The following is a 226,210-nucleotide window of genomic DNA, read 5'->3' as shown; positions in this document are numbered from 1 at the left end:
CGACACCGGCGTCGAGTTCCCGCCGGAGCAGCAGATCCCGATGGCCGAGGACACCGTCTTCGACCTGGCGTCGGTGTCGAAGCTGTTCACCTCGATCCTCGCCGTGCAGCAGATCGAGCGGGGCCGTATCGGGCTGGAGGCGCCGGTCGCCTCGTACCTGCCGGACTTCGGGCGGGCCGGGAAGCAGGACGTGACGATCCGCCAGCTCCTCACGCACACGTCCGGGTTCCGCGCCTGGATCCCGCTGTACACGTCGCCGACCTACGAGGAGAAGGTGCAGCGGGTCTACGACGAGGCGCTCGCCAGCCCGCCGGGCACCGCGTACCTGTACTCCGACCTGAACCTGATCTCGCTTCAGCTGGTGCTGGAGCATGTCACCGGGCGGCGGCTGGACGTGCTGCTCCGTGAGGAGATCACGGAGCCGCTCGGCATGCGCCGCACCCGGTACAACCCTCCGGCGTCCTGGAAGCCGAAGACCGCGGCAACCGAGGACGCGCGCAAGCCGTGGTCCGGGATGGACCGGGGGCTGGTGTGGGGCGAGGTGCACGACGAGAACGCGTACAGCCTGGGCGGCGTCGCGGGCCACGCGGGTGTGTTCTCCGACGCGTGGGACCTGGCGGTGCTCGCCCGGACCCTGCTCGACGGCGGTGTCTGCGGGCGGAACCGGATACTGCGGCCGGAGTCGGTGGAGCTGATGTTCACCGACTTCAACACGGCGTTCCCGGGCGACGAGCACGGGCTGGGCTTCGAGCTCCACCAGCACTGGTACATGGGCGCGATGGCGACGCCGCGCACGGCCGGGCACACCGGGTTCACCGGCACCGCGCTGGTGCTCGACCCGACCACCGACTCGTTCCTCGTCGTCCTCGGCAACTCGGTGCACCCGGTGCGCAGTTGGCGTTCCGGTTCGGCGCCCCGGGTGGCCGCCGGCAACCAGCTCGCGCGCGCGGTTCCGGTCCGCCCGGTCCGGGGGCGCACGGCGTGGTTCTCGGGGATGGCGAGCGCGGCCACGGCGACCCTCACGCTGCCGGCGCTCGACACCTCGTCCGGGGCGGCCCGGCTGAGCTGCGCGCTGTGGTGGGACACCGAACCGAAGGCCGACGTCCTGGTGCTGGAGTCCTCGGCGGACGGCGGGACGACGTGGGAGCCGGTGCCGTTCACCACGCGGCGGCGCGGCGGCGGCACCGCTGAGCAGCACCCGACGGGCATGGCCACCGGCTGGTCGGGCCGCGTCTGGCACGACCTCACCGCCGGCCTCCCGGCCGCCCCCGCCCTGGTGGCGCGCTGGCGCTACACCACGGACCGCCTCTACGTCGGACGCGGCGCCTACGTCGACGGCCTGCGCGTGGAGAAGGGCCGCCGCCGCCTCTTCGACGAGTCCCGCCCGTCCGACGCGGCGGGGCTCCTGGCGGAGGGGTGGGGCAGGGAGGACGGCTGAGGAACCCCCTGGCCGGGGGGAGCCGCCACGGGACTGTCCGGCCGCGCCCGGCCGGGTCGCCCGGGTACGGCGGGCGCGGCGCCCGCCGTACCCGGGGCGGCTCGGAGCACAGGGCCGGGACCGCCCGTCGCGGACCCGTCCGGTGCCCCGGCCCGGCCGTCCACCGGTGGTGCACGACGGGCCGCTCGGCGGGCGCGCTCCTCCGCGAAGAGGCCGCCCCGTCGACGGAATCGGCGGGACCCCTGAGGCGGAACCTCGGCCGGCCGTGATCCGGCGGCCCCCGCTTTCCGTCCGCGCCCCGCCGGCGGTGCACCACGGCCCGCCGCCCCGCCGCACCCGGCGTGCGGCCACGCCGGGACCTCGGCCGACCGGGCCGTCAGGCCTTGTCCGCCTCCAGCACCGCCATCGCCGCGTTGTGCCCCGGCACCCCGCTGACCCCGCCGCCGCGCACCGCGCCCGCGCCGCAGAGCAGCACGTTGGCGTGGGGGGTCTCCACGCCCCAGCGGCCCGTGCCCTCCTGGGCGTGGGGCCAGGACAGGTCGCGGTGGAAGATGTTGCCGCCGGGCAGGCCCAGGTCGCGTTCCAGGTCGAGCGGGGACTTGGCCTCGATGCAGGGGCGGCCGTCGGCGTCCGTGGCGAGGCAGTCGGCGATCGGCTCTGCCAGGTGGGCGTCCAGCTGGGCGAGCGTGGACTTCAGCAGTTCCTCGCGCACCGCGTCGTTGTTCCGCTCGAACAGCCGCGCGGGCGTGTGGAGTCCGAACAGGGTGAGAGTCTGGTAGCCCTGCGCCGCGAGCTCGGGGCCGAGGATGGACGGGTCGGTGAGCGAGTGGCAGTAGATCTCCGAGGGCGGCGCGTCGGGCAGGCGGCCCGCGTCGGCCTGGGCGTGGGCGGTGGCGAGCTGCTGGTAGCCCTCGGCGATGTGGAAGGTGCCGGAGAACGCCTCGCGGGGGTCGACGGAGGTGTCCCGCAGCCGGGGCAGCCGCTCGAGCAGCATGTTCACCTTGAGCTGGGCGCCCTCGGCGTGCGGCGGGGGCGTGTCGCCGGTGAGCCGCGCCAGCTCCTCCGGGGAGGCGTTGACGAGGACGTGGCCCGCGGTGACGACGCCCTCGCCGTCGGCCGTGCGGTGGGTGACCTCGGCGGTGCGGCCGTCGGTCTCGATGCGGACGGCCTCGTGGCCGGTGGCGATGACGGCGCCGGCCTTGCGGGCGGCGTCGGCGAGCGCGTCGGTGACCGCGCCCATGCCGCCGACCGGCACGTCCCAGGCGCCGGTGCCGCCGCCGATGACGTGGTAGAGGAAGCAGCGGTTCTGCTTGAGGGACGGGTCGTGGGCGTCGGCGAAGGTGCCGATGAGGGCGTCGGTGAGCACGACGCCGCGCACCAGGTCGTCGGAGAAGCGGTCCTCGACGGCGACGCCGAGCGGCTCCTCGAAGAGGATCCGCCATGCCTCCTCGTCGTCCACCGTGCGGCGCAGTTCCTCGCGGGTGGGCAGCGGCTCGGTGAGGGTGGGGAACACCCGGCGGGCGACCCGGCCGGTCAGGTCGTAGAAGTCCTGCCAGGCCCGGTACTCGCGGTCGGAGCCGGTGAGCCGGACGAACGCCTCGCGGGTGCGCTCCTCTCCGCCGCCGACGAGGAGTCCGGTGGGCCGGCCGTCGCGCTCGGTGGGCGTGTAGGAGGAGATGGTGCGGGTGCCGAGCCGCACGTCGAGCCCCAGGTCGGTGAGGATCTTCCGGGGCAGCAGGCTGACCAGGTACGAGTACCGGGACAGGCGTGCGTCGACGCCGGCGAAGGGCCGGGTGGAGATCGCCGCGCCGCCGGTGTGGTCGAGCCGCTCCAGGACCAGTACGGAGCGCCCGGCACGGGCGAGATAGGCGGCGGCGACAAGGCCGTTGTGTCCTCCGCCGACGATGACGACGTCGTACGTCCGGGACTCCTGAGCTGCGGTCATGCTTCTTCGTAACACGTGATGATCGTGCCCGGCCAGAGGGGACGGGGGTGAGGAGTGCGAGCACCGGCGGCGAACCGGACTATGCGCCTCCGGCGAGGCCGTGTCCGCGCAGGGACGCCACCCTCCCGTACAGGTCCGCCGCCTCCTTGAGGTGGCCGAGGCGCTCCAGGCAGTGGGCCTCGTCCTCGCGGGCGGCGAGGGTGTCGGGGTGGTCCGCGCCGAGGATGGGTTCGCGGGCGTCGGCCACCCTGCGGTACTCGGTGAGCGCGTGCGCCCAGTCGCCCAGCCAGCCCAGCGCGACGGCGACCTCGCGGCGGCTGACCAGGGTGTCCGGGTGCTCGGAGCCGAGCATCCGCTCGCGCAGGGCGGCCACCGCGCGGGACTCGCCGAGGGCCTCGGTCCAGCGGCCGAGCCGGCCGAGGCTGACGCCGACGCCGTGCCGGGCGCGCAGCGTCTCGGGGTGGTGGGGTCCGTGCACCCGGGTGCGGTCGACGACGAGGCGGCGGTACACGTCGAGGGCCTGCCCGACGCGGCCGAGCCGGCCGAGGCCGACGCCCACCTCGTGCCGGGCGGCGAGGGTGTCGGCGTGATCGGGACCGAGGACGCGGGTGCGGATCACGGCGACGTCCCGGTAGGTCTCCAGGGCCTCCTTCCAGCGGCCCAGGCGGCCGAGGACGTAGGCGACCTCGCAGCGGGTGACGAGGGTGTCGGGGTGCTCGGGCCCGAGCACCCGGGCGCGCGCCCCGGCCACCTCGCCCGCCATGGCGTGGGCGTCCTCCAGCCGGCCGAGTCTGCTGAGGTTGACGGCGAGGTTGTGGCGGCAGCGCAGGGTGTCGGGGTGGTCGGGGCCCGTGGTCCGCTCGCGGGCCTCCAGCACCGACAGGTACACGCGGTGGGCGTCGGCCGGGCGGCCCAGCTGGGCGAGGACGTACCCCATCTCCTGGCGGGCGGCGAGGGTGTCGGGGTGGTCCGGTCCGATGACGCGGATACGGGCCCCGGCGACGGCCTTGTAGGCGCGCAGGGCGTCGGCGGGCCGGCCGGTGCGGCTGAGGGTGAACGCCACCTCGTAGCGGCTGGCGAGGGTGTCCGGGTGGTCCGGGCCGAGGAGGCGCTCGCGTTCGGCGGCGACCTCGCCGTACAGCTCGCCGGCCTCCTCCCAGCGGCCGAGGCGGCCCAGGCGGAGGGCGGCGTGGTGGCGCTCGGCGAGGGCGGTGAGCACGGTCGGCGAGGGCGTGGGCCGGGGTGCGGCGGCGGAGGCGTGCGGCGCGGCTCCGGCGACGCGGACGGCGTTCACGCCGCGGCTCCAGGACGGCAGCCGTTCGGGGCGTCCCGCCGCGCCGGCCGTACGTCCCGTCGTCGTCCCGCCCGCGGGGCCGGAGAGCGCCGGGCGCGCGGGCGGGCCCGGCGTGGACCGCAACTCCTCGACGAGCGCGGCGAGTTCGACGGCGCTGTCGGGTCGGTCGTCCGGGTCTTTGGCCAGCAGGTCGAGGATGACGCGCTCCAGCCGCTCGGGCAGTTCCGCGCGGTGGCGGCGCGGCGGCCGGGGCGGGGTGTCGCGGTGGCCGACGAGGATCGCCCAGGCGTCGTCCAGGTCGAACGGCGGCACCCCGGTGGCGATCTCGTAGAGCACACATCCGAAGGAGTACAGGTCGCTGCGCCGGTCCACCTCCTCCCCGGCGATCTGCTCCGGCGACATGTAGTGCGGGGTGCCCATGGCGACGCCGGTGCCGGTGAGGCGGGAGGTGAAGCCGATGTCGTGGCCGATGCGGGCGATGCCGAAGTCGCAGATCTTCACCGTGCCGTCGTCGAGGCGCACGATGTTGGCCGGCTTCAGGTCACGGTGCACGACGCCCTGGTCGTGGGTGTAGGCGAGGGCGGCGGCGACCTGCGCGGCCACCTCCACGACCTCGTCGACGGGCAGCGGATGGTGCTTGTCGTCCTCCAGGAGCCGGCTGAGGTCACGGCCCTGGAGCAGCTCCATGACCAGGTAGAGCACGCCGTCCGACTCGCCGAAATCGTGCACGACGGTGATCCCGCGGTGCTGCAGCGAGGCAGCCACCCGCGCCTCGCGGCGGAACCGCTCGCGCAGCGCCCGCCCGGACGACGGGTCGCGCTGCGAGCCGAGCGGGTCGAGGCACTTCACCGCGACCTGCCGGCCGAGCGACTCGTCCCGCGCTCTCCAGACCTCCCCCATGCCGCCGCGTCCGATACGGTCCAGCAGCCGGTACCGGCCGCCGATCAGCTGTGTGCCGTCCCCCATGTCCTACGCCGCCCCCGTCGTAGTCCGTCCGGCCTCCCCCTGTCTCGTCCAGTATGGCGACAACTCGCCCGAGTTTGTACGAGGCCGGGGGCGGCCGGGATGGGGTGGGGCGGTGGGTCAGTTGAGGGTGTCGAGGAATTCGGTGCAGGCCCGCGCGCAGGCCCGGCAGGCCTCCGCCGTGCGCTCGGCGCCGGGGTGCCCGTCGAAGACCTGGGCGCTCTCCAGGCACACCTGGCGGCACCACTCGACCTGCATCCGGATGGTGGCCTCGTCGGCCTGGTTCTGCTCGGACAGCACCCGGCAGGTCGCGTCGCAGACCTCCGCGCACATGATGCCCTTGCGTCGTACGAGTTCCTGGTTCTCGGCGCCGTCGGGGTCCACGAGGCCGGCCCGGGTCGCGCAGGCCCGGGCGCACTCGGTGCAGGCCTGGGCGCAGGCGAACCGGTCCTCCAGGAACCGGAACAGCTCCTCCTGCGATGTCGTCGTCACACCGCGCGGGTTGCCGCCGTGCGGGGCGTCAAACACGGTCCGTCCCGTCACCGCAAGGGCAGCGCGGCGCCCCGGGGGCGGGTCCGGCGGGGGCAGTCTGGTTCGGGGCGTGGTCCGGGGGTACCCGCGGGGACATGATGAACGCGATGGAGACAGCCGACCTGGCGGCGGGACGCGGTGCCCTGGGCGCCGGTCTGGTGGTGGCCGGGATCGTGGTCCTGGCCCTGCTGATCGGCATGTTCCTGCTCGGCAGCCGCAAGGTGCGCGGCAACGAATCACGGCGGCCCCGGCCCGACGAGCAGCCCCGGATGCCCGAGGGCGGTCCGGTCCGCGAGGTGCAGGAGCACCGTGAGCCGGAGGCGATGCCCCGGACCGACGAGCGGCTGACCCCGCACGAGCTGAAGGGCCACGGCAACGCCGGCACCCGCACCGGCGCCGCGGAGGGTCGCCCGCGCTGGGACGAGGGCGGCAGCGGGGGCTTCGGCAGCGGCGGGCCCGGCGCCCACTGACCCACGGACGGCCCCTGCGATCGCCGGGGCCGTTTTCGTGTCACCGGGGCTGTCGCCGCACGGGCCGCCGCCGTGTCGACGCTGTCGCGTCAGACGGCCCCTCCCCGCGCGACCGGCCCGTTCGGCACGAAGCCGAGGTCGACCGGGGCGGCCGGAGCGCCCTGCCTCCGCACCCCGGCCAGCAGTTCCGGCAGCTGCGGCGGCCACAACGGCTCGTGTTCGGCGGCGAGTTCGGCCGGCGACCACCACCGCCACCGCTCGATCTTGTCTTCCGCGTGCGCGGCCGTGAGGTCACCGGCCGGTTCACGGCGCGGGGCGTACGCGAGGTAGATGTGCTCGTGCTGGCGGACGGGCACCCCGGCGCGGGTGAAGTCGTGCTCCCACAGACACAGCACGACGTCCTCGATCACGAGGTCGGTCCACCCGGTCTCCTCCCGCACCTCCCGTTCGGCGGCCTCCAGCGGTGACTCGCCCTGTTCCATGCCGCCGCCGGGCATCGCCCAGTGCACGCCGACCTCGGGGTTGTCGTAGCGGAACATGAAGACGGATCCGGCGGGGTCCAGCACCGCCACGCGTGCTGCTCGTCTGGGTGTGCGCATCGGATCAGCCTGACAGTGCCCCCGGGCACTGTCATTCGCGTTTCCGGACGTGAGGCGGGTCACAGCACTTTGCTGCAGCGTTTCCCCCTGCCCAGCGCCTTCTTCAAGGTGCAAGGGCTTGTACGGACACGGGGCGGTAAGGGATGCAGCGGTTTCGGGCCGACGGCTTCGACGAGTTCGTGGCCGCCCGCTGGTCGGCGCTGCTGCATGTCGCGCGTCTGCTCACCGGCGGCGACCGCCAGCGCGCCGAGGATTTGGTGCAGGAGTCCCTGGTGAAGCTGTGGTTCGCCTGGCCGAAGGTCGCCGAGCAGGCACCGGAGGCGTACGTCCGTCAGGTGCTGGTGCGGCTGGCCGCCCGCTCGGCCCGCCGGCGCTGGTGGGGTGAACGCCCGGTGGGCGAGCTGCCCGACCGGCCCGGGCCGGGTGACGTCTCCGCGGCCGTCGCCGAACGTTCCCGCCTCGAGGCGGCGCTGGCCCTGCTGACGCCCCGTCAACGGGCCGCCGTGGTGCTGCGGTACTACGAGGACCTGCCCGAGGGCCAAGTGGCGCAGGCCCTCGGGTGTCCCGTGGGCACGGCCCGCTCCCACGCGTCGCGCGGTGTGGCGCGGCTGCGGGAGATCCTGTCCGACTCCGCCCGGCCCGTGAAGTGAGGGGAGCAGCGATGGACGACTTCGAGCGCGAGCTGACACGCATGATGCGCGAGGGCCCGGCGCACACCCCCTTCGACCCGGGGCACCGCGCGCGCCTGTACGACGGCATCCGGGCCCGCCGCCGGACGCGGGTCCTGGTGCGGGCGGGCGGTTCCGCCCTCGCGGTGGCCGGGCTGAGCGTCGGTCTGGCGTTCCTGCCCCAGCTCGGCTCCGGGCCCGCGCCCGCCGACCTGCCGCTGCCCGCGACCGGGTCGACGGCTCCCCCGCGCTCCGGCGGACCCACCGGCACCGCGGAGCCGAGCACGTCGGCGCCGCCGACGAGCAGTTCGGACTCCAGTACGCCGGGCGGCGACTCCCCCGTGGGGACGACCGAACCGGCCACAACGGACGCCGGCTCGACGGCCTCCGGCTCCGCGTCCCCGGACACGACGGAGTCGGGCACCTCCGAACCCGGCCACAACGGCACCCCGACCTACCCGCCGCCCGGCGGATGACGCCGCACGGGCGGCCGTAGCCCCGCCCCTCCCGTCCCCCTGCCTCCCGCGCCTCGGGCCACCCGACCGGCGTGTTTGGCATGCCCATACCAATCCTTCGGCCCACCCCTCGACCCCAGGCGTACGCCGGAAAGGGACCCGCCATGAGAACCGCCCGGCGGCCCGCACCGCCCCTTGATCCCGGGCATCCCCGCCCCGAGCCCGTCCTGGAGGTGGTCGTGCCCGTGCACAACGAGGAGCACGACCTCGAACCCTGCGTCCGGCGGCTGCACGCGCACCTCGCGGAGACCTTCCCGTACCCGTTCCGGATCACGGTCGCCGACAACGCCAGCACCGACCGGACCCCGTGGATCGCCGCCCGACTGGCCGGGGAACTCCCCGGCACCCAGTGGGTGCGGCTGGAGGAGAAGGGACGCGGGCGCGCGCTGCACACCGCCTGGTCCCGCTCCCCCGCCGCCGTGCTGGCGTATCTCGACGTGGACCTGTCCACCGACCTCGCGGCGCTGCTGCCGCTGGTCGCGCCGCTGATGTCCGGCCACTCGGACCTGGCGATCGGCACGCGGCTCGCGCGGGGCTCCCGGGTGGTGCGCGGGCCGAGGCGGGAGATCATCTCCCGGTGTTACAACGGGCTGCTGCGCGGCACGCTCTCCGTGGGGTTCACCGACGCGCAGTGCGGTTTCAAGGCGGTCCGGCGGGAGGTGGCGGAGCGGCTGCTGCCGCTGGTGGAGGACCGGGAGTGGTTCTTCGACACGGAGCTGCTGGTGATCGCCGAGCGGGCCGGGCTGCGCATCCACGAGGTGCCGGTGGACTGGGTGGACGACCCCGACAGCCGGGTGGACCTGCTCCCCACGGCGCTCGCCGACCTGCGCGGCATGGCCCGGCTGGGGCGGGCGCTGGCACGCGGGCGGCTGCCGCTGGCCGCGCTGGGCAGCGCCGGGACGACGGTCGCGTCCGTCGCGGTCCGGCCGCCCGGCCGGCTCGCCCAGTTGCTCCGTTTCGCCGCCGTCGGCGCCGCCGGCACGCTGCTGCACCTCGCGCTGTACGTCCTGCTGCGGCCGGCCGCCGGGTCCCAGGCGGGCAACGCGCTCGCCCTCCTGCTGTGCACCGTCCTCAACACCGCGGCCAACCGGCGCTTCACCTTCGGCGTGCGCGGACGCACGGGGCTGCCCTTCCATCACGTCGGCGGCCTGGTGGCTCTGCTGGCCGGTCTCGCCCTCACCTCCGGCGCGCTGGCCGTCCTCCATCACACCGACCCCGGCGCGGGTCCTGGTGCCGAACTGCCGGTGCTGGTCGGCGCGAACCTCGCCGCGGCCCTGCTCCGCTTCCGCCTCCTGCGCGCCTGGGTCCTCCCCGCCCGCACGACAGAGACCACCGCCTCATGAGCAGCCCGACGATCTCCCGCCCCGGACCGACGGCCTCCGCGCCGCCCGCGCCCGGCCCGCGTGAGCGGCTGCGCCGCCTCGCCGCCCGCATCGGACCCGTCCTCGCCGTCTACAGCGTGCTCAAGCTGGCGGGCTTCACCGTCTTCCTGGTGCTCCTGGACTCGGCCGGCGACTTCCGGGAGAAGCACCCCCGGTTCGGCGGCGGGGCGCATCCGTGGAACGTGCTGGGGAGCTGGGACGGCTGGTGGTACCAGCAGATCGCGCTGCACGGCTACGACCCCGCCCTGGAGCCGGTCCCCGGTGCGACCGGGATGATCACGCTGCAGGGCAACTCGGCGGCGTTCTTCCCGCTGTACCCGGCGCTGATGCGGCTGGTCTCGGAGGTCACCGGGCTCGGCCCGTACGGCGCGGGGATGGCCGTGTCCGTGGTGTGCTCGTTCGTCGCCGCGCTCGGCATCCACGCGGTGACCGCGCATCTGGGCGGGCGCCGGGCCGGGCTGGTCGCCGTCGGGCTGTGGGCGGTGTGGCCGGGATCGGGCACGGAGTGGGCGGTGTACTCCGAGTCGCTGTACACGGCGCTGGCCGCCTGGGCGTGCTGGGCCGTGATCACCCGCCGCTGGGCGCTCGCCGGGGTGCTGGTCTTCGCCGCCGGGCTGACCCGGCCGACGGCGTTCGCCCTGGTCGCGGCGCTGGCCGTCGCGGGGGCGGTCGCGGTGGTGCGGCGGCGGGAGGACTGGCGGCAGCCGCTGGCCGCCGTGGCGATCGCCCCGCTGGGCACGGCCGGCTATCTGGCGTGGGTGGGGTACCGGATGGACGACTGGGGCGGTTACACGAAGCTCCAGGAGGGCGCCTGGGGCCACACCTTCGACTACGGGCGGCACAGCCTCGACGTGCTGACGTCCGTGCCGGTGGGGCACTTCGACTACCTGTTCGCCATGCCGATGGAGGACGTCATCGGAGTCGGGGTGGTGCTGCTGGTGCCGGTGCTGACCGTGCTGCTGGTGCGGCTGCGTCCGCCGTCCGTGCTGGTGGTCTACACGGTGCTGTCGTATCTGACGGTGATGGGCACGCAGCAGTACTTCGGCAACGTCTCGCGCTATCTGCTGCCGCTGTTCCCACTGTTCGTGCCGCTCGCCCTGGCCATGCGGCGGCTGAGCGGACCCGTGCTGGCCGCGGTGCTGGGCACGGCGGCGCTGGCGTCGGGGTCCTACGCGGGGTACGTGCTGTTCGAACTGGGCGTCCCCTAGCCCACCGCTCGGGGTCCTACGCGGGGTACGTGCTGTTCGAACTGGGCGTCCCCTAGCCCACCGGGTGGGCGGCGGGCCCGCGCAGTACTCTGAGGGCAGCCGGCCACCGGGAGCTTTCCATGTGGGGACGCAGGAAGCACGCACGTCGATCCGTCGCCGCCGTACCGGAGTTGTGCGACCTCTGCGGGAGGACGTTCCCCCCGGAGGAGGCGGTGTGCGGTCATGTGGCCGACTCCTCGGCCGTGAACCCCGACGACCCGCTGCACGACGGTCTGCGCCGTGTCACCGCGTGCTGCGAGGCCCATCTGGAGGCGGTCCGCGCGGCCTACCGGGAGCGGCCCTTCGTGCAGGAGGAGCTCTGGGCGGGCAAGATCGGCCGGGTGCTGACGTCCGGCCGCCCGGTGCTCACGATGACGGAGCTGGCGTGTCGTACGGGCCTGGACGAGCCCGACATCCGCAGGGCCATCGCCTGGCACAACGAGCGGCGTCGGCACCTGGACGGGTGACAGCCCCGCGCACATGACCGCGGCCCCGGCCGGACAGGTGTCCGGCCGGGGCCGCGGGGTGTCACGGGACCGGGGGTCAGGCCGGGGCCGGGGCCGCCGGGCCGACCAGTTCGGTCAGGACGTCCTCCATCGTCACGAAGCCGATGACCTTGCCGTTCTCACCGACGGCCGCCGCGAGATGGCTGCCCTCCGCGCGGAGCGCGGTGAGCGTGTCGTCGAGCGGGGTGTCGATGCGGACCCGGGTGACCTTGTGCAGCGCGGTGCGCGGGAACGGGCGGTCCCGTTCGGTCACGCCGAGGGTGTCCTTGATGTGCAGGTAGCCCAGGAGCGCGCCGTCGGGGCCGGTGACCGGGAAGCGGGACAGGCCCGCGTCGGCGGCCACGCGCTCCAGCCGTGCCGGGGTGACCGTGTGGTCGACGGTGACCATCTTCCGGGCCGGGACGAGGATCTCGCCGACCGGGCGGGTGCCCAGCTCCAGCGCGTCCCGCAGCCGCTCCCCGTCCGCCGGGGTGAGCAGTCCGGCCTCGCTGGAGTCGACGACCATCCGGGCGAGCTGGTCGTCGGTGAACACCGACTCCACCTCGTCCTTGGGCTCGACCCGCAGCAGCCGCAGCAGGACGTTGGCGAAGGCGTTGATGCCGAACACGAACGGCCGCAGCGCCCGGGTCAGCCACACCAGCGGCGGGCCGAGCAGCAGCGCGCTGGGCACGGGCGCGGCGAGCGCGATGTTCTTCGGCACCATCTCGCCGATCAGCATGTGCAGATACGTGGCGAGGGTCAGGGCGATCACGAACGCGATCGGGTGGACCAGCGCGTCCGGGACGTTGACCGCCTCGAACGGCGGCTCCAGCAGATGCGCGATGGCCGGTTCGGCGACCGCGCCGAGCACCAGCGACGACACCGTGATGCCGAGCTGGGCGGTGGCCATCATCGCGGACAGGTGCTCCAGCGCCCAGAGCGTCAGCTTGGCGCGCTTCTCGCCCGCGACGGCGCGCGGCTCGATCTGGCTGCGGCGCACCGAGATCAGGGCGAACTCGGCGCCCACGAAGAACGCGTTGGTCAGCAGAGTGAGGACGCCGATGGCGAGCTGCAGGACGGTCATCGGGCCTCCTCCATGACCTCGTCGCGTACGGGGGCCGGGGCGGTGACGCGTATGCGGTCGGCACGGTGGTGCTCGACCTCCAGCACCTCGAGCCGCCAGCCGTCGACGTCCACGGAGTCGCCCTTGACGGGGATCCGGGCGAGGCGGTTGGCGATCAGTCCGGCGACCGTCTCGTACGGGCCGTCCGGGGCGGTGAGGCCCAGACCGGTGAGCCGGTCGAGCCGGAGGCCGCCGTCGGCCTCCCACACCTCGCGGCCGTCGTCCGTCGCCGGTGCGGGCGCCAGTTCCGGCACCTCGACCGGGTCGTGCTCGTCGCGCACCTCGCCGACGACCTCCTCCACGATGTCCTCCACGGTGGCGACGCCCGCCGTGCCGCCGTACTCGTCGATGACGACGGCCATGGCGCGGTGGGCGCGCATGCGCTCCAGCAGCCGGTCGGCGGGGAGGCTGTCGGGGACCAGCAGCGGCGGCGTGGTCAGCTCGGTGACGGGCGTCATGGCGCGCCGCTCCGGCTCCAGGGCCAGCACGTCCCGGATGTGGACCGTGCCGACGACCTCGTCGAGGCTGTCCCGGTACACCGGGAAGCGGGACAGGCCGGTGGCGTGGCTGAGCGCGGCGGCGTCGGCGGCGGTGGCGTGCACCTCCAGGGCGCGGACGTCGACGCGCGGGGTCATCACGTTCTCGGCGGTCAGCTCGCCCAGGTGCAGGGTGCGGACGAACAGCTCCGCGGAGTCCGCCTCCAGGGCGCCCTCGGCGGCGGAGTGCCGGGCGAGCGCGCTGAGCTCCTCTGCGGTGCGGGCGGACGCCAGTTCCTCCGCGGGCTCCAGGCCGAAGCGGCGCACGAAACGGTTCGCGGTGCCGTTGAGGTGGTTGATGAACGGGCCGAAGGCGGCCGTGAAGGCGCGCTGCGGTCCCGCGACGACCTTGGCGACCGCGGCGGGGCGTGAGATGGCCCAGTTCTTCGGGACCAGCTCGCCGATCACCATCAGCACCACCGTGGACAGGGCGACGCCGAGGAGGGTCGCCACGGTCGGGGCGGCGGAGCCGAGGCCGGCCGCGCGCAGCGGGCCGCGCAGCAGGGCGGCGAGGGACGGCTCGGCGAGCATGCCGATCACCAGGGAGGTGACGGTGATGCCGAGCTGGGCGCCGGACAGCTGGACCGTCAGGCGGCGTACGGCGGCCAGCGCACCGGCGGCGCCGCGCTCACCCGCGTCGGCGGCACGCTCGAGATCGGCGCGCTCGACGGTGGTGAGAGAGAACTCGGCCGCGACGAACACCGCGCAGGCCAGCGTCAGCAGCAGGGCGAGCAGGAGCAGCAGGATCTCGGTCACCGTGCCACCCCCGCTCCCTGACCGGCCGCGTGACGCGGACTGCGGGTGGTGGCACGGCTACTACTGGGAGGATCACCCATCGGGGGACCGTCGCTCCTTTTCGAACAGTACGAAGATGTGTGGAAGCAGGATGACTGCTTCCACGCCAACTGTAAAGGACCCGCAAAACTTCCCGCTCGCGCGTGCCTTCTGGAGTCAGCCGTCCCACGTCCAGTCGGCGACCTCCGGCAGGTCGGTGCCGTGTGCGCGGATCCAGTCGTGGTGGCGCAGCCGGACGTCCTCCATCCGCTGCCGCACGGCGGCGGCGCGTACCGCGAGGCCGGGCACGCGGTCGATGACGTCCATCACCAGCCGGTAGCGGTCCAGGTCGTTGCGGACCACCATGTCGAACGGCGTGGTCGTGGTGCCGATCTCCTTGTAGCCGCGCACGTGCAGGTGGTGGTGGCCGGTGCGGCGGTAGGCGAGCCGGTGGATCAGCCACGGATAGCCGTGGTAGGCGAAGATCACCGGCTTGTCGGCGGTGAACAGGCCGTCGTACTCGAAGTCGGACATGCCGTGCGGGTGTTCCCCGCGGGGCAGCAGGCGGGCGATGTCGACGACGTTGACGACCCGCACGGACAGCTCGGGCAGGTGCCGGCGCAGCAGCTGCGCGGCCGCCATGACCTCCTGGGTGGGGACGTCGCCCGCGCAGGCCAGCACCACGTCGGGTTCGCTGTCGCCGGTCTCGGTGCCCGCCCAGTCCCAGATGCCGGCGCCGCGCGCGCAGTGCGCCTTGGCCTCCTCCATGGACAGCCAGTCGAAGCAGGGCTGCTTGCCGGCGACGATCACGTTGACGTAGTCGCGGCTGCGCAGGCAGTGGTCGGCGACCGACAGCAGGGTGTTGGCGTCCGGCGGCAGGTAGACCCGTACGGCCTCCGGGCTCTTGTTGAGGATGTGGTCGACGAAGCCGGGGTCCTGGTGGGAGAAGCCGTTGTGGTCCTGGCGCCAGACGTGCGACGTCAGCAGGTAGTTGAGGGAGGCGATGGGGGCGCGCCAGGGCAGGCGGCGGGTGACGCGCAGCCACTTGATGTGCTGGTTCACCATCGAGTCGACGATGTGCACGAACGCCTCGTAGCAGGAGAACAGGCCGTGCCGGCCGGTGAGGAGGTAGCCCTCCAGCCAGCCCTGGCAGGTGTGCTCGGAGAGGATCTCCATCACCCGGCCGTGCCGGTCGAGGTCCTCGTCCACGTCGAAGGTGCCCGCCTGCCACGCCTTGCCGCTCGCCTCGTACACGGCCTGGAGTCGGTTGGACGCGGTCTCGTCGGGGCCGACCAGCCGGAAGTCGCGGCGGTCCGTGGTGGCCCGCATGACGTCCTGGAGGAGGTCGCCGAGGACGCGGGTCGGTTCGTGCATCGTCGCGCCCGGCTTGTCGACGGGGACGGCGTGCCGCTCCAGCGGCGGCATCGGCAGTTCGCGCAGCATCAGCCCGCCGTTGGCGTAGGGGGTGGCGCCGAGGCGGCGGGCGCCGGCCGGGACGCAGGCGAGGACGTCGGCGCGGGGGCGGCCGTCCTCGTCGAACAGTTCCTCGGGCCGGTACGACCGCAGCCACGTCTCCAGCTGCCGGAGGTGGTCGGAATGGTCGCGGACACCGGGCAGCGGCACCTGGTGGGAACGCCAGGTGTTCTCCACGGGCAGCCCGTCGACCTCTGCGGGTCCCGTCCACCCCTTGGGGGTGCGCAGCACGATCATCGGCCAGCGGGGGCGCTCGGTCGCCCCGTCCTCGCGGGCGGCGCGCTGGATGGCGGCGATCCGGTCGAGGGCGGTGTCCATGGCGCGGGCCAGCGCCTGGTGGACGGCGGCGGGATCGTCGCCGATCACGTGCAGGGGGTCGTGGCCGTAGCCCCTGAGCAGCGCGTCCAGCTCGTCGTCGGGGATACGGGCGAGCACGGTCGGGTTGGCGATCTTGTAGCCGTTGAGGTGGAGGATCGGCAGGACGGCGCCGTCGTGGACGGGGTCGAGGAACTTGTTGGAGTGCCAGGAGGTCGCCAACGGTCCGGTCTCCGCCTCGCCGTCGCCGACCACGCACGCGACGACCAGGTCGGGGTGGTCCAGGGCGGCGCCGTACGCGTGCGACAGGGAGTAGCCGAGCTCGCCGCCCTCATGGATGGAGCCGGGCGTCTCGGGGGCGACGTGGCTGGGGACGCCGCCGGGGAACGAGAACTGCTTGAACAGCCGCGCCATCCCCGCCGCGTCCCGCGTGATGTCCGGATACGTCTCCGTGTACGACCCCTCCAGCCACGACCCGGCGACCACGGCCGGCCCTCCGTGCCCCGGCCCCCACACGCACAGGGCGTCCAGGTCACGGGCCCGGATCACCCGGTTGAGGTGGGTGTAGACGAGGTTCAGACCGGGCGAGGTGCCCCAGTGCCCGAGCAGCCGCGGCTTCACGTGCTCCGGGCGCAGCGGTTCGGTGAGCAGGGGGTTCGCCATGAGGTAGATCTGGCCGACGGCCAGGTAGTTCGCGGCGCGCCAGTGCGCGTCCAGCGTCCTCAGCTCGTCGTCGCCGAGCGGGGCGGAGGCCTGGTGCGTGTCGACGGACATCGTGGTGTCCTTCCGCGTCGGGGGGGTGGGTGCGTGAGGGTGCGTCCCTTGCTCACCTTCCCCCGGAGAGGCGTGTCCCGACAGGGCCACGTGGGCCATTGCGGGCCCCCTTCAGTGCCCGACCTCCCCGTGCGGGACCACGGCCACCGGGCAGGCGGAGCGGTGGAGGGCCGTGTGGGTGACGCGGCCGAGGCGGGCTCGGTGGCGGCGGGTGCCGAGGACCAGCAGGTCGGCCGTGTGCGAGGCGTCGACGAGGACCTCGCGGGCGGGTCCCTCGACCGTGCGGGTGTGGATCTCCCGCCGGGACGTGCGCGAGGGCCGCGCGCAGTTCCTCCGAGGCCCGCTTCTCGTGCGGGCGGGCGGGCACGTCGGCGGTTTCGGACGCCGGACGCCTCCAGGCCCGTACGACCTCCAGGGGCAGCCCGCGCCGGCGGGCCTCGGCGGCGGCGAAGCGCACGGCCGCCGGGTGTGCGCCGACGCCCACGACGATCCGGCCGCGCACCGGCGGCACCGCCTGGTTGTCGTGGCCGCCGCGCAGCACGACCACCGGGCAGTCCGCCTGCGCGGTGACGGCCAGGGCGACCGAGCCGAGCAGCGCCTCGGTGACTCCGGCCCGTCCGCGCGTGCCCACGACCAGCGACGACGCCGTGCGTGCCGCGCGTGTCAACGCGTTCCGCGGTTCGTCCGGCACGACCTCCTCGTCGACCCGCAGGCCGGGGCGGCGGATGTGCACCCGCCGGGCGGCGACGGCGAGGACGTCTCCGGCGGGGCCCGGGTACCGGCCGGCTGGCGCGGCATGGACCAGTCGCAGCGGCACCCCGCGCGGCTCGGCCTCGTCGGCCGCCCGGTCGACGGCCCGCAGGCTGGGCGCGGAACCGTCGACGCCGGCCACCAGCGGCCAGGAGGGGTCGGGACCGGTCATGGCAGTCAGTCGTGCGCGACGACGGCCACCGGGGCGGTGGCGTGGTGCATCACGGCGTGGGTGACCGGCCCGATGTGCGCTCCGATGGGGCTGCGGCGGATCCGGCGGCCGACGACGACCAGCGAGGCGTCGCGGGCGGCGTCGACGATCCGGACGCCCGCGCTGCCGGCGCGGGACTCCTCGGCGACCTCGACATCGGGGTACTTCTCCCGCCAGGGCCGCAGCACCTCGGCCAGGGCGTCGGACTGCTCCACGCCCAGCTCGGCGGCGAGCGCCGGGTAGGCGGGGAGGGCGTAGGCGTAGTACGGCGGGACGGTCCAGCCGTGCACGGCCTTCAGTACGGCGCGGCGCCGGGCGGCCTCCTCGAAGGCGAAGGCGAGGACCGTGCCGTTCGGCTTGTCCGTGTCGACGCCCACCACCACGGGCCCGGCGGCCTTCTCGGACGTGGCGGCGCGGACGAGGACGACCGGGGTGGTGGTGTGCGCGATCACCACCATGCCGACGGAGCCGACGAGGAAGCCGCCGATGCCGCTGAGCCCGCGGGAGCCGAGGACGAGCAGGTCGGCGTCCTTCGCCACCTCGGGCAGCACCTCCATGGGGCCGCCGGGGATCTGCTCGGCGACGACCTCCAGTTCCGGGTGGCGCCCCCGCAGCGTCGCGCCCGCCTCGCGCGGGAGGCGTTCGGCGCGCTCCCGGCAGGTGCCGTCGTCCATGAGGCCGGACTCGGCGATGTGTCCCGGGATCGGCTCCCGGACGTTGACCAGCCGCAGCGGCAGCCCGCGCAGCAGGGCCTCCCTGGCGGCCCACTCCGCGGCGGCCCGGCTCTCGGACGAGCCGTCGTAGCCCACGGTGACGGTGCGGAGCATGAAACCCACCTCCCGTTCCGGGACCCTCCACATCGGGGTCCCTCCACGGCCCACGATCCCGTCGCGTCCGGCGCGGGGGCAGAGGCCGCGGGTCCCGCGCGAGCGGGCCGTTGGGCCCCATGGCCCGGGGGCCCGACCGGTCCCGGCCGTCGCGCGCGACCGGACCCGTCGAACTCCGCGACGGGCCCGGGCCAAGGCGCGCGGTACGCGCGAGGATCAGTTGAGACCGGACGCCTTCAGCGCCTCGTTGGTGGCCTTGCCCTGCGCCTCGCTGGTGGTGACGTCCTTGTAGGTGAAGCGCTGGGAGGGTGTCCGGTCGAGGTTGATGCCGCCGCCGTTGGTCGAGCCGCATCGGTTGCGCGCGGCGTCGACGGCCTTGTCCTCGTGGCGGACGACGTCGGCAGCTGCCTCCGCGAGCGCGTCGAGGAGGTGCCGGCGCTTCTCGCCGGTGGGGTCCGGCGGGATGCCCGCGGACCGCACGACGTCGTCCTTCTGCTGTGTACGGGCCGGCCCTGATTCGCCGGAGGTTCCGGCTTCTTACGCCTCCGGCGTCGAGCACCGCCCCGTCGGCGCTCGGGGGGGCAGCCCTTTCCTCACCCCTCCGCCACGAACGGCTGCTCCGTCCAGATGATCTTGCCGGTCGCCGTATGCCGTGTCCCCCACCTATGAGCCAGCTGGGCCACGATCATCAGGCCCCGGCCGCCCTCGTCCGTGGTGCGGGCGTGGCGTGGGCGGGGTGACGTTCCGCTGCCGTCGGTGACCTCGCAGATCAGGGCGCGGTCGCGGATCAGGCGTAGGGAGACCGGGCCGGAGGCGTGGCGGATCGCGTTGGTGACGAGTTCGCTGACGATGAGTTCCGTGGTGAAGGACAGGTCGTCCAGGCCCCACTCCGACAGCTGCCGTACGGCGGCCGTGCGGGCGGTGCCGACGGCGGCCGGGTCGCTGGGCAGGTCCCAGGACGCGACCCGGTCCGCCGGCAGGGAGCGGGTGCGGGCGAGCAGCAGCGCCGCGTCGTCCGGGGGCGGCCCGGTGAGCAGGGTGTCGACCACGTCCCGCCCGAGTTCCCGCAGCGTGGGGCGCGGGACCGCGAGGGCCGCGCCCAGCCGGTCGATCCCCTCGTCGATGTCCCGGTCCGGGGTCTCGACGAGGCCGTCGGTGTAGAACGCCAGCAGGCTGCCCTCGGCCAGCTCCCGTTCGCACGACTCGAAGGGCAGGTACCCGAGCCCCAGCGGGGGCCCGGCCGGCAGGTCCATGACCTCGGCCGTGCCGTCCGGGGTGACGAGGACGGGCGGGAGATGGCCTGCGCGGGCCATCGCGCACCGCCCGCTGACCGGGTCGTACACGGCGTACAGGCAGGTCGCGCCGAGGAAGGCGGAGCCCGCGGCGGCGGGTTCGTGGTCGTCGTGGGCGCCCATCAGCCCGATGACCAGGTCGTCGAGGTGGGCGAGGAGTTCGTCGGGCGGCATGTCGAGGTTGGCGAGGGTGCGCACGGCGGTGCGCAGCCGTCCCATGGTCGCGGCGGCGTCCATGCCGTGTCCGACGACGTCGCCGACGACGAGGGCGACGCGGGCGCCGGACAGCGGGATGACGTCGAACCAGTCGCCGCCGACGCCGTTCGGGGCGTCGGCCGGCTGGTACCAGGACGCCACGTCCACGGCGGAGCCGCCGGTGAGCGCCTGGGGCAGCAGTGCCTGCTGCATGGAGCGGGCGGCGGTCCGCTCGCGGGTGTAGCGGCGGGCGTTGTCGACGGCCACCGCGGCGCGGGAGACGATCTCCTCGGCGAGCCGTGCGTCGTCGTCGCGGAACGGGCCGGACCGTTCGGTGCGCGCGAAGGTGGCCACGCCGAGGGTGACGCCCCGGGCGCGGACCGGCACGACCATCAGGGAGCTGTAGCCGTACTTGAGGATGGACGCGCCGATCGAGGGGTCCTCGGTGACCCAGGGGCTGCTCTCGCGGTCGAGGGTGCGTTCGACGAGGGTGCGGCCCTCCAGGAGGCAGCGGGTCACGGGCGAGGACGGGGCGCGCCGTACGGCCTCCCCGAGGGCGAGACTGCCGCCGCAGCCGCCCTCCCGCGCGGACGCCTGCCCGGCGCGGCGGATGACCGGGGACAGGCCGACGGGTCCGGGCGCGGGCTCCTCTCCGCGCATCACGGTGTCCAGCAGGTCCACGGCGACGAAGTCGGCCAGGGTCGGCACGGCCTCGTCGGCGAGCTCCTGCGCGGTGCGGGGGACGTCGAGGGTGCTGCCGATGCGGGCGCCGACGTCGTTCAGCAGGGCGAGCCTGCTCTGCGCCCGCCACCGCTCGGTGACGTCGACGACCATGTACAGGACGCCGACGGTGGTGTCGTGCCGGTCGGTCACGCCGAAGAACGACACGGAGACCGCGCGGGCGTCCCTGGGTTCCTCCTCCTCGCTGCGGAACTCCCAGTCCATGACGGGCTCGCCGGTCTCCAGCACGCGCCGCATCTGCTCCTCGAAGCGCCGGTACTGCGGGGTCGGCTTCAGTTCGGTGAGGCGCCGCCCGATGCGCTGTTCCAAGGGGATCAGCTGGGCGAGCGGCTCGTTGACCCAGACGTACCGAAGGTCCGTGTCGAGCATGGCCAGGCCGACGGGGGCGCGGGTGAGGAAGGGGGTGAGCACCACGGAGCTGGTGCCGCCGCCGGGCATCCGCCAGAAGGCGCGTTTCGGCGGCCGGCCGACGTACCGGCCGAGGACGAGCGCGGCGACCGTGGCGGCGAGGACGCCCGGGACCATCTCGTAGACGCTCGTCTCGAGCGGCCCGAGCAGCGGGTTGACCGAGTCCCACGCCAGGACCGTGCCGGCGCCGGCGACGATGCCGGCCATGGCGCCGGCCGCGGTCATGCGGGGCCAGTACAGCGAGAGCAGCACGACCGGGCCGAACGCGGCGCCGAACCCGGCCCACGCCTCGGCGACGATGTTCAGCAGCCCGCCGCCTCTGAGGGCGATCACGTACGCCACGACGATGACCAGCACGACGGTGGCGCGGCCCACCCACACCAGCGTCCGGTCGGAGGCCCTGCGGTGGAGGAACGCCCGGTAGAAGTCCTCGGTGAGGGCCACGGAGGACACCAGCAGCTGGCTGTCCGCGGTCGACACGACGGCGGCCAGCACCGCGACCAGCATGATCCCGGCGATCCACGGGTCGAGCAGCAGCCGGCTGAGCGCGATGTACACGGTGTCCGGGGAGGACAGTGCCGGGGTCAGCTCGCCGATGCCGGCGAGGCCGACGAGGGTGGCGCCGGTGAGGACGAGGATCACCCAGCCGGTGCCGATGCGGCGGGCCGCGGGGACGTCCCGGGTGCTGCGGATGCTCATGAAGCGGGCCAGGATGTGCGGCTGGCCGAAGTAGCCCAGCCCCCAGGCGAGCAGCGAGACGATCGCCACCATCCCGAGCGGCCCCCCGGCCGTCCAGGATCCGTCCGCGTACGCGACACGGGAGCTGAACTCGCGCAGGGCGGGCTGTCTGCCGTCGAGGGCGTCCCCGAGGGCGCCGAAGCCGCCGAGGCGCGCGATCGCGACGGCGGGCAGCACCACCAGGCCGAGCAGCATCAGCGTGGCCTGCAGGACGTGCGTAAGGCTGACGGCGAGGAAGCCGCCCAGGCACGAGTAGATGACGATCAGCAGCCCGGTGAGGGTGACGCCGACGGTGAAGCGCAGGTCGAAGACGGTCTCGAACAGCAGTCCGCCCGCCACCAGACCGCTGGCGACGTACACGGTGAAGAAGACGAGGGTGACCGCGGCGGAGACCAGCCGCAGCATGCGCGTGCGGTCCTCGAACCGCTCCTCCAGATAGCCGGACAGGGTCACCGCGTTCCCGGCGCGCTCGGTGTAGGTGCGCAGACGTGGCGCGACGAACAGCCAGTTCAGGTACGTCCCCACAGCCAGCCCGACGGGCAGCCACACGGAGCCGAGCCCGGCCGCGTAGACGGCGCCGGGCAGCGCCAGGAACAGCCAGCCGGACATGTCGCTGGCGCCCGCGGACAACGCGGCGACCCAGGGGCCGAAGCGGCGGCCGCCGAGGGCGAAGTCCTCGAAGGTGCGCGTGCGCGTGTAGGCCCGGATCCCTGTCCCGATCAGGGCGAGCATGTACAGGACGAACGTGGCGACGATCGGCGCGCTCAGCTGGAACATGTGGTCCTCGCCCGGAAGTCCCGCGATGCGCGGCACACCCTCGGTCCGGCGGGCAAAATATGACTTCGGCGCCAAATCTACTCAGGTCGGGGCGCGGCAACCAGGGGAACGGCGGCGCCCGGGACGCCCGGCCGTGCGCCGGAAGGGACCTCCGGCCCCCTCGGCCGTACGGCGGAGGGCCCATGCGCCAGGCGGCGGACCGGGGGAAGGTGGCAGGAGGAGCAGGGGGGACGGCACGAGAGAACGCGTGGAGGCACGGTGACCGGAGTGGTGGTCGTCGGAGTGGACGGGTCGGCGTCGGCCCTGGCCGCGGTGGAGACGGCGGCACGGGAGGCGCGGCTGCGGGGCGCGTCGCTGAAGGTGGTGCACGCGTTCATGTGGCCCGCGATGCACGTGCCGCTGGGCCCCTCGCCTCTCGGTCCGTCGGAGGGCGGGCTGCGGACCATGGTGGAGCGGCTGCTGGCGGAGGCCGTGGAGCGCGCCGAGGCGACCGAGCCCGAGGTGGAGGTGAGCAGCTCGGTGGTGACGGGCGAGGCGCTCACCGTCCTGGAGGCACAGTCCCGCGCCGCGGAGCTGGTGGTGGTCGGGTCGCGCGGCATGGGCGGTTTCGTCGGCCTGATGGTCGGCTCGACGGCCGTGCATCTGGCGGCGCACGGGACGTGTCCGGTGCTGGTGGTGCGCGGTGACGTGCGTACGGAGGGTCCCGTGGTGGTGGGCGTCGACGGTTCCGCCGCCGGTGAGCGGGCGGTGGACTTCGCCTTCCGGGAGGCCGAGCTGCGCGGGACGACGCTGGTGGCCGTGCACGCCTGGACCGCGTGGAACGCGCCCGTGCCGGAGCCGCAGGAGCCCACGGAGCCGTACGCGAACCCGCCGGGCGCCCTCGCGGAGGCGGAGGAACGGCTGCTGGCGGAGGCGCTGGCGGGCCACCGCGAGCTGCGTCCCGGTGTCGTGGTGGAGCCGAAGGTGGTCCACGGCCCCACCCGCGAGGCCCTGATCGAGGCCGCCCAGGGTGCCCGGCTGACGGTGGTCGGCGCGCGGGGGCGGGGCGGGTTCACGGGGTTGCTGCTGGGGTCGGTCAGCCAGGCGCTGCTGCATCACGCGCCGTCGCCGGTGGCGGTGGTGCGGGGGGCCTAGTCGGTCTTCCGGTGGTGTGCGTACGAGAGACCCGGGGCGCCGGTGCGGGCGCCCCGGGCCTGTCGTGCCTGCGTCAGCGGAGCCGGCGGTGGCGGGCGACGACGGGGACGCGGGCCCACCGGCGGCCCAGCCCCCACACCGTGCCCGCTCCGGTCGCCGCGAGGGCGACGAGGACCGCCGCGTACACCAGGTGGTAGTCGGCGAAGGGGTTCGTCGACATGCTCGGTGAGCCGTCGGACAGATGGCGGGCCGGCGGCCACTCCGCGATCCACATCAGCGCCATCATGAGCGTGCCCGCCGCGGCCGCCGGCCACAGCGCCACACCCGTGAGCAGCGCGAGACCGACGCCGAGCAGCCCCAGCATGAACAGCCGGTCCGCCCAGGGCGCCCCGGCCCAGTCGTGGAACGTCGACTCGAGCGGCCCGGCCGCCACCGACGACAGGAAGCCCTTGGTGGGCGAACCGCCGTCGGCCCAGCCACGGCCCGACTGCGTCGCGTAGCCCAGCCCGAACGTCTTGTCGAGGAAGGCCCACAGGAAGACGAAACCCGTCAGCAGCCGCAGCCCGGCGAGCGCGTACGCGCCCGGCGCGGGTGCGACCGCCACGTCGCCCTCGTCCATGCCCGCGGCGTGGGCCCCGCGGGCGGACGACGGCTTGGGGAACACGGGCGAACGGTGCGGGTGATCGTGGACTGCCATGGTGTCCGTCCCCTCCGAGGAACTGCCCGACATCTCAACGCTTCTCGTTGCGCCTTCAATGTCTCGCCGCCGGGGCGCGGGTCCCAGGGACCGTGGGTCCCGCGCCGGGCCCGAACGTCCCTAGGCGGAGGGGGAGTTCGGCAATGTCACTTGCCCCGCAGCGCGGCGAGCGCGCCCTCGAGGTTCGTCCCGCGCGGGCGGTTGTGGGGCAGCTTGCCGAGGACGACGGCCATGCCGCAGGTGTCGGTGAGGGCGGAGAAGACCAGGCCGCCCGCGATGCCCGCGGAGAGAAGCTGGAACGCCGGGTGCACGAGCAGGCCGAGCACCAGCCCGAGCAGCACCAGCGTGCCGGCGGTGAAGCGCACCTGGCGCTCCATGCCCCACACCGCGCGGGTGTCGCAGGCCACGGGACGCTCCAGGTTCTGCCCTTCGGCCGCCCAGGCGTTGGTGCCGCCGGCGAGGGAGGCGGCGGGCACGCCCTCGGCGGCGACGATCCCGGACGCCTTCTCCGAGCGCGCCCCGGAGGCGCACACGACGAGAAGGGCGCCGCGCTCGGCGGCCTGCCGGATCTCGGGCAGGGCGCGCTTGATCTGGTCCAGGGGGACGTTCACGGCGCCGGGCAGGTGGCCGGTGGCGTACTCGGCGGGGGTGCGGACGTCGATGACGGTGAAGTCGTCCAGCCGGGCGGCGGCCTGGGCGACGGTGAGGGTGTCCGGGGTGACGGGGGAGGTCATGGCGGGTGTGTGATCCTTCTCTGTCGGCGATCGGTGGGGGGTGGCGGTCGGTCGACGGAATGGCGGAAGCGGACGTAGAGTACCCCACGGGGTATTTCGTCAGGGAGTGGACGTGGACTTGGATCTCGCGGGCGCGGAGCTGAAATCCGTGCTGAACAGGCTGCGCCGGGCGCAGGGTCAGATCTCCGGCGTGATCCGGATGATCGAGGAGGGTCGCGACTGCGAGGACGTGATCACCCAGCTCGCGGCGGCCTCCCGCGCCCTGGACCGCGCCGGTTTCGCGATCATCGCCACGGGCCTGCAGAAGTGCGTGGCGGACATCGAGTCCGGCCGCGCGAACGGGGAGAACGGCGAGAGCGCGGAGGAGATGCGGGCACGGCTGGAGAAGCTGTTCCTGTCACTGGCGTGACCCCTACGCACGCGGGCGGCTCGACTCCGCCATCGCGGAGGTGAGGCGCAGCGCGCCGCTCCGGAGCCGCTCCGAGGGCGACCGCCGACCGCCCGGCGCACCGGGCGGTCGCGCGATGACGCAGCCAGAGGACTGGCCGGCCCAGCCGCGCGGGGAAGGCGACCTGACGCCGCCACCGCGACGGTCCGGTACGGCGCACCGGTAAGCCCAGCCGGTGACCGCCGGCCGCCCCGCGCACCAGGCAAGACGGCTGCGCGCAGCGCGCGATGACGCCACACGAATCCCGAGGGCCCAGCCACTCGGACACAGCCGCCTGACGCCGCCACCGCGACGGTCCCGTGCCGCGTGGCGCGGGGGTGTCACACCCACCCCTGTACACGAGCCGCCCGCCGTACTTCGCCCGCGACCTCATGACATCACCGCGTCCGCCAGCATGACCGCGGCCACCGCCAGCAGCACCGCCGCGAAGATCCGGCGCAGCGCGCTGCCCGAAAGCTTGGCCGACAGGCGTCGGCCGTCCAGCGCACCGAGAACCGCCGCTCCCGCGAACGGCCCGACGACCGCCCAGTCCAGCGCCTCCAGCGCGTCGACGCGAAGGAGCAGCGCGGCGAGGGCGTTGACGGTGATGACGAGCAGGCTCGTGCCGACCGCTTCCCGCATGCGCAGACCGACGCCGTGCACCAGTGCCGGTACGGCGAGGAAGCCGCCGCCGACGCCGAGGACGCCGGTGACCGCGCCGAGCCCCGCTCCCGCGCCCGCCGCCCTGCCCGTCCGCAACGGCCCCGCGGCCGGTTCGTCGGGCGGGGTGCCACGGAGCATGCGGAGCGCGGCGACGGCCGCCACGACGGCGAAGCCGGCCGTCAGCGCTGCCGCGGGCAACCGCCCGGAGAGGCCCGCGCCCAGCAGGGCGGGTCCGATACCGGCGGCCGCGAAGAGCAGCCCCGTGCGCAGCCGTACATGGCCGTCGCGGCTGTGCGCGAGCAGCGCGGTGAACGAGGTGACGGCCACGATCAGCAGGCTCGCGGTGGTGGCGGCGAGCGGGGAGAGGCCGAGCAGGTAGATCAGGGCGGGGACGGCGAGGATGCTGCCGCCGCCCCCGAGGGCGCCGAGCGCGAGGCCGGTCAGGGCCCCGGCGGCCAGGGCGAGGAGGAGCAGGCTCACGAGACGCTGCCGTCCCCGCCGTACGCGCCGACGACCGGCAGTCCGGCGTCCGCCCGGTCCCGCATGCCGCCGGTCACGTCCACGGCGTCGGCGCCGCGCTCCGCGAGCAGGGCGGCGGCCTGCCGTGCCCGGTTGCCCGACCGGCAGATGACGATCAGAGGCGCCCCTTGGGCGGCGTCGGGAACCGGGGCCCCGGCGGCGAGGGCGGACAGCGGGAGGCGGACGGCGCGGGACGCGTGGCCCGCCCGCCCTTCGTGGAGTTCGCGGACGTCGAGCACGACGGCCTCGGCGTGACCGCCGCCTTCGGCCGTGTGTCCGGTGCGTGCGGCGGCCTCGGGGACGCCGACGCGTCCCGGGGCGTACCGCTGATGTGGTGCGTCGACCATGTCGTCACTCATACGTGCGGACGGTGAGCCCGGCCTCGCCGGCCCGGTCGAAGCGGTCGTCCACCGCGACGACGTCACGGCCGGACGCGTCCAGCAGGGAGGCGGCGACGGCGGCGCGCAGTCCGCCGGCGCAGTGCACCCACACCTGCCCGTCGGGCACCTCGTGCAGCCGGCCGCGCAGTTCATGAACCGGTATGTGGACGGACCCGTCCACGTGACCGCGCGCCCGCTCGGAGGCGCGCCGCACGTCGAGCACGACGACACCCTCGGCCGGGTGACTCCGCGCCAGGTCGGCGAAGGTCCCGCGGGGGAAGGAGGCGGGGGTCTCACCGGGGCGCAGCCAGTCGGCGGGGCCGCCGACGGCCGCGGCGGCGGGCCGGTCGATGCCGACCCGGGTCAGCTCCCGCTGCGCGTCCGCCAGCTGGGCGGGCGTCTCGGCGAGCAGGGTGACCGGCTTGCCCCACGGGATCAGCCAGGCGAGATAGGTGGCGAGCTGCCCCTCCGCCTCGACGTTGTACGACCCCGTCACATGGCCGGCGGCGAAGGCGACGCGGTTGCGCAGGTCGACGACCCACTCCCCCGCCGCGAGCCGCGCGGCGATGTCGCCGGGGTCGGCGACGGCGGGCGGGGTGAGGTCGAGGGGCGCGGGGCCTGCGGCGTTGAGGGGCCCCATGTGCGCGTAGTACGCGGGGACGTCGTCAAGCCCGGCCAGCAGACGGGCGACGAAGGTGTCGGCGTCCGGGGCGGTGAGCGCCTCGTTGGACGCCTTCTCCTTGCCGATCGTCGTACCGCCGCCCTCCTGCTGCGAGGACGAGCAGAAGCTGCCGAAGCCGTGGGTGGGCAGCACGGCCGTCTCGTCGGGGAGTTCACCGGCGAGGCGGTGGGCGGAGGCGTGCTGGGCGCGGGCGAGCCGCTCGGTCAGCCGGGGCTCGACCAGGTCGGGGCGTCCGACGGTGCCGATCAGCAGGGAGCCGCCGGTGAACACCGCGACGGCGGCGCCGTTCTCCTCCAGCGCGTACGCGGTGTGGTGCGGGGTGTGTCCGGGGGTGGCGAGGGCGCGCAGCACCAGGCCGGCGTCCTCGTCGACGGCGGTGCGGTCGCCGTCGCACACGGGGACGCGCGGGAAGGAGACCCGCGCGCCGGCGGGGACCAGGTAGGACGCGCCGGTGAGCCGGGCGAGTTCGAGTCCGCCGGTGACGTAGTCGTTGTGCACGTGGGTCTCGGCGACGTACGCGATGCGCACCCCGCGCCGGGCGGCCGCGGCGATCATCCGGTCGATGTCGCGCGGCGGGTCGACGGCCACGGCCGTGCGGGCGCCGCCGGCCAGGTAGCCGCGGTTGCCGAGTCCCGGAACCTCGATGGTGTCCACGAAGAACACGTCTTTCTCCTTCCCATGGTGAATTACCCCCTGGGGTATGTCCTCACGGTAGCACGAGGTACCCCCGGGGGTATTTTGGAAGGGCGGCGCGCCTCCGGAGTCCAGCGGTGAGGGACGACGACCAGCGGGCAGCGGGCCTGCTGGATCATGGCGTGGGTGACGGGACCGGTCCGGGGCAGCGAGGGACGCCCGGGAATCCGGTGCCCGACGACCAGCAGCCGCGCGTCCGAGGCCGCCTTGAGCAGGGCGTCCGCGGGCTTGCCCTCGGCCACCGTCTCCAGCACCTCGACGTCGGGGTACTTGTCCCGCCACACCTGGAGCACGGCCGTCAGGAAGCGCAGCCATTCCCCGGCCCGCTCCTGGTCACCGGCCGGACCCGCGTCGGTCGCGCCGAGCGTGAGCCGGTCGGGCGCGCGCCAGGCGTGCACGGCGCGCAGCCGCGCACGGCGCCGGCGGGCCGCCTCGAAGGCGTACGCGAGCACTTCGTCGCAGGGTTCGATGACGTCCACCCCGACCACGACGTCCCGCCGCCCGTCACCGCCCGTCCCCTCCCCCGCCGCGTCCGCCCGTACGAGCACGACGGGACGTGTGGCCCGCGCGACGACGCCGAGCGAGACGGAGCCTGCGAGCAGTCCGGCGACCCGGCCCAGCCCGCGCGAGCCGAGCACCAGCGGGTCGGCCTCCTCCGCGGCCTGCGCGAGGGCGGCCGCGGCGGGGCCTTCGGCCTGGGTCTCGCGCACCCGTACGTCCGGCTGGACGGCGTGGACGCGTTCCGCCGCTCTCCGCAGCACCCTCAGAGCCAGGCGGTGGTCGGCGGTGCGGGTGGTGTCCGTGCCGGCCTGCCGCGGACGCCGTCCCGCTACGTGCAGCAGCCGCAGGCCGGCACCCCGGCGCGCGGCCTCACGGGCGCCCCACTCGGCGGCCGCGAGGCTCTCGGCGGAACCGTCGACACCGACGACGACCGGCGACTCCATGACATGCACCTTTCGCTCGGAGCGTTCCCCCGCCGACGCCCAGCGTCGCCGGGGGCGGCGGCGGGCGGGAAGGGCCACCGGGTCCCGGCCAGGGGTCCGACAGGCCCGACGGGGCACCTCGGGAATCCCGCCCCGATGGCGACATCCCGGACATCCGGGCCGTTCGGCCCTGCTCGCCCTGCCCCTGAGGCCCTGGGACCAGCCACGGTGGCCGCCGGAGGCTGGAACCAACCGCTCCTGGCGAGGGCCCCGTCCCGGCCGGCGGCACCCGACTCAGCCAGGAGGATCAGCGATGAAGGCCACCGAGGTCGGCGCCGTCATGACCAGGAACGTGGTCACCGCCGCGTACGGCACTCCGCTCAGGGACGTGGTCCGCGCGCTCGGGGAGCACCGCGTCGGCGGCCTTCCGGTGACGGACGAGGAGGACCGGGTGATCGGCGTGGTCTCCACGTCGGACCTAGCGCGTTCTCGCCCGCACCGGACGCCCGAGGGCGCCTCCGGCCCCTGGTGGGCCCGTCTCATCAGCAGGATGCCCGGCCTCCGCCGGGCCCGCACCGCGGGTGACGTGATGACCGCCCCCGCGGTCACCGTGGGGGCGCGTGCCACCGTCACGGAGGTGTCCTGGCTCATGACCGGGCACGGCGTCGAACGCCTGCCGGTGGTGGACGACGAGGAGCGGCTCGTCGGCATCGTCACGCGCGGCGACCTGCTCCGGCCGGTGCTGCGCACGGACGTCGAGATCGAGCGCGCGGTGCGCCGGGACGTCCTCGGGGCGACGCTCTGGCTGACGCCGCGGGCGCTGGCCCTGGCCGTGGAGGACGGCGTGGTGACCCTCACGGGCCGGCTGGAGAAGCGCAGCGACGCCGACGTGGCGGTGCGGGCGGCGAGCCGCATCGACGGTGTGGTCGCGGTCGTCGACCAGCTGTCGTACCGGGTCGACGACACACGTCCGGACCGGACGGCCGCCAAGGCCGAGGAGCGGGTCGCCGGGACATGACCGGTGCCGGGGCCAGGAGGTTCCTGGGTACCCGGGCCGCACGGCACGTTCCCGGGACCTTCGGCCCCGTGCCCCGCGTCCGCCGGAGTCGGACGGTGGAGAGGAAGAAGCGACCGGCACGTCCGGGCCGCCCCGGGTCGAGGAGGCAGTCATGTCGCACACCGTGGAATGGAAGACCCGCCTCTACCTCTTCGAGGAGGACGGCACGACGAAGGCGCGCGCCACCCTCGACACCGGGTCGACGACCCTCACCGGTCACGGCGCCGCCCACCGGAACCCGGCGGACCCGGACGTCCCGGAGATCGGCGACGAGCTCGCCGCGGGCCGCGCCCTGCGCGACCTGGGCGGACAGCTCCTCGACATCGCGGAACGCGACGTCGGGAACCTGGGCGCGCGAAGCGGCACGGAGAGCCGCCCGGTCCTGGGCTGGTCCCTGTGACCGACCGCACCCGAACCGGAAACCGACATCAGTCGGACACGACGCACGACAAGGAGAGGACCGATGACGCAACCGGTACGCCGCGACAGGGGTCAGATCTCCGGCTGGGCTCCCCTGCGTGAACTCGAGGAACTGCGGGCCCGCATGGACCGGCTGATGCAGACCACGTTCCCCTTCCCCGCGCGCCCGCTCTCCGAGACGGAGGAGGACCCGTGGGCGCCGCTCGCGGACGTGGAGGACACCGAGGACGCGTACGTGATGGAGCTGGAGCTCCCCGGCGTCAAGAAGGACGACGTCACGGTGGAGGTCACCGACGGCGAGCTGGACATCCACGGCGAGGTGAAGGACAAGGAGCGTACGGGCGTGCTGCGCCGGAGGACCCGCCGGATCGGCCGCTTCAGCTACCGCACCACCCTCCCCCGGAACGCCGACACGGACAAGATCACCGCGGACCTCGCCCACGGCGTCCTCACGGTCCGCGTCCCGAAGGTGGCCTCGTCGATGCCCCGCCGCATCGAGATCTCGGACTGACCGCCCGGGATCGCTTGGCGGCGGACCGCCGTGCGAGCGACGACGTATCCCCGTCCCTCCGTCGCCCGAAGGCGGCCGACGGCCGGGTCCGGCATGCCGGACCCGGCCGTCCCTCGTGAGCACGTCGTTCCGGCCGGCCCCGGTCGAGCACGGTCAGACGGGGTGTCTCCCCAGGAAGTCCAGCACTCGCTCGGCGCACGCCTCCGGCGTCTGCTCGGCGACAGGGACGTCCCAGTACTCGTTGACGGCCAGGCACTCCTGGAGGTACCTGGCCGCGGACCGCGTGTGCGAGGCGTCCTCACCAGGAACGATCAGGGCCGGCACCTCCAGCACGGCGAGGTCCTCCGGCTCCACGCCGGGCACGGTGTCGCGGTCGAAGAGCACACGGCAGGTTCCCGAGACGATCGTGAGGTAGCGGTCGAGGTCCGTCGCCGCGTACGACGCGGCGAACGCGTCGTCGCTCCGCAGCGTCGCCGCCCAGGGGCCGACGCGCGGGTCCTTGCTGAAGCCGGCGGTGCTTCCGCGGGCCAGATCGACGACTGCCTGGAGCCCGTGTTCGAGGACGTAGCCGACGTGGTGGTGGAACCGGCGCTGCTGGGCCGCGCGGTAGGTGTAGCCGCCGGCCGGGGAGAAGAGCACCATGGAGGCCACCCGGTCGGGGTGCGCGACCGCGAGCGCCGCGGCACTCGAGCAGCCGACGCAGCCGCCCATGGCGTGGGCCCTTCCGACACCGAGGTGGTCGAGCAGCCCCACCGCCTGAGTGACGTACTTCTCCCAGGAGAGGCGCTCGAGGCGACCGCTCGACCGGCCGGACTCGCGCCGGTCGAAGACGACGCATGTGTAGTGCGGTGACAGGGCGTCGATGAGCCCCAGGTTCCTGTAGCGGCCGAAGCTGGTCCAGTTCTCCAGGCTGGAGTCGAAGCCACCCGGGCTGAACATGAGCAGGGCCGGGCCACGTCCGACGGTCTCGTAGCGTGTGCGGCACCCGTTGATCTCGATGGTGGGCACGGCCCATCCCCTCCCTCTCTCGTGGTGGCTCACTGGCCGCGGATGTTCCGGCCGCCGCGGATGTCGGCGACGCACTCGGCGATCGCGTCGTACGCCACGCGCGCCACGTTGGCGTAGGTGTGGGGCTCCCGGTCGACGAACTTCGCGTTGTAGCCGATGGCCGCGGTGGACATCCGGATCCGGCCGTCGAGCCACGGGCCGCCGCCGAAGCCGCCGAGCACCGGAATGCTCACCGCCTCGACCACGGCCGGACCCACGACGGGACCGGAGTTGGTGAAGTTGAGTGCCGTCGCTCCCGCGGACTCGAGCCGTTTGGCCTCGTCGACCATCTCCTCGAGCAACTCGTCGGGGACGAAGGCGCCCTCGGCAGCGGAATAGGCGATCCCGTACTTGAGAGCCGTTTGCGGGGTGATGCCGAACTGCGCGAAGACCGGCACGCCGGCCCGTGCGACGGCCTCCACCGCTTCGGGGAAGTCGGCGGCGCCGTCCAGCTTGACCAGGTCCACCCCGGCCTCTTTCGCCAGGCGTACGGCGGCGGGCACCGCGTGACCGGTCTGCAGTGGACCGAACGGGAAATCGCAGGACACGAGCGCGTCAGCGACCCCTCGGCGCACCGCCTTGGCGACCACGAGCAGTTCGTCGAACCGGACCTCGAGCGGGTGGGACTGGCCCCACAGGTTCACACCGACGGAGTCGCCGACGGAGACGATGTCGGCGCCGGCACGATCGGCGATCTGCGCCATGTGGTAGTCCCAGGCCACGATGCAGACGCTCTTCTCGCCGGCGGCCTTCATCGCCCGGAGCTTCGGAAGAGTCATGCGGCTCATGCGCGGGTCGCCTTCAGGAGTTCGACGAGGTCGTCGGGTTCGGCCGGAACCAGCAGGATCCGGGCGTACGGACGGAGTTGGAGGAGCGCCTCGCCGGCGAGGGCGCCCGGGGTCACGACCAGGCCGGCCGTCATGATGCCGCGCGCCCCGCACTCGGCGCCGATCACGGCGACGGCGTCGGCGTTCTCACCGGTCACCGACACCATGACCACCGTGTTGGTGTCCTCGAGGACCCCGGTGAGGGCGACTTCGCCGCCCTCCACCTCGACCAGGGTCGGTCCGGGATCCCTCACGGTGAAGAAGCGGGCCTGCCCCCACTCGAGGGCAGCCGCCTCCCGGACGATCCCGGCCGCCACCTCGTCGAGGGCGACGACCCGCGTGTTCCGGGCGGAAGCCAGCGGATGGTCGATCCGGAACGCCGCTTCCTCGGAGGTGGCGGCCCGGGCGCAGGAGCTCGGGCCGACCGGGACGGAGAGTTTCTCGAAACCCGCCATGGTTCAGACCGTCGTGTGCGGCTTGGACGGCTCGGCGATCATCGCGTCGCCGATGCCGTCGACGAAGGACCGGTCTGCCGGGAGCACGATCGCCACTGAGCGCACCCTCTGGTCCTGCGGGCGGTTGCCGACCGGCTCGACGCCCTGCTGGAGCGCCTCGGCGGCCTTCCTGAGCTTCTGGCGGGCCTTGATGATGCCCGCGTCGGTGGCGACGAGGCGCTCCTTGGTGCGGTCGACGACCGGTCCCATCGACTCCTGCAGCGAGGAGTCCTGAAGGGCGATGCCGACGATGCCGGAGTAGGTCTCGCCGCGCCGTTGTGCCTCGCGGTCCATGAGGTAGTCGTTGTCCTTGTTGGCGAGCGGGCGGTACGCCTCGTCGTTCGCGCTGTGGACGCCGAAGCCGGCACGCATCGCGGCGATCTCGTCCTCGGTGAGCTTCCGGGTCGGGTGGTAGTCGAACGTCCAGGCCCAGCAGTTCCCGTCGTCGATCGGCACCCAGAAATGGCCGTGCACCGGATGGTCGCCACGCGGCGGGACCATGGTGAAGTTGGGAAGCACCCACGGGGTGACACGCCAGTAGTAGTGCCCCTCCTCCGCGTTGCGGCGGGCGCCGATCAGCAGACCGCCTTCGTAGTCGACGACCTCGAAGTACGGCTTGAGATCACGCTTGTTGTAGAGGTTGCCCTTCGAGCCCTTGAAGAGCGGATCGGTGTCGATGTTGCCGCCGTGCAGGAAGGTGACGTGACTGGAGTCGATGCCGCCCTCCAGGGCCTGGAGCCAGTTGCACTCCTGAAGCCGCTTGGAGGTGAAGACGTGCCCCTCGGGGACCGTGTAGGCCTCCCACTCCGGTTCCGGGGGCTGGGCCGCCGGATCGCCGAGGTAGGCGAAGAGGACGTCGCCACGTTTGACCATCGGGTACGACTTCAGCTTCACGTTGGCACAGAAGTTGCTGTTCTCGGGCTCGCTCGGGACTTCGACGGCCTGGCCCGTGACGTCGTACTTCCAGCCGTGGTACGGGCAGCGGAGGCCGCCCTGCTCGTTGCGGCCGAACCACATCGAGACACCGCGGTGCGCGCAGAACTCGTCGATGAGGCCGTAACGGCCGTCGGTGTCACGGAAGGCGATGAGCCGCTCGGAGAGGACCTTCACGCGCACCGGCGGGCAGTCGTTCTCGGGCAACTCCTCCGCCAGCAGGACCGGTTGCCAGTAGCGGCGGAAGAGGTCCCCCATGGGAGTGCCGGGGCCGGTCCGGCAGAGGAGGTCGTTGATCTCGGGACGCAGCATGGTGTTCCTTCCGGGGCGAGCGCGGTGAACGTGCGGACGGATCAGGGCTGGGTGGGCGGCACGTCGACGACGAGGCCGTCGAGCTTGTCGCTGAGCGTGATCTGGCAGGCGAGGCGCGAGCAGTCCCGTGGCTCGGAGACGCCCATGTCGATGAGGTCGGCCTCGAGATCGCCCGGCTTTCCGACAGCGTCCCGGTACTCGTCGCGGACCCAGACATGGCAGGTGGCGCACGAGTTGTTTCCGCCGCACTCGCCGACGATGCCGGGGACCCCGTTCTGGAGCGCGGTGCTCATGACGTTCTCCCCGACAGCGGCGTCCACGGCGCGCTCGACGCCGTCACTGCCCACATACACGACCTTCGGCACGGGAACCTCCTGAGGGCGAATGGCCTAACAATTATGCCTCTAGACCATCCGCGCCCGTCAACCGGTCACTTCGATGACCGCGGCCGACGCCGCGGACCCGCCGCGGTCCGGAGGGTGACGGGTGAACTCCCGCCAGAGGCCTGGGCGATCGGACGCGTCGGCGCGAACGACTGCCCCACCGAGAGCGCACCCGTGACGCGCCTCGCGGCGATGGTATACGTTTGGTCAGTCCATTGCGCCAATAGTGCCATCGGGAGACCCCATGACAGAGACCGTGCTGGCGGCCGTGCGGACGGCGCCGGCGACCACCGAGCTGCGCCGATTCGCGAAACCGCAGCTCGACGCCGATTCGGCCCTCCTCAAGGTCGAGGTGGCGGGCATCTGCGGCACCGACGTGAAGCTCTACAAGAACCCGCCCGCGACCAGGGCGACACAGGGGCCCGTGATCATGGGTCACGAGAACGTGGGCGTGATCGCCGAGGCGGGGAAGAAGTTCAAGGCGCGCCATGGGCTGCAGGAGGGCGACCGGGTCTTCGTCGAGCACTACGTCACGTGCTTCACCTGCGAGTGGTGCAGAATCGGCGAGTACCGCCACTGCGAGGCCACCGACTGGCGCACGAACGACGACGCCCGCCGCTTCGGCTACACCTCGGCCGGCAACCCCGGCACTCTGTGGGGCGGCTTCTCGGAGTACATGTTCCTGCCGTGGAACGCCGTGCTCCACAAGATTCCCGACACCGTCACCGCCGAAGAGGCCGGCCTTGTGATGCCGCTCTCCAACGGCATCGAGTGGGCGCTCCTCACCGCGGGTGTCGGGTACAACGACACGGTCCTGATCCAGGGCCCGGGCCAGCAGGGCCTCGCGCAGCTGGTCGCGGCCAGGCAGGCCGGCGCGTCGCAGATCATCGTCTCCGGCACGACCCGCGACCGGGCGCGCTTCGAGCTCGCCAGGGAGCTCGGGGCGGACGACGTCGTCGACGTCCTCACCGAGAACCCCCGGGAGAAGATCATGGACCTGACCGGCGGACGCGGCGTCGACCACGTGCTCGACTGCACCTCGCGCGCCGGCACGGCGCCGGTCCTGCTCGGCGTCGACGTCCTGAAGCGCCGCGAGGGCACGCTGCTCATCCAGGGGGAGCTGGCCGCGTTCCCCGACTTCCCCGTCAAGCTGATCACCGAGAAGGCGATCACCATCAGGTCGGCGCGCGGCCATTCGTTCCGCGCATGCGAACTCGCCGTCGCCCAACTGGCCTCGCACCGGTACCCGCTGGAGAAGCTGGCGACGCACCGTTACGGCATCGACCAGGTCGACCACGCGCTCCGCGTGCTGGCCGGCGAGACCGACGAGGACGCGATCCACGTCTCGATGATGCCCGAGCTGGTCGGCCGGCCCGGCGGGAGGGTCCGCTGATGGCCGGCCTTGTCGTCACCGGTACGCCCCGCGCCGACCTGGCCGTGGCCGACGCCCTCTCGGCGTACGGAGTGGCCACCGTCCATGAGGCCCAGGGCCGCACAGGCCTGCTCGGCTCGCACCTGGGCCCGGTCTGGCCCGGTGCCCGCACCGCCGGTACCGCGGTCACCGTGACCGTCGCCCCCGGGGACAACACGACGATCGCTGTGGCGATGGAGCAGTGCCGGCCGGGCGACGTCCTCGTCGTCGTGCCGACCGCGCCGTGCGACATGGGCTACTTCGGCGACCTGCTGGCCACCTCGGCGATGGCGCGCGGTGTGCGGGGCCTCGTCATCGAGGCCGGGGTGCGTGATGTGGCCGACCTGAGGGAACTGGGCTTCCCCGTCTGGTCCAAGGCCGTCTCGGCGGAGGGCACCGTCAAGGGCACCCTCGGGGACGTCAATGTCCCGATCGCCATCGCCGGACAGATCGTCGAACCGGGTGATGTGATCGTCGCCGACGACGACGGCGTGGTCCGGGTCGGGCGGCTGAAGGCGGCCGAGGTGCTGGCAGCGTCGAAGGCGCGTGAGCGGAAGGAGGCCGGTTCGCGTGCCCGGTACGCGGCCGGCGAGATCGCCCTCGACGTCAACGACATGCGCCCGCTGCTGCGGAAGGCAGGCATCCGCTACGTCGACCACGCGACGTATCTGAAGGAGCGGACGCGATGATCATCGACGTCCACGGCCACTACACGACGGCTCCGCGAGAGCTGCGGGACTTCCGTGACGCCCAGTTGGCGGGTGAGCCGGCATCCATGGCCCCGATCAGCGACGACCGGCTTCGCCAGTCGGTCGAGGACAACCAACTCCGCGTCATGCGCGAGCGCGGCGGCGACCTGATGCTCTTCTCCCCGAAGGCCTCGGGCATGGAACACCACGTTCCCGACCCCTCCGTGGCCAACGCGTGGGCGCGGGTCTCCAACGACGTGGTCCACCGGGTCGCGAAGCTCTTCCCGGGGCGCTTCGCGCCGGTCGCGCAGCTTCCCCAGACACCGGACGGCAACCTTCCCGGCGTACTCGCGGAGGTGCGGCGTACCGTCGGGGAGCTTGGTTTCGTCGGCGTGAACCTCAATCCGGACCCGTCGGGCACATGGGCCGGCAGGCCGATGACCGACGCCTCGTGGTTCCCGGTGTACGAGCTGCTCGAGGAGTTGGACGTCCCGGCCATGGTGCACGTCTCGACGGCGTGCAACCCCAACTTCCACACCCTCGGCGCGCATTACCTGAATGCCGACACCAGCGTGTTCACGCAGCTGCTCCAGGGTGACGTCTTCCGGCGGTTCCCGGGGCTGCGGCTGGTGATCCCGCACGGGGGCGGTGCGGTGCCGTACCACTGGGGGCGCTACCGCGGTCTGGCCATGCGCAACGGCTGGCAGGATCCGTCGGCACTGCTGTCGAACGTCTTCTTCGACACCTGCGTCTACCACCAGCCGGGCATCGACCTCCTGCTCGGCGTCCTGCCCACCGAGAAGGTGCTCTTCGCCTCGGAGATGCTCGGCGCTGTCCGCGGGGCCGACCCCTCCTCGGGCGTGGCGTGGGACGACACGCTCGTCTACGTGAAGGACGCCGGCCTCTCGGACGAAGCGCTGGCGGACGTCCTCACCAACAACGCTCTGCGTGTCTACCCCCGCCTGGCCGCCTGGACTTCGCCGGCCGGGTGAGCCCCCGCGACGGGTGACGGGCGCCCCCTCACCGCCGTCCGAGGGGAAACGGCCCGCCCCTGGGAAGAGGGCGAGAAAACCGGCGCACTCTTCCAGGGGCAGCACCCTTCGCGACGCCCGCGCGCGGTCGGAGGGCGCCCGTTCAGTCAGCCGTCGACCCGCGAGGCGGTGCGCTGCAGGTGGGCCTTCATGATCGCCTCGGCCGTGGCCAGGTCGCGGCTCTGGATGGCGAGCACGAGTTCGCGGTGCTCGTCGCTCCCTTGCCGCCCCATCAGCGGCGCGCTCACCTTCGCTTCGCGGAGCGACATCAGCATCGGCCCGTGAAAGCTGTGGATCAGCATCGTCAGGGCCGGGTTGTGCGCGCATTCGGCGAGCCGGACGTGGAAGGCCGCGGACATCCCCACGTCATACGTGCCGGCCTCGAGGGCGGCCTGGCCTTCGTCGGTGAGCCGCAGGAGGTCGGCGATGTCCTCGGCGGTGGCCCGTTCGATGATCAGGGGCAGGGCGCTCGTCTCCACGACCATCCGCGCCTCGGTGACATTGGCGGCGGTCAGGGCGGAGAGGCTCAGCAGGTCGGCGAGCCCCTCCCCGAGGCGTTCGGTGGACGGCGCGGTGACGAAGGCGCCGCCGCGTGCGCCGACCCGGACGGCGACGAGCCCGCTCGCCTCAAGGACTCGAAGGGCCTCACGGATCGTCACCCGGCTCACACCGAACTGCTCACAGAGATCCCGCTCGCTCGGCAGGCGGTCCCCCGGGGTGAGTTCGCCGTCACGAATGAGCAGTTTGACCCGATCGACGATCACCTGCGAAACGCGCGACATGCTGACGGGGCTGAACAGACCGGTCTTCGGGCTGCGGTTCCCGTCGTCGGCAGTCGTCATGCGAAGTCCCTTTGTCGAAGTCATGCATCGAGGCGTTGTCAAGTGGTCATGTGAATCTACCACTCTAATGGTCTGACCTGCAGGCCTCCGAGGTAGCGCGCGCGACCGCGACAAGACCCCTCCCAGGCTGCCCGCCGGCGTGGGCGCCGCCGGGCCACGGGGTGCGACTCCTTCGCTTCCGGTCGCAGCCCCCCGGAACCGTTGACCGGCCCGAAGCCTCGACAGTACCATCACAATGATTAGACCATTAAGCCAAGGAGTGACGAGTGACTGACGACGCGTTGACCCCTGAGCATGCGAAGGAGGGCGGGGCCGCGGAGGACGCACGCCTCGCCGGCCTCTACCACAGCAAGAAGGACCGCGTTTTCGTGCGCGGGATCCAGGGCGAGTACAACCTCGATGCGGAGCTTGCCCGGCTGCGGTCGATGCCCCGGGTCCGCAAGGCCTCCGAAATCAAGTTCGTGGACGGACCGCAGGCCTACAGCCGGCACTACGTCGAGCCGAAGGACGGCATCAGCCAGCTCTTCCACCTGCACCTGGAGGAGTACGGACCGGGAGGCAAGTCGCAGAAGCACGGACACGTGAACGAAGCCGCGTTCTACATCCTCGACGGCGTCGGCTACGAGGTCCACGACGGGATCCGCTACGACTGGAAGGCCGGAGACGTCGCGATCGTGCACAACAACTGTGTGCACCAGCATTTCAACGCCTCGGCCGAGAAGCCCGCGCGCGCACTCGTCCTCAAGACCAAGCCCATGTACCTGTTCATGAACATGCTCTTCCAGAAGCAGGTCGAGCCGCGGCAACTCGAGCCCACCCCGGAGGGCGTCGGCTTCGAGGCCCGCGAGGAAGAGGACGACTTCAACCACCCGGAAGGGGGCTACTGACATGGCGTGGGACGAGGCCGGGGCCTGGATCGCCGGCGCCGAGAGGGCGCCGCTCTACCGGAAGCTGCTCGACGACGCGGCGGCGGCACCCGAACGGAACGCGGGGCGGCGCAAGATCCTGCACCCGGAGGACATGCCGTGGGAGATGTCCCGTCAGGGCCTGCTCAAGCATCTCCTGAACGAGGACATGAACACCCGGATGGAGACCGTCGACGCCTACATGCAGATCATCCCGCCCGGGAGCCGGTCGGGTAAGCACCGCCACCTGGCCGAGGAGTGTCTGTACGTCGTGGAAGGGCGGGGGTACGACCTCCACCAGGACTGCGACGTCGAGATCACCGACACGTACCACTGGAAGCCGCAGGACGAGGTGCAGCGCTTCGAATGGGAAGCGGGCGACGTCATCTACGTGCCGCCGAACACGATCCACCAGCACTTCAACGCGGACCCGGAGCGTCCTGCGCGACTCATCTCGGCGATCAACAGGATCTTCAAGCACTCGGGACTGAACGACCTGGAGCAGCTCGAGGACGCGCCCGAGTACGACCCGGACGTCGTGCTCGACGCCGACACCATCCGTGACTACCTCCGCCCACGGGCACCGTCCTGAGACGGGTCCGGCAGGTCGGCCGCCGGAACGCCGGAGCGCCGGCCTTCAGCGGATTCGAAGGAAAGGCGCCCGGCCGGGGTTCTCCGGCCGGGCGCCTCTCGTGGGTCCGCAGCCCGTTCCGCAGCCCACCGGTCCACCGCTGCCCGGACCGGCTGCGGCCGAGCCGGCTGCTTGCCCGCGTCAAGCCACGCGGACCACAAGATCCCTCAACGGGACGTCCACGTCGGCGGCCCGTTCCATCGGTAGTGAGCCGCCGGTGTCGAGGACTCTCTTCACGAGCATGTAATCGCGGGGGGCGTTGACGGCGTTCACCGCGACGACCTCGCCTTCGCGGAAGTAGAGGACCGAGAACCTCTCCGAGGCCGGCTCCCCGCGGACCACCACGGCGTCATGGCCGGCGCTCAGGCCAGCGATCTGGAGCTTGATGTCGTCCTGGTCCGACCAGAACCACGGCACGGCCGCGAGCGGCGTGGGCGAACCGGCGAGAGTGGCCGCCGCGGTACGCGCCTGGGCGATCGCGTTGGCCACCGACTCGATCCGGACCGGCCGGCGGTCGCCCGCGTCGAGGGCTGTGCAGTCACCCGCGGCCACGACGTCGGGGTTGCTGGTGCGGCCGTACGCGTCGACGACGATGCCGGCTTCGCAGCGGAGGCCGATCCGCTCGGCGATCTCGGTGCGGGCGACCAGCCCGATGCCGACGAGAACGAGGTCGGCGGGAACGCTCGTGCCGTCGGAAAGGGCCACGGAGGTGACCGAACTGCCGTCGCCCTCGAAGCCGATGACGCCGCGTTCGAGAAGAACCCTGCTTCCACGGCGTTGGTGAGCGGCCAGATAGAACTCCGACATCACGGGCGCGACGGCACGTGCGAGGAGCCTGTCGAGCGCCTCGACGACGACGACCTCCTTGCCCAGCGCCCGCGCGACCGCTGCGGCCTCGAGGCCGATGAAGCCTCCGCCGACGACCACGACGTTGCGTGCGGTCTTGAGGGCGCCCCGGAGACGCACCGCGTCGTCGAGGTCACGGAGGTAGAGGACACCGTCGAGGTCCGCACCGGGGATCGACAGCCGGCGCGGCGTGCCGCCCGTGGTGAGCGCGAGCCGGCCGAAGTCGAAGGTACGGCCGGAGCGCGTGACCGCGGTGCCCGAGCCGTCCCGGTCGAGGACGACGTCCGCGACCCACTCGCCGGTGACCACGTCGATGTCGTAGCTGCGGTAGTACTCCGCGGAGCGGAGCAACAGGCTCTCCTCGGTCGCCTTGTCCGCGAGGAAAGCCTTCGACAGGGGCGGCCGCTGGTAGGGAAGGTGCGGCTCCGCGCCGACGAGCGTCACCGGGGCGGTGCTCCCCCTCTCGCGCAACGAGGTGGCGACCTGAGCGCCCGCCTGGCTGGCGCCGACGATGAGAATCCCGGGGTCCGGCATGGGCCAACTCCTAGTCACGGTTTTGGTCATACCATTGAACCATGATGGAAGGTGAAGCAGAAGCACCTGTGCCGCCGGCCGGTTCGCACTCAACACCTGCCCCTGCGACCCCTATGGACTTATGGACTGACCATGCTACCTTTCCGCGCATGGTCCTACCTCAGCTCACGACAGTGACCCGCACTCAGGGCAACAACGAGGCGCTCAAGACGGGGGCGGTCGCCCCCCGCGGCTTCCGCTTCGAGTTCGAGGAAGTTCCCGTACTCGTCCAGGCGTTCCGGCGCATGGTGCGGGGGCTGGAGTTCGATGTCAGCGAGATGGCGCTGACCACCTACCTGGTCGCCAAGGCGCACGGAGCGCGGTTCACCGCCGTCCCCGTCTTCCTGGTGCGCGGGTTCCACCACGGCGCGGTCCACCACGATCCCGCATCGGCCATCCGCACCCCCAAGGCCCTGGAGGGCCGCAGGGTCGGAGTCAGCCGGGGCTACACGGTGACCACGGGGGTCTGGGCGCGTGCCGTGCTCCAGGAGGAGTACGGCGTCGACCTCGACAAGGTCACATGGGTGCTCTCCGGTGACGAACACGTGGCGTCGTACCGTTCCCCGGCCAACGTGGTCCCCATGGAGCCCGGCGGTTCCCTGGAGGACATGGTGCTCGCCGGCGAACTGGCCGCCGTCATCGGCCCCAAGCCGGCCTCCCCCGCCCTGGCGCCTCTGATCCCGGATGCCGAGGAGGCAGGCTTCACCGCCCTTCGGGAGCGTTCGCTGTACCCCATCAACCACCTGATCGTCATCCGCGACGCGCTGCTGAGGGAACAGCCCGAACTGGGGGCGCTGGTCTTCGACGCCTTCGCCCGCGCCAAGCAGCTCTACGTGGACCGGTTGCGCGTCGGAGCCGTCGATTCGCCGACCGCCACCGACCGCATGTACCAGCGGGTCCTGGAGACGACCGGCGCGGACCCGCTGCCGTACGGCGCCGAGCCGAACCGGGCCATGCTGGAGCAGCTGATGCGGCATGCGGTGGACCAGCGCATCATCGACCGGCCGGTGCCGCTGGAGACGCTGTTCGCGGAGAGCACGCTCGGCATGGTCGCCTGACCCCCGCTCCCGTCCTCCGCCGAAGGGAACCGTATGCGTATCGCCATCGCCGCCGACCACAACGGACGCGCCCTCAAGGCCCGGCTCGTCGACCGGCTGTCGGCACAGGGACACACCGTCGACGACCGCGGCAGTCATGCCGAGGAACCGGTCGACTACCCCCCACTGTGCGCGGAGGTGTGCCGGCAGGTCACGGGGGGACACGCCGACCGCGGGATGATTCTCGGCGGGAGCGGCCTCGGAGAGACCATCGCCTGCAACAAGGTCCACGGGATACGGGCGGGGCTCTGCCACGACCTGTGGAGCACCCGCGTCTCCCGCGGGAACAACGACTCCAACGTGCTCGTCCTCGCCGCGAAGATCCTCTCGCTCCGGGAGGCGGAGGACATCGTGGAGGCCTGGCTGACGACACCCTTCAACGGCGGTGTGCACGCCCGGCGGCTCGAGCAGATCGCCGCGCTCGAACGAGAGTCCGTGCGGCACTGAACGCCGGGCCCGGACGCGACCCCCCTCCCCCGGACGATGCCCCATTACCAGCTCCCCCCGTGCGCCTGGTCGTCGCCCACCCCGACCCGCTCACGAGGGCATGCCGGCCGTGAACAGCCCCACTGCCATGCCGCTGCGGAACGACCTCACAAGGGCCGGATCCGCTCGTTCGCGGCGGCTGCCACCTGGCCCGAGGACGGCCTCAAGGGCCGTCGCGGACACGGCCGCTGAGGGATTTCGATCTCCCCGTACGACTCGTTGACGCCCCTACATGGTGGACTTATGGTTCTACCAATACAACCAGCGCACGTCACGTCGCGCTAGCCGATCAGGAAGGGCCGGCACATGGCCGAGGGTGCGCTCGCACGTGACTCCGCGGCGGCGAAGCCCGCCACAGCGAGGCACCTTCCCCTGATCGGCGCGGGGTCGGCACGGGGCCGCGGAACGACCGTTCCCCTACGCACCGCAACGACACGGTAACGTTTTTGACAGATGGTTAGACCATAATACCTAACCGCTGTTTCATACAGGGACCGGCCCCGTACGGACACCGACAGGCCACCGTCCCGCGCCGGGCATCCCCCGCCTCACCGTCAGCGCGACGGCAGCCCGTCCCCACCGTCCGACTCGCAGTTCCCCCTCGGTCAACCACCTCGTCCAAGGAGCGTGCGATGCGTCAGTTCGCCCTCGTCGGCGGCGTCTTCGTCACGGTCCCGCCGACGGTGCGGCCGTGGACGAGGCGTCCAGCGGGGTGCGAGTCCCAGCGGGCGCCACCCGCGACCTCCCCAGGACCGTGAGCGACACCGTGAACGGAACACCGCCTACGACGCGCTGCCGCGCGGCGTCCCTACGGCGGGTTGACCGCAGTCCCCTTCCCGCCCCTCTTCAGGAGCACTGCATGAGGACCACCCGTACCACCACGCTCGCCCTGGCAGGCCTGCTGATCGCCGCCACCGCCACCGGGTGCGGCAGCGCTGTCACCACCTCGTCGGCCGGGACGAAGGCCAACGACTTCTACGCGCAGATCGCCGGCCTCCCCAAGGACCAGCAGGTCGCCAAGGCCACGGAAGTCGCCCGGACGGAAGGCGACACCCTCTCGCTGTACACCTCGATGACCTCGGACGTCGCCACGCCGGTGACGCAGGCCTTCGAGAAGAAGTACGGCATCAAGGTCAACGTCTTCCGGGGCACCTCCGAGACCGTCCTGCAGCGGACCCTCCAGGAGGTCCAGGCAGGCAAGGCCGGCGCCGACGCTCTGGAAACCAACTTCGCGGAGCTGATGGCCCTGGCCGACAACGACTTCCTCGCGGACTTCAACGGCGCGGCCCTCGACAAGGTGGACTCCACGGCCAAGTTCCCGCAGTGGACAGCGACCCGTCTCAACGTCTTCCAGCCCGCCTGGAACACCGACCTGGTCAAGCCCGCCGACGAGCCGCACAGCTGGGAGGACCTGGCGCTGCCCAAGTACAAGGGCAAGCTGACCCTCGAGGTCAGCGACAGCGACTGGTACGCGAACGTCACCAAGTACTGGCTGGATCACGGCAAGTCGCAGGCCGAGGTGGACTCGCTGTGGCAGGACATCGCCGCCAACTCCAAGGTGGCCAAGGGTCACGTCACGATGATGCAGTTCCTCTCCGCCGGCCAGTCGGCGATCCAGGCGATGAACTACACCTACATCACCGACCACGCCATCGCGGCAGGTGCCCCCGTCACGCACCTGCCCAGGAGCGGCGTGTCGAAGATCCCCGCGTTCCCCCGGCCCAACGGCGTCGCCATGGTGAAGAACGCACAGCGCCCGGCCTCCGCCTGGCTCTTCTATCACTTCATGCTCACCGACGGCCAGAAGGAACTGGTGAAGCTCAAGCTCACCCCGTCGACGAAGGTGCCCGGCGACAAGAGCCTGCAGGGCATCACCCTCGTGCCCTTCGACGTCGAAGGTGTCAGCAGAGACGCCGCCCACTGGGACAAGAAGTACGACGCGCTGCTGCGCAGCGCGGGCAAGTCGGGGAAGTGACCGCCGATGAGCCTCACCTCCACGACCACGGCCACGCGGGACGACGGTCCCGCATCCCGCCCCGGACCGGAGCACCGGTTCCGTAGGAAAGGACCCGTCCACCGGCTCCTGCGCCTGATACGGCGTCCGCTGTCCCTCCAGGGCCTGCTGGTCGGCGCCACGGTGATCGTGGTCGGCTACCTCGCCCTTGTGCCTCTGGGCTACCTGATCCACGACACCTTCCTGAGCGCCGACGGCAGCGGCGTCTCCCTCGACGCCTTCGCGCGGGCCTACGGGGGCGACTCCCACGCCGGCGAGATGATGCTCAACTCCCTCTGGTTCGCCATAGGTTCGGCTGCTCTGGCGCTCCTCCTGGGCACCGTCCTGGCGTATGTGCAGGTGCGGACGGACACCCCCTTCAAGGGGCTCTTCTTCGCGGCGTCGCTCGTACCGCTCATCGTGCCCGGCATCCTCTACACCACGGCGTGGATCTTTCTCGCGGATCCGTCGACCGGACTGCTCAACTCCCTGCTTTTCACGCCCCTGTTCGGCTCCTCCCCTCTCAACATCTACAGCATCTGGGGCATGATCTGGGTGCAGGGGCTGCACCTCGCCCCGGTGGCGTTCCTGCTGATGGTGGCCGCCTTCCGGGCGATGGACCCCTCGCTCGAGGAATCCGCCGCCATGTCGGGGGCCGGCCGGCTCACGGTCCTACGGCGCATCACCATGCCCCTGCTGCGGCCGGCGATGATCTCCTCGGCCCTGCTGATGTTCATCCAGTCCCTGGAGAGTTTCGAGGTGCCGGGACTGCTCGGGCTGCAGAACGGCATCTACGTCTTCACCAGCCGGATCTACTTCGTCCTGCGTTCCTACCCGATCGACTACGGGGCCGCCGGGGCCTACGCCATCGGCCTGCTCGTGATCGCGGTGATCGGGGTCCTGCTCTCCAGCTGGCTCCAGCGCTCCTCGCGCAACTACCAGACCGTCGGCGGCAAGGCGTTCCGCCCCCGTCCGGTCGAACTGGGCCGGGCACGGGCGTTCGTGGGCGCCGGGGTGATCCTCTACTTCCTGGTCACCGTGATCCTGCCGGTCGGCGTCCTCGTCTACGCGTCGCTGCTGAAGTACTACGCCGCACCGACCCGCGAGACGCTCGGCCGGCTCACGCTGGACAACTACCGTGCCGTCTTCACCCAGCCCTTCGCGCTCACCGCGTTGAAGAACTCGCTCGTCCTGGGCGTCGGCGCGGCGACGGTCGTGATGCTCCTCGCCTCGATCGTCGCCTGGGTCGTGCTGCGCACCAAGGCCCCGGGCCGTCGGATCCTCGACCTCCTCGCCTTCACACCCATCGTGATCCCAGGTCTCGTCCTCGGTCTCGCGCTGGCCTTCGTCTACCTGCGCATGCCGCTGCCCGTCTACGGCACGCTGCTGATCCTGCTGATCTCCTACTGCACGCGGTACCTGCCGTACGGCATGCGGTACGCGTCGTCCGCCATGGCGCAGATGTCGCCCGAGCTGGAGGAGTCGGCGGCGGTGTCCGGCGCGTCCTGGTTCCAGACCTTCCGCCGGGTGCTGCTTCCGCTGATGAGCGGCGGCATCCTGGCGGGCTGGGTCTACATCCTGATCGTCTCGTTCCGTGAACTGTCCAGCACCATCCTGCTCTACAGCCCCGGCAAGGAGGTGCTGTCGGTGCTGATCTGGGAGCAGTTCGAGAACGGCCAGTTCACCACCCTTGCCGCCCTGGGCGTCTGCATGGTCACCCTGCTCGTCCTCCTCGTCGCCATTGCCTACCGCCTGGGCGCCCGCTTCGGGCTGCAGAGCGACTCCGCGAACTGATCGAAGGGACCTTCAGCGATGTTGACGGTCGAATCTCTCAAGAAGAGTTACGACGACACGACCAAGCGCTCCTCCAAGCGCCCGTCCGACACGGGCACACGCGTGTACGCGGTCGGCGGGGTCGACTTCGAGGTGCAGGCGGGCGAGCTGTTCACCCTGCTCGGTCCCTCCGGCTGCGGAAAGACCACCACTCTGCGGGCCGTGGCAGGCCTGGAGCGCCCGACGGAGGGCCGGGTGACGCTCGGCGGGACCGTACTTTTCGACTCCGAACACGGCATCAACGTCCACGCCAACCAGCGCGGGCTCGGCATGGTCTTCCAGTCGTACGCGATCTGGCCGCATCTGTCGGTCTTCAAGAACGTCTCGTTCCCGCTGGAAGTGATGCCCCGCGCCAAACGCCCCGGCCGCAAGGAGATCCAGGAGCGGGTCGAGCACGCCCTGGACGTCACCGAGCTGGGCGCCTACTCCTCCCGGCCGGCCACCAAGCTCTCCGGCGGCCAGCAGCAGCGGCTGGCCCTGGCCCGCGCCCTGGTGACCCGGCCCGAGCTGATGCTGCTGGACGAACCGCTGTCCAACCTGGACGCCAAGCTGCGCGAGACCATGCGGTTCGAGCTCAAGCGGCTCCAGCGTGAGCTGAACCTCACCGCGATCTACGTGACGCACGACCAGGCCGAGGCCCTGGTGATGTCCAGCCGGATCGCGGTGATGAACAAGGGCCGTGTCGAGCAGATCGGCAAGCCCCGCGAGATCTACACCAAGCCGGCCACGCGTTTCGTTGCCGAATTCATCGGCACGTCCAACTTCATGGAGGCCAAGGTCGTCTCCGTGTCGGGCAGTGAGGTGCGGGTCGACACGGCCCAGGGACGGCTCGTCGCCCGCGGCGTGGAGGCGGCTCCCGCGGTCGGCGACACGGTGCTCATCTCCATCCGTCCCGAGTGCGTCGACCTGTCCCGCGAGCGACGGGGCGACGTCCCCAACGAGTGGGCGGGCACGGTCCTCACCCGCGCCTTCATGGGCGACGTCGTCGACCACATCGTGGGAGTCGGCGACCTGGAGATCCACAACCGCTCCAACCCCAATCTGTCGATCGCACCGGGCACCGAGGTGTACTTCTCGGTCGACCCGGACAAGGTGATCCTCGTCCCGCTCGACTGACCGACGGCGAGGCCCGAGGTACCGCGCCCCTGGGATGGGGACGACATCGACCGGCTGGACCGGCGCTGCCGCGGTGTGTCCGGTCGCGGTCACGGCGCGGCCGCCGGCGTGGGCCGCGCCGTCCGACCGGTCCGACCGGCGGGCGCCGACCCGCCGTGGTGCGGCGCGAACGGCTCACGCGAGGCGTTCGCGCGGCTCGACCCCTCGCGCGAGCCGGTGTTCCTGGGCCTCGTCGCCGGCGCCGCGGAGCCCGGTCCTCGCTACTTCCGGCCGCGCTTCACCCGGGACTGGGTCCGCTTCAGGTGGGTGCGCATGATCTCCGTCGCGGCCTCCGCGTCGCGTGCCGCGATGGCCTCGACGAAGCCGCGGTGCTCCTTCACGCCTTGCCGCCCCATCTTCGGTTCGACGCTCTGCGCCTCGCGCAGGCTCATGAGCAGCGGTCCGTGGAAGGACTGCACGAGCATCTCGATCCCGCCGTTGTGCGTGCAGGCGGCGACCCGGGTGTGGAAGTCCGCGGACATCTCCATGGTGTAGGTGCCCTGCTTGATCGCCTCGGCGTGCTGGTCACACAGCGCGCGGAGCTCGTCGAGGTCCTCCTCGGTGGCTCGTTCGACGATGAGCGGCACGATGCCGAGCTCGAACACGAGGCGGGCCTCGGTGACCTCCGCGGCGGTCACCGGCGACAGCGACAGCAGGTCGGCGAGCCCCTCTCCGACCTGGCGGGAGGACGGCGACGTCACGAACGCGCCGCCGCGGGCACCGAGCCGGATCTCGACCAGCCCGGCGGCCTCCAGGCTGCGCAGCGCCTCCCGTACGGTCACCCTGCTCACACCGAACTGGGTGCACAGATCGCGCTCACTGGGCAGCCGGTCACCGGGCTGGAGCCGCTCCTCCCTCAGGAGCGTCCGGATCTGGTCGACGATCAGCTGAGAGACACGGCTCGAGGTGACCGTCTTGAACAGCCCCCCGCCGGGGGCGGCCGGCCTGCCGCCGTTCTCTGCTTCCGTCTCAGCGCGCTGAGCCTGGCTGGATGGCATGGACGCATTCTTCCACGCGCTACCGCCCGCGTGGTGCCCCCGGTACCGCAGCTCGACGTCAGACCAACAGAATCTGTGGATCGGTGCGTCGTCCGGCCGCCGCGCCCGCACGGCACGGACGAGGGCCTGGCGCGCCAAGGCGCCGGTGTGCCCCCCGACACGGTTTCTGGCGGACCGGGGCGCGCCCATGACGCCCTCGCACGTGCCCTTCGCTGCCCCAAGGCCGATACTGCCCACAAGGGCACTTCGGCCGAGATCCGTCCGGCCGTCCGCTCTACCGGATGCCCGTCACGGAAGTCAGTATGAAGTCAGCATCAGTACCGCGAGAAACCGCTCCGGACCGCCGCGGGCCGCCAAGGTCACTGCTCTCCCGAAACTAGCTGTGACCAGCGAAAACGCTGGTCCACGAATCGACTGACGCCTTTCCCAGGAGGTACCCATGAAGATGCTGATCAACGTTCCGGAGACCGTGGTGGCGGACGCGCTGCGCGGTATGGCGGCGGCCCATCCCGAGCTGACGGTGGACGTGGAGAACCGGGTGGTGGTCCGCAAGGACGCCCCGGTGGCGGGCAAGGTGGGCCTGGTCTCGGGCGGCGGTTCGGGGCACGAGCCGCTGCACGGCGGGTTCGTGGGCCCCGGCATGCTGTCGGCGGCCTGTCCCGGCGAGGTGTTCACCTCCCCGGTGCCCGACCAGATGGTGCGGGCCGCGGCGGCCGTGGACAGCGGCGCCGGGGTGCTGTTCATCGTGAAGAACTACACCGGCGACGTGCTCAACTTCGACATGGCGGCCGAGCTCGCCGAGGACGAGGGCGTGCAGGTCGCGAAGGTGCTGGTCAACGATGACGTGGCGGTGACCGACAGCCTGTACACGGCGGGCCGCCGCGGCACCGGGGCGACGCTGTTCGTGGAGAAGATCGCGGGCGCGGCGGCCGAGGAGGGGCAGCCGCTGGAGCGGGTGACGGCGCTCGCGAAGCAGGTGAACGAGAACTCCCGCAGTTTCGGTGTGGCGCTCAGCGCGGTCACCACGCCCGCCAAGGGCACGCCGACGTTCGACCTGCCGGCCGGTGAGCTGGAGCTGGGCATCGGCATCCACGGCGAGCCGGGCCGCGAGCGGCGCCCGATGATGACGTCCGGCGAGATCGCCGACTTCGCCGTCGGCGCGATCCTCGACGACCTCACCCCGCGCAACCCGGTGCTGGTGCTGGTCAACGGCATGGGCGCCACGCCGCTCCTCGAGCTGTACGGCTTCAACGCCGAGGTGCAGCGGGTGCTCTCCGAGCGCGGCGTCCCGGTCGCCCGGGTCCTCGTCGGCAACTACGTCACGTCCCTGGACATGGCGGGCGCGTCGGTCACCCTCTGCCAGGTCGACGAGGAGCTGCTGCGCCTGTACGACGCGCCGGTGAGTACGCCCGGGCTGCGCTGGGGTATGTGATCCACACCGGGACAGATCCACACCGGGGCGGGCGTCCCGGTCACCTACCACGCGAGGAGTTCCCGTGCTGGACGCCGACTTCTTCCGCCGTTGGATGACGGTCACCGCCGCATCCGTGGACCGCGAGGCGGAGCGGCTCACCGCCCTCGACTCGGAGATCGGGGACGCCGATCACGGCAGCAATCTGCAGCGCGGATTCCGGGCGGTGAAGGACGCGCTGGACAAGGAGCCGCCCGCCACGCCCGGCGCGGTGCTCACCCAGGCCGGACGCCTGCTGGTGTCCACGGTGGGCGGCGCGTCAGGGCCGCTGTACGGGACGCTGCTGCGCCGCACCGGCAAGACGCTGGGCGAGGCCGCCGAGGTGGACCGGCAGCAGCTGGCCGAGGCGCTGCGGGCCGGTGTGGACGCCGTGATGAAGCTGGGCGGTGCGGCACCGGGCGACAAGACGATGATCGACGCGCTGCTCCCCGCGGTGGACGCGCTCGGCGAGTCGTTCACGGCGGCGCGGGACGCCGCGCGGGACGGCGCGGTCGCGACGACGCCGATGCCGGCCCGCAAGGGGAGGGCGAGCTATCTGGGCGAGCGCAGCATCGGGCACCAGGACCCCGGGGCCACCTCGTCGGCGTTGCTGATCGCCGCGCTGCTGGACGCCGGGCCCGGCGAGGCGGACGCGGGCGGCGGTGAGTGAGGTGAGCGACGAGAAGCTGGTCGGGATCGTCCTGGTGTCGCACAGCGCGGCGGTCGCGGCCTCCGTGGCGGAGCTGGCGCAGGGGCTCTCCGGCGGGGGCGCGTCGGTGCCGGTCGCTCCCGCGGGCGGCACGGAGAGCGGCGAGCTCGGCACCAGCGCGGAGCTGATCGCCGCGGCGGCGGCTTCCGTGGACCGGGGCGCGGGCGTCGCGGTGCTGACCGACCTGGGCAGCGCGGTGCTCACCGTGAAGGCGCTGCTGGCGGAGGGCGGCGAACTCCCGGAGAACACGCAGCTGGTGGACGCGCCGTTCCTGGAAGGCGCGGTGGCCGCGGTGGTCACCGCCTCCACCGGCGCGGACCTCGCCGCGGTGGCGGCGGCTGCCTCGGAGGCGTACGGCTACCGGAAGGTGTGAGGGCGGCGGATCGGTCGGGTGGACCGGGCGTGCACGGGAGTCAGTCCGCGGAGTCGACGAACTCCCGTGCCAGCCGCTCCCCTTGGGTCTCCGCGGCCTCCTTGTCCTCCAGCGGGGTGACGCGGCTGTCCTTGAACACGACGTACGTCACCCCGGAGGGGGTTCCGCCGGAGCGCGGGTCCGGGTCGATGCCGAGGGACTCGGCCGCCGCGTAGGACGCCTCGCCGATGATGTCGGTCGGGCCGGTGTCGCCGACGACCGCGTAGCGGACGCGGTCGCGGTAGACGACGGCCGCGACCGACCCGCCGCGCACACCGTGGTCGCGGTAGTCCCAGATCGAGCTGGGCGCGGGGACGACGACGTAGGGCAGCTTCTCGGAGCTGAGCGGGCGGCCGTCGGACTGCGCGAACGCGGTGGAGGAGGAGAAGCTCGGGTCGGTGGCGGCGTTGCAGTGGCGGCCCGGGCGGCCGTCGCAGTCGATGTCCATGTCCGCCTTCCAGTACACGGCCTCGCGCGTGCCGCACACCGGGACGGTGGCCGCGCGGCCGCGGTCCTTGCGGTACTTGCCGCGCGAGACGGGGGTACAGCCGCTCACCCTGGCCAGGAGGTCGGCCGCGGTGACGCGGGCGGGGGCGGAAGGCTCGGAGCCTCCCGAAGGGGAGGGGCCGGAGTCCTCGGGGGTGGCGGAGCCTGTCGTCGTCGCCGCGTCGGCTGCCGGGCCGTCCGAGGCTGCGGCGTCCGAGGCCGCGGGAGCGGAACCGCCCGGCCCGGGAGTCGCGGAACTCCCCGGGCCGACCGCGCCCGGCGTCAGGATCTCCCGCCTGCCGTCCCGGGCGACGGGCTCGACGCGGCCCCGGTGCGGTACGGCGACGTGCGGCAGTGCGGTGGGGAGGGCGGAACCGGCGGCGACGCGCCGGGCCTCGGTCCTGGACGGACGGAGGTGGACCGACTCCGCGGCGGAGGACGCCGAGGGGGCCAGCAGTGCCACGCCGGCCACGGCGACGGTGAGCGTCTGGACACGGGACACGGTCAGATGAGCCTCTCGTCGGGAACAGGGACGCACACCCAGCGCACTTTGCCCCATTTCGTCCCGATGCGATGAGGGTGACCGCCCCGAAAGGGGCCGGACGGGGCACCCGGGGGCCGACGGAGCCTGAGGGTGCCGGAGGCCCGGGCGCGCGTCGGCCCGGGCCGTCCAGCCACCCGTGACGGCGCGGGATCAGCGACGACAGCGGTCCGCGCCTCGAGCCCGAACACCCGCTACCGCGGGGGTGGTTCGGCCCGTTCTGCGTTCAGCATACGTAACGCGCGGCGCCGTTCGCCCCGCACCACCCTCTTGATGTGAGCGCGTCAGCAGCCCATATTGGTACGGACCTTTGAACGGACCGGTCCTCCGTGGACCCCCAGGAGGCGAAGCCGTGCGTGGCGTTACCCCAACCGCGTCATCGCGCCGCCTGCTCGCGCTCTGCGCGGCCGTGCTGCTGACCGTCTCCTGCCGCTGGGGCGGCGGCCAGGACGACACCGGCGGCGAACGGCCGCCCGGGGCGCCGACGGGCGTCACCGCAGAGGCGGGCAGCGCCACCAGCGTCCACGTCATGTGGAACCGGACCACCCCGGGGGGTTCCGACGTGACCGGCTACGAGGTGTATCGGGACAACACCAAGGTCAAGCAGGTACCCGCCTCGACACACATGGTGGATGTCACCAGACTGCGCCCCGCCACCACCTACGTCTTCACGGTGCGCGCCCGTGACGCGGAAGGACGGCTCGGCCCGCCCAGCAGGCAGGTGCGGGCCACGACCCCCGCGGCGGCCCGGGCGGACACCGCGCCGCCCACCGCCCCCGGGGACCTGGAAGGACGCGCGGCCGGCAGCCGGGCGGCCCAGCTCTCCTGGAGGGCGGCGCGGGACGACCGCGGTGTGGTGTCGTACGACATCTACCAGGGCCGGTCGAAGATCCACAGTGTGGGCGGGAACCAGACGGCCGCCGTGGTGACGGGCCTGCGCCCCGGCACGCGCTACACCTTCACCGTCCGCGCCCGTGACGCGGCGGACAACCTCTCGCAGCCCTCCCCCACCGTCCGCCTCACCACGGCCGAGGGCGCGGACAGCGACGCCACGGCCACGGCGCCCACCGATTTCCGCGCTGTGAGCCGGACTTCGGACGGATCGTTCGACATCGTGCTCTCCTGGACGCCGCCGCGTGTCGACGGGACGGTCACCGAGTACGAGGTGCGGCTGGACGGACGGCCCGTCACCTCGCTGGTGTACGGCGGCGAGGCGCCCCGCGACCGGGCCACGTACCGCTTCTACGTGGGTGACAAGGCGGGGGTCCCGCACCGGGTGCGGATCAGGGCGCTGCTTCCGGACGGCACGTGGGGCGCCTTCTCGGCCGAGCGGACGGTGACGACGGGCGCCGCCGGCCGATACCGGCACAGTCCCCGCTGAGCCGCCCGGAGGACGCCGTCACCTGCGTGGATGCAGCCGGAGTGCGCGGCGGGCGGGCTGCCCGTTGGCTGATCTTCGTGGCGGCACGGGCGCTCCCCGACCTCGGCGGCGCAAGGGATGTACCGCCGGCCGTGCCGCCGGAAGGCAGTCCACATGAGCATCTCGAAGCCCCTGCTCCGCCTCGGACCGACCGTGGCAGCCGCCGCCGCGCTCGCCGTGATGCCGGCCGGGCCGGCGGCCGCGGACGGAATCTCCGTCAGCACCACCGGGAACACGGTCTCGGTGAGCACCACCGCGTGCACCCAGATCAACGGCCACTGGGGCACCGCCTCGCTGCTCAGCAGCGGTCAGGCGAACTTCTCGCAGGGCCGCCAGGTGGCGCTGTCCGGGACGTCCGCGGGGCAGTCCGCGGCCTGGTCCAACGTCAGCGCGGGCACGTACACGGTGATCGTGGTGTGCTCCAACGGCAGCACCGCGGGCACCCAGTCCGTGGTCGTGTCCCCGGCGTCCAGCCCTTCGGCCTCCCCCACGGCGTCGCCGTCCCGCGGTGTGATGGGCGGCGTCGGCGGCGCGTCGAAGGACTACGGCACGGTCACCGCCGTGGCGGGCGGCGCGCTGGTCGGCGCCGGCGTCCTCGGCACCGTCTGGTACCTCCGCCGCCGCAACACCGCCCGCCCGACCCACCTCTAGACCCGGCGCCGGGCCGCCCTCAACCGAAGCGCTCCGGTCAGGCGCCCGGCACCGCCCCCGCGCCCCGCAAGGGGCGCGGGGAACCCGCCTCAGGATCCGACACCCTCAAGGAACGCCGGGAAAACGCCTCAGGATCCGACACCCTGAGGGGCGCGGGGAACTGCGCGCTCGGCCCACCACGGGCCCGCAGGCGCAGGCCGGCCGGCCCCGCACCACCCCTCAGGGGCGCGGGGAACTGCGCGACCGGCCCCCACCGGCCCGCACCCAGGCGACAACGCCTACCCCTCCCGCCCCCGCCCTTGCCCCTCAGACATCTCGGCGAACTCCGCCAAGGCATGATCAAGCCACTGCGTCCAGAACGTCTCCAGATCGATCCCCGCCCGCAGCACAAGGTGCCGCAGCCGGTCCTCCACCCCGCCCATCCCGGGAGGGAAATCCCTCCGCTCGATCTCCCGATACGTCTCCAACTGCCGCGCGTGCAGCTCCCGATGACGCCGGAGATCGTCCTCAAGCCCCTCCGTCCCCACCACCGCCGCCGCCCGCAGCCGCAGCAGCAGCGCGTCCCGGTGCGGCTTCGGATCCTGGGAAGCCGCCGTCCAGCGCGCCAGCTCCTCCCGCCCCGCCGGCAGCACCTCGTACGCCTTCTTCTGCCCGCGCGCCGGCTGCTCCGCGGGGAGGGCTCGGATCAGGCCCTCCGCCTCCAGCTTCCCCAGCTCCCGGTAGATCTGCTGATGCGTCGCGGACCAGAAGTAGCCGATCGACCGGTCGAAGCGGCGGGTCAGCTCCAGCCCCGACGACGGCTTCTCGAGCAGGGCGGTGAGGATCGCGTGCGGGAGTGACATGCGCTCATCCTAGGGACGGGCCGCGCCCGCCCTAGGGTCTGTTGCGAAAGTGGATCTTGTTCGTCGATGATCACATGTCGTGGGACGTGGGGATCTGACGAACGGCCAGTGGGCCCGGTTTGAGCCGCTGCTGCCGCAGGGCATCAAGCCAGGTCGTCCGCAGGTGTGGACGCGGCGGCAGCTGATAGACGGCATACGGTGGCGGACCCGGACCGGTGCCCCCTGGCGTGACGTGCCGGAACGCTACGGGCCTTGGGACCGGGTCTACGACCTGTTCCGCCGCTGGCAGCGGGACGGCACCTGGGCGAGGATCCTCACCCAGCTCCAGGCCGAGGCCGATGCGAAAGGCCTGATCACCTGGGACGTGAACGTCGACTCCACCGTCTGTCGAGCCCACCGGCACGCCGCCGGGGCGGCGAAAAGGTGCCCCTATGGTTTTCGTCAAGCGGTGGCCGGAGTGGGTGGCTGGTAGAAAGTGCCGTCTCGGAGCATGGCGAAGAGGACGTCGATGCGGCGTCGGGCCAGGCAGACGATGGCTGCGACGTGGTGTTTTCCCTCGTGTCGTTTCCTGTCGTAGTAGGCACGTGAGTCCGGCTGGGACAGTGAGGCGAAGGCGGCGAGGTAGAAGGCCCGCTTGAGCTGTTTATTGCCTCGTCGGGAGGGCTGTTCGCCGCGGATGGAGGAGCCGGATCTGCGCGTGGCGGGTGCCAGGCCGGCGACTGAAGCTGGACCAGAACAGCGGCGGCGTCGCCGTCGCCGACGCGGTCAAGCTGGTCCGCGACACCAGCGGTGAGACCGACGACGAGAAGAAGACCTTCGCCTACGCCTACGACGTCAACGGCAACCTGACCTCGATCGACGACACCTCGTCCGGGGCCAGGATCGACGCCTACTCGGTCGCCTACACCGGCCTCAACCAGGTCCAGAAGGTCACCGAGGCGCTCGCCGGGCAGGAGAAGAAGGCCACCTCGTACACCTACGACGCCAACGGCCAGCCGGAGACGGTCACCCACCCCGACCAGTTCTCCCGGTACACCTACGACCTGCGCGAGCTGGTCAAGACGGTGTCGGTCGGCAAGTCGGCGACGGACGCCGACCCGAAGGTGACCACGTACACCTACACCGACCGCGGCCAGAAACTGAAGGAGACCAAGGCCAACGGCAACACGGTCGACTACACCTACTACCTCGACGGCTCGCTGAAGACCTCGGTGGAGAACAAGGGCAACGGCACCCTCGTCGCCTCGCACACCTACGCCTACGACGCCAACGGCAACAAGGCGCAGGACGTGGCCGAGAAGATGAACGCCGACAACCACACGGCGTACCTGTCCTCCACCACCGACTACACCTACGACCCGGCCGACCGGCTGCGGGAGTCGGTGAAGACCGGAAACGGCGCCGCCACCGAGACCTACGTCCACGACGACAACGCCAACGTCATCCGGCAGACGGTCAAGGGCAAGGAGACCGTCTACGGCTACGACCGCAACCGGCTGCTGACCGCCAGCACCGGTGGCGTCACCGCCGACTACAACTACGACCCCTTCGGCCGTCAGGAGTCGGTCACCTCCGACGGTGAGATCGTCGAGCGGAGCGTGTACGACGGCTTCGACCACGTCGTGGAGTCCCAGAAGATGGACGACACCGGCGCGCTGAAGTCGACGAAGTACACCTTCGACCCGCTGGACCGCACCGCGTCGAAGACGACGGACGGCAAGACCACCGACTTCGCGTACCTGGGCCTGTCGACCGAGGTCCTGGACGAGAAGGTCGCGGGCGAGCTGACCAAGTCCTACCAGTACAGCCCGTGGGGCGAGCGCCTGTCGCAGGTCAAGCACAACGGCGACGGCACGACCGAGGACGGCTACTACGGCTACAACAGCCACACCGACGTCGAGACCCTGACCGACGACACCGGCAACACCAAGGCCACCTACGGCTACACCGCCTACGGCGCGGACGACGACTCCGAGTTCACCGGCGTCGACAAGCCCAGCGCCACCAACCCCACCAAGGAGGCGTACAACCCCTACCGCTACAACGCCAAGCGCTGGGACGCCCACTCCGGCACCTACGACATGGGCTTCCGGAACTACGACCCGGGGCTCAACCGCTTCACGACCCGGGACATGTACAACGGCGCCCTCGCCGACATGGGTCTCGGTACCGATCTGATGACCGGTAACCGCTACGCGTTCGGCGGCGGCAACCCGTCCACGTTCATCGAGTACGACGGCCACCGCCCGGTCGAGTGCAACGAGTCCGGGTACAGCTGCCGGATGAACAGCGCGGGCGGCTGGGACATCGACTACGTCGAGCCGAGCGCCGATCTGGACCCGGCCCCCGGGACGGACTCCTACGGCGGAAGCGAGGCCGACGCGCAGAAGCTGAGCAGCCAGACCGTCGCCTGGGGCCTCGCCTACGCGAAGAAGTACGGTGTCGACGAGCAACTGGTCGTCGCCCTGCTCATGCAGGAGCAGCCGTTCTGCACGACGTGGCCGGAGGGCCTGGACGAGATGGCGAAGTGGGGGGGGTCTCCACTGGCGGCGCGTGGACCGCGAGGCTCATCGACAGGGACCCCAGCTCCGGCTCCGTGCAGATGAAGGCGGCGACCGCTCGCCAGACGCTGATCGACGCCGGTTACGATGAATTCGAGGGCACATCGCTCGATGCCATCCGTCACGCGCTGAATGTGAACGAGGAGTTCGCCGTCTCCGTCGCGGTCCTGAAACTGAAGGTGGACACCACCAGGGGCAGCAACGCCAAGCAGGCGTATCTTGGCTACTCGCTCAGCGACGACGAGGCGGCCCGTCTGCGCGTCCCGGGTGACAACCTGGCGCAGAGCAGCTCGATCATCTCCAGGGGATCGGCGCGGTTCGACGCGAACATGGCCTACCTGTCCGGAACCGGGCAGTCCATGTCCGACCTGTTCGGGCTGTCGTCGCTGCCGGCCACTCAGTACGGGGATCCGGGCGGCTTCTGCTCCAACGTCGTGAGGAACTGTGGATGATCCTGCAATGGACAAGAACGTTCCGCCTGACGGGAGCGGCCGTGGCCGTCGTCGTGTTGGCGGCCGGGTGGATTCTCATCCGTGAGTGGATGCAGCTGCCCGGTGTGCCGGACGACGTGGTCGAGTCCGCCGCTTCCGGGAATGTGCGAATCCTGGCCGAAGGGCACTCCTCGAACCCGGGGAACGACTGGGAGGAATCGCTCGCCCTCCTTGCCGTCTCCCCGGTGTCCGCGGACGGCGATCCCGTCGAGGACATCGCCAAGTCCCTCCGGTCGGCGGGCTGGAGCACGCGAGCGGGCGGAGTCGGTCCGCTGCTCTTGTCCGGGGACACTCCGGCGGAACATCCCGAATACGGGGTGACGGTGCAGAGCTACGAGGACTTCCCCTGCCTCGCTCGACCCGAGGTCTGTGAGGAGTTCGAGAGCGCGGCGGAAGACGGCGACGAGAACCTGTTCGTGGCCACCTTCATGCCGTACGTCTGAGAGTCCCGTCCACAGTACCGACGAGGGGCCCCGGTCAGCCTGGCGCTGACCGGGGCCCCCTCCGCGGTCCACCGGAACTCCTCCAGGGCCGTCGAGTGTGAGACATGGCACCTCCGGGGTGTCCGAGTGCACCGGTGTGCGGGTGTGCGCCCGGATTCGCGCCCCTGATGCCCGCTTGTCACCACCCCCGGGGGGCCGATTACTGTCACCACGCCTTGGTGACGGGAAATCGGTGCGATACCGGTGCGGCCCTCGCCACTGTGATCGGGAAGTCCGGCTCCGGCCCTCACGGGCAGCCACTGGGTTCTTCGGGACCCGGGAAGGCGGAGCACGGGCGGTGGTACCCGTCAGCCAGGAGACCGGCCAAGGCGCGTCAACCATCCACGAGGTGCTGGAGAGGGTCTGCTGAGCCATGCACATAGCCGAGGGTTTCCTGCCTCCGGCGCACGCGATCGCCTGGGGTGCCGCGTCTGCTGATGGCGGTCCTCGGCACCATCACGCTGCTGTTCCAGGCGCTGCTGCTGGCGCACGGCGGGCTGACCACGCTCGGCGCCAACGTCTTCTCCATGGCGATCGTCGGCCCCTGGGCCGGATACGGGGTCTACCGGCTGCTGCGCCGGTACGACGTGCCGCTGATGGGCGCCGTCTTCGGCGGCGCGTTCGTCGCCGACCTGTCCACGTACTGCGTCACCAGCGTCCAGCTGGCGCTGGCGTTCCCCGACCCGGGCAGCGGGTTCCTGGGCGCGCTCGGCAAGTTCGGCGCCATCTTCGCCGTCACGCAGATCCCGCTCGCGGTGAGCGAGGGCCTGCTGACGGTGCTGGTGATGCGGCTGCTGGTGCAGTCCAGCAAGGGGGAGCTGACCCGGCTCGGGGTGCTGCTGGCGAAGCCCGCGAAGCGTGCGGCGGTGGCCCGGTGAAGCGCAACACGAAGATCAATCTGCTGCTGCTCGCGGTGGCTGCGCTGGCGGTGCTGCCGCTGGCGCTCGGTCTGGGCGACCACAAGGAGGAGCCGTTCACCGGCGCCGACGGCGAGGCGGAGACGGCGATCGTCGAGAACGAGCCGGACTACGAGCCCTGGTTCTCGCCGCTGTACGAACCGCCGTCCGGGGAGATCGAGTCGGGGCTGTTCTCCCTCCAGGCGGCGATCGGCGCGGGCGTCCTCGCCTACTACTTCGGCCTGCGCCGGGGCAGGCGGCAGGGCGAGGAACGGGCCCGCGCGGCGGCCTCGGCCGATGCCGGGGAACCCGCCAAGGGCCCGGCAGCGGACGGGGACTGACCTCCCGTGCTGCCCATCGACGCGGCGGCGCACGGCAGTCGCTGGCGCCGCCGCCATCCTGTGGACAAAGCCGTGCTCGGGCTCGGCCTGACCGTGCTCGCGATCTCGCTGCCGGCCTGGCCGGGCGCGGCGCTGGTGCTGGTGACGGCGCTGGTGCTGCTGCTCGGCCCGGCCGGGGTGCCGGGCCGGGGGCTGTGGCGGGCGTACAAGGTGCCGTTGGGTTTCTGCGTGACGGGCGCCGCGACGCTGCTGGTGCAGGTCGGCGGACCTGAGGGGTTTCGTGTCACTGGCCGACGACGGGCCGTCGCGCGCCGGGGAGTTGCTGCTGCGGACGTCGGCGGCGTCGCTCGGGGTGCTGCTGTTCGCGTTCACCACCCCGATGTCCGATCTGCTGCCGCGCCTGGTGCGCGCCGGGGTGCCCGCGCCCGTGGTCGACGTCGCCCTGGTGACGTACCGGATGAGCTTCCTGCTGCTCGACTCGGTGCGCCGCATCCGGGCGGCGCAGGCCGCGCGGCTCGGGCACACCAACCGGGCCGCGGCCTGGCGGTCCCTGGCGGGGCTCGGCGCGACCGCGTTCGTGCGGGCCTTCGACCGGGCGGCCCGGCTGCAGGCGGGGCTCGCCGGGCGTGGCTACGACGGCTCCCTGCGCGTGTTGCTGCCCGAGGCCCGGGTCTCCGTCCGGTTCACCGGGGCGAGCCTCGCCCTGCTGGCGGCGCTGGCCGCCCTCACCCTCGTACTCGAAAGGCCGCTGACATGAGCGAGCCCGCACTGGTCTCCCTGCGGGTGCGTCCTTCGCCTACGAGGACGGGCCGACCGTCCTCAGCGGCCTCGACTTCGACGCCCACTAGGGGCGCGCGCTCGCGCTGCTCGGCCGCAACGGCAGCGGCAAGACCACGCTGATGCGGCTCTTGCCGTAGGAGGCGAGGGCCATGACCTTGTACTCGTCGCTGCTGCGCAGGAAGCCCAGGTGCTCGGTCAGCTCCTCGTAGACCAGGCCGAGGGAGTCGGGCAGCGACTGGGCGGCCAGGGTGCGGAGCCTGCCGTCGTGGTAGCGCCCGGCGAGGTGGGAGGCGGCCTCGCCGCGGCCGTCGAGGACGAGGACGGCGCTGTCGGGGTGCGGTGCGGCGGGCCCGGCGGAGGCGGCGTGCGCCACGTGCACTTTCGCAACAGACCCTAGAGCGCCGCCGCGAGCTCGGTGCCCTGCTTGATGGCCCGCTTGGCGTCCAGTTCGGCGGCCACGTCGGCGCCGCCGATCAGGTGGACGGGGCTGCCCGCCGCGACGAGCTCCTCGTAGAGGTCCCGGCGCGGTTCCTGGCCGGTGCACAGCACGATGGTGTCGACCTCGAGCACGGTGCTCTCCTCGCCGACGGTGACGTGCAGACCGGCGTCGTCGATCCGGTCGTAGCGCACACCGGGCACCATGGTGACCCCGCGGTGCCGCAGCTCCGTGCGGTGGATCCAGCCCGTCGTCTTGCCGAGCCCCGCGCCGACCTTGGACGTCTTGCGCTGGAGCAGGTGGACCGTGCGCGGCGGGGCGGGCCGCTCCGGGGCGGTGAGGCCGCCGGGCGCGCGGTAGTCGAGGTCGACGCCCCACTGGCGGAAGTACGTCGCGGGGTCCTCGTGCGCCTTGTCGCCGCCCTCGGTGAGGTACTCGGCGACGTCGAAGCCGATGCCGCCGGCGCCGAGGATCGCGACGCGGTCGCCGACGGGCGCGCCGTCGCGCAGCACGTCGAGGTAGCCGACGACGCTCGGGTGGTCGACGCCCGGGATGTCGGGGACGCGCGGGGTGACGCCGGTGGCGACGACGACCTCGTCGTAGCCGGTGACGTCGGCGGCGGTGACCCGCGTGTCGAGGCGGACGTCGACGGCGAGGTCGGCGAGGCGGGTGCGGAAGTAGCGCAGGGTCTCGTCGAATTCCTGCTTGCCGGGGACCTTGCGGGCGACGTTGAGCTGCCCGCCGATCTCGCTCGCGGCGTCGAACAGGGTGACGTCGTGGCCGCGTTCGGCGGCGGAGACCGCGCAGGCGAGGCCTGCGGGACCGGCGCCGACGACGGCGACGCGCTTGCGGCGGCGGGTCGGCGAGAGCACCAGCTCGGTCTCGTGGCAGGCGCGCGGGTTGACCAGGCAGGAGGTGATCTGGCCGCTGAAGGTGTGGTCGAGGCAGGCCTGGTTGCAGCCGATGCAGGTGTTGATCGCCTCGGGGCGGCCCTCGGCGGCCTTGGCGACGAAGTCGGGGTCGGCGAGCATCGGGCGGGCCATGGACACCATGTCGGCGGTGCCGTCTGCGAGCAGCTGCTCGGCCAGCTCCGGGGTGTTGATGCGGTTGGTGGTGACCAGGGGGACGGACACCTCGCCCATGAGCCGCTTGGTGACCCAGGTGTAGGCGCCGCGCGGGACGGAGGTGGCGATGGTGGGGATGCGGGCCTCGTGCCAGCCGATGCCGGTGTTGATGAGGGTGGCGCCGGCCGCCTCGACGGCCTTGGCGAGGGTGATCACCTCGTCGAGGGTGGAGCCGCCGGGCACCAGGTCGAGCATGGAGAGCCGGTAGATCAGGATGAAGTCGTCGCCGACCGCCTCGCGGACGCGGCGGACGATCTCGACCGGGAAGCGCATCCGGTTCTCGTAGGAGCCGCCCCAGCGGTCGGTGCGCCGGTTGGTGTGGCGGGCGATGAACTCGTTGATGAGGTAGCCCTCGGAGCCCATGATCTCGACGCCGTCGTAGCCGGCCTGCCGGGCGAGGCGGGCGGCGCGGACGTAGTCGTCGATGGTCCGCTCGACGTCGGCGTCGGACAGCTCGCGCGGCACGAAGGGGCTGATGGGCGCCTGGACGGGGCTGGGGGCGACCAGGTCCTGGTGGTAGGCGTAGCGGCCGAAGTGCAGGATCTGCAGGGCGATGCGGCCGCCCTCGCGGTGGACGGCCGCGGTGACGACCCGGTGCTGCTCGGCCTCCTCCTCGGAGGTGAGCTTGGCGCCGCCCTCGTAGGGACGCCCCTCGTCGTTGGGGGCGATGCCGCCGGTGACGATGAGGCCGACGCCGCCGCGGGCGCGGGCGGCGTAGAACTCGGCCATACGGGAGAAGCCGCCCTCGGCCTCCTCGAGACCGACGTGCATGGAACCCATGAGGACCCGGTTGGGCAGCGTGGTGAAGCCCAGGTCCAAGGGGGTCAGCAGGTGGGGGTAACGGCTCATCTGGCCCTCCGTGCGCGGTGTGGTGCCTGTAGTTGTAGGGCACGCGCACCGGCTTATGCAACTAGTTGCATAATGGAGGTGACGGAGGGCACAGCGTTCCGGCCGGACTCATCTGACTACGTACTCACCTGTGACTGCGTACTCACCTGCTCTCGAGGCGGACGTGCAGTTCGCGCTCCTGGTCGCCCGAGGTCCTGGTCACGTCGCTGACGCGGAACAGGTCCTCCAGCGTGATGCGGAAGCGGTCGATCGCCCAGTAGCCGCCCTGTACGTCGGCGTCGACCGAGGAGGACAGCCGCGCGGGGCGGGCCTCCCCCTCGCGTGGGTCGGCGACGTCGAACGTGCCGAGCCACACCGTGGGCCGGGTCTCGTGCAGTTCCTCGGGCACGTCGTCGGCGCACCGGTCCGACGAGAAGCAGGCGCACAGGGTGTCGAAGACGATCCGGGCGTCGTCCTTGCTGCATCCGCTGATCTCGACCGAGACGGATTCCGGGTGCGTGGGCTCGTTCACCATCGTGATCGCTCCTCTCGTGTCACACCGCCGTCCCCCGCCCTCCCTCAGCAAAGCACCGCACGCCGGAACGCACTACCCGCGCGCTCCTCCCACGATGACGCGGCCTCGGTCACCGGCCAGGATGGGGGAGAGCAGGAACGGGACGACAGGAGCGGCGGAAAATCGCCCTCGCGCGCGGTACAACAAAGGGACGGCGGCGCGGCGAGGGCGTGCCGCGGACTCGGCGAAGGCGGGGCGTGGGATGAGCGCAGCGAGGTCACTCCCGGCCGGCGGGGACGGTCCGGCGCGTCCCAGCGGGCTGCTCGACGTGCTGCGCGTGGCCTCGGTCGTCCTGGACGCCCAGGGGCGGATCGTGCTGTGGAGCCCCCAGGCGGAGGAGCTGTTCGGCTACACCGCCCAGGAGGCGCTGGGCCGGTACGCGGCCCGGATCATGGTGCACGAGGAGCACCTGGACCTGGTCAAGAAGCTGTTCGCCGAGGTCATGCGCACCGGGCGGAGCTGGGCGGGGGCGTTCCCGATCCGGCGCAAGGACGGCGGGACCCAGCTCGTGGAGTTCCGCAACATGCGGCTCCTGGACGACCGGGGGCAGGTGTACGCGCTCGGGCTCGCGGTCGACCAGTCGACGGTGCGGCGGCTGGAGCAGGACGTCGCGCTGTCCACGCGGATCGTCGCCCAGTCCCCCATCGGTCTCGCCGTCCTGGACGCGGACCTGCGGTACGTGTCGGTGAACCCGGCACTGGAGCAGATGAACGGCCTGACGGCCGACGAGCACCTGGGCCGCACCATGCGGGAGGTGCTGCCGCTGGTGGACGCGGCGGCCATCGAGGAGGCGGCCCGCGAGGTGCTGCGGACCGGGCGTCCGGTGGTGGACCGGTCGATGACCGGCCGCACCCCGGCCGACCCGGACGCCGACCACGCCTGGACGGTGTCCCTGTACCGGCTGGAGAACACCCTCGGCACGGTGCTGGGCGTGGCCGTGTCGGTGGTGGACATCACCGACCAGCACCGGGCGAACGTCGAGGCGGAGACGGCGCGCCGGCGGATCGCGCTGATCGCCGACGCCTCCGCGCGGATCGGCACCACCCTGGACCTGGACCGCACGTCCGGCGAGCTCGCCGACGTGGCCGTCCCCGAGCTGGCCGACGCGGCCGCGGTGGACCTGCTCGACGCGGTCGTACGGGGCCGGCGCACCGTCCTCGGCCCGGCGGAGCCTGCGCTGATGCGGGCGCTGGCGGTGCGCTGGGTCGACGCGTCCGACGTGGTGCCGGCCGCCGATCCGCCGGGCGAGGTGATCCGGTACGCGCCGGACCGGCTGATCACCGAGTGCGTGCGGACGGGGCTGCCGGTGATGGTGCCGCAGGTGAAGGACGAGGACCTGCTGCGCATCGCCCGCTCCCCCGAGGCCGCGGAGATACTCGCCCGGGCGGGCGTCCACTCGTACCTGGCGGTGCCGCTGATCGCGCGCGGGGAGGTGCTGGGCGCCATCGACCTCATCCGTACGCGCGACCCCCGGCCGTTCGACGAGGACGACCTGCTGCTCGCCCGGGAGCTGGCCTCGCGGGCGGCCGTGCAGATCGACAACGCGCGCTGGTACCAGAACGCCCGCGACACCGCGCTCACGCTCCAGCGCAGCCTGCTGCCCAGCCATCCGTCCGTGACGGGCGGTCTCGAGGTCGCCTCCCGCTACCAGCCGGCGGGCGCCACCAGCGAGGTCGGCGGCGACTGGTTCGACGTGATCCCGCTGGACGACGACCGCACGGCGCTCGTCGTGGGCGACGTGATGGGCAGCGGCATCCCGGCCGCCGCCACCATGGGCCGCCTGCGGACCGCCACCCACACGCTGGCGTCCCTCGGCCTCGACCCGGCGGTCCTGCTCGAGCACCTGAACCGGATCACCGTGGAGCTGGACGAGGCGATCGCCACCTGCGTCTACGCCGTCCACGACCCGCGCGAGCGGCGCTGCGTCATCTCCAACGCCGGTCATCTCCCGCCGGCCCGCATCCGCGCCGGCCAGGCGCCCGAGCTGCTGGACCTGCCCACGGGGGTGCCGCTGGGCGTGGGCGGGATCGCCTTCTCCACGACCGAGGTCGACCTGGAGCCGGGCGACCGCCTCGTCTTCTACACCGACGGCCTGGTCGAAACCCGCCGCGACCCCCTCGACGCCCGTCTCGACCGCCTCCTCACCCTCCTCGACACCCCGGCCCGCTCCCTGGACGAGGTCTGCGAACTCCTCCTCCGCACGCTCCACGAACCGGACAACTTCGACGACGTGGCACTGCTGATCGCGCGGGTGAGGGGGGCGGGAGACTGAGGACGCGGGGTTCTGCGCCCTGACCGGCGCCTACGGCGGGATCCCGGCGCGCGGGCCGGCGGAGGCGGGGGGGACCCGTGGTCGCGCGAACGGGCCAGGTGAGCGGAGACAAAGGCCGGCGTCCCGCCGACACGACCTGATGCGGCTCTGGCCTTCGGGCGGACGAGTCCGCGAGGAGACGGGGGGACCGTGGTGTGCGGCGCCGGGGAGCTCAGGGACCGGCGCCGAAGCCGCCACTCGGGTACCTCACCGCCGCGTGCCGATCACCACCCGTGCCGGGCGCTCCTGGCAGACCGCGAGGTGGGCGTCGAGGCCTGCCTCGGTGAAGGCGGAGAGAGCTGCCCGGGCCTGGTGCGGGCTCGTTTCCGTGAGGACGTGGCCGCCCGGGGCCAGCCACTCAGGCGCCTCCGCGGCGACGCGGCGAAGGATGTCGAGGCCGTCCACGCCCCCGTCGAGGGCCGCGCGGGGTTCGTGGTCGCGGGCCTCCGCCGGGAGGAGGGCGATCTCGTCGCTGGGGACGTACGGGACGTTGGCGGCGAGGAGGTCGACGCGGCCCCTCAGGCGTGCGGGCAGCGCGTCGAAGAGGTCGCCCTGGTGGACGCGGCCGCCGAGGGACGCGACGTTGCGGCGGGCGCAGCGCACGGCGGCCGGGTCGATGTCGGCGGCGTGCAGGTCCACCGCGCCGAGCGCGGCAGCCAGCGCTGAGCCGACCGCGCCCGAGCCGCAGCACAGGTCCACGACGACGGAGGCGTCCGGCGCGAGGGCGAGGGCCTCCTCGACGAGGAACTCGGTGCGGCGGCGGGGTACGAACACGCCGGGTTCGACGTGGATGCGCCGGCCGCCGAACTCGGCCCAGCCGACGACGAGTTCGAGGGGCAGTCCGGCGGCGCGGCGGGTGACCATGTGGTCGACGGCATCGGGGTCGCCGTCCGCCGCTGCGAGGATCATGTCGGCCTCGTCCTCGGCGAAGACGCAGCCGGCCGCGCGCAGGGTGGCGGCGACGGCGTCGCGAGTGTCGGAACGGTGGGGCAAGAGCCTGGCCTTTCGGGAGCCGAAGGGCGCTCTCGTGGTCACCCGCTCCGGGTGGACCGTGTCGCTCCGAGGCGAGAGCACCCGACCTGACAAGCGGTAATGGGACTCACCTCCTCGACGGACGGCAACCTTACCCGACGGTCACCGGGCCGGTGGGGCGCCTTGAGGGGCACGCGGCCTCCCCCGCCCTCACTCGGACGCGCCTAGTGAAACGCCCCTCCAGGGGCGCGGGGAACTGCGCGACCAGCCCCCACCGGCCCGCAGCCGCCGTCCAACGCCAACCGAGCGGCGCGTCCGCGGACGGCGAGGCTGAGCGCCCTGACAACAGTGCGACGCCCCGGGCGTGCCGCTGCGCCCACCTGTGCCGCCCCAGCGGCACGACTGCCCGCAGCGGCGCGAAGCGCCCCCTAGGGGCGCGGGGAACTGCGCGATCGGCCCCCGCCGACCCGCAGCCGGCACTCGACGGCGTCGAGAACGCGCCCCCGCCGCAGGCACTCCGTGCACGGCACCACCCCGCCCCGTGCCCTGCACACGCCCCCCACCACGTACCGTGGAACACGAAACCCCCGCCCCACCCGCAACGGAATCCCCGATCACGTGAACATCACAAGAGGCTTCACCGGCCGTCCCCGCGTGCACAACCCCGGGCTGCCGCCCGGGCAGTACGACGCGCGGGACGAGTGGCCCGTACTGTCCGCCGAGGTGACCCCCGACCTCGCGCCCGAGGACTGGACCTTCCGGATCGACGGCCTGGTGGCCGAGCCCCGCACCTGGGACTGGGAGCAGGCCCACGCCCTGCCCGCCGACGCGTACGAGGGCGACATCCACTGTGTGACCGGCTGGTCGAAGTTCGGCGTGCGCTTCGGCGGCGTCTCGCTGGACGCCTTCCTGGACCAGGTCCAGCCCCTGCCGTCGGCCACGCACGTGGTGGCGTACGCGCACACCGGCTACACCGCGAACCTGCCCCTCGCCGACGTGACCGGCGGTCGAGCCTGGATCGTCTGGGAGTACGACGGCGAACCGCTGCCCGCCGAGCACGGCGGCCCCGCGCGGCTCGTCGTGCCGCACCTGTACTTCTGGAAGTCCGCCAAGTGGATCGCCGGCCTGCGCCTGCTGGACCACGACGAGCCGGGCTTCTGGGAAAGCAACGGCTACCACGCGCGGGGCAACCCGTGGGAGGAGCAGCGGTACTCCGGTGACTGACCAGGTGACTGAGCAGATGACACGGCCCACGCCGCCCACCGCGCCGGCCACACGCTTCGCCGTGCCCGGCCGCATCGGCGTGAGCCGGCAGACCGCGTCGGTGTGGCGGACGGCCACCCTGACGGAGATCCGCCGGGAGACGCCCCGCGTGTCGACCTTCCGGTTCGCGGTGCCCGGCTGGCCGGGGCATCTGCCCGGGCAGCACCTGATGGTGCGGCTGGTGGCGGAGGACGGGTACACGGCCCAGCGCCACTACTCGATCGCCTCGCCGCCGGACGACTCCGGGCACATCGAGCTGACCCTCGACCATGTGCGGGACGGCGAGGTCTCCGGCTGGTTCCACACGGAGGCCCGCCCCGGCGACCGGATCGAGATGCGCGGACCGCTCAGCGGCTTCTTCGCCTGGCCGGGTGACCGGCCCGCGCTGCTGCTGGGCGCAGGATCGGGCGTGGTCCCGCTGATGTCGATGGTGCGCCACCACCGCGCCCGGAACCTGACCCTCCCCCTGCGCCTGCTGGTGTCGGCGCGCACCCCGGAGGACCTGATCTACGCGGACGAGTACGGCCCGGAGACCACACCGGTGTTCACCCGGACGGCCCCGAAGGGTGTGGCCGTAGGACGTATGGCCGCCGAACATGTGGCACCGCTCCTGGCCGAGCAGCCTCCCGGTGGGTGGGAGGCCTATGTGTGCGGCTCCAACTCCTTCGCGGAGCACGCCTCCGGGCTGCTGGTGGCCGCCGGCCAGCCGGTGGAGCGCATCCGCATCGAACGCTTCGGCTGACCCGGCCTCACCCGCCGAACGCCGGGGGTCACTCCCCCGCCCCACGGACGGCGTCGTTTCGCACGCCCGCCGCCGGGGCACCCGCACCGGACCTGTTCCGCGCGTGCCGTGAGACGCGCCCCGGAGCCGCTGGGTCCGCCGCCCGCTCGGCCTGTCACCCGCGCGGCTGCGGTGGACGGCGAGGGGAGGCGAAGGATGCGAACGCGGGTGCTGTCCCGGCGCCGGCGCGGCCCGCTGTGCCGCCGTTCGGACGTCGTCGAGGCGTGGACGGCGGTGGCCGTGTCCGTGCTGCTGTGCCTGACGGTGCCGCTGGCGGGCCTGCTCACCACCCGGTGGGCGTACGAGGACGCGCGGACGGCCGCCGACGAGCAGCGCGCCGACCGTCACCGCGTACGCGCCGAGGTTCTGGAGCGCCCCTCGAAGACGCACTCCCCCGCCGAGTCCGAGCGGCGGCACGCCTCCCGGGCGACCGTCCGCTGGACGGACCCGGACGGGGGCACGCGCACGGCCCTGGCGCGGGTCCCGGCGCACGTCCGCCCCGGCGACCCGGTGCACGTCTGGCTTGACTCCCGGGGCCGCGAGGTCCTCCCGCCGGTCGACGACGCGTCGGTGTGGCAGTACGGGGTCGGCATGGGCACCCTGGCCGCCGGCTCCACGGCGACCGTGCTGCTGCTCGCGCACCGTACGGTGCGGCGGGCGGCGCTGCGCCGGCGGCTGGAGGAGTGGGAGCGGGACTGGGCCCGCACCGGCCCGCTGTGGACGCACCGCGGCGTCTGACCCCCCGGCCCCCAGCCCGGAGCAACCGCTTTCCATCCCCACCACCAGCGCCTTCTCCCCCGTACCCTGGCGTGCCGCCGCATGATCCACGTACCGTGTCCTCGCTTCGCACGGTCCCTTCACGAAGGCGGTCCCAGATGGCCCTGTTCGACCTGTCCCTCGACAAGCTGCGCGCGTACCGCAGCAAGTCCACGGAGCCCGAGGACTTCGGCGCGTTCTGGTCCGGCACGCTGGAGGAGGCGCGCCGGCACGACCTGGACGCGCGGTTCGAGCCGGTCGACACGGGGCTGACGACCGTGGAGGTCTTCGACGTGACGTTCGCCGGGTTCGGCGGCCACCCCGTCAAGGGCTGGCTGATCCTGCCCGCCGGCGCCTCCGAACCGCTGCCGCTGGTGGTGGAGTTCGTCGGGTACGGCGGCGGCCGGGGTCTGCCGCACGAGCATCTGCTGTGGGCGTCCACGGGCCGGGCGCACTTCGTGATGGACACCCGCGGCCAGGGCAGCGCGTGGGGCGGGGGCGGCGGCACCGAGGACCCGGTGGGGTCCGGTCCGGCGTTCCCCGGCTACATGACGCGCGGCATCGACGCGCCGGAGAACTACTACTACCGGCGGGTGTTCACGGACGCGGTGCGCGCGGTGGAGGCGGCGCGGTCGCATCCGCTGACCGACGCGAGCCGTACCGTGGTCACGGGCGGGAGCCAGGGCGGCGGCATCACGATCGCGGTGGGCGGCCTGGTCCCGGACCTGGCGGGCGTCGCGCCGGACGTGCCGTTCCTGTGCGACTTCCCGCGCGCCACGACCCTCACCGACCGCAACCCGTACCGGGAGATCGGCAACTTCCTCAAGACGCACCGCGGCCGCGCGGCGGACGCGCGGCGCACCTTGTCGTACTTCGACGGCGTGCACTTCGCCGCCCGCGGCACCGCGCCCGCGCTGTTCTCGGCGGCGCTGGAGGACCAGACGTGCCCGCCCTCCACGGTGTTCGCCGCCTTCAACGCCTGGGCGCACGAGGACAAGACGATCGAGGTGTACGACTTCAACGACCACGAGGGCGGAGGCCCCTACCAGGAGGCGGCGCAGCTGCGTTGGATGCGCGACCGCGTCTGACGACCACGCCCGAAGAACCGCACCGTTCGACGGACCGCACGGTTCCGGCCGAACTGCCGGGCCGGCCTTCCCTGTTGGTGTAGACCAATGCTAGATGTGGTGGCTCAACGAGCCCGCACGGCCACGGAACGTCACCAACAGGAGGGCGCGGCATGGCCCGCACCACCCCGCACCAGCATGTCCCATCCCGCCGGACCCTCACCGACGGGGAGCCGCTCTACCGGAGGGTCGCCTCCGAACTGCTCGGCGAACTGCGCACCGGCACCGTCCCGCCCGGTGAACGGCTGCCCGGCGAGCGCCAGTTGGCCGAGCACTTCGGGGTCAGCCGGGAGACCGTACGGCAGGCGCTGGAGGTGCTGCGGCGGGAGGGGATGGTCGCCACCGACCGGCGGGGCAGCCATGCCGCGCTGCCGGGCGTGCCGGTGGAGGCGCCGGCCGCCGCCGGCTTCCCGCTCGGCGCGCGGCAGGCGGGGCGGGACACGGTGGCGCGGGCCACCGTCGCCTGGGAGGTCCCACCGCCGGGCCACGCCGGACCCCTGGGCCTCGCACCCGGCCGGCCCACGCTGGTGCACCGGTACTGGTCCGTCTCGCCGGACGGGCGGGAGCAGCGTACGGCGGTGACATCGTTCTCCGCGGTGGCGCTCGCGGAGGTGGAGGAGCTGGCCCGCTACCGCGACCGGGCCGACGGCACCGGCGCCGCCGAGCTGCGCCGGACGTACGACTGGATGCGGCGGGCCGGTCTGTCGCTGCACCACCGCGACACGATCACCCGTATCGAGGGCACGCCGTCGGTGCGCGTCACCCGGCAGGTGCACGACCAGCACCACCGGCCGCTGGAGCTGACGGAACTGGTGATGGACGCCCAGCAGGACGTTCTGGTCTACGAGTTCATGATGCCGGCGGCGGTCTGAGGCGCCATCGGCTCGCGCACGACGCGGGCCTGCCGGGCCGCCGCGAGCAGACGCCGGCCCGCCGACCACACGGCGCTGTCGTCGACCGCCCAGCCGCCGCCCGCGTGGTCGGTGCGGATGCGGACCAGGCTCCAGCCGTGCGCGGGGCCGTCGTCGAGGGCGTCGGTGAAGTGCACGGTCATCTCGGCGGTCGGGACCGGGCGCGGGGTGCGCCAGCGGGCGTAGAGGGCGGGCGGAAGGACGTCCGCGAGCGTGGCGACGGCGGCCGCGTCCACCGGGCGGTCGTCCCGGAAGCGCACCCAGGCGACGAGCACGGCCCGGGGTCCGCCGCCCAGCGGGAGGTCGGCGGTGGCGGGACGTATCTCCAGCTGGCGGGCGAACAGCGCGAGGTCGGCGGGGAGTTCGACGGGGACGCAGTCGTCCGGGCCGCACACCTCCGGGGCGGTGAGGCCGGCGTGCGCGGGGCCGCCACGGGCGCGTCCGAACAGCGCGGAGCCGAGGACGGCCGGCTCGCCGTCCTGGTGGCCGGTGAAGAGACAGGTGGCGGTGCGCCGGCCGGTCGCGGGGGCGGTCCCGGAGAAGCGCAGCGGGCCGGTCCCGACCGGGGCCAGGTAGTGCGTCGTCAGCGAGCGCACCGGCCGGTCCCCGCCGGCGAACGAGTCGCGTACGGCGGTGAGCGCCGCGCCGGCGACCCAGCCGCCGTGCATGCCCTCCCAGGACCACCAGCGGGGGTCGATCTGCGTCGCGTCATAGGCAGTCGTCGTCACGCGAGCCACTCTAGGCGGGTGCGTTGGACATTCCAACGGAATCCCGAGTCGAGTTTGAAAAGCAGACTCAGGAGGTGAGCGGCGTCTGGTGGTCCTCCTTCTCCGCCACGATGAGCCGCACCCGGGGGCTGCCGTCCCGTCGGCGCCCGAACTCGGGAAGGGCCCGGAACTCCACGCGGAACCCCGTGTCCTCCAGCCCGTGCCACAGGTCGCCGAAGCGCACGGCGCGGTAGTACATGACGAACGGCGGGCGCCGGACGGCGTTGCGCACGCGCATGACGGTGTCGAAGCCGAGCAGCATCGCGTGGGCGAGGGAGCCGGGCCGGGGCGGGGCGACGACCGGGAGGACGAGGCGGCCGCCCGGCCGCAGCACCGTGTGCACCTGTGCGAACAGGCCCGGCATCTCGGACGGCAGGAAGTGCCCGAGCGCCCCGAAGCTGACCACGAGGTCGAACTCCGGCCCGAACGGCAGCGCCCGCGCGTCCGCCCGCACCCAGGACACGCCGGGCCCCTCGGGCCGCCTGCGCGAGCGGGCGACCTCCAGCATCCCGGTGCTGAAGTCCACGCCGGTGACCGAGTCCCGGCACACCTGGCGCAGCACGTCGACGCCCGCGCCGGTGCCGCAGCACAGGTCGAGCCCGGTGCCGTAGGGGCCGGACTCCAGCAGCGCGGCGACGGTGGCGTCCAGCACGGAGTCGGGGGTGCGGAAGGGGGTGTGGTCGAACTTCGGGGCGAGGAGGTCGTAGCCGCGCTCGACGGACGACAGCGCCTGCACGGCCAGTTCGCTCAGTCGGGGGCCTTCGGGGCTGAACATCCGCCCAGCGTAGAGCGCGGCGACCGGGGCCGCCTCGGAACTGCGGCTGCCGGGACCGAGTCCCCTGACGGTGTGCCGTCGCAAGCCGGGAAGGGCATCCGAGTGCTCGCGCGCGGCCCCCGGCCGGGGCAGCGCGGTGATCGGGACGCCCCTTCCTACGTTGGCGATATGACTATCGGATTTGCTTCGCGGGCGGCCGTGTCGGGGTGCGTGCTCTGTGCGGCGGGCCTGCTGGCGCTCGCGCCCGCCGCGGCGACCACCGGACCCGGCGTCGATCCCGGGCCACGGACGACGGACGCGCCCGCGTCCCTGCTGTACCGGCCCGGCACGCACGTCCGTCCGCGCGCGGGGGCGCCCGAGGTCCCGGACCTGTCCGCCCGCGCCTGGCTGGTCGCCGACGCGGACACCGGCGCGGTGCTGGCGGCGCACGACGCGCACCGCAAGTTGCCGCCCGCCAGCACCCTCAAGACGCTGTTCGCGCTGACCGTGATGCCGGCCCTGCCGTCCGGCATCCGGCACCGCGTCGACCCGGAGGAGCTGGAGGGCGTCGGTCCGGGGAGCAGTCTCGTCGGGGTCGCCGAGTACCGGACGTACCGCGTGTCCGACCTCTGGAACGGGGTGTTCCTGAACTCCGGCAACGACGCCGTGCGGGTGCTGGCGGCCCTCAGCGGCGGCTGGCGGACGACCGCCGAGCGGATGGAGGAGAAGGCGCGGGCCCTGGGCGCCCGCGACACCCACGTGAAGTCGCCCGACGGCTACGACGCGCCCGGTCAGGTGTCGTCGGCGTTCGACCTGGCGGTGTTCGGCCGGGCGGGACTGCGGAGTCCCGAGTTCGCGGAGTACTGCGCGCGGGCGGAGGCGAGTTTCCCTGCCCGGGACGGCGGGAGCTATCCGATCGTCAACACCAACCGGCTGCTCACGGGGGCGGACGGGGTCGCTCCGTACCGGGGGCTGGTCGGAGTGAAGAACGGCTACACGAGCCATGCCGGCAACACGTTGGTCGCCGCTGCCCGCCGCGACGGGCGGACCCTGGTGGCTACGGTGATGAACCCGCGGTCGGACGACGGGTACGCGGTGTACGAGGAGGCGCGCGAACTCCTCGACTGGGGCTTCGACGCGGGCGGCCGTGTCGATCCGGTGGGCTCCCTGGACGCCCTCCGCAGCGCCCCGCCGGGCGGGCCGGAGGCGGACGCGGTGGCGGCGTCGGCGTCCCGCGGGGACGACGCGGACGGCCGTCCGGTGTGGTGGACGATCGCGGGGGCGGCGCTGTTGGGCGGGGCGGGGGTGGCGGTGTATCTGCGGGTGAGGTGGGGGCCGGTGCCGAGGGATTGAGGCCCGGTCGGGCTGCCGGCGGTCCGTGGCTGGTCGCGCAGTTCCCCGCGCCCCTGAAGGGTGCGGCCGCCACGCCCGCTTGCAGACCCCCGCCGCTGCGGGCAGTCGTGCCGCCAGGGGCGGCACGGGTGGGCGCAGCGGCACCCCGTCAGCGGGCAGCGGCTGTCCCGACCCCCGGGCGCCTGAACCCAGGCCCGCCCTCATCCCGCCGCTGCGGGCAGTCAGTGGCTGAGCGCGCAGTTCCCCGCGCCCCTGAAGGGTGCGGCCGCCACGCCCGCTTGCAGGCCCCCGCCGCTGCGGGCAGTCGTGCCGCCAGGGGCGGCACGGGTGGGCGCAGCGGCACCCCGTCAGCGGGCAGCGGCTGTCCCGACCCCCGGGCGCCGGAACCCAGGCCCGCCTACCAGCTCACCCCCGTCTCAGACGCACACCGCCCCCAGCCCCGCCACCGGCCGTACCCCTCCCACCGGGCGCCCCCCGCCCAGTACCGCCTCTCCCGCGAACGCGGTCAGCAGGGCGGGGTCCACGCCCGCGTGGGTGAGGGCCGCCGCCGTGACGGGGATGCGGGCGCGGCCCGCGCCGTCGGCTATTTTCACGGCCACCGCTCGGCCGTCCGGCAGTGCCGCGACCTGGACGCCCTCGAAGCCGTCCTTGGCGAGCAGCCCCGGCACCGTGCGCATCAGCGCGGCCACGTCACGGCCCGCACCGGACGCCATCTCCGCGTGGGTGCGCATCGCGTGGGCGACCCGCCCCTCGGGGGTGCCGGGGGCGCCGCCCGCGATCCGGGCGACCGCGCGGGCCAGGCCCTCCAGGGACACCGCGAACAGCGGAGCACCGCAGCCGTCCACGGTGACCGTGGCGACACGCCGCCCCGTGAGGTCCTCGACGGTCTCGGCGACCGCCTGCTGGAGCGGGTGGGCCGGGTCGAGGTAGTCGTCGAGCGACCAGCCGTTCAGCTTCGCCGTGTACAGCATGGCCGCGTGCTTGCCCGAGCAGTTCTGGGCGAGCCGGGAGGGGCCGCGGCCCGCACGCACCCAGGTGTCCCGGACGGCGGGGTCGAAGGGCAGGTCCGGGACGTTGCGCAGATCGCCCTCGGTGAGGCCCGCCCGCGCCAGGATGCGGCGCGCGCCGTCGAGGTGGCGCTCCTCGCCGGAGTGGCTGGCCGCCGCGAGGGACAGCAGGTCGCCGTCGAGCGGGAGGCCGGCGCGGACCATGGCCACCGCCTGGACGGGCTTGAGCGCGGAGCGCGGGTAGAACGCCGCCTCGGGGTCGCCGAGCCGGAAACCGACGGTGCCGTCACTGTCGAGGACGACGACGGAGCCGTAGTGGACGCCTTCGACGACCCCGCCGCGTACGAGGTGGGCGACGGGGGCGTGGCGGGGTGCGCGGACCGGGGGTGCGGCCGCGGGGAGACTGCTGTGCATCACACTGCCTGCGGGTTGTCGGGGCGGGCCGGCGCGGGGGTGGTGCGCGGGCCCGGTGTGCGCGCGGAGCGCACGATGTCGGTGAGGGTGGTCTCGACACGGTCGAGGTGGTGGGTCATGGCGCGCACGGCGTCGGGTTCGGAGCCGGCGGCCAGGGCCTCCACGATGGCCCGGTGCTCGCGGTCGGAGTGGGCGCGGCGGCCGCCGAGCTCGTTGAGGAAGGCGGACTGGCGGGCCAGCGCGTCCCGGATCTCCTCGATGACCCGCCGGAACACGGGGTTCTGGGCCGCCTCGGCCACGGCGAGGTGGAACAGGGTGTCCATCGCCGCCCAGGCGGTCGTGTCGGTCTCCCCCTCCATCCGCGCCAGCAGCCCCCGCAGCCGGTCCAGATCCTCCGTCGTACGGCGGAGGGCGGCGTACCCGGCGACGGGGATCTCGACGTGCCGGCGGACCTCCATGAGGTGAGCGGCCGTGTAGTCGCCGAAGGTGGGGTCCTGCACGGCGTCGGCGACCACGAAGGTGCCCTTGCCGGTGCGGGACACCGTCAGGCCCATGGTCTGGAGTGCCCGCAGCGCCTCGCGCAGCACGGGGCGGGACACCTCGAGTTCGCGGCAGAGCTCCGCCTCGGAGGGCAGCTTGGCGCCGATCGCGTACTCGCCGCGCTCGATGGCGTCGCGGAGGTGGGCGAGCACCGCCTCCGTCGCGCTGACGCGCCGCGGCCCCGCACCACCTGTCTGGCTGTCTGACAGGTTCACGGGCCGATCGTGCGGGCCGCCCGCGCGCACTGTCAAGCGGGGGCGGGCCGGAGGTGGTGCCGGCCACACCCCCGCCCTGGGGCCACCACCCCTCTTCCCTGGGGGTGCCCGTCCCGTCGTATGCGGGGGCCACCGCCCTTCTTCGCCGGGGAAATGAACCCCCATACTGAGCGCATGGCACATTCGACGGCGCCGGCCGGCATCCATTCCTCCGACGAGGGCGAAAAGCAGACAAACCCTCAGGGGGGCGGACGAAAAAGGGAGCGGGAGAAAAGCTCCGGACGCGGGAGTGATTTCTCCGAGTTGTCCCGGCGAATAGCCGACGCGGACCTTCTGCGTCGCCGCCCCCTCTACTACACGGTGCGTTTCACCGCGGTGGGTCTGGCGTTCGCCGGAGGCGTCGTCGCGTTCCTGCTCCTGGGCGACAGCTGGAGCCAGCTGTTCGTCGCCGCCGCGCTGGCCGTCGTGTTCGGGCAGCTCGGGCTGGCCGCGCACGACCTGGCGCACCGCCAGGTGTTCTCCCGCAGGCGCCCCAGCGAGACCGGCGGTCTCCTGGTGGCGAACGTGCTGCTCGGCATGAGCTACGGCTGGTGGATGAACAAGCACACCCGCCACCACGCGAACCCGAATCACGAGAACAAGGACCCGGACGTCGCGCCCGACATCATCGTCTGGTCACGTCGTCAGGCGCGGCAGGCCAAGGGTCCCGCCCGGTTCATCGGAAAACACCAGGCGGCCCTTTTCTTCCCGCTGCTGACCCTCGAGGGCCTGAATCTGAGTTTCAGCAGTTTCCGGGCGCTGCGCAGCCCGTCGATGAAACGGCCCGTCCTGGAGGGCACCCTCCTCGTCGCGCATTTCGCCGTCTATTTCGGCGGAATTTTCACACTACTGTCCCCCGGTAAGGCGCTCGCGTTCATCGCCGTGCACCAGGGGCTGTTCGGCCTGTACCTCGGTTCCGTGTTCGCGCCGAACCACAAGGGCATGCCGATGGTCGAGGAGGGCACCGAGCTGGACTTCCTGCGCCGTCAGGTGCTGACCTCCCGCAACGTCGACGGCGGTGCGCTGACCGACGTGTTCATGGGCGGCCTCAACTACCAGATCGAGCACCACCTCTTCCCCAGCATGCCGACGCCGGCCCTGGCGAAGGCCCAGGCGATCACCGAGCGGTACTGCGCCGAGCTGGGCATCCCGTACTGCCGGTCGGGTCTCCTCGCCTCGCACCGCACGGCGCTGCGCCATCTGCGGGAGGCCGGCGCGCCCCTGCGCGAGGCCGGGCGCTGACCCTACGGCCACACCGCCCCGGCCAGGGCCGCCCCCGCGAAGGCGGCGCCCAGGCCGGCGGCCGTGCTCACCAGGACGTTGGCGGCCGCGTACCCGAGGGCGCCGCCCTCGGCGAGGCGGAGGGTCTCGTAGGAGAAGGTCGAGTAGGTGGTGAAGGCGCCGCACAGTCCGGTGCCGAGCAGCAGCTGCACGTCGTCGCCGGCGACGCCCGCGGCCGCGGCGCCGGCCAGCAGCCCGAGGATCAGACTCCCGACGACGTTGACGGTGAACGTGCCCCAGGGAAGGTCGGAGCCGGTCCGGGACTGCACGGCCCGGTCGGTGAGATACCGCAACGGCGCCCCGGCCATCGCGCCGAGCACCACGTACAGCCAGGTCACGCCCGGCCCTCCCGCACGGCGTCGTCGTCGCTCCCGGGGCGGGGGACGATCTCGCACCGTTCGAGGAACACGAGCCCTTCCGGGACGAGCGCGTGGACCTCCGGCAGGAAGGCCCGCACCCGTTCCTCGGTGTCGACCATGACGACCGCCACCGGCATGTCCTCGCTCAGTGACAGCAGCCGGGAGGTGTGCACGAGCGACGAGGAGCCGAAGCCCTCGATACCGCGGAACACGCTGGCTCCGGCGAGCCCCGCCGCGTGCGCGCGGTGGACGATCTCCGAGTACAGCGGCCGGTGACGGCAGGTGTCGCACTCGCCGACGAGCACCGTGAGGCGCAGCCCGTCGGTCGTCGGAGTGGTCATGACTGCCTCCTGATCAGAGCCCGGCGGGTGGCCGTGGTCGCCGCCCAGACGGCGGTCAGGGCCACGACGGGGGTGGCGGCCAGGCAGAGGACCGCGCTGCCGGGGCGGCCGGCTTCGAACAGGCCGCGGACGTCCACCGCGTAGGTCGAGAAGGTCGTGAAGCCGCCCAGGACGCCGGTGCCGAAGAACGGCCGGAGGAGGCGGTGCGCGGCGCGGGCCTCGGTGACGGTCACCATGAACGCGCCGATCACGGCACAGCCGAGGACGTTGACCCACAGGATCGTCCAGGGGAAGGAACCCGCCGGGGTCGGCCACCACACGACGGCCGCGTACCGGGCCGCGGCTCCCACTCCGCCGCCCACCGCGACCGCCGCGACGACAGGCGCCTGGGCCCGTACGGCGGAGCGGCCCCGGGGTCGTCCGGTGTCCGCCGCGGTCACGGTCGTACGTCCTCCCACTCGCACGGGATCAGCCTAGTCCAGGCGTCGGAGACGGGGCGTCCGGACCTGCTCGGGGCTACCAGCCCTTCTCGAACAGCTGGGTCACCTCGGCCAGGCGGATCTCGTCGCGGCGGTAGCGGGGGCCGTCGTCCAGGCCGGTGGGGTGGAGCAGGCCGAGGGCGGTGAGCAGGTGGAGGTGGGTGAGGGCCGCGGGGCGGGGCACGCCGAGGCGGGTCGCGACGTCGTCCGCGGTGAGGCCCCGTTCGGCGGTGTCCGGGTCGCCCAGCCAGGCGAGGATGCGCAGTCGTGTCCCGTCGGCGGGAGTCCTCGGCATGTCGTCCACCTCCCCGCCGGGCTTCCTCGTCTCCGGCTCCCTCTCACTGTGCCGCGCCCGGGGTCCCCGTGTCCGGTACTGCGGGCAGCTTGTCCGGAGTCAACGCCCCTGCCACACGAGGACGTTGACTCCGGAAAGGTCACCGGTGTCAGCGGTGGCGGAACCACTCCATGGCGGGGAGCGCGCGGTCGCCGTAGTCGAACAGCGCCTGGTTCTCCCAGCCGTTGCCGGAGGACGGGTCGGCCGGGTCCCAGCCGTTGCCGTCGCGGGCGGTCCAGGTGGCCTCCCAGTAGAAGATGCCGAGGCCCCGTCCGCCGGGGACGGCCTCCACGATGCTCGCCATGTCGTTCATCCAGCGGGTCTGCCCGGCGGGGGTGGCCGGGTAGCCGGGGACGAGTTCGCTCTCCAGGTCGATGATGTTCTCCAGCGCGTCCTCACTGTCCAGGCGGAACGGATAGGCCGTCTCGGCGACGTACACGGGCTTGCCGTAGCGGGCGGCCGCGTCGTCGAGGGTGGTCTGCACGTCGTGCAGGGTGCCGTGCCAGTAGCCGTAGTACGACAGCCCGATGACGTCGAAGCGCACCCCGTGGGCGACCGCCTGGTCGAACCACCAGCGGGTGCCGTCGAGGTCGCCGCCCTCGGCGAGGTGCAGCGCGACGGACGTGGACGGGCTGACCGCCTTCACCGCGCTGTAGCCGGAGTTGAGCAGCCCGGCGAGCTGGGACCAGTTCGAGGTGGAGCCCTCGCTCCACAGCATGCCGCCGTTGATCTCGTTGCCGACCTGCACCATGTCGGCCGTCGTGCCCTGCGCCTTCAGGGCGTTCAGTACGTCGTGGGTGTGGTCGTGGACGTCCTTCTTGAGCTGCTCGTAGCCGTGTCCGGCCCAGGCGGCGGGCTTGGTCTGCTTGCCGGGGTCGGCCCAGGCGTCCGAGTAGTGGAAGTCGACCAGCAGCTTCATGCCCCGCGCCTTGACCCGCTTGGCCAGGGCCAGGACGTGCGCCTTGTCGTTGTAGCCGTCGGCCGGGTTCACCCACACCTTGACGCGGGCGTAGTTCATGCCGGAGGAGCGGAGGATGGCGAGGGGGTCGCCGGCGGTTCCCGAGGCCGTGCGGTACACCCCGCCGCGGTCCTCGCTCTTGGGGAGGGAGGAGATGTCGGCGCCCTTGACGCCGAGGCCCGCGGTGCCGCGTTCGAAGGTGAGGTCGTCGACGTTGATCCAGTTGCCGGGGTTGGCGTCGCTGACGACGGCGACGGTGCAGCGGCCGCCGCTCACCGTGACGGGCACGACGATCCGAAGCCAGCCCGATGCGGACACCGGCAGGCCGGTGCGCCGGTCGGCGCCGCCGCAGTCGCGCAGGGCGAGGTACGCGGCGTTCTGGCCGCCGCCCGAGCGGACCCAGGCGGTGAGCCGGTAGGCGCCGGCGGCCAGCCCGGTGAGCTGCTGGTACGTCTCGACCCGGTAGGCGGAGGAGGACCAGTGGGCGAGGCGGTGACCGCCGTCGCGTCCGCCCGCCTCGGTGTACGAGGCCGCGGTGTCGCCGGACTCGGACCAGCCTGCCGGGGTCGCGGCGCCGGTGCCGCCGGACTCGAAACCCGCGTTGGTGAGGGTGCTCGCGGCGGTCGCGGGGGCGGGCAGGGCGGTGAGAGTGAGGCCCGCCACGAGCGGCGGCAGCAGGGCCCGGAGTGTGCGTCTGGGATGGAACATCGGCGTTCGTCGTCCCTTCGACGTGGGGGGGGAGGAGCGCCCGCACCCGGTGGGTGAGGGCCCCCTCCGCCCGCGGCCGTACGCCCGCGCGGGCGGAGGGGAGTCGGGTTCAGCCGTCGAGCCGGACCACCCGGACGGCCCCGGCGGGCACCGCGAGCCGTCCGGCGGCGCGCTCGCCGGTCAGCAGCTCGGTGCCGGGGGTCTCCAGCGGGACCTTGGCGTCGGCGGCGGAGTGGTTGATCGCGAAGAGGAAGCGGCCGGAGTCGCCGCTGCGGCGGACCACTTCGACGTCGTGCGGCAGGTCGTCGCGCGGGGGGACGCCCGCGTCCTCGGCGGCTCGGGCGAGGACGGTGGCGAGGCCGTCGGTGCCGAGCCGGGTGGAGACGTACCAGGCGGTGCCCTCGCCGAGGCGGTGCCGGGTGACCGCGGGCCGGCCGGCGGCCAGTCCGTCGGCGTACGTCCACACGGTCTCGGCGCCGCGCGGCACCACGAACTCGGTCCACACGTCGGCGTGCAGGTCCGCGCCGCCGGGGCCGGTCAGGCGCACCCGCTCGCCCTCCAGCAGCGGCGAGAACTCCTCGACGGTGAGGCCCAGGACGTCCCGCAGGGTGCCCGGGCAGGGGCCCTCGTGCACGGCGTCGTGTTCGTCGACGATTCCCGAGAAGTACGACACGACGAGCGTGCCGCCGCCCTCCACGTACCGGCGCAGGTTGTCGCCGGCCGCCTCGGTCATCAGGTACAGGGCGGGGACGACGACAAGGGGATACCTCGACAAGTCGTCTTCCGGGCGGGCGAAGTCGACGGTGAGGTGGCGGTCGTAGAGGACCTCGTAGAAGGCGTCGGCGCGTTCGCGGGCGTCGTGGTCCTGGCTGGGGCGCCAGTCGAGGTTCTGCGCCCACCAGGACTGCCAGTCCCACAGCACGGCGACGTCCGCCTCGGTGCGGGTGCCCCGCACGGGTGCCAACGACCGTACCGACGCGCCCAGTTCGGTGACCTCGCGGAAGACGCGGGTCTCGGTGCCGCCGTGCGGCAGCATCGCCGAGTGGAACTTCTCCGCCCCGCGCCGGGACTGGCGCCACTGGAAGAACATGGCGCCCTCGGAACCGCGCGCGACATGGGCGAGGGAGTTGCGGGCCATCTGGCCGGGGGCCTTGGCGGGGTTGCGGGGCTGCCAGTTGACGCCCGAGGTGGAGTGTTCGAGGAGCAGCCAGGGTGCGCCGCCGGCGACGGAGCGGGTGAGGTCGGCGGCCATGGCGAGGTTGACGTGGGTGCGGCGGCCGTCGGTGATCAGGTAGTGGTCGTTGGTGACCAGGTCCACCTCGCGGCCCCAGGCCCAGTAGTCGACGGAGTCGCACTGGCTGAGGGCGGTCATGAAGTTGGTGGTGACGGGGACGCCGGGTGACAGGCGGTGCAGGATGTCCCGCTCGGCGGTGAAGTTCTCCCTCATGGTCGCGTCGGCGAACCGCCGGTAGTCCAGCGCCTGGGCCGGGTTGCCGACCGTGGGGGTGGCGCGGGGCGGGTTGATCTCGTCGAGCGAGGCGTAGCGCTGGCCCCAGAAGGCGGTGCCCCAGGCCTCGTTGACGGCCTCCACGCTGCCGTACGTGCGCTCCAGCCAGCGGCGGAAGCGGGCGGCGCAGGTGTCGCAGTAGCAGGCGGAGACGGGGACGCCGTACTCGTTGTGGACGTGCCACATCGCCAGCGCCGGGTGGTCGCCGTAGCGCTCGGCGAGGCGGGTGGTGATGTCCGCGGCGGCCGCCCGGTAGGCGGGGTTGCTGTGGCAGATGGCGCCGCGGGAGCCGAACTCCAGGCGCACCCCGTCGGCGGTGACGGGCAGTGCGTCGGGGTGGGCGCGGTAGAACCAGGCGGGCGGCACCACGGTGGGCGTGCCCAGGTCGACGCGGATCCCGGCGCCGTGCAGCAGGTCGAGGCTGCGGTCGAGCCAGCCGAAGTCGTGGGCGCCGGGGGCGGGTTCGAGCAGGGCCCAGGAGAAGATGCCGACGCTCACCAGGGTGACGCCGGCCTCGCGCATCAGCCGGACGTCCTCCTCCCAGACGGCCTCCGGCCACTGCTCGGGGTTGTAGTCCCCGCCGAAGGCGAGCCCGGTCAGGCCCCTGGGGGTGATCTCCGGCATCGATGGTCTCCCGTTGTGATCGATCGCTTGGGAACGTGCACACACATTCTCGACGGTGTGGAGCCCACATAACCGCACAGCATCAACCATTGACAAGTGTCCGATGTGTTTCTCTACTGTGAACGCTCACAGATGCCCGCGCGAGCCGCGCACCGCACGCATCCGGTCCCCGCACTCGGCGGGGGCCCAGGTCAGGGGAGACTTCCATGCCGTACACGAAGCGCCGTCGCCTCGTGAGTTCCGCCGTCGCCGTGGCCCTCGGGGCCACCGCGCTCGCCGCCTGCGGGTCGTCGTCCGACGACGACGGCGCCGCGTCGGGTCCGGTCACGCTGACGTACTGGAGTTGGGCCCCCGGCATGGACAAGGTCGTGGACCTGTGGAACAAGGGGCCGGGCAAGGAGCGGCAGATCACCGTCACGGTGAAGAAGCAGGCGTCCGGCGACACCCTCGTCACCAAGATCCTCACCGCGCACAAGGCCGGCAAGGCGCCCGACCTGGTGCAGGCGGAGTACCAGGCACTGCCCACCCTGGTCAGCAACGACGCCCTCGCCGACATATCCGGTGAGGTCGGCGACGCCAAGAAGGAGTTCGCCGACGGCGTCTGGCAGCACACCACGCTGGGCACGGACGCGGTGTACGCGGTCCCGCAGGACATCGGGCCGATGATGTTCTTCTACCGCGAAGACCTGTTCCAGAAGTACGGGCTGACGGTCCCCACCACCTGGGACGAGTTCGCCGACACCGCCCGCAAGCTGAAGAAGGCGGCCCCCGACAAGGACCTGACCACCTTCTCCGCCAACGACTCCGGGCTGTTCGCGGGCCTCGCCCAGCAGGCCGGCGCGCAGTGGTGGACCACCTCCGGCGAGAAGTGGAAGGTCGGCATCAACGACGCGGCGACGAAGAAGGTCGCTTCGTTCTGGGGCGGCCTGGTCAAGGAGGGCGCGATCGACAACCAGCCGATGTACACGCCCGCCTGGAACAAGGCGCTGGACACCGGGCAGCAGATCGCGTGGGTGAGCGCCGTGTGGGCGCCCGGCACGCTCACCACCGCCGCGCCCGCCACCAAGGGCAAGTGGGCCATGGCCCCGCTCCCCCAGTGGACCAAGGGCGAGAACCGCACGGGCAGTTGGGGCGGCTCCTCCACCGCCGTCACCACCGACTCGAAGCACAAGGACGCCGCCGCCACGTTCGCGGCCTGGCTGAACACGGACGCGCGGGCGCTCAACGCGCTGGCGAAGGAGAGCGGCATCTATCCCGCGTCCACGGCCGCGCAGACCAGCGGCGCCTTCGCCACGCCGCCGGAGTTCTTCGCCAACCAGCCCGACTTCTACACGAAGGCCGCCGAGATCGCGGAGACCACCGCGCCGTCCGCCTGGGGGCCGAACGTCAACGTCGCCTACACGACGTTCAAGAACGCCTTCGGCGCCGCCGCGAAGAACAAGTCGGACTTCACCGCCGCCCTGGACGCCATGCAGGAGGACACCGTGGCCGACCTGAAGAAGCAGGGCTTCGGAGTCGCGGAGTGAAGTCCCCCGCCCGCCGGCCGCACGGGGCCCAGGGAGCCCCGTACGGCCGCCCCTCCCGGAGCCGTGCGCGCCAGGCTCCCTATCTGTTCCTGGTGCCGGCGATCGTGCTGTTCCTGCTGTTCTTCGCGCTGCCCATCGGCTACGCGGTGTGGCTCAGCTTCCGCAAGGTCCAGGTCTCCGGGCTGGGCCTCGGGGCCGGGGCCCGCGAGGAGGTCTGGGCAGGGCTGGAGAACTACGCCGGCGCGCTGTCCGACAGCGAGCTCCTGCACGGCGCGCTGCGCGTGCTCGTCTACGGCTGCGTCGTGGTGCCGGTGATGCTGGGACTCGCCCTGCTGTTCGCGCTGATGCTGGACGCCGAGCGGGTCCGGCTCGCGCACTTCACCCGTCTCGCGATCTTCCTGCCCTACGCCGTGCCGGGCGTGGTGGCGGCGCTGCTGTGGGGGTTCCTGTACCTGCCGAGCGTCAGCCCGTTCTCCTTCGTGCTGGACGCGCTGGGGCTGCCGCAGCCGGATCTGCTGGACGGCGGCCCGCTGTACGGGGCGCTGTCCAACATCGCGGTGTGGGGCGGCACCGGCTTCAACATGATCGTCATCTACACCGCGCTGCGGGCCGTTCCGGCCGAGGTGTACGAGGCGGCGAAGCTGGACGGCGCGACGCCGCTGCAGATCGCGCTGCGGATCAAGATCCCGATGGTGGCGCCGTCGCTGGTGCTGACCTTCTTCTTCTCGATCATCGCGACGCTGCAGGTGTTCAGCGAGCCCACCACCCTCAAGCCGCTCACCAACTCCGTGTCCACCACCTGGAGTCCGCTGATGAAGGTCTACCAGGACGCCTTCGGCAACGGCGACATCCATGCCGCCGCCGCGCAGGCCACGCTGATCGCGGTCGCCACCCTGGTGCTGTCCTTCGGGTTCCTGCGCACCGCCAACCGACGCACGAAGCAGGAGGCGGGCCGATGAGCTCCCTCGTCCTCCCCCGCACCGACGCCGCGGACGGCACGGCGCCCAGCCCGAAGCGGGGCCGCCGGATCGCGCTGGTCCCGACGGTGACCCTGCTGCTCGGGGCGGTGTACTGCCTGCTGCCGGTGATGTGGGTGGTGATCGCGTCCACCAAGTCCGGCCGCGAGCTGTTCTCCACGTTCACCTTCTGGCCCGGCACCGGCTTCGCCGAGAACCTCACGGACCTCAACTCCTACCGCGACGGCGTCTACTGGCAGTGGATGGCCAACTCCGCCCTGTACGCGGGGCTGGGCGCGCTGCTGTCGACGTGCGTGTCCGCCGTCAGCGGCTACGCGCTCGCCACGTACCGCTTCCGGGGCCGCGAGACGGTGTTCAACGTCCTGCTCGCGGGGGTGCTGATGCCGCCGGTGATCCTGGCGATCCCGCAGTACCTGCTGATGGCGGAGGCGGACCTCACGGACTCGTACCTGTCCGTGCTGCTGCCGCAGATCCTCTCCCCGTACGGCGTCTACCTCGCGCGGATCTACGCCGCCGCGGCGGTGCCGTCGGACGTGGTGGAGGCAGGCCGGATGGACGGGGCGGGCGAGTGGCGGATCTTCACCCGGGTCGCGCTGCCGATGATGCTGCCGGGTCTGGTGACGGTGTTCCTGTTCCAGTTCGTGGCCGTGTGGAACAACTTCCTGCTGCCGTTCGTGATGCTCAGCGACGACGAGAAGTTCCCGATCACGCTGGGTCTGTACACGCTCCTGGAGCAGGGTTCGAGCCAGCCCGCCCTCTACACCTTGGTGATCATGGGCGCCTTCCTCGCCGTGGTGCCGCTGGTGGCTCTGTTCCTGGTCGTGCAGCGGTTCTGGAGTCTGGATCTGCTGTCCGGGGCCGTAAAGTCGTGACCATGGGCAACACGGGGGGCAGGCGCAAGCCGCCGACGATCCACGACGTGGCGCGCGAGGCGGGGGTCTCGCGCGGCACCGTGTCACGCGTGCTCAACGGCGGCCACTACGTCAGTCCCGCCGCGGCGGAGGCGGTCAACGCCGCGATCCGCCGCACCGGGTACGTGGTGAACCGGCACGCCCGCTCCCTGATCACCGGCCGTTCCGACTCGGTGGGTTTCCTGCTGACCGAGCCGCAGGAGCGGTTCTTCGAGGACCCCAACTTCAACGTGCTGCTGCGCGGCTGCACCCAGGCGCTGGCCGCGCACGACATCCCGCTGCTGCTGATGCTGGCCGGCACGGACGACGAGCGGCGGCGGATCACGCGGTACATCACCGCGGGGCACGTGGACGGGGTGCTGCTGGTGTCCAGCCACTCCGGCGACCCGGTCGCGGAGGAGCTGCGCGCGGCGGGCGTCCCGCTGGTCGCGTGCGGCAAGCCGATCGGGCTGGGCTCCAAGGTCAGTTATGTCGCGGCCGACGACCGGGACGGCGCCCGCGACATGGTGCGGCACCTGCTGGGCCTGGGGCGGCGGCGGATCGGCGTGGTGACCGGCCCGCTGGACACCCCTGGCGGGGTGGAGCGGCTGGCCGGCTACCGGGAGGTGCTCGCGGAGGCGGGAGTCGAGGAGGACGAGCGGCTCATCGTCTCCGGCGACTACAGCCGGGCGAGCGGCGAGGCGGCCGCGGAGCGGCTGCTCGCGCAGGCGCCGGACGTGGACGCGGTGTTCGTGGCATCCGACCTGATGGCGCAGGGCGTGCTGGCCGCGCTGCAGCGGGCGGACCGCCGGGTGCCCGAGGACGTGGCGGTGGGCGGCTTCGACGACAGCCCCGCGGCGGTCGCGGTGAGCCCCGCGCTGACCACGATCCGCCAGCCCTGGGACCGGATCAGCGCCGAGATGGTCCGGGTGCTGCTGGCGCAGATCGGCGGCGAGGACACGGCGGCGGTCATCCTGCCCACCGAGCTGGTGAAACGGGCGTCGGCCTGACCCCGCCGGGGCGTTCGTCCCGGCCCCGCCAAGGCGGTCATTGAATTTCGAACAAATGTTACGGTTTCCGTATGGCAGGGACGACGGACCAGGCACGGCTCGAGGAACGGTGGCGGGACATCCTCGCCGTGCACGCCCGCGCCCAGGGTGAGATCGACCGCGCCCTCCACCCCTACGGCCTGGGCGCCTCCGACTTCGAGGTGCTCGACCTGCTCGCGTCCGCCACTCCCCCGCCCGGCGAACTGTGCCGGGTGCAGAACCTGGTCGGCCGGGTCCATCTGAGCCAGAGCGCGCTGTCCCGGCTGATCGCCCGCCTGGAGAGGCACGGCCTGGTCGGGCGCAGCACCTGCCCGACGGACCGGCGCGGCGTCTACGTGCAGCTCACCGCGCGCGGCCGCGAACTGCACGCCGAGACCCTCCCGCTCCAGCGCGCCGCCCTGGCCCGGGCGCTCGGCGACTGACACGGAAATCGGCCCGCGCCTGGCGTACGGGCACGGGCCGACGGGTGCCGCCCGCGTCAGGGGCGGGCCAGCAGGGTGCGGACCCCCTCCGAGGTCAGCGTCAGACGGTGCTCGGAGCTGCCGTCGATGGTGAGGGACAGGTCGTCGGCCGGCCACTGCGCGGCGAGGGCGCCGAGCGGGACCAGGCGGTAGCGGGAGACGAACGGGAGCAGCCCGGCCATCTCCAGCTCGGACGTGAACACGGGCACCACCTGGGTGCCTCCCGGCTGCTCCAGCACGGGCAGCGCGACGGCGCCGGGGTCGGCGGCCTCCTCGTCGCCCGCGTCGTCGGGGACCGGGATCAGCACGTCGCTGTTGGCCAGCGCGTCCAACGCGGCCGTGTCCTCGGTGTTCTCCGACAGTGCGTCCAGGGCCCGCTGCGCGGGCGTGGGGGCGTTGTTCTCGTGCGCGGGTGTTTCCATGACGAATTCCCTGGTAGCGGCGGTTGTCGGCCCGCCCGGGACGCACTTCGGCCCCGGGCACAGTAGGGGACGCGTACCCGTTCGCATGTCGCGCAACCCTGCGATTCACGCGCCTCACGCGCGCCCCGCCGGGCCCCTTCGCACGTCAGAGGGCGGACCCCCTCCAACCCCTCCGAGCGGCATCGCTATCATATGAGCACCCTCTAGCTCGAAAGATGATGCTGTGACTGTCAACGAAGACTCGTTCACCAACTGGAAGCACCGCGAGGAGATCGCGGAGTCGATGATCCCGATCATCGGGAAGCTGCACCGGGAGCGGGACGTCACCGTCCTGCTGCACAGCCGCTCCCTGGTGAACAAGTCGGTGGTCAGCATCCTCAAGACGCACCGCTTCGCCCGGCAGATCGCGGGCGAGGAGCTCTCGGTCACCGAGACCCTGCCGTTCCTCCAGGCGCTCACCACGCTGGACCTCGGCCCCTCGCAGATCGACATCGGCCTGCTGGCGGAGGCCTACCGCGCGGACGACCAGGGCAAGTCCGTCGCCGAGTTCACCGCCGAGGCCGTCGCCGGCGCCACCGGCGGCAACAAGATCGAGCGCCGCGAGCCGCGCGACGTCGTCCTCTACGGCTTCGGCCGCATCGGCCGGCTCCTCGCCCGGCTGCTGATCGAGAAGTCCGGCTCCGGCAACGGCCTGCGCCTGCGCGCCGTCGTCGTCCGCCGGGGCGGCGAGCAGGACATCGTCAAGCGCGCCTCGCTACTGCGCCGCGACTCCGTGCACGGCCAGTTCCAAGGCACGATCACCGTCGACGAGGCGAACAGCACCATCGTCGCCAACGGCAACGTCATCAAGGTCATCTACGCCAACGACCCGGCCGAGATCGACTACACCGCGTACGGCATCGACAACGCGATCCTGATCGACAACACCGGCAAGTGGCGCGACCGCGAGGGCCTTTCGCAGCACCTGCGGCCCGGCATCGACAAGGTGGTGCTGACCGCGCCCGGCAAGGGCGACGTGCCGAACATCGTGCACGGGGTCAACCACGACACCCTCAAGCCCGACGAGCGCATCCTGTCCTGCGCCTCCTGCACCACCAACGCGATCGTGCCGCCGCTGAAGGCGATGGCGGACGAGTACGGCGTGCTGCGCGGCCATGTGGAGACCGTCCACTCGTTCACCAACGACCAGAACCTGCTGGACAATTACCACAAGTCCGAGCGCCGCGGCCGGTCCGCGCCGCTCAACATGGTGATCACCGAGACCGGCGCCGCGTCGGCCGTCGCCAAGGCGCTGCCCGACCTCAAGGCCCCCATCACCGGCAGCTCCATCCGCGTGCCGGTGCCGGACGTGTCGATCGCCATCCTCAACCTCCAGCTGGGCCGCGCCACCAACCGCGAGGAGGTCCTCGACCACCTGCGCAACGTGTCGCTGACCTCCCCGCTGAAGCGCCAGATCGACTTCATCAGCGCGCCCGACGCGGTCTCCAGCGACTTCATCGGCTCGCGGCACGCGTCGATCGTCGACGCCGGCGCCCTGAAGGTCGACGGCGACAACGCGATCCTCTACCTCTGGTACGACAACGAGTTCGGCTACTCCTGCCAGGTCGTCCGCGTCGTCCAGTACGTGTCCGGCGTGGAGTACCCGACGTACCCGGCCCCCGCGGTCTGAGTCACCCGCACGACGGGCGGGGCGGGGCCGGCGAGTTGTCCGGCCCCGCCCCGGTCTGCCCGGCTGACCGGCGGTAAGGGCCAGATCCATAACGATCACCCCGTACCGGTTGAACGGGCCGATCCGCTTCCTAGTCTTCGCACATGCCCCTCTTCAGTACGCGCCCCGGCCGACGTCCCCGTCTCTCCCGCTCCCTGGGAGACACCCAACTGGACCGAGTTCTCGGGAAGGTGAGCAGGCGGGGGAGCGGGAAGGCCGCCGACGTCGAACTGATCGGCGAACTGCTGGAGGAGACCGGGGACGACTGGGACCTGCGGGGCCACCGGGTGTCCGTGCTGGCCGCGGCCGCCGCCGGCACCGGTGTCGCCGAGACCTGGCTGGAGCGCGCCCCGGACGACGTGGACGCGCTGGTGTTCCACTGCTGGACCACCCTGGTGCGCGCCCTGGAGGAACGGCGCCTCGACGACACCGACGCGCTGATCACCCGGTGCCACCGGGCCGCCGAGCTGTCCCCGGACGACCCGCTGCCGTGGGTGGTGCTGCTCGGCACCGCGCGCGTCGTGCGCTTCGACCACAAGGACGTCGACGCCCTCTGGCGACAGGCCACCGGCCGCGACCCCTGGAACCGCGAGGCGTTCCTGCAGATGCTCGCCCTGCTGTCGCCCGAGGAGGGCGGCTCCAGCGCCTCGGTCCTCGACTTCGTCGACGCGGTCCGCACCCGCATCCCCGCCAACGCCCCCTGCGCCGCCGTCGAACTCACCGCCGCCGTACGGCAGTACCAGGGGCTGCTCGCACAGGGCGGGATGCGCGCGATGACCGCGAGTCAGCTCTTCGAGAGCGGACACCTGGCGGCAGCACTGCACCAGGCCGCGGCGCTGTGGCCGAAGCCGGGGTTCTTCCAGCACGCGGCGGCGCCGGCCGACCTCAACGTCCTGGCGTACGCGCTGTGCGCGGCCGGGCGCGCGGCGGAGGCCCACCCGGTGTTCCAGGCGCTCCAGGGCATGGTCACCCCGTGGCCCTGGGACGTCGACGGAGACGCGGTCCAGCGGTACGAACAGCATCTGGCCAAGGCCGAGCGCGGCCGCCAGGGCGGCATCGGCGGCGGGTGACCCGCGCGCCCCGGCGGCCGCGCCCTCTCAGACGCGGGACAGCAAGGTGGCGACAGCGTCCCGCAGCGTGGCGGCCGGGTTCCCGGCCGGTCCCTCGTGGCGCCAGGCCACGAAGCCGTCAGGCCGCACCAGCACCGCGCCGTCCGGCGTGACCCCGTGGGCCTCGGCCCAGTCGGCGCCCGACTCGGGCACCAGGTCGGCGTCCTCGCCCACCCCGTACGCGTCCAGCGGCACGGGCAGCGTGGCCGCCACCTCGGCCGCGGCGGCGAGCCACGGGCTGTGCGGGGAGGCGAGCAGGACGAGGGAGCGCTCGTAGAGGTCGAGCGTGGAGACGCGGGCGCCGGCCCGGTCCAGCCACAGGTGCGGCGCGCGGCTGCCGGGCTCGCCGGTCAGCGTGAGGGCGTCCGGCACCACCGGCGTCGCCGGGTCCGCGCCGAGGACGGCGCCCCGGGGGTAGCGGTAGCCGAGGGCCACGTTGAGGATGCCGCGCTTGCGGCCGACGAGCGCCGCCGCCTCGGCGTCGGGGGTGTAGCCGGGGTGGCTGTGCTCCACCGAGCGGGAGGAGGCGCGGGCGCTGGTCGCCTCGGCGACGGGCCGGCGCTCGGCGTCGTAGCTCTCCAGCAGGCCGGGTCCGGCCCAGCCGCCCAGCACGGCGGCCAGTTTCCAGGCGAGGTTGTGGGCGTCCTGGATGCCGGTGTTGGAGCCGAACGCGCCGGTGGGCGACATCTCGTGCGCCGAGTCGCCGGCCAGGAACACCCGCCCCTGTCCGTACCGCTCGGCGACCCGCTCGGCCGCGTGCCAGGCCGCCCGGCCGGTGACGGTGACGTCCAGGTCCGGCACGCCCACCGCCCGCCGGATGTGCTCGGCGCACCGCTCGTCGGTGAACTCCTCGAGCGTCTCGCCGTGTTCGGGGTGCCAGGGGGCGTGGAACACCCAGTGCTCGCGGTTGTCCACCGGCAGCAGCGCCCCGTCGGCTTCCGGGCTGGTCAGGTAGCAGACGATGAAGCGGCGGTCGCCGACCACGCCGGCGAGGCGGCGCGAGGTGAAGGTGACGCTGACGTTGTGGAACAGGTCGCCGGGGCCGTTGTGGCCGATGCCGAGCCGCTCCCGGACGGGGCTGCGGGGGCCGTCCGCGGCGACCAGGTAGTCCGCCCTGATCGTGGTGTGCTCGCCGGTCTCCCGGCTCTTGACCAGCGCTGTCACCCCGTCGCCGTCCTGGTCGAACGACATCATCTCGGTACTGTAGCGTAGGTCGCCGCCCAACTCGCGGGCGCTGCGCAGCAGCACCGGCTCCAGGTCGTTCTGGCTGCACAGGCACCAGGCGGCGGGGCTGAAGCGGGCCAGGCCGCCGCCGGGGTCGATCTCCCGGAACAGCCACTCGCCCGCGTCCCCCACCAGGCTCGGCGTCTGCAGGATGCCGTGGTTGTCCTGCAGGACCGACGCCGCCTCGACGATGCGCCCCTGCACCCCGGCGGTGCGGAACAGCTCCATCGTGCGGACGTTGTTGCCCCGCCCGCGCGGATGGATCGAGGTGCCCGCGTGCCGCTCGACGAGCGTGTGCGGCACACCGAGCCGCCCCAGGAACAGGGACGTCGACAGGCCCACCAGGGAGCCCCCGACGATGAGGACGGGCGTGCGGTGGACCGCCTCGCCGGTCGTGCCCGATCGGTTCATTGAAACGCCTCCAGCGTTCGCCCGGGTCGTGGTTGAGGAACGGGACGCTGATGTCATCCCCGGTGCGGGGCCCTTCGCGTCCGCGCGGCACCCGGATGGCGCGCGGTTCACCCGGCTGCACCGTGTCGCTCGCGCGCTCCCCGGGCCGACCCGACCATCGACACATGGCGACCCCCTGCCCGTCGGACACGGAGGTCGTTCCTGACCTTCCGTGAAGAGCTTCCGGAAGAGCCCCGACGCAGGGGTTTCCCCAACAAGAGGAGAGGTGCGCCGGATGACCATGTCGGGACGCATATCGCAGTCGGCCTTCGACGGCTCCAGGCTGCGGGTGATCCTGCTGCTCGACCTGTACGAGGGAGCACAGGAGCAGTTCCTCGAGGCGTACGAGCACATGCGGAACAAGGTCGCGTCCGTACCCGGTCACATCAGCGACCAGCTGTGCCAGTCGATCGAGAACCCGTCGCAGTGGCTGATCACCAGCGAGTGGGAGAGCGCCCCGCCGTTCCTCGCGTGGGTGAACAGCGAGGAGCACGTGGAGACCGTCCGGCCGATGCACAGCTGCGTGCGGGACACCCGGTCGATGCGCTACAGCGTCGTGCGCGAGACCACCCCCGACCGGCCGCTGAGCGACACGGCGACGGCGGGCCTCCAGTCGGCCGTGCGGGTCGGCGACGGCGTGGCGCGCCACGCCCTCACCTTCACCGTCAAGCCGGGCTCCGAGTCCAAGGTGGCGGAGCTGCTGGCCGGGTACGAGTCGCCCAAGGCCCAGGTCGACGACACCACGCGGCTGCGCCGCACCTCGCTGTTCATGCACGGCAACCGGGTCGTGCGGGCCGTCGAGGTGGAGGGCGACCTGCTCGCCGCGCTGCGCCACGTGGCGCGCCAGCCGGAGGTGCGGGCGGTCGAGGAGGCCATCAACCCCTATCTGGAGCAGGACCGGGACCTGACCGACCCCGAGTCCGCGCGGCTGTTCTTCACCCGGGCCGCGCTCCCCGCCGTGCACCACGTCACGGCCGGCCGGCCGGAGCCCGAGGGGCTGCGGCGGCACGCGCTGTACTACCCGGCCCTGCGGGGGCGCGGCATGGACCTGGCCCGGTTCCTCGCCCACCAGGACGAGGCCGCGGCGGGCGACCCGGACAGCCCGGTGCACGCGAGCACCGTGTTCCAGCGGGACGACATCGTGGTCCGTCTCGTCGACGTCACCGGCGACCTCGACCTGGACCCGCCGGCCGCGCTGGGCATCAAGGGCCCGGGCAAGGCGGCGGAACTCCGGCGGCTGCTGGACGGCGCCGCGATCGGCGTCGAGGGCGACCTGGACTCGGAGCGCAACCTCAACCGGCTGCTGTCGCACGCCGACATGCTGCCCGTCACCGACCGCAGCGCGGCGGCTTCCTGACGGTCGACCACGGTGACGTCCGCCGGCCGTCGCGCCGGGGACGTCACCGGAACATCCGGAGGTATCAACCATGTCCAAGCAGCATCCACGCATCGTGGACCTGAGCGAGACGGAACCCAACCGCCGGCGCGGGGGTGACCTCAGGACCCTGCTCACCCCCGCCACCGTGGGCTCCACGAGCGGCTTCATGGGGCTGGCCGTCATCAAGCCCGGCGAGCGGATCGCCGAGCACTACCACCCGTACTCCGAGGAGTTCGTGTACGTCATCGACGGCTCGCTCGAGGTGGACCTGGACGGCGAGCCGTTCGCGCTCCGCGCCGAACAGGGGCTGATGATCCCCATCGACATGCGGCACCGCTTCCGCAACGTCGGCGACGAGGAGGCCCGCATGGTGTTCCACCTCGGTCCCCTCGCCCCCCACCCGAGCCTCGGGCACGTCGACACCGAGGAGACCGAAAGCGCGCTGTCCGGGCCGCAGTTGACGGTGGGCGGGCCGGAGGCGGGCCGTCCGGCCGAGCCGAGCGAGGCCATAAAATGACCCGGCGGGTGGCCGTCACCGGTATAGGTGTGGTCGCTCCCGGCGGCATCGGGGCGACGGCGTTCTGGGACCTGCTGTCCGCAGGCCGCACCGCGACCCGCGGCATCACCCTGTTCGACCCGGCGGGCCTGCGCTCACGCATCGCCGCCGAGTGCGACTTCGACCCGTTCGAGCACGGCCTGGACGCGGACCTGAGCCAGCACGCCGACCGCTACATCCAGTTCGCCGTGGTCGCGGCCCGGGAGGCGGTCCGGCAGTCCGGGCTCGACACCGGGGCCCTCGACCCGTGGCGCACCGCGGTGTCGCTGGGCAGCGCGGTCGGCGGGACCACCCGGCTGGAGCACGACTACGTGCTGGTCAGCGAGCGCGGCCGGCGCTGGGACGTGGACCACACCAAGGCGGACCCGAAGCTGCACCTGGCGTTCTCGCCGAGCACCCTCGCCTCCACGGTGGCCGAGCAGTTCGGCGCCCGGGGCCCGGTGCAGACGGTGTCCACCGGCTGCACCTCCGGACTCGACGCGGTCGGCTACGCCTTCCACACCGTCGCGGAGGGCCGGGCGGACGTGTGCATCGCGGGGGCGTCGGACTCGCCGATCTCCCCCATCACGATGGCCTGCTTCGACGCCATCAAGGCGACGTCGCCCAACAACGAGGACCCCGAGCACGCGTCGCGTCCCTTCGACGCCCGCCGCGACGGGTTCGTCATGGGCGAGGGCGCGGCGGTCCTGGTGCTGGAGGACTACGAGCACGCGCGGGCGCGCGGCGCGGACATCCTCTGCGAGATCAGCGGCTACGCCACCTACGGCAACGCCTACCACATGACCGGCCTGACCAGTGAGGGCCTGGAGATGGCCCGTGCGATCGACAGCACCCTCGACCAGGCCCGGCTCGATCCGACCCGGATCGACTACGTCAACGCGCACGGTTCCGGGACCCGGCAGAACGACCGGCACGAGACGGCCGCGGTGAAGCGGTCGCTGGGGGCGCACGCGTACGAGACGCCCATGAGCTCCATCAAGTCGATGGTGGGGCACTCGCTCGGCGCCATCGGCGCGATCGAGGTGGCCGCCTGCGTGCTCGCGCTGCGGCACCAGGCCGTGCCGCCGACGGCGAACTACGAGACCCCCGACCCGGAGTGCGACCTGGACTACGTGCCGCGCACCGCCCGCCCGCGGAAGCTGGAGCACGTGCTCTCCGTCGGCAGCGGGTTCGGCGGTTTCCAGTCCGCGGTGCTGCTGTCCGGTACGGGCGGGAGGACACGATGAGCAAGCGGCGTTCCGGGCGTGCGGCCGTCACCGGCATCGGTGTGGTCGCGCCCAACGGACTGACGGCCGACGCCTACTGGAAGTCGGTGAGCGAGGGCCTCGGCGTCCTGGACCTGATCACCCGCGAGGGCTGCGAGGATCTGCCGCTGCGGGTGGCGGGCGAGGTGCGGTCGTTCGACCCGGCGGCCCTCGTCGAGGACCGCTTCCTGGTGCAGACCGACCGCTTCAGCCATTTCGCGATGGCCGCGGCGGCGCTCGCCCTCGACGACGCCGGGCTGGGCGGCGAGCCCGCCGACCCGTACTCGGTCGGCGTGGTCACCGCGGCCGGCTCCGGCGGCGGCGAGTTCGGCCAGCGCGAGCTGCAGAAGCTGTGGGGCCAGGGCTCGAAGTTCGTCGGCCCCTACCAGTCGATCGCCTGGTTCTACGCGGCGAGCACAGGCCAGATCTCCATCCGCGGCGGTCTCAAGGGGCCGTGCGGGGTGGTCGCGAGCGACGAGGCGGGCGGTCTGGACTCCCTCGCGCACGCGGCCCGGGCGGTGGGGCGCGGCACCGACGTGATGGTGGTGGGGGCGGCGGAGGCGCCGCTGGCCCCGTACTCGATGGTGTGCCAGCTCGGCTACCCCGAGCTCAGCACCCTCGACGACCCCGACCGCGCCTACCGTCCGTTCACCGAGAAGGCGTGCGGGTTCGTGCCGGCCGAGGGCGGCGCCCTGCTCGTCGTCGAGGACGAGGAACGTGCGCGTGAGCGCGGGGTGCCGGTGAGAGGTGTCGTCGCCGGTCACGCGGCGACGTTCACGGGGACGTCCCGCTGGGCGGAGTCCCGGGAGGGCCTCGCCCACGCGATCACCGGCGCCCTCGACGAGGCGGGCGTCGCGCCGGAGGAGATCGACGTCGTGTTCGCCGACGCCCTGGGCGTGCCCGAGGCGGACCGCGCGGAGGCGCTGGCGATCGCCGACGCCCTCGGCGCGCACGGCACACGGGTGCCGGTCACGGCGCCCAAGACCGGCTTCGGCCGGGCGTACTGCGGTGCGCCCGTGCTGGACACGGTGGCGGCGCTGCTGGCCATGGAGCACGGCCTGGTGCCGCCCACGCCGGGCGTGTTCGACATCTGCCACGACCTCGATCTGGTGACGCAGCACGCCCGCCCCGCCGAGCTGCGCACCGCCCTCGTCCTCAGCCGGGGACTGATGGGCTCCAACGCGGCGCTGGTCGTGCGCCGCGGTGACGATTCCGCCCGGTGATCCGGGCGGGGAAGGAGCAGTCACCCATGATCACCACCGAAGTGACCTTCGACGAACTGGCCGCCCTGATGAAGCAGGCGGCCGGCATCACCGTCGACCCCAAGGAACTCAAGGACGCCGCGGAGTCCCCCTTCGACTCCTTCGGTCTGGACTCGCTCGGCCTGCTCGGCATCGTCGGCGAGCTGGAGAACCGGTACGGCGCGTCCCTGCCGCCCGACTCGGAGCGGTGCAGGACACCCCGGGAGTTCCTCGACCTCGTCAACAGCACCCTCACGGCTGGAGCCTGAAAGTGGCAGGACACACCGAGAACAGCATCACCGTCGACGCTCCCTTCGAGCTCGTCTGGGAGATGACGAACGACCTCGAGAACTGGCCGCGGCTGTTCAGCGAGTACGCGTCGGTGGACATCCTCTCCCGGGAGGGCGACACGACGACGTTCCGGCTGACCATGCACCCGGACGAGAACGGCAAGGTGTGGAGCTGGGTGTCGGAGCGCACCCCGGACCGCGGGAAGCGGATCGTGCGCGCCCGCCGCGTGGAGACCGGCCCGTTCGCCCACATGGACATCCTGTGGGAGTACGAGGAGGTGCCGGGCGGGATCGAGATGCGCTGGACGCAGGACTTCGCGATGAAGCCCGACGCCCCGGTCGACGACGACTGGATGACGGACAACATCAACCGCAACTCCCGCACCCAGATGGCGCTCATCCGGGACAAGATCGAGCAGGCCGCCCGCGAGAACGAGACGGCGTCCGTCGCGTCCTCGCGCTGAGCACCGGTCCCGCCGGGGACCCGGAAGGAATCCCATGCACCACGCCCTGATCGTCGCCCGGATGAAGCCCGGTTCGGCGCCGGACATCGCCGACGTGTTCGCCGCGTCGGACCGGGGTGAGCTCCCCCACCTGGTCGGCGTCAGCCGGCGCAGTCTCTTCCAGTTCGGGGACGACGTGTACCTGCACCTCATCGAGTCGGAGCAGGACCCGGCGCCCGCCATCGCGAAGGTGGCCTCGCACCCCGAGTTCCGCCGCATCAGCCAGGAGCTGGAGGCGTACGTCAGCCCGTACGACCCGGCCACCTGGCGCGGCCCCAAGGACGCCATGGCGCAGTGCTTCTACCGCTGGGAGCGCGGCGCCGGCTCCTGAGCCGCCGCACGGCAAACCCCGAGGCCGCCGGTTCCGCGTCAGTCGCGGAGCCGGCGGCCTCGGGGTGTTCACGGCTACGGCGTGGCGGGGACGGTGCACTCGAAGGCGTGCAGATACGCGTTGACCGGGCGGATCTCGCCGATGACGAGGCCCGCCGCGGTGAGCCGGTCCACCATGCTCTGCCGGGTGTGCTTGGCGCCCCCGACGTTCAGGAGCAGCAGCAGGTCCATGGCGGTGGTGAAGCGCATCGACGGGGTGTCGTCGACGAGGTTCTCGATGACCACGACCCGGGCGTCGGGGCGCGCCGAGCGACGGACGGCGGCGAGCACCCGTCGGGTGCTGTCGTCGTCCCACTCCAGCACGTTCTTGATGATGTAGACGTCCGCCTCGACGGGCACGTCCTCGCGGCAGTCGCCGGCCACGATGCGGGCCCGGTCGGCGAGGGCGCCGCCGTCACGCAGCCGGGGGTCGGCGTTCTCGACGACGCCCGGCAGGTCGAGCAGGGTCCCCCGCAGGTGCGGGTGCTTCTCCAGGAGGCTCGCCAGGACGTGCCCCTGGCCGCCGCCGATGTCCACCACGGAGTCGGCGCCGTCCAGGTCGAGCAGCTTGGCGACGTCGCGCGCGGACTGCTCGCTGGAGGTGGTCATGGCCCGGTTGAACACGTGGGCGGACTCGGGCGCCGACTCGTTGAGGTAGGTGAAGAACTCCTCCTCGTACACCTCCTCGAAGACGTTGCCGCCGGTGCGCACCGCCTCGTCGAGGCGCGGCCAGACGTTCCACGTCCAGGGCTCGGTGCACCACAGGGCGATGTACCGCAGGCTGTGCGGGTCGTCCTCGCGCAGCAGCCGGGACATGTCGGTGTGCTCGAAGGTGCCGTCGGGGTTCTCGGCGAAGACCCCCTGGCACGACAGCGCGCGCAGCAGCCGCCGCAGGGTGTGGGGCTGGGTCTTCACCGCCGTCGCCAGGTCGTCGACGGTCATGGGGCTGTCGTCCAGCGCGTCGGGCACGCCCAGACGGACGGCGGCGCGTACGGCGGCCGCGCAGGCCGCCCCGAATACGAGCTCCCTCAGCCGCATGGGCGGCGGGGGAGCCGGATCAACGGTGGTCATCCGTTGCCTCGCTTCTGCTGTTGTGCCAGGGGTGGGGGAACAGGGTCGGTCAGCACATTCCGGTGGGTTCGGAGAGCGTGCAGGTGTTGCGGCCGAAGGTGTTGCTGGTGGCGGTGTCGCGGTTGGCGAGGTCGGCGGGGCTGTTGCCGGTCACCAGGTTGTCGCGGATGTCGTTGCGCTCGCTGGGCGTGCCGACGAGGCTCTTGAACAGCACGATGCCGCCGGACAGCGGGGAGGTTCCCTTGTTGTTCTCGACCCGGTTGAACGCCACCCGGGTCTCCTCGACGCCGGTGAGGACGATGCCGGAGCCCTGGAGGAAGGGCAGGCGGGGCGTCGCGGCGCAGTACTTGTTGTTGTCGTGGACGTGGTTGAAGGTGACGCTGAGGTGGCCGGCCTTCGGGGTGGACTCGTCGCCGACGAGGAACACGGCGGCGCAGTTCCCGGTGGCCTCGTTGTGGTCGACGCTGAGGTTCCGCAGCCGGCGTACGGTGACGCCGACGCGGTTCTCCGCCGTCTCGTTGTAGCGGACGACGGTCTTCTTCGCGTCGCGCGCGCCTTCCTCGGTGTCGACGGTGTTGGCGACGAACAGCCCGGCGTCGCCGTTCTTGCGGGTGACGTTGTGGCTGATCACGCTGTGCGCGGAGCGTTCGGTGGCGATCCCCCACTGGCCGTTCTTCTCGGAGATCACGTACCGCACCCTGAGGTTCTCGGTGCCGGTCGCCCACACCCCGTTCTTCTCGAACCCGCGCACCGTCAGGGACCGTACGGAGACGTCCTTCACCGGCTTCTTGTCGGTGCCGGTGACGCAGATGCCGTTGCCCGCCTTGGCGCAGGCGGACGTGCCCGCGCCGGCAGGGGGTTCCAGGACGGTGCGGCCGGCGACGTCGCCGCGCAGGGTGATGCCCGAGCGCGTGATGTCGACGCTCTGCTTGTAGGTGCCGGCGGCGAGCAGGACCGTGTCCCCGGACTTGGCGGCGTCCACCGCCTTCTGGATGGACTGCCCGGGCTGTACGCGGTGCACGGCCGACTGATGGGTCGAGGTGGAGGGTGCGGCGCCCATTCCCGCCGCCACGACGGCGGTGGTACAGGCGAGATACGCGATGTGACGTTTGTTCATGAGGCCGAAGCTATGAGCGGCCCTGGTGGCCCGCCACCGGTGATCGCCCAGCCGGGCGCGGGCCGGAGAGCGGCGTTTTCCCGCCCCCGCGCGGCCGCTTCCCGGCCGCTCGCCCGTTCGGCTGGTGGGCGGGTGTCCCCCGCAGTAGCGTCGGGAACGCGGCCCCGGTGTCGCACCGCCCGGCCGCCCATCCCCCGCGCATCCACGTCGGGAGGCGCCCATGGCGACCGGCACCCCATACCCCCAGGACCTCGCGGACCAGTCCGTGGTGGTGATCGGCGCGAGCTCCGGCATCGGCCTCGCGACGGCACGTCAGGTGCGCCGGCGCGGCGGCCGGGTCGTGATGGCGGGACGCGACCCGAAGCGGCTGGAACGCGCGGCCGAGGAGGTCGGCGCGGAGCGGGCCGCGCCCCTCGACGCCGCCGACACGGGCCGCCTCCGGGCGTTCTTCGACGCCCTTCCGGGACCCGTCGACCATGTGGTGTCGACCGCCGGGTCCCCCTTCTACGCGACGCTCGCCGACCTCGACGTCGACGAGGCGCGCTCCCATGTCGGGGAGCGGCTGGCCCTCACCCTCGGGGTCGCCAAGTACGGCGGCGCGGTGACGCGGGACGGCGGGACGCTGGTGTTCGTCGGCGGGACCGGCGGGCGGCGTCCCGGGATCGGCGCGTCCGTGACCTCGGCGCTGACGGCGGCCCTGCCGGCGCTCACCGCGAGTCTGGCGGTGGAGCTGGCGCCGGTCCGGGTCAACCTCGTCGCGCCCGGCTTCGTCGACACGCCCCTGTCCGCGTCCCTCCTCGGCGACCGCATCGAGGAGCGCCGCGAGCGACTGCGAGCGACCCTCCCGACACGGCGGGTCGTCGGCCCGGACGACGTGGCCGCGGTGATCCTGCACCTCATGGTCAACGAGGCCGTGACGGGCGCGACGTACGACGTGGACGGCGGCCAGCAGCTGGTGCCGCCCTGATCACGCGGCGGCGCCGGCGTGCGGGCGGAGCCCCTGCCCGCACGCCGGGCGATGTCGTGGCCGGAGGTGGACACTGGAAGGACGCTGCCCAGTCGACCATCCGAGTGCACGGAGGCGGGCATGAACGGCACTTCCCCGGCCTACGACGTGGTGGTTCTCGGAGCGGGACCGACGGGGGAGAACCTCGCCGACCGCACCCGCGCCGCCGGACTCACCACGGTGATCGTGGAGAACGAACTGCTCGGCGGCGAATGCTCGTTCTGGGCGTGCGAACCGAGCAAGGCGCTGCTGCGCCCCGTGCTGGCGCGCGCCGACGCCCGGCGCGTCCCGGGTCTGCGCCGGGCGGCCGAGGGCCCGCTCGATGTGCCCGCCGTCTTCGAGCACCGTGACGCGATGGCCGCGCACTGGCAGGACGCGGACCAGGAGGAGTGGCTGGACTCGGTCTCCGTGGACCTGGTGCGCGGGCACGGCCGGCTGAACGGACCCCGCCAGGTCACCGTGGACACGCCGGACGGGGAGCGGGTGGAACTGACCGCGCGGCACGCGGTCGGGGTGTGCACGGGCACGGTCACCGCGTTCCCCGATCTGCCGGGGCTGGCGGACGTCCGCCCGTGGACCAACCGGCAGGCGACGGCGGCACGGCGGGTGCCGGACCGGCTCGCGGTGGTCGGCGGCGGAGTGGTGGCCGTGGAGATGGCCACGGCGTTCCGGGCGCTCGGCTCCGCCGTGACGATGCTGGTGCGGGGCGGGCTGCTGGGCCGGATGGAGCCGTTCGCCGGGGACATGGTGACGGACGCGCTGCGCGAGGCCGGGGTGGACGTGCGGTTCGGCAGGTCGGTGGCCGCGGTGGAGCGCGAGGGCGGCGGGGACGGGCCCGTGCGGGTCACGACGGACGACGGGGACACCCTGGTCGCGGACGAGATCCTGTTCGCCACCGGCCGCGCCCCGCACACCGGCGACATCGGCCTGGAGACGGTCGGACTCACCCCGGGCGACTGGCTGCCGGTGGACGACTCCTACCGCGTGCCCGAGATCACCGAGGGCTGGCTCTACGCCGTCGGGGACGTCAACCACCGCGCTCTGATGACCCATCAGGGCAAGTACCAGGCGCGGATCGCGGGCGCGGTGATCGGGGCGCGCGCCAAGGGGGAGCCGCTCGACGACGGCAGGTGGGGACGGCACGCCCCGACCGCCGACAGCGCCGCCGTGCCGCAGGTCGTCTTCACCGAACCGGAGGTGGCGTCGGTGGGTCCGACCGCGCGGGAGGCGGAGCGGGCGGGGCTGAAGGCCGACGTCGTGGACTACGACATCGGGAAGATCGCGGGCGCGGTGCAGTACGCGGAGGGGTACCGGGGGCGGGCGCGGGTGATCGTCGACAGCGAGCGGAGGAACGTCGTCGGGGCGACGTTCGTGGGGCCGGGCGTCCAGGAGCTGCTGTACTCGGCGACCGTCGCCGTCACCAGTGAGGTGCCGGTGGACCGGCTGTGGCACGCCGTCCCGGCGTTCCCCACGATCAGCGAGGTGTGGCTGCGGATCCTGGAGACGTACCGGGACAGCGACGGGTCGGCGGGCTGACGGGCCCCGAGGGGGTCAGCCGGGCGTCAGCACCATGCGGAAGCGGGCGCTGCCGTCCATCATCTTCCGGAAGGCGGTGTTCGCCTCGCTGAGCGGCAGGACCTCCGTCATGGGGCGGATGCCGTGCCGGGCGGCGAAGGTCATGGTGTCCTGAACGTCCTGCGCGGTACCTGAGGGGTGGCCGCGCACCAGCCGTCCCTTGAGGATCAGCTGGAAGGGGCTGATGGGCATCGGGGCGGGGGTCGCGCCGATGACGACCAGCTCACCGCGCGGGCCGAGGCCGTCCACGGTCTCCGCGATCGCCGCGGAGTTGCCCGCGGTTGCCAGCACCACCTTCGCCCCGCCGAGCGCCTGCAGGGCCTCCGCCACGGGCCCCGCCGTGCTGTCGACGTAGTGGTGGGCGCCGAGTTGCTTGGCGAGGTCGGCCTTGCCCGCGCCGCGCGCGATCGCGACCGTCTCGTAGCCCATGGCCGCCGCGAAGCGCACGGCCAGGTGCCCGAGGCCGCCGATGCCCTGGACCGCCACCATGTCGTCCGGCCGCGCGCTGCTGCGCCGCAGCCCGTTGTACACGGTGACGCCCGCGCAGGCCATGGGTCCCGCGTCGGCCGCGGAGAGCACGTCGGGGATGCGGGCGAGGGCGTCGACGGGCGCGACGATCGCCTCGGCGAAGCCGCCGTCGTAGGCGTGGCCGGGGATCTTGAGGTTGTCGCAGACGATGAAGTCGCCCCGGCGGCACGGGACGCAGTGACGGCAACTGCCGCCGAACCAGCCGACGGTGACCCGGTCCCCCACCTGCCAGCCCATCTCCTCGGCGCCGTCACCGAGTTCGTCGATACGGCCGGCGGTCTCGTGTCCCGTCACCAGCGGGAAGGGCGTGCCGGGCATCCCGGCGGAGACGAACATGGCGTCGCTGCGGCAGACCCCGCAGGCCTCCACCGCGATCCGCACATGACGCGGGCCCGGCCGTGGCACCTCGCGCTCCGCGATCTCGAACGACCCGTTGGGGGCGGGGACTTGGGCGACTCGGTACGTGTTCATGGTGTCACTCCGGGGCCGGCGGCGACCGTGAGGGGGGTCAGGATTCGGGGCTCGGGGCGGGACGCCGCCCGGTGTCGCCTCCTCCCGCGTGGCACGCGGGAGTGTCCATCCCACCACCGGTGCGGAGGGGCGGCAACACGGGACGGCCGGGCCCCGGGGAGCTCGCCCGGAGTGTTCAGTCGCCGCGCCAGATGTTGTCGAAGGCCGCGGCCTCGATGGTGCGGCGCTGCCGCTCGCCCGCCAGTTCCGTGACCGCCTGGAGCACCGCCGCCAGCACCGTCGTCCGCTCGTCGTCGAGCTCGTCGGACTCCTCGGCGCCCTGCCCGGTCAGACCGACGGCGGCCGCGAGCGCGCCGAGCACGGGTTCGCCCGACGAGCGGCGCTCCCCCGCCGCCCGGGCCGCCGACGGGTCGGCCGGTGCGGTGCGCTGCCGCCGCAGCGGGTTGCGGCTCCGCCGCTCGGGCTCGACGAGCCCTTCCTCCTCGAGGACGGTCCGGTAGCGTCCGGCGAGGTCGCGGCCCCGGCGCCAGAGCCAGTCGTCCACGGTCTCGCCCGGTCCGCCGTCCGCCAGCCACCGCGCGGCCTCGGACAGCAGGGGGTCGCCGGCCGGCGCGGGCCCGGCGGGGACCAGGAGTGTGCCGTCGAGGGTGAGGGCCTCGGCGTCGAGGAGGTCGATCAGCTCCGCCCCCGCGAGGGCGAGCGACAGGTCGCCCTGCTCCACCACGGTCCTGTCCCGCGGGTCGGCGGCGACGAGGGCCAGGTCACGCGCTGTGGTCATGGTCAACTCCGGTCAGGCGGGAGGCCGTCACCTCCACGGTCCCACACCCGGGCCCGCCCGGCGCGTCCCGCCCTTCCCCCTTCCCGAGCTGCGAAGCTCCCCCGGACGGGTGATGCTGGACGTCTGGCGGCGAAGTGCCTTCCACCCCCCTCGCCCCGCCGGCAACCGCGTCCTCACCGACGGTTCCGTCCCGCCGCGCCCTCCTCTCCCCGCCGCGGGACGACCGCGCCTTCTCCCGCCCTGAGGAGTCCTCATGCTGAAGGGTTACACCGTCCCCCTGTCCCCGAAGGGCGAGGCCAACATCGCGCCCACACCGCCGTGGCACTACGCCGGCGACATCGTCGGCGTCGAGTTCTTCACGGAACCGTCCGCCGCCGAGGCGACGCTCCCCGAGGGTCTCGACCCCGACCCGGACACCTCGGGCAGGGTGGTCGCGTTCTTCGTGGACTGGCAGTTCAACGGCGAGCAGGACGAGTACCTGGACCCGGTGCGCAGCCAGTACCGGGAGTTCTTCGTCCTGGTCGACGCCCGGTACCGGGACCGCCCCGTGTCGTGGTGCCCGTACATCTACGTGGACAACCACCACGCGCTGGCCCGCGGCTGGATCCAGGGGTTCCCGAAGAAGGCGGGCAACGTGCACCAGACCCGGGTGTTCGCCTCCCCCGGCAAGGCGTCGCCGAGGCTCGCGCCCGGCGCCCGCTTCGGGGCGACCGTCTCGTCCGACGAGCGGACCCTCGCGGAGGCGCGCGTCACGCTGGAGGCGCCGATGGAGGACCCGACGCCCCTGCTCGCCCGGGACACGATCAACCTGCGCCACTTCCCCACCCTGGAGCCCGGCAAGTACGACAAGCCGGCCGTGCACGAACTGGTCCGCATGGACTACGCCGACCAGCAGGTGGCGGACGTGTGGACGGGCACGAGCGAGATCACGCTGTTCCCGGCCGTGGGCGAGGAACTCGCGGACCTCGCGCCGGTCCGGCCCGGCATGGGCTTCCGCGCGTCGATGTCCTACAACGTCACGCAGGTGGAGCCGCTGGGCTAGGACCTTCCGTTCCGGCACCCCCCGAATCACCGCATCCCCGCATCCCCGAGGACAGGGACCATCACCATGAGCACGACCGTCGCGGACCGCATGGTCGAGGCCCTGGCGGCATCCGGCGTCCGCCGCGTGTACGGCCTGCCCGGCGACTCCCTGAACGGCTTCACGGACGCGCTGCGCCGCAACGGCTCCGTGGAGTGGACGCACGTCCGGCACGAGGAGACGGCCGCCTTCGCCGCCGCCGGCGAGGCCTCCCTGACCGGGGAACTCGCCGTCGCGGCGGGCAGTTGCGGCCCGGGCAACCTGCATCTGATCAACGGCCTGTACGAGGCCCAGCGCAGCCGCGTGCCCGTACTGGCGATCGCCGCCCACATCCCGAGCGACGAGATCGGCGGCCAGTACTTCCAGGAGACGCATCCGCAAGAGGTGTTCCGCGAGTGCAGCGAGTTCTGCGAGCTGGCGAGCACGGCCGAGCAGGTGCCGCGGCTGCTGCACACGGCCATGCGGACCGCCGTCGAGCGCGGCGGGGTGTCCGTGCTGGTGATCCCCGGCGACATGCTGCTCGCCGCACTCGCCGGCCCGGGCCCGTACACGCATCCGGTACGCAGGACGCGGTCGCGGGTGACGCCCGTGCCCGAGGCCCTCGCCGAGGGGGCCGACGTGCTGAACAAGGCGGAGCGGGTGACGATCCTGGGCGGCGCCGGCTGCCAGGGCTGCCACGACGAGGTCATGGCCCTGGCCCGCACCCTCAAGTCACCGGTCGTGCACTCGCTGCGCGGCAAGGAACACCTGGAGTACGACAACCCCTACGACGTCGGCCTGACGGGCCTCATCGGGTACAGCTCGGGCTACCGGGCGATGGAGCACTGCGACGCCCTGCTGATGCTGGGCACGGACTTCCCGTACCGGCCGTTCTACCCGCCGTCCGGCGTGCCGGTGGTGCAGGTCGACATCCGCGGCGAGCACATCGGGCGGCGCACCGGGGTGCGGGTGCCGCTGGTGGGGACGGTCGAGGACACGGCCGGCGCGCTGCTGCCGCTGCTCCGCGAGAAGCAGGACACCGGCTTCGTCGACAAGCTGACCCGGCACTACCGGCGGGTGCGGGCGCACCTGGACGACCTGGCCGAGGCGCGGCCGCACGACGCGCCGATGCATCCGCAGCACGTGGCGGCGGCGGTGGACCGGCTGGCGGCGGACGACACCGTCTTCACGGCGGACGTCGGCACACCCACGGTGTGGGCGGCGCGGTACCTCACCATGAACGGACGCCGACGGCTGATCGGCTCCTTCAACCACGGCAGCATGGCCAACGCGCTGCCGCAGGCCATCGGGGCGCAGGCGGCCGCGGGCCGGAGGCGGCAGGTGGTGGCGCTGTGCGGGGACGGCGGGCTCAGCATGCTGCTGGGCGACCTGATCACGCTGCGGCATCTGCGGCTGCCGGTGAAGGTGGTGGTCCTCAACAACGGCACGCTGTCGTTCGTCGAGCTGGAGATGAAGGCCGGCGGCATCGTCAACTACGGCACCGACCTGGACGACCTCCACTTCGCGGCCGTCGCCCGCGCCGCCGGCATCGTCGGCATCCGGGCCGACCGGGCGGGCGAGCTCGACGACGCGCTGCACGAGGCGTTCGTCCAGGACGGCCCGGCGGTGGTCGACGCCCGCACGGCGAGCCAGGAACTGTCCCTGCCGCCGCACCTCACCTACGAGCAGGTGAAGGGCTTCTCGCTGTTCGCCACGCGGACGGTCCTGTCGGGCGAGGGGGACGAACTGCTGGAGCTGGCGAGGACGAACCTGCACGACCTGCCGCTGCTGCACTGAGAGCTGTCGCCGGCGTCAGGGCGTCACGTCACGGCGTCAGGGCGTCACGTCACGGCGTCACGGCGTCACGCGGCGAGCGTCTCGTCCTCCCGGCGGAGTCCGGCGCGGCCGGCCGTGTACTGGTCGAGCAGGGCGTCGGCGGCGCGCAGGGCCTGCTCGGCGGTACGGGAGCCGGTGATCACGCACAGCGTGTAGGTGGCGTCCTCGAGCGCACGGCTGGTGCGGCCGGTGGGCAGCACGTCGTGCTCGATCCGCGCTTGCGCGAACCGCGCCAGCACCGCCCGAAGCTCCTTCTCCGCCGGCATGATCATGATCGCTCCGTCTCCCCTCGTTGAGCGGCGCTCCCCGGTGGGCGCCGGACTTCCGAATGCCCCGGCGGGAAAGGTCTACACATGTCGGCCTGGCGAGGGCTGGGGGACTGTCAGTGGCGGATGGCAGCATCGGCGCATGCTCACGGAGAACACGGCCCCGGAGAACGGGGACTTCGACTGGCGCACCTTCCTGCTGCGCTGGAGCGGCGAGTGGGCGGACGCCCTGCCGGACGACGAGGTGCGGGACGCCGACGACGAGGCGGCACGGCAGTCACGGTGGCTGGGCCTTCCGCCCGCGTCCGAGGAGCGGATCGCGGCGATGGAGAAGCGCCTCGGCCGGCGGATGCCGCCGTCGTACCGCTCCTTCCTCCAGGTCACCGACGGCTGGCGGCACGCGGGTGGCTTCGTGTGGCTGCTGGCGGGCACGGCGGACGCCCGCTGGCACGACAACGAGTCGGGTCTCGCGGACGTGTTCGAGGAGTACCTGGAGGAGGACGCCGAACCGGAGGAGTGGCGGGAGGCGGGTGTCTGGCGGCGCGGTCTCCAGCTCGACGTGGAGTCCGACGCCACGTACGTCCTGCTGGATCCGGAGGACGTGGACGAGGACGGCGAGTGGGCCGTGTACACCTGGGCGAGCTGGCGCGCCGACGCGCCGGAGCGGTACCGGAGCTTCCGGGCGTTCATGGAGGCGAAGTTCCGCGAGTTCCACAGCCTCCGCGCCCATCGCACCGACGGCGTGCCGGAGTTCGTCAACGCCACGACGCGGGAGCTGGACGCCCGGGTGGAGGAGGCCCGCGACGACGCGCTGCGCGGTGACTGGGAAAGGGCGTTGAAGAAGCTGGACGAGGCCAAGGGGTACGGCAGACCACGGGCCGAGGGCCTGGGGGACCAGATCCGCCGCCTGCTCGGCCTGACGTACATGGTGTACTTCCGGGAGCTGGTGACCGACCCGACGTACGCCTCCGAACTCCTGCCGCCCCTCGTCGCCGCGCACGCGAGCAGCTCCCACGACGACAACGGCCTGACGTTCCACCTGCGGGGCGCCGACGAGACCCTGGTGTCCCTGGCCAGGGCGACCCTGGAGCAGGTGCGCGCAGGCACGTACGGGTACACGGCCCCGGGCCCCTTCGGCGAGGCGGTCGAGCGGGCACGCGAACTGGCCGGCCGGGGCGAGACCGACCAGGCGTGGCGCGCCCTGGTCGAGGCCCTGCCCCTGTGGGAGCCCCTGGGCCCGGACCACATAGCTCCCCTCGGCTGGGTGGCCGACCCGCTCCTCGGCCCCTTGCTCACCCCGGAACGCGGCCGCGAATTCCTGTCCACGCCCCGAGGCGGCCGGCCGGGCGAGACGCCCTCCCCGACACCCGGCCTCGACCCGCCCGGCCTGGACTGGCTCGCGGACCGCGACCCGGGCACCCTGCGCGGGGGATACCGCTTCGTCCTGGTGGAAGGGGTGGCGCCGGAGGACCTGCCCTCGCGTCTGGGCGACGAGGAGACGCAGGGTTCGGGGCTCGGCGCGCCCACGACCATCTGGGAAGCACGGCACCGGCAGTTGCGCGGCACGGGAGGGATGTCGTCCTCCGGCTCCGCCGACCGGCCCGTCATGGTGGTCGGCCGGGCAGGCGCCGGCTGGAGCTTCGCCTTCGACGGACGCCCGGACCCGTTCGACGCGGAGCGCTTCGTCTCCCCCGCCGCGTCCGCCTCCGCGGGCACCCGCGCGGTGGTGGTCTGGGCCGACTGCTCGGCCCGGCACGACGAGCCGTTCTTCCACCTCTCCGTGGCGCGGGACGGTGTCGAGGAGTACGCGTTCACCTACGCGGAGGGCGAGCTGCGACGCACCGGAGACGTCCCGCCGGCCCTGAACCCGGACGGCTCACTCTCGTCGGCCGAGGCCACCCCCGAGGCGGAACGCCCCCTCCTGCGCGCCGTTGCCGAGCACTTCGACGTCCGTCTCCCCCGCCACGCCCTCCTCAACGGACGCCTGCACACCCTCGTCAGCCGCTCGTGGACGCGACCGCCGAAGGACGGAGAGGCGGTCTTCATGTGGGGGACCCTGGGGTGAGTCCCACCAGCCGGCGGGGCGGTCCCGACGGTCTTGCCCGGCGTTCGAACCCGTAGCAAGATTCCGTAACTGCCGCCGCCGACGGAGGAGTTGGACTTGTCCCCTGCGAGGACCGCTTACGCCCCCTGACCGTCCTCTTCGCACCGGAAAGCGCGTACGGGCCGACGAACAACTGCGTGGGGCTCGGGGACGTGCTGCGGCGCCGGGGGCACCGTGGTGTTCGCCGCGGGGGCGTCCTGGAAGGGGCCTCTGGCGCCGCTCGGGTTCGAGGAGGAGCTGGTCGATCAGGTCCCGCCGCCCGAACGAGCTGCGGCACCTGGGCCCGGCGGGGCTCACAGCTCACCGCGCGCCCTCATCACCGTCTTGTTGAGGACCCACAGCCCGATGCCGATGGCCAGCAGCACGCCCGCCCGGATGTACACGTTCGCGGGCCGGTCGGACAGCGGGCTGGCCAGGACGAGAGCGGTGACCGCGCCGAGCATCGGCAGAGCGGTCGGTGTGCGGAAGTGCTCATGTGCGACGCGGTCGCGGCGCAGGACGAGCACGGCGATGTTGACGACGGCGAAGACGCACAGCAGCAGGAAGGCCGTGGTGTCACCGAGGCCGGCGATCTCCCCCGTGGAGACCAGGCCGACGGCCAGGACGGCGACGAACACGATGCCGACGACGGGGGTGCGGCGGCGGGGCAGCACGCGGCCCAGGGCGCGCGGCAGGATGCGTTCGTTCGCCATGCCGTAGCACAGACGGGACGCCATCATGATGTTGATCAGCGCCGAGTTGGTGACCGCGAACAGGGCGATCAGGGCGAAGAGCTTGGGCGGGAAGTCGAGTCCGCCGGCCTTGACGACCTCCAGCAGCGGGCCGCTGGACTCCCCGAGCACGCGGTGGTCGACGAGGAGTGAGGAGACCAGGGCGACCAGGACGTAGAGGGTGCCGGTGACGGCGACGCCGATGAAGACGGCGCGCGGAAACGTGCGGGCCGGGTCCTTGGTCTCCTCGGCCATGTTGACGGAGTCCTCGAAACCGACGAAGGCGAAGAAGGCGAGCGCGGTGGCGCCGAGCACGCTGGTGACCAGCTCGATGCCGCCGCCCTCCGCCTGGAATTCGCCGAGCCGGCTCGGTTCGCCCTCACCGTTCAGGACCGCCCAGGCGCCGATCGCGAGAATGACGACCAGACCGGTCAGCTCGACCAGGGTGAGGACCACGTTGGTCTTCACGGACTCCGACACACCCCGCAGGTTCAGCGCCGCCAGCGCGAGGATGAACAGGATCGCGACGAAGGTGGGCGGGAAGAAGTCCGTGAACTCGGCCAGGTAGTCGCCGCCGAAGGCGCGGGCCGCCGCGCTCGCCGAGGACAGGCCCGAGCACATGACCATGTAGGCGACGATGAAGGTCAGGAACGGGACCTGGAACGCCTTCTGCGTGTAGAGCGCGGCCCCCGCAGCCTTCGGGTACTTGCCGACGAGTTCGACGTACGAGCCCGCGGTCAGGAGGGCGACGGCGAACCCGATGACGAACGGCAGCCACAGGGCCCCGCCGACCTTGCCCGCGACCTCCCCGGTCGTGGCATAGATGCCAGTGCCGAGGATGTCGCCGACGACGAACAGAACCAGCAGGCGCGGGCCGATGACGCGCCGCAGCGGCGGTTCCTGCGCTCCGCCCGGCGAACCGGTCGTGTCCTCTGGGGCTGTGGACATGAGGGCTCCCGCCGACGCGTTGCACTGACCACGGTGTTGCCTGCCCGGCGGGCCCGGGGGTGATGCCTGGGCGTAGGGCATTCGGAGCAGGCCGTGCTGCGGCACGGGCAGCTGGCATGGTGGTCGCACGCATAACCACCCCCCGAACTATGGTGTCCCACCACATGTGCGCCTGAACTGCGGATTCCTACGGTGTGGCGACACACAACCGTCCCCGCAACGCCAGGAAGTGGTGCCGATGTCGTCACCCGCAGCCGCTCCGCCAGCCCCGAACAACCTCAAGCGCATCGTCGCCGCGTCCCTCATCGGCACCACCATCGAGTGGTACGACAACTCATTCGATCGAGGCTAGGACCTGCGGTTTTCCATGCCTCCCGCCTTCGAAGTCAGCACGGAACCAGCACGGGGTCCGCGGCGCGCCGACTCGGTGCCGGCCGACCTGCGTCGCAGCGTGCTCCACGCGCTCCCGACGGCCTCCGCACATGGTTGCTCGGTGTCACCAACGGCCCGAGCCGACAGGGATAGGCCGACCGTCCGACGAGGGACAATGTCATGCGAAGCGCTGAAGCAGGCGAGGTGCACCTGACGACACGACGACTTCGTCCTACTGATCCGCCAGACGGACCAGTGAGCGCTTTCAGCGTTGCTTCTCCAGGGTGAGGACCGCGCAGCGATGTCCGTCATGCGGTTCGGGCTGCATCGGCTCCGGCGGAAGATCCGCCAGAACTTCAGGCGGGTGACGCCTTGTTCGACCGGAGTTCGGGCCTGGGCGAGTGTCCGTTCGGTCGGTGACAGTTCGCCGTTGGGCGGGCGGCGGATGGCGGTGGTGGCCGAGGAGCCGGTGCCGATGTAGGCCCGGTCGGCGACGATCGAGACACCCTGGCGTTCGCAGGTTCGGATGATGCGGTGGGTGCGTGCGGCGGTCAGATTGTGAGCACGGCCCGGCAAGGCCGGCGAGATCCACAGAGGCTGGCCTTCGGGATCGGTGACGACCTGCACGTTCACGCCGTGGCGCCGGTGCTTGTGGGAGTAATCGGCGCGTCCGTCGCCCAGGCGGTCGCACTCGCTGAGGGTGCCGTCAAGAAGCACGTAGTCCGGGTCGTGCTCGCGCAAGGTCTTGGGCAGGCCCGGCGCCCGGTCGGCAAGGAGCCTCACGACGGCGGTGGTGTAGGCGTGGGCGATGCCGACGGATATGCCGAACCCCGCGGCGATCTGCGCGAGAGTGTGGTGCTTGCGCAGGTAAGCGAGAGCGACGAGAGCGCGCTGGTGCGGCGGGAGCTTGCAGCGGCGGTCACCCTCACGGGTGACGACAAGCATCGTGACCCACTCGACCAGCGCATGAGGCAGGTCGAGCGCGGCAGGATAGGGAACCAAACGGGGCTCCTGGACCGACAGGTTGAGACTTCGAACACCTCACCCAACGGCACGGGGGCTCTGTCCGTTGCGGGCACCAAGGTCATCACCCGATCGGTGGCCACGCTGAAAAGGCTCAATGTCCGCTAATAATGGTTTAGACCGTGTCCTACGTGGTGAGGCGGATGAGTCGTTTGTAGCAGCATAGGGCGGCGGCGAGGCCGAGAAAGGCCAGGTAGTTGCGGGGATCTCGCTCGTAGCGAGGACTCAAGCGGCGGTAGCCGGACAGCCACGACATGGTGCGTTCGATCACCCAGCGGCGGCGCCCTAATCGCTCGCTGGACTCGATGCCCTTGCGGGCGATGCGCACGCCGATCCGCTTCCCTCGCAGCCATCTGCGCAGGTCGGCCCGGTCGTAGGCGTCCTCGACACCGCGCACCGAGTTCGTCGAGGACGACCCGGTGGAGCCTGGCCCACACCCTGGCCTGGCTCCACTGGGCGAAGCGCCGGTAGACGGTGGGCCAGGCCGGCCCGGACACCGGCGGCAGCTGCCCCCAAGTGCAGCCCGAGGAACTGTCCGAATAGCTTGGACAGCATGGAGCCTTCCTTATTTGGCCCCTTCAAGGTAAGTCGGGTGGCCGACGACTGGGAGGGATGACGTTCCTCCTCTGTCTCGGGCACAGGGAGCGCGGCCGTCACGCTCCCGTACAGCAACGGCCCCACTGAAGGCGTCGACGCCGAGACCAAGCGGATCACGTACCAGATACCCGAACAGAGCAGGCTTCCCACTTCATCGCCAGTGCACCCTCTTCGGACAGAGGCGCCCGCCGTCACCCTCGCATGTGAGACGGCGGCGTCCGCTCTGAAACAGCTCCGGCCCCGTCGGCATCGTTGCTGCCGCCGGGGCGCGTGCTTGGCTCGCCTGTTGCTTCGATCAGCCCAGATAGTGGGTTACGGCCTTGGCCGTCTCCCGGTTCGAGAGGTAGCCGGCCGCTTTGTGGAAGGCGAAGGTTCCGATCCCCGTTCGGGCACTGGTGGTCACCTTGTCGAAGTGCTCAGTGAGGGGCTGGGGGATTGCGACGAGGTCGCCGGGGTCCGCAATGTTGACCCAGGCAGCTGCGCCGTGCGGTCGGCTCCCCTTGCCGTCGGTGTACGGGTGCTGAAGGTGCGGGAAGACGATGTCGGGCATGGCGAGCGGGGACCCGACGGTGATCAAGGCGTCCACCTTCACGTCGTGCCGCCACAGGGTGTCGTACGCCACCACGGATCCCAGCGAGTGGGCGATAAGTACGGTGGGCGAGGTCCGCTCGATTGCCTCCACGAGCCGTGCCTGGACCGCTTCGCGAGTGGTTGGGGAGTGCAGGTAGGCGACGAGGTCGGGGAAGAAGCGTGCGATCAGACGCCGGACGGTGTCGTTGTCGAGCCCCTTTCGGCGGGCGACCGCATCCGCGACCCAGCGCAAGGGAGTGGCAATGCGCCCTTGGGCCTCGTCGAGGTTCACGCCGTGCAGTTCGGCCCATCGGCGGGCGGCGTCGGCGGCCTCGGGCGACAAGTGGTCCAGGTCCTCACCCTGGGGGATCTCGCCGGTGGGCTGCAGGAGGTCCGCGTAGTACACCATGTGCACGTCCGCCGCCTCGACGGGAGTTTCCAACCCGCGGTTGAGAGCCGCGGTCCACACCCCGCCGAGGCGGGCGGCGGCAGCGGGCGGTTCGCGGTCGGGATCGAACTGGTTGACGCCGTGGATGGTCAGGATGTGGGGCATCAGTCACTTCCTCGCGGTGCGGGCGGTTGCTGCTGGGTGGTGGTGAAGACGGAGACTTCGCGGCCGTATCCGACGACGAGAGTTCCGTTATCATGGGCGACTGTCTGAACGAAGTCGGGCAGGTCGATGCGGTCGATCTGGTCTCCGCTCGTTGGATCCCAGATGCGCACCGTGCCATCCCTACTGCCGGAGAACAGGACCTGATGCCCGGCGAGTTCGCCGAACACGAGGGACCGAACAGCGTCTCGGTGCCCGCCCAGTGTGCGCAGTAGGGCGCCGTCGTCGAGGCGTCGCAGCGTGATCAATCCGGCGTCGTCTCCAGCCGCGGTACAGGGCGTCGAGTCGATTTCGCCCGCTGCTACGGCCTTGACGGCCTCGCTGTGGAATCGCCGTTGCAGTGGCCGGCCGTCCTCCAGTGAGATGACGCGGTAGTCGCCGTTGAAGTGGCCGGTGACGACCGCAGGTCCGTGGGCGCCATCGGCAATGGCCAGACAGGCGACGCTTTCTTCGCGTGAGGAGGGAACGAGCAGACGGTCGGGCTGGCGGCCCGTGTAGGGCTCCCAACGTGCGGCGGTGCCGTCGTTCGCTCCCACGACCACCTGGATTCGTCCGTTGACGCCGGTGTGTACGGCCACTGTGTTGATCGCCGCGCTGCCCATGCGGAGGGCGACGTCGCGTCGTCGCGTGACGTAGTCCCACACGGCGATTACGCCGCCGGCTCCACCGGCGACGATTTTCGCCCGGTGATCGTGGGCGAAGACGGCGCACGTCTGGAGGAAGTCCCGCTCGGGCACCGTCACGCGGGCCAGGGACCGCCCCGTTTCCGCGTCGAGAATTCGCACGTATGGGTCACTGCAGGTGGTGACAGCCTGAAGCAGGCCGTCCTCCTGGTGCAGTGCGACGGCGCGGACCCAGTTCCCGTGCCCCTCGGGAGCTTCGGACGGCCGCTCGCGGCGTAGGTCCCAGGTCCGAACCGTGCAGTCCTTCGAGCCGGTCACCGCGATGGGACGGCCTTCCACGTCGGCGGCGGCCATGGCGGTGACGTCACTTGTGTGTCCTGCGAGAACGTCGCGCGGCTGACCGGATTCGGCGTCCCAGGTACGGACGGTGTCGTCTTCGGAGGACGTGAGCAGAACGCGCCGACCTCCGACGGTGTGGGTTGTGATGACGGTGATGGAAGCTGCGTGGGCTTGTGTCGTCTTCAGGAGCTCGCCCGAGTCGAGATTCCAGGTACGCAGGGTTCCGTCGCGGTGGCCGACGATGGCGCACCAGTGGTCGCGGGAGGCATGAACGGTGAGCGCTGCCACAGCGTCCCGCAGCCGTGTGGCGCCGGGGGCGTGGAGGGTGTGGAGGACCGTTCCAGTGTGTGCGTGCACGACGGTGCAGGCGCCGCTGGCATGACCGAAGAGGGCGATGCTCTGGTCCCCGATGTCGCCGACGAACTGGGCGGTGACCCGGTCGGCCTTGCGCAGCACACCACGGTGCAATACGGCTCCGTCGGAGAGGGTGAAGGCGCTGACGACATTTCCCTCGGTCACGCTGAGGCCGAACTGTGTGCCGCGTTCCCGGCAGGCGGCGACGTATCGTGCCTGCCTGCCGGCAGCGGTGACGGTGATCGCGCGCACGGCCCGTGTCCCCTGGGGCAGGTCGACCACGACGGGGCCGCCGCCCGTCGCCAGGACGACGCGACCGTCTGCGGCGGGGGCGAGCTGTCTCAGTGCGCTGCCCGTGTCCAGAACACCCAGCGGTTCGCCCGACAGCGGGTCCCACCACACGAGCCGGTCGCTCCCCGTCAGGACGATGCTTCGACCCTGCACGGATGTGACCGCGACAGTGTCAACAGGAGCGGTGTGCAGCAGAACGTGCCGTGCCTGGCCGGTGCGGAGATCCCAGATGCGTGCCGTACGGTCCGCGCTGGCCGTGACGGCCACGGCGGTGTCGATGAGCTCTGCCACGACAATCGCGTTGATGCCCCCACCATGCCCGGACATGGTGGCGCCGGCCGACGAGGATACGTTGTCGGCGGTTGACCAGATACAGCGCCAGGTCGGTTGCCGTCCTCCCGGCGAAATCTCGATCCGCTCCGCCAGATCCCCGTGTCCGAGTCGCCTCGCGTCCAGAGCGAGGATCTGACGTCTGGCACCGGTGTCCACGTGCTGATGCCAACTCAGCGAGGCGCAATACACGTCGAGGAGTCGGCGGGTCAGTCCGGGAAGCTCGTCACGGAAAGGGGGAAGCGCGGCGAGAACCGACCGGGGTTCCGCGTTGATGAGGAACTCGCCGTCCGAGAAGAGACGCATCAGAGCAGGCCAGCCGACGCGTGCTGCATGCTCGACGGCATGCCGGCGCATGTACGGGTCGGCTAGGTCCCAGCGATCGGTTCCGCCCGATCGTGGCAGGGCCTTGAGTAACTCCCGGAAGACCGCATCCTCCGGACCGTTCATGATGCGTCTCCAGTGTCCCGGAGTGCCTTCGGATCAGGAAGCTCCCGGGCGCTTGCGCGTAGGTGGTCGACAAGTTCCTGGTGGAACAGGCGGTACAGAGTGGTGCCGTATGAGGGGTCGACGTCCTGCCTCAAGTAGAACGACATTCCGGTGAGCACCGCCTCGACGTCTTCGCGGCCCGGAGCGTCGCAGGCGGGCGGGAGCGCGGCGGCGACCTGGGGAAGCAGATGAGCCGGCATGCCGCTGCCCTTGCCGAAGGCGAGGGCCGTCATGACACGGCGTGCCCAAGGGTGCGTGCGCTCGTCCGTCAACTGTGCCTCCAGCAGGGAGGTAAAGGTCATAGGCATCTCGGCTACCGCAGCGTCGACTGCGTCCTCGGTGAGGGGGGCTGCCTGAGCGAGGGACCGCGCAGCCATCTGAGCTTTGAGGAATTCCCCGCCGTGCGACGACTCCACCACGCGCTCCGCGACGGTCCGTGCGATCCGTCTACGTAACTTTCGCTCGGATGCGTAGGTATCGGTCTCGTAGAGCAGTCGCTCCACGTATGTCTCCAGATCCTGCTTGAGCTGTCTTCGGTCCGCGGCGTCGAGGTCCACCAGTAGTTGACTGCCGCCGAACACGGTGGCCGCCAGCTGGGGCAGTTGGTCCCAGTGCGGCCGTACGCCCACCAGGAGCTGGCATACCTGCCTGCGTGGCCCGTCGGGAAAGACCTGCTCGGCCAGTGGCAGAAGGAGTTCCACGGTGATCTGCACGCTGTCAGTGGCCTCGTCCAGCCCGTCGACCACAATGAGCGGCTCATTGGGGAGCGAGGCGACCGCACTTACGAGTTGCTGGGAGCTCCAGCCCTCACTCGGCTGCTCCAGGTCGAGCTGAGCGCCGATGCTGTCCATGGTGTCGGCCAAGGTCATCTGCCGAGCGTGTACCGCGGCGACCAGGGGGCGTTGCTCGGGTCGCGCGGGCGGTGGGATCTGCTGTACGAGCGTGCCGCGCATCACTCTGGCCAGTTGGGTCTGCGTGCAGCAGACGACGGCGCCCAGAAGAGCTGACTTCCCCACCCCCGGACTGCCGGTTACGACACACAAGGTGCCGTGTTCCGCGCCGTCCGACAGCCAGTCGGCCACCTTCACCAACTGGTCCTCCCTGCCGGAGAAGAGACTGACCCCGTTGGCAGGGTCGACGTCGTGACGCCCAGATGCCTTGGAGAGGTAGTGGTCGACGTCTAGAGCCGGATGGACCTCGGCCATGAAGTGCTTAAGGTCCCAGTAGCTTTTCAGTTCATACCGTTCCGCCGGGTCTTCACGGAACCAGGGATTGAGTAGAAACTCCGTGCTAGGGCCCTCTAAGTCACTGGAGATCACTTCCTGTTCGGGTACGCCTGCCTTCTTGCACAGTTCCATCACCGTGCGATGCAGCTCATCCTTGAACCATGTGAGGCGTACGAAGCGTTGACTCGGATTGATGTCCTTGTGGCCGCGCACGACCCCAGAGAGCACTTCGCACACTGCTTCGGAGAACCGCCCGCCCCATGCCTGTTCGTCGCCCGGGCACGCGGCGATCACAAAAGCCTTTCGCCTTGTGTACTTGATGCCGTTTGTCCAGTCGCGAGCTCCGCCACCGTGACATGCATCCACCAGGAGCAACAGGTGCCCCGCCCTCGGGTCCTTCCGATCCGCCCGGCTGAGGAAGTTGCGGACGGCGAAGGCCATCTCGGGGGCGTCGTCGTGATCGGGGTCGGGGGTGTCGGTGGCAGCGATCATCAGGTCGGTTTCTCGGTCGCGGTCGAGAAATCCGTGGCTGAGCATGTGGACGACCATCCGGTCCCCGCTCTTGATGGCGGCTAGGACTTCGTCCATGCGTGCGTTTAACGACTTGCTGTCGAGGTCCAGCAGGTGGGTCGTTTCGGGCGCGACCAACGGGCTGAGTCTCGCAGCCACCCGGCGGCCGAGCGCTGGCGCGAAGCTGAGGTCTCTCCAGCTGGACCGACCGGGTGGATCCTCGTCCCCCAGGTCCCAGTCTTCCGGCTCCTCGTCCTCTGGCACCGGGAGGCGGAACTTCGACATCGTCACGACGACAGCCTTGGCGGGCGAAGGCGTCTGCTCCGCGTTGTCCCCCATGCTTGACACCCTTGTCTGCTTCCAACTGCGCTCACTGTAGCGGCAGTACGTTATGCCACTGTGGCGGTTGTCCGTCCGGGGATCGCGTGTACTGCTTGCGCCCCAGGGAGCTCTAGAAGGTGCTGTCGCGGAGTATCGCTAAGAGATGTCCGGCCATCCAGGCTCAATCGGGCCCGCATACGCACCTCCGCCACCTGTGCCCGCACGGAGGGCGACGCCCCCGGCGAGGCGGCACAGGCGATGGTCATCCTGTTCGAAGGGGAGTACGGCGAGCAGCATGCGACTTCCCCTGGAGCCGTCGGCTCCAGCGGTGGGTTCGCCCTCTCCAACGGCCAGGTCGACGAGTATCCGGACGACGAGACCGTCCCCCTCGAGGCGGCCCTGCGCATTGTCTCGCACCTCCTCCGCGAAGGTTCCTGGCCCGCGGACGCGCAGTGGGTGGCCGACCGTTACTGAGTGCGGGCCTGACGCGCGGAAATTCGTGGGACAACCGGCTGGCGGTTCCGCGACCATCGCACCATGACCGCAGCAGAGCAATCTCTGTCCCTCCGCGTCGTGGTGCCCTCGCTCGGCAGCCGGGAGGGCTCCGTGGAGTGCCGTCCGTACGTCGACGGGCGGGACATCCTGGCCGACGTGTTCGACAAGGGCCCGGCGGACGACCCGCAGGACCTGCTGGGACCCGACTCGCCCCTCTTCGCGATGAGTACGCCCCGCGAGGTACGGCTCGCCGAAGCCAGGTGCACAGTGGGCTGCTGCGGCGCCGTCTACGTGCGGATCCGGCGCGAAGGACGGCAGGTGATCTGGAGCGACTGGCGCAACCCGGACGGGAAGGCCCCGGACCTCCTGGAGTTCCGCTTCGACGCAGAGCAATACGAGGCGGAAGTGCGGCGCGCCGTGACGGATCACGGCTGGGAGTGGCCGGCTCGGACCATCGCCCGGCTTCTGGATCAGAGGCTCCGCGAACGCCTCGACTGGCTGTCGAGGTGGGAGTGCGTGCTGGGCAGGATCTCGACCTGGCACGCGGAATCGGACCGGATCAACCTGTTCCTGTTCCATCCGGGACGGGCGGAGGGCGGCCCGTGGGTCCAGTTCCTGTTGGAGCTCCCCGTCTCCTCGGACGACCCTACCGACCAGGCCCGGGACCTGGAGGAGATCGTCACGGCAGTGGATCCCCGCGAGGTGGGAGAAGTCTGCGGTGGCTCCCGGGAGTACGCAGACATGCTCGGCTACCCCTGGCCGGGATCAGGGCGACGGGGACGCACCCGTCCGTGACGCACTGCTTCCGGTGAGTGGAAGGGGCGAGTTGACGGACTGCGTCACGGATTTCTGCGGCTCCACTTCAGCTCCTCGCTCAGCGCCCGCGCTGGTCCTACTGTCGCATCAGTCGCGCGAGGGCGGTGATCCCCATGCTCTGGATGCGGGCGGTCGCGAGAGGCGACTGGGCCTCCGCCCGCGCGGCCCGCTCAGCGGTCTGGGCGAGGTGAGCCGTCTCACGGACAACCTCACGATGGGGGAACGCAAGCAGCTGTGACGGTACAAGCGGCGCATCGTCGCGGGTGAGGTCCGTGACCGTGCTCGACGCGCCGGTCGCGGCTGAGACCCGGGCGCCGTGACGAGGTCAGGTTTCGCGGGCTCACACCAAGGCGAGGGCGGGTAGGTAAACGTCGGTCCACCGATTCTGAGCCGCTCCAAGCCGAACGGGTGATGCCCGCAACCGAGCGTCCGGCTGCGGGCATCACCCGTTCACAATCTCAGCTCATGCCGCCTCAACCACCGCCTCGAACTCAAGAGGCAAGCTGAGCTCGGTCTGCATCGTGAAGACAGCGTCCATGAGGGACCTCAGGCGCTCGGGGGCATCCGGCATCACGTGCGCGTAGGTCTGGTGGGTGATTCTCGGGTCTCGATGCCCCAGCCACTCAGCCATGTCCGTCACCGGCACCCCCTTCGAGAGGTCGGCGGAGGCCAAGAAGTGGCGTAGCCAGTGCGTGGTGATCCTCCGCTTGATGCCCGCTGCCTTCTTGGCGTTGCGCCACAGCCGGTCGACCAGGGAGTACATGAGGATGTTGGTACGCCCGACGTTGGAGAAGAGGTAGTCCCCCTCCAGGCGGTTCGGCCCCTCCTCCACCCGAAAGGTGCCGTGCAGCCGGACGTGCTCTTGCACCTTGGCCGCGATGGTTGCGTCCTGGGAAGTGGTGTACGGGCTCCCACCTGATCCGGGCGTTTGGTCCGGCGTCGGAGTGAGGGCACGGATATGAGAACGGCCACCGGCTGATCTTTCAAGACGACCAAGTCTTTGAAGGAGATCAGCACGATGACCGCACCCGACAGTCTGCCCCTGCACGCCCTCGCGGAGGACAATCTCGCCTCGGCGAGTCCGGACCTGCTGCGCGCGATGGTCAAGACGTTCGCCGATGCCCTCATGTCGGCGGAGGCCGACGCCCTCTGCAACGCCGAATACGGACAGGTCAGCGACGAGAGGGTCAACCACCGCAACGGCTATCGCCCGCGCGAGTGGGACACCCGCGCCGGGACCGTCGAACTCGCCGTTCCCAAGCTGAGGCAGGGCAGCTACTTCCCGCACTGGCTCCTCGAACGACGCCGCCGGGCCGAACAGGCCCTCATCTCTGTGGTCGCCACTGCCTACCTGCTCGGCGTCTCCACCCGCAGAGTCGAGAAACTCGCCGAGTCCCTGGGCGTCACCCAGCTGTCGAAGTCCCAGGTCAGCGCGATGGCCAAACACCTGGACGAGCAGGTCGCCGCCTTCCGCAACCGTCCCCTGGACGCCGGCCCGTACTCGTTCGTCTGGGTCGACGCCCTGACGCAGAAGGTCCGCGAGGGCGGCCGGATCATCAACGTCCACGCGCTGATCGCGGTCGGCGTCAACGCCGACGGCCACCGCGAGATCCTCGGCATCGACGTCGCCACCGCCGAGGACGGCGCCGGCTGGCTCGCCTTCCTGCGTTCCCTGATCGCCCGCGGCCTGTCCGGCGTCCAGCTCGTCATCTCCGACGCCCACGCCGGCCTGGTCGACGCCATCGGCGCGGTCCTGCCGGGCGCCGCCTGGCAGCGCTGCCGCACCCACTACGCCCGCAATCTGCTGACCCAGGTCCCGAAGTCGGCCCAGCCCTGGGTGGCCACGCTGCTGCGGACGGTCTTCGAACAGCCCGACACCGAAGCGGTCCAAGCACAGATGACCCACGTCCTGGACGCGCTGGAGGCCAAGTTCCCCAAGGCCGCTGCCCACTTGGACGCCGCCCAGCACGACCTGCTCGCCTTCACGGCCTTCCCGCGGGAGATCTGGCGGCAGATCTGGTCGAACAACCCGCAGGAGCGGCTGAACAAGGAGATCCGCCGCCGCACCGACGTGGTCGGCATCTTCCCCGACCGCACCGCCGTTATCCGGCTCGTCGGAGCGGTCCTGGCCGAGCAGAACGACGAGTGGACCGAAGCCCGCCGCTACATGGGCCGCGAGCTCCTCGCCAAGGCCCGCCTCCACCCGATCGAGTCAGAAACCGACGACACCGCCCTGCCCACCGAACTCACCGCATAGCCTCAGACCGAGATCACCGAGTGGCCGTCGATACACCACTCCAGCGGACGTGACCTCAGCGGTGATCCAGGCACCTATTTCGGGGCGTGCTCGAGCCGGCCTGCTACTGGCTGCGACCCTACGTGGACGTCTGGGATTCGTACGATACCGCGCGGATCTGGCGCATGATTACTCTCATCTGGAGTTCTGATCCTCTTATTACCGCTCTTGATGTATGCGGTGAGCGGGTCGTCGGCATCGACGCGCGGGAGAGCGCGCGACGGCTGGTTCGGCGGTCCGGGTGCACCTGGTCGACGTCGTGACCGGGTCCGCCGCCACCCTCACCCCCGTGGAGGGCCGTTGGGAGGTGCGCGAGGGCGGCCCTGTGCGGCTGTGGGAGCGCATCGAGCGTGTCCTGGACGCCTATGACGAGGCAGACCGGCCTGAACCGGAGACATTCACCTGCACGTCTACGACGGCGGACAGAATCTGCGGCACCCGCAGATGCCCGGCCTGCCGCTGCCAAGGCTGTTTTGACCTATGCCCCGGAGCGCGGGCTATACCACCAGTTCTGTCCCGTGCCCTTGTACTCGGCCACCGAGATCGTGCTGCTGCCGGGAACCATCCGCGCGACATACAGCACCCCGTCCAGGTGATCGACTTCGTGTGCGACCAGCCGGGCGAGTCCATTAGTGAAGATCGTCGTCTGACACGTCCCGTCGAAGTCCTGATGCCGTACCCGCAGCGTGCGCGGGCGGGGCACCTTGCCGCGGACATCGAAGAACGACAGACAACCCTCGAACTGCTCATCGGTGTCTGACGACTCCTCGACTACCACAGGGTTCAGGAGAGCGATGGCATCGCCGTCGGCCGGACGGACGATGGCCACACGCCGACCGACCCCGATTTGTGGAGCGGCTACGCCCATCCCCTTGCTGAAGGTGTGCACTGTTGCTGCACGGTCGGCGGCTGCATGGAGCGCCGCCACGATCTCCCGGGCCTCCGTGGCCTCTCGTGGGAGTTCGAAGGGGCGAGTCGGCTCAGTGAGGACCGAGGTCCCTTCCTGGACGATGCCGATCGACTTCATGGCATCGCTGGCGGTGGACGGCGTGGTCACTGGCGTGCTCCTCGCTCAGCTCCAGAAAGGCCGCGTGCCTCATGTACCTGACGCCGCCACAACCCGTCTGCCTGCGTGGACGCTTGACAGCTGTAGATAAGGCCGGTCTGCCGGTACTCCTCAACGCGGATAGGCAGAACCCCTGGCTGCATACGATCCGTGTACAGCAGGCCGTCGAGGTGGTCAATCTCGTGCTTGACGAGGCGGTCCAGGCCGCGCTGGTAGACGTTGGTTACCGCGGCACCGTTGAGGGATGTGGTCTCCACGGTCATTCTCAGAGGGCGAGACACCTTCCCTCGCACGTTGAAGAAGGACAGGTACCCTTCGTACTGCTCATCGCTCTCCTCCGACACATCCGTGACACGAGGGTTGAGGACGACGATGGGGCCAGCGCCGAACTCGGCAGGCTGAACGACAGCAGCAGCACGGGTAATGCCGATCTGAGGCGCGGCGATCCCCAGCCCTTGGTGAGGGTGTGCACCTGGGCGATGCACTCTATGAACGCGAAGAGTCTGTCCACAACACGTTCCGCGCCATCCCGCTCGGCGGGAAGGTCGAAGGGACGTGCCGGCTCACCGAGGATGGGGGCGCCCGCCTGGACGACCCCGAGGTTGCGCGTCTACTCGCTGGGCCCCTTGGCGCACCAATCATCATCACGTTTGTCACGGGGTGAGATGATGACCCGCGCCCGGCTGGTGGGTGGCCGCCGGGCCTGGGAGGGTAAGTGGCTGGGGTCGAAGGCCGAGCACTGGTGGATGCCTGCTGGGCTGTAGCGGATCTACTGCGGAGCAGCATGCCGGCTCATCAGTACCGCAACGTGATACTCCCGTTCACCTTTCTGCGCCGGATGGACTGCCTGCGCCGGCATGAGGTGGGCCTGGGGCTGAAGGTGACGGCCACGGAGGGGGAAGGCGGCGTCGCGGCCGCAATCTCGGACTCGGCGCAGGCCGAACTGGACGAGACAGCCGGAGCTACGGACACTCGGGACAGCCTCGGCGGATTGCTCACGGCGGTTGACGAGGCGTCACCGGATGCCGAGAAGCTGCTCGCCGAAGCACTGGAGGGCTTTGCGCGAGTTTTCTCCGCCGAGGTCGTGGAAGTACTGGACGCGTTTCAATTCGCCGCTGAGGTACAGAGGCTGGCGAGCGCGCGTGTGCTGCGTGGCGTTGTGTCCGGGTTCGCAGAGCTCGATCTGAGTCCTGATGCCGTCTCCGACCAGGAGATGGGGTCGGCGTACGAAGAACTGGTCTGGCGTCTCGTCGAGGCGGCGCCGGAGCGATCGGGCGAGCACGCGAGCCCCCGCGACGTGGCCACGCTGGCCGCCAGACTGCTGCTCGGCCCAGACGCGGCGACGCTTGACCGGGCGGGCCGGCCCATCGCCGTCCATGATCCGTGCTGCGGCACCGGAGGCATGTTCACCGCCGTCGAGGACTACCTGCGCGGCCTGGACAGTCCCCCCGAGGTGAGGGTCTTCGGCCAGGAGATCAACCCGGAGAGTTATGCGATCGCCCGCTCCGAACGCATCATGAGCGGCACGGATGCGACGGGCATCTGCTTCGGGAACGTCCTCAGCGACGACAGGCACCGAGGCGAGACGTTCGACTATCTGCTGTCGAACCCTCCGTGGGGGGTGGAGTGGCGACGGACACACAGCGAAGTGAAGCGCGAAGCTGAGGAGTTGGGCCACGACGGCCGCTTCGGGGCGGGGCTGCCGCGTATCAGTGACGGTTCCTGGCTCTTCGTGCAGCACATGGTCGCCCGTATGCGGCCTCCGGCCGAAGGTGGCGGCCGGGCAGCCATCCTGCTCCCTGCCATGACGCTGAACCGGGGCGGTACCGGATCGGACGAGGCGAAGCTCCGGCAGTGGCTTTTGCAGAACGACCTGTTGGAGGGTGTGGTCGCCCTGCCCACGCATCTGTTCGTCAACACCGGTCTCTCCGCGTCTCTGTGGCTGCTGTCCAACCGCAAGCCGCCCCGGCTGCGGGGCAAAGTCATCGCGTTGGATGCCCGGGGCCACTTCGCGACCCTGCGCGGGACGCTGGCGAGTAAGCGGCACTATCTGACGGACCAGCACATCGCCCGCCTCGGCGAGCACTACGAGGCCGCATACGGGGGCAACTTGGGGGAGCGGCAAGAAGCCGATGGTGAGGACGGGGCGTTGCTCCTCGACGTCGATGACCTTGGCTATCAGGAGGTCACGGTCGAGCAGCAGCTGCGGCAGTACTTCGCGGTGAGCGACGACACCGTCAGCGATGCCGAATCCTGGCCGCCACGTGCATCCTTCGACGGAACGGATGCCCTGGTGGGAGCACTTCGTGCGTTGAACGGGCAGAACTGGCCCACCTGGAACGCGTTCGAGGGCGCCTTCTCCACGGCCCTGAAGAACGCAGGTCTGTCGGCGGAGCTCCCGCGTTCATTGTCGCGCCGGGTACGACAAGCGGTGGCCGTATCGGCCCCGGAGGGGGAGCTCCAGAAGGACACGCGGGGGCGTCCGCTGCCGGATCCCGAGCTGCGGCACAAGGTACGGGTGCCGCTGGGACAGGATGTGGACGAGTTCATCGAGCAGGAGATCGCGCCCGAGTACCCGAACCTGTTGCGCGATCAGATCGGCGTCGAGACCGGCTACGCGTTGCCCCAGGCCCCCTTCCTGTTCGGTGTGCCCGGTACGGGCTTCGGTCCACTGTCCACGGTGGCACGGCGCGTGGGAACCGGCTCACCCGGTAGGCGGCCCACGGGCCTGCCTCTGCTGAGCGGCCGAGACCTCCAGACGGTGGCGACCGCGGCGGAACTCTCGGAGTCTGCCCGGCCAGGGCAGGCTGTGGCCATCTGTACCGGCGGTGACGTGGTGGGACTCGCGGGCAACTGGCGTGTGTTGCCTGCGGCGTTCGGGGACGCCGTGACCGGTCTGACCGTGCTGCGTCCTATCGGCAACAACGGCCGAGCCTTGTGCGAGTGGATGCGGACTCGGGCGAGCGAAGAGGACGGCCCTTACTCGCGCGTGTCCATGAACTCGCCCGTGCCTGTCGAGCTGATCAAGGACCCTGAGTTCAACGCGCATCTGGACGACCTCGACCACAGCAGAGCGGCGCTCGCCGTCACGACCTCAAGAATCCTGCCGAACGTGTTCCAAGGTATGCAGGCTGGTCTCGACGAGATGCGCCGTGTCGCCAAGGCATCCGCATACGAGGCGCGCATCATCGAAGAACTTGTCCAACCGCTCGGGGACCCGGTCCGACGGGCCGAGTGGACCTACCCGTACCACGTCGCGGCGCTGGCCCGGCAGTACCGCATCGCCACGACGTCGGCCCATCGCAAGGATGCTCTCCTGAAACTCGCGGAAGGCGTGGCGCGCTGTGTCGGGGTGCTTGCCGTCGCGGTCCAGATACACCGTGACCAGGGCTACGTTGACACCCTTCGTAGAAACAGATCCCTCTCGCAGGGCGGTGCGACCTTCGGGACATGGGAGAAACAGATCGAAGCCCTGGTCAAGGCCGGGCCTATCCCCGAACTTCCGGAGCTGGAGGGCTCCCTGGACCCTGGTGGGGTGCTCGGGACGCTGCGCGAACTGCGCGGGATGCGGAACGACTCCAGCCACGCGAGCAGGGTGCAGCCGGAACACAAACTGGAGCGGGAGGTCGAGACGCTTCAGCCGCTGGTCGTGGCGGCCTTGGAATCGGTGGGCTGGCTGTCCGCCCTCCGCTGGGAACTGGTCGACACCTGTGCGTACGCCGGGAACGGCGGATTCACCCTGATCGGGCGACGTCTCCAAGGAAGCCATCCTGACTGGGAGCCTTTCGAGCGCTCGTTCCCCGACACCCTCGACCCAGACCGCATCTACGTGGAGGGCCCCTCATCCCCGCGACCGTTGCCGTTGTGGCCCGTGGCACGGGCCGAGGTCTGCGAGGACTGCGACGCACGGGAGCTGTTCCTGTTCCACAAGTTCGACAAGACGAGCGGGGACATCACAATGCGCTGCGGCAGGGATCACAAGTTCCCTCGGGACGACACCTGAAGTCGTGCCACGCCCGCGGCCCTGGACTCCAACGGGTTCGCGCGTCGGGCACTCCCGCTGAAGCGGTGGCCGACGAACTGGTCGCGCCCGGACTTGCCTTCGAACCGGACCGATGTCAGTGCGAGAGCCGGGCATCCACGAGTAGGCGCGCACGATGAGCACTCCGTCCCGGCGTCACTCGACGAGTTCGGCCGGGACCTGCCTCCGGGCGCTTGGCCCTGCCCCGACACATCGGCTGGGGCCCGCACGACGAGTACGACCTAGCCAGCGCACCGTCGACTGACTCGCATCAGTCGGCGCGGTCAGTGACGGCTTCGGTCTCCTCCCTTCCCCCCCGATGGCTCAGGGAGGATGCGGGCTAGCATCGCAGGCCGCCCGGCACCCGAAGCACCGCTAACGATTACGGCGAGCTGATGACGGCTCGGGCAGGTGAACGCAGCCTGATTCGAAGCGGGGCAACATAGCGCGGGATCGCCGGTTGGTCAAACCGGCGATCCCGCGCATCATTGATGGTCCGCCGCCATTACCTGCCCGTACGTCGGAAGGCACGACCACCACGACATCCAAAGCAGCCCAACCCCGTACGCCTTCACGCGTCGCAAACACACCGGACGGCTACGCCGCCGCGTAACTGGCGCGGAAGAGGTCCACGGCCCGCTCCATGTCCCGCTCGGAGCGCAACTGCACCTCCAGGTCGCCCGTGCCGTGGTGGCCCAGCCCCGTCACATCCCGAGTGAAGCCAGGTATGAGGTCGACCTCCTTCGGGTCGGCCTTCAGATAGACGAGGAGCTTGGTCTTCTGCGGCGGGCAAACGCAGGCGAAGTTCCGCAGGCGCTGATACGCCCGGTACTGCTTCCGCTGCACCCGGCTGACGCCGTCCCCGAGGCCGAGCAGCACCTCATCAACCGCCTCCGCCAGCTCCGCCAGCGAACCGTCCTGCTCTCGAGCGGGCGGCAGCCCGGCCGCGCTGCGGCGAGCCCGCCGCGCGGCCGGCGTCCGCCCGGTGACGGAAGCCACGGTCTCAAGTCCAATCAGGTCCTTGCCGAAGAACCGGTAGCGGACCAGGTCGATGCTGCGCCTGTGCTCGCGTACGGCGTGCCCGTCGTAGCGTGTGAAATCGCCGGCGACACAGATCAGCCGAGGTGCGCTCCACAGCACCTGGGACGCGGCCGATACCCCGAGTCGGTCGCGTACCAGGTACCGGAAGGCGTCCTTGTGCGCCATCAGCCACGCCATGTAATACAAGCCCTGATTGATCACGCCGGCTGCGGTGCCGCGCTTGAACTCCACGACCACCGGCGCCCCGTTCTCATCGAGCCCCAGCGAATCGATCCGGCCACCGTCAGCGCAGTCGATGACGTACTCGCTCGCCAGGAACCGCACCCCCAGCATCGTCTCCATGTGCGCCTCGACGAGGCCCTGCACATCCGCCTCGACCTCGGCAAGACGCGGCATGACCTCCGTCACGCCGCCATTCGTCGTGTGAAACAGCTTCAGGCCCGGCACCTTCCCCTCCTCGGCTCGAAGATCGAGAACGCAGGAGAGGCGTAGATCTATTTCCGCGTGGGCGCACCGAACAGGTGAGGAGATGTGAGACGGTGACCACCTGGCACAGTCGGGTACCCCTGCATCCCATCCGTCCCAGAGGGGCCCCCGTCCCACATACGTCCCACAAAACCCCTGACAGCGTGTCAGCGAGGAAGAACGTGGCAGGTCAAAGCACCTGCCGACGAGATGCGCCAGGCGCCTTCTAAGCACCTGCTACACAAGGCATCCCGCACCTCTTCCCCGCCGGCCTGCGGCATGCCTCCGGGGCCGCGCCGGCGGCTGAGCACACGAAGGGCCGGCAGCCAATGCGATGCTGTCGGTGTTGCCTGCCGGCCGGAAGATGGCCGTGGGCGCAGGTCAGCAGGTGAACCAGGACGGCGAACAGCACGAAGACGGCCGCCGCTCCCCCATGGGGCGAGGCGATCGGCAGGGCGCCTGAATCTCAACCTTACAGTTACGGGCTGTAGTTGAACTAAGCACGTAGAGTGCGCATGAAGGAGGAGGGTGTGCCCAGCCCGGATCCGGTCGTGGGTCATCACTAGGTCCTTGGTCGCGAGCACCGGTGGTGTAAGACGCACCCCTGGCCGATTCCCGGATCGGGTCAATCGGATCGCCGTACCCTGACCTCCGACTACACCGTCAGAAGTTGGCCAGGCGGATCTCGTAGCAGTCGCCACACATGTCCATGTCGGGGACGAGTTCGGCGGCCTGGTCACAGAAGGTGCAGACGCCTTCGTATGTGGACCCACAGTCGAAGCAAATCCAGGAGTCCTCTCCGGGCGAGCTGGCCAACGGAGTGCTGATCACGGAGTAGGCGCCGCAGCTGCTACAGCCGTTGAGGTCGCCGCCTCCGTCGGTGATGCTGACGTGCTTGCTGGAGCCGATGAACTCCCACGCGGCATCCTCGCCGGTGCCGTACTGCCTCGCGCACAGGAGGCAGGCGAGATCCTGGGCTCCTGCGTCGAGTACGACGGTGAACTGACCGCAGGAGCGGCACGAGGCCGTCGAGCTCTCATAGCCGTCCAACCGACTGCGCAGGGTCTCCATGCGCAGGGCGAGGAAGTCCGTGAGGTGCTTGAAACCGTCGCGTACCTGCTCCATGTGCTGCTCAACCGACCATGCCTCATCGGTCTCGTGGACCTGGGGCAGATGTCGGTGTTGATGAAGCCGACCAGCAAATCGAGTACGGGAACGGTGCGCGCCTGTACGGCGAGGACCGTGTCCTTCAACCCGAAGTGCATGATCCGGTTGCGGAGGCTGCCCAGGGCTCTGAGGCCAGCGTCCTCCGGATCGATCGTGCTCTCGATCCGCACAGTGTCACGCAGACGTTCGATCGCTGTTTTGACGCCGCAGCTTTTGAAGTCACCGGCCTCGTGCTTGCGCTGGTCGAACAGCTCCACCTTTGTCCACACCAGCGCCGGATCGTGCATCTCCAGCCGGGCCTTCAGCAGCGTCTCAGCCGCAGCCTGGAGGTGCAGGACCGCGTACTTCATATCGCGCGGTCCCGGCTGCCCGTCGTCACCGGACAGTGAGCCGACGGCACTCACCAGGAAGTCGAGGCCGTTGACCAGAGCGGGGAAGTGGAGGTCTGCCGGTTGCTGCCCGGTACCGGTCACCAGCGAACCCCGTACGCCTTGTCGTCTTTCACCCTCATCGCCCTCCCCCTACGTCAGGTGCCGGATTCTCCGGGAAGAGTACCGGCGAAGGGCTGCCCCACCTCCGGGACAGCAGACGTCTGGAATGAGCGAGGGACCCTGCAAGCCCCTCATGTGTCACCTGTCCACCTGCATCCTGTCCACCACGCCTCCCCTGATCGCGGTGACCACGCTGGCCAGACATCTGCGCGAGGCAGCACAGTAGTCCTGAGCCGACGGATGGAGCACGGGGCCTCGACTCTGCACGAGCGGCCCCTTCCGAGCTCTCTGAGGCCAGCCGGAGCATCGACGCCTACTGATCCTCCGGGGGTCGGATGGAATAGCTCCACTCATTAGTCAGCTGGAGGGGAGACCGAGTTTGTCGAAGAACGCCCGGTTGCGTTCGGTGGCGGCGTTGACGAGACGGTCGAAGCTCACTACTTCGATGTATGCCTTGCACGGCTCATTGAAACCGAAATAACCCATGCCGTCATGGGTGGGCCGCAGGCCCGCGTATTCGCATCTGTCCACCATCGTCTTCGTGAGGTCCGCGAGGACATAGCAGAAGGCAGGTGCTTCACGCGTCGGGGGGATCGGCCGCCCCAGCGCGGTCTTCACTCCGCCGGCGCGCACACGCTTCACGTACTCCAGGCACTGCTGGATCGGGTCCTTGTCTTCCGAGGCGTCATTGCGCATCGGCCGTTTGACCTCGATCACGACGATGGACGGCAGCGGGAGCGTTCCCCCTTCCGCGGCCAGCACCGGCGAGCCGACGAGCCGAGTCGCGAGCAGGTCGGGCTCCCTCGTCGAATTGGAACCCGTGATCGGCATGCTCTTGAGCGTCTTGTCAGAGGCGAGGTAGTCGTGGAACGCGAGCCTCTCGTCGATGATCCAGAGGTTGGAGGCATCGGTGCCGATCTCGTTCGAGTCGGTCCGCATCGGCATGAGCAGGGAGTGGATCGCGTCCTCCTTGCTATACCTACCCTGGTCGTCGGACCTGATCTGCCTGGCGAGTACGTCGAGGATCGTTCGTCGGCGCGAGACGTAGGCGGCCAGGTCGGACTGGTTGATGTCGGTCACTGTGTTCAAGTACCGGGCGAGCCGTTCGTCGTAGCCCTCCGGTTGGGCGGAGCCTGCTTCGCCCAGGACGGCGTGGCCCTCGGCCAGCGCGAACGCTTCGAGCTTCTGGAGGTTGCTGTGCAGCAGTAGTTCGAGGTCTTGGTCCTTCATGGACGGATCCACGGATACGCCGAGCTGCTCGAGTCGCGACAGGACGGGCCGGTATCTCGGAGCACGGTTGCTGACGAACTCGTGGACCCGGGCCTTGCCCTCCTCGCGTGCTGCGCTGAGCGGCCCGGCGAGGATGCTTTCGACTTCCTTGAGCACGCTCTCCCGGATGTCGTCCATCGACACATCTTCGATCAGTGGGGTGCCCGGCACACGTTCGCTGATGTCGAAGGCCGTACGGTCGGCGCGGACGTGGCTGTCCAGGAAGTCGGAGGACAGGTAGCAGACGTACGTAAACGGGGAGGACTCCGCGTCTTTGAGCCTTCCGTAGAGCCCTGGCACCCTGCTGGTGAGGTTTTCCTCCACCACCACACGGTTCGCAGCACACCAGTACAGCCGTGGCGCGAGATTCCTCGGCGAGGACTTCAGGCGGAGGCTCACCATCTCAAACCTCTCCCCCTTGACCTCGATCGATGTCCTTTGCATGTCGGAGTACACGAAGTCGTGCATGAGGCTATTGAGCGAGACCGCCCCGTCATCGTCTGCCACCGTGATGTCGGGCGCGCCGCCGGGACGCAGGAAGTACCAGATGCAGTGCTCGAATACCTCACGGGCAATGGCCTCGACGGTCTTCAGCGCGCTCTGCTGAAAGGGCCTTTTAAACCCGTCGAGGCTCACGGTCGTGCCGACCTCGGCTGGAGTGTCCGCTTCCCCGTCCGGCTCAACCTCTCCCTGGACGGAGAAGCGGAACTGCCGCCCCTTGAGGCATCCGGCTTCGTCCTCGTAGGCGCTGCGGACCGTGACCCTGTCGAACGCCTTGAGCCAGAGCAGGCGCCCCACACCGCGGCAGCCCATGTCGGCCTTGTGGTCGCTGTCCAGCGTCTCGAACGATGTCATGTTCTCCGGAGTGAAGCCCACTCCGTTGTCCTCGACGCTGAAGCCGACTATGGGCTTCAACGCCGCGCGCCCTGGGCCGACATGGCTGAAGTCGAGTGCTTCCTGCTGGCTGCGCCGGATCCTGATGCTCAGACGACCGGGCTCCATGTCGTCGCCGAACCGGGCGTCGATCGCCTGAATGCCGTTGACCACGGCCTCTAGGAGCGGCAGAAGGGCATGGCTTTTGGGCAGGCTCGTATTCCGGACCCGGCCGGCCAGCGACGTGGTCAGCGCCATCGTCTTCCTCCTCGCTCCAGGCCGCCCACACTAGCGGCCGGGCTGGAGCAAAGCGTGCTGGGCGGCCGAAGTACCGGCGAAGTGACCTGCTCGCCACGGCCCGCCGCTGAACCTGCAGTCTGCCGCCCACGGCTCCGACTGAAGCTGCCAAGTGCCTGGCTTGATGTCCCGCCGGCTCGCAGAACCTAACCTGCCCGGCGATCCGCCTGACACACCATCAGAACGAGCGTCAAATGAGCGTCACGAGCGTCATTTCAGCGTCAAGATATCGCCCGCAACGCCCACACCGCACATAATGCGCACGGGCAAAACCACAGGTCAGGAGCCCTTTGCGGCCGGTTCAAGGATGGCAACGCACTCCACGTGATGCGTCATCGGAAACACCTCAAATTCGAGGACAGCGGTTCGGACTGTCGGCCTCGGCGACCTCCCATGCGCTCCCCTCCACGATCCACCTCACAGCTCAGCTCGTCGCGACCTGACCTTGTCGGCCTTGATGCATCCAGGCGATGACGTCGAACACACGCAGGACGCCGATGTCCTCACCGATACCCGCCTTGTCGCGGAGACAGACCAACTGATCGCGGAAGGCGCCGTTGTCCGCTCGCAGGGCCGCAGCCAGCGTGGCCCAGAAAGAGTGGTCCGCCTTCGGTCGCTCGAACAGCTGCTTGATGCGGATGTCGTAGATGGGGATGAGGTGCGGACGCTTGCGGGCCAGCAATTTGCCTGCGACAACGGGGCCACTACCGTCGGGCTTGCTGGGGTACTGCTTGCTGCCGGCCAGGCGTTCCCACAACTCCCATGCAGGTCCGCCCTCCTCCACGAGCGCATCGCTTCCAGGATTCTCCAAGCGCGCGTCACGAGGGATGAGCGACAGTAGGCGCGCCCAGTGCCCGTCGGGGTCGGTCAGCAGGTTCGTCGCCCCGTGCGGCTTGAGGGAGACACTGAGCGTGGTGATGGCCACCAGGTCGTTGCTCTCGAAGAAGTCCGCGACGTGCTCGGCATCCCCGCCCCCGCCCAGGCGCTCGAAGTGCGCACCGGAATAGAACAGGTCACCGCTTGAGCGTCGCCGGGTGAAGTACTCGACCAGCAGGCGCACAGCCTTCTCGTCGTCCCAGTAGATCTCCGGGATCTTCAGTGCGATCACCGAGCGCCCCAACTCCCCTAGAACCAGTGCTGTGTCGGTGGACGGTACACCAGCTGAGACCATGCGGTGGCTCGGGCGGAATTCGCCGCCAACACGTACGCCTGTGGTGATGATGAACTGGAAGCCGAAGAACGCGCCCAGGAAGAGCAGCGCGGCGAGGTCGGCCCGCACAATCGTGGCCCCGCGGAAGATCCCCAGCCGGACGAGCGGGAGTTCCCGTGCCGCGTGCTACGCACCGGCCGTACGGCACGTGTCGTCACCGCATCCTTGCTCCGCGTCCTGGAAAGCGGAGAGCCGGAGTACAACGGTGCCCCCACTGGACACTGCACGCCGTCGTAGCCCACCGCGCGCAGACGCCCCGCCGGAGCCTTCCGGCGGGCTTCGTCGTCTTACAGGCGGCAATAGAGCACGCGGTCGGCAGATGAGCCGGTCAGACGCTCCGCTCCTGCCATTGAACGGGGGCCGCCGCGCCGTCTCACTCAGAGGCGAGACAAACAACCGGTACGCCGCGTTCACCAAGCAGTGTCCTGAGCGACGAGACCGGATCCGGAGCGGCGGTGATGGCGGTGACCTCCATATCGCTGATCCGGATGGTCGGGAGCCAGCCGTGCACGGGCGGCAACAGATCCGCCAGCGTGTCCCTGAAGGCGCGTTGCCGATGGCGCCCGCCCTCGCCAGGGAAGAACGGCGGCTTTGGCTTGCCGAAGCCGCCGCCGGGTTCCACACCCGGTCAGAGCCTGCGAGCGGGCCAACCATCGAGAGGCGTCGAAGCCGAGCTTCACGCCCGTCGGGTAGCACTCCAGAGTCAGAGCGCGGGCCGCGGTGAAGTGCTGCTTCTCGTCAACCTCCAGGATCTGCTGCTGCCCGTTCTCATAGGTCAGTAGGACGTCCAAGCTCCGCCGCTCACGAGAAGGGGCCTGCTCCGGCAGGACCAGCCCGGTGAGCGCGCCGTAGATCGCCGCGACCGTCTCCCACATGCCGGCGCACTCGATCTGCCCTGGCCGCCGCAACCAGGTCGGACAGCTCTCTGGTTCGATCTCCGCCTTGACCACGTCAGGCAGTAGGCGGGTTATGCCGGCCTGCAATTCCTTCACACCGACTCCCTCCCACCTGATAAACCACCCGAGTTTCTCGTCACACGCCGCGTCGATCAACCGGTCCACGAGGCGACGGCGTTCACTCGAGTTAGCAGGCCACGAGCACGCTGTGTCGCTTGGCGCGGCGACCAGACGGAACTCCATGTGCATCCTCCCCCACGCTCGGCCATCCGCCCAGGATCCCCACCAGAGCCTGGTGGGCTGTGCCGAAGTTCGGCCGTCCGGGGATGGGTCGAAACGCCAGCTTCGGCTTGTTCTGGACAGCGGCTCCGGTACGTCGGCCGGAGGAGAGAATTATGGCCGGGGCAGGAACGACAGCGGGCGGGGGAAGAGTCATGGCAAGGTGGACGGCCAAGGAGGAAGAAGCCGCCGAGTGGGCGGAGCGGCTGTTCAAAAAGACGTGCGCGCCCGGGCGGGTCGTGCCCGAGCCAGCGACGCCGGAAGCGGTCCGTGCAGCCATCGAGCGCTTCGCTGAGCTGCCCACCGAAACAGGTGTGATGCAGGACTTGGCGATCGGGGCCCGACGCGCAGCGAAAGGGGTGTCCACGGATCGTCTGCAGGGACTGTCTGAGGTCGTGCAGAATGCGGAGGACCTCGGAGCGACCGAGGTACGGATTCAGGTACGTGAGGCAACCCTGCTGGTGGCCCACAATGGCAGACCGGTCCTGTTGACGGACGTCATTCCGCTGTCGATGCCGTCGCTGACGAGCAAAGCCGAGGACGCGGAGGCCATCGGGCGTTTCGGCATCGGTCTCATGACGCTCTTCCACCTCTCGTCGACGATCGAGGTGCACAGCGGACACTACCGTCTACGGATCGGCGAATCTGGTCTGAGCCTGGCTCCAGCGCGTGTTCTTCCCCCTGCGCTGGGCGGCGACGAATGGACGGTCTTCCGTGTCCCGCTCACCGAGGAGCCGCTCACCACATCCGACGTGGACGACTGGCTGGCCTCCTGGGGAAACGATGCGCTGCTCTTCCTGCGTCATGTCGCCGCAGTGGTCCTTCTCGACGCCCACGGCCGGACTATGCGGCGACTTGCGCTGCGGCGAGAGGCCGCCGAGCGGTTCAAAGCCGAAGTCGCGGGGCAGAGCGTGTCGGTAGAGGTGGCGGACGTGCGCGATCCCGTTGGCCTGTGCTGGCGGGTCTGCCATGCCGTCGTGGCGTCACCGCCGGGCCTCGAACCTGCGGCGAAGGCCGTCGGGGACACCACTCCCCTGGCCGTGGCCCTTCCGTTGGAACCTGCGGGCACCGCCGCGCCCGTCAGCGAAGCCCGATCCGGGCACGTCCACGTCCGGCTCCCCGTGGCCCCTCTCGCTCTCCCCGTCCGCGTACACGCCGCTTTCGACCCCACTCCGAGCCGGCAAGGACTCCAGGCGACTGCCTGGAACAAGGCGCTCGTTCCGCGCTTGGCAGATCTGTGGGGGGCAGCGGTAACCGAGCAGTTCCGGCTCGCCCCAGCGTCGTCCTGGCCTATGGTGCCTCTGCCACAGAAGACAAGTCGGCAAGGGCAGGACGAGGTCGTCGGCGCACTGGAAGCGGCACTCCTGGAGCGAGCCCGTCTACAGGTCTCTGCGTGTTTGCGAATCGACGTTTCCACTCAGGGACCACAGGCGCTGGAGGACCTGGCCGTTGAAGCCGCTGAACTCACCGGCGTCCTGACCGAGGCTGAGATCGAGCGGCTGACCGAGCACCCAGCCCTTCCATACGCCGCACGGGATTCGGCAGGACGCTACCGCCAAGTCCTGAAGGACTGGTCAGACCACGGTGCAGCCAAGCCGGTGTCGGTCGACGTGTGGGACGCCCTGGAGCTCTTGGGGGACGAGGGCCGCTCCCTGGAAAACGCCATCGAGCTGGCCGCCGTGGGGGTGGCATCCGGGTGGGCAGACCACCGTCTGTCCTCCTTCGCCTGGCTGGCAGACGAGAGGGGCACCCGACACCGGCCCCCCGAATCCGGGGAATTGCGGATCTTCGCCGACCGTCCGGGCAGCCTCGCGGAGAGTCTCGGCTTCGCCCACGTCCTACATCCGGCCTTCCTTGCCGACTCTCCTTCTCCCACCTGCGTACGAAAGTGGCTGGCCAAACGCGATGCTCTGCTGACTGACGGGGACGAGCTCACCGCCCTGCGGCGTCTGGCGAGCTACGGCAAGGTCGGCATGAACGCCCCAACCCTGCAGCTCACCGACGAGCAGCTGCGCGACCTCCAGGACGCCTTCGCCCGGCTCGACGCTCCCGACCGCTCCCGGCTCGGCGGCGACGTGGGCCTGGCCGTCGCGCTCCAAGCCCACAGATATGCGTCCGACGGCAGCCGGCACGAGGTGTGGGAGTCTCCTGCAAAGTCGTACCTGCCAGCGGGCATCGACCGCGTCGACCGCACCGAGAGCTTCGCCCACGCCGCCAGGAACACCCCTGGCCTCACCTGGCTGCGCCGCCGCTACAGCGACGTTCTGCGCGGGACCGGCGCTGGGATGAGCCCTCTCAGCTTCCTCCGGCTGCTGGGAGCCGACACGGCACCCCGGATCCAACTGCACCGCCACCGTGAAGAGCGGCTCAACCGCCGGGAAGTGCCCGTTCACGCGCCGGGCTCGCCGGAGAGCCGGATCGCGAAGATGCATGCGCTCGGCGCCGAGTACACCCTGAACGACCGGGAAACGCCCGATCTCGACGCCGTGGCACACGCGATCGCCGACGAGGCGGATGGAACGGTGCGATGTCAGCGGGCCATCGCCCTCATCCATGTGCTCGGCAGGGCCTGGGCCAAGCGGTACTCGGAACACGAGTCGGTCAAGGCCGCCTATGCCTACCGCTCGTGGAATTTCGTGGACACGGTTCCTGGGTTCTGGCTCTGGCGCCTGAAGGAGATCCCGTGGCTCGACAGCGAGAGCGGGAACCCCACGGCGCCTTCGGTCCTGCGCCGACGGACCGAGGCGACCGCAGTGGTGTACGGCGCGGAGGCGGAGGGGCTCCTGCACCCGGAGATCCAGGCCGCCGTCGGCCGTCGCGTAGACGTGCTCAAGGCCCTCGGCATCGGCGGCGAACCCACCACCGCCGACATCGTGGGCCGGCTGCGCCGGCTGCGAGAGGCGGAACGGGAAGGCGGAAGCCGCGACGCATCCGGTGCCCTGCTGCTCTACCGCGCCCTGGCTGCCAAGACCGTTCCCTCCCGTGCCCCTGCCGGCGACCTGTCCCGCGACGACCTCCGACGTGCCTTCGCCCAAGGTGACGGACTCGTCCTCACCGACGCGGGCTGGAAGACTCCAAGCGCGTGCCTGCGCGGCACACCGCTGTTCGGCCGGCTCCGTGCCTTCGCTCCGCACTTCATCGGCGGGGAGGTGCTGTGGCAAATGCTGGGAGTGCCGGAGCCCAGCGCAGACGACGCGATCGCCGTCATCCGGGAACTCGTGCCGTCCGGTACCGAGGCCAAGCGGAGGGAACCGGACGCGGAGACCCAGACAGTCCTACTCCAGAGCCTGCAATTCCTTGAGGACCTGGCATCCAGCAATCCGGAGGCGCTGAAGGGCAGCCCGCTTCGGCGGCTGCCGCTGTGGACGAGCCGCGGCTGGACGAGCCGTCGTCCTGTGTACGCCGCGGCGGACGAGGCGGTCGCCGCCTTGCTGGGCGCCGCGCTTACCGAAAGCGGGAGCGACGCCGCAGTGTGGCGCCCCGGGGCAGAGATGGAGCACTTCCGTGGGCTCATCCACCGGCTCGGCGTCACCGTCGTCGGCCCCGCCGATACCGCCCCGCACGTGAGCGGGCGCCCCCTCCCTGACCCACACGCCACGGCCCGCCTCGTGGCGGCCGTGGCCCACCTCCGCGAGGATCTCCAGCGCAACGATCCCGGCACGGCGCGCGAACTCGCCGGTAGCTGGGAAGAGCTGGCCGGTCTCCTCGTCTGCGTCGAACCCGGCCTGACGTGCACGGTCACGCTGCCCGGGCAGGCCACTCTGGTCCAATTCCCCGTCGAAACAGCGATCGACACGGGACAGGGCGTCATGTACGTCCGATCTACCTCGGCGCTCGCACGTTTCTCCCACGCCGGCCGGACTCTCGCAGGCCGCTTCCGCGCCCGACGGCGTGAAGTGGCGTGCGCATGGGTCGCAGCCTGGGAACGCGCCGAGGCCGGTCTGTCCGCGATCGACATCACCCGGTCGGAGGACCGCATCAGCGCCCTCAACGAAGCCGCCGACGCGGAAGAGGAACAGCGGCTGGCCGCCTTCCGCGATGAGGTCCACGAACGCCACACCAACGCGCGGGCCAGGACGGCTGGCGACGCCAGGTCCGGAAAGCGCCCCGCCGACGCCCAAGTCCGCCGGGCTGCTTACGCCCCGGCGCAGCTCAAAGAACGACACCTCGTCGACCCCACCGAGCTACGCCCGGTGTTCACGGACTCTGCGATCGTCCCTCAGAACGATCGGTCCCGATCCGACGCCTCAGGATCCGGCTCCTCCGGCAGCTCAGGCCGTCCCTCGCTCTCCCGCCCAAGCTCTAGTTCAGCGGTCCCCCAGCAGCGGAGCGGAGTGAAAATGTTCACCCCGCAAGACCAGGAAGACGCCGCCCTGGCCCTTGTACGGGCAGCTCTGGCACGGGACTCCGAGGAACTGCGGGACCTGCGGGCCCAGCGCGGCGTCGGGGCGGACTCGGTGGACGAGTTGAATCGCTTCTACGAGGTGAAGTCGTTCCTGGGGGCGGAGGAGGATTCCGTCTCCCTGACCCCACACGAGTACGAACGGGCCACCACCGAGGACAACTTCTTTCTCGTCGTAGTGTCCGGGCTGCAGCGCGGAACAGGCGTACCCACGACAGTGCGGATCGTTCTGGACCCGCTGCGAAAGCTGTCGGCCCGCCCCAGCGGAGTGGTCACGCTCACCGGTGTCCGAGGATGCCGGAGCCTTCAGATTCCCTTCGAACAGGCGGACTGACGGCAACGTCGGCCCAGGGAGAGGCGAGGCCGGAGCCTGGCATGCGGCCGAGGATCGCAACATCGGCCTGTGGGCCTACACCGACGTCAACGGCGTGGTGACGGCCCCCCTACGGGGCCGCCGATGGTGAGGCAAACTCCGGACTGAGCCCGAAACGGGACCACCGGCCACTAGGCGGGATCTCCGGGGACGGACTCAGCTCGGTGTGCGCTGGCGTCACTGTGTCGTGCTTTGGATACCGAGGACGTCGTAGAGGTGCTCGCCGTGGGCCCATCGTTTCAATTCCGGGCGCCCCATAAGGATGAGCTGGTGATGCTGGGCGAAGTCGATCGCCGGCTGTGTGAAGCCGTTGAGCGCGATCATGATCGGGAGGTCGGCTCCGTGGTGCGGTCGGGCTGTCCCGTTGAACTTCTGCACGTGGCCTGACCCGACTGGGCTCTGATACTGCTTGCACTGCACGATCAGGAGGCGGTCTTCGTCATCGCGGGCAGTGATGTCCACGCCGAGGTCACCGGCGCCTCCGACCCGCTTGGGACGCTGGAATCCGTCACGGGCCAGGAGATCAGTGCACGCCTGCTCGAAACCCGTCGCGCTCATCGACGAAAGCTGCTTCATCTTGAAGGTCAGCGCGTCCGATTCGATCGCATCGCCAGAGGGAGCGGCGAACGTGTCGTCCGCGTTGGCGTAGGTGTTGGCGCCGAACAGGAATGACAGGATTTTGCCGAGCAGGAGCAGCATGGGCAGTCCGCCGACCACGAAGAGCCCGGTCCACCACGGGTGATCGGCTATCAGACCCCACAAATCTACGGTGATCCACTGGCCGAAGTCCTCGGTGAGCCACTCCCAGAGCATCTTTCCGACGGCCAGCGCGATGACCGCATACAGCAGGAACTTCAGCAGCGGGTCGAGCGACCCGTCCTCGTCGAACACCACACCTCCAGACGTCTTGGGCAGCGATCACGCTCTTTGCCAGTCATGCCGCACGCCTGAATCGGCTCGGGCGGTAGCGCGCGGACAATCCGAGGAGCTCGTGCAGAGCGGCACCGTCCTCGGCCCAGCGCCGTAGCTTTGCCCGGTCGATCCAGTGGACGCCGTGCCGGTCGCCCCACGCCATGGCATCGCGGGTGAAGGCTCCGTTGGTGACGACGACAGCGTGATCGGCTTTGTGGACCGGCCCGGCCGTCCCCTTCACCGCGTACATCACAGCTGAGCCCACCTTCCCGCCGACGCGGGTGTGCTTGGCCTGCACCACGATCCGGCCGCGCTGCGGATGGTCACCGATGACGTCGGCGGCCTGGTCGCCGCCGCCACCCACTCTGCGGGCCGGCCAGCCGTCGCGGACCAGCAGATCCCGCAGGGCGTACTCGAAGCGACGGTCGTCCATGGCGTCGAACTCCGCGAGCGTGATCCACAGAGTGGCCAGCCGCTCCTTCTCCCGACGCCGCATCGTGGTCGCCTGCCTGATCCGCCACGCCGCGCCGACTCCCGTGAGCAGGGCGAGAGCCAGCAGGGCAGGCCAGGCCGCCTTCAGGGTGCCGACCGCCGTGGCCGCCGTCCGCGCCACCAGGACGAGCACAGCCAGGGCGACCACAGCCGCTGCGACCAACTCCGCGGCACCGCGAGGGCGCCGCAGACGTATCCGTCCCATCAGCGGTCGGCCGTCGCGCTGGCCGCCGGCTTCGGATCCGTCGGCGATGTCGTGGCGGTGGACTCACTGAACCCGAACACCTGCCCCCACAGCCACACGCCAGCCAGTGAGCCGGCAATCATCCAACCGCTCATGCGCTTAGCGCTCCTGGGCTTCGGATTGCGACGGATGTGTCCGCGTACCCGGTGGAAGCCGTCCGGCACCTTCGACATGTTTCCCCCTCCCGTCGGTGGGCCGCGGAGCGCGGCTCATCCCAACAAAAGGGTGTAGCAGTGGGCACTGACAGCAGCTGATGGGTCATCACGGCGCTACGCCCCGGTCGAGTCGCCATCAGGCCAGGAGGGCCCACACCGTCAGGCCAATTCACGGGACAGCGAGCCTGAGGCAGCTCAGCTGGGCGAATGCCCCTCTCAGCTCCCAAGCGGTTCACCATGGCCCTTTCCGCCAGCCCTCACGCGGCGCGTGACCATCCGTCTCTCACCTGCGGAAACAGCCCCGGTCACGCCAAGCGGAGCTCTGCCGACGAATGGCGAAAAGCAGCGGAAGCGCACTCACAGCCATAGTGCGCCGGCGCCGCCCCTTCGAACCGTGGTTCTGCGACCATGACCCGGGGGCGTCACGGTCACGTCCGCTGGAGTGGTGTATCGACGGCCACTCGGTGATCTCGGTCTGAGGCTATGCGGTGAGTTCGGTGGGCAGGGCGGTGTCGTCGGTTTCTGACTCGATCGGGTGGAGGCGGGCCTTGGCGAGGAGCTCGCGGCCCATGTAGCGGCGGGCTTCGGTCCACTCGTCGTTCTGCTCGGCCAGGACCGCTCCGACGAGCCGGATAACGGCGGTGCGGTCGGGGAAGATGCCGACCACGTCGGTGCGGCGGCGGATCTCCTTGTTCAGCCGCTCCTGCGGGTTGTTCGACCAGATCTGCCGCCAGATCTCCCGCGGGAAGGCCGTGAAGGCGAGCAGGTCGTGCTGGGCGGCGTCCAAGTGGGCAGCGGCCTTGGGGAACTTGGCCTCCAGCGCGTCCAGGACGTGGGTCATCTGTGCTTGGACCGCTTCGGTGTCGGGCTGTTCGAAGACCGTCCGCAGCAGCGTGGCCACCCAGGGCTGGGCCGACTTCGGGACCTGGGTCAGCAGATTGCGGGCGTAGTGGGTGCGGCAGCGCTGCCAGGCGGCGCCCGGCAGGACCGCGCCGATGGCGTCGACCAGGCCGGCGTGGGCGTCGGAGATGACGAGCTGGACGCCGGACAGGCCGCGGGCGATCAGGGAACGCAGGAAGGCGAGCCAGCCGGCGCCGTCCTCGGCGGTGGCGACGTCGATGCCGAGGATCTCGCGGTGGCCGTCGGCGTTGACGCCGACCGCGATCAGCGCGTGGACGTTGATGATCCGGCCGCCCTCGCGGACCTTCTGCGTCAGGGCGTCGACCCAGACGAACGAGTACGGGCCGGCGTCCAGGGGACGGTTGCGGAAGGCGGCGACCTGCTCGTCCAGGTGTTTGGCCATCGCGCTGACCTGGGACTTCGACAGCTGGGTGACGCCCAGGGACTCGGCGAGTTTCTCGACTCTGCGGGTGGAGACGCCGAGCAGGTAGGCAGTGGCGACCACAGAGATGAGGGCCTGTTCGGCCCGGCGGCGTCGTTCGAGGAGCCAGTGCGGGAAGTAGCTGCCCTGCCTCAGCTTGGGAACGGCGAGTTCGACGGTCCCGGCGCGGGTGTCCCACTCGCGCGGGCGATAGCCGTTGCGGTGGTTGACCCTCTCGTCGCTGACCTGTCCGTATTCGGCGTTGCAGAGGGCGTCGGCCTCCGCCGACATGAGGGCATCGGCGAACGTCTTGACCATCGCGCGCAGCAGGTCCGGACTCGCCGAGGCGAGATTGTCCTCCGCGAGGGCGTGCAGGGGCAGACTGTCGGGTGCGGTCATCGTGCTGATCTCCTTCAAAGACTTGGTCGTCTTGAAAGATCAGCCGGTGGCCGTTCTCATATCCGTGCCCTCACTCCGACGCCGGACCAAACGCCCGGATCAGGTGGGAGCCCGTACACCACTTCCCAGGACGCAACCGATCAGAGCTGTTTTCGCTGGTCAAACCGCATCTGAGCCGTGTACCACCAGCAGACGAAGAATCTGCTGCGCCGAACGCGTACCACGCGCAGGCGCAACGCTGTCGGCGGTCTTGTCCTTGCCCGCAGAGCCGAGCGGCAAAGCCGGGTCGGCCTCTCAGTCAGGTCGCCTACCGCGCAACGGCCCTGAGCCGATCAGCCCCAAGATGTCCGAGTTCAACGGAGCGTAGTCAGCACCAAGTCAGCACGGGAGGGGTGAACACGGGTGATGACGTGGGCTTTTAGTCAGCACCAAACCAGCACGGGAGTCAGCACCGCACCGTCAAATCACCCCGAACCGTGCGTCCTGGACAGCACTCGTTTCGACCATCTTCGAGCCCCTGAACCGCCCTTCCGTGAGCCGGCATGGTGGCCGCACGCATAGGCAAAGCTCGAACTATGTTGCCCCACCACATGTGCGCCTGACCTGCATGTTTCTACCGTGTGCCGACACGTACCCGTCCCCACCGCACACGAGGAAGTGGCGCACATGGCCTCCGGAACCACCGCTCCCCCACCACCCGTGAACCTCAAGCGCATCGTCGCCGCCAGCCTCATCGGCACCACCATCGAGTGGTACGACTTCTTCCTCTACGGGTCGGCCGCCGCGCTGGTCTTCAACGAGCTGTTCTTCCCGGAGTCCGATCCGCTGGTCGGCACGCTGCTGTCCTTCCTGACGTACGCCGTCGGGTTCGCCGCGCGGCCGATCGGCGCGCTGGTGTTCGGCCACTACGGCGACCGGCTCGGGCGCAAGAAGCTGCTGGTGCTGAGCCTGCTGATGATGGGCACCGCGACCTTCGCCATCGGTCTGCTCCCCACGCACGCCACCATCGGCAGCATGGCGCCGATCCTGCTGACCGCGCTGCGCCTTGTGCAGGGCTTCGCGCTCGGCGGTGAGTGGGGCGGCGCCGTGCTGCTGGTGTCGGAGCACGGTGACGCGCGCCGGCGCGGGTTCTGGGCGTCGTGGCCGCAGACCGGCGCGCCGGCCGGGCAGTTGCTGGCGACCGGTGTGCTGGCGCTGCTGACCGCCGTGCTCTCGGAGTCGGCGTTCGGCGCCTGGGGCTGGCGGATCCCGTTCCTGCTGTCCGGTGTGCTGGTGATCGTCGGTCTGTGGATCCGGCTCTCCGTCGACGAGTCGCCGGTGTTCAAGGAGGCGCTGAAGCGTGCCGAGGAGCGCAAGGCGGACGCGCCCGCCGAGCGCATGCCGCTCGTCGCCGTGCTCAAGCACCACTGGCGTGACGTCCTGGTGGCGATGGGCGCGCGGATGGCGGAGAACATCAGCTACTACGTGATCACCGCGTTCATCCTGGTGTACGCCACCACCTCGGCCGGGGTGTCCAAGCAGACCGCCCTCAACGCCGTCCTCATCGCCTCCGCGCTGCACTTCGCCGTCATCCCCGCCTGGGGCGCCCTGTCCGACCGGTGGGGCCGTCGGCCCGTGTATCTCATCGGCGCGGTCGGCGTGGGCCTGTGGATGTTCCCGTTCTTCGCGCTCATCGACACCGGGGGCTTCGGCGCCCTGCTGCTCGCGGTGACCGTGGGTCTCGTCATGCACGGGGCGATGTACGCGCCGCAGGCGGCCTTCTTCTCCGAGATGTTCGCGACCCGGATGCGCTACTCCGGCGCCTCCATCGGCGCCCAGTTCGCCTCCGTCGCGGCCGGCGCCCCCGCCCCGCTGATCGCCACCGCGCTGCTGTCGAGCTACGGCACCTCCACCCCGATCGCCCTCTACGTCATCGCCGCGAGCCTCCTGACGGTCGTCGCGATCCTGGCGGCCAAGGAGACCCGGCACCGGGACCTCACCGAGGTCTCCCCGGAGACGGAGGAGGGGGCGCGCACCCCCGTCTCGGTCGACAAGACCGAGGACGCGCGCGCCCTCTGATCCCCGCCCGCACCCGCTCGCACAGGCCCGGCCCCCGTGTCCGCCCCTTGGGCGGCGCGGGGGTCAGTGCTGTGCGGAAGACGGCGGCTGCGTGACGCCGGACAAGCGGTGCAGGCGCAGGGCCAGCTGTATCTCCAGGGCGCGCTCCGGGCTCTGCCAGTCGTCACCCAGGAGCCGGCCGACCCGGTCGAGGCGCTGCGCCACCGTGTTGACGTGGACGTGCAGCTCGTCCTTGGTGCGGGCCGGGCTCATCCCGCACGCGAAGTAGGCGTCCAGCGTGCGCAGCAGCTCGGTCCCGCGCCGCTCGTCGTACGCCACGACCCGGCCGATGGTGCGGTCGACGAAGCCGGCGATGTCCCGCTCCCCCGCGAGCAGCAGCCCGAGGAAGCCGAAGTCCTCGGCGGCGGAGCCGTCGCCCGCGCGGCCGAGCAGCCGCAGCGTGTCGAGGCAGCGCCGGGCCTCCGCGTACGCCGAGGCGACCGTCTCGGGGCCGGCGAGGAGCCGGCCGACCGGGGCGGACGCGCCGACCGTGACCGGTTCGTGGACGGCGGTGCCCAGCTCGCGGGCGGTGCGGCGGGCCAGGTCGGTGGCCGTGTCCCCGGGGGCCAGCGGCAGCAGCAGGACCGTGCCGCCGTCACGGGCGGCGGCCAGGCCGTGCCGGGTCGCGGCGAGGTGGGAGGCGGCGGCCCACAGGCGCCGGCGGGCGTCGGCCTCCTGGTCGGCGTCGGCGGTGCCGCCCTCCAGCCGGGCGGCCAGCACCGCGTGCGTGGCGTCGAGGTCGGCGCGCAGCCGGGTGGCCCGGTCGCGCAGCAGACGGGGGTCGCGGTCGCGGGCGTCGAGCAGGTCGTCGAGCAGCTCCCCGCGGACGCGCTGCTCGGCCTCGGCGGCGGAACGGCGTGCGAGAAGCAGCAGCGAGGTGACCATCGCGGCGCGCTCCAGGGTGCGCTGGTCGACCGGGTCGAGGCCCGGGTGGCCGCGGAGCACGAGCGCGCCGAGCAGTTCGTCCCCGGCGGCGACCGCGGCGATCCAGTCGTCCCCGTGCCGCACGGCGTGGCCCTCGGCGCGGGAGGATTCCAGGGCGCGGGCGGGCGCCGCCGGGGCCTCGGTGAACTCGACGGTGCCGTCCAGCACCTCGGAGACGGCGGCGGCCACGTCGTGCACCCCGCCGCCGCGCAGGACCAGCTCGGCGAGCCGGTCGTGCACGTCGGAGGCGCGCTCGATGACGGCGCTGCGGTCCTGGATGATCTCGTTGGCCCGCTCCAGGCCGCTCAGCGCCTCGCGGGTCTCGGCGAGCAGGTTGGCCGTGTCGATGGCGGCCGCGGCGAGCGCGGCGAAGGAGCCGAGCAGGGCTATCTGCTCCCTCTCGAACACGCGGGAGCGGCGGTCGGCGGCGAACAGCACCCCGATGACATGGTCCCCGAGCGTCAGGGGCACCCCGAGGATCGCGACGAGCCCCTCGTCGCGCACCCCGCTGTCGATGGAGTGGGTGTGCTGGAAGCGGCCGTCGCGGAAGTAGTCGTCCGTGACGTACGGCCGGGCGGTCTGGGCGACGAGGCCGCCGAGGCCCTCGCCCATGCCGAGGCGGAGCTGCTGGAAGCGGGCCGCGACCGAGCCCTCGGTGACCCGCATGTAGGTGTCGCCGCGCTCCGGGTCGTTCAGGCTGAGGTAGGCGACGTCGGTGCCGAGCAGGGAGCGGGCGCGCTGCACGATCGCGCGCAGGACGGCGTCCAGGTCGCGCAGCCCGGCGAGGTCGTGCGCGGTCTCGAACAGGGCGGACAGCTCCGCCTCCCTGCGGCGGCGCCCCTCTATCTCGGAGCGCACGCGCAGGGCGAGCAGCTTGGCCCGCTCCAGGGCCGCGACCCGCTCGGCGGGGCGGCCCTCGGCGCGGGCCAGCAGCACCGGCTGCTCGTACGCCTCGGCGGGGGCGCCGCGGGCGAGCAGTTCCAGGAACGGCGCCTCGGCGCCGTCGGCGGCGGGCCGGCCGGCGTCGGCGCGGGTCCGGTCCGGCGCACCGGCGGCGGAGGCGGACCGTTCGGCGGACTGCAGATGATCGCGGGGCATGGGTCTCAGGATTCCTCATCCGGCGGCCGCCCCGTCAGCCCTGTGGAAAACTCCGCCGGCCGACGGCCGGCCGCGGTCGGTGTCAGGTCCGTGCCTGTCCGGACGCGTCCGTCCTAGTGCGCGGTCCAGCCGCCGTCGAGGATCAGCGAGGTGCCGGTGACGAAGGACGCCGCGGGGCCGCACAGGTAGGCCACCGCCTGGGCGACCTCCTCCGGTTCGATCAGACGCTTGACCGCGCTGTCCTGGAGGAGCACCTCGGTCACCACGCGCTCCTCGGGGATGCCGTGGGCGCGGGCCTGGTCGGCGATCTGCTTCTCGACCAGTGCGGTGCGCACATAGCCGGGGTTCACACAGTTCGAGGTGACCCCGTGGGGCGCGCCCTCCAGGGCGGTGGTCTTGGACAGACCCTCAAGGCCGTGCTTGGCGGCCACGTACGCGGACTTGTAGGCGGAGGCGCGCAGGCCGTGCACGGAGGAGATGTTGACGACGCGGCCCCAGCCCTGCCCGTACATGTGCGGCAGGGCACCCCGGATGAGGCGGAAGGGGGCCTCCAGCATCACGGTGAGGACCGTGTGGAAGACGTCCGGCGGGAACTCCTCGATGGGCCGCACCAGCTGGAGCCCCGCATTGTTGACCAGGACGTCCGTCCCGGCGGCGGCGGCCTCGGCGGCGTCCAGGTCGGTGAGGTCCACAACGTGCGGCTCGACGGAGCCGCCCAGCTCCGCGGCCGCCGCAGCGAGCGCCTCCAGCCCTTCGGCGTCCCGGTCGACAGCTCTGACCTTCGCGCCGGCGGCCGCGAGACGCAGCGCGCAGGCGCGGCCGATGCCGCCGGCGGCGCCGGTGACGAGCGCGGTGCGGCCGCCGAGGTCGAGGGGGGTGTCGTGGGGAGCCGGGAGGGCACTGGGCGCGGTCATGGGGTTGACCCTAGGCAGCACACCCCGGTCGACCCATGTGGTCGCGCCCCACAGTTCAGCCGTTTCCAGTGGGGTCGAGCCATGTGGGTGCGGGCTCGAACCAAGTGGGTGCGTCGGTGAGGGCCTGCTTGATGCGGAAGCTCGCGAACTCGTGCAGCTCGGGCAGCGCGTCCACCGCGAACCAGGCGACGTCCAGCGACTCGTCGTCGTTCACCCGCGCCTCGCCGCCCACCGCGCGGCAGCGGAAGGTGATGTCCATGTACTGACAGATGTCGCCGTTGCCGTACGTCACCGGCTGCAGGGCCTGCACCAGCACCACCCGCTCCACCGCGCAGCGCACGGCGGTCTCCTCCTCGACCTCCCGCACCGCGCAGGCCGCGGGCTGCTCCCCCGGGTCGGGGATGCCGCCGATCACCGACCACTTGCGGGTGTCCGCCCGGCGGTTGAGCAGCACGCGGCCCTCGTCGTCGAAGACGAGGGCCGTGACGCCTGGCAGCCACAGCAGCTGGTGGCCGGCCGAGGCGCGCAGGGTGCGGATGAAGTCAGGAGTAGCCATGCCCCGACCCTAACCGGCGCCCGTGGCGCATCCGGGCACGTCGAGGGGCGTTCCCCTGCTGTTCCCCGGTCCTCCGGCCCCTACTGCTCGCCGCTGCGCCGGGCGCGTACCGCGGCGGTCAGGCCCCAGCCGAGGCCGCCAGCGGCGAGGAGGACGAGGAGCCCCTCCGGGAGGGTGCCGAGGCGGGTCGCGGGGGTCTGCGAGGTGCGCAGCGGCACCTCCTGCACCAGGTGGCCGGCCACGAACATGCCGGTCTTCTGCGTGATCTTCCCGTCCGGCATGATGACGGCGCTGACGCCGCTGGTGACCGGCACGGTGACCGCGCGGCTGTGCTCGACGGCGCGGACCCGGGACATGGCGAGCTGCTGGTAGGTCATCTCGCTGCGTCCGAAGGTCGCGTTGTTGCTCGGGACGGAGATCATCTTGGCTCCGTCGGTGACGGTGTCGCGCACGGCCCAGTCGAAGGCGGCCTCGTAGCAGGTGACCAGGCCGACGGCGGCTCCGTCCCGGTCGAAGACGCCCGGCTCGGAGCCGCGGCTGAAGTCCTGGCGGACCATCGAGGTCCACTCCTCGTTGATCGCGCCGACCAGGGAGCGCAGCGGGAGGTACTCGCCGAACGGCTGGATCTGCCGCTTGTCGTACACGTCGACGGGGCCCTTCACCGGGTCCCAGAGGATCTGCTCGTTGAGCAGCTTCCCGTCCCGGGAGACCACCGCGCCGACCGAGATGGGCGCGCCGACGGCCTTCGCGGCGCGGTCGACCACCTCGCGCGCGTCGTCGTTGGCGAAGGGGTCGATGTCGGAGGAGTTCTCCGGCCACAGCACGATGTCCGGCCGCTCGACGCGGCCCGCCGCGACCTCGGCGGCCAGCCGCTCCGTCTCGCGCGCGTGGTAGTCGAGGACGGCCCGGCGCTGGGAGTTGAAGTCGAGGCCGAGGCGGGGCACGTTGCCCTGGATCACCGCGACGGTGACCGTGCCGCTCTCGGCCTTGTCGCCGACCAGGGTGCGCGCGGCGAACGCCCCGGCCACCGGCACGGCGACGCTCAGTACGCCGACGACCGCGGCGGCCTTGAGCAGGCCGTCCGTGCGCCGCGCCGTCACGGCGAGCCGCACCAGCTCGTACAGGCCGAAGCCGCACAGCACCACGGCGAAGCCGAGCACCGGGGTGCCGCCGAGCGCCGCGAGCGGAAGGAACACGCCGTCCGCCTGACCGAAGGCGACCTTGCCCCAGGGGAAGCCGCTGAACGGCACGCGCGCGCGTGCCGCCTCGCCGGCGATCCACAGCGCCGCCGCCCACACCGGCCACCCGGGCAGCCGCGACACCAGGGTGACGCCCGCGCCGACCAGCGCGACGTACACCGCCTCGATCACCACCAGCGCCAGCCACGGGCCGGGGCCGACCTCCACACCGGTCCACACCAGCAACGGCAGCAGGAAGCCCAGGCCGAAGAGGTAGCCGAGGCCCAGGCCCGCCTTCCAGCTCCGGCCGCGCAGCACCCAGCCGAGGACGGCGAAGGCGGGCAGGGCCAGCCACCACAGGGTGCGCGGCGGGAAGCTGACGTAGAGGAGGAGGCCCGCGAGCGCGGCGGCGCCGGCCGGGAGGAGGCGCGCGCGCCACTTCTGCCAGGCCGAGGGCGTGGTCCGCGGCGGCATGGGGTCCGACGCGCCGACGGAGGTTGCGGTGACGGTCACCCGGGGAGTCTACGGCGCGTGACCTGGGGCCGGACGGCACGGTCGTACGGCGCCGGGGCGGCGGGACGGCGCCCCGCCCCCGGTGTCCGGCATCGTTTCCCCGCGGGCCGTCACCGGGCATCCCCAAACGGGCCACCAGCCGTTACCGTGTGCCGGTGCCTTGTCCGCGCGGCCCGACGGGGGGTCGGCGGGCGGGGACCGTCACAGGGGTCGGGGGCACGACGTGGGCGGGGTGCGGGGTGGGTTCAGGTTCGACGGACAGGGCGTCCGCCGCTGCGGACGCGGACGGCGAGAGACGGACGGGGCCGGACGCGGCGGGTGTGGTGGTGCTGGGCGCGTGCGCGGCCTGGCCGCTGATCACCGCGGCGGCCCGTGACGGCCGTCCGGAGGGGATGCTGCTCGCGGTGCTGGCCGTCGCCGCGGGGTACGCGGCGGGCCGCATCGGCGGGGCGCTGCTGCCGGTGGCCGCGCCCTGTGCGGGCGCGCTGGCCGGGATCGGGCTGACGGCCTGGGTGCCGCATCTGGCGCCGGGCCCGCAGATCACCGCTCCGCTCGGGCACGCCGGGGCGACGACCGCCGTGGTGATCCTGTCGGCGGGCGCCGCCTGCTGCGCGGCCTGGGCGGCCTCCGGGCCCGCGGTGCGGTCGGCGATGCGGCTGCTCGCGGCGGGCATCGCGGTGACGGCGGCGGTGCTGGGCTCGGTCACGGGGTGCGTGGCCGCGACGGTGGTGCTGGCGGGCTCGCTGGCCGCCGGCCGGGTACGCCGCCGGGGCGTCGCCCTCGTCGGGCTGGGCGTGATCACCGCCGGGGTGGCCGGGCTGACCTGGGCCGTCGCCGGGAGCGCGGTGCCGGAAGGTTTCGCCGCGTCGCTGGAAGGGCGGCTCACCCCGCACCGGGTGGCGTTGTGGCACGACGCGCTCGACCTGGCCCGCACGCACGCGGGCCTGGGCGTGGGACCGGGGCGCTTCGGCGAGCTCAGCGCGGCGTCGCTCGGGTCGCCGATGTCCGACGGCAAGCCGCACTCCGCTCCGCTCCAGCTCGCTGCGGAACAGGGCGTCGTCGGGGTGCTGCTGCTGGCGGCGGCGTTCGGCTGGCTGCTGTACGCCCTGTGGCGCAGCCCGCGCCCGACACCGTTGGTACTGACGGCGGCCGTCGCTCTTACGGCGCTGGCGACGGTCGCCACGGTGGGCAACGCCCTCAGCTTCACGGCGGTAGCAGTGGGCACGGGCTACCTGGCGGGCCTCGCCACGTCCCGGCCGTACGCCCTGGACACGGCGCGCCGCGCGGGGGAGGTACGGGGAGGGGCCGTTCGGTGAAGTCCGGATCGTGACTCGCTCACGAGCCGCAGCGGTACGGGGACGACGTGTCCCCCGTGACTCATGTCCCGCGCCCCAGCTGCCGTGGTGCCGGGACCGGGCATGCGCCCCGGACTGCGACCTCACCCGCGCGGACCGCGAACACCGTCCCGCCGCGTGATGCGTGCCCGCGCCTGCTGACAGCCGATGCGTGCCCCGGCCCCGACCGCCGCCCGGCGGGCCACTCGGCTGGCAGCGCCGGGTGGCAGCGCCCCACGAGCTGCCCGGGACGCGCGTACGACGACCAGCGCCGCGTCCCAGCGCAGGGGGCGACTCACGCCCAGCCGGTCCGAAGGCTGCCGCGCGCCGAAGCGCGCCGCTCAGACCTTGTCCGTCCGCCCCAGCCGCAACCGGTCGCGGATCACGCGGACCGCCGCCTCCGCGTCGTCCACCGTCACCGTGAAGGTGTGACCGTCCGCGAGGCGGAGGACGAGCCCCTCGCCGCGGCGGACGACGACGGCCGTGCCCTTCTCGGGGCGCCAGCGGTAGCCCCAGCCGCCCCAGTGGCGGGGCGTGACGTGGGGGACGAAGTCGGCGCCGGCGACGTGGGACAGCGGGATGCGGCGGCGCGGCACGCCGATGTGGCCGCAGCGCACTTCGAGGTGGTCCGCGTCGACCTTCAGCGCGACGTGTACGAAGGCGAGGGTGCCGAACAGCACCAGGAGGCCGGCCGCGATGCAGCCGACGACGGCCATGGCGAGCGGCGCGACCCCGGACGTCCACGCGGAGTCGACGGCCAGACCGATGCCGAGCGCCATGCAGGCGGCACCGATCAGCGCCAGCAGCCACTGGAAGCGGGCGGTCGCGCGACCGGTCCAGACCTCGGAGTACGGGCCGTGCTCGCCTGAGCGGTGGTCCCTCATGCCTCGAGGTTACTCAGGTTCCGCTGTGCCGGTACCGCGTCGCGGGGCGTTACTGGGCCGTCCGGGCGGGGACGGCCGCCTGGAGGAGTCCGCCCTCCGGATAGGTGAGGGCGGCCTCGGGCAGTGCGCCCGGGCGTCCGCTGAGCAGCACGGTCAGCGTGCCGGTGGCGGGGGCGTCGGGGGCGGGCTGCTCGCCGAGCCGCCGCAGGGCCTGGGCGGCCACCGCGCCGGCGGAGCCGTGCAGGGCGAGCGGCTGCGGTCCGGGGCTGGGCACGGCGGCGCGGATGCGGTCGGCGACCAGCTCGTAGTGGGTGCAGCCGAGGACCACGGTGGTGACGTCGTGCGGGGTGAGCGCGGCGGCCGCGGCGACGGCATCGTCGATCGCGGCGTCGTCCGCGCGCTCCACGGCCTCGGCCAGTCCCCAGCAGGGCACCTCGGTGACGGTGACGTCCGCGGCGAACCGCTTGATCAGGTCGCTCTGGTAGGGGCTGCCCGTGGTGGCGGGGGTGGCCCAGATGGCGAGCGGGCCGCCGCCGGCCGCGGCCGGTTTGATGGCGGGGACGGTGCCGACTACCGGCAGGTCGGGCTCGTGGCGGGAGCGCAGGGCGGTGAGGGCGTGCACGGTGGCCGTGTTGCAGCCGACGATCAGGGCGTCGGGCCGGTGCACGGCGGCCGCCTCGGCGACGGCCAGGGCGCGCCGGGTGAGGTCGGCGGGCGTCCTCGGTCCCCAGGGCATGCCGTCGGGGTCGAGGGAGAGCACCAGATCGGCGTCGGGGCGCAGTCGCCGTACCGCGGCGGTGGCCGCCAGCAGTCCGATTCCGGAGTCCATGAGCGCGATCTTCACCCGGCCACGATAGACGATGAGCCGCTGCGGGGCGGTGCCGTGGGGCAGACTGCGGGACGTGAGCGCCGTCGTGTGGAGTGCCGCCGTGTCCCTCGCCGCCTGGCTGTGGCTGCTGCTGTTCCAGGGGTGGTTCTGGCGCACGGACGTACGGCTTCCGGCGTCGCGCGAACCTGATGTGCGGCCGGATGTGGGGCCCGATGTGTGGCCGCACGTGTGTGTGGTGGTGCCCGCGCGGGACGAGGCGGCGGTGCTGCCCGCGAGCCTGCCGTCGCTGCTCTCGCAGGACTATCCGGGCCGGGCGGAGGTTTTCCTGGTCGACGACGGCAGCACGGACGGCACCGGGGACCTCGCCCGGGAGCTGGCGCGGCGGCGGGGCGGACTCCCGCTGACCGTGGCCTCGCCCGGGGAACCGCCGCCCGGGTGGACGGGCAAGTTGTGGGCGGTGCGGCACGGCACGGAGGCGGCCCGCGCCCGGGACCCGGAGTACCTGCTGCTGACGGACGCCGACATCGCGCACGCCCCGGACAGTCTGCGGCGGCTGGTGACGGCGGCGCGGACCGGCGGGTTCGACCTGGTGTCGCAGATGGCGCGGCTGCGGGTGGAGAGCGTGTGGGAGCGGCTGGTCGTGCCGGCGTTCGTGTACTTCTTCGCGCAGCTCTACCCGTTCCGACGGATCTCCCGGCCGGGGTCGCGGACGGCCGCGGCGGCGGGCGGCTGCGTGCTGCTGCGCGCCGACGCCGCCGCGCGGGCGCGGATCCCGGACGCCGTGCGGCACGCGGTGATCGACGACGTGGCCGTGGCCCGCGCGGTCAAGCGGAGCGGCGGGCGGATCTGGCTGGGCCTCGCGGACGGCGTGGACAGCGTGCGCCCCTATCCGCGGCTGGGCGACCTGTGGCGCATGGTGTCGCGGAGCGCGTACGCGCAACTGCGGCACAGTCCGCTGCTGCTGGCGGGGACGGTCGCCGGTCTGGCGCTGGTGTACCTGGTGCCGCCGGCCGCGGTGGCCGTGGGCGCGGCGGCCGGGAGTGTGCCGTGCGCGCTGCTGGGCGGGGCGGCGTGGCTGGTGATGACGGGGACGTACGTCCCGATGCTGCGGTACTACCGGCAGCCGCTGTGGCTCGCGCCGCTGCTGCCGGTGACCGCGTTCCTCTATCTGCTGATGACGGTGGACTCGGCGGTGCAGCACCGCCGCGGGCGTGGCGCCGCCTGGAAGGGCCGCACCTACGCCCGCCCGGAGGCCGCCGTGGAGGAGGCCTGAGGGACGCGGGCCTGACCGTCCGTCACTTGCGGCCGGGCGTCCAGTTCATGCCCCAGCCGTAGGCGTGGTCGACGGTGCGCTGCGGACTGACACCGCGCTCGGGGACGAGGTAGCGGGCCTCGCGCTGGACGACCAGGTCGCCGCCGTTGTTGGTGATGAGCGCGAGTGCGCACACCGTGGAGGGGACGGTGCACTCGTCGAGGGAGAAGTCGATGGGCGCGCCGTGCTGCGGGCTGAGGGTGACCGTCGCGTGCAGGTCGGCGAAGGAGCGGGCGCCCTCGTAGATGGTGACGAAGACGAGGATGCGCCGGAACTGGTGCTTGTGGTCGAGGTTGACGGTGAGGTTCTCGCCGCTCGCCGAGGCGCCGGTGCGGTCGTCGCCGTCGAGGTGGATGAACGGCGGCTGGTGCAGCGAGCCGAAGGCGTTGCCGAGGGCCTGGACGACGCCCTTCCTGCCGTCGGTGAGCTCCCACAGGGCGCACAGGTCGAGGTCGAGGTCGGCGTGCATGGCGACCGGGCGGCCCAGCTTGGCGGCCCAGCCGGAGAACTGCTTGCGCACCTCCCAGTTGAGGTTGACGTGCAGGGAGCCCGAGGTGCCGCCCTGCTTGGTCAGCGACACGGAGGGCGCCGCCTTGGTGAGCGTCACCTTGGTGAGCTGGACGGGCGCCGGGGGTGCGACGGGCGGGGGCGGCGGCTGCGGCACGGTGACCGGAGGCGCGGCCGGCGGGGCGGCCGGGGGCGCCACGGGCGCGGCGGGCGGTGCGGCGTGCTGCGGTTCGTCCACGGTGATGCCGTAGTCGGTGGCGAGGCCCTCGAGCCCGCTGCTGTAGCCCTGTCCCACGGCGCGGAACTTCCAGGCGCCCTGGCGGCGGTAGAACTCGCCGAGCACGAAGGCGGTCTCGGTGGTGGCGCCGGTGCTGTCGAAGCGGGCGGCCACGGCGCCGTTCGCCGCGTCCTTCACCTCGATGTAGAGGCCGGGGACCTGCCCGAAGGCGCCGCCGTCGCTGGAGGCGGCCAGGATGACGGTCTCGATGCCGGGCTCGACGCGCGTGAGGTCGACGAGCAGGGTGTCGGTGACGTGGCCCCCGTCCTGCCGCTTGCCCTCGTGGCGCACGGCGCCGGAGGCGTGGGCGGGCTGGTTGTAGAAGACGAAGTCGCCGTCGGAGCGGACCTTGCCGCCGGCCAGCAGCAGCGCCGAGGCGTCCGCGTCGGGCACGCCGGGGCCGGAACGCCAGCCCACGTCGACCCGGAGTGCCGTGGCCGGCACCGGTGTGTTCGATCCCTTCGGCATGGACATGTCCCGCCCCCATCACAGGTCGCCGCGCCGGGCGAGCCCCGGCATCCGTCGGTGTGCGTCCGCACAACCTAATCCCCCGCGCGTGGGGCGCCCACGCCCGCGGACGGGAACCACACGACGGCCACCCCTGCGACCGCCGGTAACGGCCCCGGAACTCGGCCTTTACACGAAATTCGCCCGACGGTACGCCCGTTTTCCATAATTTCGCTCACATTGGGGATCGCCAGTCACCCAGGGCGCGGAAAACAACCCTCTTATCGGTCTCCCCAACCAGCACATCGTGGGCTTAACTTATGTGCCATGACCTCCCCCCGCTCCATGTATGGCGGCGGCTACTCCTCCGCTGCCTTCCCGGACACCCCGATCTACGACTCGCTCGTGGCCGAGCGGGGCACCCCGCAGATCGCCCCGATCCGGGTCCCCGCCGCGTACGAGGCGCCGGCCAGTCACCTGCCCGCGCTTCCCTCGGCGTTGCCGGCCCTCCCGGCGGCACCGTCCCAGCCGTCCTACGGCTACCCCCAGCCCGCCGCGCCGCAGCCCGCCCCGCTCCAGCAGGCGCACACGGCGTACATCCCGCAGCAGGCCACCGCGCCGCGCGGCTATCCCGGCCCCCAGCCGCAGCCGCCGCGTCAGCCGCAGCCCGCCGGGTACGAGGCGATGCGTCCCGCGGCCGCCCCGCGGCCGGCGCCCGCGCCGTACCAGGACCCGTACAACAACCAGCAGTACCGGGGGTACTGAGCGGCCGAAACACACCGAGCGGGCCGCGGGGCCGTCGTCCGGTGATGGCACGATGAGCCCATGGGGAACGCTCGCGTGCGCTCGATCCACGTTCATCCGGTCAAGGCCTTCCGGAGCCTGCCGCTCCGGGAGGTCGCCGTGGAGCGCTGGGGTCCGGCCGGTGACCGGCGCTGGACGCTGATCGACGACGGGGGAAAGGTCGTCACGCAGCGCCGCCATCCGCGCCTGGCCCTCGCCGTCGCCGAGCCGCTGCCCGGCGGCGGCGTCGTGCTGTCCGCGCCCGGACGACATCCCGTCAGCGTGCCCGTGCCGGCGCCCGGCGCGACCGTCGCGGCGGACGTCTTCGGCGACAAGGTGGAGGTCGTCCCCGCCGAGGACGCCGCCGTGCACGCGTGGTGCAGCGACTTCCTGGACACCCCGGTGCGGCTGGTGCACCTCGACGACCCGGCCGTGCGGCGCCCGGTGGACCCCGAGTACGCGCTGCCGGGCGAGACGGTCACGTTCGCCGACGGCTACCCGCTGCTGCTCACCACGACCGCCTCCCTGGACCGGCTCAACTCCCTGATCGCGCGGGGCGAGCACGCGCACGAGGGCCCGCTGCCGATGAGCCGCTTCCGGCCCAACGTGGTCGTCGAGGGGACCGAGGCGTGGGAGGAGGACGGCTGGACGCGTGTCACCGTCGGCGAGATGACGTTCCGGGCGCCCAAGCCGAGCGGACGGTGCGTGGTCACCACCACCGACCAGGACACCGCCCGCCGCGGACGCGAGCCGCTGCACACCCTGGGCCGTCACCGGTCCGTCGGCGGCCGGCTCCTCTTCGGCGTGAACCTGGTGCCCGTCTCCCCCGGCACCCTCCGCGTCGGCGATCCGCTGGAGGTCGTGGCCTGACGCGCGCTCAGCCCTTCGAGCGCGGTCGCGCGGCCCGGGAACCCCGGACCGTTCCGGCGCGTTGGGCAGCGTGAGGGATCGGTGGGAGAACCGGGGAGGGGGTGCGTGCCGTGCGGGCGGTCAGCGGACTCTGGCGCTGGCGGCGCAACCCGCTGCGCCGCGCCACCGACCTCGCGGAGGCCTGGCTGGCGCTCGTCGTGCTCCTGCTGGTCGCGCTCGCCGCGCCGTTGATCGGCGTCCTGGCCGGAAGCGCCGCGCACACGTCGCTGCAGCGGTCGGTCCGCGCCCAGCAGCAGTCCCGGCACATGGTCACCGCCACGGTGGTGCGCGAGCTGGACCCGGCCCCGGCGGCCACGGACCCCGAACTGCTCGGCGGAGACCCGGGCAGCCGCGTCCTGGCCCGCTGGACCGCACCGGACGGCTCAGACCGGCGGGAGGCCGTGCAGGCGCGCCTGCCGGACCCCCGGCCGGGCGACACCTTCCGCATATGGACCGACGGGCAGGGGGACCGGGTCGCGCGCCCGCTGGAGCCGGGCGCCGCCACGGCGCACGCGGTGCTCGCGGGCGCGGGGGCCGCGCTGCTGGCCGCCGGACTGTTCGAGGGCGGCCGGCGCCTGATACGGCGGCGTATGCTCCGCAGCCGGTACGCCTGCTGGGACCGGGAATGGGGCCGGGTCGGCCCGGACTGGGGCAGGACGGGCGCCGACAGCTGACGGCGTTCCGCCTCTGGTCAACTCGCCGCCCCCGCGCACGCTACGGTGGTCCGGCCGACCCGATCGGCAACGACTCGGGCGGGAACCAGCCGCAGGTACGACGAGGTGGGGGCACGGCAACACCATGGCACAGGGCACGGTCCAGGTGACGCACACCGGCACATCGAGGTGGCGCCGCCGCACGGGTGAGTACCCATCGCTCGCCGCCGCCCTGGAGGCCGCGGGCGAGGGCGACGTGCTCACCGTCGCTCCCGGCACCTACCGGGAGAACCTCGTCGTGCGGCGGGCGGTGACCCTGCGCGGGCCCGAGGGGTCGCCCGGCTCGGTGCGCATCGCCCCGCCCGACGGGGTGCCGCTCACCGTGCGCGCCTCCGCGGTGGTGCAGGACCTGCACGTGGAGGGACAGGACGCCACCGCCCCGGCCCTGCTGGTGGAGGAGGGCACCCCCGAGCTGCGGGACATCCGCGTGGTCAGCCGGTCCGCGGCCGGCATCGAGGTGCGCGGCGCCGCCCGGCCCACGGTGCGCCGGTGCACGGTCGACAACCCGGCGGGCGCCGGCATCGCCGTGGTCGACGGCGGGGGCGGCGTGTTCGAGGAGTGCGAGGTGGTCGCCGCCGGACAGGCGGGCGTCGCCGTGCGCGGCGGGGCCCACCCCCGCTTCGAACGCTGCAAGGTGCACCACGCCTCCGGTTCCGGCCTGACCGCGACCGGGGAGAACTCGGCCCTGGAGGCCGTCGGCTGCGAGGTGTACGAGGTGCGCGGCAGCGGCGTGCAGGTGACCGGCCGCGCCACCGCCCACCTCACCGACTGCGACGTGCACCGCACCACCGGGGACGGCGTCACGCTCGACACGGACGCCGTGCTGACTCTGGCCGACTGCCGCATCCACGACATCCCGGAGAACGCGGTCGACCTGCGTTCCCGCTCGGTGCTCACCCTGACCCGCACCACGGTGCGGCAGTTCGGCCGCAACGGCCTGTCGGTGTGGGACCCGGGCACGCGCGTGGACGCCAACCAGTGCGAGATCTCCGACAGCACCGGCGACTACCCGGCGGTGTGGGTGAGCGACGGCGCCACGGCCGTCCTGGACTCCTGCCGGGTGCACGACGTGCCGGACGCGCTGTTCGTGCTCGACCGCGGCTCGCGCGCGGACGTCGTCGACAGCGACCTGACCCAGGTGCGGAACACGGCCGTGTCGGTGAGCGACGGCGCGACCGCCCAGCTCGACGACTGCCGCATCCGGGAGGCGGCCACGGGCGCCTGGTTCCGTGACCACGGCAGCGGAGGCACCCTCAGCAACTGCACCCTGGACGGCACCCAGACCGGCGTCATCGTCACCAAGGGCGCCGACCCGACCGTCGAGCGCTGCACGGTCGGCTCCCCCGCCGAGGCGGGCGTGTACGTGTCCGCGGGCGGCCGCGGCACCTTCGACAACTGCCGGGTCACCGGCAGCGGCGGCTACGGCTTCCACGTCATCGACGGCAGCCGTACGACGCTGCGCAAGTGCCGCACCGAGCGCTGCGCGCGCGGGGGTTACGAGTTCGCCGAGGGCGCCGACGGCACGTCCGGCTCGGGCGGCCCGGTCGTCGAGGACTGCACGAGCGACGAGTCCGGCAGCCTGCGCGCCGAACCGCCCGCGCCCGAACCGGCGGTGCAGACGACGGGGCACACCACGGGTCTGCTGGGCACGGTCCCCGCCCCGGCCGGGCCCCCGGCGCCGCCCGCCCCCGCCGCCGTGCCGGAGCAGCGGCGCGAGACGCGTACCTCCAAGGACGTCCTGGGTGAACTCGACGCCCTGGTGGGCCTGGAGAGCGTCAAGCGCGAGGTGCGGGCCCTCACCGACATGATCGAGGTGGGCCGGCGCCGGCAGCAGGCCGGGCTGAAGGCCGCGTCCGTGAAGCGGCACCTGGTGTTCACCGGCTCCCCCGGCACCGGCAAGACCACCGTGGCGCGCCTGTACGGCGAGATTCTCGCGTCGCTCGGGGTGCTGGAGCAGGGCCATCTGGTCGAGGTGTCCCGGGTGGACCTGGTGGGCGAGCACATCGGCTCGACGGCGATCCGCACCCAGGAGGCGTTCGAGAAGGCGCGCGGCGGTGTGCTGTTCATCGACGAGGCGTACGCGCTGTCGCCGGAGGACGCGGGCCGGGACTTCGGCAAGGAGGCCATCGACACGCTGGTGAAGCTGATGGAGGACCAGCGGGACGCGGTGGTGGTCATCGTGGCCGGCTACACGGCCGAGATGGAGCGCTTCCTGTCGGTCAACCCCGGTGTGACGTCACGCTTCTCCCGGACCATCACCTTCGGCGACTACGGCCCCGAGGAGCTGCTGCGGATCGTGGAGCAGCAGGCCGAGGAGCACGAGTACCGGCTGGCGCCGGGCGCCGCGGAGGCGCTGCTGAAGTACTTCACCGACATCCCCAAGGGCCCCGCGTTCGGCAACGGGCGCACGGCGCGGCAGACGTTCGAGGCGATGGTGGAGCGGCACGCGAGCCGGGTCGCCCAGCTCGACGAGCCCACCACCGACGACCTGACGCTCCTGTACGCGGAGGACCTGCCCGCGCTCCCCTGAGCGCGGGCCCCCGGGGCCGTCAGGCTGCCGGGCCGGGCTTCCCGGTGTTCCGGGGAGCCGGCACCTCGGGCCGCAGCCGGGCCAGCAGGTGCCTCCGTTCCTCCGCGAACGCCGGGTCGGCCCGGTAGTCGGAGTGGCCGAGGATCGGAGCGGGCAGCGGGTGTTCCGTGGTGCGGCCGTAGGCGAGGGGGTCCTTCAGCGGCGGGCGGTCCACGTCGGGTCCGCCGTCGCCGGGCAGCCGCACGGGGCCGCCGATGGGGTCGGTGCGCCGGTACAGGTTGCGCCAGCAGACGACGTCCCGGTGCAGGGCGTCCAGCGCGTCCGGCCCGAAGTGCGCGGGGAACCAGCGGCCGTACAGCCGCTCCAGCGGGGAGCCGTAGGTGAGCAGGGCGACGCGTCTGCGGGCGGACGGCTGGAGCTGCCAGGCCGCGGCGGCGGCGAGCACGCTGCCCTGGGAGTGCCCGGAGAGCACCAGCCGGCCCTTGGTGGCGCGGGTCCAGGTGGCGATGCGCCAGGTCAGGTCGGGCACCGCGCGCTCGGCGTAGCAGGGCGGCGCGAAGGGATGCGCGGCGCGCGGCCAGAAGGTGCCGACGTCCCAGAGGATCCCTATGGTGCGGCGGGCGGAGGCGTCCTTGTAGGCGCGCCGGCCCCAGGTGACGAGAAGGACGAAGCCGAGGCCGATCAGCCAGGAGCCGAGTGCCTGCGCGGTCTGCGCGGCGCCGTGCACGACGGGGTGGGCGCCGCGCGCCGCCTCGCCCGGCGTCTCCCCGGTGGCCGTCGCGCCGACGAGGGCTCCGGCGCCGAGCAGCAGGGTGGCGGCGGAGGTGACGGCGAGGATGCGCGGCCCCCGGTCGGTGAGGGCGGCCATGGCACGTACGGAGGCGATCCGGCGGGTGCGGCCGGGGTCGCCCGCCTCTCCGGCGTACTCCTCCTCGACGGCGGCGCGTTCGGCCCGGGCGAGGTGCACGGCGCGGCGGGCGAGCCAGCAGCACATGACGAGGAGCAGCAGGAGCAGCGGCGGGATGACGGACGCCTGCCAGGTGAGCAGCACCGGCGGGCCGGGGATCGAGGCGCGGGTGCCGTCCAGCCAGTCGGACACCCGCTGCGAGACCCCGCCTGACATCACGCCGCCGAGCGCGCAGGCGAGCATGGCGACCGCGGGTCCGGCCAGTCCGCGCAGCGCGGCGCGCCGGTCGGGGTCGGTGCGGTGCAGCGTGTGGGCGACGCAGGCGAGGACGATCACCAGCAGGCCCTGCGCGAAGGTGAGGGAGCCGAAGGTGAGGTTGCCGGGCAGCCGGCCCGCCGACTCCCAGCCGGGCCGCTCCCAGCCGGCGTAGAGGGCGCTGAGGACGAGCAGGGCGAGGGCGGCGAGGGGCAGCCCGCGCACCAGCGGGCGGTCGGCGTCGCCGTCGAGGCGGCGTTCGCTGCGGCCGCGGCGGCACACCACCCACACCACCGCGCCCGCCCCGCCGGCCAGGGCGGCCTCGAGGAGCACGCCCAGGGCGGCGAGAACGGCGGGGCCGCCCGGCTCCTGGTCGTACCGGGTGGCGGCGGAGCCCACAGCGGCGGCGACCGTCAGCAGCGCGGCGGCGGTGTGCGCGGCGCGCAGCCGGGCGCCCAGGCGGCGGCCGTACCAGAAGCCGGGGCGGCTCAGCGCGGTCGGGCCGGTGTCCTCCTCGGGCTCGGAGCCGCCGAGCGGCTGCTGCGACTCGTAGGCGCTCCAGGTGCGCAGGGACAGGAACCACAGCAGTCCGGTGAGGGCCGCGGGCACCAGGGCGGCGAGGGCGAGCCGGCGGCCGGGCGCACCCCACCAGCCCTCGCCGGGCGTCAGGAAGCCCAGCCAGGAGTGCCGGCCGGCGCAGGCGGGCGTGCCCGCGCACTGCCAGGCGGTGAGGTCGAGGGCGACCTCGCAGGCGGCGGCGACGAGCAGCACCGTGAGGCTGAGGCCGGTCAGCCTCACCAGCATCCCGTAGAGCCGGACGGTGCGGCGGCGGCCGCGGGCGCTGGGGCGCATCCAGTGGGCGAGGTTGACCACCATGAAGGGCAGGAGCAGCAGCCACAGGGCGCGGGTGCCGTTGCCGGAGGTGAGGTTGCACCAGACGTACGCCTCGGGGACGGGCCCGTCACGACGGGCGCCGGGGTCACGCTCGGCGTCGGCGTCGTCGGCACGGCGGAACACGGCGGCGGTGTCGTCGCCGGTGACCCGGACCGTGCGCGGGTCGTCGAGCATCTGCTCAGGCGTGGTGCCGCCCACCCCGTGGACCAGGAGTTCCAGCGCCGTCCCGGGCCCCGCGGGCCCCTCGCCGGCCGGCGCTCCGCCGTCCTCTGCCGGTCGGTGCTGCTGCGCGTTCTCCACCGTGCGGCCTCCCCCTGACGCCCCGTCGGATCCGTCCGTGCGGGACAGCATCCTCCGCTACCGGACCGAGTGCGCCCCTCGTCACTCAATCTCCCCGATCCGTGTGACGCGCACGCACCGCCCGGGCACCGGGAAGCGCCATGTACGCGACGATCGACCGGTGGCGCCGCCCGGGGCCCGGCATGGGAGGATGGGACGTCCGCGCACCGGTGCCCGGGAGCATGGAGCCCGAGGCCGTGGACGCGCGGGAGTGTGTCGGACGGCTGTGCGGCGAAAGGACCGGAGCGTACGTGAGCGAGAATCAGAACCTGCTCGCCGAGCAGCGGCGCACCCTGATCCTCGACGAGGTCCGCCGGCGGGGCGGGGTCCGGGTCAACGAGCTGACCCGCAGGCTCGGCGTGTCGGACATGACCGTCCGCCGCGACCTCGACGCGCTGGCCCGGCAGGGCGTTCTGGAGAAGGTGCACGGCGGCGCGGTCCCGGTGGTCGAGGCGAGCACGCACGAGCCGGGGTTCGAGGCCAAGTCGGGCCTGGAGCTGACCGCCAAGGAGGACATCGCGCGAACGGCGGCCGAGCTGGTCCCGCCGGGCGCGGCGATCGCGCTGTCCGGCGGCACGACGACGTTCGCGCTGGCGCACCGGCTGACCGACGTCCCCGACCTCACGGTGGTCACCAACTCCGTGCGGGTGGCGGACGTCTTCCACGCGGCGCAGCGCTCCTCGGGCAGCCGGCAGGGGGCCGCCACGGTCGTCCTGACCGGCGGGGTGCGCACCCCGTCCGACTCGCTGGTGGGTCCGGTCGCCGACCAGGCGATCGCGGCGCTCCACTTCGATCTGCTGTTCCTCGGGGTGCACGGGATATCGGTGGAGGCGGGACTGTCGACGCCGAACCTGGCGGAGGCGGAGACCAACCGCCGCCTCGTGCAGTCGGCCCGGCGGGTGATCGTGGTCGCCGACCACACCAAGTGGGGCACCGTGGGCCTGAGTTCGTTCGCGTCGCTGGAGCAGGTGGACACGCTGGTGACGGACTCCGGGCTGTCCGCCGAGGCCCGCGCGGAGGTGTCCGAGCATCTGCGGCGGCTGGTGGTGGCCGGCGAGCCCGAGCAGTCCGAGGACGAGCCTGCGGAGACCGCCGACGCCTGACCGGGCGCCGCTCCCCTCGCCGTCCGTGTACCGCAAGCAGCGTGACCTTCCAGGGAGTTGAGCCCATGGCCCACCGTCTGCGCCCCGTGGGGCAGGAGTTCGCCTCGGTGGCACCCGTGCGCCTGGTCTTCGAGCGGGAGATCTCGGCCGCTCCCCCGGCGGTGTTCGACGCGCTCGCGCGGGACGTCACCGGCTGGACGGCCTGGTTCCGCGTGGTCACCCTGGCCCGTCCGCTGGACGGCGGCGCGGGCCGGGAGATCCGGCTCGCGGGCGGCGCCCGGTTCCGGGAGACGATCCTCGCCGCCGAGGAGCCCGAGGTGTACGCCTACCGCGTCGACGTCACCAATGTGCCGGGCGCCCGCGCGATGGTCGAGGAGTGGCGGCTGCAGCCGGCCGCTACGGGCACCCGGGTGCGCTGGACGATGGCCGTGGACGGCGTCACGCCGTTCCGCCTGGCGACGAAGGCGGCCCGCCCGGGTCTCGCGGCGGGCTTCCGCGACGCCATGACCTCACTGGACCGCCGGCTCACGGGGTGACGCCTCGGGCCACACGCCCGTGCTCAGCAGCGAGTCGACGGCCTCCGCGTACGGCGTCACGTCCAGGCCCTGCTCGGCCAGCCAGGCGTCCGAGTAGTACTTGTCCAGGTAGCGGTCGCCCGGGTCGCACAGCAGCGTGACCACGCTGCCCCGCCTGCCCTCCGCGACCATCTCCGCCACGATCTTCAGGGCGCTCCACAGCCCGGTGCCGGTGGAGCCGCCCGCCTTGCGGCCGATGACCCGCTCCAGGGCTCGTACGGCGGCGACGGCGGCCGCGTCGGGCACCTTCATCATCCGGTCGACGGCGCCGGGCACGAAGCTCGGCTCCATCCGTGGGCGCCCGATGCCCTCGATGCGGGAGGCGCTGTCGCAGGAGACGCCCGGGTCGCCGGTCGTCCAGCCCTGGAAGAAGCAGGAGTTCTCCGGGTCGGCGACGCAGATGCGGGTGTCGTACTGCATGTAGTGGACGTAGCGGGCGAGGGTCGCGGAGGTGCCGCCGGTGCCGGCCGTGGCGACGATCCACTCGGGCTGCGGGAACCGCTCCATCCGCAGCTGACGGAAGATCGACTCGGCGATGTTGTTGTTGCCGCGCCAGTCCGTGGCCCGCTCCGCGTAGGTGAACTGGTCCATGTAGTGGCCGCCGGTCTCCGCCGCGAGGGCGGCGGACGCCTCGTACATCGTGCGGGGGTCGTCCACGAAATGGCACCGTCCGCCGTGGAACTCGATGAGGCGGCACTTCTCTGCGCTCGTCGTACGCGGCATGACGGCGATGAAGGGCACGCCGATCAGCTTCGCGAAGTACGCCTCGGACACGGCGGTCGAGCCGCTGGACGCCTCGATCACCGGGCGTCCCGGGCGGATCCAGCCGTTGCACAGGCCGTACAGGAAGAGGGAGCGGGCCAGCCGGTGCTTGAGGCTGCCGGTGGGGTGGGTGGACTCGTCCTTCAGATAGAGGTCGATGCCCCACCGCTCGGGCAGCGGGAAGAGCAGCAGATGGGTGTCGGCCGAGCGGTTGGCGTCGGCCTGGACCCGGCGCACGGCCTCTTTCAGCCAGGCGCGGTAGGCGGGGTCGGTGCGGTCGACATCGAGAGTGGCGCCGGTCGGGGTCTGTTGGGGAGTGCTCACGACTGGGCTCCTTACACTGAGCGCCGACGGCGTCCAGCGCGGCCGACACTTCGATCATAAGCACCGTGCGCACCACCTCTCACCTGCATAAACACATCTTTGGTGGCCTGAAAGGCAGCCCTGGGTCCCAGGGGGCGCGCGGGTGGGGGCGCACTGGCTCGAGTGCCCCCCGCGCTCCGGCCGGCGGGGGCGGGGGCTCTGGTGCTCGGCAGCGCGTGGGGGCAGACTGCACCGGCGGGAGCAGGGGCACACTTGGTTCTGGACAGTGGCCGGCCCGCGCAGCGCGGTCCGGCGCACACCGACGCGCACAGAGGGGGCGGGTGGCAATGGCGGAGCCGGAGTTCAAGGCCACGGGCGTGCGGATCGGCCGGCGGCTGCGGTCGCTCACCCGGGCCGGGCAGGTCCGGATCAGCGACGGGCGGCTGGAGTTGCTCACCAGCTACGGCACCGAGATAGACAGCGCGCCGGTGCAGGCCGTGCGGGCCACGCGGCCCTGGTTCGCGCCCGACGGCCGGGCGCTGGCCGACCTCAACGGCAACCGGTACCTGCTGACCCTCGGCGACCACGACCCGGCGCCCGGGGAGCCGGGCCCGCCCGCCGCCCGCCGTTTCATCGAGGCCGTCCGCCGGGCGGCGGGGCGCGGCGCCTGAGATGTCCGCGAGTTGCGCCGCATCCTCCGCTGGGTCACGCTGTTCTCACGTCACTCTGGGTTTACCGGCGATAACGCTGCGAACCAGCCCGCCGGCCACGACAGCAGGCGGCAGCGTCACGCAGGCGCCCTGCTGGATCCGTACTCCGTGTTCTTCCGGACCTCACGTCGGGGAGTCGCAGCCGTGATCAGTCACCCAAGCAGGCACTGCGCGGTGGAGCTCCAAGCCCTGCCGTCGCGGATCGGCCAGGTCCGCAGAATCGTATCTGCGCAGTTGCGCTACTGGCACATGGATTCCCTGATAGACCGGGCCTTGCTCGGTGTGACGGAGCTGTTGTCCAACGTCCACCGGCATGCCCAGCCCGACAAGACGTGCACCGTGGAGATCGAACTTCTCCTCGACCGGCTGAAGGTGTCGGTGCACGACCACGATCCGCGGCTGCCGGTCGTCGCGGACGCCGGACCGCTCGCCACGTGCGGCCGCGGGCTGGCGATGGTGGCCGCCATGAGCGAGAGCTGGGGCGTGCTGCCGGACGACGCGGGCAAGGTCGTGTGGTTCACCCTGCCGACGCCCGCGGCCGCCGAACCGGCGGCCTGGGAACGGCGGCCGCACCTCACGCCCGCCGGACCGGACCGGCCACGGTTCACGGAGGTCGCACTCGTCGACCACGTGGCCGAGGTCCACCGGCCCGAACCCGCTCCCGCCCGGTCCGCCGTTCCCGGCTGACCGGGCGGTGACACTACGGGGCGCCGCCGACGGGCGTGGTGTCCGGCGGACGGGCCGTCCGCCGGACACCACGCCCCGGACGGCTACCGGATGTAGACGAGGCCGTCCGTGGTGACGGTGGGCCGGCCGCTGGTGCCGACGACCACGATCTTCACGGTGTGCTTGGCGTTGGCCGACCAGGTCTTCGTCCAGATCGCCTGCCGGTAGCTCGTGGCCGACGACCTCAGGTCCACCGTGGCGGCCTTGACGCCGTCGACGTACACGTACGCCTGGCCCGAACTCGACGCCCGGGAGACCACCCAGGCCGCCGAGCGGCCGGTGAACGTCCAGCTCAGGCTGGCGCCCTTGGACGCGCTGGAGTACGACCTGCCGCCCAGGTAGCTGGTGGAACTGCGCGAGCTCCAGGTGCCCGTGCGGACCGCCGCGCTCTCCTGGAGGATCACCGGGGTGTAGGTGGCCGCAGCGTTGCGGTAGTTGCCGGCGTAGTCGTACGCCCGCATCGACCAGGTGGACGCGGTGCCGGGCTTCGCGGTGCGGTTGGACAGGTAGGCGGCCGCGCTGAAGGTGGCGGTCGACGGGGTCAGCAACTGCACCTGGCGCAGGGCCTGGTCGTCGGTCGCCTTCCAGCGCAGGGTGACCGGCGCGGACCCGGTGTTGACGGTGCCGGTACGCAGGTCGAGCGTCGGCGCGGCGGTGAACACCGGCGCGGTCGTCTCCGCCACGACGGTCAGCGCGTCCGTCGTCGAGACGGCGCCGGACTGGTGCGTGGCGCGCACGCTCACGGTGTGGCTGCCGGCGGTGAGGGTGATCCGCTTGGCGTAGCCCGCGCCCGAGGTGCCGGCGACGGACTGGCCGTCGACGAGCACGTCGTACCTCTTGATCAGCGCGGCCGGTGTGGTGGCCGACCAGCGCACCACCGGCGTGCCCTTGGTGTAGTACGTCGAGCCCTTGGCGGTCGCGTCGGTGAGGGACACGATGCGCAGCCCGTCGACGGGGCCCGCGGCCCAGGTGCGGACGGTCGGCAGCTGGGCGTAGAGGGCGTTGCCCGGGCACTGGGTGTTGAAGCCGTCGCGGTGTCCGGACACCCGGTGGAAGGTGTACTGCTCGCCCGCGGTGAAGGCGGTGCCGAAGTAGTTGGTCTGGGTCGCGCCGGCGGTGAGCTTCACCGTGCCGGCCGGGTCGGCCCCGTACTGGCCGAGCTTCCAGGCCGTCACGCGTGCCACGGCCGCCAGGGCGGCGTCGGAGGCGCCGCCGGTGATGTGCGTGCCGAGGACGGCGATGCCGGCGGACTCACGGTTGAAGCCGTAGGTGTGCGCACCGAGGACGGGCCGGTCGATGCCGCCCTTGCGGCCCTCGAAAACCGTGCCGCACTTGTCGACGAGGAAGTTGTAGCCGACGTCGTTCCAGCCGTTGACCTCGGTGTGGTACGCGTAGATGCCGCGCACGATCGCCGGCGACTCCGCGCAGTCGTAGTCGTTGGCGCCGTCGGTGTGGTGCACGAACACCGCCTTCACCTCGGCGTTGTACTCCGAGGGGTCGGGGCTCTTCGACTCGTCCGCACCCCAGTCGGCCCGCGAGGTGACGGGCGGCTGCGGCATCGTGGACGGCGGCGCGGTGGGCTCCGACGACGGGGACGGAGGCGCGGTCGGCTCCGACGACGAGGACGGCGGCGCGGTCGGCTCCGACGACGGCGACGGCGGCGCGGTGGTCTCCGACGACGAGGACGGCGACGGCGACTCGTCCATGACGAACGCGGCCGGTTCGGGCGCGTCCACACGGGTCTCGGCCTCGGTCACCACGCCCGGGTCGACCAGGTTCACCTCGAGGCCCTTGGGCAGCGCGGCGGTGGTGCCGTCCTCGTGGACGATGCGGGCCTCCACACCGTCGGAGGGTCCGACCCACAGCGGCTGGGACGCGCCGCGCATGCCGGCCTCGACCTCCTCCGGCGGGGCCGCGTTCAGCTCCAGTGACTGCCAGGCACCCCACTCGCCCGACTCCAGGCCGCGGGTGCGCACCTGCGCGGTGCCCTCCAGGGGCTTCAGCGCCCCGTTCCAGGAGACGCCGACCAGGGAGAACTGCTCGGTCTCCGTGCGGGGGAGCTTGCGCTCGCCGGCCGCGGTGCCCTTCAGCTCCAGGCCGTAGACCTCGACCGGCCGCCGCTCCTGCCCGGGGGCTCCGGAATCCGACGGGCTGGCCGTGGCGTACGTGACGACGCCCCCTCCCCCGATCAGCACGGCGCCGAGCGTCAGCCACGCCCGGCGCTTCATGCTCAACGGTCTGTACGCGTGCGACACGGCGCGACGCCGAGTGCGACGGCTCAAAGAAATCCCCACCCTGAGAAACGGCCCGGACGGGCCCACTGAAGTCACGGCCGTCGCTCGGGACTCGTCCGTCCCGTACGACGCCTCACCTCTGCAGCGCCGTCCGCGCCTCTTCCGTCACAGGGTGGGGTGGTGATGTCGATCACTCCGGCGGACGGGGGCGTCCGTTTCCGTCGCGTTCAGTCGCGTCGCCCGAACTGCTCCTCCAGGACGGACAGCCGGCGCCAGTACTCGTCCTCGTCGATCTCGCCGGAGGCGAAGCGGCGGCCGAGGACGGCGAGCGGCGAGTCGTCGCGGGCGGCGGGTCCGTGCGGGCCGCGGCGGCCGCGCCACCCCGGGCGGCGCAGCAGGGCGATGCCCAGCCCCACGACCAGGGCCCAGAACAAGGGGAACAACAGGATCCACGGGCCGGGCCCGCCGTCACCGAAGTGCGCCAGGGTCTGCATGGTCGTTCAACTCCTCGGGTGCGGTGTCTCGTCGCCCCTCGGCGACACTTCGAGACTCGCTCCGGGAGGGGGGCCCGGTCGTCGTGCGGGCGGCGGCAGCCCGCGTACCCCCCGGGGAGTACGCGGGCGGTACGCGGCTGCTCCCGCGACCTCCGGACCGGCCGGGCGCCCGGCTCAGCCGCTCTGGTCGCTGTCCTTCAGCGCGCCCCAGCCGTGCCACCGTTCGACCTCGACCCAGGCGCTGACCCGGCCGCGCTCGCGGTTGGGGTACGCGTCGCCGCCGTAGTGGCGGGAGAGGCGGTCGATGTCGGCGAGGTCCTCGTCGTCCCGCATCTCGGCGACGCGGCCGATCAGGGTGACGTGGGTGTACCAGTTGTCCGAGTCGAGGACGGTGAGGGTGACGCGAGGGTCGCGGCGGAGGTGGCGCAGGCGGACCCGGCCCTCGTCCATGTTGATCAGGACCCGGCCGTCCTCCCAGAGGTACCAGGTGGGGGTGGAGACGGGCGTGCCGTCGGAGCGGAGGGTGGCCATGACGCACGGGTTGGGCTTGCGCAGCAGCGCCTGGGCCTCCGGCGGCAGTGGGGGCTTGGACACGTGAACTCCTCGCTGTCAGGGGGGAATGGAGGGACGTGGTCAGGTGGTGGGCGCGGGGCCGTCGTCGAAGCTCGCGTAGTACGCGGCGGCCATGTCCTCGTCGGCGTGGCCCTGGGCGGCGGCCCGCTCCAGACGGCGGGCGCTCGCGGCGGCGACGTCGAGGCGGGTGCCGTGTCGTTCGCCGGCCCGCACGATGAGCGCGGCGTCCTTCGCGGCGGTCTTCACCGCGAACTGGGGCGGGGAGAGCCGCTCCCCGAGGATCAGCTGGGCCTTGGCGTGCAGGTAGCCCATGTCGAGGGGGCCGCCGGCGATGAGACCGAAGAAGTCGTCCGGGGCGACGTCCAGGGCGCGGGCCAGCGCCAGGGTCTCGCCCGCCGCGGCGGTGGCCGCGAGGACCCAGCTGTTGGCGACGAGCTTCAGCCGGGTGGCGGCGGCCTCCGCGCCGTCCTCGCCGGTCCACACGGTGCGGGCGCCCACCGCGTCGAACACCGGGGTCACCCTGTCCCGGCCCTCGACGGGACCGGCGGCGAGCACGGTGAGCTGTCCGTCCTCGGCGGGCTTGCGGGTGCCGAGGACGGGCGAGTCGTAGAAGCGCAGCCCGTGGTCGCGGGCGAAGGCGGCCAGACCGGCGACGTCCTCGATGCCGCTGGTGGTGCACTGTGCCCAGACGGCTCCCCGCGGGAGGGCCGGGGCGGCGGCCCGCATGGTCTCCAGGGTGGCGGGGCCGTCGTACAGCATGGTGAGGACCACGTCGGCGGACCCGACCGCCTCGGCGGGGGTGGAGGCTACGTGGGCGCCGTCGGCGGCGAGCGGGTCGGCCTTGGCGCGGGTGCGGTTCCACACGCGGACGGTGTGGCCCGCCTTCAGGAGGTTGCGGGCCATCGCGGCGCCCATGATGCCGGTGCCCAGGACGGCGACGGTGAGCGTGTCGGTCATACGGTCGGCCTTCTGTCGAGCGGTCGTGGTCCTTACGCCAGTGCCCCCAGAGGATCGTCCAGCACCGGCTGCCAGGCCAGCTCCGCCGCGCCGACCAGACTGTTGTGGTCCAGCGTGCAGGCGAGGATCGGCACCCCGCCACTGCGGCCCCACAGGCTGCGGTCCGCGACGACGGCCCGGAGCCGGTCGGGGTCGGCCTCCAGGAGGGTGCGGTGCAGGCCGCCGAGGATGATCCGGTCGGGGTTGAGGATGTTGACCAGACCGGCCAGTCCGAGGCCGAGCCGGTCGATGAGCTGTTCGGTCGCGGTGCGCACCCGCGGGTCGTCGTACTGTCCGCGGATCAGGTCGTCGGCCTGCCTCAGCAGCGACATCTCCGGGCCCGGGTCGCGGCCGGCCGCGGTGAGCAGGGCCAGCGGGTCCGCCTCGACGTCGAGACAGCCCCGGCTGCCGCAGTGGCAGGGGCGTCCTTCGGGGTTGACGCCGAGGTGCCCGACCTCCAGGGCGAGGCCCGAACTGCCGGTGTGCAGACGGCCGTCGAGGACCAGCGCGCCGCCGACGCCCCGGTGTCCCGTGGCCACGCACAGCAGGTCGCGGGAGCCGCGTCCGGCGCCGTGCCGGTGTTCGGCGAGCGCGGCGAGGTTGACGTCGTTGGCGGCGAAGGCGGGTCCGCCCAGGCCGGCGGCGCGCACCTGCTCGGCGAAGATCTCCCGCACCGGGGCCCCGGCGGGCCAGGCCAGGTGCAGCGGGTTGAGCGCCAGCCCTTCCGGTTCGGCGACCGCCGACGGCACGGCGAGTCCGGCTCCCACGCAGCGCCGTCCGGTCTCCCGCAGCAGTTCCGCGCCGGCCGCGACGACGGAGCCGAGCACCTTCGCCGGGTCGGGGTCGACGACCTCGCAGCCGGGCGCGGTGGCGACGATCCGGCCGCCGAGCCCGACCAGGGCGGCGCGGAAGCCGTCGGCGTGGATCTGCGCGGCGAGCGCCACGGGGCCGTCCTCGGCGACGGACAGCCGGTGCGAGGGGCGTCCCTGGGATCCCGCGGCCGCGCCGGGCCGGGCGTCCACCCGGATCAGTCCGAGCGCCTCCAGTTCGGCGGCCACCGCGCCGGCCGTGGCGCGGGTGACGCCGAGCTCCGCGGTGAGCACGGCACGGGTCGGGGCGCGTCCGGTGTGCACCAGCTCCAGCGCGGGTCCGAGCGCCCCGCGTCCCCGGTCGAGCCGCGTCCTCGAGGTGGTCCCTTCCCCCGCTGGCCGGGGGTCCGCCTTCCCGCTCATGGGGGCGAGTCTCCCATGATCCGCAACGCCCGTGGACGACAGCCCGCCCACATGCGGAACCCCGGCGGGGCGCGCGGGGCGTAGGGGGTGCGTGCCCCGGCGTCCGCGCCCGTCCGCCGCGCCGGACCGGTCCGGGGCTCGGCTAGCCTGGCTGCACGATGAACGACCGTATGACGACCCCCTGGGGCGAGCCGGTGCTGTCCCGCTTCCCCGAGGACCCGCGGGACAGGCTGCGCGCCTGGGACGCCTCCGACGAGTATCTCCTCAGGCATCTCGCCGAGCGGCCCGTGCCGTCGTCCGGGACGGTCGTGGTGGTCGGCGACCGGTGGGGCGCGCTGGTCACGGCGCTCGCCGCGCACCGGCCGACGCAGATCACCGACTCCTGGCTCGGCCAGGAGGCCACCCGCGCCAACCTCGCGCGCAACGGCGTCGAGCCGGGCGCGGTCCGGCTGCTGACCACGCGGGACGCCCCGCCGGAGCGGATCGACGTGCTGCTGGTGCGGGTGCCGAAGAGCCTGGCGCTGCTGGAGGACCAGCTGCTGCGGCTGGCGCCGTCGGTGCACGCGGACACGGTCGTGGTCGGCACGGGCATGGTGAAGGAGATCCACACCTCGACGCTGAGGCTGTTCGAGCGGATCCTCGGCCCGACGCGCACCTCCCTGGCGGAGAAGAAGGCCCGGCTGATCTTCTGCACGCCGGACCCGTCCCTGGTGCGGCCGCCGAACCCGTGGCCGTACCGCTACACGCTGCCCGGGGACGTCGGTCCGGTGTCGGGCCGTACGGTCGTCAACCACGCCGGGGTGTTCTGCGCGGACCGGCTCGACATCGGTACGCGGTTCTTCCTGCGCCATCTGCCCGCCGGGCGGGACGGCGGCCGGGTGGTGGACCTGGGCTGCGGCAACGGCGTGGTGGGGACGGCGGTGGCGCTGGCCGACCCGAAGGCCGAGGTGCTGTTCGTGGACGAGTCCTTCCAGGCGGTGGCGTCGGCGCAGGACACCTACCGGGCGAACGACGTGAGCGGGCACGCCGAGTTCCGGGTCGGCGACGGTCTGGCGGGCGTCCCGTCCGGCAGCGTGGACCTGGTCCTCAACAACCCGCCGTTCCACTCCCACCAGGCGACCACCGACGCGACGGCGTGGCGGATGTTCACGGGCGCCCGCCGCACCCTGCGCCCGGGCGGCGAGCTGTGGGTGGTCGGCAACCGGCACCTGGGCTACCACGTGAAGCTGCGCCGTCTGTTCGGCAACAGCGAGGTGGTGGCGTCGGACCCGAAGTTCGTGATCCTCAGGGCCGTACGCCGGTAGGTCCCCGCAGGTCCGTCGCCCGCCGGAAGGCCGCCCCCGCTCCCCCTGCCTAAGCTGGCAGGAGGACACGCGCCGGCCGAGGAGGCTGCGATGGACGGGACGACGAACCGGCCGGGCGGCGGATCCGGCGCCCGGCGGTACATGCCCATCGCCGACCACGGGCTGATCGGCGACCTGCGCAGCGTGGCACTGGTGGCGACGGACGGCACCATCGACTGGTACTGCGCGCCGCGCTTCGACGCGCCGAGCGTGTTCGCGGCGCTGCTGGACACCGACCGGGGCGGCCGCTTCGAGCTGGCGGCGGCCGTGCCGGCCCGCACCAAGCAGTTCTACTTCCCCGACACCAACGTGCTGATCACGCGGTTCTTCACCGAGGACGGCGTCGGCGAGGTACAGGACTTCATGCCCGTGTCCGGGGCGTGTGTGGAGGAGGGCCGGCACCGGCTGATCCGGCGGGTGCTGTGCGTGCGCGGGTCGCTGCCGTTCCGCGCGCTGATCGCGCCGCGGTTCGGCTACGCGGCGCTGCCGCACACGCTGCGGCTCCTGGGCGACGTGGCCGTGTTCGAGTCCGAGGCGCTGGACCTGGCGCTCACCGCCACCGTCCCGCTGGAGCAGGACGGACCCGACGTGCGGTCGGAGTTCAAGCTGGCCGAGGGCGAGACGGCGGTGTTCGCGCTCGACCAGGTCGGCGGTGAGCTGGCGCCGCGCGGGTGCGCCCACGAGGAGGCGGAGCAGGAGTTCGCCTCGACGGTGCGCTACTGGCGGGACTGGCTGTCCGCGTCCCGCTACCGGGGCCGCTGGCGGGAGATGGTGCACCGCTCGGCGCTCACGCTGAAGCTGCTCACGTACGCGCCCACGGGGGCGATCGTCGCCGCGCCGACGACGAGCCTGCCGGAGGAGTTCGGCGGCGAACGCAACTGGGACTACCGGTACATGTGGGTGCGCGACGCGGCGTTCTGCGTGTACGCCATGCTGCGTCTCGGTTTCACCGAGGAGGCGGAGGCGTTCATGGCGTTCGTCTCCCGGCACATCAGCCCCGGCGACGGCAAACCGTCGGGCCCGCTGCAGATCATGTACGGCATCGACGGCCGCACCGACCTGGCCGAGTACACCCTGGAGCATATGGAGGGCCACCGCGGCTCGCGCCCGGTCCGGGTCGGCAACGCGGCGGCCGACCAGCTCCAACTGGACGTGTACGGCGCGCTGATCGACTCGATCTACCTGTACGACAAGTGGGCCGAGCCGATCTCCAGCGCGCAGTGGGACCATGTGACGGCGCTGGTCGACTGGGTGTGCGGGAACTGGGACCAGCCGGACGAGGGCATCTGGGAGACGCGGGGCGGGCGGAAGAACTTCCTGTACTCGCGGCTGATGTGCTGGGTGGCGATCGAGCGGGGCGTCCGCATGGCCCGCCGCCGAGGTCTGCCCGCGGACCTGCCGCACTGGATGGAGTGCCGGGACGCGATCTACCGGCGGATCATGACCGAGTGCTGGTCGGACGAGCTGCGGGCGTTCGTCCAGCACGAGGGCGGCGAGGTGCTGGACGCGGCGCTGCTGATGATGCCGATGTCGAAGTTCATCGCGCCGAAGGACCCCAAGTGGCTGTCCACGCTGGACTGTCTGACCCGTGAGCTGGTCTCCGACTCGCTGGTCTACCGCTACGACCCGGACGTCAGCCCCGACGGCCTGCACGGCGAGGAGGGCACGTTCTCCATCTGCTCGTTCTGGTACGTCGAGGCCCTCACCCGCGCGGGCCGTCTGGACGAGGCCCGCCTTGCCTTCGAGAAGATGCTCACCTACGGCAACCATCTCGGCCTCTACGCCGAGGAGATCGGCCACACGGGCCACCAACAGGGCAACTTCCCCCAGGCGTTCACCCACCTCGCGCTGATCAGCGCGGCCTACAACCTGGACCGGGCGCTCGGCTGACCGTCGCGGACCCGCGCCGGCGCCGTGGCGCGGGCCGTCGTCCCCCGTGGCGGCGGTCAGCTGTACAGCTGTTACTTGACCCAGAGCTGGTAGCCGTTGACCACCCTGGTGCAGTTCCAGGCGAGCCACGGGCCGTGGAACTCGCCGGTGCTGCCCACGTCCACGCACGTGGCCCTGGTGGAGTACGTGCCGTGGACGACGTACGGGTCCGCGGCCTGGGCCGGGACGGCTGACGCCCCCGGGGCGAGGGCCCCTCCTGGGGAGATGCTTGCGAGAACCCGACGAGCGCGCACAGGTGCCTCCTCATCCGGGAAACCGGTACGGCGCCGGCTGCCCGACGGCTGCCCGGTCGCCGGGAGGAACCCTGCTCGGTTCGTCGGCCCGAGGCCACAGCTTCTGCATGTCCCGGACAGCGGCTCGGTGTCCGGCCTGGTCGGGCGGCGGTCCGGGTTCCTGTCCGGACGCGGGGTGCGGCCTCAGTGGCCGTGACCGTCCAAGGAGTGGCCGGGCGTCTCCGTGTGGCCGGGTGACGCGGGCTGTTCCGGCGCGGCCTTCCCGGCCTCGACGGTGAAGGCGGCCGTGCGGACGACTCCGTCGTGCTTGAAGTCCAGGAAGAGGCGGTAGCTGCCGCCGCTGGGGGCCGTGGCGCTGAAGGAGACGTGCGGTCCCGGCCTGGTCGTGCCGTCGCCCGGCTCGCCCTCGGGGTGGACGTGCAGATAGGCGAGGTCTCCGGCGCGCAGGGCGACCAGATGGCCGTAGGCGCCGAGGTAGGGCTGGAGGTCGGTGACGGGCCTGCCGTCGCGGGAGACGGTCAGACGCAGCTCGCTCGCCCGGCCGGGCGTCAGCGTCCCGGTCAGCTTCACGTCGTAGCCGTCGACGCGGGCCGTGGCGGAGGGACGCGGCAGCTGGCGGGGGCTGTAGGGGCCGGAGGCGGCCAGGTCGGCGCCGAGGGTGAGGCTCTCCGCGCCCGGCCGGTCCGGGGTGAAGTCGGCGAACACCCGGTAGCCGCCGGCGCGGGGCAGGTCGACGGGCGTGCTCCAGGTGCCGTCGGGGGCGCGCTCGGGGTGGAGGTGGCGGTAGGTCACCAGGTCGCGGGAGGCCACGATGAGGTGCAGCTCCTTGTCGTGCTCCCGCCGGTACTCGTCGACCGCCCGCCCGTTGGCGTCGCGCACGGTGAACCGCAGTTCGGCGGGCTCGCCCGCGGTCACCGTCGAGGTGTCCAGGTCGAGGGTGTACCCGTCCTCGGAGATCTGCAGCCCGCCGGGCGCGTGCGCGGCGGTCCCGCCGTGGTCGCTCTCCGCCGCCGCCGACGGGTGCCGCTCCTCGTGCGCCGGGGAACGTTCCGCGACGACCGGGTCGAAGGTCTGGCCGACCCCGTATGCGGTGCCGAACGCGCCGGCCAGCGCGGCGGCGAACGCGGTGATCTTCACTCCGGTCTTCATGGCCGTCTCTCCCCTGGAAAAAGCGGCGGCCCGCAACCCGTCACAGGCCGATCGATACAGCTCACGATACCCCTGGGGGGTACCAAGTCAAGTAGGCAGCACCTTGCATCGCATACCCTACCGGGGTATACAGAGAGCCCGTGAGGGGATACCCCCACCCCGTATCCGTGAGGAGCCAGCGATGACCGTCCGTGCGACCGGCGCCGAGACCGAGGTGGAACTCTCCGTCGGAGGGATGACCTGCGCGTCCTGCGCCGCGCGGATCGAGAGGAAGCTCAACCGGATGGAGGGCGTCACCGCCGCGGTCAACTACGCCACCGAGAAGGCCCGGATCAGCTACGGCGCCGGCGTGACCGTCCCCGACCTGATCGCCACGGTCGAGGCCACGGGCTACACGGCGAGAGAACCCTCGCCCTCCGAGGACCAGCGGGCCGAACCGGACGAACTCCGCCCGCTGCGCGACCGTTTGATCACGGCGATCGTGCTGTCGGCCCCCGTCGTCGCGATGGCGATGATCCCGGCCCTGCAGTTCGAGTACTGGCAGTGGCTGTCCCTGACCCTCGCGGCGCCCGTCGTCACCTACGCGGCCTGGCCGTTCCACCGCGCGGCCCTCACCAACGCCCGCCACGGCACGGCCACGATGGACACGCTGGTCTCCGTCGGCGCGACCGCCGCGTTCCTGTGGTCCGTGTGGGCCCTCTTCCTCGGCACCGCGGGCACGCCGGGCATGACGCACCCCTTCGAGTTCACGGTGGCCCGCTCGGACGGCGCGGGGAACCTGTACCTGGAGGCGGCGGCGGGCGTCACGACGTTCATCCTGGCCGGCCGCTACTTCGAGGCACGGGCCAAGCGCAGGGCCGGAGCCGCCCTGCGCGCGCTGCTGGAGCTGGGCGCCAAGGACGTCACGGTCCTCCTCCCGGACGGCCGCGAGGAGACCCGCCCCACGGCGGAACTGACGGTCGGTGACCACTTCCTGGTCCGCCCCGGCGAGAAGATCGCGACCGACGGCACGGTCGTGGAGGGTTCCTCCGCGGTGGACGCGTCGATGCTGACGGGCGAGTCGGTCCCGCGCGAGGTCACCGCCGGGGACCCGGTCACGGGCGCCACGGTCAACGCCGGCGGCCGTCTCGTCGTACGGGCCACCAGGGTCGGCGCGGACACTCAACTGGCCCGAATGGCACGGTTGGTGGAGGACGCCCAGAACGGCAAGGCGTCCGCCCAGCGGCTCGCCGACCGTATCTCCGCCGTCTTCGTCCCCGTGGTCATCGCTCTCGCCCTGGCCACCCTGGGCTTCTGGATCGGCAACGGCGCGGGCGCCACGGCCGCGTTCACCGCCGCCGTCGCCGTCCTGATCATCGCCTGCCCCTGCGCCCTCGGCCTCGCCACCCCGACCGCGCTGATGGTCGGCACGGGCCGGGGCGCCCAGCTCGGCATCCTCATCAAGGGACCGGAGGTCCTGGAGTCCACCCGCCGCGTCGACACGGTGGTCCTGGACAAGACCGGCACCGTCACCACCGGCCGGATGAGCCTGGTCGCCGTCCACTCCCCCGGCACCGACGAGACGGACGTGCTGCGCCTGGCAGGCGCCCTGGAACACGCCTCGGAACACCCGATCGCCCGAGCGGTGGCCGACGCGGCGCTCGCCGAACTGGGCACCCTGCCCACCCCGGAGGACTTCAAGGCCGTACCCGGCCTGGGCGTCCAGGGCATGGTCGAGGGCCACGCGGTCCTGGCGGGCCGCCCCCGCCTGATGACGGACTGGTCCCTCCCCCTGCCCAAGCCCCTCGCACGCACCCTCGACGAAACCGAGGCGACCGGCCACACGGCGGTCGTGGTCGCCTGGGACGGCGAGGTCCGCGCGGTCCTGGAGATCGCCGACACGGTGAAGGAGACGAGCCCGGAGGCGATCCGCCGCCTGCGCGCGCTGGGGCTGCGCCCGGTCCTCCTCACGGGCGACAACGAGGCGGTGGCGCACTCGGTGGCCCGCGAGGTGGGCATCGCCCCCGACGACGTGATCGCGGAAGTGCTCCCGCAGGACAAGGTGGACGTCGTCAAGCGCCTGCAGTCCGAGGGCCGTTCCGTGGCCATGGTCGGCGACGGCGTCAACGACGCGGCGGCCCTCGCCCAGGCCGACCTGGGCCTGGCGATGGGCACCGGCACGGACGCGGCGATCGAGGCGGGCGACCTCACGCTGGTCCGCGGCGACCTGCGGGCAGCGGCGGACGCCGTCCGGCTCGCCCGCCGCACCCTGGGCACGATCAGGTCCAACCTGTTCTGGGCGTTCGCCTACAACGTCGCCGCCCTGCCCCTCGCGGCGTCCGGTCTGCTCAACCCCATGATCGCGGGTGCGGCCATGGCGTTCTCCTCGGTCTTCGTGGTGGGCAACTCGCTGCGGCTGCGGACGTTCCGGGCGGCCTGAACGGGGTACGGGCGGGGCGGGCGGGCCCGCCGCGTGGATCATGCGTACCGTGGGCACCTGGACGACGTCACCGCGGGAGAGACAGATGAGTGAGCGCACCGCACCCGTACGGCCCGCCGACGGACTGCGCAGGATCGCCTCCGAGGTGCTCCGGGACCTCAGAGCGGTGGACGGCGCGCTGTACGCGGCGGTCGCCGCGACCCCCACGCCGACCCTCGACCGCGCGCTGCGCAAGCTCTCCCACGCGGCCGACCACTCCAAGATCTCGTTCGCCATCGCCGGCGCCCTGGCCCTGGCCGGCTCCCGCCCGCGCAGGGCGGCGCTCGCCGGGGTCGGCGCCATAGCGCTGGCGTCCGCCTCGGCCAACCTGCTCGGCAAGCGACTGGTCCGCCGCGACCGCCCGGACCGGGAGGCGGCCCGGGTGACGCTGGACCGCCATGTGCCGATGCCGATGTCGGCGTCGTTCCCGTCCGGCCACACGGCATCGGCGGTCGCCTTCGCGACGGCGGTGGGCACGGTGCTGCCCGCCGCGTCGGTGCCGCTTGGCGCGCTCGCGGGAGCGGTGGGGTACTCCCGCATCCACACGGGGGTGCACTACCCGGGCGATGTGGCGGCAGGGGCTGTTCTGGGAGTGGCGTCGGCGGCGACGGCCCTGGCGGTCGCCTCGGCCCGCCTCCCGGCGTCGTACCCACGGGGGCCTCGGCGCCCGAGGTAGGCGGGGCGGGAGGTCAGGAGCGGTCCTGGTCCCACTCCCGGCGCCAGATCGCGTGGAGGGGGTGGCCGTCCGCGTGACCCCCCTGCGCCGCAGGCGTCACACCGCAACCCCCACCGCACAGGACGACGCACCGCCGGCCTCGCACAGGAATCTCGTACTCGTCGCGCCGGCCAGACATGCCCAACCCACCCCGCCGGCTCGGCTCGGCCTCCCACACCCCCGCGCCCTCCAGGTACCTCAGGTTCCCCACCCCCGGCAACGGCACCGGAGTCACCACGGCACCCCCGCCAAGAACTCCTCCACCCGCTCACTCCCCCACGCCCCGTCCGCGACGACCACCCGGTACCGGAAACCGAACGACTCCCCCGCCGGCAACCCGAACTCCTCGAAGAACGCCCATGAGAAGGCGACCGACGGAGTCGGCTCCGACCGCACGAACCAGTGGTGCGACGCCACATTCTCCGGCGCATGCGCGAACACCACCGTCGACGCCCCGTCCCACTCGTCCCGCTCCGCCGTGAACCCCAGCCACGGCCCCCGCGTCCCCATGAACCGCTCCCCGGGCCCACCCCCACCCCCCTCCACCCCCGGCGCGAACACCGTCCCCCCGGTGAAGTCCCGCGGCCCCCGCCACTGCAGCCCGGTGTACCCGGCCGTCTCCCGCCCGGCCGTGGTCGGCGACCCGAACCGCAGCTCCTCGCCCCGCACATTGGTCAGCCGTATCGACCAGTCCAACACCCAGACACCCGCCGCCGCATCCACGGAGTGAACACTCAACCCCCGCTCCTCACGCGCCCACTCCTCACCCCCGTTCTCCACCCACGTCAGGTCCTCCACACACGCGAACCGGTCCTCCCCCACCTCGAACGACGAGAACCCGTCGTGCCGCATCCACCCGATCCGCTCCGGCAGCGGCAGATAACCCCGCCCGTGCACATACGAGTTGCCGCCCCAGAAGTTCTGCCCGGACAGATGACTGGCCGTCATCTGCACCCCCTTGTGCCACCGGTGGTCGCTCGGCCGGTACCCGGTCACCACCCTCCCCCCGAGCGTCCGCACCGGATGCGCGTACGGCTTGCGCGACTCGAACGCCTCAGGATCGGGCCGGTACACGTACCGCAGAATCTCGGCATCCCCCACGCTCACACCCACGGCGTCCCCGTAGGCATGCACCACCCGCAGCATCAGCCCCTCCCCACCCCTCCAACACGCCCGCGCCCCCGCCCACTCCAGCTCTCCCCGAACCCCCCGTGCATCGCCTCGTAAAAGGCATCCCCCGGCCCGATCTCCCCCGCCCGGACAACCCGCCCCGTGAACGCCGCCTTGTACAACGCGGCGGCGAACTCCAGCGTGTCCCGCGCCTCCCGCCCGCTCCCCGGCGGCCGCACCCCGGCGTCCCACGCGTCCAGCACGAACCCCAACTGCGCGGTGTGCGAACTGGGCACGTCCTCCCCCACCTCACACCACGCGTCCACACGCTCCTCCGCCACATGCGGCGCGGGCGTGTACACCCAGTCCCCGCTCCGATGCCCGTACAGATGCGTCACCTCGACCGTCGCGTCCGCGCAGTCCACCCGCACCCGGCTCACCTCATCGGGCGACAGCACACTGTTCACCACCGTCGCCAACGCCCCGCCCGCGAACCGCACCAACGCCGTCGACACGTCCTCGCTCTCCGTGTCGTGCACCAGCCGCGCCGCCATCGCCTGCACCTCCTCCCAATCCCCGAGCAGATGCAGCAGCAGGTCGTACTGGTGGATCCCGTGCCCCATCGTCGGCCCGCCGCCCTCGGTGGCCCATCGCCCCCGCCAGGGCACGGAGTAGTACGCGGCGTCCCGGTGCCAGGTGGTCTGGCAATGCGCCACCAGCGGCGCGCCCAGCTCCCCGCCCCGTATCAACTCCCGCGCGCGCACGGCCCCACTGCCGTACCGGTGCTGGAAGATCACCGAGGCGTACGCCCCGGACGCCTCCTCCGCCGCCGCGATGTCGTCGTACTCGGCGAGCGACAGACACAGCGGCTTCTCGCACAGCACCCAGGCGCCCGCCTTCAGCGCGGCGACGGTCTGCTCGCGGTGCAGCGACGGCGGCGTGCCGATGAGCACCAGATCGGGCCGTACGGCGTCCAGCATCGCCTCCACCGACGAGAAACCCGCCACCGCCTCCCCCGTCTCCGCCCCCGCCGCCGCGCGAAAGGCGTCCAGGCGGCCGGCGTCGACATCGACGGCGGCGACGAGTGCGACACGGTCGGCGTGCGCCCGCAGCGCGGGCAGATGCCCGCCGCCGACGATCGCACCGGTGCCGACGACAGCCGCGCGACGGCGGCCGGAAGACGAGGTCATGCGGCGCTCCTCGGAGAGCAACAGGCCGTAGCGACAGGAGGCGCGGCAAGCGGCCGGTGCAGAAAGCGCTTTCCCCACCTGCGACCGACCCTAGGCCCGCCCCCTCCCGGAGACAACCCCTCGCCCCGCCGCCACGAACCGGTACCGCCGCTCGGGCCGCCCGGTCGCCCCGTACCTCAGCGACACCTCGGCCGCCCCGACCGCGTGGAAGTACTCCAGATACCGCCGCGCGCTGACCCGCGAGACACCGGTCAGCTGCGCGCACTCGCTCGCCGACAGGCTTCCCTCCGCCTCCCGCAGCGTCCGCTCGACCAGCCCGGCGGTCTCCGTGCTCATGCCCTTGGGCAGCCGGCGCAGCCTGGACGGCACGGACGGCGGTAGGGGCATCGCCGCCCCCGCCAGCACCCGGTCGACGTCGGCCTGCCCGCGCACCACGGTGTCCCGCAGCATCCCCCGCTGCACCGCGTACCGCTCCAGCCGCCCCCGCAGGTCCTCGAAGTCGAAGGGCTTGAGCAGGTAGTCGACGACACCGTGCCGCACGGCGCCGCGCACCGCGTCCGCCTCGCGCGCGGCGCTGACGACCATGACGTCGCAGTCGTGCCCGGCGGTCCGCAGCCGGGGGATGACATCGAGGCCGAACACGTCGGGCAGATACAGATCGAGCAGCACGAGATCGGGACGGAGTTCGTCGACGGCGCTCAGCGCCTGCTCACCGCTGCCGGCGACCCCGACCACCCGGAAGGAGTCGACACGGTCGACGTACGCCCGGTGCACACGCGCCACCCGGAAGTCGTCGTCCACCACCAGCACGCCGACGGCCTCGCCACCGACTCCGCCGACCCCGTCGGCCCGCTCGGCCCCGCCGGCCACACCGGCCCTGCCGACCTGACCCGCATCCTCCCCGTCCCACATGCGCCCCATCATCACCCCCGCCCCTCACCCGGCAAAGGACCCTGCCGCAGACCTGCACCGGGAGCGACCGACGCACTGACACAACGACCACAACCTCCATTGCTTCCGTAACCGCGACACCCCGCCCCCGCCCAGGCACCATGTGGCCCGCGTCACCCGCCCCCTCCACGGGTGACGCACCCCGGAACAACCCTCCCGAACCCCCCGTATCACCCGACCCGCACAACCCGACCGACAGGTGGTGGCACCCGTGCGCCTGCGCACACCCCTCGCCCTGCTCGGCGCCGCTCTGCTCGTCCTCGTGGGCCCTCCGCTGCTCACGACCGGCAGCGGCGCCGAGAGCGGCACCCACATCCCGGGCCTGCGCCTCATGGTTCCCAACACGCCCGGAGGCGGCTACGACATCACCGCCCGCACCGCCGCGAAGAACGCCGAGGACGCCGGACTCACCCGCTCCATCGAGGTGTTCAACCTCCCCGGCGCCGGCGGCACGGTCGGCCTCACCCGTCTGGTGAACGAGCGCGGCAACGGCAAGCTGGCGATGTCGATGGGGCTCGGCGTCGTCGGCGCCGTCCGCTCCAACGATGCGCCCCGCACCCTCGCCGACACGACCCCCATCGCCCGGCTCACGGAGGAGCAGGACGTGGTCGTGGTCGCCAAGGACTCGCCGTACCAGGACATCGACGACCTGATCAAGGCGTGGAAGGCGGCTCCCGGCCGGCTTCCCGTGGGCGGCGGTTCGTCCCCCGGCGGTCCCGACCATCTCGCGCCGATGCTCATGGCGCAGGCCGCCGGGATCGCCCCGAAGGACGTCAACTACATCCCGTTCGACGGCGGCGGCGAGCTGCTCGCCTCGATCCTCGGCAGCAAGGTCGCCTTCGGCGTCTCCGGGGTCGGCGAGTACCGCGACCAGATCGAGGCGGGCGAGCTGCGGCTGCTCGCGGTGACCGGCCCTGAGCGCGTACCGGGCCTCGACGCGCCCACGCTCAAGGAGTCCGGCTACGACGTGGAGTTCACGAACTGGCGGGGTGTCGTCGCACCGCCCGGCCTCACCGACACCGAACGCGGCAAGCTCGTCCGGCTGTTGGAGGCGCTGCACGACTCGAAGGAGTGGCAGGAGTCCATGAAACGCAACGGCTGGGACGACGCGTTCCTGACCGGCGACGAGTTCGGCGCGTTCCTCGCCGCCGAGGACGAGCGCGTGGTGTCGGTGCTGAAGGAGCTCGGACTGTGACGACTCCCGCCGCCCCGACGCCCGAGCCGAAGGCGGAGCCGGTACAGCCGGCCGCCCCCGGTACTCCCCGCACCGCCCGCTCCTGGCTCCGCGACCACTCCGAACTGGGCGTCAGCATCCTGCTCCTCGCCCTCGGCGTGCTGGTCCTCACCGACGCCCTCACCATGAACGTCGACATCACCCAGCGCGGCCCGGTCGGGCCGAAGACCGTGCCCGTCGTGGTCGGCATCGGCCTGCTGATCGTGGCCGCCCTCCTCGCCGTCGACGTGCTGCGCGGCGGCCGGGGCCAGGCGGAGACCGGTGAGGACGTCGATCTCGGCGAACCGGCGGACTGGCGCACGGTCCTGCTGCTGTCCGGCGTGTTCCTGGGTTCCGCCGTCCTCATCGAGCCGCTCGGTTTCCCCGCCGCGGGCGCCCTGCTGTTCTGGGGTGCCGCGTACGCGCTCGGCAGCCGCCGGGTGGACCGCGACCCGCTGATCGCGGCGGTGCTCTCGCTGGCCGCCTACGCCCTGTTCGACAAGCTGCTCGGAGTGCCGCTGCCCGGCGGTCCGCTGATGGGAGTGCTGTGACATGAACGCCCTCAACTCCCTGCTGGACGGCTTCGGCACGGCCCTCACCCCGCTCAACCTCCTCTGGGCCGCGGTGGGCGTGCTGCTCGGCACGGCGATCGGCGTGCTGCCGGGCATCGGCCCGGCGATGGCGGTGGCCCTGCTGCTGCCGGTGACGTACGGGCTCGACCCGACCGGCGCGTTCATCATGTTCGCCGGCATCTACTACGGCGCGATGTTCGGCGGTTCGACGACCTCGATCCTGCTGAACACCCCCGGTGAGAGCGCCGCCGTGGTCGCCGCGATGGAGGGCAACCCGATGGCGAAGTCGGGGCGCGGCGCGCAGGCCCTCGCGGCCGCCGCCGTCGGCCACTTCGCGGGCGGCATGGTGGGCACGCTGCTGCTGGTCGCGCTCGCCCCGACGGTCGCCGACCTGGCGGTGGACATCGGCGCGCCGGACTACTTCGCCATCATGGTGCTGGCGTTCATCGCCGTGACGTCCGTCCTCGGCTCGTCGCGGATCCGGGGCCTGGCCTCGCTGCTCATCGGTCTGACGATCGGTCTGATCGGCCTGGACCAGATGACCGGGCAGCAGCGGCTGACCTTCGGTTCGCTGCATCTCGCCGACGGCGTGGACGTGGTGATCGTCGCGGTGGGTCTGTTCGCGATCGGTGAGGCGCTGTGGGTGGCCGCCCATCTGCGGCGCCGGCCGCCGGAGCCGATCCCGGTGGGCCGGCCGTGGCTGGGCCGCGCCGATCTGCGGCGCACCTGGAAGTCCTGGGCGCGCGGCCCGTTCATCGGTTTCCCGTTCGGCGCGATCCCGGCCGGCGGCGCGGAGATCCCGACGTTCCTGTCGTACGTGACGGAGAAGCGGCTGTCGAAGCACAAGGACGAGTGGGGCAAGGGGGCCATCGAGGGTGTGGCGGGCCCGGAGTCCGCGGCGTCCGCCTCCGCGGCGGGCACGCTGGTGTCGATGCTGACGCTCGGTCTGCCGACCACGGCGGTCGCGGCGGTGATGCTGGCCGCGTTCCAGCAGTACGGCATCCAGCCGGGCCCGCTGCTCTTCGAGCGGGAACCCGACCTGGTGTGGGGTCTGATCGCCTCGCTGTTCGTCGGCATGGTGCTGCTGCTCGCCCTGAACCTGCCGCTCGCGCCACTGTGGGCGAAGCTGCTGCGCATCCCGCGTCCGTACCTGTACGCCGGGATCATGTTCTTCGCGGCGGTGGGCGCGTACGCGGTCGGCGGCGAGATCATCGACCTGGTGCTGCTGCTGGTCATCGGCCTGATCGGCTTCGGCATGCGGCGCTACGGACTGCCGGTGCTGCCCGCCGTCATCGGCGTCATCCTCGGCCCGGCCGCCGAGCAGCAGTTGCGCCGCGCTCTGCAGATCAGCGACGGCAGCGTCACCGGCCTGGTGAACACGCCGTTCTCGGTGACCGTCTACGCGGTCGTGGTGCTGCTGCTCGCCTGGCCGCTGATCCGGAAGGCGCTGCCACGCCGGACGACCACGACGGCCGGGGCGCCAGAGACACCGGAGGCGTCCGAGTCCTCCGAATCCCGTACGCCCACCGACCGAGGCGCCTGAAGAGCCCGCCGTCGTCGAACGGCGGTCGAATCCCCTGGCGTCGGCCCGGGACACCCCACGGTGTCCCGGGCCGGCGCCTCCCCACCCCCACAGGTCACACGACCGATCCCCGCCGCACCTCTTGACGCGTAACCGACAACGGTGGCTTCATGTCCCGCATGGGAGCGCTCCCACATCCATGTCCGGGAAGGGGACACCATGCGCGACACCCGCCTGGTGCGCCGCCCGCACTTACCGCGGCCTTCGCGCCTACCGCACCTGTCCGCACGCTCGCTGTTCGGCCTGCTGGCCGCCCTGCTCCTGCCGCTCGGCCTGCTCGCCCCCGCCGCGACAGCCGCCGCCCCGCCGGACACCACGGCGGCCGCCGACCCCGTGCGGATCATGCCGCTCGGCGACTCCATCACCGGCTCGCCCGGCTGCTGGCGCGCCCTGCTGTGGAACCGGCTCCAGGACGCCGGCCACACCGGCATCGACTTCGTCGGCACGCTGCCCCCGCAGGGCTGCGAGGTCGCGCACGACGGCGACAACGAGGGCCACGGCGGCGAACTGGTCACCCACGTCGCGAGCCAGGGCCTGCTGCCCGCACGGCTGGCCGCCACCCGCCCAGACATCGTTGTCATGCACTTCGGCACGAACGACGTCTGGAGCAACATCGCGCCCGACCGCATCCTCGCCGCCTACGACACACTGCTGGCGCAGATGCGGGCGTCCAACCCGGACATGCGCGTCCTGGTCGCCCAGCTGATCCCCATGGCCCCGTCCACCTGCGCCGAGTGCGCCCAGCGGGTCGTCGACCTCAACGCCCGTATCCCCGCGTGGGCCGCCGGTGCCCGTACCGACCGCTCCCCCGTGGTCGTCGTGGACCAGTGGACGGGCTTCGACACCGTCACCGACACCTACGACGGCGTGCACCCCAACGCGGCCGGCGACGAGAAGATCGCCGCGCGCTGGTTCCCCGCCCTCGCCGCGCAGTTGGACTCCGCCCCGGGCGGCCCCGGGGATCCAGGTGACCCTGAAGACCCCGGCGACCCAGGTGACCCGGGTGACCCGGGTGACCCGGGTGACCCGGGTGACCCGGGTGACCCCAGCGTCACCTGCACCGCGTCCTTCCGTGCCGTCTCCGTCTGGCAGGGCGGCCACCAGGCCGAGGTGACCGTGCGGAACACCTCCGCCGCCCCCGTCCGCGGCTGGACGGTGACGCTGCGCCCGGCCGACGGCGCCCGGGTCACCCAGGTCTGGAACGGCACCCTGACGACGGCCGCCGACGGCACGGTCACCGTCTCCGACGCGGGCTGGAACGGCGCCCTCTCCCCCGGCGCGAGCACGGCGTTCGGGCTCATCGCCACCACGAGTCCGGGGTCAGCCACTCCCGCCGCCACCGCAGACTGCGCGGCCACGCCCGCCTCCTGACCTCGGCACACCTTCCGCCAGGAACGTCCTCACCCACCTCTCTCCTGGAGCCGCCATGAGAACCACCTCTCGCACCGTCCCCTGGGCCGCCGCCCTCCTCGCGGCGCTCGCGGGTCTGCTGTTGACGCTGCTCGTCCCCACCACCCCGGCCCATGCGGCGCCCACCGGCTTCCGCGTGCAGAACGGACGGCTCCTCGAGGCGTCCGGGAACGACTTCGTGATGCGCGGCGTCAACCACGCCCACACCTGGTACGCCGACAAGCTCGACTCGCTGGACCACATCAAGGCCAAGGGCGCCAACACCGTGCGCGTGGTGCTGTCCAGCGGCGACCGGTGGACCCGCAACGACACCGCCGACGTGGCGAACGTCGTCGCGCAGTGCAAGCGGAACCGGCTGATCTGCGTCCTGGAGGTGCACGACACCACCGGCTACGGCGAGCAGGGCGGAGCGGTGACGCTGTCCCGCGCCGCCGACTACTGGATCGAGGTGCGCGACGCGCTCGTCGGCCAGGAGGAGTACGTCATCGTCAACATCGGCAACGAGCCGCACGGCAACACCGACTACGCGCGCTGGACCGACGACACCAAGGGGGCGATCCAGAAGCTGCGGGCGGCCGGGTTCGACCACACGCTGATGGTCGACGCCCCCAACTGGGGTCAGGACTGGGCGTTCACCATGCGCGACAACGCGGCCTCCGTGTTCGGCGCCGACCCGGACGCCAACACGGTGTTCTCCATCCACATGTACGGCGTGTTCGACACCGCCGCCGAGGTGAACGACTACCTCAACCGGTTCGTCGCCGCGAAACTCCCGATCGTGGTGGGCGAGTTCGGGCACGACCACTCCGACGGCAACCCGGACGAGGACGCCATCCTGTCGGTCACCCGGCAGCTCGGCATCGGCTACCTGGGCTGGTCCTGGAGCGGCAACGGCGGCGGCGTCGAGTACCTGGACATGGTCGAGGGCTTCGACCCGAACCGGATGACCAGCTGGGGTCAGCGCCTCTTCGACGGCGCGGACGGGATCACGGCCACGTCCGAGGAGGCCGCGGTCTACCGGGGCGGCTCGGGCGACGACACCACGGCGCCGACCGCGCCGGGTACGCCCGCAGCCTCCGCGGTGACGTCGTCCTCCGTGACCCTGACCTGGGGCGCGGCCACCGACGGGGTCGGGGTGACCGGCTACGACGTCGTGCGGGTCGCCGGCGGCCAGGAGACCGTCGTCGCCTCGTCCTCCGGCACCACGGCCACCGTGACCGGTCTCGCGGCGGACACGTCGTACGCCTTCGCCGTGTACGCCCGGGACGCGGCCGGGAACCGTTCGGCGCGGTCCGCGACGGTGACCGTCACCACCGCGTCGGGTCCGGCGGCCGGGTCCTGCGCGGTCGCCTACCGGGTGACGGGTGAGTGGCCCGGCGGCTTCCAGGGCGAGGTCGTCGTCCGCAACACCGGGAGCACGGCGGTGGACGGCTGGACGCTGCGCTGGACCTTCCCGGCGGGCCAGCGGATCACCAGCCTGTGGGGCGGGACGGTGACGCAGAGCGGTGCGGAGGTGAGCGTCGAGGCGGCACCGTACACCGCGACCGTCCCGCCCGCCGGATCGGTGTCGCTGGGCTTCACGGGCACGCGGTCGGGCACCAACACCAGCCCGGCGGTGTTCCTGCTGAACGGCGCGGAGTGCTCCACGGCGTGACAGATCCGGCTGCCCGGAGGGTTCCTCCCCCTCCGGGCAGCCGTTCGTCGTAAGACTTCGCGCCAGGGTCAGACGAGGTGGGCGAAGACCACCAGGTTCTCCGTGTAGTCCTTGGCGGCGCGGTCGTAGGCGCCGGCGCAGGTGATGAGCCGGACCTGCGCGTCGGGGGTGTCGGCGTACACACGCTCGTTCGGGAAGTCGTCCTTCTCGAAGGACTCCGCCTCGTCGACGACGAACGTGGCACGGGTGCCGTCGGCGCGCCGCACCTGGAAGCGGTCGCCCTTCTCCAGTTCGCTCAGGCGCGCGAAGACGGCCGCGGAGGTCTTGGTGTCCACGTGCCCGGCGATGATCGCGGTGCCCAGCTCGCCCGGGGAGACGCCCTTGGCGTACCAGCCGACGAGGTTGGTGTCGTTCGGCGGGGGCGCCTCGAGCCGGCCCTCGCCGTCGACGTCGAGTGTGGTGAAGGGGGCGTTCACGTCGATGGCCGGGATGACCAGCCTCGTCGGCGCGGAGCGCGGCAGGTGTTTGCCGGGGGACGCCGAGGCGGCTGACCCGCCCTCGGCCGCACTTGCCGAGGGCGCCGCGGCGACCGTGCGGGAGGCGTGCGGTCCGTGGGCGTCGTCGGGCGGGTCCTCACCGCCGCCCATCAGCGTGGTGGCCAGCAGCAGACCGGCCCCGCCCCAGAAGACCGCGGTCATGACGGAGCGCACTCTGCGCCTCGTCGGGGACGCCTGGTCGGGCTGGGTGGGAGTGGGGGCACTGACCGGCATCGGGGGAACCACCTCATTCGGGCGCGGCGAAGGTCTTGTCGGAAGGGCTTTTCTACGGCTTGTCAGGAGGAGGGCTTCGCCAGGAGGGGCGAGCGGGGCCGTCGTGGCGCGCGGTGCGCCGGGACGGCCCCGGCCGCTATGACCCCGGGCATGGCTCAGGCCATGTCCCCGGTGACCTTCTTACGGCGCAGCGCGTAGGCGCCGGCACCGAGGGCCGCGAGCGCCGCCAGGCCGCCCGCCGTGACACCGGGCTGCGAGGCGAGACCGCCGCCGCCGGTGTGCACGCCGCCGTGCGGCTTGTCGTGCTTCCACTCCTTGTCCTGCTTGCCGCTCCAGGACTCCTCGCTCTCCGAGTCGCCCTTCTCCTTGTACGTCTCGGGGTCGTACTTCGGGTCCTTGGCGGTGCCCCAGTCGTCGGCGGTCACCGCGGAGAGGGCGCCGCCGCCCGCGTGGACTCCACCGTGCGGCTTGTCGTACTTGTCGTCCTTGTCGTGCTTGCTCTCCTTGTCGTACTCCTTGCTGTAGGAAGACTTGTCGTGTCCGCTGTCACCGTCGTGGTCGGCGTAGGCCGCGGGGGCGGCGATGGCGAGAGCCGCCGTGGCCGTCGCGGCGGCGAGCACCATGCGGGCAGAGCGCATCTGAGAGTCCTTCCGCTGGAGGCCCGGGCAGCTGACTCCGCGTCAGCACAGCGCTCCCGGACTCCGGCCTGATCCACGCTCAGCCATCTCGCGCGGCCTCACCATCCGGGACGATCACACGGGTTAACCCACCCACCCCTCCGGCCGTGCGCCGGCTCACTTCCGTCACGTCCCGGGACCTCTTGCCGCGACCTCGGGACGGCGCCTAGCCTGCTTTTGTGCCGCTGATAAACAAAACCCGTCCGCACAGTGCCGTGCCGGGTACCGACCTCGTCCGACTCCGACTCGCCCTGACCGCCTTCTTCGCCCTCGACGGCTTCGTCTTCGCCGGCTGGGTCGTCCGTATCCCCGCCATCAAGGAGCAGACCGGGGCGTCCGCGAGCGCCCTGGGGCTCGCGCTGCTCGGCGTCTCCGCGGGCGCCGTGATCACCATGACGCTGACCGGCCGGCTGTGCCGCAGGTACGGCAGCCATCCGGTCACCGTCGTCTGCGCGGTGCTCCTGAGCGTCAGCGTGGCCCTGCCGCCGCTGACCCACTCCGCGCTCGCGCTGGGCGCCGTGCTGCTGGTGTTCGGCGCGGCGTACGGCGGGATCAACGTGGCCTTCAACAGCGCGGCCGTCGATCTGGTGGCGGCGCTGCGGCGGCCCATCATGCCCAGCTTCCACGCCGCGTTCAGCCTGGGCGGCATGATCGGCGCCGGGCTGGGCGCCCTGGTCGCGGGCAGTCTGTCGCCCACCGGACACCTCACGGGGCTCGCCGTGGTCGCGCTGCTGGTGACGGCGGTCGCGGGGCGGGCGCTGATGCGCTGCGAGCCGCTGACCCCGGCGGACGGGGGACGGCCCGCCGAGGGTGCCGCGCCCCGGCGCGACCGGCGCACCCGCGCCCTGGTGGTCGTCTTCGGGCTGATCGCGCTGTGCACCGCCTACGGCGAGGGCGCGCTGGCCGACTGGGGCGCGCTGCATCTGGAGCAGGACCTGGACGCCTCTCCGGGCGCGGCGGCCGTCGGGTACCTGTGTTTCGCGCTCGCCATGACGATCGGCCGGCTGAGCGGCACCACACTGCTCGAACGGCTGGGCAGGACCCGCACGATCCTGATGGGCGGCTCCACGGCCGCGGCCGGCATGCTGCTCGGCGCGCTCTCCCCGTATCTGTGGGCGGCGCTGCTGGGGTACGCCGTGACCGGGCTGGGGCTCGCCAACCTCTTCCCCGTCGCCGTGGAGCGGGCGGGTGCCCTTGCGGGCCCGAGCGGGGTGGCGACCGCCTCCACGCTGGGCTACGGCGGGATGCTGCTCGGCCCGCCCGCGATCGGGTTCATGGCCGACTGGTACAGCCTCCCGGCGGCCCTGACCAGCGTGGCGGTGCTGGCGGCGCTCGCCACCGCCATCGGGTTCACCACCAGGAACGTGCGCACGGACTGAGCGTCCGGCGGGGATCGCCTGGCGGTGCCGGGGTACCCGGTCGTCGGTGTCCGCCGGTCCTCCGCCCGGCGGAAGCCGCAAGCGACCACCGCGCGGATCCGGGAGAGAACGTGAGCGAGCAGCAGAACCCCGTCGACCAGCACCCCACCCCCGACTTCCCCTCCCAGGACCAGCCGCACCCGGGCTGGACCGGCCCCATGGACCCGCCGCCGGACCACGGTGAGGACTCCTACCGCGGCAGCGGCCGCCTCACCGGCCGTACGGCCGTGATCACGGGCGGGGACTCCGGCATCGGCCGCGCGGTCGCCCTGGCGTTCGCCCGCGAGGGGGCCGACGTGGTCTTCACGTACCTGGACAGCGAGAAGGACGAGGCGGACGAGACCGCGCGCTGGGTGGAGGAGGCCGGCCGGCGTGCCGTGGCCGTGTCCTGCGACATCCGGGAGGAGGAGAACTGCCGGGCGCTGATCGACCGGGCGGTCTCCGAGTTCGGCGGCATCGACATCCTGGTGAACAACGCCGCCTACCAGATGTCGCAGCCTGACGGCATCGAGGCGATCACCACCGAGCAGTTCGACCGGGTGCTGCGCACCAACCTGTACGGCATGTTCTGGCTGTGCAAGTTCGCCGTGCCGCACATCAACGAGGGCGGCAGCATCATCAACTCGGCGTCGGTGCAGGCGTACAAGCCGAGTCCGCACCTGCTGGACTACGCGACCACCAAGGGCGCCATCGTCACGTTCACGCAGGGGTTGGCGCAGATGCTGATCGAGCGGGGCATCCGGGTCAACGCCGTGGCGCCGGGTCCGGTGTGGACGCCGCTGATCCCGGCGACGCTGCCGGACACCGCGGAGTTCGGCAAGCAGGCCCCGATCGGGCGTCCGGCCCAGCCGGCCGAGATGGCCCCGGCGTACGTGTTCCTCGCCTCGCAGGAGGCGTCGTACATCACCGCGGAGATCATGAACGCGACGGGCGGGACGCCGCTGCCGTAGGGTGCCGGGAAAAGCACTGATCGCGGCGGCCCTTGGTGGGGCAGACTCCCGGCCATGGAGACTGACCGGTACCTGGAGATACTCGATCACGAGGGCCGCGCGCTGGCCGACGCGGCGGAGCAGGCGGGGCCGGACGCGCCCGTTCCCGCCTGCCCGGACTGGCGGGTGCGGGACCTGCTGCGGCACACGGGCGTGGTGCACCGGTGGGCGGCGGGCTTCGTCGCCGACGCGTGTACGACGCCCCGCCCGATGGAGGAGCACCCGGACCTGGACGGTCCGCAGCTGGTCGCCTGGTACCGCGCCGGCCACCGCGCACTGCTCGACACGCTCCGCGAGGCGAAGCCGGACGTGGAGTGCTGGACGTTCCTGCCCGCCGCCGAGACCGGGCTCGGCTTCTGGGCCCGCCGCCAGGCCCACGAGACGGCCGTGCACCGCTACGACGCGGAGACCGCGCTCGGTGGCGAACCGACGCCCGTCGCCACGGACTTCGCGGTGGACGGCGTCGACGAACTGCTGCGCGGCTTCCACGCCCGCCGCCGGAGCCGCGTCCGCACCCCCGAGCCGCGCGTGCTCCGGGTGCGCGCGACGGACGCGGACGCGGTGTGGACCGTACGTCTGTCGCAGGAGCCACCGGTGACCACGCGGGACGCGGCCGGGGACGCGGAGTGCGAGGTGTCCGGTCCGGCGGCCGAGCTGTATCTGTCGCTGTGGAACCGGCTGCCCGTGCCGACGGTGACGGGTGACGCGGCGCTCGCGGAGCTGTGGCGGGAGACGTCCGCGATCGTCTGAGTCCGGGGTGCCTGCCCGCCGGCCGCCCGCCTGTTTCACTCCCGGCATGCGTGAACACGGGGGACGTCAGACACGCGGGAACGGCCGGCGCGGTCAGGCCGAACGGGACGCGATCACCGTCGAGATCGGGTACGCGCTGTGCAGCGCGGCCTTCGCGGCGGCCGTGGTGTTCGGCGCGGTGGCGGGCCCGGCGCTGCTGTTCGCGCTGCCGGGGGTGGTGGAGACGGTGCTGGTGCGCGGGGGCGGTGTGCTCGCGGGGGCGCTGTTCGCCGTCCGGACCGTGTCCGTCCTGGTGCGGTTCCGGCGGGCGTCTCAGCCCAGCCAGCCCGGCCGCACGAGCCCCGACTCGTAGGCGAGGACGACCAGTTGGGCGCGGTCGCGGGCGCCCAGCTTCACCATGGTGCGGCTGACGTGGGTCTTGGCGGTGAGCGGGCTCACCACCAGACGGCGGGCGATCTCCTCGTTGGTCAGGCCGAGCCCGACCAGCGCCATCACCTCCCGCTCCCGCTCGGTCAGCTCCGACAGGGCGCCGACGGCGGCCGGTTCCTTGGAGCGGGCGGCGAACTCGGCGATCAGCCGGCGTGTCACGCTCGGCGACAGCAGGGCGTCGCCCTCCACCACGGCCCGTACCGCGCGCAGCAGTTCGTCGGGCTCGGTGTCCTTCACCAGGAAGCCGGAGGCGCCCGAGCGGATCGCCTCGAAGACGTACTCGTCCAGTTCGAAGGTGGTGAGCATGACCACCTTCACGTCGCCGAGGTCCGGGTCCTCGGTGACACGGCGGGTGGCGGCGAGGCCGTCCAGGGCGGGCATGCGGATGTCCATCAGCACGGCGTCGGGCCGCAGCTCGCGGATCAGGCGCAGGGCCTCCTCGCCGTCGGCCGCCTCACCGGCCACCTCGATGTCCGGCTGTGCGTCGAGCAGAGCGCGGAATCCCGCCCTGACCAGCGACTGGTCGTCGGCGAGCACCACACGGATCACCGGTCCTCCTCGGTCTGGATCGGCAGGACGGCGAGCACGCGGAACCCTCCGTCCGGGCGGGTGCCCGCCTCGACGGTGCCACCGAGCGCGGCGGCCCTCTCCCGCATCCCGGCGAGCCCGTTGCCGGTGCCGCCCGCGTCGGCGCCGGTGGCGGGCCCGTCGTCGTCGACCGTCAGCCGCAGCTGCCCGTCGTTCCGTCCGATGTGCACGCGCGCGTCGCGGGACCCGGAGTGCCGTACGACGTTGGTGAGGGCCTCCTGGACGATGCGGAACGCGGCCAGGTCGGCGCCGGGCGACAGCCGGGGCGGCTCACCCTCGACGGTGACGGTCAGTCCGGCGCTCGCGGCCTGTTCGACCAGTTCGGGGAGCCGGTCGAGGCCGGGCGCGGGGGTGCGCGGGGCGGCTCCGGGGGCGCGCAGGGTGTCGAGCACCTGGCGCACTTCGCCGAGCGCCTCCTTGCTCTTGGCCTTGATGGTGGTGAGCGCGGTGCGGGCCTGCTCGGGGTCGCTGTCCAGCAGTGCGAGTCCGACGCCGGCCTGCACGTTGATGACGGAGATGCTGTGCGCGAGCACGTCGTGCAGTTCGCGGGCGATGCGCAGCCGCTCCTCGTCGGCGCGCCGCCGCTCCGCACGGGCCCGCTCGGCCCGCTCACGCGCCCACTGTTCGCGGCGGACGCGGGCCAGCTCGGACACGGCGAGCAGCGCCACGGCCCAGGCGGCGACGACGATCTCCTCGGTCCAGGGTGCCGCGTCGTCGCCCGACGGGGGCAGCCACCGGTACAGCACATGGACGAGCAGCAGGTGCCCGGCCCACAGCGTCCCCATCGCCGCCCAGGCCGCGTACCGCCGCCCCGAGACGACGGCGGCGAAACACGCCACCGCGACGGTCAGGAGGACGGGGCCGTACGGATATCCGGCCCCGAGGTAGACGAGAACGGCGGCCACCGTGCCCCACAGCACGGCGACGGGCCGCCGCCACCGCCACAGCAGCAGCACGCCCGACACGAACAGCAGGACCCGCCCCCGCGGGTCGAGGGCGACCCGCTCGCCCGCCTGTGCGTGGTCGGCGAAGCCGGAGCCGACCAGGACGAAGGCGGTGAACAGAACGGTGGAGAGCCACGGCAACCGGGCGCGCCTGGCCGACGCCGGGTCGTCGTCCCGCTCGGCGGCACGACGACTCCAGCCGGGCGGGCCGTACCGCCACCAACGGGGCGGCCCACCGGGGCGCCACCGCTCCGGAGGGCCGGTGCCGGGCCCACGCCGCTCGTCCATGTCCGCCACGCTAGACGCCCCGGCGGTCGGGCGACGTCGGCCGGGCGGCGTGATCACACGTACTTCCGGGGGAGTACGCCCGGGCAGGGTCCGGGGCCTGGGAGGCGCCTCGGGGCGGCATGGGACCGTACGGGGCGGGCTACGGGTGGGATGCGCGGGAGACGCCGGGCAGCAGCCCGGGCGCGCGGGCGGAGCCGGGGGAACTCGCCGGTCGCAGGCCCCGCGCCGACGGCACCGCGGGGCGAGCAGCCCAGAAGACACGGCGCCGCGGGCCGACGGTGAGCCACGGAGCCCGGAAGGCGCCGGCCCGTCGCAGGCCCAGCCTGCGGGCGACACCGCAGGGTGCGCAGCCCAGGAAGCACCACCAGGGCCCACGCCCACCGCCCAGGCAGAACCGCAGGGCGCACAGCTCGGACGCCGGGCCGCAGGCCGACCGCGAGGGCCCGCCGCCCAGGAAGCGTCGGGCCCGTCGCAGGAGCACCTTGCGGGCGGCACCGCGAGGCGTCCTAGGAAGGGCCGGCCTGCCGGATCCCCACCGTGCGGGCGAGGCCCCCGATCGTGTGGCGGAAGAACGCGTCCCGGTCCTCCACGATGCGGGTGAACTGGCCGAAGACCTCGAAGCCGATCAGGCCCAGCAGTTGCGCCCAGACGGCGACGCAGGCCGGGGCCACCGCGGGCGGGAGGTCGGGGACGAAGTCGGCCGCCATGCGCGCGGCCTCCGGCTCCAGGTCCGCCGGAACGGCCGGGACGTCCAGCTCCCCGGTCCGGTGGGCATCGCGGACGACCTCGATGAGGGCGAAGCCGACCCGCGAGGCCGCTGGGACGGTGGTCGCCGGCGCGGCGTACCCGGGCACGGGCGAGCCGTAGATCAGCGCGTACTCGTGCGGGTGCGTCAGCGCCCAGCCGCGGATGGCCTCGCACACGGCCGTCCAGCGCTCCCCCGCGGCGGCCCCGGCGGACGCCTTCAGGGCCGCTTCCGCCGCCTCGCCGAGGGAGTCGTACGCGTCGATGATGAGAGCGGTCAGCAGGTCGTCACGGCTGGGGAAGTAGCGGTAGATCGCGGAGGACGCCATGCCGAGCGTTCTGGCCACGGCCCGCAGGGACAGCTCGGCGGCGCCCTGCTCGGCGAGCCGCCGGCGCGCCTCCTCCTTGATGGCCGCGGTGATCTCGATCCTCGCCCGTGCGCGGGCACCGTGCGGTGTGCTCGTCATGCAGTCAGTGTTCCACGAAAAAAGAGCGGCGCACACAAACGAGAGCACTGCTCTTGCGTCACCGCGCCGAAGCAGGCACACTGAAGTCGAAAGCGAGAGCAGTGCTCGCAAAACAGAGCGGCGCTCTGCCCACGTCCTGCCAGGAGGTCCCGATGTCGTCGTCCGCCCCGTACTACTTCACCGCCGGTCCCGTCGCGACCCGCTTCAACCGGATCGTCGGCTGGCTGGCCCGGCACGGCATCAGCATGGCCGGCACCGCCGAGCTGTCCGTCCGCGGCCGCAAGAGCGGCCAGATGCAGCGCATCCCCGTCAACCCGCACACCTACGAGGGGCAGCAGTACCTGGTCTCGGCGCGCGGCCACTCCCAGTGGGTACGCAACATGCGGGCCGCCGGCGGCGGTGAGCTGCGCGTGGGCCGCAAGGTGCGCACCTTCACGGCGGTGGAGATCCCCGACGAGGAGAAGCTGCCGCTCCTGCGCACCTACCTGGAGAAGTGGGGCTGGGAGGTGAACCAGTACTTCAAGGGAGTCACCGCCAAGTCCTCCGACGAGGAGATCCTGGCGGCGGCCCCCGACCACCCGGTCTTCCGGATCACCGTCCAGAACTGACCCCCGGTCACCGGCCGGAGCTGCCCCCGCCCGCTACTCGGCGCCGCCCTCCCCGCCCCCACCCGCCGGACGCCGGTCCAGCGCCATCAGCGCACGGTGGGCCATCGGATGCGTACGGACCAGCTCGCCCAGCGTCGTCGACCCCTGCGTGATGTCCTTGAACGCCTTCCACGCCGGGCGGAAGCCCGTCAGCACCGCGTGGAAGACGCCCGGACGCTGCTCGAAGGCCGCCAGCATCCGCTTGCCGACGCTCATCTCGACGCCGAGGCCCGCCTTCACGGCGAACGCGTAGTTGAGGGCCTGGCGGCGGGTGTCCACGGCGTCGTGCGCCTCGGCGATCCGTACCGCCCACTCCCCCGCCAGCCGGCCGGAGCGCAGCGCGAAGGAGATGCCCTCACGGGTCCACGGCTCCAGCAGCCCCGCCGCGTCACCGCAGACCAGCACCCGGCCGCGGGACAGCGGCGAGTCGTCGGCCCGGCAGCGGGTCAGATGCCCGGAGGAGACGGCCGGTTCGAATCCGGCGAGACCCAGCCGGGCGATGAAGTCCTCCAAGTACCGCTTGGTGGCGGCCCCTTCGCCGCGCCGTGAGATGACGCCCACGGTGAGGGTGTCTCCCTTGGGGAAGACCCAGCCGTAACTGCCGGGCATGGGACCCCAGTCGATGAGCACCCGGCCCTTCCAGTCCTCGGCGACCGTCTCCGGCACCGGGATCTCCGCCTCGAGGCCCAGGTCGACCTGGTCCAGCTTGACCCCGACGTGCGCCCCTATACGGCCCGCGCTGCCGTCCGCGCCGACCACGGCACGGGCGAGCACCGTCTCACCGCCCTGGAGGACGACGGCGACCGTGCGCCGGTCCGGCACGGCCGAGCCGTGCTGCTCGACGCGCTGCACGGCGACGCCCGTACGCAGTTCGGCCCCGGCCTTCTGCGCGTGCTCGACGAGCTGCTGGTCGAACTCGGGCCGGTTGATGAGCCCGAAGAGCATCTGCCGGGAGCGGCGGGTGCGGCTGAAGCGGCCGTTGCTGGAGAACGTCACCGCGTGCACCCGGTCCTTGAACGGCAGCTCGAACCCGGGCGGCAGCGCGTCACGCGACGGGCCGATGATGCCGCCGCCGCAGGTCTTGTAGCGGGGCAGCTCCGCCTTCTCCAGCAGCAGCACGCGCCGCCCCGCGACCGCCGCCGCGTAGGCCGCCGACGCCCCCGCGGGTCCCGCGCCCACCACGACGACGTCCCACACCTGCCGCACGTCGTCCGCCGAAGAGTTGTCGCTGCTCACGATGGTCCGCTGCTCCGATCACGCCGCCTGCCGCTGCTGTCCTCCCGCATCCTACGGCGGCGGTCGTCACGGTCCGCTGTGGGAGGATCGGCGCGTGAGTGGCCCTTACATGGGTCACTCACGCACACCACACGATCATCGCGTACCGAGAAGTACGCACTTGCACAACGTCGCACCTACAAGGAGCGTGCCCATGTCGTCGAATCCGGTCGCCGTGACCGTCGCCTCACTGATGCCCAGGGCGAAGGAGGAGCTCACCGAACTGGTGGCCTTCAAGTCGGTGGCGGACTTCGACCAGTTCCCCCGTGAGGAGAGCGAGGGCGCGGCCCGCTGGATCGCCGACGCGCTCACCGCCGAGGGCTTCCGGGACGTCGCGCTGCTCGACACCCCGGACGGCACCCAGTCGGTCTACGGCTACCTGCCCGGCCCCGAGGGCGCGAAGACCGTGCTGCTGTACGCGCACTACGACGTGCAGCCGCCGCTGGACGAGGCCGGCTGGACCACGCCGCCGTTCGAGCTGACCGAGCGCGACGGCCGCTGGTACGGGCGCGGCGCCGCCGACTGCAAGGGCGGCGTCATCATGCACCTGCTGGCGCTGCGTGCCCTGAAGGCGAACGGCGGCGTGCCGGTCAACGTCAAGATCATCGTGGAGGGCTCGGAGGAGCAGGGCACCGGCGGTCTTGAGCGGTACGCCGAGGAGCACCCGGACCTGCTCACCGCCGACACGATCGTCATCGGCGACGCGGGCAACTTCCGCGCCGGTCTGCCGACCGTCACCACCACGCTGCGCGGCATGACGCTGGTGCGGGTGCGGATCGACACGCTCGAGGGCAACCTGCACTCCGGGCAGTTCGGCGGCGCCGCGCCCGACGCGCTGGCCGCGCTGGTGCGGGTGCTGGACTCGCTGCGCGCGGAGGACGGCAGCACCACGGTCGACGGGCTGTCCGGCGACAGCGCCTGGGAGGGCATCCAGTACGAGGAGCAGCAGTTCCGCAAGGACGCCAAGGTGCTGGACGGCGTCGAGCTGATCGGCTCCGGCACGGTCGCCGACCGTATCTGGGCGCGCCCCGCGGTCACCGTGCTCGGCATCGACTGCCCGCCGGTGGTCGGCGCGACGCCGTCCGTGCAGGCGAGCGCGCGGGCGCTGATCAGCCTGCGGGTGCCGCCGGGCATGGACGCGGCGAAGGCGACCGAACTGCTGCGCGCGCACGTGGAGTCGCACACGCCGTGGGGCGCTCGGGTCACCACCGAGCAGATCGGCCAAGGCCAGGCGTTCCGCGCCGACCCGGCCAGCCCGGCGTACCAGGCGATGGCGGACGCGATGGCGGTCGCGTACCCCGGCCAGGAGATGCAGTACGCCGGCCAGGGCGGCTCCATCCCGCTGTGCAACACGCTCGCCGCCCTCTACCCGAAGGCGGAGATCCTGCTGATCGGCCTGAGCGAGCCGGAGGCGCGGATCCACGCGGTGAACGAGAGCGTGTCCCCGGACGAACTGGAGCGGCTGTCGGTGGCGGAGGCGCTGTTCCTGCGCAACTACGCGGGCGGGGCGGCCTGATCGTCCGCCCACCGGTGAGGGCGGAGCCCCGGCTCGGACGGCGGGGGCTTTGCCCTGCGGGCATGGGGGTGGACGTCGAGGCCGCCGCCTGAGCCGTCGGCTGCGCGGGGCAACGCGCCTCGGGCAGCAGACGCAAGGCGCCTCGGCCACGGTGCCCACGGGGCGCGCGAGCCGCGGGCGCACCTCACCCCACCGGCACTCCGCCCTCCAGGTACATCGCCCGCCCGCGCTCCCGGGCGCGCAGCGCGCGCCGCAGGCGTTCGTAGCGGACCGGGGGCAGCAGGTGGGCCGCCTCCGCCTCGGAGGCGAAGCGCCAGGCGCGGAGTTCGGGGCCGGGCAGCAGCATGCGGCCGGCGTCCTCGGAGTCGAGGCGGCCGCCGTCGAAGAGCAGCCGGAGGCCGCCGAAGGCGGGCGGTGCGGGCGGCTCCCAGTCGACGACGAGGAGCGCCGGCACGTCGTGGAGCCGTATGCCGGTCTCCTCCGCGACCTCCCGCATGCCGGCCCGCGCCGGCGCCTCTCCGCGTTCGACGACCCCGCCGGGGAACTCCCAGCCGGCCTTGTAGGTGGGGTCGACGAGCAGCACCCTGTCCTGCTCGTCGAAGAGCAGCACTCCCGCGGCGACGGTCTCCGCCGTCGGCTCGGGCGTCTGCACGATGTCGCAGGCGGGCACCTCCCCGCTGCCGACCGCCTCGGCGATGCGGCGGGCGGTGTCGCGCGGGGTGAGGCAGCCGCTGTCGATCGGGTAGGCGTCGGCGGTGAGCCAGGCGGCGAGCGCCGCCTTGAACGGCTCGATGTGGTCGTACGACCACTGCCGGACGCGTATCTCCCCGTCGGGGAGGTGCTCCGGGACCTCCCGGCCGGCTATCCGCTCCCGCAGGATCGTTTCGGCCGGAGCGAGGAGGACATGGCGAACCGGTATGCGCCGGGCGGCGAGACCGCCGAAGATCTCGTCCCGGTACTCCTGGCGCAGCAGGGTCATGGGGACCACCAGGGTCCCGCCGAGCTCGGCGAGCATCGCGGCCGCGGTGTCGATCACGAGGCGTCGCCAGATCGGGAGGTCCTGGAAGTCGCCGACCTCGGCGAGGTGCTTGGGCGGGAGCAGCCGGTCCAGTGCTCCGCCGATGACCTCGGGGTCGAAGAGCGTGCTGTTCGGGATCAGCTCGATCAGTTCGCGCGCGGTGGAGGTCTTCCCCGCCCCGTACGCCCCGTTGATCCAGACGATCACGGTTCCCCCTCTTCTGTTGGCCCCCTGAGGCTTGCCCGTTCCACCCTGCCACGGAAACCAGATCAAGTTGAGAACACGTGACGGCGGCGCCGGCGCCCCTGGTGGAGGGGTGCCGGCGCCGCCGTCGACGCCGCGGGGGCCCGTCAGGCCTTGCCGTCCCGGTCGACGTCCAGCTCCAGCGTGTTGTTCTCCGCGACCGTGCGGTCGAGGGAGCTGAGCGTGTCCTCGACGTCGAGCGCACCGAGGGAGGGGGCGTCGGTGAGCGCGTGCGACGGGGTGACGGCCGCGACGACGAAACCGGTGGCGAGGGAGGCGATGGCGAGCATGCTGCGCTTCTTCATGCCCGGCTCAACTGCGGAACGGGCCGTTCGGTCACGGCCCGCTTTCCCGGGTCCCGGGTCGGGTCTCCGGCGGGCTCGGACGCGTGACGGCGCAGCCGGCCAGGGCAGCGCCGAGGCCCGGCAGAAGCTCACGCATCGCCGTGATGCCCCGTCCGGACGCGCTGACCGGCCGATCCCGCATGCGCCCCGTCCAGGGGGCCTCACCGGCAAGCCTCGGACGCATCAGGGTGCAGCCGACGGGGTCACGCCCCCATACCGGCCGAACCACTCACGTCGCCACGACCGCCCCGTCCGGACGTGCGCCCGGCCGAACCCTGATGCGCCCCGGTCCGGGGCCAGTCTCCGGCCGAGCCTGGCCGCGGCCCTCACACCCCCGCAACCTCCACGTCCGTCCGCCCCATCAGCGCCGCCGCTGCCGCGCCCACGAGGCCCGCGTCCGTGCCCGTCTGGGCCGGAACCACCGTGAGGCGCTGGACGAAGGACAGGGTGGCGTACTCGGTCAGCGCCTTCCGCAGCGGCGCGAACAGCACCTCGCCCGCCTTGCCCACGCCTCCGCCGATCACCGCGATGTCGATCTCGACGAGCGTCGCCGTGGCCGCGATGCCCGCGGCGAGGGCCCGGGCCGCCCGCTCGAAGGAGGCCACGGCGACCGGGTCGCCGGCGCGGGCCGCGCCGGCGACCGCGGCGGCGGAGGTGTCGCCGTCCGGGCCGGGCCGCCAGCCGTTGTCCAGCGCGCGCCGCGCGATGTTCGGACCGCTCGCGATCCGCTCCACGCAACCGCGCGCCCCGCACGGGCACGGGTCGCCGTCGAGGTCCACGCTGATGTGACCGATGTGCCCGGCGTTGCCGGTGGGCCCCGGGTGCAGGCGCCCGCCGAGCACCAGGCCGCCGCCGACCCCCGTGGAGACGACCATGCACAGCGCGTTGTCGTGGCCGCGGGCCGCTCCCTGCCAGTGTTCGGCGGCCGTGATGGCGACCCCGTCGCCGATCAGCTCGACGGGCAGACCGCCGGCCGCGTCCCTCACCTTGGCGACCAGCGGATAGTCGCGCCACCCGGGCACGTTCACCGGGCTCACCGTGCCCGCGGAGGCGTCGACGGGTCCCGCACTGCCTATGCCGACCGCGCCCGCGCGTTCCCAGAGGGGGGACGCGGCGAGCTCGCCGATCACCGCCCCGACGGCCGCCATGACGGTGTCGCCGTCCTCCCGCGCGGGGGTCGGGCGCTGGGCGCGGGCCAGGATCCGGCCCTCACGGTCCACCAGCGCGCCGGCGATCTTGGTGCCGCCGATGTCGAGCGCAGCCACGAGGTCGGTGTGCATCAGAGTCGGATCTCCCCGTCAACCTTCGGAAACCATCAGAGAACACGCTGGGAACGGCCATACGCGACCGCGAGGCAGCACATGGAACGCGCGCAACGGCCCGGTCGAGCGGTCAGGTGCGGGCCGGAGTGTGCGTCGGACAGTGTCTCCCGACGCTGACAACGTTGTCCAGGCTCTATGCTCGACGCCACATCCTCATACAAGCCCATGGACTCACGCATCCCCGTGGCCGACAGGACAGGACACCGCATCGTGCCGGAGACGACCCGCCGCACCGACCGCTTCCCAGGGACCCGATACGGCAACCGTCCGACGATGAAGGACGTGGCCGCCCGCGCCGGGGTGGGCCTGAAGACGGTTTCCCGTGTGGTGAACGGCGAGCCGGGCGTGACACCGGAGACCGAGCGGCGCGTGCAGGAGGCGATCGAGGCGCTCGGCTTCCGCCGCAACGACAGCGCGCGGGTGCTGCGCAAGGGCCGTACCGCCAGCATCGGCCTGGTCCTGGAGGACCTCGCGGACCCGTTCTACGGCCCGCTGAGCCGGGCCGTCGAGGAGGTGGCCCGCGCCCACGGCGCGCTGCTGATCAACGGGTCGAGCGCCGAGGACGCCGACCGTGAACAGGAGCTGGTGCTGGCGCTGTGCGCCCGCCGGGTGGACGGCCTGGTGGTGATCCCGGCCGGTGACGACCACCGCTATCTGGAGCCGGAGATCAAGGCCGGGGTCGCCACGGTGTTCGTGGACCGTCCTGCCGGGCACATCGACGCGGACGTGGTGGTGTCCGACAACTTCGGGGGCGCGTGTGACGGCGTGCGCCATCTGATCGCGCACGGGCACCGCAGGATCGGCTTCATCGGCGACATGCCCCGCATCCACACGGCGGCCGAGCGGCTGCGCGGCTACCGCACCGCCATGGAGGACGCCGGGATACCGGTGGCCGACGCGTGGATGTCCCTGGGCGTCACGGACCCCGAGCGGGTGCGCCGGGCGGCGCGGGAGATGCTCTCCGGGTCCGAGCCGGTCACTGCCATCTTCACCGGCAACAACCGCGTGACCGTCACGGTGATCCGGGTGCTCGCCGAGCACGCCCGCCCCGTCGCCCTCGTCGGTTTCGACGACATCGAGCTGGCCGATCTGCTGCAGCCCGGCGTCACGGTCGTCGCGCAGGACGCCGCCGCCCTCGGCCGGACCGCCGCGGAACGGCTGTTCCGCCAGCTCGACGGCACGCTGATCGCCCCGGAGCGCATCGAACTGCCGACCCGCCTGATCACCCGCGGTTCGGGCGAGCTGCCCCCGGCGGACTGAGCGGATTCGGTGCCGATGGAGGACCGTACGCTGGCGGCGCTGGGGCTGGACGTGGTGCCGCGCGAGCATCCGCTGGAGTATCCGGGGGCCTGGCCGCGCGAGTCCGGGCTGCTCGACGGGGACAGGCTGCTGCCGCTGGACCGGTGGGCGTTCGAGGACCGGGTGCCGGTGATCTCGATCGGCTCCAACGCCTGCCCCGCGCAACTGCGCCACAAGCTGGCCGACTCGGGGATCACCTCCCCGCTGCCCATGGTGCGGGCCCGTGTGACGGGCGTCGGCATCGGCGTCTCGGCGCACGTGAGCCTCATGGGCTACGTCTCCAACTCCCCCGTGGCGACACCGGGACGGGTGAGCGAGCTGTTCGTGCTCTGGCTGGACGCCCGGCAGCTCACGGTGATCGACGCGAGCGAGGGCGTGCCGCTGCCGCACGGCAACTTCCGCCGCGCGTGGCTCCCCGCGCCGGACGTCCGCATCGAACTCCCCGACGGCAGCACGCTCCCCGGCGCGTACGCCTACGTCAACCGCCGCGGCGTCCTCCACGACGGCACGGGCAGCCCACGCACCCACCCGGGCCAACGCCCCCTCCTGACCAACCTCCTGGCGACCCTCCCCCGGCTGCGCGACCTGTTCGGCACCACACCGGAAACCTTCTCCGCCCGGGCCCGCGCGGACCGCGAACTCTGCGAGAAGGGGACACGGTTGTTCAAGGAGGAGGGACTGGTGACGGCCGGGGGGCTGGAGCGGTACGTGACCACGACCGAGGCCGACCCGAGGGGCGCCCCGCCCGCTGCATAGCGCTACGCCGAGTTCGCCGCCGGCTCCGCCGACGCGTGGTCGGGCTCGTAGCGGAGCAGGTCGCCCGGCTGGCACTCCAGCACCTCGCACAGCGCCGCCAGCGTCGTGAACCGGACCGCCTTCGCCCGACCGTTCTTCAGGACGGCCAGGTTCGCCGGGGTGATGCCGACGCGTTCGGCGAGTTCACCCACGGACATCTTGCGCCGGGCGAGCATCACGTCGATGTCGACGGCGATCGGCATCAGATCACCTCGGCCAGTTCGGCCCGCATCCGCGACGCCTCCATCTCCCGTGCCACGGCCTGGGCCAGCAGCATCCGCAGGACGAGGACGACGAGCGCGATGCCCACGATCGCCAGGCCGACCCCGCCGACCAGCAGCACCACGCCGGGCGCGACGGCCTCCCCCGGCGCCAGCAGCGCGCCCAGCGTGAAGACCAGCAGGGCCGCGGCGACGAACGCGCCGATCACGATGTGGACGTAGCGGAAGGCGGCGTAGGAGAAGACCGTGCCGCGCCGGGCCATGGTCACCAGCCGCCAGACGCAGATCAGCACGGTCTGGGCGGCCAGCACGATGAGCACCACGACGGCCAGGAGCGGGGTCCGCACGTACGCGTACTGCTCGTCCAGCCCGTCCAGGTCGCTCGCCAGCAGCGGCACCATCACCGTCTGCACCGCCACGGAGCCCGCCAGCAGCGCCGCGATCACCGCGCGCAGCGCGAGCACGGTCACGTGTCCCATCGCCCCTCCTCCACTCGAAGCACGATGGGAATCTATCGATTTTCGATAGGCGTCGCAATTCCGGGCGGCCGGCCGCTCACTGCGCCGAGACCGTCAGGCCTCCGCGCCGGGGCGAGGCGTACGACTCCAGCCCCGCGCGGTCCAGGCCGCTCTCCCGCGTCACCTCCGCCTCGTCCAGCGCCCCGCAGTCCAGTCCGCGCAGCAGATACCCGGCGAGGGCCTTCGCCGTGGCCGGCTCGTCCATCACGTCCCCGCCGGCCCGCTCGGCGTACCGCCGGAGACGAGCGGCGGCCGTCGCGAAGCCCTCGCGGTAGAAGGCGAAGACGGCGGCGTAGCGGGTGGGGAGGTGGCCGGGGTGCATGTCCCAGCCCTGGTAGTAGGCGCGGGCGAGGGCGCGCCGGGTCAGGCCGTAGTGGAGGCGCCAGGCGTCGTGGACCTTCTCGGTCGTACCGACCGGCAGGACGTTCGTGGAGCCGTCCGAGACGCGGACCCCGGTGCCGGCGGCGGCGACCTGCATGACGGCCTTGGCGTGGTCGGCGGCGGGGTGGTCGGAGGACTGGCAGGCGGCCGAGACGCCGAGGCAGGCGCTGTAGTCGAAGGTGCCGTAGTGCAGTCCGGTGGCGCGGCCGTCGGCGGCCTGGATCATGCGGGCGACGGTGGCGGTGCCGTCGGCGGCCAGGATGGACTGGCTGGTCTCGATCTGGATCTCGAAGCCGATGCGGCCGGGCGCGAGGCCCCAGGTCTTCTCGAAGGCGTCGAGCAGCCGGGTCATGGCGGCGACCTGCTCGGCGTAGGTGACCTTGGGGAGGGTGAGGACGAGTCCGCCGGGCAGTCCGCCGGCCCGCATCAGGCCGGTGAGGAAGATGTCGAGGGTGCGGATGCCGCGGTCGCGGACGGCGGCCTCCATGCACTTCATGCGGATGCCGGTCCAGGGAGCCGCGGTGGCCGGCGTGCCGTGCGCGGTGGCCTCGGCGACCAGGCGGGCGGCGCGGGCGGCGGTCTCGTCCTCCTCGGCGTCGGAGCGGTGGCCGTAGCCGTCCTCGAAGTCGACGCGCAGGTCCTCGATCGGTTCGCGCTGCAGCTTGGCGCGCACCCGGGCGTACACGTCCTCGGCGAGAGCCCTGTCGATACCGAGGACCGCGCCGAACGACGCGGCGCCGGGGGCGTGTTCGTCGAGCGCCGCGAGGGCCTGGTCGCCCCACGCGCGCACGGTGTCCGCGGTGTACTGGTCGCCGGGCACGTAGACCGTGTGCACGGGCCGGCGGGTGCCGGGGTCGCCGGGGTAGAGGCGTTCCAGTGCGGCGTCGACCGGTGCGAGGGAGGCGCCGATCTCCTCGGCGACGGCGTCCGCGAGACTCGTCGACACCCGCTCCTGCCGGTCCTGGCCCATGCCACCCTCCCAGACGTCCGCGACCCCGAACCCGTCGTCGCGTTTCCGCGATATGGATTCAACAATTCGTTGAAGGACGGTATCCGCCGGTCTCCGTGCCGGTCAACACCGTCCTACGGGCCGGCCCGCGCCGCCACCGCGCCCGGCGGGACACGACGAGGCCCCCGCGACCGGTGCGGTCGCGGGGGCCTCGGACGGTTTTGGGGGGGTGATCAGCCCTTGCGGGCCTTGACCTCCTCGGTCAGCTGCGGGACGACGTCGAACAGGTCGCCGACGACGCCGAAGTCGACCAGCTCGAAGATCGGGGCCTCGGCGTCCTTGTTGACGGCCACGATGGTCTTCGAGGTCTGCATGCCGGCGCGGTGCTGGATCGCGCCGGAGATGCCGTTGGCGATGTACAGCTGCGGCGACACCGACTTGCCGGTCTGGCCGACCTGGTTGGTGTGCGGGTACCAGCCGGCGTCGACGGCGGCACGCGAGGCGCCGACGGCCGCGCCGAGCGAGTCGGCGAGGGCCTCGATGATCGCGAAGTTCTCCGCGCCGTTGACACCGCGGCCGCCGGAGACGACGATCGCGGCCTCGGTGAGCTCCGGACGGCCGGTGGACTCACGCGGCGTGCGGCCGGTGACCTTGGTGCCGGTCGCCTGCCCGGAGAAGGTGACGCTCAGGGACTCGACCGCGCCGGCGGCCGGGGCGGCCTCCACGGCGGCCGAGTTCGGCTTGACCGTGATGACGGGGGTGCCCTTGGAGACGCGGGACTTGGTGGTGTAGCCGGCGGCGAACACCGACTGCGTGGCCACCGGGCCCTCGTCGCCGGCCTCGAGGTCGACGGCGTCGGTGATGATGCCGGAGCCGATGCGCAGCGCCAGGCGGGCGGCGATCTCCTTGCCCTCGGCGGAGGACGGGACCAGCACGGCGGCCGGGGACACCGCGGCGACCGCGGCCTGGAGGGCGTCCACCTTGGGAACGACCAGGTAGTCGGCGTACTCGGCGGCCTCGTGGGTGAGGACCTTGACCGCGCCGTGCTCGGCGAGCGTGGCGGCGGTGTCGCCGGCGCCGTTGCCCAGCGCCACGGCGACCGGCTCGCCGATGCGGCGGGCGAGGGTCAGCAGCTCCAGGGTCGGCTTGCGGACGGCGCCGTCCACGTGGTCGACGTAGACGAGAACTTCAGCCATGGGACTTCTTCTCTCCTGCTTGCGAAGTATGAGGGGCGGGAAGCGAGCCGTGCCTTGCGGCTCAGATGAACTTCTGGCTCGCGAGGAACTCGGCGAGCTGCTTGCCGCCCTCGCCCTCGTCCTTGACGATCGTGCCCGCGGTGCGGGCCGGACGCTCGGACGCCGACTCCACCGTGGTCCAGGCGTTCTGGAGGCCGACCTCGTCGGCGTCGATGTCGAGGTCGGAGAGGTCCCAGGACTCCACCGGCTTCTTCTTGGCCGCCATGATGCCCTTGAAGGACGGGTAGCGGGCCTCGCCCGACTGGTCGGTGACGGACACGACCGCGGGGAGGGAGGCCTCGAGCTGCTCGGAGGCGGCGTCGCCGTCGCGGCGGCCGGTGACCTTGCCGTCCTCGACCTTCACCTCGGACAGGAGCGTCACCTGCGGCACACCGAGGCGCTCCGCGAGCAGCGCCGGGACGACGCCCATGGTGCCGTCGGTGGAGGCCATGCCGGAGACGACCAGGTCGTAACCCGCCTTCTCGACGGCCTTGGCCAGGACCAGGGAGGTGCCGATGGCATCCGTGCCGTGCAGGTCGTCGTCCTCGACGTGGATGGCCTTGTCGGCGCCCATGGACAGCGCCTTGCGCAGCGCGTCCTTGGCGTCCTCGGGACCCACGGTCAGGACGGTGACCTCCACGTCGTCGTCCGAGTTCTCCGCGATCTGCAGCGCCTGCTCGACCGCGTACTCGTCCAGCTCGGAGAGCAGACCGTCCACGTCGTCACGGTCGACGGTCAGGTCATCGGCGAAGTGCCGGTCGCCAGTGGCGTCGGGCACGTACTTCACAGTGACAACGATCCTCAAGCTCACGCCGGCTCTCCTACTGCATCGTCATTTCTGGCTGCCTGCCTGCAGGCAGCATAGGCGCCTCAAGCGGGCGGTCCCGGTCGGGGCGACCCACGCTCCGATCGAAATATTACTCGTCAGTACACTCAGTTCCTGCCCGCTAAGCAAGCGCTTTGAACTGTGACCTTCGCAACGCAGCGTAACCGGAACTCTTCCGGCCCGCGACCGAGGTCCGCCGCGTCTCAGTCGGGCAGCCCGCTGAATCGTCCCTGGTGGTAGACGAGGGGACGCCCGTGACCCGTGGGGTCGCCGGCCAGCACCTCGGCCACCACGATCCGGTGGTCGCCCGCGGGCACCCGCGCCGTCACCCGGCACACCATCCAGGCCGGCACGCCGTCCAGCACCGGAACCCCCTCCGGCCCGTCCCGCCACGCCGTGCCGGGTCCGAAGCGGTCGGCGCCCCGGCGGGCGAAGGTGGCCGCGAGGTCCTGCTGGTGCTCGCCCAGCAGGTGCACGCCGACATGCTCGGTCTCGGCTATCGCGGGCCAGCTCGAACCGCCCGTGGACACGCCGAACGACAGCATCGGCGGCTCCGCGGACACGGAGGCGAGGGAGGTGGCGGTGAAGCCGACCGGGCCGGAACGGCCGCGCGCCGTGACCACCGCGACCCCCGCCGGGTGCCGGCGGAAGACGGAGCGCAGGAGGTCGGGCGAGGCGGGCCGGGCGGCGCCGAGGTCGGACGTTGCCGTCATCGAACAGTCCTTCCGGGAGGGGTCACGGGCGGGTGCGCGGCTGCTCACCGGCCCGGCCGCGGCACACGCGGGACGCGGGCGTCGGCCGGGAGGGGGCCGGGTACCCGACGGCGGCGAAGGAGTCCCGGTGACCCCGACGGCTTGGTGTCAAGCTGACGACAACGAGCGCGCAGCGTCAAGTGAGCCTCCGCGGATGGGAGATGTCTCACCATGATCGCAACGGCCCTCACAGCGCGGCACCCAGGGCGGCTATCACGTCCGCCTTGCGCGGCTGCCCGACTGCCCGCCGCACCACCCGCCCGTCCGCGTCGAGCACCAGCACGGTCGGGGTGCGCTCGACGCCCAGCCGCCGTACGAGGTCCAGGCGGGCCTCGGCGTCGATCTCGACGTGGGTCACGCCCGGGACCATGGCCGCGACCTCGCCCAGAACCCGGCGGGTGGCCCGGCAGGGGGCGCAGAAGGCGCTGGAGAACTGCACCAGCGTGGCGCGTTCGCCCGTCTCGGCGCCGAGTTCGGCCGCGAGACCGGGCCCCGCTCCGCCGTCGCCGCCGGACCGTGCCGCCTCGTCACTGCCTCGCACTCTCCGCTCCCGCCCTGGATGTCCCGTCCAACCGCCTCCAGCGTCCCAGGGACCGCGAACATTCCCGCCCGCACCGCAAAACCCGAGGTCGTCCGGCGGAACGTGACGAGAATCTCCGCCCCGGACGGGCACCGGGGCTGGTTCACCGGCCGTTCTTGGGGCAGCATCAGCGACAGGCCGTAAACCTACGGCTGCGTAACTTCGACTGGGAGAGCCCCTTCCCAGGCAGAGAAGGAAGGGTTCCGACCCGCCCATGGCAGAACTTGTCTACCGGCCCGTGATCGGCTTCGCCCGCACCCTGTTCAAGGCGTGGGACCTCAAGATCGATTGCCAGGGTTCGGAGAACATCCCGCGCTCGGGCGGCGCCGTGCTGGTGAGCAACCACATCAGCTATCTCGACTTCGTGTTCAACGGACTGGCGGCGCTTCCGCAGAAGCGGCTCGTCCGCTTCATGGCCAAGGAGTCGGTGTTCCGGCACCGTGTCTCCGGCCCGCTGATGCGCGGCATGAAGCACATCCCGGTCGACCGCACGCAGGGTGAGGCCGCGTACGAGCACGCGCTGCGTTCGCTGCGGTCCGGTGAGATCGTGGGCGTCTTCCCCGAGGCGACGATCTCCCAGTCGTTCACGCTGAAGAGCTTCAAGTCCGGTGCCGCGCGCATGGCCCAGGAGGCGGGCGTCCCGCTCATCCCGATGGCCGTGTGGGGCACGCAGCGGCTGTGGACCAAGGGCCACCCGCGCAACTTCAAGCGCAGCCACACCCCGATCACCATCCGCGTGGGCGAGGCGATCGAGGCGTCCAAGGACAAGTACGCGGGCGCGATCACCCGTCAGCTGCGCGAGCGGGTGCAGGAGCTGCTGGAGGCGGCGCAGCGGGCGTACCCGGTGCGGCCGAAGGGCCCGGAGGACACCTGGTGGATGCCGGCCCACCTCGGCGGCACGGCCCCCACCCCGGAGCAGGTCCGCGAGGCAGAGGCCCGCTGAGACCCCCGTCCGGGTCCCGGGCAGCCGTGCGAGAGCACGCGCCCGGGACCTGCCGCGTTCCCCGGAGGAACAACCCACCTCAGGGGCGCGGCGAACTGCGCGCCAAGCCCCACGACGCCGCACGCACCACACCTCGGAGGAACCACCCACCTCCAAGGCGCGGCGAACTGCGCGCCAAGCCCCACGACGCCGCACGCACCACACCTGGGAGGGACCACCCACCTCCAGGGACGCGGGGAACTGCGCGAACAACGCCCGCAGCGCCGCACCCGCCACACGACGGCACCCGACGACCCCGCCCTCATGCGCCCAGGCTCATGACCGGATGTCAGAGCGCGGTCGGCAGCGTCCGCCACAGGTGCGCCCGGTCAGCAGCGCTCCGCAGGGCGCACAGGACGGCCGGGTGGGGTGCGGCGTACAGGACCGGGTGGTCCGTCTCGCCCTGCGCCGGGTCGGGGGTGAATGCCAGCCGCTCGCCGTCGAGCGAGAACCGCGCGTCCACGCCGGGCTTGTTGCCGCGCGGGTCCTGGCGGTGCCAGGCGCCGTGGAAGCGCACGGCGACCAGTCCGTGCACCACGCCGAGGTGCTGGTAGCAGAGCGCGGTCGGGATGTCCTCGGCGCGCAGCAGCGCGGCCAGGGCGTGGGCCTTGGCGTAGCAGATACCGGTGCCCTGCTCCAGCACGTCGGAGGCGCGCCAGGTCACGCGGGGGTCGTCGGCGTCCTGCGAGTGCGTGACGCGGTCGCGTACGTACTCGAAGGCCGCTCGCACATACTCATACGAGTCATGGACGTCGGCGGCCAGGCGTGCGGACACCGCCCGGACCAGCGGGTGGTGGTGGTCGATCACCTCGTCGACGGCCAAGTAGGCGGAGAGGTCCGGGTTTTCCTGGATCAGCTGCATGGCGCCGGAGCATAGGGATGCGACCGGCCGAGAGTCAATGACTTTTCGGTCGGTCGCATACCTATGCAGCCCCTCAGGGTCGGCGGGCCATCTCCTCCTTGAGGGCGGCCACGAAGTTGTCCACGTCGTCCTCGGTGGTGTCGAAGGCGCACATCCAGCGGACGTCGCCCGCGGCCTCGTCCCAGAAGTAGAAGCGGAACCTCTTCTGCAGCCGCTCGCTCACCTCGTGCGGGAGCCGCGCGAACACGGCGTTGGCCTGCACCGGGTGGAGGATCTCCACTCCGTGCACCGCACGCACGCCCTCGGCGAGGCGCTGGGCCATCTCGTTGGCGTGCCGGGCGTTGCGCAGCCACAGGTCCCGGGCGAACAGGGCCTCCAGTTGCACGGACACGAAGCGCATCTTGGAGGCGAGCTGCATGGACAGCTTGCGCAGATGCCTCATGTGCTTGATGCCGTCCGGGTCCAGCACCACGACGGCCTCGCCGAACAGCGCGCCGTTCTTGGTACCGCCCAGCGAGAGCAGGTCGACGCCCACCGCGTTGGTGAAGGTGCGCAGCGGCACGTCCAGCGTGGCGGCGGCGTTGGCCAGCCGGGAGCCGTCGACGTGCACCTTCATGCCGTGCGCGTGGGCGTGCTCGCAGATCGCGCGGATCTCGTCCGGGGTGTAGACCGTGCCCAGCTCGGTCGCCTGGGCTATGGAGACGACCTGGGGCATGGCCCGGTGCTCGTCGTCCCAGCCGTACGCCTGCCGGTCGATGAGCTCCGGGGTGAGCTTGCCGTCCGGGGTGGGCACGGTGAGCAGCTTGATGCCGCCGACCCGCTCCGGGGCACCGCCCTCGTCCACGTTGATGTGGGCGCTCTCCGCACAGATCACCGCGCCCCAGCGGTCGGTGACCGCCTGGAGCGCCACCACGTTGGCGCCGGTGCCGTTGAAGACCGGGAAGGCCTCGGCGGTGGGCCCGAAGTGGCTGCGGATGACCTGCTGGAGGTTCTCGGTGTACGCGTCCTCGCCGTAGGCGACCTGGTGTCCGCCGTTGGCCAGGGCCAGGGCGGCGAGCACCTCCGGGTGGGCGCCGGCGTAGTTGTCGCTGGCGAAACCGCGGACCTCCGGGTCGTGATGACGACGCGCGTCGGTCCGCGGCGGGTTCACGGCTTCTCGGTCAGCCACAGACGTTTTCCGTTCACTTCCGCGGCGGGCTTGTCCCAGACGCCGACGATGGACTCGGCCAGGTCCTCGACGTCCGTGAAGCCCGCGAACTTCGCGTTGGGGCGGTCGGCGCGCATCGCGTCGTGCACCAACGCCTTCACCACCAGGATCGCAGCAGCCGACGTCGGCCCCTGCTCGCCCCCGGCCTTGCGGAAGTAGTCGCCCATGGCCAGCGTCCACGCCTCGGCGGCGGCCTTGCCGGCCGCGTACGCGGCGTTGCCTGCGGTCGGCTTCGACGCGCCGGCCGCGCTGATCAGAACGTAGCGGCCGCGGTCGCTGCGCTGGAGCGCCTCGTGGAAGGCGAGACTGGTGTGCTGCACGGTGCGCACCAGCAGCAGCTCCAGGAAGTCCCAGTCGTCCAGGCTGGTCTTGGTGAACGTCTCGCTGCCGCGCCAGCCGCCGACGAGGTGGACCAGGCCGTCGACGCGGCCGAACTCCTTCTCGGTGCGGGCGGCCCAGTCCCGGGTGGACTCCAGGTCGAGCAGGTCGACCGTCTCCCCGGTGACGGTGGCGCCGCCGTGCGCGTAGCGCGCCGCGTCGACCGCCTCCGCCAGCCGTTCCGGGTCGTTGTCCGCGCCGACGACGACGGCTCCCGCCTCGGCGAGCCTGAGCAGCGCCGCGCGTCCCGCGGGCCCGCCCGCGCCGGCCACCGCGATCACCGCGCCTTCGAGCGCCCCGTTCCCCATGGTTCTCGCCTCCTGAGCAGTGTTGTGGACGAGATCGCTCACGCGGCGACCCGCTCGGCACCGTCCGCCGTGATGCCCCGGGTGGAGGCGATCACCTTCTTCAGCTTCTTGGACAGGGCCTCATAGAACATGCTCAGCGGAAACTCGTCCGGAAGCACGTCATCGACGAGTTTCCGCGGCGGCAGCGACAGGTCGAGGGCGTCGGGGCCCTTGGCCCACGTGGAACCGGGGTGCGGGGACAGGTACCGGGAGACCAGCTCGTAGCCGGCGAACCAGTGGACGAGCTTGGGGCGGTCGATGCCGTCGCGGTAGAGCTTCTCGATCTCCGCGCACAGCTCGTTGGTGACCTGCGGGGCGCGCTCCCAGTCGATGGAGAGCTTGTTGTCCGTCCAGCGGACGACGTCGTGCTTGTGCAGGTAGGCGAAGAGCAGCTGGCCGCCGAGGCCGTCGTAGTTGCGCACCCGCTCGCCGGTCACCGGGAAGCGGAACATGCGGTCGAAGATCACCGCGACCTGTACGTCACGGGCCTGCGGCACGCCCTCGCCGGCGAGCTTCACGGCCTCCTTGAAGGCGGTGAGGTCGCAGCGCAGCTCCTCCAGGCCGTACATCCAGAACGGCTGGCGCTGCTTGATCATGAAGGGGTCGAACGGCAGGTCGCCGTGGCTGTGGGTGCGGTCGTGGATCATGTCCCACAGCACGAAGGCCTCTTCGCAGCGCTTCTGGTCGTGGACCATGGCGGCGACGTCCTCGGGCAGCTCCAGGCCCAGGATGTCGACGGCGGCCTCGGTGACCCGGCGGAAGCGGGCGGCCTCGCGGTCGCAGAAGATGGCGCCCCAGGTGAAGCGCTCGGGAGCCTCGCGCACGGCGATGGTCTCGGGGAAGAGCACCGCGGAGTTGGTGTCGTAGCCCGCGGTGAAGTCCTCGAAGGTGATGCCGCAGAACAGCGGGTTGTCGTAGCGCGTGCGCTCCAGCTCGGCCAGCCAGCCGGGCCAGACCATGCGGAACACGACCGCCTCGAGGTTGCGGTCCGGGTTGCCGTTCTGCGTGTACATCGGGAAGACGACCAGGTGCTGCAGGCCGTCCTCGCGGTTGCCGGCGGGCTGGAAGGCCAGCAGCGAGTCGAGGAAGTCGGGCACCTCGAAGCCGCCCTCGGCCCAGCGGGCCAGGTCCTTGCCCAGGGCCTCGTGGTACGCGCGGTCGTGCGGGAGGAGCGGGGACAGTTCGTCCACCGCGCCGATCACGGTGCGCACGGCGTGCTCCGCGTCGGCACGGGACGGAGCGCCCTCGGCCTCGAAGTCGATCGAGCCGTCCTTGGACTGCCAGGGCCGGATCCGCTCCACGGCATCCTTGAGCACGGGCCATGCCGGGTGCTCCACCACCCTGGTCGACGAAGGAATCCGCTCCCCCGCAGCCTGCTGCACAAGAATTTCCGTCATGTCCCATCCTCCACAGGAGAACCTTGCGTACGCCTGACCGTATACACAGGGCGTTTCTCCCAGCAAGGGGTACCTCAGGAAATTATCCTGCCCTACCCGGGGAGCCACCGCATTTTTTCCTGCCGATTACCCCGTCCGACGGCGCTCCATGCGTTCCGGGTTCAGCCTCTGGACGCCGTGGGCAGAGGCGATACGGTCCCAGTGGGCCGTAGGGACGCGGTCCCCCGCCGCCGTCGACGGAAGCAGGTCAGATCTTGAACTTCCTCACCATCGGTCACCGCGGAGTCATGGGCGTCGAGCCCGAGAACACCCTTCGGTCCTTCGTCGCCGCCCAGGAGGCCGGGCTCGACGTCATCGAACTGGATCTGCATCTGAGCAAGGACGGCGCGCTCGTGGTGATGCACGACGCGCGCGTGGACCGCACCACGGACGGCACGGGCGCCATCGCCGACAAGACCTTCGACGAACTGCGCGCCCTGGACGCCGGGCGCGGCGAGCGCATCCCCCTGTTCACGGAGGTGCTGGACGCCGTCCGGACGCCGCTCCAGGCGGAGATCAAGGACGTGCGCGCGGCGCGGGCGCTGGCCGAGGTGATGCACGAGCGGGACCTGACGGGCCGGGTGGAGGTCGCGTCCTTCCACGACGAGGCGATCGCCGAGATCGCCCGCCTGGTGCCCGGCGTGCGCACGGCGCTGGTGGCCGGCCGCTACGGCACGGACGTGGTGGACCGCGCGGTCGCCGTCGGCGCCTCCCGGCTGTGCCTCAACATCCGCCGGATCACCCTGGAGGTCGTGGAGCACGCCCGCAAGGCGGACCTGTCGATCTTCGGCTGGGTGGTCAACACGCAGGACCATCTGCGGCTGGTGCGGGCACTGGAGCTGGACGGGGCGACCACCGACTACCCGGAGATCAAACGCACCGGCCGCTTCACGGCGTGAACGGCCGGACGCCGTACGACGGTCAGGCCAGCTCCTTGACCAGCAGCTCGAACTCCAGGTCGTCGCGCTGCGGAACGCCGAAGCGCTCGTCGCCGTACGGGAACGGCGTGGTCCTCCCCGTACGGCGGTAGCCGCGCCGCTCGTACCAGGCGATCAGGTCCTCGCGCACGCTGATCACAGTCATGTGCATCTCGGTCACGCCCCAGTCCTCGCGGGCCTGGCGCTCCGCCTCCGCGATCACGGTCCGGCCGAGCCCGGCGCCCTGGAGGGCGGGGCTGACCGCGAACATGCCGAAGTAGGCGTGGTCACCGCGGTGTTCGAGCTGGCAGCAGGCGACGATCCGGCCCTCGCGCTCCACGGTGAGCAGCCGGCTGTCCGCTGCCTTGACGACCTCCAGCACACCGTCGCGGTCGGTGCGCTGCCCGTCCAGGATGTCCGCCTCGGTGGTCCATCCCGCGCGGCTGGACTCCCCGCGGTAGGCCGACTCGATCAGCTCGACAAGAACGTCCACGTCGGCGTCGGTGGCGTCACGGAAGGTCAGTGCGGCGTCGGCGGCGGTTCCCATGGTGCGGGTCCTCGATTCGTGCGGGTCTCTTTCGACGTGGCCGGGACGGCCCGAGATTAACGCGCGGTTCCGGTCTCCCGGAGGCCCGGTCCACGTACCGGACGGCGACGCCCGCCCTGCCCCTCTACGCTCGGCCGCATGGTCCACGTACTCAGCAGCCGCGTCCTGCTCCGCCCCTCCGACCCCGAGCGCTCCCGCGACTTCTACGGCCGCCGCCTCGGTCTCGCGGTCCACCGGGAGTTCGGCACCGGCCCGGACCGCGGCACGGTCTACTTCCTCGGCGGAGGCTTCCTGGAACTCTCGGGCCGCGCGGAGGCCTCCCCGGCGGGCTCGCCAGACGTACGGCTGTGGCTCCAGGTGGAGGACGCGGAGGCGGCACGGGAGGAACTGGCCGCGCGGGGCGTGGAGATCGTCCGCCCGCCGGTGAAGGAGCCGTGGGGCCTGATCGAGATGTGGATCGAGGATCCCGACGGGACACCGATCGTGCTGGTGGAGGTGCCGGAGGAGCATCCGTTGCGGTATCGGCCAGGGATTTGAGGGGTGCGGCCCGTCCGGCGTTCGGGGACGTGCCCCGTTACCTCCGCCCGTCCGGCACCGCAGGACGGGCTGCTCCTTCCTCTCGTCGGACCCGGGACGCGTCTCGCCGCTCGCCCGACGGGGCCTCTCGTGGGACGCGCCCCGCGACTTTCAGCCCGTCCGGCGTTTGAGGACGAGGCCCGCCAGGGCCGATGGGGGGTCCGGGGGCGCAGCCCCCGGTACGGTCACCGACTACACCCGCACCGCACTCAACCGCCCCTCCAACTGCGCCAGCAAACCCCCCAGCAGACCGGCCAGGTCCCCCAGCTCCCCCGGGCCGAGTCCGGACAACACCGCGTTCTCATAAGCGAGCTGCGACGGCAGGATGCCGTCCACCAACTCCCGCCCCGCATCGGTCAACCGCACATGCGCCACCCTCCGGTCCCGCGTGTCCCCCCGCCGCTCGACCAGCCCCCGCTCCGTGAGCTGCTTCAACCGCTTGGTGACGGCCGCGCCGGAGGAGAACGTCTCGCGGGCCAGCTCGCTGGGCGTCAGCTCGTGCCCCGTGCGCCGCAGCGCGCCGAGCAGGTCGAACTCGGGTCGGGTGAGCCCGGCCCTCCGCAGCGGGGCGTCCTCGGCCTGCTGGAACAGCGCCGCGCAGCGGTTGATGCGGCCGATGACCTCCATGGGCCCGGTGTCGAGGCCGGGGTGGACCGCCCGCCACTGCCGGACGACCTCGGCGACGGTGTCGCGCCCAGGGGCGGACGTGTCCGCGGTGCTCGAGGTGTCCGGCGTGCCGGTGTCACCGTCGCCGGCCGATGGCCCTTGGGTCGCCGTCATGGCGATGCGTCCTCCGTGTGGGTGTGCGTGCTGATGGTGCCGGGGTCCGGGAGGAGTCCCTGGCGTCGTACCGTCGCCGCGAGCGTACGGTGTGCCGCCTGCTCGGCGAGCACCACCCGTTCCTGGGGCAGCGCGCGCTGCCACCATTCTCCGGCCGCGGCGTCCGCGGTCGCGCGCAGGTCGACGACCGCGGCGGCGAGTCCGCGTCGCGCGGCCTCCAGGGCGGCGGGCGTGGCCGCGGGGTCGGCCGCCACCCGGGCGGCGTGCTCGCAGGCCCGGTCGACGGCGGTGAGCGCCCGCTCGACGCGCCGGCCGGCCCGCCGGTTGGTGACGGCGACGGCGGCGGTGAAGCCGACCAGGGCGCCGATCAGCGTGTCCACGACCCGGTCGGTGACCAGCTCACCGGTGGGCTGGTAGCCGGGCAGCTCGGTGACGAGCAAGGCCAGCGGCGTCACGCAGACGCTGCCGAGCCAGTAGTTGCGGCCGATGAGCGCCTCGGCGCCGAAGTTGCAGGCGAGGATGCACAGCACCAGGGCGAGCGGGCCGAGCTGGGCGACCGGGGTGATCGCCGCGAAGAGCAGCACGCCGACGAGGTTGCCGACGACCCGCTGGACCGCCCTGCTCCAGGTGAGGGTGACGTTCGCCTGGTAGAGGGAGGCGGCGGTGACGAGCGCCCAGTACGGACGGTCGGCGCCGAGGGCGAGCGAGACGTAACCGGCGAGCGCGCAGCCGAGAGCGGTACGGACGGCGACGGGGGCGAGCGGCGAGAGCCGGCTCCACAGCGGACGCGGCGCGACGGCCCGCTCGGCGGCCACCCCGGCGAGCTCGTCCCGCTCACGGAGCGGACCGCCGTCCCGGTGCGGACCGCCGTCCCGGTGCGGACCGCCGTCCTCATGACGCGGATCCCCCGTGCGCGGAACGCGCCCGGTACCGCGCACCGCGCCGGCCCAGGCCCGCAGCCGGGCGGGGTCGGCGTCCGCGGGGGCCGCAAGGGCGACCTCGGCGCGGACGACGAGGCGTTCCAGGGCGCGGCGGGTCGTGGAGGGCCGGTTGCCGGCCGCGAGGAGGGTCTGCCAGGCCGCGTGCACGGCGGCGTAGGCGGCTGACCGGGCGCCGGCGCCCTCCTCACCGCCGCGCGCGGTCTCGGCGTACACGGCGGCGGCCTTGAGCGCCTGCGCGGTCGCCCGCCGCTCGGGGCCGTGCGGACGGAGCGGCGCGGGGGCCATGCCCACCAGCCAGGCCCAAGCCCCGGCCGCCGCGGCCAGCGCGAGGTGGCCGGGGACCTGGCCGAGGGTCTGCGGGACGAACAGCGTGGCGGAGCTGACGAAGGTGAGGATCACATGCGCGGGCGGCCCGACCCGGGTGGCGTCGCACACCGCCTTCTGCACGGCGGCCAGCAGGGCGCCCACGGTGACCAGGACGACGGCGTTCCGGGTGAGGGACGCGGCGACCAGGGCCACGGCGAGCCCGCCGAGCATGCCGAGGATCACCCACGCGAGCACCTTGGCACGGGCGGGGTACGGGCGGTTGTGCCCGTACAGGGCGCACAGTGACCCCGCCATCGTGTACGCGGCGAGGTCGAGCCGGCCGAGCGCCACCAGGAGCAGGCTGGGCGGGGCGACGGCGGCGACCACGCTGAGGGCGGGCTTGAACCAGACGTCGGAGGGTCGCCCGAGGCGCAGCGCGCCGACGACGGGGAGGCGGCGGACGCGCGTGGGGGTGGGGGTGGCACTGCTCATGAAGAGCAAGTTTAACAGGTGTTTTACTTGTAAAAAACTTCTCGCGGACCCGCCCGCGCCCCCGCAAGCCCCCCGCGTACTCCCTCGCGCTCGCGTACACGCCGTCGGGCACGGGCATCCCCTGACCGTCCGGTGGGAGCGGCTCGAGGGGGTTTCGTGCACGGACCGGGATCGTCCGGCTGGCTGCTGGTGGCTCTTTGCGCGGCGACCGGCGCCTATTGCCTGCTGCGGATGCGCAGCAGCGTGGAGGAGCAGCGCCGGGCGGCGGGCGGCGAGGCGCTGATGGGGTTCGGTATGGCGGCGATGGCGGTGCCGGCGGCGGTGTTCACGCCGCCGGCGTGGGCGTGGCCGCTGTGGGCGGCGGTGTTCGGGGCGGCGGGGCTGCACGGACTGTGGGCGGCCCGGGCCTCCGCGCGCCATCTGCACCATGTGGTGGGCGCGGGGGCGATGGTCTACATGGCGGTGGTCATGGCGCCCGGCCCGCAGGGGGCGCATCACGGCGGCGCGGGGATACCCGCGCTGACGGCCGCGCTGCTGCTGTACTTCACGGCGTACGTGCTGGTCACGGGGGCGCGGCTGGTGCCGGTGGCCGCTGTGGCGGGGGGGCCGGGTGCCGGGCCCGGTATGGGGTGGGGCGACCGGCCGGAGTTGGCGCGGGCCTGCCGTCTGTCGATGGGGATCGCGATGGTGGCGATGCTGCTGACGATGTGAGAGCGCGGCCGGCCGACGATGTGAGAGGGGGCAAGGGGCCGTTAGGCCGGCGGCGCGGGACCGTTGTCTGCGTCACTTCGGACCGCGGGCCCGTATTCAGGAGGCGTCCGCGCTTCTAGGCTGCTGCCATGATCCTCCCCGCGGTCCTGCTGCTCCTCGGTGTGCTGACCGCCGTCGTGGG

200 protein-coding genes, 11 pseudogenes and 1 riboswitch (2 of these 212 cut by a window edge) are annotated in these 226,210 nt (G+C 72.2%); of the genes and pseudogenes, 102 read left to right on the top strand and 109 right to left on the bottom strand.

Translation table 11 applies throughout. From position 1 onward, the window contains the following. Positions 1 to 1,438, top strand: the 3' portion of a protein-coding gene (locus ACQY0Z_RS21065; RefSeq protein WP_439812665.1) for a serine hydrolase. Its footprint begins 341 nt before the window's first position; the window shows 1,438 of its 1,779 coding nt (coding positions 342-1,779); the start codon falls outside the window, past its left edge; it ends in the stop codon at positions 1,436 to 1,438. 376 nt (positions 1,439 to 1,814) lie between these two features. Here the strand turns inward: ACQY0Z_RS21065 and ACQY0Z_RS21060 are convergent, their stop codons facing one another. The 3 genes from ACQY0Z_RS21060 to ACQY0Z_RS21050 form a co-directional block, all read right to left on the bottom strand. Next, entirely contained in the window at positions 1,815 to 3,383 is a 1,569-nt protein-coding gene (locus ACQY0Z_RS21060) for a phytoene desaturase family protein (RefSeq protein WP_189902015.1), read from the bottom strand. Between the two features lie 79 nt (positions 3,384 to 3,462). Next, positions 3,463 to 5,643 (bottom strand): tetratricopeptide repeat protein, encoded by a 2,181-nt coding sequence (locus tag ACQY0Z_RS21055; protein WP_439812664.1) that lies wholly within the window; start codon positions 5,641 to 5,643, stop codon positions 3,463 to 3,465. Positions 5,644 to 5,760: 117 nt separating this feature from the next. After that, positions 5,761 to 6,132 (bottom strand): ferredoxin, encoded by a 372-nt coding sequence (locus tag ACQY0Z_RS21050; RefSeq protein WP_137208558.1) that lies wholly within the window; start codon positions 6,130 to 6,132, stop codon positions 5,761 to 5,763. A 146-nt stretch (positions 6,133 to 6,278) separates the two neighbouring features. On the opposite strand from ACQY0Z_RS21050, the gene ACQY0Z_RS21045 reads away from it, so the two are divergent. After that, positions 6,279 to 6,641 carry a DUF6479 family protein gene (locus ACQY0Z_RS21045; protein WP_254586782.1) on the top strand — a complete coding sequence of 121 codons (363 nt, stop codon included), beginning with the start codon at positions 6,279 to 6,281 and terminating at the stop codon, positions 6,639 to 6,641. Positions 6,642 to 6,730: 89 nt separating this feature from the next. Here the strand turns inward: ACQY0Z_RS21045 and ACQY0Z_RS21040 are convergent, their stop codons facing one another. Beyond that, on the bottom strand, positions 6,731 to 7,240 hold the full coding sequence (locus ACQY0Z_RS21040; RefSeq protein ID WP_189902021.1) for an NUDIX domain-containing protein: 510 nt from the start codon (positions 7,238 to 7,240) through the stop codon (positions 6,731 to 6,733). Positions 7,241 to 7,383: 143 nt separating this feature from the next. Between ACQY0Z_RS21040 and ACQY0Z_RS21035 the strand changes: the two genes are divergently transcribed. From ACQY0Z_RS21035 to ACQY0Z_RS21015, 5 genes are all read left to right on the top strand, one after another. Then, positions 7,384 to 7,890, top strand: coding sequence for a SigE family RNA polymerase sigma factor (locus tag ACQY0Z_RS21035; protein ID WP_048456550.1), 507 nt, complete (start codon positions 7,384 to 7,386; stop codon positions 7,888 to 7,890). A gap of 11 nt (positions 7,891 to 7,901) precedes the next feature. Continuing rightward, positions 7,902 to 8,384, top strand: coding sequence for a cellulase (locus ACQY0Z_RS21030; protein WP_439812663.1), 483 nt, complete (start codon positions 7,902 to 7,904; stop codon positions 8,382 to 8,384). A gap of 143 nt (positions 8,385 to 8,527) precedes the next feature. Next, a complete protein-coding gene (locus ACQY0Z_RS21025) occupies positions 8,528 to 9,766 on the top strand; it encodes a glycosyltransferase (RefSeq protein WP_439812662.1) in 1,239 nt (412 codons plus the stop codon). Beyond that, complete coding sequence (locus tag ACQY0Z_RS21020; protein ID WP_381728992.1) at positions 9,763 to 11,013, top strand: hypothetical protein; 1,251 nt, start codon at positions 9,763 to 9,765, stop codon at positions 11,011 to 11,013. The genes ACQY0Z_RS21025 and ACQY0Z_RS21020 overlap by 4 nt, the downstream gene beginning before the upstream one ends. Before the next feature lie 119 nt (positions 11,014 to 11,132). Next, a complete protein-coding gene (locus ACQY0Z_RS21015) occupies positions 11,133 to 11,519 on the top strand; it encodes a hypothetical protein (RefSeq protein WP_347225755.1) in 387 nt (128 codons plus the stop codon). A gap of 76 nt (positions 11,520 to 11,595) precedes the next feature. Here ACQY0Z_RS21015 and ACQY0Z_RS21010 read toward each other — a convergent pair whose 3' ends face one another. From ACQY0Z_RS21010 to putP, 7 genes and pseudogenes are all read right to left on the bottom strand, one after another. Then, entirely contained in the window at positions 11,596 to 12,621 is a 1,026-nt protein-coding gene (locus ACQY0Z_RS21010) for a hemolysin family protein (protein WP_189902031.1), read from the bottom strand. Then, complete coding sequence (locus ACQY0Z_RS21005) at positions 12,618 to 13,952, bottom strand: hemolysin family protein (protein WP_189902033.1); 1,335 nt, start codon at positions 13,950 to 13,952, stop codon at positions 12,618 to 12,620. The genes ACQY0Z_RS21010 and ACQY0Z_RS21005 overlap by 4 nt, the downstream gene beginning before the upstream one ends. A 195-nt stretch (positions 13,953 to 14,147) precedes the next feature. Beyond that, positions 14,148 to 16,532, bottom strand: coding sequence for a phosphoketolase family protein (locus tag ACQY0Z_RS21000; protein ID WP_439812661.1), 2,385 nt, complete (start codon positions 16,530 to 16,532; stop codon positions 14,148 to 14,150). A 111-nt stretch (positions 16,533 to 16,643) separates the two neighbouring features. After that, a pseudogene (locus tag ACQY0Z_RS20995) lies at positions 16,644 to 17,454 on the bottom strand (universal stress protein). A 5-nt stretch (positions 17,455 to 17,459) separates the two neighbouring features. Then, positions 17,460 to 18,320: a universal stress protein gene (locus ACQY0Z_RS20990; RefSeq protein ID WP_189902038.1), complete on the bottom strand. Its 861-nt coding sequence runs from the start codon at positions 18,318 to 18,320 to the stop codon at positions 17,460 to 17,462. 216 nt (positions 18,321 to 18,536) lie between these two features. After that, positions 18,537 to 18,800 carry a hypothetical protein gene (locus tag ACQY0Z_RS20985; RefSeq protein WP_439812660.1) on the bottom strand — a complete coding sequence of 88 codons (264 nt, stop codon included), beginning with the start codon at positions 18,798 to 18,800 and terminating at the stop codon, positions 18,537 to 18,539. Positions 18,801 to 18,913: 113 nt separating this feature from the next. After that, on the bottom strand, positions 18,914 to 22,471 hold the full coding sequence (gene putP, locus ACQY0Z_RS20980; protein ID WP_381728392.1) for a sodium/proline symporter PutP: 3,558 nt from the start codon (positions 22,469 to 22,471) through the stop codon (positions 18,914 to 18,916). A gap of 258 nt (positions 22,472 to 22,729) precedes the next feature. Here putP and ACQY0Z_RS20975 point away from each other — a divergent pair, with 258 nt between their 5' ends. Beyond that, positions 22,730 to 23,605: a universal stress protein gene (locus ACQY0Z_RS20975; RefSeq protein ID WP_189902044.1), complete on the top strand. Its 876-nt coding sequence runs from the start codon at positions 22,730 to 22,732 to the stop codon at positions 23,603 to 23,605. A gap of 73 nt (positions 23,606 to 23,678) precedes the next feature. Here ACQY0Z_RS20975 and ACQY0Z_RS20970 read toward each other — a convergent pair whose 3' ends face one another. Together ACQY0Z_RS20970 and ACQY0Z_RS20965 are read right to left on the bottom strand one after the other, a co-directional pair. Further along, positions 23,679 to 24,302, bottom strand: a complete 624-nt coding sequence (locus ACQY0Z_RS20970) for a hypothetical protein (protein WP_254586180.1) — start codon at positions 24,300 to 24,302, stop codon at positions 23,679 to 23,681. 146 nt (positions 24,303 to 24,448) lie between these two features. Further along, on the bottom strand, positions 24,449 to 25,036 hold the full coding sequence (locus ACQY0Z_RS20965) for a rhodanese-like domain-containing protein (RefSeq protein WP_254586179.1): 588 nt from the start codon (positions 25,034 to 25,036) through the stop codon (positions 24,449 to 24,451). A gap of 112 nt (positions 25,037 to 25,148) precedes the next feature. Here ACQY0Z_RS20965 and ACQY0Z_RS20960 point away from each other — a divergent pair, with 112 nt between their 5' ends. After that, complete coding sequence (locus tag ACQY0Z_RS20960; protein WP_019526829.1) at positions 25,149 to 25,445, top strand: metal-sensitive transcriptional regulator; 297 nt, start codon at positions 25,149 to 25,151, stop codon at positions 25,443 to 25,445. A gap of 408 nt (positions 25,446 to 25,853) precedes the next feature. Here ACQY0Z_RS20960 and ACQY0Z_RS20955 read toward each other — a convergent pair whose 3' ends face one another. From ACQY0Z_RS20955 to ACQY0Z_RS20940, 4 genes are read right to left on the bottom strand one after another with little or no spacing between them, the layout of a single operon-like run. Continuing rightward, positions 25,854 to 26,606: a sulfite exporter TauE/SafE family protein gene (locus ACQY0Z_RS20955; RefSeq protein WP_347225750.1), complete on the bottom strand. Its 753-nt coding sequence runs from the start codon at positions 26,604 to 26,606 to the stop codon at positions 25,854 to 25,856. Further along, positions 26,603 to 27,004 (bottom strand): rhodanese-like domain-containing protein, encoded by a 402-nt coding sequence (locus ACQY0Z_RS20950; protein WP_439812659.1) that lies wholly within the window; start codon positions 27,002 to 27,004, stop codon positions 26,603 to 26,605. The genes ACQY0Z_RS20955 and ACQY0Z_RS20950 overlap by 4 nt, the downstream gene beginning before the upstream one ends. Further along, positions 26,997 to 28,370: a rhodanese-like domain-containing protein gene (locus ACQY0Z_RS20945; protein WP_254586176.1), complete on the bottom strand. Its 1,374-nt coding sequence runs from the start codon at positions 28,368 to 28,370 to the stop codon at positions 26,997 to 26,999. Before ACQY0Z_RS20945 ends, ACQY0Z_RS20950 begins: the two co-directional genes overlap by 8 nt. 23 nt (positions 28,371 to 28,393) lie before the next feature. After that, positions 28,394 to 29,344: a universal stress protein gene (locus ACQY0Z_RS20940; RefSeq protein ID WP_439812658.1), complete on the bottom strand. Its 951-nt coding sequence runs from the start codon at positions 29,342 to 29,344 to the stop codon at positions 28,394 to 28,396. Positions 29,345 to 29,636: 292 nt separating this feature from the next. Here ACQY0Z_RS20940 and ACQY0Z_RS20935 point away from each other — a divergent pair, with 292 nt between their 5' ends. The 3 genes from ACQY0Z_RS20935 (at position 29,637) to ACQY0Z_RS20925 (ending at position 31,311) form a co-directional block, all read left to right on the top strand. Then, entirely contained in the window at positions 29,637 to 30,341 is a 705-nt protein-coding gene (locus ACQY0Z_RS20935; protein WP_189902060.1) for a CBS domain-containing protein, read from the top strand. A 151-nt stretch (positions 30,342 to 30,492) separates the two neighbouring features. Next, positions 30,493 to 30,780, top strand: a complete 288-nt coding sequence (locus tag ACQY0Z_RS20930; RefSeq protein WP_189902062.1) for a DUF1876 domain-containing protein — start codon at positions 30,493 to 30,495, stop codon at positions 30,778 to 30,780. Positions 30,781 to 30,843: 63 nt separating this feature from the next. Then, positions 30,844 to 31,311, top strand: coding sequence for an Hsp20/alpha crystallin family protein (locus tag ACQY0Z_RS20925; protein WP_189902064.1), 468 nt, complete (start codon positions 30,844 to 30,846; stop codon positions 31,309 to 31,311). 153 nt (positions 31,312 to 31,464) lie between these two features. On the opposite strand, the gene ACQY0Z_RS20920 is transcribed toward ACQY0Z_RS20925, so the two are convergent. From ACQY0Z_RS20920 to ACQY0Z_RS20900, 5 genes are read right to left on the bottom strand one after another with little or no spacing between them, the layout of a single operon-like run. After that, a complete protein-coding gene (locus tag ACQY0Z_RS20920) occupies positions 31,465 to 32,319 on the bottom strand; it encodes an alpha/beta fold hydrolase (protein ID WP_381729014.1) in 855 nt (284 codons plus the stop codon). 29 nt (positions 32,320 to 32,348) lie between these two features. Then, complete coding sequence (locus tag ACQY0Z_RS20915; RefSeq protein ID WP_189902163.1) at positions 32,349 to 33,137, bottom strand: 3-methyl-2-oxobutanoate hydroxymethyltransferase; 789 nt, start codon at positions 33,135 to 33,137, stop codon at positions 32,349 to 32,351. A gap of 5 nt (positions 33,138 to 33,142) precedes the next feature. Further along, a complete protein-coding gene (locus tag ACQY0Z_RS20910) occupies positions 33,143 to 33,640 on the bottom strand; it encodes a 3-methyl-2-oxobutanoate hydroxymethyltransferase (protein ID WP_347225746.1) in 498 nt (165 codons plus the stop codon). A 3-nt stretch (positions 33,641 to 33,643) separates the two neighbouring features. Continuing rightward, positions 33,644 to 34,924, bottom strand: coding sequence for an aromatic ring-hydroxylating dioxygenase subunit alpha (locus ACQY0Z_RS20905; protein ID WP_439812657.1), 1,281 nt, complete (start codon positions 34,922 to 34,924; stop codon positions 33,644 to 33,646). Between the two features lie 41 nt (positions 34,925 to 34,965). Further along, positions 34,966 to 35,289 (bottom strand): 2Fe-2S iron-sulfur cluster-binding protein, encoded by a 324-nt coding sequence (locus ACQY0Z_RS20900; protein ID WP_189902072.1) that lies wholly within the window; start codon positions 35,287 to 35,289, stop codon positions 34,966 to 34,968. Positions 35,290 to 35,551: 262 nt separating this feature from the next. Between ACQY0Z_RS20900 and ACQY0Z_RS20895 the strand changes: the two genes are divergently transcribed. Genes ACQY0Z_RS20895 through ACQY0Z_RS20885 form a run of 3 tightly spaced genes read left to right on the top strand, consistent with a single transcriptional unit; the run spans position 35,552 to position 38,399 of the window. Beyond that, on the top strand, positions 35,552 to 36,700 hold the full coding sequence (locus ACQY0Z_RS20895; RefSeq protein ID WP_439812656.1) for a zinc-dependent alcohol dehydrogenase: 1,149 nt from the start codon (positions 35,552 to 35,554) through the stop codon (positions 36,698 to 36,700). Beyond that, entirely contained in the window at positions 36,700 to 37,407 is a 708-nt protein-coding gene (locus tag ACQY0Z_RS20890; RefSeq protein WP_189902075.1) for a 4-carboxy-4-hydroxy-2-oxoadipate aldolase/oxaloacetate decarboxylase, read from the top strand. The genes ACQY0Z_RS20895 and ACQY0Z_RS20890 overlap by 1 nt, the downstream gene beginning before the upstream one ends. Further along, positions 37,404 to 38,399, top strand: a complete 996-nt coding sequence (locus tag ACQY0Z_RS20885) for an amidohydrolase family protein (RefSeq protein ID WP_254586170.1) — start codon at positions 37,404 to 37,406, stop codon at positions 38,397 to 38,399. The genes ACQY0Z_RS20890 and ACQY0Z_RS20885 overlap by 4 nt, the downstream gene beginning before the upstream one ends. Positions 38,400 to 38,545: 146 nt before the next feature. On the opposite strand, the gene ACQY0Z_RS20880 is transcribed toward ACQY0Z_RS20885, so the two are convergent. Beyond that, the gene (locus ACQY0Z_RS20880; RefSeq protein WP_254586169.1) at positions 38,546 to 39,280 is read right to left on the bottom strand and encodes a FadR/GntR family transcriptional regulator; all 735 of its coding nucleotides are present in this window, start codon (positions 39,278 to 39,280) and stop codon (positions 38,546 to 38,548) included. Between the two features lie 266 nt (positions 39,281 to 39,546). Here ACQY0Z_RS20880 and ACQY0Z_RS20875 point away from each other — a divergent pair, with 266 nt between their 5' ends. Both ACQY0Z_RS20875 and ACQY0Z_RS20870 read left to right on the top strand, forming a co-directional pair. Further along, a complete protein-coding gene (locus ACQY0Z_RS20875) occupies positions 39,547 to 40,167 on the top strand; it encodes a cupin domain-containing protein (protein ID WP_439812655.1) in 621 nt (206 codons plus the stop codon). 1 nt (position 40,168) lies between these two features. Beyond that, a complete protein-coding gene (locus tag ACQY0Z_RS20870) occupies positions 40,169 to 40,777 on the top strand; it encodes a cupin domain-containing protein (RefSeq protein ID WP_439812654.1) in 609 nt (202 codons plus the stop codon). 180 nt (positions 40,778 to 40,957) lie between these two features. Here ACQY0Z_RS20870 and ACQY0Z_RS20865 read toward each other — a convergent pair whose 3' ends face one another. Then, on the bottom strand, positions 40,958 to 42,196 hold the full coding sequence (locus ACQY0Z_RS20865) for an NAD(P)/FAD-dependent oxidoreductase (protein WP_439812653.1): 1,239 nt from the start codon (positions 42,194 to 42,196) through the stop codon (positions 40,958 to 40,960). A gap of 173 nt (positions 42,197 to 42,369) precedes the next feature. Here ACQY0Z_RS20865 and ACQY0Z_RS20860 point away from each other — a divergent pair, with 173 nt between their 5' ends. The 5 genes from ACQY0Z_RS20860 (at position 42,370) to ACQY0Z_RS20840 (ending at position 48,760) form a co-directional block, all read left to right on the top strand. Continuing rightward, a complete protein-coding gene (locus tag ACQY0Z_RS20860) occupies positions 42,370 to 43,293 on the top strand; it encodes an ABC transporter substrate-binding protein (RefSeq protein WP_254586167.1) in 924 nt (307 codons plus the stop codon). A gap of 33 nt (positions 43,294 to 43,326) precedes the next feature. Then, positions 43,327 to 43,779 (top strand): RpiB/LacA/LacB family sugar-phosphate isomerase, encoded by a 453-nt coding sequence (locus ACQY0Z_RS20855; RefSeq protein WP_381727823.1) that lies wholly within the window; start codon positions 43,327 to 43,329, stop codon positions 43,777 to 43,779. 898 nt (positions 43,780 to 44,677) lie between these two features. Continuing rightward, the gene (locus ACQY0Z_RS20850) at positions 44,678 to 45,793 is read left to right on the top strand and encodes an ABC transporter substrate-binding protein (protein ID WP_189902085.1); all 1,116 of its coding nucleotides are present in this window, start codon (positions 44,678 to 44,680) and stop codon (positions 45,791 to 45,793) included. 6 nt (positions 45,794 to 45,799) lie between these two features. Further along, positions 45,800 to 47,605, top strand: coding sequence for an ABC transporter permease (locus tag ACQY0Z_RS20845; RefSeq protein ID WP_189902086.1), 1,806 nt, complete (start codon positions 45,800 to 45,802; stop codon positions 47,603 to 47,605). An 18-nt stretch (positions 47,606 to 47,623) separates the two neighbouring features. Further along, complete coding sequence (locus ACQY0Z_RS20840) at positions 47,624 to 48,760, top strand: ABC transporter ATP-binding protein (protein WP_189902089.1); 1,137 nt, start codon at positions 47,624 to 47,626, stop codon at positions 48,758 to 48,760. A 260-nt stretch (positions 48,761 to 49,020) separates the two neighbouring features. On the opposite strand, the gene ACQY0Z_RS20835 is transcribed toward ACQY0Z_RS20840, so the two are convergent. Beyond that, entirely contained in the window at positions 49,021 to 49,797 is a 777-nt protein-coding gene (locus ACQY0Z_RS20835) for an FCD domain-containing protein (RefSeq protein ID WP_198427677.1), read from the bottom strand. A 439-nt stretch (positions 49,798 to 50,236) separates the two neighbouring features. On the opposite strand from ACQY0Z_RS20835, the gene dhaK reads away from it, so the two are divergent. From dhaK to ACQY0Z_RS20820, 3 genes are all read left to right on the top strand, one after another. Continuing rightward, positions 50,237 to 51,229, top strand: coding sequence for a dihydroxyacetone kinase subunit DhaK (dhaK, locus tag ACQY0Z_RS20830; RefSeq protein WP_189902091.1), 993 nt, complete (start codon positions 50,237 to 50,239; stop codon positions 51,227 to 51,229). A gap of 64 nt (positions 51,230 to 51,293) precedes the next feature. After that, positions 51,294 to 51,917 carry a dihydroxyacetone kinase subunit DhaL gene (gene dhaL / locus ACQY0Z_RS20825; RefSeq protein ID WP_189902093.1) on the top strand — a complete coding sequence of 208 codons (624 nt, stop codon included), beginning with the start codon at positions 51,294 to 51,296 and terminating at the stop codon, positions 51,915 to 51,917. Position 51,918: 1 nt separating this feature from the next. Continuing rightward, positions 51,919 to 52,329: a PTS-dependent dihydroxyacetone kinase phosphotransferase subunit DhaM gene (locus tag ACQY0Z_RS20820; protein ID WP_439812652.1), complete on the top strand. Its 411-nt coding sequence runs from the start codon at positions 51,919 to 51,921 to the stop codon at positions 52,327 to 52,329. 40 nt (positions 52,330 to 52,369) lie between these two features. Here ACQY0Z_RS20820 and ACQY0Z_RS20815 read toward each other — a convergent pair whose 3' ends face one another. Further along, complete coding sequence (locus ACQY0Z_RS20815; RefSeq protein WP_189902095.1) at positions 52,370 to 53,356, bottom strand: glycoside hydrolase family 75 protein; 987 nt, start codon at positions 53,354 to 53,356, stop codon at positions 52,370 to 52,372. A 391-nt stretch (positions 53,357 to 53,747) separates the two neighbouring features. On the opposite strand from ACQY0Z_RS20815, the gene ACQY0Z_RS20810 reads away from it, so the two are divergent. Together ACQY0Z_RS20810 and ACQY0Z_RS20805 are read left to right on the top strand one after the other, a co-directional pair. Beyond that, positions 53,748 to 54,776, top strand: coding sequence for a fibronectin type III domain-containing protein (locus ACQY0Z_RS20810; protein ID WP_189902097.1), 1,029 nt, complete (start codon positions 53,748 to 53,750; stop codon positions 54,774 to 54,776). A gap of 153 nt (positions 54,777 to 54,929) precedes the next feature. Continuing rightward, the gene (locus tag ACQY0Z_RS20805; RefSeq protein ID WP_019526860.1) at positions 54,930 to 55,466 is read left to right on the top strand and encodes a hypothetical protein; all 537 of its coding nucleotides are present in this window, start codon (positions 54,930 to 54,932) and stop codon (positions 55,464 to 55,466) included. A 278-nt stretch (positions 55,467 to 55,744) separates the two neighbouring features. Here ACQY0Z_RS20805 and ACQY0Z_RS20800 read toward each other — a convergent pair whose 3' ends face one another. Further along, a complete protein-coding gene (locus ACQY0Z_RS20800; protein WP_189902099.1) occupies positions 55,745 to 56,308 on the bottom strand; it encodes a PadR family transcriptional regulator in 564 nt (187 codons plus the stop codon). 79 nt (positions 56,309 to 56,387) lie between these two features. Between ACQY0Z_RS20800 and ACQY0Z_RS20795 the strand changes: the two are divergent. After that, positions 56,388 to 56,732 (top strand): annotated as a pseudogene (locus ACQY0Z_RS20795) (IS5 family transposase); the annotation flags it as partial. A gap of 17 nt (positions 56,733 to 56,749) precedes the next feature. Here ACQY0Z_RS20795 and ACQY0Z_RS20790 read toward each other — a convergent pair. Further along, positions 56,750 to 57,034, bottom strand: a pseudogene (locus ACQY0Z_RS20790) (transposase); the annotation flags it as partial. Between ACQY0Z_RS20790 and ACQY0Z_RS20785 the strand changes: the two are divergent. The 7 genes and pseudogenes from ACQY0Z_RS20785 to ACQY0Z_RS20755 form a co-directional block, all read left to right on the top strand. Then, a pseudogene (locus tag ACQY0Z_RS20785) lies at positions 57,025 to 58,558 on the top strand (RHS repeat-associated core domain-containing protein); the annotation flags it as partial. The pseudogenes ACQY0Z_RS20790 and ACQY0Z_RS20785 sit on opposite strands and share 10 nt — an antisense overlap. A 346-nt stretch (positions 58,559 to 58,904) precedes the next feature. Continuing rightward, positions 58,905 to 59,321 (top strand): hypothetical protein, encoded by a 417-nt coding sequence (locus tag ACQY0Z_RS20780; RefSeq protein WP_439812651.1) that lies wholly within the window; start codon positions 58,905 to 58,907, stop codon positions 59,319 to 59,321. Positions 59,322 to 59,362: 41 nt separating this feature from the next. Beyond that, a complete protein-coding gene (locus ACQY0Z_RS20775; protein ID WP_439812650.1) occupies positions 59,363 to 59,803 on the top strand; it encodes a hypothetical protein in 441 nt (146 codons plus the stop codon). A gap of 199 nt (positions 59,804 to 60,002) precedes the next feature. After that, positions 60,003 to 60,185: riboswitch (cobalamin riboswitch) on the top strand. A gap of 30 nt (positions 60,186 to 60,215) precedes the next feature. Further along, positions 60,216 to 60,720 (top strand): annotated as a pseudogene (locus tag ACQY0Z_RS20770) (energy-coupling factor ABC transporter permease). Further along, positions 60,717 to 61,079 carry an energy-coupling factor ABC transporter substrate-binding protein gene (locus ACQY0Z_RS20765; RefSeq protein ID WP_361038001.1) on the top strand — a complete coding sequence of 121 codons (363 nt, stop codon included), beginning with the start codon at positions 60,717 to 60,719 and terminating at the stop codon, positions 61,077 to 61,079. The pseudogene ACQY0Z_RS20770 and the gene ACQY0Z_RS20765 overlap by 4 nt, the downstream one beginning before the upstream one ends. A 6-nt stretch (positions 61,080 to 61,085) precedes the next feature. After that, positions 61,086 to 61,659: pseudogene (gene cbiQ / locus ACQY0Z_RS20760) on the top strand (cobalt ECF transporter T component CbiQ); the annotation flags it as partial. 173 nt (positions 61,660 to 61,832) lie between these two features. Then, positions 61,833 to 61,990, top strand: a pseudogene (locus ACQY0Z_RS20755) (ATP-binding cassette domain-containing protein); the annotation flags it as partial. Here ACQY0Z_RS20755 and ACQY0Z_RS20750 read toward each other — a convergent pair. The 3 genes and pseudogenes from ACQY0Z_RS20750 to ACQY0Z_RS20740 all read right to left on the bottom strand — a co-directional run. After that, positions 61,981 to 62,235, bottom strand: a pseudogene (locus ACQY0Z_RS20750) (carbamoyltransferase N-terminal domain-containing protein); the annotation flags it as partial. The pseudogenes ACQY0Z_RS20755 and ACQY0Z_RS20750 sit on opposite strands and share 10 nt — an antisense overlap. A gap of 17 nt (positions 62,236 to 62,252) precedes the next feature. After that, positions 62,253 to 64,268, bottom strand: a complete 2,016-nt coding sequence (locus ACQY0Z_RS20745) for an FAD-dependent oxidoreductase (RefSeq protein ID WP_439812649.1) — start codon at positions 64,266 to 64,268, stop codon at positions 62,253 to 62,255. Between the two features lie 142 nt (positions 64,269 to 64,410). Next, positions 64,411 to 64,782, bottom strand: coding sequence for a hypothetical protein (locus ACQY0Z_RS20740; protein ID WP_189902103.1), 372 nt, complete (start codon positions 64,780 to 64,782; stop codon positions 64,411 to 64,413). A gap of 241 nt (positions 64,783 to 65,023) precedes the next feature. On the opposite strand from ACQY0Z_RS20740, the gene ACQY0Z_RS20735 reads away from it, so the two are divergent. Beyond that, positions 65,024 to 67,093, top strand: a complete 2,070-nt coding sequence (locus ACQY0Z_RS20735) for a SpoIIE family protein phosphatase (RefSeq protein WP_189902105.1) — start codon at positions 65,024 to 65,026, stop codon at positions 67,091 to 67,093. Between the two features lie 246 nt (positions 67,094 to 67,339). Here ACQY0Z_RS20735 and ACQY0Z_RS20730 read toward each other — a convergent pair whose 3' ends face one another. Beyond that, positions 67,340 to 68,125 (bottom strand): putative protein N(5)-glutamine methyltransferase, encoded by a 786-nt coding sequence (locus tag ACQY0Z_RS20730; protein ID WP_381730866.1) that lies wholly within the window; start codon positions 68,123 to 68,125, stop codon positions 67,340 to 67,342. A gap of 597 nt (positions 68,126 to 68,722) precedes the next feature. Between ACQY0Z_RS20730 and ACQY0Z_RS20725 the strand changes: the two genes are divergently transcribed. The 5 genes from ACQY0Z_RS20725 (at position 68,723) to ACQY0Z_RS20705 (ending at position 72,903) form a co-directional block, all read left to right on the top strand. Further along, positions 68,723 to 69,328, top strand: coding sequence for a molybdopterin-dependent oxidoreductase (locus ACQY0Z_RS20725; RefSeq protein ID WP_189902107.1), 606 nt, complete (start codon positions 68,723 to 68,725; stop codon positions 69,326 to 69,328). A 16-nt stretch (positions 69,329 to 69,344) separates the two neighbouring features. Next, complete coding sequence (locus ACQY0Z_RS20720) at positions 69,345 to 70,109, top strand: FAD-binding oxidoreductase (protein ID WP_189902108.1); 765 nt, start codon at positions 69,345 to 69,347, stop codon at positions 70,107 to 70,109. A gap of 195 nt (positions 70,110 to 70,304) precedes the next feature. Next, on the top strand, positions 70,305 to 70,886 hold the full coding sequence (locus tag ACQY0Z_RS20715) for an Rv1733c family protein (RefSeq protein ID WP_439812648.1): 582 nt from the start codon (positions 70,305 to 70,307) through the stop codon (positions 70,884 to 70,886). Positions 70,887 to 71,023: 137 nt separating this feature from the next. Next, on the top strand, positions 71,024 to 71,992 hold the full coding sequence (locus ACQY0Z_RS20710) for an acetylxylan esterase (RefSeq protein WP_439812647.1): 969 nt from the start codon (positions 71,024 to 71,026) through the stop codon (positions 71,990 to 71,992). Positions 71,993 to 72,144: 152 nt separating this feature from the next. Further along, complete coding sequence (locus tag ACQY0Z_RS20705) at positions 72,145 to 72,903, top strand: GntR family transcriptional regulator (protein ID WP_254588517.1); 759 nt, start codon at positions 72,145 to 72,147, stop codon at positions 72,901 to 72,903. Here the strand turns inward: ACQY0Z_RS20705 and ACQY0Z_RS20700 are convergent. Further along, positions 72,873 to 73,670 (bottom strand): acyl-CoA thioesterase, encoded by a 798-nt coding sequence (locus tag ACQY0Z_RS20700; RefSeq protein ID WP_254588516.1) that lies wholly within the window; start codon positions 73,668 to 73,670, stop codon positions 72,873 to 72,875. The two genes, ACQY0Z_RS20705 and ACQY0Z_RS20700, sit on opposite strands and share 31 nt — an antisense overlap. A gap of 67 nt (positions 73,671 to 73,737) precedes the next feature. Beyond that, the gene (locus ACQY0Z_RS20695; protein ID WP_439812646.1) at positions 73,738 to 74,484 is read right to left on the bottom strand and encodes a class I SAM-dependent methyltransferase; all 747 of its coding nucleotides are present in this window, start codon (positions 74,482 to 74,484) and stop codon (positions 73,738 to 73,740) included. Positions 74,485 to 74,652: 168 nt separating this feature from the next. On the opposite strand from ACQY0Z_RS20695, the gene ACQY0Z_RS20690 reads away from it, so the two are divergent. Then, positions 74,653 to 75,816 carry a D-alanyl-D-alanine carboxypeptidase family protein gene (locus tag ACQY0Z_RS20690; RefSeq protein WP_439812645.1) on the top strand — a complete coding sequence of 388 codons (1,164 nt, stop codon included), beginning with the start codon at positions 74,653 to 74,655 and terminating at the stop codon, positions 75,814 to 75,816. Between the two features lie 416 nt (positions 75,817 to 76,232). Here ACQY0Z_RS20690 and ACQY0Z_RS20685 read toward each other — a convergent pair whose 3' ends face one another. Both ACQY0Z_RS20685 and ACQY0Z_RS20680 read right to left on the bottom strand, forming a co-directional pair. Continuing rightward, positions 76,233 to 77,237 carry an asparaginase gene (locus tag ACQY0Z_RS20685; protein WP_347225731.1) on the bottom strand — a complete coding sequence of 335 codons (1,005 nt, stop codon included), beginning with the start codon at positions 77,235 to 77,237 and terminating at the stop codon, positions 76,233 to 76,235. Continuing rightward, a complete protein-coding gene (locus tag ACQY0Z_RS20680) occupies positions 77,237 to 77,992 on the bottom strand; it encodes an FCD domain-containing protein (protein WP_189902119.1) in 756 nt (251 codons plus the stop codon). The genes ACQY0Z_RS20685 and ACQY0Z_RS20680 overlap by 1 nt, the downstream gene beginning before the upstream one ends. Before the next feature lie 360 nt (positions 77,993 to 78,352). On the opposite strand from ACQY0Z_RS20680, the gene ACQY0Z_RS20675 reads away from it, so the two are divergent. Then, positions 78,353 to 79,273, top strand: coding sequence for a fatty acid desaturase family protein (locus ACQY0Z_RS20675; RefSeq protein WP_439813372.1), 921 nt, complete (start codon positions 78,353 to 78,355; stop codon positions 79,271 to 79,273). 2 nt (positions 79,274 to 79,275) lie between these two features. Here ACQY0Z_RS20675 and crcB (ACQY0Z_RS20670) read toward each other — a convergent pair whose 3' ends face one another. From crcB (ACQY0Z_RS20670) to ACQY0Z_RS20645, 6 genes are all read right to left on the bottom strand, one after another. Continuing rightward, a complete protein-coding gene (gene crcB / locus ACQY0Z_RS20670; RefSeq protein WP_439812644.1) occupies positions 79,276 to 79,650 on the bottom strand; it encodes a fluoride efflux transporter CrcB in 375 nt (124 codons plus the stop codon). Next, positions 79,647 to 80,012 carry a DUF190 domain-containing protein gene (locus ACQY0Z_RS20665; RefSeq protein WP_254585263.1) on the bottom strand — a complete coding sequence of 122 codons (366 nt, stop codon included), beginning with the start codon at positions 80,010 to 80,012 and terminating at the stop codon, positions 79,647 to 79,649. The genes crcB (ACQY0Z_RS20670) and ACQY0Z_RS20665 overlap by 4 nt, the downstream gene beginning before the upstream one ends. Then, positions 80,009 to 80,452 carry a fluoride efflux transporter CrcB gene (crcB, locus tag ACQY0Z_RS20660; protein WP_189902127.1) on the bottom strand — a complete coding sequence of 148 codons (444 nt, stop codon included), beginning with the start codon at positions 80,450 to 80,452 and terminating at the stop codon, positions 80,009 to 80,011. The genes ACQY0Z_RS20665 and crcB (ACQY0Z_RS20660) overlap by 4 nt, the downstream gene beginning before the upstream one ends. Before the next feature lie 76 nt (positions 80,453 to 80,528). Continuing rightward, entirely contained in the window at positions 80,529 to 80,786 is a 258-nt protein-coding gene (locus ACQY0Z_RS20655; RefSeq protein WP_275980515.1) for a helix-turn-helix domain-containing protein, read from the bottom strand. A 148-nt stretch (positions 80,787 to 80,934) separates the two neighbouring features. Continuing rightward, positions 80,935 to 82,491 (bottom strand): glycoside hydrolase family 53 protein, encoded by a 1,557-nt coding sequence (locus ACQY0Z_RS20650; RefSeq protein ID WP_439812643.1) that lies wholly within the window; start codon positions 82,489 to 82,491, stop codon positions 80,935 to 80,937. Positions 82,492 to 82,600: 109 nt separating this feature from the next. Then, complete coding sequence (locus tag ACQY0Z_RS20645; RefSeq protein WP_381728091.1) at positions 82,601 to 84,622, bottom strand: beta-galactosidase; 2,022 nt, start codon at positions 84,620 to 84,622, stop codon at positions 82,601 to 82,603. 206 nt (positions 84,623 to 84,828) lie between these two features. On the opposite strand from ACQY0Z_RS20645, the gene ACQY0Z_RS20640 reads away from it, so the two are divergent. From ACQY0Z_RS20640 to ACQY0Z_RS20620, 5 genes are all read left to right on the top strand, one after another. After that, positions 84,829 to 86,148: an ABC transporter substrate-binding protein gene (locus ACQY0Z_RS20640; RefSeq protein WP_439812642.1), complete on the top strand. Its 1,320-nt coding sequence runs from the start codon at positions 84,829 to 84,831 to the stop codon at positions 86,146 to 86,148. Continuing rightward, a complete protein-coding gene (locus ACQY0Z_RS20635) occupies positions 86,145 to 87,107 on the top strand; it encodes a carbohydrate ABC transporter permease (protein WP_439812641.1) in 963 nt (320 codons plus the stop codon). Before ACQY0Z_RS20640 ends, ACQY0Z_RS20635 begins: the two co-directional genes overlap by 4 nt. Then, entirely contained in the window at positions 87,104 to 87,997 is an 894-nt protein-coding gene (locus tag ACQY0Z_RS20630; protein WP_254585269.1) for a carbohydrate ABC transporter permease, read from the top strand. The genes ACQY0Z_RS20635 and ACQY0Z_RS20630 overlap by 4 nt, the downstream gene beginning before the upstream one ends. Beyond that, complete coding sequence (locus ACQY0Z_RS20625) at positions 87,994 to 89,025, top strand: LacI family DNA-binding transcriptional regulator (protein ID WP_439812640.1); 1,032 nt, start codon at positions 87,994 to 87,996, stop codon at positions 89,023 to 89,025. Before ACQY0Z_RS20630 ends, ACQY0Z_RS20625 begins: the two co-directional genes overlap by 4 nt. 71 nt (positions 89,026 to 89,096) lie before the next feature. After that, positions 89,097 to 89,486, top strand: coding sequence for a MarR family winged helix-turn-helix transcriptional regulator (locus ACQY0Z_RS20620; RefSeq protein ID WP_254585270.1), 390 nt, complete (start codon positions 89,097 to 89,099; stop codon positions 89,484 to 89,486). Positions 89,487 to 89,542: 56 nt separating this feature from the next. Here the strand turns inward: ACQY0Z_RS20620 and ACQY0Z_RS20615 are convergent, their stop codons facing one another. After that, positions 89,543 to 89,947, bottom strand: coding sequence for an SseB family protein (locus ACQY0Z_RS20615; protein ID WP_006134511.1), 405 nt, complete (start codon positions 89,945 to 89,947; stop codon positions 89,543 to 89,545). A 223-nt stretch (positions 89,948 to 90,170) separates the two neighbouring features. On the opposite strand from ACQY0Z_RS20615, the gene ACQY0Z_RS20610 reads away from it, so the two are divergent. Then, positions 90,171 to 91,616, top strand: coding sequence for a glyceraldehyde-3-phosphate dehydrogenase (locus ACQY0Z_RS20610; RefSeq protein ID WP_137208593.1), 1,446 nt, complete (start codon positions 90,171 to 90,173; stop codon positions 91,614 to 91,616). Between the two features lie 143 nt (positions 91,617 to 91,759). After that, a complete protein-coding gene (locus tag ACQY0Z_RS20605) occupies positions 91,760 to 92,725 on the top strand; it encodes a hypothetical protein (protein ID WP_439812639.1) in 966 nt (321 codons plus the stop codon). 27 nt (positions 92,726 to 92,752) lie between these two features. Here ACQY0Z_RS20605 and ACQY0Z_RS20600 read toward each other — a convergent pair whose 3' ends face one another. Further along, entirely contained in the window at positions 92,753 to 94,399 is a 1,647-nt protein-coding gene (locus ACQY0Z_RS20600) for an FAD-dependent oxidoreductase (protein ID WP_381728087.1), read from the bottom strand. Positions 94,400 to 94,673: 274 nt separating this feature from the next. Between ACQY0Z_RS20600 and ACQY0Z_RS20595 the strand changes: the two genes are divergently transcribed. The 7 genes from ACQY0Z_RS20595 (at position 94,674) to ACQY0Z_RS20565 (ending at position 99,981) form a co-directional block, all read left to right on the top strand. Further along, on the top strand, positions 94,674 to 95,795 hold the full coding sequence (locus ACQY0Z_RS20595; RefSeq protein WP_439812638.1) for a SchA/CurD-like domain-containing protein: 1,122 nt from the start codon (positions 94,674 to 94,676) through the stop codon (positions 95,793 to 95,795). 70 nt (positions 95,796 to 95,865) lie between these two features. Beyond that, positions 95,866 to 96,333 (top strand): cupin domain-containing protein, encoded by a 468-nt coding sequence (locus ACQY0Z_RS20590; RefSeq protein WP_137208597.1) that lies wholly within the window; start codon positions 95,866 to 95,868, stop codon positions 96,331 to 96,333. Then, the gene (locus tag ACQY0Z_RS20585) at positions 96,330 to 97,598 is read left to right on the top strand and encodes a beta-ketoacyl-[acyl-carrier-protein] synthase family protein (RefSeq protein ID WP_189902151.1); all 1,269 of its coding nucleotides are present in this window, start codon (positions 96,330 to 96,332) and stop codon (positions 97,596 to 97,598) included. Before ACQY0Z_RS20590 ends, ACQY0Z_RS20585 begins: the two co-directional genes overlap by 4 nt. Then, entirely contained in the window at positions 97,595 to 98,839 is a 1,245-nt protein-coding gene (locus tag ACQY0Z_RS20580; protein ID WP_347225722.1) for a ketosynthase chain-length factor, read from the top strand. Before ACQY0Z_RS20585 ends, ACQY0Z_RS20580 begins: the two co-directional genes overlap by 4 nt. Positions 98,840 to 98,865: 26 nt before the next feature. After that, positions 98,866 to 99,126: an acyl carrier protein gene (locus tag ACQY0Z_RS20575; protein WP_093547852.1), complete on the top strand. Its 261-nt coding sequence runs from the start codon at positions 98,866 to 98,868 to the stop codon at positions 99,124 to 99,126. A gap of 2 nt (positions 99,127 to 99,128) precedes the next feature. Then, a complete protein-coding gene (locus tag ACQY0Z_RS20570) occupies positions 99,129 to 99,611 on the top strand; it encodes an SRPBCC family protein (RefSeq protein WP_189906925.1) in 483 nt (160 codons plus the stop codon). Positions 99,612 to 99,645: 34 nt separating this feature from the next. Further along, positions 99,646 to 99,981, top strand: a complete 336-nt coding sequence (locus tag ACQY0Z_RS20565; RefSeq protein ID WP_048456506.1) for a TcmI family type II polyketide cyclase — start codon at positions 99,646 to 99,648, stop codon at positions 99,979 to 99,981. A 74-nt stretch (positions 99,982 to 100,055) separates the two neighbouring features. On the opposite strand, the gene ACQY0Z_RS20560 is transcribed toward ACQY0Z_RS20565, so the two are convergent. Together ACQY0Z_RS20560 and ACQY0Z_RS20555 are read right to left on the bottom strand one after the other, a co-directional pair. After that, on the bottom strand, positions 100,056 to 101,090 hold the full coding sequence (locus ACQY0Z_RS20560; RefSeq protein ID WP_189906936.1) for a methyltransferase: 1,035 nt from the start codon (positions 101,088 to 101,090) through the stop codon (positions 100,056 to 100,058). Positions 101,091 to 101,139: 49 nt separating this feature from the next. Next, positions 101,140 to 102,207 (bottom strand): right-handed parallel beta-helix repeat-containing protein, encoded by a 1,068-nt coding sequence (locus ACQY0Z_RS20555; RefSeq protein ID WP_347225721.1) that lies wholly within the window; start codon positions 102,205 to 102,207, stop codon positions 101,140 to 101,142. 220 nt (positions 102,208 to 102,427) lie between these two features. Between ACQY0Z_RS20555 and ACQY0Z_RS20550 the strand changes: the two genes are divergently transcribed. Together ACQY0Z_RS20550 and ACQY0Z_RS20545 are read left to right on the top strand one after the other, a co-directional pair. Further along, entirely contained in the window at positions 102,428 to 103,174 is a 747-nt protein-coding gene (locus ACQY0Z_RS20550) for an SDR family oxidoreductase (RefSeq protein ID WP_254585276.1), read from the top strand. Positions 103,175 to 103,294: 120 nt separating this feature from the next. After that, positions 103,295 to 104,749, top strand: coding sequence for a dihydrolipoyl dehydrogenase family protein (locus ACQY0Z_RS20545; RefSeq protein WP_254585277.1), 1,455 nt, complete (start codon positions 103,295 to 103,297; stop codon positions 104,747 to 104,749). 15 nt (positions 104,750 to 104,764) lie between these two features. On the opposite strand, the gene ACQY0Z_RS20540 is transcribed toward ACQY0Z_RS20545, so the two are convergent. Continuing rightward, positions 104,765 to 105,787 (bottom strand): alcohol dehydrogenase, encoded by a 1,023-nt coding sequence (locus ACQY0Z_RS20540; protein WP_439812637.1) that lies wholly within the window; start codon positions 105,785 to 105,787, stop codon positions 104,765 to 104,767. A 175-nt stretch (positions 105,788 to 105,962) separates the two neighbouring features. Further along, the gene (locus ACQY0Z_RS20535; RefSeq protein ID WP_347225719.1) at positions 105,963 to 106,565 is read right to left on the bottom strand and encodes a GOLPH3/VPS74 family protein; all 603 of its coding nucleotides are present in this window, start codon (positions 106,563 to 106,565) and stop codon (positions 105,963 to 105,965) included. A gap of 253 nt (positions 106,566 to 106,818) precedes the next feature. On the opposite strand from ACQY0Z_RS20535, the gene ACQY0Z_RS20530 reads away from it, so the two are divergent. Further along, positions 106,819 to 107,607, top strand: a complete 789-nt coding sequence (locus ACQY0Z_RS20530) for an acetoacetate decarboxylase family protein (RefSeq protein WP_439812636.1) — start codon at positions 106,819 to 106,821, stop codon at positions 107,605 to 107,607. A gap of 66 nt (positions 107,608 to 107,673) precedes the next feature. After that, positions 107,674 to 109,422 carry a ubiquinone-dependent pyruvate dehydrogenase gene (gene poxB, locus ACQY0Z_RS20525; protein ID WP_254585279.1) on the top strand — a complete coding sequence of 583 codons (1,749 nt, stop codon included), beginning with the start codon at positions 107,674 to 107,676 and terminating at the stop codon, positions 109,420 to 109,422. 65 nt (positions 109,423 to 109,487) lie between these two features. On the opposite strand, the gene ACQY0Z_RS20520 is transcribed toward poxB, so the two are convergent. After that, positions 109,488 to 109,733, bottom strand: a complete 246-nt coding sequence (locus tag ACQY0Z_RS20520; protein ID WP_033277112.1) for a DUF5133 domain-containing protein — start codon at positions 109,731 to 109,733, stop codon at positions 109,488 to 109,490. Between the two features lie 136 nt (positions 109,734 to 109,869). Here ACQY0Z_RS20520 and ACQY0Z_RS20515 point away from each other — a divergent pair, with 136 nt between their 5' ends. After that, positions 109,870 to 111,792 carry an SMI1/KNR4 family protein gene (locus tag ACQY0Z_RS20515; protein WP_347225716.1) on the top strand — a complete coding sequence of 641 codons (1,923 nt, stop codon included), beginning with the start codon at positions 109,870 to 109,872 and terminating at the stop codon, positions 111,790 to 111,792. A gap of 332 nt (positions 111,793 to 112,124) precedes the next feature. On the opposite strand, the gene ACQY0Z_RS20510 is transcribed toward ACQY0Z_RS20515, so the two are convergent. The 6 genes and pseudogenes from ACQY0Z_RS20510 to ACQY0Z_RS20485 form a co-directional block, all read right to left on the bottom strand. After that, the gene (locus ACQY0Z_RS20510; protein ID WP_189906951.1) at positions 112,125 to 113,489 is read right to left on the bottom strand and encodes an APC family permease; all 1,365 of its coding nucleotides are present in this window, start codon (positions 113,487 to 113,489) and stop codon (positions 112,125 to 112,127) included. 637 nt (positions 113,490 to 114,126) lie between these two features. Then, a pseudogene (locus tag ACQY0Z_RS20505) lies at positions 114,127 to 114,863 on the bottom strand (transposase family protein). Positions 114,864 to 115,011: 148 nt separating this feature from the next. Continuing rightward, a pseudogene (locus ACQY0Z_RS20500) lies at positions 115,012 to 115,269 on the bottom strand (transposase); the annotation flags it as partial. A 507-nt stretch (positions 115,270 to 115,776) separates the two neighbouring features. Further along, the gene (locus ACQY0Z_RS20495; RefSeq protein WP_439812635.1) at positions 115,777 to 116,604 is read right to left on the bottom strand and encodes a hypothetical protein; all 828 of its coding nucleotides are present in this window, start codon (positions 116,602 to 116,604) and stop codon (positions 115,777 to 115,779) included. Further along, positions 116,604 to 119,048 (bottom strand): WD40 repeat domain-containing protein, encoded by a 2,445-nt coding sequence (locus ACQY0Z_RS20490; RefSeq protein ID WP_439812634.1) that lies wholly within the window; start codon positions 119,046 to 119,048, stop codon positions 116,604 to 116,606. The genes ACQY0Z_RS20495 and ACQY0Z_RS20490 overlap by 1 nt, the downstream gene beginning before the upstream one ends. Continuing rightward, positions 119,045 to 121,162: an AAA family ATPase gene (locus ACQY0Z_RS20485; RefSeq protein WP_439812633.1), complete on the bottom strand. Its 2,118-nt coding sequence runs from the start codon at positions 121,160 to 121,162 to the stop codon at positions 119,045 to 119,047. Before ACQY0Z_RS20485 ends, ACQY0Z_RS20490 begins: the two co-directional genes overlap by 4 nt. 240 nt (positions 121,163 to 121,402) lie before the next feature. On the opposite strand from ACQY0Z_RS20485, the gene ACQY0Z_RS20480 reads away from it, so the two are divergent. Both ACQY0Z_RS20480 and ACQY0Z_RS20475 read left to right on the top strand, forming a co-directional pair. After that, the gene (locus tag ACQY0Z_RS20480) at positions 121,403 to 121,618 is read left to right on the top strand and encodes a hypothetical protein (protein ID WP_439812632.1); all 216 of its coding nucleotides are present in this window, start codon (positions 121,403 to 121,405) and stop codon (positions 121,616 to 121,618) included. 63 nt (positions 121,619 to 121,681) lie between these two features. Continuing rightward, entirely contained in the window at positions 121,682 to 122,434 is a 753-nt protein-coding gene (locus tag ACQY0Z_RS20475; protein WP_439812631.1) for a hypothetical protein, read from the top strand. Positions 122,435 to 122,918: 484 nt separating this feature from the next. On the opposite strand, the gene ACQY0Z_RS20470 is transcribed toward ACQY0Z_RS20475, so the two are convergent. Beyond that, entirely contained in the window at positions 122,919 to 123,323 is a 405-nt protein-coding gene (locus tag ACQY0Z_RS20470) for a tyrosine-type recombinase/integrase (protein WP_439812630.1), read from the bottom strand. Positions 123,324 to 123,473: 150 nt separating this feature from the next. On the opposite strand from ACQY0Z_RS20470, the gene ACQY0Z_RS20465 reads away from it, so the two are divergent. Both ACQY0Z_RS20465 and ACQY0Z_RS20460 read left to right on the top strand, forming a co-directional pair. Then, positions 123,474 to 124,712, top strand: coding sequence for an IS256 family transposase (locus tag ACQY0Z_RS20465; protein ID WP_254587239.1), 1,239 nt, complete (start codon positions 123,474 to 123,476; stop codon positions 124,710 to 124,712). Between the two features lie 280 nt (positions 124,713 to 124,992). Beyond that, positions 124,993 to 125,228, top strand: a pseudogene (locus tag ACQY0Z_RS20460) (ATP-grasp peptide maturase system methyltransferase); the annotation flags it as partial. 1 nt (position 125,229) lies between these two features. On the opposite strand, the gene ACQY0Z_RS20455 reads toward ACQY0Z_RS20460, so the two are convergent. Then, positions 125,230 to 125,808, bottom strand: a complete 579-nt coding sequence (locus ACQY0Z_RS20455) for a peptide deformylase (RefSeq protein ID WP_439812629.1) — start codon at positions 125,806 to 125,808, stop codon at positions 125,230 to 125,232. Next, a complete protein-coding gene (locus ACQY0Z_RS20450) occupies positions 125,805 to 126,302 on the bottom strand; it encodes a peptide deformylase (RefSeq protein ID WP_439812628.1) in 498 nt (165 codons plus the stop codon). Before ACQY0Z_RS20450 ends, ACQY0Z_RS20455 begins: the two co-directional genes overlap by 4 nt. Before the next feature lie 230 nt (positions 126,303 to 126,532). Here ACQY0Z_RS20450 and ACQY0Z_RS20445 point away from each other — a divergent pair, with 230 nt between their 5' ends. After that, complete coding sequence (locus tag ACQY0Z_RS20445; RefSeq protein WP_439812627.1) at positions 126,533 to 129,820, top strand: N-6 DNA methylase; 3,288 nt, start codon at positions 126,533 to 126,535, stop codon at positions 129,818 to 129,820. A 615-nt stretch (positions 129,821 to 130,435) separates the two neighbouring features. Here ACQY0Z_RS20445 and ACQY0Z_RS20440 read toward each other — a convergent pair. Beyond that, on the bottom strand, positions 130,436 to 131,326 hold the full coding sequence (locus ACQY0Z_RS20440; RefSeq protein ID WP_130329627.1) for a DUF5655 domain-containing protein: 891 nt from the start codon (positions 131,324 to 131,326) through the stop codon (positions 130,436 to 130,438). Between the two features lie 681 nt (positions 131,327 to 132,007). Then, positions 132,008 to 132,469, bottom strand: coding sequence for a hypothetical protein (locus ACQY0Z_RS20435; protein WP_402049706.1), 462 nt, complete (start codon positions 132,467 to 132,469; stop codon positions 132,008 to 132,010). Between the two features lie 17 nt (positions 132,470 to 132,486). Between ACQY0Z_RS20435 and ACQY0Z_RS20430 the strand changes: the two genes are divergently transcribed. Further along, on the top strand, positions 132,487 to 132,900 hold the full coding sequence (locus ACQY0Z_RS20430) for a hypothetical protein (RefSeq protein ID WP_439812626.1): 414 nt from the start codon (positions 132,487 to 132,489) through the stop codon (positions 132,898 to 132,900). Positions 132,901 to 133,359: 459 nt separating this feature from the next. On the opposite strand, the gene ACQY0Z_RS20425 is transcribed toward ACQY0Z_RS20430, so the two are convergent. From ACQY0Z_RS20425 to ACQY0Z_RS20415, 3 genes are all read right to left on the bottom strand, one after another. Beyond that, positions 133,360 to 135,402: an ATP-binding protein gene (locus ACQY0Z_RS20425; protein ID WP_385249404.1), complete on the bottom strand. Its 2,043-nt coding sequence runs from the start codon at positions 135,400 to 135,402 to the stop codon at positions 133,360 to 133,362. 463 nt (positions 135,403 to 135,865) lie between these two features. Further along, entirely contained in the window at positions 135,866 to 136,720 is an 855-nt protein-coding gene (locus ACQY0Z_RS20420; protein WP_439812625.1) for a DUF6308 family protein, read from the bottom strand. Between the two features lie 341 nt (positions 136,721 to 137,061). Beyond that, on the bottom strand, positions 137,062 to 137,643 hold the full coding sequence (locus ACQY0Z_RS20415; RefSeq protein WP_439812624.1) for a hypothetical protein: 582 nt from the start codon (positions 137,641 to 137,643) through the stop codon (positions 137,062 to 137,064). 338 nt (positions 137,644 to 137,981) lie between these two features. Between ACQY0Z_RS20415 and ACQY0Z_RS20410 the strand changes: the two genes are divergently transcribed. Further along, positions 137,982 to 142,562: a sacsin N-terminal ATP-binding-like domain-containing protein gene (locus ACQY0Z_RS20410; protein ID WP_439812623.1), complete on the top strand. Its 4,581-nt coding sequence runs from the start codon at positions 137,982 to 137,984 to the stop codon at positions 142,560 to 142,562. 216 nt (positions 142,563 to 142,778) lie between these two features. Here the strand turns inward: ACQY0Z_RS20410 and ACQY0Z_RS20405 are convergent, their stop codons facing one another. The 4 genes from ACQY0Z_RS20405 to ACQY0Z_RS20390 all read right to left on the bottom strand — a co-directional run bounded on the left by ACQY0Z_RS20405 (position 142,779) and on the right by ACQY0Z_RS20390 (position 146,124). Beyond that, positions 142,779 to 143,492: a restriction endonuclease gene (locus ACQY0Z_RS20405; RefSeq protein WP_016325588.1), complete on the bottom strand. Its 714-nt coding sequence runs from the start codon at positions 143,490 to 143,492 to the stop codon at positions 142,779 to 142,781. A gap of 43 nt (positions 143,493 to 143,535) precedes the next feature. Beyond that, positions 143,536 to 144,210: a restriction endonuclease gene (locus tag ACQY0Z_RS20400; protein ID WP_439812622.1), complete on the bottom strand. Its 675-nt coding sequence runs from the start codon at positions 144,208 to 144,210 to the stop codon at positions 143,536 to 143,538. Further along, positions 144,210 to 144,422, bottom strand: a complete 213-nt coding sequence (locus ACQY0Z_RS20395; protein ID WP_439812621.1) for a hypothetical protein — start codon at positions 144,420 to 144,422, stop codon at positions 144,210 to 144,212. Before ACQY0Z_RS20395 ends, ACQY0Z_RS20400 begins: the two co-directional genes overlap by 1 nt. 463 nt (positions 144,423 to 144,885) lie before the next feature. Beyond that, a complete protein-coding gene (locus ACQY0Z_RS20390) occupies positions 144,886 to 146,124 on the bottom strand; it encodes an IS256 family transposase (protein ID WP_254587239.1) in 1,239 nt (412 codons plus the stop codon). Between the two features lie 666 nt (positions 146,125 to 146,790). Here ACQY0Z_RS20390 and ACQY0Z_RS20385 point away from each other — a divergent pair. Continuing rightward, positions 146,791 to 148,182 (top strand): MFS transporter, encoded by a 1,392-nt coding sequence (locus tag ACQY0Z_RS20385; RefSeq protein ID WP_254586636.1) that lies wholly within the window; start codon positions 146,791 to 146,793, stop codon positions 148,180 to 148,182. A 63-nt stretch (positions 148,183 to 148,245) separates the two neighbouring features. Here the strand turns inward: ACQY0Z_RS20385 and ACQY0Z_RS20380 are convergent, their stop codons facing one another. The 4 genes from ACQY0Z_RS20380 to lnt all read right to left on the bottom strand — a co-directional run bounded on the left by ACQY0Z_RS20380 (position 148,246) and on the right by lnt (position 153,404). After that, on the bottom strand, positions 148,246 to 150,243 hold the full coding sequence (locus ACQY0Z_RS20380) for a helix-turn-helix domain-containing protein (RefSeq protein WP_381727337.1): 1,998 nt from the start codon (positions 150,241 to 150,243) through the stop codon (positions 148,246 to 148,248). Between the two features lie 113 nt (positions 150,244 to 150,356). After that, positions 150,357 to 151,157, bottom strand: coding sequence for a 3-hydroxybutyrate dehydrogenase (locus tag ACQY0Z_RS20375; protein ID WP_189906957.1), 801 nt, complete (start codon positions 151,155 to 151,157; stop codon positions 150,357 to 150,359). Between the two features lie 55 nt (positions 151,158 to 151,212). After that, positions 151,213 to 151,713 (bottom strand): NUDIX hydrolase, encoded by a 501-nt coding sequence (locus ACQY0Z_RS20370; protein WP_189906959.1) that lies wholly within the window; start codon positions 151,711 to 151,713, stop codon positions 151,213 to 151,215. 80 nt (positions 151,714 to 151,793) lie between these two features. After that, positions 151,794 to 153,404: an apolipoprotein N-acyltransferase gene (lnt, locus tag ACQY0Z_RS20365; protein WP_439812620.1), complete on the bottom strand. Its 1,611-nt coding sequence runs from the start codon at positions 153,402 to 153,404 to the stop codon at positions 151,794 to 151,796. A gap of 320 nt (positions 153,405 to 153,724) precedes the next feature. Here lnt and ACQY0Z_RS20360 point away from each other — a divergent pair, with 320 nt between their 5' ends. Further along, positions 153,725 to 154,720, top strand: a complete 996-nt coding sequence (locus ACQY0Z_RS20360) for an O-antigen ligase family protein (RefSeq protein ID WP_337662824.1) — start codon at positions 153,725 to 153,727, stop codon at positions 154,718 to 154,720. 359 nt (positions 154,721 to 155,079) lie between these two features. Here ACQY0Z_RS20360 and ACQY0Z_RS20355 read toward each other — a convergent pair whose 3' ends face one another. Continuing rightward, positions 155,080 to 155,622, bottom strand: a complete 543-nt coding sequence (locus ACQY0Z_RS20355) for a hypothetical protein (RefSeq protein WP_254588651.1) — start codon at positions 155,620 to 155,622, stop codon at positions 155,080 to 155,082. Positions 155,623 to 155,671: 49 nt separating this feature from the next. Further along, entirely contained in the window at positions 155,672 to 156,466 is a 795-nt protein-coding gene (locus tag ACQY0Z_RS20350) for an aspartate/glutamate racemase family protein (RefSeq protein ID WP_189905804.1), read from the bottom strand. A 16-nt stretch (positions 156,467 to 156,482) separates the two neighbouring features. On the opposite strand from ACQY0Z_RS20350, the gene ACQY0Z_RS20345 reads away from it, so the two are divergent. Then, entirely contained in the window at positions 156,483 to 157,724 is a 1,242-nt protein-coding gene (locus ACQY0Z_RS20345; protein WP_439812619.1) for a glycosyltransferase, read from the top strand. Positions 157,725 to 157,746: 22 nt separating this feature from the next. Here the strand turns inward: ACQY0Z_RS20345 and ACQY0Z_RS20340 are convergent, their stop codons facing one another. Then, a complete protein-coding gene (locus tag ACQY0Z_RS20340) occupies positions 157,747 to 159,015 on the bottom strand; it encodes a TerD family protein (RefSeq protein ID WP_189905800.1) in 1,269 nt (422 codons plus the stop codon). Positions 159,016 to 159,321: 306 nt separating this feature from the next. Between ACQY0Z_RS20340 and ACQY0Z_RS20335 the strand changes: the two genes are divergently transcribed. The 4 genes from ACQY0Z_RS20335 to ACQY0Z_RS20320 all read left to right on the top strand — a co-directional run bounded on the left by ACQY0Z_RS20335 (position 159,322) and on the right by ACQY0Z_RS20320 (position 163,929). Next, positions 159,322 to 159,759, top strand: a complete 438-nt coding sequence (locus ACQY0Z_RS20335) for a DUF6643 family protein (protein WP_189905799.1) — start codon at positions 159,322 to 159,324, stop codon at positions 159,757 to 159,759. 60 nt (positions 159,760 to 159,819) lie between these two features. Beyond that, positions 159,820 to 160,647 carry an MOSC domain-containing protein gene (locus ACQY0Z_RS20330; protein WP_439812618.1) on the top strand — a complete coding sequence of 276 codons (828 nt, stop codon included), beginning with the start codon at positions 159,820 to 159,822 and terminating at the stop codon, positions 160,645 to 160,647. A 101-nt stretch (positions 160,648 to 160,748) separates the two neighbouring features. Continuing rightward, on the top strand, positions 160,749 to 161,360 hold the full coding sequence (locus ACQY0Z_RS20325; protein WP_189905797.1) for an Rv1733c family protein: 612 nt from the start codon (positions 160,749 to 160,751) through the stop codon (positions 161,358 to 161,360). Positions 161,361 to 161,484: 124 nt separating this feature from the next. After that, the gene (locus ACQY0Z_RS20320) at positions 161,485 to 163,929 is read left to right on the top strand and encodes a right-handed parallel beta-helix repeat-containing protein (RefSeq protein ID WP_439812617.1); all 2,445 of its coding nucleotides are present in this window, start codon (positions 161,485 to 161,487) and stop codon (positions 163,927 to 163,929) included. A 19-nt stretch (positions 163,930 to 163,948) separates the two neighbouring features. On the opposite strand, the gene ACQY0Z_RS20315 is transcribed toward ACQY0Z_RS20320, so the two are convergent. Continuing rightward, complete coding sequence (locus ACQY0Z_RS20315) at positions 163,949 to 166,285, bottom strand: hypothetical protein (RefSeq protein ID WP_439812616.1); 2,337 nt, start codon at positions 166,283 to 166,285, stop codon at positions 163,949 to 163,951. 290 nt (positions 166,286 to 166,575) lie between these two features. On the opposite strand from ACQY0Z_RS20315, the gene ACQY0Z_RS20310 reads away from it, so the two are divergent. Next, positions 166,576 to 167,427: a DeoR family transcriptional regulator gene (locus ACQY0Z_RS20310; protein ID WP_189905793.1), complete on the top strand. Its 852-nt coding sequence runs from the start codon at positions 166,576 to 166,578 to the stop codon at positions 167,425 to 167,427. 65 nt (positions 167,428 to 167,492) lie between these two features. Beyond that, entirely contained in the window at positions 167,493 to 167,963 is a 471-nt protein-coding gene (locus ACQY0Z_RS20305) for an SRPBCC family protein (RefSeq protein ID WP_189905790.1), read from the top strand. Here ACQY0Z_RS20305 and ACQY0Z_RS20300 read toward each other — a convergent pair. Next, entirely contained in the window at positions 167,937 to 169,088 is a 1,152-nt protein-coding gene (locus tag ACQY0Z_RS20300) for a PLP-dependent cysteine synthase family protein (RefSeq protein WP_189905788.1), read from the bottom strand. The two genes, ACQY0Z_RS20305 and ACQY0Z_RS20300, sit on opposite strands and share 27 nt — an antisense overlap. A gap of 326 nt (positions 169,089 to 169,414) precedes the next feature. Here ACQY0Z_RS20300 and ACQY0Z_RS20295 point away from each other — a divergent pair, with 326 nt between their 5' ends. Together ACQY0Z_RS20295 and ACQY0Z_RS20290 are read left to right on the top strand one after the other, a co-directional pair. Continuing rightward, positions 169,415 to 169,738 carry a hypothetical protein gene (locus ACQY0Z_RS20295; RefSeq protein WP_019526930.1) on the top strand — a complete coding sequence of 108 codons (324 nt, stop codon included), beginning with the start codon at positions 169,415 to 169,417 and terminating at the stop codon, positions 169,736 to 169,738. A 183-nt stretch (positions 169,739 to 169,921) separates the two neighbouring features. Next, complete coding sequence (locus ACQY0Z_RS20290; protein WP_439812615.1) at positions 169,922 to 170,464, top strand: ATP-binding protein; 543 nt, start codon at positions 169,922 to 169,924, stop codon at positions 170,462 to 170,464. Positions 170,465 to 170,547: 83 nt separating this feature from the next. Here ACQY0Z_RS20290 and ACQY0Z_RS20285 read toward each other — a convergent pair whose 3' ends face one another. The 5 genes from ACQY0Z_RS20285 to ACQY0Z_RS20265 form a co-directional block, all read right to left on the bottom strand. After that, complete coding sequence (locus tag ACQY0Z_RS20285; protein ID WP_439812614.1) at positions 170,548 to 172,731, bottom strand: N-acetylmuramoyl-L-alanine amidase; 2,184 nt, start codon at positions 172,729 to 172,731, stop codon at positions 170,548 to 170,550. A 233-nt stretch (positions 172,732 to 172,964) separates the two neighbouring features. After that, complete coding sequence (locus ACQY0Z_RS20280) at positions 172,965 to 173,231, bottom strand: SHOCT domain-containing protein (RefSeq protein ID WP_189905781.1); 267 nt, start codon at positions 173,229 to 173,231, stop codon at positions 172,965 to 172,967. Between the two features lie 174 nt (positions 173,232 to 173,405). After that, positions 173,406 to 173,825, bottom strand: a complete 420-nt coding sequence (locus tag ACQY0Z_RS20275) for a PPOX class F420-dependent oxidoreductase (protein WP_189905779.1) — start codon at positions 173,823 to 173,825, stop codon at positions 173,406 to 173,408. Positions 173,826 to 173,864: 39 nt separating this feature from the next. Continuing rightward, a complete protein-coding gene (locus ACQY0Z_RS20270; RefSeq protein ID WP_198427691.1) occupies positions 173,865 to 174,836 on the bottom strand; it encodes an NAD(P)-binding domain-containing protein in 972 nt (323 codons plus the stop codon). Next, entirely contained in the window at positions 174,794 to 176,032 is a 1,239-nt protein-coding gene (locus ACQY0Z_RS20265; RefSeq protein WP_189905775.1) for an ROK family protein, read from the bottom strand. The genes ACQY0Z_RS20270 and ACQY0Z_RS20265 overlap by 43 nt, the downstream gene beginning before the upstream one ends. A gap of 170 nt (positions 176,033 to 176,202) precedes the next feature. Here ACQY0Z_RS20265 and ACQY0Z_RS20260 point away from each other — a divergent pair, with 170 nt between their 5' ends. After that, positions 176,203 to 177,336: a methyltransferase gene (locus ACQY0Z_RS20260; RefSeq protein ID WP_189905774.1), complete on the top strand. Its 1,134-nt coding sequence runs from the start codon at positions 176,203 to 176,205 to the stop codon at positions 177,334 to 177,336. Positions 177,337 to 177,426: 90 nt separating this feature from the next. Then, a complete protein-coding gene (locus ACQY0Z_RS20255; RefSeq protein WP_439812613.1) occupies positions 177,427 to 179,265 on the top strand; it encodes a glycoside hydrolase family 15 protein in 1,839 nt (612 codons plus the stop codon). Positions 179,266 to 179,336: 71 nt separating this feature from the next. Here the strand turns inward: ACQY0Z_RS20255 and ACQY0Z_RS20250 are convergent, their stop codons facing one another. Beyond that, entirely contained in the window at positions 179,337 to 179,558 is a 222-nt protein-coding gene (locus tag ACQY0Z_RS20250) for a hypothetical protein (RefSeq protein ID WP_439812612.1), read from the bottom strand. Between the two features lie 183 nt (positions 179,559 to 179,741). Beyond that, the gene (locus ACQY0Z_RS20245) at positions 179,742 to 180,707 is read right to left on the bottom strand and encodes a hypothetical protein (RefSeq protein ID WP_189905768.1); all 966 of its coding nucleotides are present in this window, start codon (positions 180,705 to 180,707) and stop codon (positions 179,742 to 179,744) included. Between the two features lie 181 nt (positions 180,708 to 180,888). On the opposite strand from ACQY0Z_RS20245, the gene ACQY0Z_RS20240 reads away from it, so the two are divergent. Further along, complete coding sequence (locus tag ACQY0Z_RS20240) at positions 180,889 to 183,126, top strand: heavy metal translocating P-type ATPase (protein ID WP_439812611.1); 2,238 nt, start codon at positions 180,889 to 180,891, stop codon at positions 183,124 to 183,126. 85 nt (positions 183,127 to 183,211) lie between these two features. Next, the gene (locus tag ACQY0Z_RS20235) at positions 183,212 to 183,841 is read left to right on the top strand and encodes a phosphatase PAP2 family protein (RefSeq protein WP_189905764.1); all 630 of its coding nucleotides are present in this window, start codon (positions 183,212 to 183,214) and stop codon (positions 183,839 to 183,841) included. A 270-nt stretch (positions 183,842 to 184,111) separates the two neighbouring features. Here ACQY0Z_RS20235 and ACQY0Z_RS20230 read toward each other — a convergent pair whose 3' ends face one another. The 3 genes from ACQY0Z_RS20230 to ACQY0Z_RS20220 all read right to left on the bottom strand — a co-directional run bounded on the left by ACQY0Z_RS20230 (position 184,112) and on the right by ACQY0Z_RS20220 (position 187,092). Then, on the bottom strand, positions 184,112 to 185,029 hold the full coding sequence (locus ACQY0Z_RS20230) for a PmoA family protein (protein ID WP_189905819.1): 918 nt from the start codon (positions 185,027 to 185,029) through the stop codon (positions 184,112 to 184,114). Further along, the gene (locus tag ACQY0Z_RS20225; protein WP_347225022.1) at positions 185,026 to 186,180 is read right to left on the bottom strand and encodes a Gfo/Idh/MocA family protein; all 1,155 of its coding nucleotides are present in this window, start codon (positions 186,178 to 186,180) and stop codon (positions 185,026 to 185,028) included. Before ACQY0Z_RS20225 ends, ACQY0Z_RS20230 begins: the two co-directional genes overlap by 4 nt. 90 nt (positions 186,181 to 186,270) lie before the next feature. Then, positions 186,271 to 187,092, bottom strand: a complete 822-nt coding sequence (locus tag ACQY0Z_RS20220) for a response regulator (protein ID WP_347225023.1) — start codon at positions 187,090 to 187,092, stop codon at positions 186,271 to 186,273. A 250-nt stretch (positions 187,093 to 187,342) separates the two neighbouring features. Here ACQY0Z_RS20220 and ACQY0Z_RS20215 point away from each other — a divergent pair, with 250 nt between their 5' ends. From ACQY0Z_RS20215 to ACQY0Z_RS20195, 5 genes are all read left to right on the top strand, one after another. Continuing rightward, the gene (locus ACQY0Z_RS20215) at positions 187,343 to 188,326 is read left to right on the top strand and encodes a Bug family tripartite tricarboxylate transporter substrate binding protein (RefSeq protein WP_189905814.1); all 984 of its coding nucleotides are present in this window, start codon (positions 187,343 to 187,345) and stop codon (positions 188,324 to 188,326) included. Then, a complete protein-coding gene (locus ACQY0Z_RS20210) occupies positions 188,323 to 188,895 on the top strand; it encodes a tripartite tricarboxylate transporter TctB family protein (RefSeq protein WP_189905760.1) in 573 nt (190 codons plus the stop codon). The genes ACQY0Z_RS20215 and ACQY0Z_RS20210 overlap by 4 nt, the downstream gene beginning before the upstream one ends. A gap of 1 nt (position 188,896) precedes the next feature. Then, positions 188,897 to 190,459 (top strand): tripartite tricarboxylate transporter permease, encoded by a 1,563-nt coding sequence (locus ACQY0Z_RS20205; RefSeq protein ID WP_439812610.1) that lies wholly within the window; start codon positions 188,897 to 188,899, stop codon positions 190,457 to 190,459. Between the two features lie 198 nt (positions 190,460 to 190,657). Then, positions 190,658 to 191,869 carry a GDSL-type esterase/lipase family protein gene (locus ACQY0Z_RS20200; protein WP_439812609.1) on the top strand — a complete coding sequence of 404 codons (1,212 nt, stop codon included), beginning with the start codon at positions 190,658 to 190,660 and terminating at the stop codon, positions 191,867 to 191,869. Positions 191,870 to 191,924: 55 nt separating this feature from the next. Beyond that, complete coding sequence (locus tag ACQY0Z_RS20195; RefSeq protein WP_439812608.1) at positions 191,925 to 193,562, top strand: cellulase family glycosylhydrolase; 1,638 nt, start codon at positions 191,925 to 191,927, stop codon at positions 193,560 to 193,562. Between the two features lie 68 nt (positions 193,563 to 193,630). On the opposite strand, the gene ACQY0Z_RS20190 is transcribed toward ACQY0Z_RS20195, so the two are convergent. After that, complete coding sequence (locus tag ACQY0Z_RS20190) at positions 193,631 to 194,260, bottom strand: class F sortase (RefSeq protein WP_439812607.1); 630 nt, start codon at positions 194,258 to 194,260, stop codon at positions 193,631 to 193,633. 227 nt (positions 194,261 to 194,487) lie between these two features. Continuing rightward, complete coding sequence (locus ACQY0Z_RS20185; RefSeq protein WP_439812606.1) at positions 194,488 to 194,970, bottom strand: hypothetical protein; 483 nt, start codon at positions 194,968 to 194,970, stop codon at positions 194,488 to 194,490. Positions 194,971 to 195,224: 254 nt separating this feature from the next. Here ACQY0Z_RS20185 and ACQY0Z_RS20180 point away from each other — a divergent pair, with 254 nt between their 5' ends. From ACQY0Z_RS20180 to ACQY0Z_RS20165, 4 genes are all read left to right on the top strand, one after another. Then, positions 195,225 to 196,388, top strand: coding sequence for an MFS transporter (locus tag ACQY0Z_RS20180; RefSeq protein ID WP_189905749.1), 1,164 nt, complete (start codon positions 195,225 to 195,227; stop codon positions 196,386 to 196,388). Between the two features lie 110 nt (positions 196,389 to 196,498). Continuing rightward, entirely contained in the window at positions 196,499 to 197,377 is an 879-nt protein-coding gene (locus ACQY0Z_RS20175) for an SDR family oxidoreductase (RefSeq protein ID WP_189905747.1), read from the top strand. Positions 197,378 to 197,431: 54 nt separating this feature from the next. Further along, on the top strand, positions 197,432 to 198,166 hold the full coding sequence (locus ACQY0Z_RS20170; RefSeq protein ID WP_189905745.1) for a maleylpyruvate isomerase family mycothiol-dependent enzyme: 735 nt from the start codon (positions 197,432 to 197,434) through the stop codon (positions 198,164 to 198,166). A gap of 46 nt (positions 198,167 to 198,212) precedes the next feature. Continuing rightward, complete coding sequence (locus ACQY0Z_RS20165) at positions 198,213 to 198,518, top strand: DUF6332 family protein (protein WP_189905743.1); 306 nt, start codon at positions 198,213 to 198,215, stop codon at positions 198,516 to 198,518. On the opposite strand, the gene ACQY0Z_RS20160 is transcribed toward ACQY0Z_RS20165, so the two are convergent. From ACQY0Z_RS20160 to ACQY0Z_RS20150, 3 genes are all read right to left on the bottom strand, one after another. After that, positions 198,479 to 199,144 (bottom strand): response regulator, encoded by a 666-nt coding sequence (locus tag ACQY0Z_RS20160; protein WP_254587936.1) that lies wholly within the window; start codon positions 199,142 to 199,144, stop codon positions 198,479 to 198,481. The genes ACQY0Z_RS20165 and ACQY0Z_RS20160 overlap by 40 nt on opposite strands. Next, positions 199,141 to 200,424 (bottom strand): sensor histidine kinase, encoded by a 1,284-nt coding sequence (locus ACQY0Z_RS20155; RefSeq protein ID WP_439812605.1) that lies wholly within the window; start codon positions 200,422 to 200,424, stop codon positions 199,141 to 199,143. The genes ACQY0Z_RS20160 and ACQY0Z_RS20155 overlap by 4 nt, the downstream gene beginning before the upstream one ends. 497 nt (positions 200,425 to 200,921) lie before the next feature. Further along, positions 200,922 to 201,626 (bottom strand): TetR/AcrR family transcriptional regulator, encoded by a 705-nt coding sequence (locus tag ACQY0Z_RS20150; protein ID WP_381731376.1) that lies wholly within the window; start codon positions 201,624 to 201,626, stop codon positions 200,922 to 200,924. Between the two features lie 152 nt (positions 201,627 to 201,778). On the opposite strand from ACQY0Z_RS20150, the gene ACQY0Z_RS20145 reads away from it, so the two are divergent. After that, positions 201,779 to 202,234, top strand: a complete 456-nt coding sequence (locus ACQY0Z_RS20145; RefSeq protein WP_189905735.1) for a nitroreductase family deazaflavin-dependent oxidoreductase — start codon at positions 201,779 to 201,781, stop codon at positions 202,232 to 202,234. A gap of 33 nt (positions 202,235 to 202,267) precedes the next feature. Here ACQY0Z_RS20145 and ACQY0Z_RS20140 read toward each other — a convergent pair whose 3' ends face one another. Continuing rightward, positions 202,268 to 203,509 (bottom strand): geranylgeranyl reductase family protein, encoded by a 1,242-nt coding sequence (locus ACQY0Z_RS20140; RefSeq protein WP_189905733.1) that lies wholly within the window; start codon positions 203,507 to 203,509, stop codon positions 202,268 to 202,270. Between the two features lie 193 nt (positions 203,510 to 203,702). On the opposite strand from ACQY0Z_RS20140, the gene ACQY0Z_RS20135 reads away from it, so the two are divergent. Next, positions 203,703 to 205,064 carry a dipeptidase gene (locus tag ACQY0Z_RS20135; RefSeq protein WP_189905731.1) on the top strand — a complete coding sequence of 454 codons (1,362 nt, stop codon included), beginning with the start codon at positions 203,703 to 203,705 and terminating at the stop codon, positions 205,062 to 205,064. 184 nt (positions 205,065 to 205,248) lie between these two features. Here the strand turns inward: ACQY0Z_RS20135 and ACQY0Z_RS20130 are convergent, their stop codons facing one another. From ACQY0Z_RS20130 to ACQY0Z_RS20120, 3 genes are all read right to left on the bottom strand, one after another. Next, on the bottom strand, positions 205,249 to 206,289 hold the full coding sequence (locus tag ACQY0Z_RS20130; protein ID WP_189905729.1) for an NUDIX hydrolase: 1,041 nt from the start codon (positions 206,287 to 206,289) through the stop codon (positions 205,249 to 205,251). Positions 206,290 to 206,432: 143 nt separating this feature from the next. Beyond that, positions 206,433 to 206,630, bottom strand: coding sequence for a hypothetical protein (locus ACQY0Z_RS20125; protein ID WP_189905727.1), 198 nt, complete (start codon positions 206,628 to 206,630; stop codon positions 206,433 to 206,435). 365 nt (positions 206,631 to 206,995) lie between these two features. Then, positions 206,996 to 207,949: an ROK family protein gene (locus ACQY0Z_RS20120; protein ID WP_381731371.1), complete on the bottom strand. Its 954-nt coding sequence runs from the start codon at positions 207,947 to 207,949 to the stop codon at positions 206,996 to 206,998. Positions 207,950 to 208,156: 207 nt separating this feature from the next. On the opposite strand from ACQY0Z_RS20120, the gene ACQY0Z_RS20115 reads away from it, so the two are divergent. After that, entirely contained in the window at positions 208,157 to 209,251 is a 1,095-nt protein-coding gene (locus ACQY0Z_RS20115; RefSeq protein ID WP_439812604.1) for a LacI family DNA-binding transcriptional regulator, read from the top strand. Between the two features lie 15 nt (positions 209,252 to 209,266). After that, complete coding sequence (locus ACQY0Z_RS20110) at positions 209,267 to 210,046, top strand: hypothetical protein (protein WP_439812603.1); 780 nt, start codon at positions 209,267 to 209,269, stop codon at positions 210,044 to 210,046. 2 nt (positions 210,047 to 210,048) lie between these two features. On the opposite strand, the gene ACQY0Z_RS20105 is transcribed toward ACQY0Z_RS20110, so the two are convergent. The 7 genes from ACQY0Z_RS20105 to ACQY0Z_RS20075 form a co-directional block, all read right to left on the bottom strand. Further along, positions 210,049 to 210,288, bottom strand: a complete 240-nt coding sequence (locus ACQY0Z_RS20105) for a helix-turn-helix domain-containing protein (RefSeq protein WP_189905721.1) — start codon at positions 210,286 to 210,288, stop codon at positions 210,049 to 210,051. Next, positions 210,288 to 210,785: a DUF2975 domain-containing protein gene (locus ACQY0Z_RS20100; RefSeq protein WP_439812602.1), complete on the bottom strand. Its 498-nt coding sequence runs from the start codon at positions 210,783 to 210,785 to the stop codon at positions 210,288 to 210,290. Before ACQY0Z_RS20100 ends, ACQY0Z_RS20105 begins: the two co-directional genes overlap by 1 nt. 76 nt (positions 210,786 to 210,861) lie before the next feature. Next, a complete protein-coding gene (locus ACQY0Z_RS20095) occupies positions 210,862 to 212,175 on the bottom strand; it encodes a DUF6986 family protein (RefSeq protein ID WP_347225034.1) in 1,314 nt (437 codons plus the stop codon). A gap of 212 nt (positions 212,176 to 212,387) precedes the next feature. Further along, positions 212,388 to 213,350 (bottom strand): electron transfer flavoprotein subunit alpha/FixB family protein, encoded by a 963-nt coding sequence (locus ACQY0Z_RS20090; protein ID WP_254588781.1) that lies wholly within the window; start codon positions 213,348 to 213,350, stop codon positions 212,388 to 212,390. 61 nt (positions 213,351 to 213,411) lie between these two features. Next, a complete protein-coding gene (locus ACQY0Z_RS20085) occupies positions 213,412 to 214,200 on the bottom strand; it encodes an electron transfer flavoprotein subunit beta/FixA family protein (protein ID WP_137210196.1) in 789 nt (262 codons plus the stop codon). A gap of 218 nt (positions 214,201 to 214,418) precedes the next feature. Then, positions 214,419 to 214,928, bottom strand: a complete 510-nt coding sequence (locus ACQY0Z_RS20080) for a flavin reductase family protein (protein ID WP_189904738.1) — start codon at positions 214,926 to 214,928, stop codon at positions 214,419 to 214,421. A gap of 226 nt (positions 214,929 to 215,154) precedes the next feature. Next, positions 215,155 to 215,508: a TlpA family protein disulfide reductase gene (locus ACQY0Z_RS20075; protein WP_028959941.1), complete on the bottom strand. Its 354-nt coding sequence runs from the start codon at positions 215,506 to 215,508 to the stop codon at positions 215,155 to 215,157. A gap of 253 nt (positions 215,509 to 215,761) precedes the next feature. Here ACQY0Z_RS20075 and ACQY0Z_RS20070 point away from each other — a divergent pair, with 253 nt between their 5' ends. After that, positions 215,762 to 216,490: a lysophospholipid acyltransferase family protein gene (locus ACQY0Z_RS20070; RefSeq protein WP_189904740.1), complete on the top strand. Its 729-nt coding sequence runs from the start codon at positions 215,762 to 215,764 to the stop codon at positions 216,488 to 216,490. A gap of 328 nt (positions 216,491 to 216,818) precedes the next feature. On the opposite strand, the gene ACQY0Z_RS20065 is transcribed toward ACQY0Z_RS20070, so the two are convergent. From ACQY0Z_RS20065 to ACQY0Z_RS20050, 4 genes are all read right to left on the bottom strand, one after another. Beyond that, entirely contained in the window at positions 216,819 to 217,391 is a 573-nt protein-coding gene (locus ACQY0Z_RS20065; RefSeq protein WP_439812601.1) for a transglutaminase domain-containing protein, read from the bottom strand. Between the two features lie 73 nt (positions 217,392 to 217,464). Beyond that, positions 217,465 to 218,541, bottom strand: coding sequence for a threonine aldolase family protein (locus ACQY0Z_RS20060; RefSeq protein ID WP_254588076.1), 1,077 nt, complete (start codon positions 218,539 to 218,541; stop codon positions 217,465 to 217,467). Continuing rightward, on the bottom strand, positions 218,538 to 219,284 hold the full coding sequence (locus ACQY0Z_RS20055) for an SDR family NAD(P)-dependent oxidoreductase (RefSeq protein ID WP_189904750.1): 747 nt from the start codon (positions 219,282 to 219,284) through the stop codon (positions 218,538 to 218,540). Before ACQY0Z_RS20055 ends, ACQY0Z_RS20060 begins: the two co-directional genes overlap by 4 nt. Before the next feature lie 38 nt (positions 219,285 to 219,322). Beyond that, complete coding sequence (locus tag ACQY0Z_RS20050) at positions 219,323 to 220,720, bottom strand: DUF6421 family protein (RefSeq protein ID WP_189904752.1); 1,398 nt, start codon at positions 220,718 to 220,720, stop codon at positions 219,323 to 219,325. A 254-nt stretch (positions 220,721 to 220,974) separates the two neighbouring features. Here ACQY0Z_RS20050 and ACQY0Z_RS20045 point away from each other — a divergent pair, with 254 nt between their 5' ends. Further along, a complete protein-coding gene (locus ACQY0Z_RS20045; RefSeq protein WP_347225036.1) occupies positions 220,975 to 221,658 on the top strand; it encodes a glycerophosphodiester phosphodiesterase in 684 nt (227 codons plus the stop codon). A 22-nt stretch (positions 221,659 to 221,680) separates the two neighbouring features. On the opposite strand, the gene ACQY0Z_RS20040 is transcribed toward ACQY0Z_RS20045, so the two are convergent. Beyond that, on the bottom strand, positions 221,681 to 222,223 hold the full coding sequence (locus ACQY0Z_RS20040; protein WP_347225037.1) for a GNAT family N-acetyltransferase: 543 nt from the start codon (positions 222,221 to 222,223) through the stop codon (positions 221,681 to 221,683). Between the two features lie 138 nt (positions 222,224 to 222,361). On the opposite strand from ACQY0Z_RS20040, the gene ACQY0Z_RS20035 reads away from it, so the two are divergent. Further along, on the top strand, positions 222,362 to 222,760 hold the full coding sequence (locus tag ACQY0Z_RS20035; protein WP_189904758.1) for a VOC family protein: 399 nt from the start codon (positions 222,362 to 222,364) through the stop codon (positions 222,758 to 222,760). Between the two features lie 231 nt (positions 222,761 to 222,991). Here the strand turns inward: ACQY0Z_RS20035 and ACQY0Z_RS20030 are convergent, their stop codons facing one another. Beyond that, positions 222,992 to 223,579 (bottom strand): MarR family winged helix-turn-helix transcriptional regulator, encoded by a 588-nt coding sequence (locus ACQY0Z_RS20030; RefSeq protein ID WP_439812600.1) that lies wholly within the window; start codon positions 223,577 to 223,579, stop codon positions 222,992 to 222,994. Then, the gene (locus ACQY0Z_RS20025) at positions 223,576 to 225,318 is read right to left on the bottom strand and encodes an FUSC family protein (RefSeq protein WP_439812599.1); all 1,743 of its coding nucleotides are present in this window, start codon (positions 225,316 to 225,318) and stop codon (positions 223,576 to 223,578) included. The genes ACQY0Z_RS20030 and ACQY0Z_RS20025 overlap by 4 nt, the downstream gene beginning before the upstream one ends. A gap of 156 nt (positions 225,319 to 225,474) precedes the next feature. Between ACQY0Z_RS20025 and ACQY0Z_RS20020 the strand changes: the two genes are divergently transcribed. Continuing rightward, positions 225,475 to 226,029: a DUF5134 domain-containing protein gene (locus ACQY0Z_RS20020; protein WP_347225039.1), complete on the top strand. Its 555-nt coding sequence runs from the start codon at positions 225,475 to 225,477 to the stop codon at positions 226,027 to 226,029. Between the two features lie 128 nt (positions 226,030 to 226,157). Beyond that, positions 226,158 to 226,210, top strand: partial view of a M56 family metallopeptidase gene (locus tag ACQY0Z_RS20015; RefSeq protein WP_189904766.1) — the start only. The gene runs 883 nt beyond the window's last position; the window shows 53 of its 936 coding nt (coding positions 1-53); it begins with the start codon at positions 226,158 to 226,160; the stop codon falls past the right edge of the window.

This window comes from Streptomyces sp. P9-2 (assembly GCF_051903975.1).
Lineage (GTDB): Bacteria > Actinomycetota > Actinomycetes > Streptomycetales > Streptomycetaceae > Streptomyces > Streptomyces cellulosae.
Note: the sequence above shows the minus strand (reverse complement) of the source record. Positions and strands in the feature narration are given on the sequence as shown.

Coding starts and splice junctions, on each gene's coding strand:
- ACQY0Z_RS21060 (WP_189902015.1), bottom strand. CDS start 3,383: ATGACCGCAGCTCAGGAGTCCCGGACGTACGACGTCGTCATCGTCGGC.
- ACQY0Z_RS21055 (WP_439812664.1), bottom strand. CDS start 5,643: ATGGGGGACGGCACACAGCTGATCGGCGGCCGGTACCGGCTGCTGGAC.
- ACQY0Z_RS21045 (WP_254586782.1), top strand. CDS start 6,279: ATGGAGACAGCCGACCTGGCGGCGGGACGCGGTGCCCTGGGCGCCGGT.
- ACQY0Z_RS21040 (WP_189902021.1), bottom strand. CDS start 7,240: ATGCGCACACCCAGACGAGCAGCACGCGTGGCGGTGCTGGACCCCGCC.
- ACQY0Z_RS21035 (WP_048456550.1), top strand. CDS start 7,384: ATGCAGCGGTTTCGGGCCGACGGCTTCGACGAGTTCGTGGCCGCCCGC.
- ACQY0Z_RS21030 (WP_439812663.1), top strand. CDS start 7,902: ATGGACGACTTCGAGCGCGAGCTGACACGCATGATGCGCGAGGGCCCG.
- ACQY0Z_RS21025 (WP_439812662.1), top strand. CDS start 8,528: ATGAGAACCGCCCGGCGGCCCGCACCGCCCCTTGATCCCGGGCATCCC.
- ACQY0Z_RS21020 (WP_381728992.1), top strand. CDS start 9,763: ATGAGCAGCCCGACGATCTCCCGCCCCGGACCGACGGCCTCCGCGCCG.
- ACQY0Z_RS21015 (WP_347225755.1), top strand. CDS start 11,133: ATGTGGGGACGCAGGAAGCACGCACGTCGATCCGTCGCCGCCGTACCG.
- ACQY0Z_RS21010 (WP_189902031.1), bottom strand. CDS start 12,621: ATGACCGTCCTGCAGCTCGCCATCGGCGTCCTCACTCTGCTGACCAAC.
- ACQY0Z_RS21000 (WP_439812661.1), bottom strand. CDS start 16,532: ATGTCCGTCGACACGCACCAGGCCTCCGCCCCGCTCGGCGACGACGAG.
- ACQY0Z_RS20990 (WP_189902038.1), bottom strand. CDS start 18,320: ATGCTCCGCACCGTCACCGTGGGCTACGACGGCTCGTCCGAGAGCCGG.
- putP (WP_381728392.1), bottom strand. CDS start 22,471: ATGTTCCAGCTGAGCGCGCCGATCGTCGCCACGTTCGTCCTGTACATG.
- ACQY0Z_RS20970 (WP_254586180.1), bottom strand. CDS start 24,302: ATGGCAGTCCACGATCACCCGCACCGTTCGCCCGTGTTCCCCAAGCCG.
- ACQY0Z_RS20965 (WP_254586179.1), bottom strand. CDS start 25,036: ATGACCTCCCCCGTCACCCCGGACACCCTCACCGTCGCCCAGGCCGCC.
- ACQY0Z_RS20950 (WP_439812659.1), bottom strand. CDS start 27,004: ATGAGTGACGACATGGTCGACGCACCACATCAGCGGTACGCCCCGGGA.
- ACQY0Z_RS20940 (WP_439812658.1), bottom strand. CDS start 29,344: ATGGAGTCGCCGGTCGTCGTCGGTGTCGACGGTTCCGCCGAGAGCCTC.
- ACQY0Z_RS20935 (WP_189902060.1), top strand. CDS start 29,637: ATGAAGGCCACCGAGGTCGGCGCCGTCATGACCAGGAACGTGGTCACC.
- ACQY0Z_RS20930 (WP_189902062.1), top strand. CDS start 30,493: ATGTCGCACACCGTGGAATGGAAGACCCGCCTCTACCTCTTCGAGGAG.
- ACQY0Z_RS20925 (WP_189902064.1), top strand. CDS start 30,844: ATGACGCAACCGGTACGCCGCGACAGGGGTCAGATCTCCGGCTGGGCT.
- ACQY0Z_RS20915 (WP_189902163.1), bottom strand. CDS start 33,137: ATGACTCTTCCGAAGCTCCGGGCGATGAAGGCCGCCGGCGAGAAGAGC.
- ACQY0Z_RS20910 (WP_347225746.1), bottom strand. CDS start 33,640: ATGGCGGGTTTCGAGAAACTCTCCGTCCCGGTCGGCCCGAGCTCCTGC.
- ACQY0Z_RS20905 (WP_439812657.1), bottom strand. CDS start 34,924: ATGCTGCGTCCCGAGATCAACGACCTCCTCTGCCGGACCGGCCCCGGC.
- ACQY0Z_RS20895 (WP_439812656.1), top strand. CDS start 35,552: ATGACAGAGACCGTGCTGGCGGCCGTGCGGACGGCGCCGGCGACCACC.
- ACQY0Z_RS20890 (WP_189902075.1), top strand. CDS start 36,700: ATGGCCGGCCTTGTCGTCACCGGTACGCCCCGCGCCGACCTGGCCGTG.
- ACQY0Z_RS20885 (WP_254586170.1), top strand. CDS start 37,404: ATGATCATCGACGTCCACGGCCACTACACGACGGCTCCGCGAGAGCTG.
- ACQY0Z_RS20880 (WP_254586169.1), bottom strand. CDS start 39,280: ATGACGACTGCCGACGACGGGAACCGCAGCCCGAAGACCGGTCTGTTC.
- ACQY0Z_RS20870 (WP_439812654.1), top strand. CDS start 40,169: ATGGCGTGGGACGAGGCCGGGGCCTGGATCGCCGGCGCCGAGAGGGCG.
- ACQY0Z_RS20865 (WP_439812653.1), bottom strand. CDS start 42,196: ATGCCGGACCCCGGGATTCTCATCGTCGGCGCCAGCCAGGCGGGCGCT.
- ACQY0Z_RS20855 (WP_381727823.1), top strand. CDS start 43,327: ATGCGTATCGCCATCGCCGCCGACCACAACGGACGCGCCCTCAAGGCC.
- ACQY0Z_RS20850 (WP_189902085.1), top strand. CDS start 44,678: ATGAGGACCACCCGTACCACCACGCTCGCCCTGGCAGGCCTGCTGATC.
- ACQY0Z_RS20845 (WP_189902086.1), top strand. CDS start 45,800: ATGAGCCTCACCTCCACGACCACGGCCACGCGGGACGACGGTCCCGCA.
- ACQY0Z_RS20840 (WP_189902089.1), top strand. CDS start 47,624: ATGTTGACGGTCGAATCTCTCAAGAAGAGTTACGACGACACGACCAAG.
- ACQY0Z_RS20835 (WP_198427677.1), bottom strand. CDS start 49,797: ATGCCATCCAGCCAGGCTCAGCGCGCTGAGACGGAAGCAGAGAACGGC.
- dhaK (WP_189902091.1), top strand. CDS start 50,237: ATGAAGATGCTGATCAACGTTCCGGAGACCGTGGTGGCGGACGCGCTG.
- ACQY0Z_RS20805 (WP_019526860.1), top strand. CDS start 54,930: ATGAGCATCTCGAAGCCCCTGCTCCGCCTCGGACCGACCGTGGCAGCC.
- ACQY0Z_RS20800 (WP_189902099.1), bottom strand. CDS start 56,308: ATGTCACTCCCGCACGCGATCCTCACCGCCCTGCTCGAGAAGCCGTCG.
- ACQY0Z_RS20745 (WP_439812649.1), bottom strand. CDS start 64,268: ATGAGCCGTTACCCCCACCTGCTGACCCCCTTGGACCTGGGCTTCACC.
- ACQY0Z_RS20740 (WP_189902103.1), bottom strand. CDS start 64,782: ATGGTGAACGAGCCCACGCACCCGGAATCCGTCTCGGTCGAGATCAGC.
- ACQY0Z_RS20735 (WP_189902105.1), top strand. CDS start 65,024: ATGAGCGCAGCGAGGTCACTCCCGGCCGGCGGGGACGGTCCGGCGCGT.
- ACQY0Z_RS20720 (WP_189902108.1), top strand. CDS start 69,345: ATGACACGGCCCACGCCGCCCACCGCGCCGGCCACACGCTTCGCCGTG.
- ACQY0Z_RS20715 (WP_439812648.1), top strand. CDS start 70,305: ATGCGAACGCGGGTGCTGTCCCGGCGCCGGCGCGGCCCGCTGTGCCGC.
- ACQY0Z_RS20710 (WP_439812647.1), top strand. CDS start 71,024: ATGGCCCTGTTCGACCTGTCCCTCGACAAGCTGCGCGCGTACCGCAGC.
- ACQY0Z_RS20705 (WP_254588517.1), top strand. CDS start 72,145: ATGGCCCGCACCACCCCGCACCAGCATGTCCCATCCCGCCGGACCCTC.
- ACQY0Z_RS20695 (WP_439812646.1), bottom strand. CDS start 74,484: ATGTTCAGCCCCGAAGGCCCCCGACTGAGCGAACTGGCCGTGCAGGCG.
- ACQY0Z_RS20690 (WP_439812645.1), top strand. CDS start 74,653: ATGACTATCGGATTTGCTTCGCGGGCGGCCGTGTCGGGGTGCGTGCTC.
- ACQY0Z_RS20685 (WP_347225731.1), bottom strand. CDS start 77,237: ATGCACAGCAGTCTCCCCGCGGCCGCACCCCCGGTCCGCGCACCCCGC.
- ACQY0Z_RS20665 (WP_254585263.1), bottom strand. CDS start 80,012: ATGACCACTCCGACGACCGACGGGCTGCGCCTCACGGTGCTCGTCGGC.
- ACQY0Z_RS20655 (WP_275980515.1), bottom strand. CDS start 80,786: ATGCCGAGGACTCCCGCCGACGGGACACGACTGCGCATCCTCGCCTGG.
- ACQY0Z_RS20650 (WP_439812643.1), bottom strand. CDS start 82,491: ATGTTCCATCCCAGACGCACACTCCGGGCCCTGCTGCCGCCGCTCGTG.
- ACQY0Z_RS20645 (WP_381728091.1), bottom strand. CDS start 84,622: ATGCCGGAGATCACCCCCAGGGGCCTGACCGGGCTCGCCTTCGGCGGG.
- ACQY0Z_RS20640 (WP_439812642.1), top strand. CDS start 84,829: ATGCCGTACACGAAGCGCCGTCGCCTCGTGAGTTCCGCCGTCGCCGTG.
- ACQY0Z_RS20630 (WP_254585269.1), top strand. CDS start 87,104: ATGAGCTCCCTCGTCCTCCCCCGCACCGACGCCGCGGACGGCACGGCG.
- ACQY0Z_RS20620 (WP_254585270.1), top strand. CDS start 89,097: ATGGCAGGGACGACGGACCAGGCACGGCTCGAGGAACGGTGGCGGGAC.
- ACQY0Z_RS20615 (WP_006134511.1), bottom strand. CDS start 89,947: ATGGAAACACCCGCGCACGAGAACAACGCCCCCACGCCCGCGCAGCGG.
- ACQY0Z_RS20605 (WP_439812639.1), top strand. CDS start 91,760: ATGCCCCTCTTCAGTACGCGCCCCGGCCGACGTCCCCGTCTCTCCCGC.
- ACQY0Z_RS20600 (WP_381728087.1), bottom strand. CDS start 94,399: ATGAACCGATCGGGCACGACCGGCGAGGCGGTCCACCGCACGCCCGTC.
- ACQY0Z_RS20595 (WP_439812638.1), top strand. CDS start 94,674: ATGACCATGTCGGGACGCATATCGCAGTCGGCCTTCGACGGCTCCAGG.
- ACQY0Z_RS20590 (WP_137208597.1), top strand. CDS start 95,866: ATGTCCAAGCAGCATCCACGCATCGTGGACCTGAGCGAGACGGAACCC.
- ACQY0Z_RS20585 (WP_189902151.1), top strand. CDS start 96,330: ATGACCCGGCGGGTGGCCGTCACCGGTATAGGTGTGGTCGCTCCCGGC.
- ACQY0Z_RS20580 (WP_347225722.1), top strand. CDS start 97,595: ATGAGCAAGCGGCGTTCCGGGCGTGCGGCCGTCACCGGCATCGGTGTG.
- ACQY0Z_RS20575 (WP_093547852.1), top strand. CDS start 98,866: ATGATCACCACCGAAGTGACCTTCGACGAACTGGCCGCCCTGATGAAG.
- ACQY0Z_RS20565 (WP_048456506.1), top strand. CDS start 99,646: ATGCACCACGCCCTGATCGTCGCCCGGATGAAGCCCGGTTCGGCGCCG.
- ACQY0Z_RS20560 (WP_189906936.1), bottom strand. CDS start 101,090: ATGACCACCGTTGATCCGGCTCCCCCGCCGCCCATGCGGCTGAGGGAG.
- ACQY0Z_RS20555 (WP_347225721.1), bottom strand. CDS start 102,207: ATGAACAAACGTCACATCGCGTATCTCGCCTGTACCACCGCCGTCGTG.
- ACQY0Z_RS20550 (WP_254585276.1), top strand. CDS start 102,428: ATGGCGACCGGCACCCCATACCCCCAGGACCTCGCGGACCAGTCCGTG.
- ACQY0Z_RS20545 (WP_254585277.1), top strand. CDS start 103,295: ATGAACGGCACTTCCCCGGCCTACGACGTGGTGGTTCTCGGAGCGGGA.
- ACQY0Z_RS20540 (WP_439812637.1), bottom strand. CDS start 105,787: ATGAACACGTACCGAGTCGCCCAAGTCCCCGCCCCCAACGGGTCGTTC.
- ACQY0Z_RS20535 (WP_347225719.1), bottom strand. CDS start 106,565: ATGACCACAGCGCGTGACCTGGCCCTCGTCGCCGCCGACCCGCGGGAC.
- ACQY0Z_RS20530 (WP_439812636.1), top strand. CDS start 106,819: ATGCTGAAGGGTTACACCGTCCCCCTGTCCCCGAAGGGCGAGGCCAAC.
- poxB (WP_254585279.1), top strand. CDS start 107,674: ATGAGCACGACCGTCGCGGACCGCATGGTCGAGGCCCTGGCGGCATCC.
- ACQY0Z_RS20520 (WP_033277112.1), bottom strand. CDS start 109,733: ATGATCATGCCGGCGGAGAAGGAGCTTCGGGCGGTGCTGGCGCGGTTC.
- ACQY0Z_RS20515 (WP_347225716.1), top strand. CDS start 109,870: ATGCTCACGGAGAACACGGCCCCGGAGAACGGGGACTTCGACTGGCGC.
- ACQY0Z_RS20510 (WP_189906951.1), bottom strand. CDS start 113,489: ATGTCCACAGCCCCAGAGGACACGACCGGTTCGCCGGGCGGAGCGCAG.
- ACQY0Z_RS20495 (WP_439812635.1), bottom strand. CDS start 116,604: ATGCCCCACATCCTGACCATCCACGGCGTCAACCAGTTCGATCCCGAC.
- ACQY0Z_RS20490 (WP_439812634.1), bottom strand. CDS start 119,048: ATGAACGGTCCGGAGGATGCGGTCTTCCGGGAGTTACTCAAGGCCCTG.
- ACQY0Z_RS20485 (WP_439812633.1), bottom strand. CDS start 121,162: ATGGGGGACAACGCGGAGCAGACGCCTTCGCCCGCCAAGGCTGTCGTC.
- ACQY0Z_RS20480 (WP_439812632.1), top strand. CDS start 121,403: ATGGTCATCCTGTTCGAAGGGGAGTACGGCGAGCAGCATGCGACTTCC.
- ACQY0Z_RS20475 (WP_439812631.1), top strand. CDS start 121,682: ATGACCGCAGCAGAGCAATCTCTGTCCCTCCGCGTCGTGGTGCCCTCG.
- ACQY0Z_RS20465 (WP_254587239.1), top strand. CDS start 123,474: ATGACCGCACCCGACAGTCTGCCCCTGCACGCCCTCGCGGAGGACAAT.
- ACQY0Z_RS20435 (WP_402049706.1), bottom strand. CDS start 132,469: ATGGAGCAGGTACGCGACGGTTTCAAGCACCTCACGGACTTCCTCGCC.
- ACQY0Z_RS20430 (WP_439812626.1), top strand. CDS start 132,487: ATGCCTCATCGGTCTCGTGGACCTGGGGCAGATGTCGGTGTTGATGAA.
- ACQY0Z_RS20425 (WP_385249404.1), bottom strand. CDS start 135,402: ATGGCGCTGACCACGTCGCTGGCCGGCCGGGTCCGGAATACGAGCCTG.
- ACQY0Z_RS20410 (WP_439812623.1), top strand. CDS start 137,982: ATGGCAAGGTGGACGGCCAAGGAGGAAGAAGCCGCCGAGTGGGCGGAG.
- ACQY0Z_RS20400 (WP_439812622.1), bottom strand. CDS start 144,210: ATGGGACGGATACGTCTGCGGCGCCCTCGCGGTGCCGCGGAGTTGGTC.
- ACQY0Z_RS20395 (WP_439812621.1), bottom strand. CDS start 144,422: ATGTCGAAGGTGCCGGACGGCTTCCACCGGGTACGCGGACACATCCGT.
- ACQY0Z_RS20390 (WP_254587239.1), bottom strand. CDS start 146,124: ATGACCGCACCCGACAGTCTGCCCCTGCACGCCCTCGCGGAGGACAAT.
- ACQY0Z_RS20385 (WP_254586636.1), top strand. CDS start 146,791: ATGGCCTCCGGAACCACCGCTCCCCCACCACCCGTGAACCTCAAGCGC.
- ACQY0Z_RS20380 (WP_381727337.1), bottom strand. CDS start 150,243: ATGCCCCGCGATCATCTGCAGTCCGCCGAACGGTCCGCCTCCGCCGCC.
- ACQY0Z_RS20375 (WP_189906957.1), bottom strand. CDS start 151,157: ATGACCGCGCCCAGTGCCCTCCCGGCTCCCCACGACACCCCCCTCGAC.
- ACQY0Z_RS20370 (WP_189906959.1), bottom strand. CDS start 151,713: ATGGCTACTCCTGACTTCATCCGCACCCTGCGCGCCTCGGCCGGCCAC.
- ACQY0Z_RS20355 (WP_254588651.1), bottom strand. CDS start 155,622: ATGAGGGACCACCGCTCAGGCGAGCACGGCCCGTACTCCGAGGTCTGG.
- ACQY0Z_RS20345 (WP_439812619.1), top strand. CDS start 156,483: ATGAGCCGCTGCGGGGCGGTGCCGTGGGGCAGACTGCGGGACGTGAGC.
- ACQY0Z_RS20340 (WP_189905800.1), bottom strand. CDS start 159,015: ATGCCGAAGGGATCGAACACACCGGTGCCGGCCACGGCACTCCGGGTC.
- ACQY0Z_RS20335 (WP_189905799.1), top strand. CDS start 159,322: ATGACCTCCCCCCGCTCCATGTATGGCGGCGGCTACTCCTCCGCTGCC.
- ACQY0Z_RS20330 (WP_439812618.1), top strand. CDS start 159,820: ATGGGGAACGCTCGCGTGCGCTCGATCCACGTTCATCCGGTCAAGGCC.
- ACQY0Z_RS20320 (WP_439812617.1), top strand. CDS start 161,485: ATGGCACAGGGCACGGTCCAGGTGACGCACACCGGCACATCGAGGTGG.
- ACQY0Z_RS20305 (WP_189905790.1), top strand. CDS start 167,493: ATGGCCCACCGTCTGCGCCCCGTGGGGCAGGAGTTCGCCTCGGTGGCA.
- ACQY0Z_RS20295 (WP_019526930.1), top strand. CDS start 169,415: ATGGCGGAGCCGGAGTTCAAGGCCACGGGCGTGCGGATCGGCCGGCGG.
- ACQY0Z_RS20285 (WP_439812614.1), bottom strand. CDS start 172,731: ATGAAGCGCCGGGCGTGGCTGACGCTCGGCGCCGTGCTGATCGGGGGA.
- ACQY0Z_RS20280 (WP_189905781.1), bottom strand. CDS start 173,231: ATGCAGACCCTGGCGCACTTCGGTGACGGCGGGCCCGGCCCGTGGATC.
- ACQY0Z_RS20265 (WP_189905775.1), bottom strand. CDS start 176,032: ATGAGCGGGAAGGCGGACCCCCGGCCAGCGGGGGAAGGGACCACCTCG.
- ACQY0Z_RS20260 (WP_189905774.1), top strand. CDS start 176,203: ATGACGACCCCCTGGGGCGAGCCGGTGCTGTCCCGCTTCCCCGAGGAC.
- ACQY0Z_RS20255 (WP_439812613.1), top strand. CDS start 177,427: ATGGACGGGACGACGAACCGGCCGGGCGGCGGATCCGGCGCCCGGCGG.
- ACQY0Z_RS20245 (WP_189905768.1), bottom strand. CDS start 180,707: ATGAAGACCGGAGTGAAGATCACCGCGTTCGCCGCCGCGCTGGCCGGC.
- ACQY0Z_RS20240 (WP_439812611.1), top strand. CDS start 180,889: ATGACCGTCCGTGCGACCGGCGCCGAGACCGAGGTGGAACTCTCCGTC.
- ACQY0Z_RS20235 (WP_189905764.1), top strand. CDS start 183,212: ATGAGTGAGCGCACCGCACCCGTACGGCCCGCCGACGGACTGCGCAGG.
- ACQY0Z_RS20225 (WP_347225022.1), bottom strand. CDS start 186,180: ATGACCTCGTCTTCCGGCCGCCGTCGCGCGGCTGTCGTCGGCACCGGT.
- ACQY0Z_RS20220 (WP_347225023.1), bottom strand. CDS start 187,092: ATGTGGGACGGGGAGGATGCGGGTCAGGTCGGCAGGGCCGGTGTGGCC.
- ACQY0Z_RS20205 (WP_439812610.1), top strand. CDS start 188,897: ATGAACGCCCTCAACTCCCTGCTGGACGGCTTCGGCACGGCCCTCACC.
- ACQY0Z_RS20200 (WP_439812609.1), top strand. CDS start 190,658: ATGCGCGACACCCGCCTGGTGCGCCGCCCGCACTTACCGCGGCCTTCG.
- ACQY0Z_RS20195 (WP_439812608.1), top strand. CDS start 191,925: ATGAGAACCACCTCTCGCACCGTCCCCTGGGCCGCCGCCCTCCTCGCG.
- ACQY0Z_RS20190 (WP_439812607.1), bottom strand. CDS start 194,260: ATGACCGCGGTCTTCTGGGGCGGGGCCGGTCTGCTGCTGGCCACCACG.
- ACQY0Z_RS20185 (WP_439812606.1), bottom strand. CDS start 194,970: ATGCGCTCTGCCCGCATGGTGCTCGCCGCCGCGACGGCCACGGCGGCT.
- ACQY0Z_RS20170 (WP_189905745.1), top strand. CDS start 197,432: ATGGAGACTGACCGGTACCTGGAGATACTCGATCACGAGGGCCGCGCG.
- ACQY0Z_RS20165 (WP_189905743.1), top strand. CDS start 198,213: ATGCGTGAACACGGGGGACGTCAGACACGCGGGAACGGCCGGCGCGGT.
- ACQY0Z_RS20150 (WP_381731376.1), bottom strand. CDS start 201,626: ATGACGAGCACACCGCACGGTGCCCGCGCACGGGCGAGGATCGAGATC.
- ACQY0Z_RS20145 (WP_189905735.1), top strand. CDS start 201,779: ATGTCGTCGTCCGCCCCGTACTACTTCACCGCCGGTCCCGTCGCGACC.
- ACQY0Z_RS20135 (WP_189905731.1), top strand. CDS start 203,703: ATGTCGTCGAATCCGGTCGCCGTGACCGTCGCCTCACTGATGCCCAGG.
- ACQY0Z_RS20125 (WP_189905727.1), bottom strand. CDS start 206,630: ATGAAGAAGCGCAGCATGCTCGCCATCGCCTCCCTCGCCACCGGTTTC.
- ACQY0Z_RS20120 (WP_381731371.1), bottom strand. CDS start 207,949: ATGCACACCGACCTCGTGGCTGCGCTCGACATCGGCGGCACCAAGATC.
- ACQY0Z_RS20115 (WP_439812604.1), top strand. CDS start 208,157: ATGGACTCACGCATCCCCGTGGCCGACAGGACAGGACACCGCATCGTG.
- ACQY0Z_RS20110 (WP_439812603.1), top strand. CDS start 209,267: ATGGAGGACCGTACGCTGGCGGCGCTGGGGCTGGACGTGGTGCCGCGC.
- ACQY0Z_RS20105 (WP_189905721.1), bottom strand. CDS start 210,288: ATGCCGATCGCCGTCGACATCGACGTGATGCTCGCCCGGCGCAAGATG.
- ACQY0Z_RS20100 (WP_439812602.1), bottom strand. CDS start 210,785: ATGGGACACGTGACCGTGCTCGCGCTGCGCGCGGTGATCGCGGCGCTG.
- ACQY0Z_RS20095 (WP_347225034.1), bottom strand. CDS start 212,175: ATGGGCCAGGACCGGCAGGAGCGGGTGTCGACGAGTCTCGCGGACGCC.
- ACQY0Z_RS20090 (WP_254588781.1), bottom strand. CDS start 213,350: ATGGCTGAAGTTCTCGTCTACGTCGACCACGTGGACGGCGCCGTCCGC.
- ACQY0Z_RS20080 (WP_189904738.1), bottom strand. CDS start 214,928: ATGACGGCAACGTCCGACCTCGGCGCCGCCCGGCCCGCCTCGCCCGAC.
- ACQY0Z_RS20070 (WP_189904740.1), top strand. CDS start 215,762: ATGGCAGAACTTGTCTACCGGCCCGTGATCGGCTTCGCCCGCACCCTG.
- ACQY0Z_RS20065 (WP_439812601.1), bottom strand. CDS start 217,391: ATGCAGCTGATCCAGGAAAACCCGGACCTCTCCGCCTACTTGGCCGTC.
- ACQY0Z_RS20055 (WP_189904750.1), bottom strand. CDS start 219,284: ATGGGGAACGGGGCGCTCGAAGGCGCGGTGATCGCGGTGGCCGGCGCG.
- ACQY0Z_RS20050 (WP_189904752.1), bottom strand. CDS start 220,720: ATGACGGAAATTCTTGTGCAGCAGGCTGCGGGGGAGCGGATTCCTTCG.
- ACQY0Z_RS20040 (WP_347225037.1), bottom strand. CDS start 222,223: ATGGGAACCGCCGCCGACGCCGCACTGACCTTCCGTGACGCCACCGAC.
- ACQY0Z_RS20035 (WP_189904758.1), top strand. CDS start 222,362: ATGGTCCACGTACTCAGCAGCCGCGTCCTGCTCCGCCCCTCCGACCCC.
- ACQY0Z_RS20030 (WP_439812600.1), bottom strand. CDS start 223,579: ATGACGGCGACCCAAGGGCCATCGGCCGGCGACGGTGACACCGGCACG.
- ACQY0Z_RS20025 (WP_439812599.1), bottom strand. CDS start 225,318: ATGAGCAGTGCCACCCCCACCCCCACGCGCGTCCGCCGCCTCCCCGTC.